Annotated in this window: 257 protein-coding genes, 7 tRNA genes and 1 pseudogene (2 of these 265 running past the window's edge); 78 read left to right on the top strand and 187 right to left on the bottom strand. The window is 30.4% G+C overall.

The genetic code is table 11. From position 1 onward, the window contains the following. The 7 genes in view from ribB to ACTTBE_RS01945 are tightly spaced (at most 6 nt apart) and all read right to left on the bottom strand, a layout consistent with a single transcriptional unit that may run on beyond the window. Positions 1–200: the beginning of a 3,4-dihydroxy-2-butanone-4-phosphate synthase gene (gene ribB / locus ACTTBE_RS01915; RefSeq protein WP_440676931.1), read on the bottom strand. 901 nt of this gene lie to the left of the window's left edge; the window shows 200 of its 1,101 coding nt (coding positions 1–200); it begins with the start codon at positions 198–200; the stop codon falls past the left edge of the window. Then, positions 187–780, bottom strand: a complete 594-nt coding sequence (locus tag ACTTBE_RS01920) for a riboflavin synthase (RefSeq protein WP_440676933.1) — start codon at positions 778–780, stop codon at positions 187–189. The genes ribB and ACTTBE_RS01920 overlap by 14 nt, the downstream gene beginning before the upstream one ends. Then, positions 773–1,885, bottom strand: coding sequence for a bifunctional diaminohydroxyphosphoribosylaminopyrimidine deaminase/5-amino-6-(5-phosphoribosylamino)uracil reductase RibD (gene ribD / locus ACTTBE_RS01925; RefSeq protein ID WP_440676934.1), 1,113 nt, complete (start codon positions 1,883–1,885; stop codon positions 773–775). The genes ACTTBE_RS01920 and ribD overlap by 8 nt, the downstream gene beginning before the upstream one ends. Beyond that, positions 1,866–2,324, bottom strand: a complete 459-nt coding sequence (gene nrdR, locus ACTTBE_RS01930) for a transcriptional regulator NrdR (protein ID WP_075506746.1) — start codon at positions 2,322–2,324, stop codon at positions 1,866–1,868. Before nrdR ends, ribD begins: the two co-directional genes overlap by 20 nt. A gap of 3 nt (positions 2,325–2,327) precedes the next feature. Beyond that, the gene (glyA, locus tag ACTTBE_RS01935) at positions 2,328–3,635 is read right to left on the bottom strand and encodes a serine hydroxymethyltransferase (RefSeq protein WP_075506747.1); all 1,308 of its coding nucleotides are present in this window, start codon (positions 3,633–3,635) and stop codon (positions 2,328–2,330) included. A gap of 6 nt (positions 3,636–3,641) precedes the next feature. Then, positions 3,642–4,067, bottom strand: a complete 426-nt coding sequence (gene rpiB, locus ACTTBE_RS01940) for a ribose 5-phosphate isomerase B (protein WP_075506748.1) — start codon at positions 4,065–4,067, stop codon at positions 3,642–3,644. A 1-nt stretch (position 4,068) separates the two neighbouring features. Continuing rightward, positions 4,069–4,707 carry an aspartyl/asparaginyl beta-hydroxylase domain-containing protein gene (locus tag ACTTBE_RS01945; protein WP_440676935.1) on the bottom strand — a complete coding sequence of 213 codons (639 nt, stop codon included), beginning with the start codon at positions 4,705–4,707 and terminating at the stop codon, positions 4,069–4,071. A gap of 73 nt (positions 4,708–4,780) precedes the next feature. On the opposite strand from ACTTBE_RS01945, the gene hemB reads away from it, so the two are divergent. Next, positions 4,781–5,770, top strand: a complete 990-nt coding sequence (hemB, locus tag ACTTBE_RS01950) for a porphobilinogen synthase (protein WP_440676936.1) — start codon at positions 4,781–4,783, stop codon at positions 5,768–5,770. Here the strand turns inward: hemB and recO are convergent, their stop codons facing one another. Genes recO through dapA form a run of 10 tightly spaced genes read right to left on the bottom strand, consistent with a single transcriptional unit; the run spans position 5,771 to position 13,093 of the window. Continuing rightward, complete coding sequence (gene recO, locus ACTTBE_RS01955) at positions 5,771–6,451, bottom strand: DNA repair protein RecO (protein ID WP_440676937.1); 681 nt, start codon at positions 6,449–6,451, stop codon at positions 5,771–5,773. 1 nt (position 6,452) lies between these two features. After that, positions 6,453–7,118 (bottom strand): ribonuclease III, encoded by a 666-nt coding sequence (gene rnc, locus ACTTBE_RS01960; RefSeq protein ID WP_440676938.1) that lies wholly within the window; start codon positions 7,116–7,118, stop codon positions 6,453–6,455. Further along, positions 7,118–7,855, bottom strand: a complete 738-nt coding sequence (lepB, locus tag ACTTBE_RS01965) for a signal peptidase I (RefSeq protein ID WP_440676939.1) — start codon at positions 7,853–7,855, stop codon at positions 7,118–7,120. Before lepB ends, rnc begins: the two co-directional genes overlap by 1 nt. Beyond that, positions 7,855–8,238, bottom strand: coding sequence for a holo-ACP synthase (gene acpS, locus ACTTBE_RS01970; RefSeq protein ID WP_440676940.1), 384 nt, complete (start codon positions 8,236–8,238; stop codon positions 7,855–7,857). The genes lepB and acpS overlap by 1 nt, the downstream gene beginning before the upstream one ends. Beyond that, positions 8,238–8,957 carry a pyridoxine 5'-phosphate synthase gene (locus ACTTBE_RS01975; RefSeq protein WP_440676941.1) on the bottom strand — a complete coding sequence of 240 codons (720 nt, stop codon included), beginning with the start codon at positions 8,955–8,957 and terminating at the stop codon, positions 8,238–8,240. The genes acpS and ACTTBE_RS01975 overlap by 1 nt, the downstream gene beginning before the upstream one ends. After that, positions 8,954–9,541, bottom strand: coding sequence for an orotate phosphoribosyltransferase (pyrE, locus tag ACTTBE_RS01980; RefSeq protein ID WP_440676942.1), 588 nt, complete (start codon positions 9,539–9,541; stop codon positions 8,954–8,956). The genes ACTTBE_RS01975 and pyrE overlap by 4 nt, the downstream gene beginning before the upstream one ends. Then, complete coding sequence (locus ACTTBE_RS01985; protein WP_440676943.1) at positions 9,498–11,243, bottom strand: RelA/SpoT family protein; 1,746 nt, start codon at positions 11,241–11,243, stop codon at positions 9,498–9,500. Before ACTTBE_RS01985 ends, pyrE begins: the two co-directional genes overlap by 44 nt. 20 nt (positions 11,244–11,263) lie before the next feature. After that, entirely contained in the window at positions 11,264–11,782 is a 519-nt protein-coding gene (folK, locus tag ACTTBE_RS01990) for a 2-amino-4-hydroxy-6-hydroxymethyldihydropteridine diphosphokinase (RefSeq protein ID WP_440676944.1), read from the bottom strand. After that, complete coding sequence (gene smpB / locus ACTTBE_RS01995; RefSeq protein WP_075506759.1) at positions 11,748–12,218, bottom strand: SsrA-binding protein SmpB; 471 nt, start codon at positions 12,216–12,218, stop codon at positions 11,748–11,750. Before smpB ends, folK begins: the two co-directional genes overlap by 35 nt. Continuing rightward, positions 12,218–13,093 carry a 4-hydroxy-tetrahydrodipicolinate synthase gene (gene dapA / locus ACTTBE_RS02000; RefSeq protein ID WP_440676945.1) on the bottom strand — a complete coding sequence of 292 codons (876 nt, stop codon included), beginning with the start codon at positions 13,091–13,093 and terminating at the stop codon, positions 12,218–12,220. The genes smpB and dapA overlap by 1 nt, the downstream gene beginning before the upstream one ends. A gap of 43 nt (positions 13,094–13,136) precedes the next feature. On the opposite strand from dapA, the gene ACTTBE_RS02005 reads away from it, so the two are divergent. Next, on the top strand, positions 13,137–15,323 hold the full coding sequence (locus tag ACTTBE_RS02005; RefSeq protein ID WP_440676946.1) for a lytic transglycosylase domain-containing protein: 2,187 nt from the start codon (positions 13,137–13,139) through the stop codon (positions 15,321–15,323). Here the strand turns inward: ACTTBE_RS02005 and ACTTBE_RS02010 are convergent. Beyond that, positions 15,324–15,415: transfer RNA gene (locus ACTTBE_RS02010), tRNA-Ser, on the bottom strand. Positions 15,416–15,482: 67 nt separating this feature from the next. On the opposite strand from ACTTBE_RS02010, the gene ACTTBE_RS02015 reads away from it, so the two are divergent. The 4 genes from ACTTBE_RS02015 to ACTTBE_RS02030 are packed head-to-tail and all read left to right on the top strand — an operon-like array spanning position 15,483 to position 20,578. Beyond that, positions 15,483–16,736, top strand: coding sequence for a sarcosine oxidase subunit beta family protein (locus ACTTBE_RS02015; protein ID WP_440676947.1), 1,254 nt, complete (start codon positions 15,483–15,485; stop codon positions 16,734–16,736). Then, positions 16,736–17,011 carry a sarcosine oxidase subunit delta gene (locus ACTTBE_RS02020; protein ID WP_440676948.1) on the top strand — a complete coding sequence of 92 codons (276 nt, stop codon included), beginning with the start codon at positions 16,736–16,738 and terminating at the stop codon, positions 17,009–17,011. The genes ACTTBE_RS02015 and ACTTBE_RS02020 overlap by 1 nt, the downstream gene beginning before the upstream one ends. 5 nt (positions 17,012–17,016) lie before the next feature. Beyond that, complete coding sequence (locus tag ACTTBE_RS02025; RefSeq protein ID WP_440676949.1) at positions 17,017–20,022, top strand: sarcosine oxidase subunit alpha family protein; 3,006 nt, start codon at positions 17,017–17,019, stop codon at positions 20,020–20,022. Continuing rightward, a complete protein-coding gene (locus tag ACTTBE_RS02030; protein WP_440676950.1) occupies positions 20,015–20,578 on the top strand; it encodes a sarcosine oxidase subunit gamma in 564 nt (187 codons plus the stop codon). Before ACTTBE_RS02025 ends, ACTTBE_RS02030 begins: the two co-directional genes overlap by 8 nt. A gap of 3 nt (positions 20,579–20,581) precedes the next feature. On the opposite strand, the gene ACTTBE_RS02035 is transcribed toward ACTTBE_RS02030, so the two are convergent. The 7 genes from ACTTBE_RS02035 to gatC are packed head-to-tail and all read right to left on the bottom strand — an operon-like array spanning position 20,582 to position 27,231. Continuing rightward, the gene (locus tag ACTTBE_RS02035; protein WP_440676951.1) at positions 20,582–21,109 is read right to left on the bottom strand and encodes a thermonuclease family protein; all 528 of its coding nucleotides are present in this window, start codon (positions 21,107–21,109) and stop codon (positions 20,582–20,584) included. Continuing rightward, positions 21,109–22,446, bottom strand: a complete 1,338-nt coding sequence (locus ACTTBE_RS02040) for an MATE family efflux transporter (protein ID WP_440676952.1) — start codon at positions 22,444–22,446, stop codon at positions 21,109–21,111. The genes ACTTBE_RS02035 and ACTTBE_RS02040 overlap by 1 nt, the downstream gene beginning before the upstream one ends. 20 nt (positions 22,447–22,466) lie before the next feature. Next, positions 22,467–23,372: an oxygen-dependent tRNA uridine(34) hydroxylase TrhO gene (gene trhO, locus ACTTBE_RS02045; RefSeq protein ID WP_440676953.1), complete on the bottom strand. Its 906-nt coding sequence runs from the start codon at positions 23,370–23,372 to the stop codon at positions 22,467–22,469. After that, a complete protein-coding gene (locus tag ACTTBE_RS02050) occupies positions 23,372–24,022 on the bottom strand; it encodes an O-methyltransferase (RefSeq protein ID WP_440676954.1) in 651 nt (216 codons plus the stop codon). Before ACTTBE_RS02050 ends, trhO begins: the two co-directional genes overlap by 1 nt. A gap of 4 nt (positions 24,023–24,026) precedes the next feature. Beyond that, complete coding sequence (gatB, locus tag ACTTBE_RS02055; RefSeq protein ID WP_440676955.1) at positions 24,027–25,490, bottom strand: Asp-tRNA(Asn)/Glu-tRNA(Gln) amidotransferase subunit GatB; 1,464 nt, start codon at positions 25,488–25,490, stop codon at positions 24,027–24,029. After that, positions 25,487–26,944 (bottom strand): Asp-tRNA(Asn)/Glu-tRNA(Gln) amidotransferase subunit GatA, encoded by a 1,458-nt coding sequence (gene gatA / locus ACTTBE_RS02060; RefSeq protein WP_440676956.1) that lies wholly within the window; start codon positions 26,942–26,944, stop codon positions 25,487–25,489. The genes gatB and gatA overlap by 4 nt, the downstream gene beginning before the upstream one ends. After that, positions 26,944–27,231, bottom strand: coding sequence for an Asp-tRNA(Asn)/Glu-tRNA(Gln) amidotransferase subunit GatC (gene gatC / locus ACTTBE_RS02065; protein ID WP_075506772.1), 288 nt, complete (start codon positions 27,229–27,231; stop codon positions 26,944–26,946). The genes gatA and gatC overlap by 1 nt, the downstream gene beginning before the upstream one ends. 50 nt (positions 27,232–27,281) lie before the next feature. On the opposite strand from gatC, the gene ruvX reads away from it, so the two are divergent. Genes ruvX through ACTTBE_RS02100 form a run of 7 tightly spaced genes read left to right on the top strand, consistent with a single transcriptional unit; the run spans position 27,282 to position 33,958 of the window. After that, positions 27,282–27,737, top strand: a complete 456-nt coding sequence (gene ruvX / locus ACTTBE_RS02070) for a Holliday junction resolvase RuvX (protein WP_440634565.1) — start codon at positions 27,282–27,284, stop codon at positions 27,735–27,737. A gap of 42 nt (positions 27,738–27,779) precedes the next feature. Next, positions 27,780–28,718, top strand: coding sequence for an aspartate carbamoyltransferase catalytic subunit (locus ACTTBE_RS02075; protein ID WP_440676957.1), 939 nt, complete (start codon positions 27,780–27,782; stop codon positions 28,716–28,718). Beyond that, complete coding sequence (pyrC, locus tag ACTTBE_RS02080; protein ID WP_440676958.1) at positions 28,719–30,005, top strand: dihydroorotase; 1,287 nt, start codon at positions 28,719–28,721, stop codon at positions 30,003–30,005. It begins immediately after the preceding gene. Positions 30,006–30,007: 2 nt separating this feature from the next. Further along, entirely contained in the window at positions 30,008–30,586 is a 579-nt protein-coding gene (gene plsY, locus ACTTBE_RS02085) for a glycerol-3-phosphate 1-O-acyltransferase PlsY (protein WP_440676959.1), read from the top strand. A 37-nt stretch (positions 30,587–30,623) separates the two neighbouring features. Next, on the top strand, positions 30,624–33,209 hold the full coding sequence (gene topA / locus ACTTBE_RS02090) for a type I DNA topoisomerase (protein WP_440676960.1): 2,586 nt from the start codon (positions 30,624–30,626) through the stop codon (positions 33,207–33,209). After that, positions 33,206–33,493 (top strand): hypothetical protein, encoded by a 288-nt coding sequence (locus ACTTBE_RS02095; protein WP_440676961.1) that lies wholly within the window; start codon positions 33,206–33,208, stop codon positions 33,491–33,493. Before topA ends, ACTTBE_RS02095 begins: the two co-directional genes overlap by 4 nt. Before the next feature lie 3 nt (positions 33,494–33,496). After that, on the top strand, positions 33,497–33,958 hold the full coding sequence (locus ACTTBE_RS02100; protein WP_440676962.1) for a RidA family protein: 462 nt from the start codon (positions 33,497–33,499) through the stop codon (positions 33,956–33,958). A gap of 1 nt (position 33,959) precedes the next feature. Here ACTTBE_RS02100 and ACTTBE_RS02105 read toward each other — a convergent pair whose 3' ends face one another. Further along, entirely contained in the window at positions 33,960–35,258 is a 1,299-nt protein-coding gene (locus ACTTBE_RS02105; RefSeq protein ID WP_440676963.1) for a UDP-glucose dehydrogenase family protein, read from the bottom strand. Further along, on the bottom strand, positions 35,255–36,070 hold the full coding sequence (locus ACTTBE_RS02110) for a sugar phosphate nucleotidyltransferase (RefSeq protein ID WP_440676964.1): 816 nt from the start codon (positions 36,068–36,070) through the stop codon (positions 35,255–35,257). Before ACTTBE_RS02110 ends, ACTTBE_RS02105 begins: the two co-directional genes overlap by 4 nt. Positions 36,071–36,074: 4 nt before the next feature. Between ACTTBE_RS02110 and ACTTBE_RS02115 the strand changes: the two genes are divergently transcribed. Beyond that, positions 36,075–36,920: a pantoate--beta-alanine ligase gene (locus ACTTBE_RS02115; RefSeq protein WP_440676965.1), complete on the top strand. Its 846-nt coding sequence runs from the start codon at positions 36,075–36,077 to the stop codon at positions 36,918–36,920. Here ACTTBE_RS02115 and mgtE read toward each other — a convergent pair. Next, a complete protein-coding gene (mgtE, locus tag ACTTBE_RS02120) occupies positions 36,917–38,290 on the bottom strand; it encodes a magnesium transporter (protein ID WP_440676966.1) in 1,374 nt (457 codons plus the stop codon). The two genes, ACTTBE_RS02115 and mgtE, sit on opposite strands and share 4 nt — an antisense overlap. Before the next feature lie 61 nt (positions 38,291–38,351). Here mgtE and lipB point away from each other — a divergent pair, with 61 nt between their 5' ends. Beyond that, positions 38,352–38,969 carry a lipoyl(octanoyl) transferase LipB gene (gene lipB / locus ACTTBE_RS02125; protein ID WP_440633441.1) on the top strand — a complete coding sequence of 206 codons (618 nt, stop codon included), beginning with the start codon at positions 38,352–38,354 and terminating at the stop codon, positions 38,967–38,969. On the opposite strand, the gene ACTTBE_RS02130 is transcribed toward lipB, so the two are convergent. The 42 genes from ACTTBE_RS02130 to ACTTBE_RS02335 form a co-directional block, all read right to left on the bottom strand. Next, the gene (locus ACTTBE_RS02130; protein WP_440676967.1) at positions 38,947–39,864 is read right to left on the bottom strand and encodes an RluA family pseudouridine synthase; all 918 of its coding nucleotides are present in this window, start codon (positions 39,862–39,864) and stop codon (positions 38,947–38,949) included. The genes lipB and ACTTBE_RS02130 overlap by 23 nt on opposite strands. A 10-nt stretch (positions 39,865–39,874) precedes the next feature. Beyond that, entirely contained in the window at positions 39,875–40,318 is a 444-nt protein-coding gene (gene rplQ / locus ACTTBE_RS02135) for a 50S ribosomal protein L17 (protein ID WP_440676968.1), read from the bottom strand. After that, entirely contained in the window at positions 40,318–41,346 is a 1,029-nt protein-coding gene (locus ACTTBE_RS02140) for a DNA-directed RNA polymerase subunit alpha (RefSeq protein WP_440676969.1), read from the bottom strand. The genes rplQ and ACTTBE_RS02140 overlap by 1 nt, the downstream gene beginning before the upstream one ends. Continuing rightward, entirely contained in the window at positions 41,346–41,795 is a 450-nt protein-coding gene (gene rpsK, locus ACTTBE_RS02145; RefSeq protein WP_075506788.1) for a 30S ribosomal protein S11, read from the bottom strand. The genes ACTTBE_RS02140 and rpsK overlap by 1 nt, the downstream gene beginning before the upstream one ends. 2 nt (positions 41,796–41,797) lie before the next feature. Next, positions 41,798–42,181 carry a 30S ribosomal protein S13 gene (rpsM, locus tag ACTTBE_RS02150; protein WP_075506789.1) on the bottom strand — a complete coding sequence of 128 codons (384 nt, stop codon included), beginning with the start codon at positions 42,179–42,181 and terminating at the stop codon, positions 41,798–41,800. A gap of 55 nt (positions 42,182–42,236) precedes the next feature. Beyond that, positions 42,237–42,800, bottom strand: a complete 564-nt coding sequence (locus tag ACTTBE_RS02155; protein WP_440676970.1) for an adenylate kinase — start codon at positions 42,798–42,800, stop codon at positions 42,237–42,239. After that, a complete protein-coding gene (gene secY / locus ACTTBE_RS02160) occupies positions 42,801–44,081 on the bottom strand; it encodes a preprotein translocase subunit SecY (protein ID WP_075506791.1) in 1,281 nt (426 codons plus the stop codon). A gap of 9 nt (positions 44,082–44,090) precedes the next feature. Continuing rightward, on the bottom strand, positions 44,091–44,543 hold the full coding sequence (gene rplO, locus ACTTBE_RS02165) for a 50S ribosomal protein L15 (protein WP_075506792.1): 453 nt from the start codon (positions 44,541–44,543) through the stop codon (positions 44,091–44,093). Further along, entirely contained in the window at positions 44,543–45,058 is a 516-nt protein-coding gene (gene rpsE / locus ACTTBE_RS02170) for a 30S ribosomal protein S5 (RefSeq protein ID WP_075506793.1), read from the bottom strand. The genes rplO and rpsE overlap by 1 nt, the downstream gene beginning before the upstream one ends. A gap of 2 nt (positions 45,059–45,060) precedes the next feature. Beyond that, positions 45,061–45,417 carry a 50S ribosomal protein L18 gene (gene rplR, locus ACTTBE_RS02175; RefSeq protein ID WP_440614295.1) on the bottom strand — a complete coding sequence of 119 codons (357 nt, stop codon included), beginning with the start codon at positions 45,415–45,417 and terminating at the stop codon, positions 45,061–45,063. Then, positions 45,417–45,956: a 50S ribosomal protein L6 gene (rplF, locus tag ACTTBE_RS02180; protein WP_440676971.1), complete on the bottom strand. Its 540-nt coding sequence runs from the start codon at positions 45,954–45,956 to the stop codon at positions 45,417–45,419. Before rplF ends, rplR begins: the two co-directional genes overlap by 1 nt. Continuing rightward, the gene (rpsH, locus tag ACTTBE_RS02185) at positions 45,956–46,351 is read right to left on the bottom strand and encodes a 30S ribosomal protein S8 (protein ID WP_428080012.1); all 396 of its coding nucleotides are present in this window, start codon (positions 46,349–46,351) and stop codon (positions 45,956–45,958) included. Before rpsH ends, rplF begins: the two co-directional genes overlap by 1 nt. 11 nt (positions 46,352–46,362) lie before the next feature. After that, the gene (rpsN, locus tag ACTTBE_RS02190; protein WP_075506797.1) at positions 46,363–46,668 is read right to left on the bottom strand and encodes a 30S ribosomal protein S14; all 306 of its coding nucleotides are present in this window, start codon (positions 46,666–46,668) and stop codon (positions 46,363–46,365) included. A 2-nt stretch (positions 46,669–46,670) separates the two neighbouring features. After that, positions 46,671–47,225, bottom strand: a complete 555-nt coding sequence (gene rplE, locus ACTTBE_RS02195; protein ID WP_262589106.1) for a 50S ribosomal protein L5 — start codon at positions 47,223–47,225, stop codon at positions 46,671–46,673. Next, positions 47,225–47,470 carry a 50S ribosomal protein L24 gene (gene rplX, locus ACTTBE_RS02200; protein WP_262589105.1) on the bottom strand — a complete coding sequence of 82 codons (246 nt, stop codon included), beginning with the start codon at positions 47,468–47,470 and terminating at the stop codon, positions 47,225–47,227. Before rplX ends, rplE begins: the two co-directional genes overlap by 1 nt. 1 nt (position 47,471) lies before the next feature. Next, positions 47,472–47,840, bottom strand: coding sequence for a 50S ribosomal protein L14 (gene rplN, locus ACTTBE_RS02205; RefSeq protein ID WP_008544079.1), 369 nt, complete (start codon positions 47,838–47,840; stop codon positions 47,472–47,474). Further along, positions 47,840–48,076, bottom strand: coding sequence for a 30S ribosomal protein S17 (rpsQ, locus tag ACTTBE_RS02210; RefSeq protein WP_428080011.1), 237 nt, complete (start codon positions 48,074–48,076; stop codon positions 47,840–47,842). Before rpsQ ends, rplN begins: the two co-directional genes overlap by 1 nt. Further along, positions 48,069–48,260, bottom strand: a complete 192-nt coding sequence (rpmC, locus tag ACTTBE_RS02215; protein ID WP_075506802.1) for a 50S ribosomal protein L29 — start codon at positions 48,258–48,260, stop codon at positions 48,069–48,071. Before rpmC ends, rpsQ begins: the two co-directional genes overlap by 8 nt. Continuing rightward, on the bottom strand, positions 48,261–48,671 hold the full coding sequence (gene rplP / locus ACTTBE_RS02220; RefSeq protein ID WP_075506803.1) for a 50S ribosomal protein L16: 411 nt from the start codon (positions 48,669–48,671) through the stop codon (positions 48,261–48,263). After that, positions 48,671–49,351 carry a 30S ribosomal protein S3 gene (gene rpsC / locus ACTTBE_RS02225; RefSeq protein ID WP_075506804.1) on the bottom strand — a complete coding sequence of 227 codons (681 nt, stop codon included), beginning with the start codon at positions 49,349–49,351 and terminating at the stop codon, positions 48,671–48,673. Before rpsC ends, rplP begins: the two co-directional genes overlap by 1 nt. Then, complete coding sequence (gene rplV / locus ACTTBE_RS02230) at positions 49,335–49,733, bottom strand: 50S ribosomal protein L22 (RefSeq protein WP_440614293.1); 399 nt, start codon at positions 49,731–49,733, stop codon at positions 49,335–49,337. Before rplV ends, rpsC begins: the two co-directional genes overlap by 17 nt. Before the next feature lie 2 nt (positions 49,734–49,735). Beyond that, positions 49,736–50,026 (bottom strand): 30S ribosomal protein S19, encoded by a 291-nt coding sequence (gene rpsS, locus ACTTBE_RS02235; protein ID WP_075506806.1) that lies wholly within the window; start codon positions 50,024–50,026, stop codon positions 49,736–49,738. After that, complete coding sequence (rplB, locus tag ACTTBE_RS02240) at positions 50,026–50,865, bottom strand: 50S ribosomal protein L2 (protein ID WP_075506807.1); 840 nt, start codon at positions 50,863–50,865, stop codon at positions 50,026–50,028. The genes rpsS and rplB overlap by 1 nt, the downstream gene beginning before the upstream one ends. 4 nt (positions 50,866–50,869) lie before the next feature. Beyond that, entirely contained in the window at positions 50,870–51,163 is a 294-nt protein-coding gene (gene rplW / locus ACTTBE_RS02245) for a 50S ribosomal protein L23 (protein WP_262589101.1), read from the bottom strand. A gap of 1 nt (position 51,164) precedes the next feature. After that, positions 51,165–51,788, bottom strand: a complete 624-nt coding sequence (rplD, locus tag ACTTBE_RS02250) for a 50S ribosomal protein L4 (RefSeq protein WP_440676972.1) — start codon at positions 51,786–51,788, stop codon at positions 51,165–51,167. Further along, positions 51,788–52,498, bottom strand: coding sequence for a 50S ribosomal protein L3 (rplC, locus tag ACTTBE_RS02255; protein WP_440614291.1), 711 nt, complete (start codon positions 52,496–52,498; stop codon positions 51,788–51,790). The genes rplD and rplC overlap by 1 nt, the downstream gene beginning before the upstream one ends. Positions 52,499–52,500: 2 nt before the next feature. Then, entirely contained in the window at positions 52,501–52,809 is a 309-nt protein-coding gene (gene rpsJ, locus ACTTBE_RS02260) for a 30S ribosomal protein S10 (protein WP_023853699.1), read from the bottom strand. Further along, positions 52,809–54,887: an elongation factor G gene (gene fusA / locus ACTTBE_RS02265; RefSeq protein WP_440648601.1), complete on the bottom strand. Its 2,079-nt coding sequence runs from the start codon at positions 54,885–54,887 to the stop codon at positions 52,809–52,811. Before fusA ends, rpsJ begins: the two co-directional genes overlap by 1 nt. A 6-nt stretch (positions 54,888–54,893) precedes the next feature. Beyond that, positions 54,894–55,364 (bottom strand): 30S ribosomal protein S7, encoded by a 471-nt coding sequence (gene rpsG, locus ACTTBE_RS02270; protein ID WP_075506812.1) that lies wholly within the window; start codon positions 55,362–55,364, stop codon positions 54,894–54,896. Next, entirely contained in the window at positions 55,364–55,735 is a 372-nt protein-coding gene (gene rpsL / locus ACTTBE_RS02275; protein WP_440676973.1) for a 30S ribosomal protein S12, read from the bottom strand. The genes rpsG and rpsL overlap by 1 nt, the downstream gene beginning before the upstream one ends. 169 nt (positions 55,736–55,904) lie before the next feature. After that, positions 55,905–60,077, bottom strand: a complete 4,173-nt coding sequence (rpoC, locus tag ACTTBE_RS02280) for a DNA-directed RNA polymerase subunit beta' (protein WP_440648603.1) — start codon at positions 60,075–60,077, stop codon at positions 55,905–55,907. After that, positions 60,077–64,162 carry a DNA-directed RNA polymerase subunit beta gene (gene rpoB, locus ACTTBE_RS02285; RefSeq protein ID WP_440676974.1) on the bottom strand — a complete coding sequence of 1,362 codons (4,086 nt, stop codon included), beginning with the start codon at positions 64,160–64,162 and terminating at the stop codon, positions 60,077–60,079. Before rpoB ends, rpoC begins: the two co-directional genes overlap by 1 nt. A gap of 56 nt (positions 64,163–64,218) precedes the next feature. Then, positions 64,219–64,584, bottom strand: a complete 366-nt coding sequence (rplL, locus tag ACTTBE_RS02290) for a 50S ribosomal protein L7/L12 (RefSeq protein WP_262589092.1) — start codon at positions 64,582–64,584, stop codon at positions 64,219–64,221. 6 nt (positions 64,585–64,590) lie between these two features. Beyond that, positions 64,591–65,109, bottom strand: a complete 519-nt coding sequence (gene rplJ / locus ACTTBE_RS02295) for a 50S ribosomal protein L10 (protein WP_440676975.1) — start codon at positions 65,107–65,109, stop codon at positions 64,591–64,593. A 5-nt stretch (positions 65,110–65,114) separates the two neighbouring features. Then, positions 65,115–65,804, bottom strand: a complete 690-nt coding sequence (rplA, locus tag ACTTBE_RS02300) for a 50S ribosomal protein L1 (RefSeq protein WP_440618335.1) — start codon at positions 65,802–65,804, stop codon at positions 65,115–65,117. Then, complete coding sequence (gene rplK / locus ACTTBE_RS02305) at positions 65,804–66,229, bottom strand: 50S ribosomal protein L11 (protein WP_262589090.1); 426 nt, start codon at positions 66,227–66,229, stop codon at positions 65,804–65,806. Before rplK ends, rplA begins: the two co-directional genes overlap by 1 nt. Continuing rightward, positions 66,229–66,759 carry a transcription termination/antitermination protein NusG gene (gene nusG, locus ACTTBE_RS02310; RefSeq protein ID WP_262589089.1) on the bottom strand — a complete coding sequence of 177 codons (531 nt, stop codon included), beginning with the start codon at positions 66,757–66,759 and terminating at the stop codon, positions 66,229–66,231. Before nusG ends, rplK begins: the two co-directional genes overlap by 1 nt. Beyond that, positions 66,759–66,950 (bottom strand): preprotein translocase subunit SecE, encoded by a 192-nt coding sequence (gene secE / locus ACTTBE_RS02315; RefSeq protein ID WP_262589088.1) that lies wholly within the window; start codon positions 66,948–66,950, stop codon positions 66,759–66,761. The genes nusG and secE overlap by 1 nt, the downstream gene beginning before the upstream one ends. Positions 66,951–66,967: 17 nt before the next feature. Continuing rightward, a tRNA-Trp gene (locus tag ACTTBE_RS02320) sits at positions 66,968–67,043 on the bottom strand. Positions 67,044–67,053: 10 nt separating this feature from the next. Further along, entirely contained in the window at positions 67,054–68,244 is a 1,191-nt protein-coding gene (gene tuf, locus ACTTBE_RS02325; protein ID WP_262589086.1) for an elongation factor Tu, read from the bottom strand. Positions 68,245–68,291: 47 nt separating this feature from the next. Beyond that, positions 68,292–68,365 (bottom strand) — tRNA-Gly (locus ACTTBE_RS02330). A 46-nt stretch (positions 68,366–68,411) separates the two neighbouring features. After that, a tRNA-Tyr gene (locus tag ACTTBE_RS02335) sits at positions 68,412–68,497 on the bottom strand. A 130-nt stretch (positions 68,498–68,627) separates the two neighbouring features. On the opposite strand from ACTTBE_RS02335, the gene rlmB reads away from it, so the two are divergent. Beyond that, the gene (rlmB, locus tag ACTTBE_RS02340) at positions 68,628–69,371 is read left to right on the top strand and encodes a 23S rRNA (guanosine(2251)-2'-O)-methyltransferase RlmB (RefSeq protein WP_440676976.1); all 744 of its coding nucleotides are present in this window, start codon (positions 68,628–68,630) and stop codon (positions 69,369–69,371) included. 33 nt (positions 69,372–69,404) lie between these two features. Continuing rightward, a tRNA-Thr gene (locus ACTTBE_RS02345) sits at positions 69,405–69,480 on the top strand. Positions 69,481–69,632: 152 nt separating this feature from the next. On the opposite strand, the gene ACTTBE_RS02350 is transcribed toward ACTTBE_RS02345, so the two are convergent. The 5 genes from ACTTBE_RS02350 to ACTTBE_RS02370 form a co-directional block, all read right to left on the bottom strand. Then, entirely contained in the window at positions 69,633–70,403 is a 771-nt protein-coding gene (locus tag ACTTBE_RS02350; RefSeq protein ID WP_440676977.1) for an NAD kinase, read from the bottom strand. Positions 70,404–70,407: 4 nt separating this feature from the next. After that, positions 70,408–70,493 (bottom strand) — tRNA-Leu (locus tag ACTTBE_RS02355). Between the two features lie 44 nt (positions 70,494–70,537). Then, positions 70,538–71,830, bottom strand: coding sequence for an NAD(P)H-dependent oxidoreductase (locus ACTTBE_RS02360; RefSeq protein WP_440676978.1), 1,293 nt, complete (start codon positions 71,828–71,830; stop codon positions 70,538–70,540). A gap of 5 nt (positions 71,831–71,835) precedes the next feature. Continuing rightward, positions 71,836–72,237, bottom strand: a complete 402-nt coding sequence (locus ACTTBE_RS02365; RefSeq protein WP_440676979.1) for a gamma-glutamylcyclotransferase family protein — start codon at positions 72,235–72,237, stop codon at positions 71,836–71,838. After that, positions 72,237–72,986 (bottom strand): competence/damage-inducible protein A, encoded by a 750-nt coding sequence (locus tag ACTTBE_RS02370; RefSeq protein WP_440672184.1) that lies wholly within the window; start codon positions 72,984–72,986, stop codon positions 72,237–72,239. The genes ACTTBE_RS02365 and ACTTBE_RS02370 overlap by 1 nt, the downstream gene beginning before the upstream one ends. A gap of 20 nt (positions 72,987–73,006) precedes the next feature. Between ACTTBE_RS02370 and sfsA the strand changes: the two genes are divergently transcribed. Genes sfsA through grxD form a run of 9 tightly spaced genes read left to right on the top strand, consistent with a single transcriptional unit; the run spans position 73,007 to position 80,226 of the window. Then, positions 73,007–73,705, top strand: coding sequence for a DNA/RNA nuclease SfsA (sfsA, locus tag ACTTBE_RS02375; RefSeq protein ID WP_440676980.1), 699 nt, complete (start codon positions 73,007–73,009; stop codon positions 73,703–73,705). Further along, positions 73,698–74,468 (top strand): type I methionyl aminopeptidase, encoded by a 771-nt coding sequence (gene map, locus ACTTBE_RS02380; RefSeq protein ID WP_440676981.1) that lies wholly within the window; start codon positions 73,698–73,700, stop codon positions 74,466–74,468. The genes sfsA and map overlap by 8 nt, the downstream gene beginning before the upstream one ends. A gap of 3 nt (positions 74,469–74,471) precedes the next feature. Next, positions 74,472–75,764 (top strand): adenylosuccinate lyase, encoded by a 1,293-nt coding sequence (gene purB / locus ACTTBE_RS02385; protein ID WP_440676982.1) that lies wholly within the window; start codon positions 74,472–74,474, stop codon positions 75,762–75,764. Then, positions 75,764–76,549, top strand: coding sequence for a phosphoribosylaminoimidazolesuccinocarboxamide synthase (gene purC, locus ACTTBE_RS02390; protein WP_440676983.1), 786 nt, complete (start codon positions 75,764–75,766; stop codon positions 76,547–76,549). Before purB ends, purC begins: the two co-directional genes overlap by 1 nt. Then, positions 76,546–76,788 carry a phosphoribosylformylglycinamidine synthase subunit PurS gene (gene purS, locus ACTTBE_RS02395; RefSeq protein WP_440633465.1) on the top strand — a complete coding sequence of 81 codons (243 nt, stop codon included), beginning with the start codon at positions 76,546–76,548 and terminating at the stop codon, positions 76,786–76,788. The genes purC and purS overlap by 4 nt, the downstream gene beginning before the upstream one ends. Before the next feature lie 3 nt (positions 76,789–76,791). After that, positions 76,792–77,475, top strand: a complete 684-nt coding sequence (gene purQ, locus ACTTBE_RS02400; RefSeq protein ID WP_440676984.1) for a phosphoribosylformylglycinamidine synthase I — start codon at positions 76,792–76,794, stop codon at positions 77,473–77,475. Then, complete coding sequence (gene purL / locus ACTTBE_RS02405) at positions 77,472–79,664, top strand: phosphoribosylformylglycinamidine synthase subunit PurL (RefSeq protein ID WP_440676985.1); 2,193 nt, start codon at positions 77,472–77,474, stop codon at positions 79,662–79,664. The genes purQ and purL overlap by 4 nt, the downstream gene beginning before the upstream one ends. Beyond that, positions 79,664–79,894 (top strand): BolA/IbaG family iron-sulfur metabolism protein, encoded by a 231-nt coding sequence (locus ACTTBE_RS02410; protein WP_262589071.1) that lies wholly within the window; start codon positions 79,664–79,666, stop codon positions 79,892–79,894. The genes purL and ACTTBE_RS02410 overlap by 1 nt, the downstream gene beginning before the upstream one ends. Continuing rightward, a complete protein-coding gene (grxD, locus tag ACTTBE_RS02415; RefSeq protein WP_440676986.1) occupies positions 79,894–80,226 on the top strand; it encodes a Grx4 family monothiol glutaredoxin in 333 nt (110 codons plus the stop codon). Before ACTTBE_RS02410 ends, grxD begins: the two co-directional genes overlap by 1 nt. On the opposite strand, the gene ACTTBE_RS02420 is transcribed toward grxD, so the two are convergent. Genes ACTTBE_RS02420 through ACTTBE_RS02465 form a run of 10 tightly spaced genes read right to left on the bottom strand, consistent with a single transcriptional unit; the run spans position 80,216 to position 90,784 of the window. Then, on the bottom strand, positions 80,216–80,905 hold the full coding sequence (locus ACTTBE_RS02420) for a methyltransferase domain-containing protein (protein WP_440676987.1): 690 nt from the start codon (positions 80,903–80,905) through the stop codon (positions 80,216–80,218). The genes grxD and ACTTBE_RS02420 overlap by 11 nt on opposite strands. 3 nt (positions 80,906–80,908) lie before the next feature. Then, positions 80,909–81,526: a 30S ribosomal protein S4 gene (gene rpsD / locus ACTTBE_RS02425; RefSeq protein WP_440676988.1), complete on the bottom strand. Its 618-nt coding sequence runs from the start codon at positions 81,524–81,526 to the stop codon at positions 80,909–80,911. A 40-nt stretch (positions 81,527–81,566) separates the two neighbouring features. Beyond that, entirely contained in the window at positions 81,567–82,280 is a 714-nt protein-coding gene (locus ACTTBE_RS02430) for an RNA methyltransferase (RefSeq protein ID WP_440676989.1), read from the bottom strand. Then, positions 82,280–83,143, bottom strand: a complete 864-nt coding sequence (locus ACTTBE_RS02435; protein WP_440676990.1) for an urea carboxylase-associated family protein — start codon at positions 83,141–83,143, stop codon at positions 82,280–82,282. Before ACTTBE_RS02435 ends, ACTTBE_RS02430 begins: the two co-directional genes overlap by 1 nt. Before the next feature lie 2 nt (positions 83,144–83,145). Continuing rightward, positions 83,146–84,747, bottom strand: coding sequence for a citramalate synthase (cimA, locus tag ACTTBE_RS02440; RefSeq protein ID WP_440676991.1), 1,602 nt, complete (start codon positions 84,745–84,747; stop codon positions 83,146–83,148). Continuing rightward, entirely contained in the window at positions 84,744–86,099 is a 1,356-nt protein-coding gene (gene cysS, locus ACTTBE_RS02445) for a cysteine--tRNA ligase (RefSeq protein WP_440676992.1), read from the bottom strand. Before cysS ends, cimA begins: the two co-directional genes overlap by 4 nt. A 45-nt stretch (positions 86,100–86,144) precedes the next feature. Then, positions 86,145–86,882: an NAD(+) synthase gene (nadE, locus tag ACTTBE_RS02450; protein ID WP_440676993.1), complete on the bottom strand. Its 738-nt coding sequence runs from the start codon at positions 86,880–86,882 to the stop codon at positions 86,145–86,147. 39 nt (positions 86,883–86,921) lie between these two features. After that, positions 86,922–88,301, bottom strand: coding sequence for a class II 3-deoxy-7-phosphoheptulonate synthase (locus ACTTBE_RS02455; protein ID WP_440676994.1), 1,380 nt, complete (start codon positions 88,299–88,301; stop codon positions 86,922–86,924). Positions 88,302–88,336: 35 nt separating this feature from the next. After that, on the bottom strand, positions 88,337–90,157 hold the full coding sequence (gene glmS / locus ACTTBE_RS02460) for a glutamine--fructose-6-phosphate transaminase (isomerizing) (protein ID WP_440676995.1): 1,821 nt from the start codon (positions 90,155–90,157) through the stop codon (positions 88,337–88,339). A gap of 3 nt (positions 90,158–90,160) precedes the next feature. Then, on the bottom strand, positions 90,161–90,784 hold the full coding sequence (locus ACTTBE_RS02465) for a DapH/DapD/GlmU-related protein (RefSeq protein ID WP_440676996.1): 624 nt from the start codon (positions 90,782–90,784) through the stop codon (positions 90,161–90,163). Positions 90,785–90,853: 69 nt separating this feature from the next. Here ACTTBE_RS02465 and ACTTBE_RS02470 point away from each other — a divergent pair, with 69 nt between their 5' ends. Genes ACTTBE_RS02470 through ACTTBE_RS02485 form a run of 4 tightly spaced genes read left to right on the top strand, consistent with a single transcriptional unit; the run spans position 90,854 to position 95,095 of the window. Beyond that, entirely contained in the window at positions 90,854–91,519 is a 666-nt protein-coding gene (locus ACTTBE_RS02470) for an HAD family hydrolase (RefSeq protein WP_440676997.1), read from the top strand. Between the two features lie 53 nt (positions 91,520–91,572). Further along, positions 91,573–93,075, top strand: coding sequence for an MmgE/PrpD family protein (locus ACTTBE_RS02475; RefSeq protein WP_440676998.1), 1,503 nt, complete (start codon positions 91,573–91,575; stop codon positions 93,073–93,075). Further along, on the top strand, positions 93,075–93,971 hold the full coding sequence (gene prpB, locus ACTTBE_RS02480; protein WP_440651517.1) for a methylisocitrate lyase: 897 nt from the start codon (positions 93,075–93,077) through the stop codon (positions 93,969–93,971). The genes ACTTBE_RS02475 and prpB overlap by 1 nt, the downstream gene beginning before the upstream one ends. Continuing rightward, the gene (locus ACTTBE_RS02485; RefSeq protein WP_262589057.1) at positions 93,971–95,095 is read left to right on the top strand and encodes a bifunctional 2-methylcitrate synthase/citrate synthase; all 1,125 of its coding nucleotides are present in this window, start codon (positions 93,971–93,973) and stop codon (positions 95,093–95,095) included. Before prpB ends, ACTTBE_RS02485 begins: the two co-directional genes overlap by 1 nt. A 14-nt stretch (positions 95,096–95,109) precedes the next feature. Here the strand turns inward: ACTTBE_RS02485 and ACTTBE_RS02490 are convergent, their stop codons facing one another. Then, positions 95,110–96,123 carry a ribonucleotide-diphosphate reductase subunit beta gene (locus ACTTBE_RS02490; RefSeq protein ID WP_440614253.1) on the bottom strand — a complete coding sequence of 338 codons (1,014 nt, stop codon included), beginning with the start codon at positions 96,121–96,123 and terminating at the stop codon, positions 95,110–95,112. Further along, entirely contained in the window at positions 96,114–98,051 is a 1,938-nt protein-coding gene (locus ACTTBE_RS02495; protein ID WP_440676999.1) for a ribonucleoside-diphosphate reductase subunit alpha, read from the bottom strand. The genes ACTTBE_RS02490 and ACTTBE_RS02495 overlap by 10 nt, the downstream gene beginning before the upstream one ends. Positions 98,052–98,230: 179 nt before the next feature. Between ACTTBE_RS02495 and ACTTBE_RS02500 the strand changes: the two genes are divergently transcribed. Then, positions 98,231–99,685, top strand: coding sequence for a phosphomannomutase/phosphoglucomutase (locus ACTTBE_RS02500; protein WP_440677000.1), 1,455 nt, complete (start codon positions 98,231–98,233; stop codon positions 99,683–99,685). Between the two features lie 103 nt (positions 99,686–99,788). Here ACTTBE_RS02500 and ACTTBE_RS02505 read toward each other — a convergent pair whose 3' ends face one another. The 5 genes and pseudogenes from ACTTBE_RS02505 to ACTTBE_RS02525 form a co-directional block, all read right to left on the bottom strand. Next, positions 99,789–100,190: an HIT domain-containing protein gene (locus ACTTBE_RS02505; RefSeq protein ID WP_440677001.1), complete on the bottom strand. Its 402-nt coding sequence runs from the start codon at positions 100,188–100,190 to the stop codon at positions 99,789–99,791. A gap of 2 nt (positions 100,191–100,192) precedes the next feature. Further along, the gene (locus ACTTBE_RS02510; protein ID WP_440677002.1) at positions 100,193–100,978 is read right to left on the bottom strand and encodes a sulfite exporter TauE/SafE family protein; all 786 of its coding nucleotides are present in this window, start codon (positions 100,976–100,978) and stop codon (positions 100,193–100,195) included. A 40-nt stretch (positions 100,979–101,018) separates the two neighbouring features. After that, a complete protein-coding gene (gene dusA / locus ACTTBE_RS02515) occupies positions 101,019–102,011 on the bottom strand; it encodes a tRNA dihydrouridine(20/20a) synthase DusA (protein ID WP_440677003.1) in 993 nt (330 codons plus the stop codon). 180 nt (positions 102,012–102,191) lie between these two features. Beyond that, positions 102,192–102,572: pseudogene (gene rpoZ / locus ACTTBE_RS02520) on the bottom strand (DNA-directed RNA polymerase subunit omega); the annotation flags it as partial. A gap of 44 nt (positions 102,573–102,616) precedes the next feature. Beyond that, positions 102,617–103,825 carry an MFS transporter gene (locus ACTTBE_RS02525; RefSeq protein ID WP_440677004.1) on the bottom strand — a complete coding sequence of 403 codons (1,209 nt, stop codon included), beginning with the start codon at positions 103,823–103,825 and terminating at the stop codon, positions 102,617–102,619. Between the two features lie 11 nt (positions 103,826–103,836). Here ACTTBE_RS02525 and ACTTBE_RS02530 point away from each other — a divergent pair, with 11 nt between their 5' ends. Further along, positions 103,837–104,712: an NAD(P)-dependent oxidoreductase gene (locus ACTTBE_RS02530; RefSeq protein ID WP_440677005.1), complete on the top strand. Its 876-nt coding sequence runs from the start codon at positions 103,837–103,839 to the stop codon at positions 104,710–104,712. Between the two features lie 3 nt (positions 104,713–104,715). Further along, on the top strand, positions 104,716–105,321 hold the full coding sequence (locus ACTTBE_RS02535) for a flavin-binding protein (RefSeq protein ID WP_440677006.1): 606 nt from the start codon (positions 104,716–104,718) through the stop codon (positions 105,319–105,321). On the opposite strand, the gene ACTTBE_RS02540 is transcribed toward ACTTBE_RS02535, so the two are convergent. Genes ACTTBE_RS02540 through ACTTBE_RS02550 form a run of 3 tightly spaced genes read right to left on the bottom strand, consistent with a single transcriptional unit; the run spans position 105,318 to position 107,077 of the window. After that, positions 105,318–105,608, bottom strand: a complete 291-nt coding sequence (locus ACTTBE_RS02540) for a DUF1330 domain-containing protein (RefSeq protein WP_262589034.1) — start codon at positions 105,606–105,608, stop codon at positions 105,318–105,320. The genes ACTTBE_RS02535 and ACTTBE_RS02540 overlap by 4 nt on opposite strands. A gap of 27 nt (positions 105,609–105,635) precedes the next feature. Further along, positions 105,636–106,553, bottom strand: coding sequence for an ROK family protein (locus ACTTBE_RS02545; RefSeq protein ID WP_440677007.1), 918 nt, complete (start codon positions 106,551–106,553; stop codon positions 105,636–105,638). Between the two features lie 11 nt (positions 106,554–106,564). Beyond that, positions 106,565–107,077 carry a gamma carbonic anhydrase family protein gene (locus ACTTBE_RS02550; RefSeq protein ID WP_440677008.1) on the bottom strand — a complete coding sequence of 171 codons (513 nt, stop codon included), beginning with the start codon at positions 107,075–107,077 and terminating at the stop codon, positions 106,565–106,567. Between the two features lie 20 nt (positions 107,078–107,097). On the opposite strand from ACTTBE_RS02550, the gene ACTTBE_RS02555 reads away from it, so the two are divergent. The 3 genes from ACTTBE_RS02555 to ACTTBE_RS02565 are packed head-to-tail and all read left to right on the top strand — an operon-like array spanning position 107,098 to position 109,621. Further along, positions 107,098–107,652 carry a thioredoxin family protein gene (locus ACTTBE_RS02555; protein ID WP_440677009.1) on the top strand — a complete coding sequence of 185 codons (555 nt, stop codon included), beginning with the start codon at positions 107,098–107,100 and terminating at the stop codon, positions 107,650–107,652. Beyond that, positions 107,652–108,734, top strand: a complete 1,083-nt coding sequence (locus tag ACTTBE_RS02560; protein ID WP_440677010.1) for a glycosyltransferase family 4 protein — start codon at positions 107,652–107,654, stop codon at positions 108,732–108,734. The genes ACTTBE_RS02555 and ACTTBE_RS02560 overlap by 1 nt, the downstream gene beginning before the upstream one ends. Beyond that, positions 108,731–109,621: a DMT family transporter gene (locus tag ACTTBE_RS02565; protein WP_440677011.1), complete on the top strand. Its 891-nt coding sequence runs from the start codon at positions 108,731–108,733 to the stop codon at positions 109,619–109,621. The genes ACTTBE_RS02560 and ACTTBE_RS02565 overlap by 4 nt, the downstream gene beginning before the upstream one ends. Here ACTTBE_RS02565 and ACTTBE_RS02570 read toward each other — a convergent pair. The 3 genes from ACTTBE_RS02570 to ACTTBE_RS02580 are packed head-to-tail and all read right to left on the bottom strand — an operon-like array spanning position 109,618 to position 112,593. Beyond that, positions 109,618–111,117: a tripartite tricarboxylate transporter permease gene (locus ACTTBE_RS02570; protein ID WP_440677012.1), complete on the bottom strand. Its 1,500-nt coding sequence runs from the start codon at positions 111,115–111,117 to the stop codon at positions 109,618–109,620. The two genes, ACTTBE_RS02565 and ACTTBE_RS02570, sit on opposite strands and share 4 nt — an antisense overlap. Continuing rightward, complete coding sequence (locus tag ACTTBE_RS02575) at positions 111,114–111,584, bottom strand: tripartite tricarboxylate transporter TctB family protein (RefSeq protein ID WP_440677013.1); 471 nt, start codon at positions 111,582–111,584, stop codon at positions 111,114–111,116. The genes ACTTBE_RS02570 and ACTTBE_RS02575 overlap by 4 nt, the downstream gene beginning before the upstream one ends. Before the next feature lie 28 nt (positions 111,585–111,612). Beyond that, the gene (locus ACTTBE_RS02580; RefSeq protein ID WP_440677014.1) at positions 111,613–112,593 is read right to left on the bottom strand and encodes a tripartite tricarboxylate transporter substrate binding protein; all 981 of its coding nucleotides are present in this window, start codon (positions 112,591–112,593) and stop codon (positions 111,613–111,615) included. A gap of 216 nt (positions 112,594–112,809) precedes the next feature. Between ACTTBE_RS02580 and ACTTBE_RS02585 the strand changes: the two genes are divergently transcribed. Continuing rightward, a complete protein-coding gene (locus ACTTBE_RS02585; RefSeq protein WP_440677015.1) occupies positions 112,810–113,886 on the top strand; it encodes an AbrB family transcriptional regulator in 1,077 nt (358 codons plus the stop codon). On the opposite strand, the gene ACTTBE_RS02590 is transcribed toward ACTTBE_RS02585, so the two are convergent. Then, positions 113,876–114,817, bottom strand: coding sequence for a glycosyltransferase family 9 protein (locus ACTTBE_RS02590; protein ID WP_440677016.1), 942 nt, complete (start codon positions 114,815–114,817; stop codon positions 113,876–113,878). The two genes, ACTTBE_RS02585 and ACTTBE_RS02590, sit on opposite strands and share 11 nt — an antisense overlap. Before the next feature lie 32 nt (positions 114,818–114,849). Between ACTTBE_RS02590 and ACTTBE_RS02595 the strand changes: the two genes are divergently transcribed. Then, the gene (locus tag ACTTBE_RS02595; protein WP_440677017.1) at positions 114,850–115,239 is read left to right on the top strand and encodes a DUF6165 family protein; all 390 of its coding nucleotides are present in this window, start codon (positions 114,850–114,852) and stop codon (positions 115,237–115,239) included. On the opposite strand, the gene ACTTBE_RS02600 is transcribed toward ACTTBE_RS02595, so the two are convergent. The 8 genes from ACTTBE_RS02600 to ACTTBE_RS02635 are packed head-to-tail and all read right to left on the bottom strand — an operon-like array spanning position 115,229 to position 121,953. Further along, positions 115,229–116,017 (bottom strand): phytanoyl-CoA dioxygenase family protein, encoded by a 789-nt coding sequence (locus tag ACTTBE_RS02600; RefSeq protein ID WP_440677018.1) that lies wholly within the window; start codon positions 116,015–116,017, stop codon positions 115,229–115,231. The genes ACTTBE_RS02595 and ACTTBE_RS02600 overlap by 11 nt on opposite strands. Position 116,018: 1 nt before the next feature. Then, on the bottom strand, positions 116,019–116,696 hold the full coding sequence (locus ACTTBE_RS02605) for an ABC transporter permease (RefSeq protein WP_440633503.1): 678 nt from the start codon (positions 116,694–116,696) through the stop codon (positions 116,019–116,021). Then, the gene (locus ACTTBE_RS02610) at positions 116,696–117,388 is read right to left on the bottom strand and encodes an ABC transporter permease (protein ID WP_440677019.1); all 693 of its coding nucleotides are present in this window, start codon (positions 117,386–117,388) and stop codon (positions 116,696–116,698) included. Before ACTTBE_RS02610 ends, ACTTBE_RS02605 begins: the two co-directional genes overlap by 1 nt. Positions 117,389–117,432: 44 nt before the next feature. Then, a complete protein-coding gene (locus ACTTBE_RS02615; RefSeq protein WP_262589018.1) occupies positions 117,433–118,284 on the bottom strand; it encodes a transporter substrate-binding domain-containing protein in 852 nt (283 codons plus the stop codon). Positions 118,285–118,341: 57 nt separating this feature from the next. Further along, on the bottom strand, positions 118,342–119,382 hold the full coding sequence (gene speD, locus ACTTBE_RS02620; protein ID WP_440677020.1) for an adenosylmethionine decarboxylase: 1,041 nt from the start codon (positions 119,380–119,382) through the stop codon (positions 118,342–118,344). Beyond that, positions 119,382–120,017, bottom strand: coding sequence for a class II aldolase/adducin family protein (locus tag ACTTBE_RS02625; RefSeq protein WP_440614229.1), 636 nt, complete (start codon positions 120,015–120,017; stop codon positions 119,382–119,384). Before ACTTBE_RS02625 ends, speD begins: the two co-directional genes overlap by 1 nt. After that, positions 120,014–121,084 (bottom strand): S-methyl-5-thioribose-1-phosphate isomerase, encoded by a 1,071-nt coding sequence (gene mtnA / locus ACTTBE_RS02630; protein WP_440677021.1) that lies wholly within the window; start codon positions 121,082–121,084, stop codon positions 120,014–120,016. Before mtnA ends, ACTTBE_RS02625 begins: the two co-directional genes overlap by 4 nt. Beyond that, positions 121,081–121,953, bottom strand: coding sequence for an S-methyl-5'-thioadenosine phosphorylase (locus ACTTBE_RS02635; RefSeq protein WP_440677022.1), 873 nt, complete (start codon positions 121,951–121,953; stop codon positions 121,081–121,083). The genes mtnA and ACTTBE_RS02635 overlap by 4 nt, the downstream gene beginning before the upstream one ends. Positions 121,954–121,986: 33 nt before the next feature. On the opposite strand from ACTTBE_RS02635, the gene ACTTBE_RS02640 reads away from it, so the two are divergent. Further along, positions 121,987–122,514: an adenine phosphoribosyltransferase gene (locus ACTTBE_RS02640; protein ID WP_440677023.1), complete on the top strand. Its 528-nt coding sequence runs from the start codon at positions 121,987–121,989 to the stop codon at positions 122,512–122,514. Positions 122,515–122,707: 193 nt separating this feature from the next. Here ACTTBE_RS02640 and ACTTBE_RS02645 read toward each other — a convergent pair whose 3' ends face one another. Then, positions 122,708–123,028, bottom strand: coding sequence for a hypothetical protein (locus ACTTBE_RS02645; protein WP_440677024.1), 321 nt, complete (start codon positions 123,026–123,028; stop codon positions 122,708–122,710). Positions 123,029–123,223: 195 nt separating this feature from the next. Here ACTTBE_RS02645 and ACTTBE_RS02650 point away from each other — a divergent pair, with 195 nt between their 5' ends. Both ACTTBE_RS02650 and ACTTBE_RS02655 read left to right on the top strand, forming a co-directional pair. Beyond that, positions 123,224–123,430, top strand: a complete 207-nt coding sequence (locus tag ACTTBE_RS02650; protein ID WP_440677025.1) for a hypothetical protein — start codon at positions 123,224–123,226, stop codon at positions 123,428–123,430. Between the two features lie 708 nt (positions 123,431–124,138). After that, positions 124,139–124,504 carry a hypothetical protein gene (locus ACTTBE_RS02655; protein ID WP_440677027.1) on the top strand — a complete coding sequence of 122 codons (366 nt, stop codon included), beginning with the start codon at positions 124,139–124,141 and terminating at the stop codon, positions 124,502–124,504. Positions 124,505–124,516: 12 nt separating this feature from the next. Here the strand turns inward: ACTTBE_RS02655 and ACTTBE_RS02660 are convergent, their stop codons facing one another. The 29 genes from ACTTBE_RS02660 to ACTTBE_RS02800 form a co-directional block, all read right to left on the bottom strand. After that, complete coding sequence (locus ACTTBE_RS02660) at positions 124,517–124,882, bottom strand: hypothetical protein (protein ID WP_440677028.1); 366 nt, start codon at positions 124,880–124,882, stop codon at positions 124,517–124,519. Further along, positions 124,882–126,102: a S1C family serine protease gene (locus ACTTBE_RS02665; protein ID WP_440677029.1), complete on the bottom strand. Its 1,221-nt coding sequence runs from the start codon at positions 126,100–126,102 to the stop codon at positions 124,882–124,884. Before ACTTBE_RS02665 ends, ACTTBE_RS02660 begins: the two co-directional genes overlap by 1 nt. Next, positions 126,099–126,749 (bottom strand): MORN repeat-containing protein, encoded by a 651-nt coding sequence (locus ACTTBE_RS02670; RefSeq protein ID WP_440677030.1) that lies wholly within the window; start codon positions 126,747–126,749, stop codon positions 126,099–126,101. Before ACTTBE_RS02670 ends, ACTTBE_RS02665 begins: the two co-directional genes overlap by 4 nt. Continuing rightward, positions 126,746–126,910 carry a hypothetical protein gene (locus ACTTBE_RS02675; protein WP_440677032.1) on the bottom strand — a complete coding sequence of 55 codons (165 nt, stop codon included), beginning with the start codon at positions 126,908–126,910 and terminating at the stop codon, positions 126,746–126,748. The genes ACTTBE_RS02670 and ACTTBE_RS02675 overlap by 4 nt, the downstream gene beginning before the upstream one ends. A 46-nt stretch (positions 126,911–126,956) precedes the next feature. Continuing rightward, positions 126,957–127,184 (bottom strand): hypothetical protein, encoded by a 228-nt coding sequence (locus tag ACTTBE_RS02680; protein WP_440677033.1) that lies wholly within the window; start codon positions 127,182–127,184, stop codon positions 126,957–126,959. Position 127,185: 1 nt separating this feature from the next. Beyond that, entirely contained in the window at positions 127,186–129,264 is a 2,079-nt protein-coding gene (locus ACTTBE_RS02685) for a primase-helicase family protein (protein WP_440677034.1), read from the bottom strand. Continuing rightward, positions 129,257–129,658, bottom strand: coding sequence for a hypothetical protein (locus ACTTBE_RS02690; protein WP_440677036.1), 402 nt, complete (start codon positions 129,656–129,658; stop codon positions 129,257–129,259). Before ACTTBE_RS02690 ends, ACTTBE_RS02685 begins: the two co-directional genes overlap by 8 nt. After that, complete coding sequence (locus ACTTBE_RS02695) at positions 129,648–130,115, bottom strand: hypothetical protein (RefSeq protein WP_440677037.1); 468 nt, start codon at positions 130,113–130,115, stop codon at positions 129,648–129,650. Before ACTTBE_RS02695 ends, ACTTBE_RS02690 begins: the two co-directional genes overlap by 11 nt. Further along, positions 130,108–130,485, bottom strand: coding sequence for a hypothetical protein (locus tag ACTTBE_RS02700; protein WP_440677038.1), 378 nt, complete (start codon positions 130,483–130,485; stop codon positions 130,108–130,110). The genes ACTTBE_RS02695 and ACTTBE_RS02700 overlap by 8 nt, the downstream gene beginning before the upstream one ends. Further along, positions 130,478–130,951, bottom strand: a complete 474-nt coding sequence (locus ACTTBE_RS02705) for a hypothetical protein (RefSeq protein WP_440677039.1) — start codon at positions 130,949–130,951, stop codon at positions 130,478–130,480. The genes ACTTBE_RS02700 and ACTTBE_RS02705 overlap by 8 nt, the downstream gene beginning before the upstream one ends. A gap of 448 nt (positions 130,952–131,399) precedes the next feature. Beyond that, positions 131,400–132,119 carry a M48 family metallopeptidase gene (locus tag ACTTBE_RS02710; protein ID WP_440677040.1) on the bottom strand — a complete coding sequence of 240 codons (720 nt, stop codon included), beginning with the start codon at positions 132,117–132,119 and terminating at the stop codon, positions 131,400–131,402. Further along, entirely contained in the window at positions 132,119–135,220 is a 3,102-nt protein-coding gene (locus ACTTBE_RS02715) for a type I restriction endonuclease subunit R (RefSeq protein ID WP_440677041.1), read from the bottom strand. Before ACTTBE_RS02715 ends, ACTTBE_RS02710 begins: the two co-directional genes overlap by 1 nt. Beyond that, the gene (locus tag ACTTBE_RS02720) at positions 135,213–136,343 is read right to left on the bottom strand and encodes a restriction endonuclease subunit S (protein ID WP_440677042.1); all 1,131 of its coding nucleotides are present in this window, start codon (positions 136,341–136,343) and stop codon (positions 135,213–135,215) included. The genes ACTTBE_RS02715 and ACTTBE_RS02720 overlap by 8 nt, the downstream gene beginning before the upstream one ends. After that, the gene (locus tag ACTTBE_RS02725; protein ID WP_440677043.1) at positions 136,334–138,820 is read right to left on the bottom strand and encodes an N-6 DNA methylase; all 2,487 of its coding nucleotides are present in this window, start codon (positions 138,818–138,820) and stop codon (positions 136,334–136,336) included. The genes ACTTBE_RS02720 and ACTTBE_RS02725 overlap by 10 nt, the downstream gene beginning before the upstream one ends. Positions 138,821–138,921: 101 nt before the next feature. Then, on the bottom strand, positions 138,922–139,314 hold the full coding sequence (locus tag ACTTBE_RS02730; RefSeq protein ID WP_440677044.1) for a hypothetical protein: 393 nt from the start codon (positions 139,312–139,314) through the stop codon (positions 138,922–138,924). Then, on the bottom strand, positions 139,301–139,465 hold the full coding sequence (locus tag ACTTBE_RS02735; RefSeq protein WP_440677045.1) for a hypothetical protein: 165 nt from the start codon (positions 139,463–139,465) through the stop codon (positions 139,301–139,303). The genes ACTTBE_RS02730 and ACTTBE_RS02735 overlap by 14 nt, the downstream gene beginning before the upstream one ends. Next, positions 139,466–140,407, bottom strand: coding sequence for a DUF4268 domain-containing protein (locus ACTTBE_RS02740; protein WP_440677046.1), 942 nt, complete (start codon positions 140,405–140,407; stop codon positions 139,466–139,468). A 103-nt stretch (positions 140,408–140,510) separates the two neighbouring features. Beyond that, on the bottom strand, positions 140,511–140,864 hold the full coding sequence (locus ACTTBE_RS02745; protein WP_440677047.1) for a hypothetical protein: 354 nt from the start codon (positions 140,862–140,864) through the stop codon (positions 140,511–140,513). After that, a complete protein-coding gene (locus tag ACTTBE_RS02750) occupies positions 140,864–141,085 on the bottom strand; it encodes a hypothetical protein (RefSeq protein WP_440677048.1) in 222 nt (73 codons plus the stop codon). The genes ACTTBE_RS02745 and ACTTBE_RS02750 overlap by 1 nt, the downstream gene beginning before the upstream one ends. Before the next feature lies 1 nt (position 141,086). Further along, a complete protein-coding gene (locus tag ACTTBE_RS02755; RefSeq protein WP_440677049.1) occupies positions 141,087–141,263 on the bottom strand; it encodes a hypothetical protein in 177 nt (58 codons plus the stop codon). A 9-nt stretch (positions 141,264–141,272) separates the two neighbouring features. Then, the gene (locus ACTTBE_RS02760; RefSeq protein WP_440677050.1) at positions 141,273–141,452 is read right to left on the bottom strand and encodes a hypothetical protein; all 180 of its coding nucleotides are present in this window, start codon (positions 141,450–141,452) and stop codon (positions 141,273–141,275) included. Next, positions 141,434–141,691, bottom strand: coding sequence for a hypothetical protein (locus tag ACTTBE_RS02765; protein ID WP_440677051.1), 258 nt, complete (start codon positions 141,689–141,691; stop codon positions 141,434–141,436). Before ACTTBE_RS02765 ends, ACTTBE_RS02760 begins: the two co-directional genes overlap by 19 nt. 94 nt (positions 141,692–141,785) lie before the next feature. Next, on the bottom strand, positions 141,786–142,439 hold the full coding sequence (locus tag ACTTBE_RS02770; protein ID WP_440677052.1) for a hypothetical protein: 654 nt from the start codon (positions 142,437–142,439) through the stop codon (positions 141,786–141,788). A gap of 31 nt (positions 142,440–142,470) precedes the next feature. Then, entirely contained in the window at positions 142,471–143,454 is a 984-nt protein-coding gene (locus tag ACTTBE_RS02775; RefSeq protein ID WP_440677053.1) for a tyrosine-type recombinase/integrase, read from the bottom strand. Positions 143,455–143,500: 46 nt separating this feature from the next. Then, positions 143,501–143,577 (bottom strand) — tRNA-Met (locus ACTTBE_RS02780). A gap of 203 nt (positions 143,578–143,780) precedes the next feature. Beyond that, entirely contained in the window at positions 143,781–143,969 is a 189-nt protein-coding gene (locus tag ACTTBE_RS02785) for a hypothetical protein (protein ID WP_440677054.1), read from the bottom strand. Beyond that, positions 143,970–144,263: a hypothetical protein gene (locus tag ACTTBE_RS02790; RefSeq protein WP_440677055.1), complete on the bottom strand. Its 294-nt coding sequence runs from the start codon at positions 144,261–144,263 to the stop codon at positions 143,970–143,972. 62 nt (positions 144,264–144,325) lie between these two features. Next, a complete protein-coding gene (locus ACTTBE_RS02795; protein WP_440677056.1) occupies positions 144,326–144,658 on the bottom strand; it encodes a hypothetical protein in 333 nt (110 codons plus the stop codon). Between the two features lie 102 nt (positions 144,659–144,760). Next, the gene (locus ACTTBE_RS02800) at positions 144,761–145,156 is read right to left on the bottom strand and encodes a hypothetical protein (RefSeq protein WP_440677057.1); all 396 of its coding nucleotides are present in this window, start codon (positions 145,154–145,156) and stop codon (positions 144,761–144,763) included. A gap of 265 nt (positions 145,157–145,421) precedes the next feature. Between ACTTBE_RS02800 and ACTTBE_RS02805 the strand changes: the two genes are divergently transcribed. Next, entirely contained in the window at positions 145,422–145,895 is a 474-nt protein-coding gene (locus ACTTBE_RS02805; RefSeq protein ID WP_440677058.1) for a DM13 domain-containing protein, read from the top strand. Between the two features lie 9 nt (positions 145,896–145,904). Here the strand turns inward: ACTTBE_RS02805 and ACTTBE_RS02810 are convergent, their stop codons facing one another. The 3 genes from ACTTBE_RS02810 to ACTTBE_RS02820 are packed head-to-tail and all read right to left on the bottom strand — an operon-like array spanning position 145,905 to position 150,847. Beyond that, entirely contained in the window at positions 145,905–148,349 is a 2,445-nt protein-coding gene (locus ACTTBE_RS02810) for a GcvT family protein (RefSeq protein ID WP_440677059.1), read from the bottom strand. A gap of 2 nt (positions 148,350–148,351) precedes the next feature. Further along, positions 148,352–149,470: an alanine dehydrogenase gene (gene ald, locus ACTTBE_RS02815; protein ID WP_440677060.1), complete on the bottom strand. Its 1,119-nt coding sequence runs from the start codon at positions 149,468–149,470 to the stop codon at positions 148,352–148,354. Positions 149,471–149,500: 30 nt separating this feature from the next. After that, positions 149,501–150,847, bottom strand: a complete 1,347-nt coding sequence (locus ACTTBE_RS02820) for an aspartate aminotransferase family protein (protein WP_075505902.1) — start codon at positions 150,845–150,847, stop codon at positions 149,501–149,503. Between the two features lie 203 nt (positions 150,848–151,050). Here ACTTBE_RS02820 and ACTTBE_RS02825 point away from each other — a divergent pair, with 203 nt between their 5' ends. The 4 genes from ACTTBE_RS02825 (at position 151,051) to ACTTBE_RS02840 (ending at position 155,815) form a co-directional block, all read left to right on the top strand. Next, positions 151,051–151,992 carry an ABC transporter substrate-binding protein gene (locus ACTTBE_RS02825; protein ID WP_440614218.1) on the top strand — a complete coding sequence of 314 codons (942 nt, stop codon included), beginning with the start codon at positions 151,051–151,053 and terminating at the stop codon, positions 151,990–151,992. A gap of 86 nt (positions 151,993–152,078) precedes the next feature. Continuing rightward, positions 152,079–152,876, top strand: coding sequence for an ATP-binding cassette domain-containing protein (locus ACTTBE_RS02830; RefSeq protein ID WP_440677061.1), 798 nt, complete (start codon positions 152,079–152,081; stop codon positions 152,874–152,876). Then, complete coding sequence (locus tag ACTTBE_RS02835) at positions 152,876–154,801, top strand: ABC transporter permease subunit (protein ID WP_440677062.1); 1,926 nt, start codon at positions 152,876–152,878, stop codon at positions 154,799–154,801. The genes ACTTBE_RS02830 and ACTTBE_RS02835 overlap by 1 nt, the downstream gene beginning before the upstream one ends. Next, complete coding sequence (locus ACTTBE_RS02840; RefSeq protein WP_440677063.1) at positions 154,802–155,815, top strand: Ldh family oxidoreductase; 1,014 nt, start codon at positions 154,802–154,804, stop codon at positions 155,813–155,815. On the opposite strand, the gene ACTTBE_RS02845 is transcribed toward ACTTBE_RS02840, so the two are convergent. Continuing rightward, entirely contained in the window at positions 155,795–156,013 is a 219-nt protein-coding gene (locus ACTTBE_RS02845) for a hypothetical protein (RefSeq protein WP_440677064.1), read from the bottom strand. The genes ACTTBE_RS02840 and ACTTBE_RS02845 overlap by 21 nt on opposite strands. A gap of 93 nt (positions 156,014–156,106) precedes the next feature. Here ACTTBE_RS02845 and ACTTBE_RS02850 point away from each other — a divergent pair, with 93 nt between their 5' ends. Then, entirely contained in the window at positions 156,107–157,063 is a 957-nt protein-coding gene (locus ACTTBE_RS02850) for a MarR family transcriptional regulator (RefSeq protein ID WP_440677065.1), read from the top strand. On the opposite strand, the gene ACTTBE_RS02855 is transcribed toward ACTTBE_RS02850, so the two are convergent. Continuing rightward, entirely contained in the window at positions 157,056–157,904 is an 849-nt protein-coding gene (locus ACTTBE_RS02855) for a bile acid:sodium symporter family protein (RefSeq protein ID WP_440677066.1), read from the bottom strand. The genes ACTTBE_RS02850 and ACTTBE_RS02855 overlap by 8 nt on opposite strands. A gap of 155 nt (positions 157,905–158,059) precedes the next feature. Here ACTTBE_RS02855 and ACTTBE_RS02860 point away from each other — a divergent pair, with 155 nt between their 5' ends. The 6 genes from ACTTBE_RS02860 to ACTTBE_RS02885 are packed head-to-tail and all read left to right on the top strand — an operon-like array spanning position 158,060 to position 165,007. Next, on the top strand, positions 158,060–159,097 hold the full coding sequence (locus tag ACTTBE_RS02860; protein ID WP_440677067.1) for an ABC transporter substrate-binding protein: 1,038 nt from the start codon (positions 158,060–158,062) through the stop codon (positions 159,095–159,097). A 12-nt stretch (positions 159,098–159,109) separates the two neighbouring features. Beyond that, the gene (locus ACTTBE_RS02865) at positions 159,110–161,302 is read left to right on the top strand and encodes an ABC transporter permease (RefSeq protein ID WP_440677068.1); all 2,193 of its coding nucleotides are present in this window, start codon (positions 159,110–159,112) and stop codon (positions 161,300–161,302) included. Between the two features lie 3 nt (positions 161,303–161,305). Next, positions 161,306–162,361, top strand: coding sequence for an ABC transporter ATP-binding protein (locus ACTTBE_RS02870; protein WP_440677069.1), 1,056 nt, complete (start codon positions 161,306–161,308; stop codon positions 162,359–162,361). Positions 162,362–162,365: 4 nt separating this feature from the next. Further along, the gene (locus ACTTBE_RS02875) at positions 162,366–163,277 is read left to right on the top strand and encodes a bifunctional enoyl-CoA hydratase/phosphate acetyltransferase (RefSeq protein WP_440677070.1); all 912 of its coding nucleotides are present in this window, start codon (positions 162,366–162,368) and stop codon (positions 163,275–163,277) included. Positions 163,278–163,337: 60 nt separating this feature from the next. Further along, positions 163,338–164,618: a histidinol dehydrogenase gene (hisD, locus tag ACTTBE_RS02880; RefSeq protein ID WP_440677071.1), complete on the top strand. Its 1,281-nt coding sequence runs from the start codon at positions 163,338–163,340 to the stop codon at positions 164,616–164,618. Positions 164,619–164,641: 23 nt separating this feature from the next. Further along, positions 164,642–165,007: a rhodanese-like domain-containing protein gene (locus tag ACTTBE_RS02885; protein ID WP_075505893.1), complete on the top strand. Its 366-nt coding sequence runs from the start codon at positions 164,642–164,644 to the stop codon at positions 165,005–165,007. Here ACTTBE_RS02885 and ACTTBE_RS02890 read toward each other — a convergent pair. Beyond that, positions 165,004–166,089, bottom strand: coding sequence for an ester cyclase (locus ACTTBE_RS02890; protein ID WP_440677072.1), 1,086 nt, complete (start codon positions 166,087–166,089; stop codon positions 165,004–165,006). The genes ACTTBE_RS02885 and ACTTBE_RS02890 overlap by 4 nt on opposite strands. A 49-nt stretch (positions 166,090–166,138) precedes the next feature. Here ACTTBE_RS02890 and ACTTBE_RS02895 point away from each other — a divergent pair, with 49 nt between their 5' ends. The 7 genes from ACTTBE_RS02895 (at position 166,139) to ACTTBE_RS02925 (ending at position 173,106) form a co-directional block, all read left to right on the top strand. Then, positions 166,139–167,083, top strand: a complete 945-nt coding sequence (locus ACTTBE_RS02895; protein WP_440677073.1) for a cupin domain-containing protein — start codon at positions 166,139–166,141, stop codon at positions 167,081–167,083. After that, positions 167,053–168,045: an ester cyclase gene (locus tag ACTTBE_RS02900; RefSeq protein WP_440677074.1), complete on the top strand. Its 993-nt coding sequence runs from the start codon at positions 167,053–167,055 to the stop codon at positions 168,043–168,045. The genes ACTTBE_RS02895 and ACTTBE_RS02900 overlap by 31 nt, the downstream gene beginning before the upstream one ends. A gap of 3 nt (positions 168,046–168,048) precedes the next feature. Then, positions 168,049–169,176: a cobalamin-independent methionine synthase II family protein gene (locus ACTTBE_RS02905; RefSeq protein ID WP_440677075.1), complete on the top strand. Its 1,128-nt coding sequence runs from the start codon at positions 168,049–168,051 to the stop codon at positions 169,174–169,176. An 85-nt stretch (positions 169,177–169,261) separates the two neighbouring features. Then, positions 169,262–170,482 (top strand): ABC transporter substrate-binding protein, encoded by a 1,221-nt coding sequence (locus ACTTBE_RS02910; protein ID WP_440677076.1) that lies wholly within the window; start codon positions 169,262–169,264, stop codon positions 170,480–170,482. Positions 170,483–170,531: 49 nt separating this feature from the next. Next, a complete protein-coding gene (locus ACTTBE_RS02915) occupies positions 170,532–171,560 on the top strand; it encodes a carbohydrate ABC transporter permease (protein WP_440677077.1) in 1,029 nt (342 codons plus the stop codon). A gap of 2 nt (positions 171,561–171,562) precedes the next feature. Further along, positions 171,563–172,444 (top strand): carbohydrate ABC transporter permease, encoded by an 882-nt coding sequence (locus ACTTBE_RS02920; RefSeq protein ID WP_440677078.1) that lies wholly within the window; start codon positions 171,563–171,565, stop codon positions 172,442–172,444. After that, positions 172,441–173,106 carry an HAD-IA family hydrolase gene (locus ACTTBE_RS02925; RefSeq protein ID WP_440677079.1) on the top strand — a complete coding sequence of 222 codons (666 nt, stop codon included), beginning with the start codon at positions 172,441–172,443 and terminating at the stop codon, positions 173,104–173,106. Before ACTTBE_RS02920 ends, ACTTBE_RS02925 begins: the two co-directional genes overlap by 4 nt. Here the strand turns inward: ACTTBE_RS02925 and ACTTBE_RS02930 are convergent. The 6 genes from ACTTBE_RS02930 to ACTTBE_RS02955 all read right to left on the bottom strand — a co-directional run bounded on the left by ACTTBE_RS02930 (position 173,093) and on the right by ACTTBE_RS02955 (position 178,562). Continuing rightward, a complete protein-coding gene (locus tag ACTTBE_RS02930; RefSeq protein ID WP_440614192.1) occupies positions 173,093–173,848 on the bottom strand; it encodes an alpha/beta fold hydrolase in 756 nt (251 codons plus the stop codon). The two genes, ACTTBE_RS02925 and ACTTBE_RS02930, sit on opposite strands and share 14 nt — an antisense overlap. Next, positions 173,845–174,462, bottom strand: a complete 618-nt coding sequence (locus ACTTBE_RS02935; protein WP_440677080.1) for a LysE/ArgO family amino acid transporter — start codon at positions 174,460–174,462, stop codon at positions 173,845–173,847. The genes ACTTBE_RS02930 and ACTTBE_RS02935 overlap by 4 nt, the downstream gene beginning before the upstream one ends. 9 nt (positions 174,463–174,471) lie before the next feature. Further along, positions 174,472–175,977 (bottom strand): ABC transporter permease, encoded by a 1,506-nt coding sequence (locus ACTTBE_RS02940; RefSeq protein ID WP_440677081.1) that lies wholly within the window; start codon positions 175,975–175,977, stop codon positions 174,472–174,474. Beyond that, complete coding sequence (locus ACTTBE_RS02945; RefSeq protein ID WP_440677082.1) at positions 175,967–177,028, bottom strand: quaternary amine ABC transporter ATP-binding protein; 1,062 nt, start codon at positions 177,026–177,028, stop codon at positions 175,967–175,969. Before ACTTBE_RS02945 ends, ACTTBE_RS02940 begins: the two co-directional genes overlap by 11 nt. Positions 177,029–177,096: 68 nt before the next feature. Next, positions 177,097–178,059, bottom strand: coding sequence for a glycine betaine ABC transporter substrate-binding protein (locus tag ACTTBE_RS02950; protein WP_428079851.1), 963 nt, complete (start codon positions 178,057–178,059; stop codon positions 177,097–177,099). Positions 178,060–178,151: 92 nt separating this feature from the next. Then, a complete protein-coding gene (locus ACTTBE_RS02955; RefSeq protein ID WP_145595791.1) occupies positions 178,152–178,562 on the bottom strand; it encodes a VOC family protein in 411 nt (136 codons plus the stop codon). 73 nt (positions 178,563–178,635) lie between these two features. Here ACTTBE_RS02955 and epsC point away from each other — a divergent pair, with 73 nt between their 5' ends. Further along, entirely contained in the window at positions 178,636–179,220 is a 585-nt protein-coding gene (gene epsC / locus ACTTBE_RS02960; RefSeq protein WP_262590495.1) for a serine O-acetyltransferase EpsC, read from the top strand. After that, a complete protein-coding gene (locus tag ACTTBE_RS02965) occupies positions 179,213–180,214 on the top strand; it encodes a cysteine synthase A (RefSeq protein ID WP_440677083.1) in 1,002 nt (333 codons plus the stop codon). Before epsC ends, ACTTBE_RS02965 begins: the two co-directional genes overlap by 8 nt. Here ACTTBE_RS02965 and ACTTBE_RS02970 read toward each other — a convergent pair. Then, positions 180,211–180,627, bottom strand: coding sequence for a hypothetical protein (locus tag ACTTBE_RS02970; RefSeq protein ID WP_440614185.1), 417 nt, complete (start codon positions 180,625–180,627; stop codon positions 180,211–180,213). The genes ACTTBE_RS02965 and ACTTBE_RS02970 overlap by 4 nt on opposite strands. Positions 180,628–180,790: 163 nt before the next feature. On the opposite strand from ACTTBE_RS02970, the gene ACTTBE_RS02975 reads away from it, so the two are divergent. The 8 genes from ACTTBE_RS02975 (at position 180,791) to ACTTBE_RS03010 (ending at position 183,704) form a co-directional block, all read left to right on the top strand. After that, complete coding sequence (locus ACTTBE_RS02975) at positions 180,791–181,219, top strand: hypothetical protein (protein ID WP_440653953.1); 429 nt, start codon at positions 180,791–180,793, stop codon at positions 181,217–181,219. Between the two features lie 73 nt (positions 181,220–181,292). Then, positions 181,293–181,607 (top strand): hypothetical protein, encoded by a 315-nt coding sequence (locus ACTTBE_RS02980; protein ID WP_440677084.1) that lies wholly within the window; start codon positions 181,293–181,295, stop codon positions 181,605–181,607. An 85-nt stretch (positions 181,608–181,692) separates the two neighbouring features. Further along, complete coding sequence (locus tag ACTTBE_RS02985) at positions 181,693–182,007, top strand: hypothetical protein (protein WP_440677085.1); 315 nt, start codon at positions 181,693–181,695, stop codon at positions 182,005–182,007. A gap of 14 nt (positions 182,008–182,021) precedes the next feature. Beyond that, a complete protein-coding gene (locus ACTTBE_RS02990; protein WP_262590490.1) occupies positions 182,022–182,312 on the top strand; it encodes a hypothetical protein in 291 nt (96 codons plus the stop codon). Positions 182,313–182,338: 26 nt separating this feature from the next. Beyond that, the gene (locus ACTTBE_RS02995; RefSeq protein ID WP_075505873.1) at positions 182,339–182,662 is read left to right on the top strand and encodes a GYD domain-containing protein; all 324 of its coding nucleotides are present in this window, start codon (positions 182,339–182,341) and stop codon (positions 182,660–182,662) included. Positions 182,663–182,675: 13 nt separating this feature from the next. Then, positions 182,676–182,996: a nuclear transport factor 2 family protein gene (locus ACTTBE_RS03000; RefSeq protein WP_075505086.1), complete on the top strand. Its 321-nt coding sequence runs from the start codon at positions 182,676–182,678 to the stop codon at positions 182,994–182,996. Between the two features lie 38 nt (positions 182,997–183,034). Further along, on the top strand, positions 183,035–183,367 hold the full coding sequence (locus ACTTBE_RS03005; protein ID WP_440677086.1) for a DMT family transporter: 333 nt from the start codon (positions 183,035–183,037) through the stop codon (positions 183,365–183,367). 1 nt (position 183,368) lies between these two features. Beyond that, positions 183,369–183,704 (top strand): DMT family transporter, encoded by a 336-nt coding sequence (locus ACTTBE_RS03010; RefSeq protein WP_440648086.1) that lies wholly within the window; start codon positions 183,369–183,371, stop codon positions 183,702–183,704. Here ACTTBE_RS03010 and ACTTBE_RS03015 read toward each other — a convergent pair. From ACTTBE_RS03015 to ACTTBE_RS03025, 3 genes are read right to left on the bottom strand one after another with little or no spacing between them, the layout of a single operon-like run. Further along, positions 183,683–184,054, bottom strand: coding sequence for a DUF952 domain-containing protein (locus ACTTBE_RS03015; RefSeq protein WP_428079842.1), 372 nt, complete (start codon positions 184,052–184,054; stop codon positions 183,683–183,685). The two genes, ACTTBE_RS03010 and ACTTBE_RS03015, sit on opposite strands and share 22 nt — an antisense overlap. A 1-nt stretch (position 184,055) precedes the next feature. Next, positions 184,056–184,619, bottom strand: a complete 564-nt coding sequence (locus ACTTBE_RS03020; RefSeq protein ID WP_440677087.1) for a DUF924 family protein — start codon at positions 184,617–184,619, stop codon at positions 184,056–184,058. Next, a complete protein-coding gene (locus ACTTBE_RS03025; RefSeq protein ID WP_440677088.1) occupies positions 184,616–185,422 on the bottom strand; it encodes an inositol monophosphatase family protein in 807 nt (268 codons plus the stop codon). The genes ACTTBE_RS03020 and ACTTBE_RS03025 overlap by 4 nt, the downstream gene beginning before the upstream one ends. Before the next feature lie 67 nt (positions 185,423–185,489). Here ACTTBE_RS03025 and ACTTBE_RS03030 point away from each other — a divergent pair, with 67 nt between their 5' ends. After that, a complete protein-coding gene (locus ACTTBE_RS03030) occupies positions 185,490–186,593 on the top strand; it encodes a TauD/TfdA family dioxygenase (RefSeq protein WP_440677089.1) in 1,104 nt (367 codons plus the stop codon). On the opposite strand, the gene ACTTBE_RS03035 is transcribed toward ACTTBE_RS03030, so the two are convergent. The 13 genes from ACTTBE_RS03035 to ACTTBE_RS03095 all read right to left on the bottom strand — a co-directional run bounded on the left by ACTTBE_RS03035 (position 186,583) and on the right by ACTTBE_RS03095 (position 200,953). Next, entirely contained in the window at positions 186,583–187,170 is a 588-nt protein-coding gene (locus tag ACTTBE_RS03035; protein ID WP_075505866.1) for an FMN-dependent NADH-azoreductase, read from the bottom strand. The two genes, ACTTBE_RS03030 and ACTTBE_RS03035, sit on opposite strands and share 11 nt — an antisense overlap. A gap of 8 nt (positions 187,171–187,178) precedes the next feature. Then, complete coding sequence (locus ACTTBE_RS03040) at positions 187,179–187,886, bottom strand: cytochrome c biogenesis CcdA family protein (protein WP_440656874.1); 708 nt, start codon at positions 187,884–187,886, stop codon at positions 187,179–187,181. Continuing rightward, a complete protein-coding gene (gene ppc / locus ACTTBE_RS03045; RefSeq protein ID WP_440677090.1) occupies positions 187,887–190,577 on the bottom strand; it encodes a phosphoenolpyruvate carboxylase in 2,691 nt (896 codons plus the stop codon). It lies immediately after the preceding gene. Continuing rightward, positions 190,552–191,463 carry an SMP-30/gluconolactonase/LRE family protein gene (locus ACTTBE_RS03050; protein WP_440653942.1) on the bottom strand — a complete coding sequence of 304 codons (912 nt, stop codon included), beginning with the start codon at positions 191,461–191,463 and terminating at the stop codon, positions 190,552–190,554. Before ACTTBE_RS03050 ends, ppc begins: the two co-directional genes overlap by 26 nt. Then, on the bottom strand, positions 191,456–192,628 hold the full coding sequence (locus ACTTBE_RS03055) for a mandelate racemase/muconate lactonizing enzyme family protein (protein ID WP_440677091.1): 1,173 nt from the start codon (positions 192,626–192,628) through the stop codon (positions 191,456–191,458). Before ACTTBE_RS03055 ends, ACTTBE_RS03050 begins: the two co-directional genes overlap by 8 nt. Positions 192,629–192,634: 6 nt before the next feature. After that, a complete protein-coding gene (locus ACTTBE_RS03060) occupies positions 192,635–193,477 on the bottom strand; it encodes a fumarylacetoacetate hydrolase family protein (protein WP_440677092.1) in 843 nt (280 codons plus the stop codon). A gap of 21 nt (positions 193,478–193,498) precedes the next feature. Beyond that, entirely contained in the window at positions 193,499–194,242 is a 744-nt protein-coding gene (locus tag ACTTBE_RS03065; protein ID WP_440677093.1) for an SDR family oxidoreductase, read from the bottom strand. Continuing rightward, a complete protein-coding gene (locus ACTTBE_RS03070; protein WP_440614169.1) occupies positions 194,239–195,108 on the bottom strand; it encodes an NAD(P)-dependent oxidoreductase in 870 nt (289 codons plus the stop codon). Before ACTTBE_RS03070 ends, ACTTBE_RS03065 begins: the two co-directional genes overlap by 4 nt. Then, positions 195,105–196,427: a TRAP transporter large permease gene (locus ACTTBE_RS03075; RefSeq protein WP_440614168.1), complete on the bottom strand. Its 1,323-nt coding sequence runs from the start codon at positions 196,425–196,427 to the stop codon at positions 195,105–195,107. The genes ACTTBE_RS03070 and ACTTBE_RS03075 overlap by 4 nt, the downstream gene beginning before the upstream one ends. Before the next feature lies 1 nt (position 196,428). Then, complete coding sequence (locus tag ACTTBE_RS03080) at positions 196,429–196,998, bottom strand: TRAP transporter small permease subunit (RefSeq protein ID WP_262590473.1); 570 nt, start codon at positions 196,996–196,998, stop codon at positions 196,429–196,431. Between the two features lie 59 nt (positions 196,999–197,057). After that, positions 197,058–198,074 carry a TRAP transporter substrate-binding protein DctP gene (gene dctP / locus ACTTBE_RS03085; protein ID WP_262590472.1) on the bottom strand — a complete coding sequence of 339 codons (1,017 nt, stop codon included), beginning with the start codon at positions 198,072–198,074 and terminating at the stop codon, positions 197,058–197,060. A 125-nt stretch (positions 198,075–198,199) separates the two neighbouring features. Next, positions 198,200–199,168, bottom strand: coding sequence for a 2-hydroxyacid dehydrogenase (locus tag ACTTBE_RS03090; RefSeq protein ID WP_262590471.1), 969 nt, complete (start codon positions 199,166–199,168; stop codon positions 198,200–198,202). Next, on the bottom strand, positions 199,169–200,953 hold the full coding sequence (locus tag ACTTBE_RS03095; protein WP_440677094.1) for an IlvD/Edd family dehydratase: 1,785 nt from the start codon (positions 200,951–200,953) through the stop codon (positions 199,169–199,171). A 46-nt stretch (positions 200,954–200,999) separates the two neighbouring features. On the opposite strand from ACTTBE_RS03095, the gene ACTTBE_RS03100 reads away from it, so the two are divergent. The 3 genes from ACTTBE_RS03100 to ACTTBE_RS03110 are packed head-to-tail and all read left to right on the top strand — an operon-like array spanning position 201,000 to position 204,253. Continuing rightward, positions 201,000–202,505, top strand: a complete 1,506-nt coding sequence (locus ACTTBE_RS03100) for a UxaA family hydrolase (RefSeq protein ID WP_440677095.1) — start codon at positions 201,000–201,002, stop codon at positions 202,503–202,505. 13 nt (positions 202,506–202,518) lie between these two features. Next, on the top strand, positions 202,519–203,382 hold the full coding sequence (locus ACTTBE_RS03105; RefSeq protein ID WP_440614164.1) for a DMT family transporter: 864 nt from the start codon (positions 202,519–202,521) through the stop codon (positions 203,380–203,382). A 13-nt stretch (positions 203,383–203,395) separates the two neighbouring features. Beyond that, complete coding sequence (locus ACTTBE_RS03110) at positions 203,396–204,253, top strand: NAD(P)-dependent oxidoreductase (RefSeq protein WP_440677096.1); 858 nt, start codon at positions 203,396–203,398, stop codon at positions 204,251–204,253. A 284-nt stretch (positions 204,254–204,537) separates the two neighbouring features. Here ACTTBE_RS03110 and ACTTBE_RS03115 read toward each other — a convergent pair whose 3' ends face one another. The 3 genes from ACTTBE_RS03115 to ACTTBE_RS03125 all read right to left on the bottom strand — a co-directional run bounded on the left by ACTTBE_RS03115 (position 204,538) and on the right by ACTTBE_RS03125 (position 208,043). Beyond that, positions 204,538–205,059, bottom strand: coding sequence for a hypothetical protein (locus ACTTBE_RS03115; protein WP_440677097.1), 522 nt, complete (start codon positions 205,057–205,059; stop codon positions 204,538–204,540). 8 nt (positions 205,060–205,067) lie between these two features. After that, positions 205,068–207,497 (bottom strand): FAD-dependent oxidoreductase, encoded by a 2,430-nt coding sequence (locus ACTTBE_RS03120; protein WP_440677098.1) that lies wholly within the window; start codon positions 207,495–207,497, stop codon positions 205,068–205,070. A 78-nt stretch (positions 207,498–207,575) separates the two neighbouring features. Further along, entirely contained in the window at positions 207,576–208,043 is a 468-nt protein-coding gene (locus tag ACTTBE_RS03125; RefSeq protein ID WP_440677099.1) for a c-type cytochrome, read from the bottom strand. Here ACTTBE_RS03125 and ACTTBE_RS03130 point away from each other — a divergent pair. Then, the gene (locus ACTTBE_RS03130) at positions 208,038–208,565 is read left to right on the top strand and encodes a cytochrome b (protein ID WP_440677100.1); all 528 of its coding nucleotides are present in this window, start codon (positions 208,038–208,040) and stop codon (positions 208,563–208,565) included. The genes ACTTBE_RS03125 and ACTTBE_RS03130 overlap by 6 nt on opposite strands. 16 nt (positions 208,566–208,581) lie before the next feature. Further along, entirely contained in the window at positions 208,582–209,898 is a 1,317-nt protein-coding gene (locus ACTTBE_RS03135; RefSeq protein WP_440677101.1) for an MATE family efflux transporter, read from the top strand. On the opposite strand, the gene ACTTBE_RS03140 is transcribed toward ACTTBE_RS03135, so the two are convergent. From ACTTBE_RS03140 to folE, 11 genes are all read right to left on the bottom strand, one after another. Continuing rightward, positions 209,885–210,325, bottom strand: a complete 441-nt coding sequence (locus tag ACTTBE_RS03140; protein WP_440677102.1) for a DUF4396 domain-containing protein — start codon at positions 210,323–210,325, stop codon at positions 209,885–209,887. The genes ACTTBE_RS03135 and ACTTBE_RS03140 overlap by 14 nt on opposite strands. Further along, a complete protein-coding gene (locus ACTTBE_RS03145) occupies positions 210,325–210,765 on the bottom strand; it encodes a c-type cytochrome (RefSeq protein WP_440677103.1) in 441 nt (146 codons plus the stop codon). The genes ACTTBE_RS03140 and ACTTBE_RS03145 overlap by 1 nt, the downstream gene beginning before the upstream one ends. 4 nt (positions 210,766–210,769) lie before the next feature. Continuing rightward, a complete protein-coding gene (locus ACTTBE_RS03150) occupies positions 210,770–211,786 on the bottom strand; it encodes an MBL fold metallo-hydrolase (protein WP_440677104.1) in 1,017 nt (338 codons plus the stop codon). Position 211,787: 1 nt separating this feature from the next. Continuing rightward, positions 211,788–212,096 (bottom strand): AzlD domain-containing protein, encoded by a 309-nt coding sequence (locus ACTTBE_RS03155; protein WP_075506129.1) that lies wholly within the window; start codon positions 212,094–212,096, stop codon positions 211,788–211,790. Position 212,097: 1 nt separating this feature from the next. Continuing rightward, on the bottom strand, positions 212,098–212,784 hold the full coding sequence (locus tag ACTTBE_RS03160) for an AzlC family ABC transporter permease (RefSeq protein WP_440633565.1): 687 nt from the start codon (positions 212,782–212,784) through the stop codon (positions 212,098–212,100). 14 nt (positions 212,785–212,798) lie between these two features. Next, the gene (locus ACTTBE_RS03165) at positions 212,799–213,857 is read right to left on the bottom strand and encodes an ABC transporter ATP-binding protein (protein ID WP_440677105.1); all 1,059 of its coding nucleotides are present in this window, start codon (positions 213,855–213,857) and stop codon (positions 212,799–212,801) included. 1 nt (position 213,858) lies between these two features. After that, positions 213,859–215,469 carry an ABC transporter permease gene (locus ACTTBE_RS03170; RefSeq protein WP_440677106.1) on the bottom strand — a complete coding sequence of 537 codons (1,611 nt, stop codon included), beginning with the start codon at positions 215,467–215,469 and terminating at the stop codon, positions 213,859–213,861. 72 nt (positions 215,470–215,541) lie between these two features. Then, on the bottom strand, positions 215,542–216,561 hold the full coding sequence (locus ACTTBE_RS03175; RefSeq protein WP_440677107.1) for an extracellular solute-binding protein: 1,020 nt from the start codon (positions 216,559–216,561) through the stop codon (positions 215,542–215,544). 126 nt (positions 216,562–216,687) lie between these two features. After that, a complete protein-coding gene (locus ACTTBE_RS03180) occupies positions 216,688–217,575 on the bottom strand; it encodes a LysR family transcriptional regulator (protein ID WP_440614153.1) in 888 nt (295 codons plus the stop codon). Then, a complete protein-coding gene (locus ACTTBE_RS03185; protein WP_440677108.1) occupies positions 217,575–218,576 on the bottom strand; it encodes an MDR family oxidoreductase in 1,002 nt (333 codons plus the stop codon). The genes ACTTBE_RS03180 and ACTTBE_RS03185 overlap by 1 nt, the downstream gene beginning before the upstream one ends. Position 218,577: 1 nt before the next feature. Beyond that, positions 218,578–219,198 carry a GTP cyclohydrolase I FolE gene (folE, locus tag ACTTBE_RS03190; RefSeq protein ID WP_075506136.1) on the bottom strand — a complete coding sequence of 207 codons (621 nt, stop codon included), beginning with the start codon at positions 219,196–219,198 and terminating at the stop codon, positions 218,578–218,580. A gap of 76 nt (positions 219,199–219,274) precedes the next feature. On the opposite strand from folE, the gene hisI reads away from it, so the two are divergent. Then, positions 219,275–219,742, top strand: coding sequence for a phosphoribosyl-AMP cyclohydrolase (hisI, locus tag ACTTBE_RS03195; RefSeq protein WP_440677109.1), 468 nt, complete (start codon positions 219,275–219,277; stop codon positions 219,740–219,742). Then, on the top strand, positions 219,742–220,116 hold the full coding sequence (locus tag ACTTBE_RS03200) for a DUF2237 family protein (RefSeq protein ID WP_072090395.1): 375 nt from the start codon (positions 219,742–219,744) through the stop codon (positions 220,114–220,116). The genes hisI and ACTTBE_RS03200 overlap by 1 nt, the downstream gene beginning before the upstream one ends. 1 nt (position 220,117) lies before the next feature. Here ACTTBE_RS03200 and ACTTBE_RS03205 read toward each other — a convergent pair whose 3' ends face one another. The 7 genes in view from ACTTBE_RS03205 to ACTTBE_RS03235 are tightly spaced (at most 57 nt apart) and all read right to left on the bottom strand, a layout consistent with a single transcriptional unit that may run on beyond the window. Beyond that, positions 220,118–221,737, bottom strand: a complete 1,620-nt coding sequence (locus tag ACTTBE_RS03205; RefSeq protein ID WP_440677110.1) for an electron transfer flavoprotein-ubiquinone oxidoreductase — start codon at positions 221,735–221,737, stop codon at positions 220,118–220,120. Positions 221,738–221,760: 23 nt separating this feature from the next. Continuing rightward, positions 221,761–222,714, bottom strand: a complete 954-nt coding sequence (locus ACTTBE_RS03210; protein WP_440677111.1) for an electron transfer flavoprotein subunit alpha/FixB family protein — start codon at positions 222,712–222,714, stop codon at positions 221,761–221,763. Continuing rightward, positions 222,714–223,463 (bottom strand): electron transfer flavoprotein subunit beta/FixA family protein, encoded by a 750-nt coding sequence (locus ACTTBE_RS03215; RefSeq protein ID WP_440677112.1) that lies wholly within the window; start codon positions 223,461–223,463, stop codon positions 222,714–222,716. Before ACTTBE_RS03215 ends, ACTTBE_RS03210 begins: the two co-directional genes overlap by 1 nt. Next, the gene (locus ACTTBE_RS03220) at positions 223,463–225,895 is read right to left on the bottom strand and encodes a GcvT family protein (RefSeq protein ID WP_440656906.1); all 2,433 of its coding nucleotides are present in this window, start codon (positions 225,893–225,895) and stop codon (positions 223,463–223,465) included. The genes ACTTBE_RS03215 and ACTTBE_RS03220 overlap by 1 nt, the downstream gene beginning before the upstream one ends. Before the next feature lie 57 nt (positions 225,896–225,952). Beyond that, positions 225,953–226,426, bottom strand: coding sequence for a hypothetical protein (locus ACTTBE_RS03225; protein WP_440677113.1), 474 nt, complete (start codon positions 226,424–226,426; stop codon positions 225,953–225,955). Continuing rightward, the gene (locus tag ACTTBE_RS03230; protein ID WP_440633576.1) at positions 226,398–226,967 is read right to left on the bottom strand and encodes an NAD(P)H-dependent oxidoreductase; all 570 of its coding nucleotides are present in this window, start codon (positions 226,965–226,967) and stop codon (positions 226,398–226,400) included. Before ACTTBE_RS03230 ends, ACTTBE_RS03225 begins: the two co-directional genes overlap by 29 nt. Before the next feature lie 46 nt (positions 226,968–227,013). Continuing rightward, positions 227,014–227,989, bottom strand: the 3' portion of a protein-coding gene (locus tag ACTTBE_RS03235) for a hypothetical protein (protein WP_440677114.1). Its footprint extends 635 nt past the window's final position; only the last 976 of its 1,611 coding nucleotides appear in the window; the start codon falls outside the window, past its right edge — the gene reads right to left on this strand; the stop codon is at positions 227,014–227,016.

Below are 227,989 nucleotides of genomic sequence, written 5' to 3' on the forward strand. Positions count from 1 at the left end.
TGAACACTATCTAAAGCTAGACAAATTAAACCTCTGCCATACTTAGCCATAAAATTTATATTTTTTGAATTAGTATCCGATGTTGATATTACTAAATCGCCTTCATTTTCTCTTTTTTCATCATCAACCAATATGAACATCCCACCTTTTCTGGCAATACTAATAATAGTTTCTATTGATGCAAAATTATTTTTTGTCATTAAAATAATTTCTTACATATTTAGACAAGATATCAATCTCAATATTTACCAAACTAGATTTTTTTAAAGTAGATAAATTAGTCTCTTTATACGTATGGGGAATAATCCAAATTTGAAAACCTTTTTTTGTAATTTTTGAAATTGTAAGAGAGATACCGTTTACACATATTGACGCCTTCTCTATTAAATGTTTTCTCTCCTTTTTTGGTATCTCAAAATCAAAAAGATAAGATTTATCTATTTTATTAATACTATTAACTATTCCAACCGTATCCACATGACCCTGACAAATATGGCCAGAAATTTTAGTTCCATATTTCAGGGGTAACTCTAAGTTCAAAATATCATTTGTTTTAAGAAATTTAAATTTAGACCTAATTAAGGTTTCATTAGATAAATAAAACTCCATTATTTTTGATTTATACGAAATTAGTGTGAGACATACCCCATCACACGCAACTGATAATCCCATATCTTTTGATGAAACCTTTAAGTTGCTTTTAACAAATATATTTATACCTTTTGGTCTTTTGGCAATTCTTTTGACAATACCTTGGTTATATATAATTCCGTTAAACATAATTTTTATATAAATCTATTTTATCTTTTTTTAATTTAAGATTTAATTTTGACTTATATCTATATTTTGATTTTAAATTATTTAAACTGTTAAATTCAACAAATTCTGTATTTTTAGATAAATTATTTGAACTTTTAAACAAATAAAATTTATTAAAAATTTTATCATTTATGAATGATTTTGTAAGTTTATCTCCACCTTCAACCAATAAATTTCTACATCCTAAAGTATAAAGTTTTTTTAATATTTCTTTTAATTTGAATTCTTTATTTTTATTAATTTTAGATTTGATTAATAAGATTTTTTTAGATTTAAATAATGAGATTTTTGATTTTGTCGCTTCATTATAAAAAATAATTGTTTTTATTTTAGATGCAGATTTTATTAAGTAATAGTTTGGATTAGAACTTAGCTTTCTGTCTAAAATAACTCTTATAGGTGAAAAATTATTTTTGTTTTTAAGTCTACAACTAAGTTTTGGATTATCCTTATTTAAGGTTTTGTATGAAATTAGTATCGTATCATTTTTGTATCTTAAAAAATGCGAAAACTTATCAGAATAAATATTAGTAATTTTTTGCTTTTCTTTACTATAAATTAAATTGTTCTTTGAAACTGCAATTTTACCTGTAACAAAAGGTATTTTGTTTTTTCTGTTAAAAAAATAAGGATAGTAAAACCTACTAATTTCTTTTTTTAAAAGATTTTTTCTAACTTTTATTTTACTTGATTTTAAAACTTTAAAAGATTTGCCACTAACACGCTCATCAATATCAGAAATTGAATAAATAATTTCTGATATTTTTGATTTAATTATTAAATTTGTACAAGGTGGTGTTTTTCCTTTATGACAACAAGGTTCTAATGTGACATACATCTTTGAGCCAGCAACATTTTCAATAGAGTCTTTAATTGCATTTCGTTCAGCATGAGGCCTTCCATCATGAGAAGTCTGTCCTATAGATATAATTTTATTATTTTTAACAATTACACATCCAACAGATGGATTTGTACCGGTTAAACCTTCACGGGCAATTGCCAAATTAAGGGCAATTTGCATGAATTGTTTATCTTTACTGGTAAAATTATCTTTTTTTGTAGACATCTAATCTGTCCACGAATTGCACAAAGTCTTTTTCTTCTCTAAAATTTCTATAAACAGAAGCAAAACGCACATATGCTACAGGATCAAGCTCTTTTAATCCTTCCATAACCATTGTTCCAATTGTACTTGTTGATATTTCTGTTTGTCCAAGTTCTTCTAATGATCTTGAGATTTTACTTATAAATTTTTCTGCAGTTTCAGTATCAATTGGTCTTTTTTTTAGTGCTATATAGATTGATTTAGATAATTTATCTCTGTCAAAAGAAGATTTTCTTCCATTTTTTTTAACAACCATTAATTCTCTAAATTGAATTCTTTCAAAGGTAGTAAATCTTTCACCACATATACATAATCGTCTTCTTCTGATTGCAGTTCCATCTTCAGTTGGTCTAGAATCTACAACAGATGTATCACCTTTTTTTTCACAAGGACAAATCATTATTTATAAATTTTTATATATTGGAAATGATGAGGTTAGATTAATAACTTCATTCCTTACTTCATTTTCAACTTTACTGTTATCATCAGGATTTTCAGATAAACCTTTAATAGTTTTTGTTATCAATTCACCTACAGTTTTAAATTCATTTAATCCAAATCCACGTGTAGTAGCAGCTTGAGTACCCAATCTAATACCCGATGTAATCATTGGCTTCTCTGTATCAAAAGGTATTCCATTTTTATTACACGTTATGTTAGCTCTTGATAGACTTTCCGCTGCAAGATTTCCTTTAACATTAAAAGGTCTTAAATCAACAAGCATTAAATGAGTATCAGTTCCATCTGAATAAATTTTAAATCCATTGTTTTTTAAAGTTTCGGCTAAGATTTTTGCATTAGCTAAAACAGATTTTATATAATCTTGAAAATCTGGTTGAAGAGCCTCTAGAAAACCAGCAGCTTTAGCTGCAATAATATGCATCAAAGGTCCACCTTGATAACCAGGGAAAACAGCTGTGTTAAACTTTTTACCAAGCTCTTCGTCATTAGACAAAATTATTCCACCTCTTGCGCTTCTAAATACTTTATGTGTAGTTGAGGTTACAACATGAGCATAATCACATGGATTTGGATAACCTTTACCAGCCACAAGTCCTGAGAAATGTGCCATATCAACCATTAAATAGGCTCCTACTTTATCAGCTATTTCTCTAAATCTTTTAAAATCTATTACTCGAGAATAAGCACTGCCGCCTGCTATTATTAATTTAGGCTTGTGTTCTAAAGCAAGTCTTTCAACATTATCATAATCAATAAGCTCAGACTCTTTATCAACGTCATAACCTATAGCGTTAAACCATTTGCCTGACATAGATATTTTCAATCCGTGTGTTATGTGTCCACCTGAATTTAAACTCATTCCCATAAATGTATCTCCAGGATTTAATAAAGCTAAAAATACAGCTCCATTAGCTTGTGCTCCAGAGTGCGGTTGTGCATTTGCATATTTACAATTAAATAATTTTTTTAATCTCTCAATTGCAAGACTTTCTGCAACATCTACATGTTCGCAACCATTATAGTATCTTTTTCCAGGATATCCTTCGGCATACTTATTAGTTAAAACTGATCCTTGAGCTTCAAGAACTGCTTGTGAAACTATATTTTCTGATGCAATTAATTCTATATGTTGTTGTTGTCTTAAGAGTTCGTCTTTTATAGCTTTATATAATTCAGGGTCCTTGCTAGACAAACCATCTTCAAAGAAACTCTTATAACTATCGTTTAAATAACTTTTTTCACTAGACATAATCAATTATATTTTTTTTACTCTTTTTAAGTGTCTCCCACCTTCAAACTTTGTATTTAAAAAAATGCTAATAAATTTTAATGCATTTTTTTTAGTTAGTAATCTAGAACCCAATGTAATGATATTTGCATCATTATGCAATCTAGATAATTTAGTCGATTTTTCATTAAAGCATTGAGCGGCTCTAACATTTTTATGTTTATTTGCCGCAATATTCATTCCAGTTCCTGATCCACATACCAAAATACCAATATTTTTTTTTGATGAATTTACTTTTCTTGCAACTTTATGTGCGTAATCTGGGTAATCAACGCTATTCTCATTTGAGGGACCAAAATCTTGGAAATTAATTTTTTTCTTTTCTAAATAAATTTTAATTGCTTCTTTAAGTTTAAAACCAGCGTGGTCTGATGAAATAAATATCTTTTTCAAATTAATTGAATTTATAATCTAGCACACAAGCAACAAGGTGGACTCTATTTTCTTCACCACCATTAAATGCATTATGATATTTTGTGTTATTAGTCACCCACACAGAACCATCTGCTGGCATATGTTTTGCAACATTATCTATAACCATTAAGCATCCAGGATTAGTTACAATTGGAATGTGCAATCTTGGTTCTGGATCTCTATGCCAACTTAAAGTTGATCTTGGTTCTTTTAGCAAAATTCTTACTCTACCCAATTTGTATTTGCTTGATAAAACATCATAAACTTCTTTAAAATAAGTGTTCTCATAATCTTTTATAAATTCAGAATAAGCTGCTTCATCAATTTCAACATCTCTAGAAACCTCTTGTCCAGTTTTATCAGGTTTAGTCCAGTAAACACCTCTAGCTTTATTGCCTTTGATTGAGTCAGGATCACCAGGAATTTGAGTTAATGAAATTGCTCCAAAGTGTGTTATTCCAGCATCTTCGAATTTTTTTGTCTTAATAATTTGGTTATAGGCCTCTTGAAGTTTGTTTATATCAAATTTCAAGTTTTGTTTTTGAAAATCGCTAAAATCTAAAACTCTTTTTTCTTTTTTTAGGTTTAGGTTTACAACTTTTGTGTTATCAATGCTCATAAAAATGGTTTTGTACTTAATTTAAGAGTTATTTGTATAATACATTTGTCGCATTAATAAAGTAAATTTAAACATGATTGTAGGAAAATATCCAAGCCTAAGATTAAGAAGAAACAGAAAATCTTCTTGGACTAGAAAACTAATACAGGAAAATACCCTAAGTCCTAATGATTTTGTTCTTCCAATTTTTCTTATTGATGGAGTAAATAAAAAACAACATATAAAATCAATGCCTGGCGTCTACAGGTATTCAGTAGATAGAATCGGTCAAATTATTGACAAAGCGATAAGCAAAGGAATTCCGATGGTTGCCCTTTTCCCAAACACAAAAAAGTCATTAAAAAATGAACTAGGATCAGAAGCGCTCAATGAAAATAATCTTGTTTGTAGAGCATCAAGAATGATTAAAAAAAAATACAAAAATCAAATTGGAATTATGTGTGATGTTGCATTAGATCCTTATACCTCTCATGGACATGACGGATTAATCAAATCTAATAAAATTTTAAATGATGAAACAATTCAAGTTTTAATAAACCAATCTTTACTTCAAGCTGAAATGGGTTGTGATGTTTTAGCTCCATCAGATATGATGGATGGAAGGATTAGTAAAATTAGAAAAGCAATCGATCAAAACAATTTCCAAGACGTTCAGATTTTATCTTATGCAGCAAAATATGCATCCAGCTTTTATGGTCCCTTTAGAGATGCTGTGGGATCAAAAAGTTCATTAAAGGGTGATAAAAAAACATATCAAATGGATTTTAGAAATTCTGATGAAGCATTAAGAGAAGTTGCTTTGGATATAAAAGAAGGAGCTGATATGGTTATGGTTAAACCAGGAATGCCATATTTGGATATAATTAAATCAATTAAAGAAAAATTTAAAATCCCAGTTTTTGCGTATCAAGTATCAGGTGAGTACAGTCTGATAGAAAACGCTATAAATAAAAAATTTGTAAATAAAGATGCAGTGTATGAAAGTTTAGTGGCTTTCAAAAGAGCAGGTGCAAATGCGATTGTGAGTTATTACGCTGATCGAATTGACAAAATAATAAAGTAATCACCTTAAAGTATTTAGAAATAACAATCTATTATTAGGAAAGTTAATATTGTTTGGTTTTAAAATTGATTTATCTAAATAATCATTAACTAACTTTAAACCTTTTAGTAAAATTTTAATATCCTCAACCTCTTTATCTTTTTCAATAAGAAAGTTTGGAACATATTTTTTTTCATTTGATGATGAAACATAGTAAACAGTTTCGTTATTTTCAGTATCTTTCTCTACTAAGTTTTCTAATTCTAAATCATAACCTAATATTTTGAGTAATTCTAATTCCCAAAAAATATATTTTTTTAGCCAATTTTTATCTTGTAAAATTAAAAAGAAATTCTGAATTATGAAAAAAACTTTTTCATTTGATTGTGCATCTGCTGTTAAAATTTTAATCAAATTCATTGCAGAAGTTAAGCATGATAATTTTTGCCTATGATCAAAAAACAAAGGGCCGTAAGCATTTAAAATTTCAACTTTAAAATAGCCAATCCTATTTTCATTTTTTGAATTATAATTAACATGCAACTTATTTCCAATTTGCAGATAATTTTTAATTTTTTTTGATGTTCCGCCAAATATGATGCCTGATACTTTACCTTTCTCTTTGGTGAAAATTTCTACGATCAAGGAGTTTTCATTGTATCTATTTTTACTTATCAAAAAACCTTCATCAGACCAATTCATATTATTTATTGAAACTATTTAAACACTCTGTAGCAGCACTTTGCTCAGCATTTTTTTTGGAATTGCCAATGCCAATAAAGTATTTTGTATTAGGTAATTTTACTCCTACTTTAAAAACTGGTTTGTGTCTTGGTCCTGTATTTGAGATTAATTTATATTTAGGAAGACTTTTAAATTTTTTTAATGTTTGTTCTTGTAACTTGGTTTTGGCATCAATTTCAGTAACAATGCTATCGCTAATTTTTGCTTCCCACTGATTTAAAATAAATTTTTCAACAATATTGAAACCTTTATCTAGATAAATTGCTCCTATTAAAGCTTCACAACTATCTGCAATAATTTTATCTTCAATTTTTATTTTTTTATTTCTTGGATTAAAAGTTTTTATATATTTTTCTAAATTAATTGATTTTGCAATTTCAAGACAAGATTTTTTATTAACAAGTGAAGCAAATTTTTTATCAAGTATTCCCTCTTTTTCGTTGGGATAAATTTCTAATAATTTTTTAGCCATGACGAGTCCTAGTACACGATCACCTAAAAATTCAATTTTCTCATTATTTTTAGAGGAATTAAAACTTTTATGAGTAAGAGATTGGTCTAATAAATTTTTGTTTTTAAAAACTATATTTATTTTTTTTTCAAGTTCTTGATATTTTATTTTCATTAATTAATAACATTAAAGGTTCTTTTAAATCTTATAGATTTATGCCATTTCCAAAATTCAATAAAACTTCCTATTTTTTTATCAGATGAAAAAAAAATAAATTGAGCCTTGCCAACTAAGTTATCTTTATGAACATAACCAACACTTGAAAGAAATCTGCTATCTTTAGAGCAATCTCTATTATCACCTAAAAAGAAATAATGATCATCTGGAACTGTAAAAACATCTGAATTTTGATAGGTATAATTTTTTAAATAAACTGTATGAAATTTTTTACCATTAGGTAATTTTTCCTCAAACTTTAAGACATCTATTGTGGTATCTCCACAATAAATTTTTGTTTTAATTGGGATTTTAGATTTAAGTATTTCGCTACTATTTAGATATAAATTGGCATCAATAAACTGGATTTTATCTCCTGGCAGCCCAATTAAACGTTTTATATAATCTGTTCTATTGTCAGCCGGTGTTTTAAATACAATTACATCCCCTCTTTCAGGACTTTTAAACATTATTCTTTTACTAAGTATCGGCGGACTAAAAGGGAAAGAATGTTTGCTATACCCATATGAATATTTAGTAACAAATAATCTGTCACCAACAAGTAATGTGGGTTCCATCGAGGAAGAAGGTATATAAAAGGGTTGCACTAAAAGTGATCTAATTATTATTGCGATTATCAAAGCATAAAATAAAGTTTTTATATTTTCTGAAAAAAAGTTTTTATCTAGTTTCATTATGATTGAATAATAGCAAATGCTGTTGAGTATTTTTTTTCATCAGAAATGGATAGAAAACAATTATATTTTTTAATTTTAAATTTATTTTGGATCATTTTGGTGATTTTTTTGTTTGTAACATAATTTGGTTTACCCATTTTATCGTTAACTACTTCTATATCTTTAAAGTTCAATTTCTTTCTAAATCCAGTACCCAGAGCTTTTGAAAATGCTTCTTTTGCTGCAAATCTTTTTGAAAAAAAAGCCACTTTATTCTTTATTAAGTATGATTGTCTTTGTTCTCTCACACTATAAACTCTGTTAATAAAAGATTTACTTTTTATAGCTTCTTTAATTCTTTTATTTTCAATTATATCAACTCCAATACCTAAAATTTTCATTAATTTTTAATAATTTTTTTAAAATCTTTAATTACTTTGGGTAGACCATAAAATATCGACTCACCAATAATAAAATGACCTATGTTGAATTCCTCAATTTCTCTAATTTTTGTTAAAATTTTAGTCGTTTTATAATCTAAACCATGACCCGCATGTACTTCTATATGTAGTTTAGATGCAAGTTTTGAGCTTTTTTTAATTCTATTTAATTCGCTTGAAAAATTTTTATGTGACTTAACATAATTAGCTAGTTTTCCAGTGTGAATTTCAACGCAATCCACATTTAATTTTTTTGAAAGTTTGATATCATTTAAATTGGGGTTGATAAATAAACTAGTTCTAATATTTGACTTTTTAAATTTAAAAATTATTTCTTTTAATTTTTTATAATTATCTTTTAGATTTAAACCACCTTCTGTAGTTATTTCTTTTCTATTTTCTGGAACAATACAAATGTAATTTGGTTTATATCTTAAAGCTTTTTTAATTATTTCACTATTCATTGAAACTTCAAGATTCACTAACACTTTATTCAAAGCACAAATCTCTTTAGTATCTAAATCTTTTATGTGCCTTCTATCTTCTCTCAAATGAATAGTTACTGAGTCTGCACCCAACTTTATAACTTCTTTTGCTGCAAAAACAGGATTGGGATGTTTTTCACCACGTGCATTACGTAGTGTTGCAATATGATCTATATTTACGCCTAGCCTTTTCACTTAATAAATCTACTTCCTGGGGTGGTAATGGGAATTGATTTTAGAGATTTAGGTATATTTTTAAGGTTATAGCTAGGAACATCTATTTTTAAATGAGAAACAATTTTATTTTTTATCTTCAGAGATTTTTTTGTTGATCTATTAATTATAGAAGCAAAACCAACGAGTTTTGCGTTTGATTTTTTTATAAGTTTCACACATTCCAAACTAGATTTACCAGTTGTAATCACATCTTCTATAATTAAAACCCTTGCTCCCTTTTTTATACCAAAACCTCTTCTGAGAGTAAATTTTCCATTCACCCTTTCGCAAAAAATTGTCTCTTTTTTTAAAATTTTACCAATTTCATAACCTATGATCACACCGCCCATTGCAGGAGCAAGTATTAAATCTATTTTTTTAAAATTTTTTTTAATTTTATTTGCTAATGATTTACAAATTTTGTCAGCTAAATTAGGAAAGCTTAAAAGTTTAGCACATTGAATATACTTTGGAGAGTGTAGTCCTGAGGATAAAACAAAATGTCCTTCTAATAACGCATCAGTCTTTTTTAAAATATTTAAGGATTTTTTGAGTGAAAGCATTTCTTTTTTCTTCGTGTCTAATTATCTTAAATTTTATACCTTTTTGCTTTAGCTCTGCAATAAAATTTGTAAAATTCTTAAGATTTCTGATTATTAATCTAAATTTAAAATTAATATAGTTTGGATTTTTACCCGCCATCTCTAAATTAGAAATGTTAAGTTTATGACTTCCAATTAAAGAACTTATATCACCAAGTTGACCGGGTTTATCAGGTAATGAAATCCAAAGTGTAGTGTTATATTTTTTTATTTTTTCCTCTTTTTGTTCACCTTTGTCATGCCAATATCTTCTAATAGCAGATCTTGCTTTACCTGTTTTGGTGGTAGGTATCCAATGCAGAGATGGTGAGCTATTTTTAGATGTGAGAATGTTAACCCTATCACCATTTCTTAACATTGTTTGTAATTCACAGTTATTTCCATTTACTTCACAACCAATTGCGGAATTGCCAATTTTAGTGTGAACAGCATAAGCAAAATCAATTGCTGTTGCATCTTTTGGCAATTTAATTACAGATCCTTTTGGTGTGAAGCAAAAGACATTTTCCTGAAACATTTGAAGCTTTGTATATTCATAAGAGTCCTCAGGATTTTCATTTTTTTCAATAATCTCCACTAAATCTTTTAACCAATCATACTCTTTCCAACTTAATGAATTAAATTTTTCAGAAGATTTATATTGCCAATGCGATGCAACACCTCTTTGTGCAAAGTCATGCATTTCTTTAGTTCTAATTTGAATCTCTATAGGCTTTTTATTTGAACCAATAACTGAAGTATGAATTGACTTATATCCATTTATTTTGGGCGAAGAGATGTAATCTTTAAATTTACCAGGAATACAGTTCCATTTCTTATGAAATATACCAAGAGTTTTATAACAGTCATCAATAGTATCTAGTATAATTCTAAAGCCAATGATGTCTGTTATCTGCTCTAATGAAACTCTTTTTTTTTGAACTTTTCTCCATATTGAAAATGGAGTTTTTTCTCTTCCATAAATTTCAGCATTAATTTCGTGATCATTCAATATTTCACTAAGTTCATATGATTGTTCTTCAAAAATATCTTTTCTATCTAATTTTATTTCATCAAGTCTTTTTTTTATTAATTTTCTCGCATCGTAATTTAAAATTTCAAACGATAAATCTTCAAGCTCATCACGTATTCTGTGCATACCCATTCTGTCTGCCAATGGAGCATAAATTTCCATTGTTTCTTGAGCAATCCTTTGTCTTTTTTCAACTTTAGTAATTGCTTTAATCGTTCTCATGTTGTGCAATCTGTCTGCAATTTTTACTAATAAAACTCTAATATCTTTTGATGTTGCTAAAATTAATTTTCTAAAGTTTTCTACTTTAGAATTTGATCCAGCTGTATTTTCAAAAACAGATATTTTAGTGACACCATCTACTAAGTCAGCAACCTCATCACCAAATTCAGCTTTTATTGTTTCATAAGTTGCAAAGGTATCTTCAATAGTGTCATGCAATAACCCAGTGGCAATTGTAGCACTGTCTAATTTTAACTCTGTTAAAATATTTGCAACTTCAATTGGATGTACAGAGTAAGGATCACCGGAAGCTCTTTTTTGACTCTTATGGGCCTTTACAGCAAAATTATAAGCTTTATCTAATTTTTCAGGATTTAAAAATTTATTATAATTTTTAACTTTATTAATTAGTTCATTAGAATTTAGCATAACCCTATTATAACATTAATTTAAATTTGTTTAATAGACCTAATGTCTGCTTGAGAGAGTGAAGAAATCAAGCTTTTAAGATCTTTTTTAATAATTGGATGATGCCATTCTTTTTGAATTTCAAAAAAAGGGATGAGTACAAAATTTCTTTTATGCATAAGTTTATGAGGCAAAGTTAATTTGTTTTTTACTTTTAAAATCTTTTTATTAAAATCAATAATGTCAATATCACAAATACGTGGATCATTTTTTTTACCTTTTTTTCTTCCTGATAAAATTTCAATTTTCTTACATATTTTAAGGAGACTTTCAGGATCAAAACAAAACTTTGCCTTGATAACTACATTTAAAAATTTAGGTTTTTTGGGGTCCGGCCAAGAAGGTGTTTCATAAAAACTTGAGATAGATAAAAAATCTAGATTATTTTCGCTTAAATGAGATTTTGCAATTTCTATATTTTTTTTTCTATCACCCAAATTAGAGCCAATACCTAAGTAAACAATTTTAGCTTGATTTTCTGATATATCTTGCCTTTTCACGGTTCCAGTCTCTGCTCTTTTTTGTTGCTCTTTTATCGTATTGCTTCTTTCCTTTAGCAACTGCTAATTCAATTTTGGCCTTTCCTTTTTTAAAATACATTTTTGTTGGAACAATAGTAAAGCCATCTCTTTGCATTTTTCCAATTAATTTGTTTATTTCTCTTTTATTTAGTAGCAACTTTCTTTCATCGGTTGGGTTATGATTGGAATAACTTGCTTGTTTGTAAGGTGAAATATGAGAATTAATTAAAATTATTTCTCCATTTTTTTCAACTGCATAAGAGTCTGCTATATTAACTTTTCCATCTCTTACTGATTTAATTTCAGAACCTTTAAGAACAATTCCTGCTTCTAAAATATCCTCAAAAAAATAATTAAAACTAGCTTTCCTATTTAAACAAATTATTTTTAAACCAGAATTGGTTTTTTTGTTCATTAAATCAATTTTGCTGACTGAAGAGACTTTTTAACAATTTCCTTAGTTTGTTCGGTAACTTTTACCAGAGGTAATCTAACATCATCTTCGCATAGTTTTAATAATTTAGCAGCATATTTTACTGGACTAGGATTACTTTCAACAAACATTGAATGATGAATTGGCTGTAAAATTTTATCTAATTTTTCAGCTTCATCAATATCATTTTCAGATTTAGAAAATTTTTGAAAATCTGAACAAAGTTTTGGTGCAATGTTTGCTGTTACACTTATTGCACCTACTCCTCCTCTTTTATTAAATTCTAGCGCATTGTCATCATTACCAGTCAATTGAACAAACTCTTTACCCATTTTTGATAACTGTTGATCTACCCTATCCAAATCTCCAGTGGCATCTTTTACACCAACTATATTTTTTAACTCGAACAGTCTTGCCATTGTATCAACATTCATATCAATAACTGATCTACCTGGTATATTGTAAATTATTATTGGTATCCCGCATTTGTCATTTATAGCTTTATAATGCTGGTACAAACCTTCTTGAGTAGGTTTATTATAATAAGGTGTAACGATTAGAGCACCATTTGCACCTGCCTTTTCAGCGTGTGAAGTTAAAGAAATAGCTTCCTCAGTAGAATTTGAACCTGTTCCAGCTATAACTGGAATTTTTCCATTACTTTCTTTTATGCAGAGATCAATTACTTTTTGATGTTCATCATGACTTAATGTTGGGGATTCTCCTGTTGTACCAGCAGGTACAAGCCCATTAGTTCCATTTTCAATATGAAAATGTATTAATTTAATATACGCCTCCTCATCTAAGAGATTGTTTTTAAACGGCGTAATTAAAGCAACATTTGATCCTTTGAACATAAATACTTATAACATAGTTTAAAGATTCATATACCAAAAGATTATGATTAAAAAATTATTATTTTTAATAATAACTTCCTTGATTAGCTTTAATTTCAGTTGGGCACAGATTGTTCCTTTAAAAAAACCATCGCTAACCTCTGAAGAATTAAACAAAAAAATAATATTAAATACAATCAAACCTCTAAAAAAACCGTCAAAAGTTAAAGTTGAGAAAAAGGTAACTAAAAAAGAAACTAAACTTAGTTTTCTTTTACCTAAAAAAAAGCCAGTTATAAGCGGGTTAATCAATTCAGGAACAGTAAAAATTTCTAAATTTTATAATAAAAAAGATTTTGGGATTGCAAAAAAAGCTATTGGCGAAATGCAAAAAGGTCAGTGGAAATCTGCAATTAACATCTCAAAAAAAGCTAAAGATAGATCTATATATAATTTTATAAAGTGGAGACATTTATTAACAACAGGTAATCAAGAGTCATTTTTTGATTACCAAGTCTTTATCGAGGAAAATTCAGATTATCCAAGAATAGATAGATTGAGATATTTGGCTGAGCATAAACTTTCTACGGAAAAAGTTTCTCCAAGAAAAATCATCAATTGGTTTTCAAAAAATGAACCTTTAAGTGGATATGGTAAGATGATTTTAGGTGAAAGTCATATTTTATCAGGAGATAAAGCAAAAGGTATTGCTCTAATTAAAAATGGATGGATTTCCGCAGATTTATCAAAAAGTGAGTTAAGGTTTTTCAGAAAAAAATATAAAAAATATCTTGATGCAAATGACTATATTAAAAGAGCTGATCATCTTGCATGGAATAGTGATCATTGGGATTTAAAAAGATTAATCAGATATTTACCTAAAGACTATGAATTGCTCTATACTGCAAGACATATTTTGATGACCAAGGGATACGGAGTAGATCAAGCAATCAAAAATGTTCCAAACAAATTTAAAAATGATGCTGGATTAAACTATGATCGTTTAAAGTGGAGGAGAAAAAAGGGACGATTGGAGTCTTCTACTGAAATTTTGCTCAAGATAAGAAATGATAAAGATTATTTAGTTAGACCTGACAAATGGTGGAAAGAAAGAGAAATCATTTCTCGAAAGTTAATTTACAAAAAACAATATGAACTAGCTTATAAAATTAGTAGCAATCACGGAATGTCTGAAGGGTCTGAATTTGCAGAGGCAGAATGGATGAGTGGTTGGATAGCACTAAGTTTTTTAAATGATCCACTTCTTGCTAAAGATCATTTTAAAAACTTTTTTGATAATGTTAATTATCCAATAAGTGTTTCTAGGGGCGCATATTGGTTAGGTAGATCATATGAAAAACTAAAAAATAAGGATCAATCGGAAAAATGGTATAAAGAGGCAACAAAATATTTAACTACATATTATGGACAACTAGCATTTTTAAAAATTAATCCTAATGGAAAATTTGAACTTGATAAAACAATGTTGGTTGAAGATGAATATAGAAAAGCTTTTTTTAATAAAGAATTAGTAAAAATCACACATCTTTTACATGAGTTAGATAAAGACAAGTATACAAAATTTATCTTAAGACATCTTGCTAATGATAACGTTTCTGAAGGCAGTGAACTTTTAGCTGCTGAACTTGCTACCAGTATCAGTAGATATGATTTTGCTATACAAGTATCAAAAATTGCCTCTTATCAAAAAAGATTTCATAACAAATACAATTATCCGTTAATAAGCACACCTAAATACATTAATGGAAGAAAGATTCCTGAAAGTGCATTAATTTTATCAATTATAAGACAAGAAAGTGAATTTGATTTAAAAGCAAATAGTCATGCAGGTGCAAAAGGTTTAATGCAATTAATGCCTTACACAGCAAAATTAGTTGCTAAACAAGCAAAGCTTCCTTATGCAAAATCTCGATTAACAACTGATCCAGAGTACAATATAAATTTGGGATCTCATTATATTGCCGGTTTAATTCAGCAATATGATGGTGCTTACCCATTTGCAATAGCTGCATACAATGCTGGTCCAAATAGAGTCAAATATTGGAAAAAATTAAATAAGGATCCACAAAAAAAACAGATAAATTATGTTGATTGGGTTGAGCTAATTAAATTTAGAGAAACTAGAAACTATGTTCAGCGTGTATTGGAAAATTATAATGTGTACAGATATGTACTTGAACAAAATCCAATAGTAATGAAAGATTTTTTTAAAGATCAGCCTTTATATTAGTGGCGGAGAGAGAGGGATTCGAACCCTCGGTACAAGTTTCCTCGCACGGTCATTTAGCAAACGACTGGTTTCAGCCTCTCACCCATCTCTCCGTATGACATTGTGTAATAAGTGATTTTATTGAAAATTCAATATTTATAAAGTAATTATTCAATTATTATGGGAAATAAATACTCAGTATTTTCATTAATCAAAAACGCTCTTTCATATCATGAGAATTGGCAAAGAGCATGGAAAGACCCTGCTCCAAAAAAGGAGTATGATGCTGTTATAGTTGGTGGAGGTGGTCACGGTCTAGCAACAGCATACTATTTAGCAAAAAAACACAATATGAAAAATATTGCCGTTGTTGAAAAAGGATGGATTGGTGGAGGAAACACTGGTCGTAACACTACAATTATTAGATCTAATTATTTATGGGACGCTAGTGCTGGACTTTATGATCACGCGTTAAAAATTTGGGAAGGATTATCTCAAGAGTTAAACTACAATGTAATGTTTAGTCAAAGAGGTGTAATGAATCTTGCTCATAATTTGCAAGATGTAAGAGATTTAAAAAGAAGAACACATGCAAATAGACTAAATGGAATTGATGCCGTTTATTTGAGTACAGAAGAAGTTAAAAAGTTTTGTCCAATTATAAATACATCTCAAGATATAAGATATCCTGTACTTGGTGGTACATTACAAAGAAGAGCTGGTACAGCAAGACATGATGCTGTTGCCTGGGGTTATGCTAGAGGTGCTGATGAAATGGGTGTTGATATAATTCAAAATTGTGAAGTAAAAGGTATAAAAAGAAATGGTGATAGTGTTGAAGGTTTAGAAACAACAAAAGGATTTATTAAAACAAAAAAAATTGGAGTTGTAGCAGCTGGACATTCAAGTGTGATCGCTAATATGGCTGGAATAAGACTTCCTCTAGAAAGCAAACCTCTTCAAGCACTAGTATCCGAACCTGTGAAACCAATTATAGACACCGTTGTTATGTCAAACGCTGTACACGCTTATGTAAGTCAATCTGATAAAGGTGAATTAGTTATTGGCGCTGGAACAGATGATTATGTTTCATATACTCAAAAAGGAAGTCATCAAATAGTTGAAGGTACTCTAAATGCTATTTTAGAATTGTATCCAATTTTTAGTCGTATGAGAATGTTAAGACAATGGGGAGGAATTGTGGATATATGTCCTGATGCAAGTCCAATATTAAGTAAAACTTCTATCAAAGGACTTTATTTTAATTGTGGTTGGGGTACAGGAGGTTTTAAAGCTACACCTGGATCAGGAGATTTGTTTGCACATACCATTGCTAATGATGAGCCACATAAACTCAACGCAGCATTTAATTTAAATAGATTTGTAAGTGGAGACCTTGTTGATGAACATGGTGCTGCAGCAGTTGCTCACTAATGTTTGTTATTAATTGTCCATATTGTGGTGAGAGAGATCAGCAGGAATTTAAAGCTGGTGGTGAAGCTCATATTGAAAGACCAAAACAATCGACAGAACTTAGTGATGATGAATGGGCAGAGTATTTATTTATGAGAAAAAATATTAAAGGTGTTCAATATGAAAGATGGAATCATGCTCATGGATGTCGTAAATGGTTTAATATGATTAGAGACACTTCGAATGATGAGATTAAAGCAATCTATAAAATGGGAGAAAAACCCCCTTCGATATAAAATAAATGTCAGAAAATTTAAGAGTTAAATCTAGTCAATATATTGATGAAACAACAAGAGTTTCGTTTAAATTTAATGGTAAAACTTATTATGGATTTAAGGGAGACACACTTGCTTCTGCTTTATTAGCAAATAATGTTCATTTAGTAGGTAGGAGTTTTAAATACCATAGACCAAGAGGTATAATGACCTCAGGTTCTGAGGAGCCCAATGCAATTGTTCAAATTAATCCCAATACTAATAGAACTGAACCAAATGTTAGGGCAACTGAAGTTGAAATATATGAAGGAATGGAGGCATCAAGTCAAAATTGCTGGCCAAGTGTAAACTTTGATATTGGTGGAATAAATAATTTTTTATCACCCTTACTTCCTGCAGGATTTTATTACAAAACATTTATGTGGCCTGCAAGCTTCTGGGAAAAATATGAATACTTTATAAGACACTCAGCAGGACTGGGGAAATCACCAACATCAAACGATCCTGACATTTACGATCACAGAAATATTCATTGTGATGTTCTTGTAGTTGGCGCAGGTATATCTGGAATTCTAGCAGCTAAAAATGCTGCAAAGAATAACTACAAAACTTTACTTTTAGATGAAAAAAATGAATTGGGAGGATCAACTATTTATGAAAACAATGAAAGTAATAAAATTGATAACAAAATTTCATCTGAATGGTTAAAAAAAGAAATTGAAGAACTTAAAAATATTAAAAATTTAGAAATAAAAACTAGAACAAGTGTTGCTGCCTACCATCAATATAATTATTTGCTAGCAAGAGAGAACTTAACAGATCATTTAGAAAAAAAAGATAAGACAAATAAAATTAGACAAAGGTTACTTAAAATAAGAGCAAAGAAAGTAATTTTGGCAACAGGTGCTTTGGAAAGACCGATGATATTTAATAATAATGATAGACCTGGAATAATGCTTTCTTCTGCAATTAAAAAATATAGTGATTTTTATGGTGTAGCCTGTGGTAGGAAGATTGTATTTTTAACAAATAATGACAGTGCATATGAAAGTGCACTTTCATTAAACGACAAAGGTATCAAAGTTGAAGCAATAGTTGATATTAGAAAGCAATCGGAAACAAATTTAGAAAAAAAAGTTATTGATGCAGGTGTAAAAATATATTGGGAACATACAGTTGTTGATACTTCTGGTTATAAAAGATTAAACAGTGTCTCAATAATGAAACTATCAAATGATGGAACTTCAGTAACTGGAAATAAGATTTCTATTTCATGTGATTGTTTAGGGGTTGCTGGTGGATGGACTCCAGCTGTTCACCTATATACTCAGTCAGGTAGAAAACTTACTTTTGATGAGGATAAAAAAATATTTATTCCAAATAAAAATAATTCAGATCAAATAAGTGTTGGATCTTGTTGTGGTGATTTTAAGCTTGATGAAATACTTCAAAACTTAAATGAAAAACTAAAAGATTTTTTAGATATAAATAAAACAGATTTTGAAAATATTACTGTTAATAACGACCTAGAGATTTCAAAAAGAAATATATGGTTATTACCGTCTGATAAAGCTTTAGGCAAAACTAAGCCTTTTGTTGATTATCAAAATGATGCAACTGCAAAAGATATAAAATTAGCACTAAGAGAAGGTTTCAGATCTATCGAACATGTCAAAAGATATACAACGACTGGGATGGGAACTGATCAAGGAAAATTAGGAAATATGCATGCTTTGGGAATAATAGCAGATACAGCAGGTGTTAAGATGGGAGAACTTGGAACGACTACTTTTAGACCTCCTTATACCCCTTTAACATTTGGAACAATTGTAGGACGTAATGTTGGTAAGTTTTTTGATATTTTTAGAAGAACACCTATGAATGATTGGCATGTTGAACAAAAAGCAGAATTTGAAAATGTTGGTCAATGGAAAAGAGCTTGGTACTACCCTATCAATGGCGAAACTATGCACCAAGCAGTTCAAAGAGAAAGCAAAGCTGCAAGAGAAAGTTCAGGAATATTGGATGCGTCCACACTTGGTAAGATTGATATACAAGGAAGTGATGCCTCAGAGTTTTTAAATAGAGTTTATACAAATGCATGGTCAAAACTTGGCATTGGTAAATGTAGATATGGTTTAATGTTAAATGAAGATGGTATGGTATATGACGATGGTGTTACTACAAGATTAGGTGAAAATCACTATCTAATGACAACAACAACTGGTGGGGCAGCAAATGTTCTTGGAAAATTAGAGGATTACCTTCAAACTGAATGGCCAGAATTAGATGTATATTTAACTTCAGTTACAGATCAATTTGCTACAGCAAGTTTGTGTGGCCCTAATAGCAAAAAAATTCTTAAAAAAATTATTCCTGATTTAGATTTGTCTGATGAAAATTTTCCACACATGTCTTTTAAAGAAGCGAAAATCGGAAGTATTGTTTGCAGAATTATGAGAATAAGTTTCACAGGTGAGCAAAGTTTTGAAATTAATGTGCAAGCAAGTTATGGAAAAGATCTATGGGAGAAATGTATAGAGGCTGGTAAAGAATTTAATATTACTCCTTATGGTACAGAAACGATGCATTTACTAAGAGCTGAAAAAGGTTTTATTATTGTTGGCCAAGATACAGACGGAACAATGACACCAATAGATTTACAGATGGATTGGATTGTTAGTAAAAAGAAATATGATTTTATTGGCAAAAGATCTCTTTACAGATCAGATACTATGAGAGAAGACAGAAAACAATTGGTGGGATTATTAACAGATGACCCTAAAGTTGTATTAGAGGAAGGAGCACAAATTGTTTCTGAACTAAATAAAAGTCCTGTTGAAATGCTTGGTCATGTAACATCAAGTTACTTTAGCCCTAATTTAAATAAATCTATAGCCCTAGCTGTTGTCAGAGGTGGGAAAGATATGATGGGTAAAAAACTATTTATCCCTATGGAAGATAAAACAATTAATGTAACTGTTTCAAATCCAGTATTTTTTGATCAAACTAATGAAAGATTAAATGCTTAGTTATAATCAAGTAACAAATAGTGAAATTAATAACAACGGTGTGTCCATAAAAGAAATTGCACCAATAATGAAATTAAATTTAAGAGGCAAAACAAGAGAATTTTTTACAAATGTAGGAAAAACTTTAAATATGATTTTGCCAACAGAAGCAAATACATCCTCATCTAGTGATAAGCTTACTGCGATATGGTTAAGTCCAGATGAATGGATGATTGTATCAAATGAGACTACTAGCAAAGAAACCAATACATGCCAATTAAATGATATATTATTTAACAATATTTCAAAAACATCATTAGGAGCAGTAACTGATGTAACTGACCAATTTGTTCAATTAGAGATAAAAGGTGAAAAAATATATGAACTTTTTTCCTCAGGATGTCCTTTTAATTTTAACTTATTTCGTGAAAAAAAAGGGTCAACTACTCAAACTTTGCTAAATCACATAGATGTTATTATTCACAATAAAGACAAAAATTTTGTTAATTTATTTGTCAGAAGATCATTTGCTAAACACCTTTGGGAATGGATGGAAGACAGTTCTTCAAGACTATAAAGATTAATTTTTTCGCCTATAATCCCATGGCATTTCAAATTTACCTTGCCAAATGCCTAATTTATTATTTTTGGCATTAATTTCATCAGTTACATATTTTTTAGAATACTTTCTATATGCTACTGCATAACCATTTGAAACCATCCAAGAATTTAAATTTATATTTCTTTTAAAACACTCTCCTATTAACCTTTTATACCTGTCAACATCTAAAATATTACAATTTAATTTTTGTTTATTAATTTTTTTAATTAACTTTTGAGTAGATACTTCTCCACACATATAATCTTTAGTAAAAGACATAAAAGATATTGTTAAATAAGTTTTTTTACATTTTTGTTTTTTTTCAGGTGCATCAATACCGTATAATCTAATTTTTTTTGAATTGATTTTAATTGTATCTCCATCAACAACTTTAGCAAAACCCGATATTTTTTTTATATTTTCAGATCTTACATCGTTGTATGTAAGTATAAAAAATATAGATGAAATAATTATCAAAATTATCAATTTCTTTTTTGTATAAAACATTAGCCAGTAGTTAATTTATTGTTAATATAATATTTAACATAAAAGAATAGTAAGATTGATATTAACCATTGCAATATTGCCCAGATATAAAAAAAAGTTTTAAAGTCTGCATCAATAGAACGTGCTATATAATAAGATAAAAATGGAACCAAAACGTTCCTTAATATATTGTTAATCATTGCTTTCTCAGATTTTTTTAAAGCCATAAAAAAACCATTTGATAGAAAAAAAATTGGGTACGCTGGTAAGATAAATGCAGAAATTTTTAAATATATTGACCCATATTCAACAACTTCCGCATTAGATGAGAAAAATTTTGGCATTAGATCTGCAGTTACAAATACTAAAACTCCAGACGCTAGCATTATAATTAAGCCGTATTTTACTGATGTAAAATAAGATTGTTTTACTCTTTCATAATATTTCGCACCTATATTCTGTGCAATAATTGATATTATTGCTGTATTTATCCCCAATACAGGCAGTAAGACAACCTGCTCTATCCTTGTTGCTGCTCCATAACCAGCTACGGCATATTCTCCTGTAAATGCAACATAGGTAAATACAATCGTTGCAGCAATTGAGTAACCAAGAATAGCTATTGTAATTGGCATTGATTGGAAAAAAATATTTTTAATGTAGAAGAATTTGATCTTAAAATTTTGAAAAGTGATCTCTTTAATACGTTTATTTTTTAACAATTTAATTAAAACGATTATTAGAGAAAGAAATTGGGCAATCAAAGTTGCATAACCTATGCCCGCTACACCAAAGGCTGGGATAAACAAAAATCCAAATATAAATATTGGATTTAATAAAATGTTTAAAAAAAAAGATAATATAAGAGCATTTCTATATGTAACTGTATCTCCCTCAGCATGAAGAAATGAATTTAAAGCAACAACCAGAATAAAGAGAATAGTTCCATAAAATATTACATTAGTATACTCAAGGCCAAGAGTAATTACCTCTCTTGATGAATTCATAGTTAAAAATAATTTTTCAGAAAAACTAAATCCAATTATTGATACAATTATTGAAATTATTACTGAATAAAGAATGATATTTGTAAAATAACCTAATACATTTTTTTCATTTTTTTCCCCAATACTACTACCAATTAATGAAGTCCCAGCAACAGTGACACCAATAGACGTGGCAATAATTAGAAAGTAGATTGGAAAGGATTTGCTTAATGCAGATAAAGCTTCTGGCGAAATTTTCCCAGCATAAAAAGTATCAACTAACGTGTATAATGTTTGAAATAATGTCCCAACACTTGCTGGTATAGCAAGTTTTTTTATAAGTTGAGAGACGTCATCTTTTAATAAATTCATTTCTTTAAACTAAAAATATTTTAATATTCTTTTTGAAAGATATGACTTTTTCCAGTTTTTTTGGCAAGGTTAATTTGTTTTTGTCTCATTCTAAATCTCGATTTTTGATCATTTGTTAAATTATCGTGACAATTTGGACAAGAAACCCCTTCTTCATATTTTTTAGATTTTTTATCTTTTAAAGAAATAGGTTTTCTACAACCACTACACATTGAGTAAGAACCTATTTTCAAACCATGCTTTAAACTAATTCTGTTGTCAAAGACGAAGCACTCACCCTTCCATAAACTTTTTTTTGGGTCTGTTTTTTTTAAATAGTTTAAAATACCACCCTTTAGTTGATAGACATTATTGTAACCTTTATTTTCCAAAAAAACTGACGCTTTTTCACACCTAATACCTCCAGTACAAAACATAGCAATAGGTTGATTTTTTTTTAATTTTTTAAGATATTTTGGAAAATCTCGAAAATTATCTACATCTGGATTAATTGAACCTTTAAAAGTTCCAACTTTATATTCAAAAGGTTTTCTAGCATCGATTAAAACTGTTTTTTTGTCTTTTATTAATGAGTTCCACTTTTGCGGGTTAACATGACTATCTTTTTTTTTAATTCTCTTTTTTAAACTTAAATTCATTGGAACCACTTCCTTTTTGATTTTTACTTTTGGTTTATGAAACGGCTGAAAAGAGCTTTTTGAATTATTAATGCTATCAAATTTTTCAAATTTAAATAATTTGTGTAAATAATCTTTAATCAATTTAATATCTTTATTTTTTCCAGAAATAGTTCCATTTAACCCTTCATTTGAAATAATAATTGTTCCACGTATGTTTTTATTTAATAATTGATTGTGAAGTTTTTTCTGATTTTTCTTTAAATAAGAAATTTTAATAAACTTATAAAATCCAAATACTTCAAACATTATAATTTTCTACAAACTGTCATACCATCACCTAATGGGACTATAATTTTTTCAACTCTCTTATCTTTAGAAAGATAATTATTAAAATCTTTAATAGTTAAAGTGATTTTATCATCACTATTTTCATCGACAACTTGACCATACCATAGAACATTATCAATTATTATTAAGCCATTTGTCTTTAATAAAATTAAAGATTTTTCGTAATATTCTTTATAATTTTTCTTATCAGCATCAATAAAAATTAAATCAAAATCATTTTCTTTTATTTCATTCAAACTTTCTAAAGCAGGTTTAATTATTGTTTTAATTTTATGACCTTGTTTTGCTTTTTCAAAAAATTTTATTGCAATTTCGTTAGTTTCTTGATTTTTGTCCAAAGCAATAATTCTACCATCTTCTGGTAAAGCAAGAGACATTGACAAAGCACTTAAGCCCGTAAAAGTTCCAATCTCTAGTATTTTTCTAACATTAGATGTTTTTACTATTAAGTGTAAAAATTGAGATTGTGAGATAGATATTTGCATCCTTTTAATGTCTCCCAGAGACTCATTATAAGAAATAATTTCTTTTTGAACTGAATGAAGATCTAGTCCATTATTTAAAATATACTCTTGAATTTTGTTGCTAATTTTTAGGTCTGAGCCCATAAACCTAAAGTTTTTTCTTTAAAATCTCATTTACTAACTGAGGGTTAGCTTTTCCACCTGATACTTTCATTACTTGTCCAACAAAGAAACCAAATAATTTAACTTTACCAGATTTATATTCAGTAGCTTTATCTCTATTGCTATCAATTACTTTATCAATTAAAGTCTCTAAAGCTTTTGGATCGCTTTCTTGTTTTAAACCTTTTTCTTCAACAATTTTTTTAGGATCCTTGTCCCCTTCCATCATTTGTTCAAAAACAGTTTTTGCAATTTTTCCAGAAATTGTGCCATCCTTAATTAAATTAATTAATTTTGATAAATTACCAGCACTAATTGGACTATCGGTTATTTCTAAATTTTTTTCATTAAGTGCAGCAAATAATTCACCTATGATCCAGTTTGTTGCTAATTTAACGTCTGATTTTTTAACAACATCTTCAAAATAATTTGAAGTTTCAATGTCTGAAACCATGATATTTGCTTCATATGGAGTTAATTTAAATTGATCTATAAATCTTTTTTTCTTTTCATCGGGTAACTCCGGTATTTCAGATTGTAATTGATTTATGAATTCTTCAGAAACTTCTAATGGTAATAAATCAGGATCTGGAAAATATCTATAATCATGAGCATCTTCTTTTGATCTCATAGATCTTGTTTCATTTTTTTTAGTATCAAAAAGTCTTGTTTCTTGATCAACAGATTGTCCATCTTCAATTAAATCAACTTGCCTATTTGCTTCATATTCAATTGCCATTTGCATGAATTTAATAGAATTAACGTTTTTAATTTCACATCTAGTACCAAAATCTTTTGTTCCTTTTTTTCTTACAGAAACATTAACATCTGCTCTCAAAGATCCTTCCTGCATATTACCATCACAAGTTCCTAAATATCTCATTATTGATCTTAATTTCTTAATATAAGCATTAACTTCCTCTGGTGATCTTAAATCAGGTTTGCTAACAATTTCCATTAAAGCTACACCTGACCTATTTAAATCAACAAAGGTGTTTTTTGGATCTAAATCATGGATACTTTTACCCGCATCTTGTTCTAAGTGTAATCTTTCAATACCAACCTCTTTTTGACCATCCGGCATATCCAAAATAACTTTACCTTCACCGACTAATGGGTCCTTAAATTGAGAGATTTGGTATCCTTGTGGTAAATCAGCATAAAAATAATTTTTTCTATCGAATACTGATCTTTTGTTAATTTTAGCTTTTAATCCTATTCCAGTTTTAATTGCTTGCTTAACACAAAATTCATTAATCACTGGAAGCATTCCAGGAAAAGCAGCGTCTACTAAACTTACCTGAGTGTTTGGTTCAGCACCAAATTTAGTAGCTGACGTAGAAAATAACTTTGATTGGGAAAGTACTTGAGCATGAACCTCTAAACCAATGACAACTTCGTATTGATTGTCATTTCTATTAATTAAATATTCTGACTTTTCTTTACTCACTTAATCCACCAATCAGTAATTTTATTTTTAAAATTAATTTTTTCTTCCATTGCATAAGCAATGTTTAAGATATTTTGTTCATCAAATGCTTTTCCAATAATTTGTAAACCTAAAGGGTAGCCTTTGCTGTCATGACCAGCTGGAATAGAAATTCCTGGTAAACCTGCTAAATTTACAGGAACAGTAAAAATATCGTTTAAGTACATTGAAACTGGGTCATTTGTTTTTTCACCAATTTTAAAAGCAGAACTAGGGGTTGATGGAGTTAATATTGCATCTACTTTTTCGTACGCTTCATCAAAATCATTCTTAATTAATTTTCTAACTTTTTGAGCTTTCAAATAATATGCATCGTAATAACCTGAAGATAAAACATATGTACCTATCATTATTCTTCTTTGAACTTCGGCTCCAAATCCCTCTGATCTAGTTTTTTCATACATATCAATAAGGTTTTCTCCATCAGCTCTAAAGCCATATTTAACACCATCATATCTTGCAAGATTAGAAGATGCTTCAGCTGGTGCCACTATATAGTAAGTTGGTAAAGCATAATTTGTGTGTGGAAGAGAAATATCAATTATTTCCGCACCACAATCTTTAGCATACTCAATACCTTTCTGCCAAAGATCATCAATTTCTTTTGGCATTCCATCAACTCTATATTCTTTTGGTATACCTATTTTTTTTCCTTTAATGTCTTTTGTTAATTCTTTGCTGTACTGGTTTCTTTTAAAATCAATAGAAGTTGAATCTTTTTGATCGTGTGAGCTAATTACCTCTTGCAACAAAGCACAATCTTGAACATTTTGAGCCATTGGACCAGCTTGATCAAGAGAAGATGCAAAAGCAACTATTCCGTATCTTGAACAACTACCATAAGTTGGTTTTAAACCCACTGTACCTGTAAATGACGCCGGTTGTCTAATAGATCCACCTGTATCAGTTCCAATTGTAATTGGAGTTAATTGTGCTGCTACAGCAGAAGATGAACCACCAGATGAACCACCTGGAACTAAATTTTTATCAATCGGATTTTGAACATTGCCAAAAAAACTTGTTTCATTTGATGATCCCATTGCAAATTCATCACAATTTAATTTACCAATAAGAATTGCTCCCTCATTCCAGATATTCTGAGTAACAGTAGACTCATAAGTAGGTACAAAATTGTTTAATATTTTGCTACCAGCTGTTGTTCTTACATTAGCTGTACAAAATAAATCTTTTACAGCCATTGGTATTCCTGGTAATTTTAAATCCAATTTTGGGTTATCATCAAATTTTTTAGCTTTATCTAAAGCATTACTAAAATCTTCAGTAATATAGGTGTTTAATTCTTTTGATTTTTCTGATCTATCAACAAAAGCTTGGGTAACTTCTGAAGAAGAAAGTTTTTTTTCTTTAATATTATTAACTAATTCAGAAAGTGTTTGCTTGGTTATATCAGACATTATTCTATAACTTTTGGTACAACAAAATAATCTTCATTATCTTTTGGAGAATTTTTTATTATTTGTTCCCTTAAATTTTTACTTTTAACTTCATCAGGTCTTAATTTTAAAGTCGTTTCAGCCACAGATGTAAGTGGTTCAACATTTTCAGTTTTAAGTTCATTGAGTTTTTCAATAAAATCAAAAATTGAATTCAAATCACTAGCAAGTTTTTCAGCTTTTTTCTCATCTACTGAAATTCTTGATAATTTAGATATATGCTTTATGGTTTTAAGATCGATGCTCATATGATATTTAAATATGACGCAAACTATCACTATAGTTTAAAATATACAACATGATCACAATAGAAGAATTTAAAAAAAAACAGTCAGAAAAATGTCGTTTGATAGGTTTAGATTTAGGCTCAAAAAGAATTGGTGTATCAATTTGTGACGAAAAGCAATTAATTGCTACCCCTTATAAAACTATACATAAATCAAAAAATAATGAATTAATTGAAGAGTTAAAAAACATTATTCAAGAAAATGACATCAAGGCAATTATCATTGGTTATCCTTTAAATATGGATGGATCTTCAGGCTCTTCAGCACAGTCGGTCAATGATGTATCTAAAAATATAGATAAAGAGATAGATGTTGATGTGTGTCTCTGGGATGAGAGATTGTCAACTGTTGGTGCTTTTAATTTATCAAGTCAATTAGATGTTAATGTATCTAAAAGAGAAAAAAATATAGATCAAAACGCAGCAGCTTTTATTCTTCAGGGAGCCATAGATTATCTAAATAATTAATCCTTGCCATTCAATAGCTTTATAGTTATAGAGTTAATTTTAATGGCAAAAAACATCAAAGCTATTAAAATTTCTCAAAAACATTTGTTAGGTATCCAAGATTTATCAGTTAATGATATTAACTACATTTTAGATGAATCTGAAACTTTCATTAAATTAAATCAGAGTAAGAACAAGAAAATTGATGTTCTTAGAGGCAAAACTCAAATTAATCTATTTTTTGAACCATCAACAAGAACACAAAGTTCATTTGAGTTAGCTGGAAAAAGACTTGGTGCTGATGTGATGTCAATGAATATGAATAATTCAGCAATTAAAAAAGGTGAAACATTAATTGATACAGCAATGACACTAAATGCGATGCATCCTGACATTATTGTAATAAGGCATCAAGATTCTGGAGCATGCAATTTATTATCTCAGAAAGTAAATTGTGTAGTACTAAATGCTGGTGATGGAAGGCGTGAGCACCCTACTCAAGCATTACTGGATGCTTTAACAATAAGAAATAGAAAGAAAAAAATTGAAGGATTAAAAATTGCTATATGTGGAGATATTCTTCATTCCAGAGTCGCAAGATCAAATATTTATTTACTAACAATGCTTGGTGCTGAAGTAAATATTGTTGCCCCAACAAATTTGATGCCAAAAGAAATTGAAAAGTTTGGTGTTAATACTTTTACCGATATGAAAAAAGGATTGAAAGATTGTGACATTGTAATGATGCTAAGATTACAAAATGAGAGAATGACAAGTTCTTATTTGTCATCAAATAGAGAGTATTATGAATATTACGGTTTAACACCTGATAAATTAGATCATGCTAAACCTGATGCACTAATAATGCATCCTGGCCCAATGAATAGAGGTATCGAAATAGATACTAGATTGGCAGACGATATAAATAAAAGTGTAATCAAAGAGCAAGTTGAACTTGGAGTTGCTGTAAGGATGGCCTGTTTAAAAATATTTTGTGAATAAATGAAAAAACAATACTTTATTAACGCAAATATAATTGATCCTCAAAATTCAATTAATGAAAATGGAGGACTTATTGTTGGAGAAGAAGGTAAAATTGAAGCAATAGGGAAAAAAGTAAATACAAATAATTTACCGTCCAGAGAAAAACCAATTGATTTAAAAGGAAAATATATATTCCCTGGTTTAGTCGATATGAGAGTTTTTGTTGGAGAACCTGGGTATGAGTATAAAGAAAATTTTAGAACTTTAAGTAATGCAGCTCTATCTGGAGGAGTAACATCTGTAGTAACAATGCCTAACACAGATCCTGTAATTGATAATGTTTCAATAGTAGATTTTTTAAAACGAAGAGGACGAGATAAATCTAAGATTAATATATTTCCATGCGCATCTCTTACGCAAAATGTAGAAGGAACAAATATGACGGAATTTGGATTGTTAGCTAGTAAAGGGATTGTAGCTTTTACAGATGGTGTAAAAACAATTCAGAATACTAGATTAATGTCAAGAATAATGAATTCAGCAAAGGATTTAGGATGCCTCATAATGCAACATGCTGAGGATTATGAGTTAGCAAAAAACGGTATGATAAATTCGGGTATAATCGCTACAAAACTTGGATTATCAAGTATACCAGATGTGGCTGAGAGAATAATTATTGAAAGAGATTTAACATTGTTAGAAAAAATAAAGTGTCGATATCACATATCTCAACTATCATCAGGCAAATCAGTAGAAATCATTAAACAAAGGAAAAATGATATTAAATTTTCTTGTGGAGTTTCAATAAATAACCTTTCCTTAAATGAAAATGATATTGGAGATTTTAAAACATTTTTAAAATTATCTCCACCATTGAGAAAAGAAGAAGATAGATTAGCTTTAGTCCAAGGATTAAAAGATAAAACAATTGATGTCATTGTTTCAGATCATAAACCTGAAGATGAGGAATCAAAACGATTGACATTTTCGCAAGCAGCAACCGGTGCTTCTGGTATTGAAACTTTATTGTCTTTAAGTTTGGAACTATTTCATAATGGATCTGTAAAACTTGAAACAATAATCCAAGCACTAACATCTAATCCAGCTAAAATTTTAAATATCAATAAAGGAAATCTTTCAATTGGTAATGATGCTGACTTTTGCATAGTTGATATAAATAAACCTTGGATTGTAAAAAAAGAAAATTTAATTTCTAAATCTAAAAATACGTCTATTGAGGACAAAAAACTTCAAGGAAAAGTAACCAATACATTTGTAAAAGGTAAAGAATTATTTAAGATATAAAAATGGAATTATTAACAATAGGTATTATCTCATACCTAATGGGTTCTATCCCTTTTGGGTTAATATTGACTAAAATTTTTTTAAAAAAAGATATCCGAGATATTGGATCAGGTAACATTGGTGCAACAAATGCTCTAAGAACAGGAAATAAATTTATTGGTTATTCAACTTTAATACTTGATATAGTTAAAGCAGTTATTCCAGTTTTATATGTAAAGGTAAATTTTCCTGATCTGATTTATGTATCAGCTTTATGTGCCTTTCTGGGTCATGTTTTTCCAGTTTGGTTAAAGTTTAAAGGTGGTAAGGGAGTAGCAACTTATGTTGGTATATTATGCAGTATGAATATAATGTTTGGAATAGTTTTTGGTATTTGTTGGCTTGTAACTTTTTTTATTTCTAAATTTTCATCATTAGCATCATTAATTGGATCCTTTTCAGTTCCTGTTTATTTATTTCTGTTTGAATCAACAGAAAATGAATTATTTTTTGGAATAATGTTTATTTTAATATTTTATACTCATAGAGAAAATATTAAACGACTGATAAATAAAGAAGAAAACAAGACTAAAATTTATTAATTTGACTATCAAACACTTTTAAGTAGTTTGTTAAATTATGAATCTAGTCATAGTTGAAAGTCCTGCAAAAGCTAAAACCATCAACAAATACCTTGGTGATAATTATACTGTTTTAGCAAGTTATGGGCATATAAGAGATTTACCATCCAAAAATGGATCCGTTGATCCTGATCATAATTTTAAAATGGAATGGGAAGTTGATAGTTTTTCAAAAAAATATTTAAAAGAAATAACTGATGTTGCAAAAGAATCCTCTAAAATAATACTTGCGACTGACCCTGACCGTGAAGGAGAAGCTATAGCATGGCATGTTAAAGAATATCTGGATGAAAAAAAACTTTTAAAGGATAAAGAAATTGAAAGAGTTGTTTTTAATGAGATAACCAAAAAAGCAGTAATTCATGGTATTGAAAATCCACGACAAATCGAACCTTTGTTGGTGGATGCTTATATGGCAAGAAGAGCTCTTGATTACTTGGTTGGTTTTAATATCTCTCCAATACTTTGGACTAAACTACCTGGATCAAAATCAGCTGGAAGAGTTCAGTCTGTAGCTTTAAAATTGATTACTGAAAGAGAACATGAAATAGAATTATTTAATCCAGAGGAATTTTGGACACTTACCCTAAAATTTGGAGATGATAATAAAAACACTATTACTGCAAGCATCTCTCAATTATATGGTAAAAAAATAGAAAAATTTACTTTTAGAGACAAGAATAGCATTGAAAAAGCAATCAAAGAAATAAAAGAGAAAAAATTTCAAATAACAGATATTTCATCAAAAGTTGTAAAAAGAAACCCCTCAGGTCCATTTACAACTTCGACATTACAACAAGTAGCATCTAGTAGATTGGGTTTTGGAGCTTCAAGAACAATGCAAATTGCACAAAAACTATATCAAGGTGTTGAGATTGATGGTGATACTGTGGGATTGATTACTTATATGAGAACAGATGGAACTAATTTATCAGCTGATGCAGTAAATGATTTTAGAAATTTTATTAAAAATGAGTATGGTAATGAATATTTGCCTGGATCTGCAAATAATTATTCTGGTAAAAAAGCTAAAAACGCACAAGAAGCTCATGAAGCTATTAGGCCAACTGATATAAATAGAACACCCGACACTTTAAAAAAATATTTAAGCAGTGATCAACAAAAACTATACAACTTAATTTGGTCTAGAGCTTTGTCTTCGCAAATGGAAGTTGCCAAATTTGATAGAAATACCATAACAATAGAATCTGAAGATAAACAAACAATATGTAAGGCAAGTGGCTCTGTACTTAAATTTGATGGTTTTTTAAAAGTTTACTCAAATACAAGTAAAGATGATGATGAAGAAATTTTACCAGAAATGTCTAAAGGGCCAGTTAATATTGAAGCATTAATGGATGAACAACATTTTACACAGCCACCTCCGAGGTATTCTGAAGCAAGTTTAGTAAAAAAATTAGAAGAATTGGGAATCGGTAGACCTTCTACTTATGCAAGTATAATTTCAACTATAGCTAATCGTGGTTATGCAGAAATAGTAAATAAAAGGTTTTTTCCAACTGATCGTGGAAAACTTATCTCTGCCTTTTTAGAAAAATTATTTTCTAAATATGTAGATTATAACTTTACTGCAGGTTTGGAAGATCAATTAGATGAAATTACAACTGGTAAAGAAAGCTGGATAAAAGTTTTAGAAATGTTTTGGAAAGATTTTAATAATAACGTTTCTGAGGTTAAAGAGAAAAGAACTAGAGAAGTTTTAGATCTTTTAAATGAAAGTTTAGGTGCTTTAATTTTTGATACTGATAAAGATGGAAACGTTGTTCGAAAGTGCCAACTATGTGATACGGGTTCACTAAGTCTTAAAAATAGTTTTAGAGGTGGAGCTTTTATAGGATGTTCAAATTATCCAGAGTGTAAATTTACTAGACCCTTGTCTAAAGCAAAAGCAGCAGCTCAATCACAGTTAGCAGAACCTAAATTTTTAGGAAAACATGAGAATGGTAATGATATATATTTGAAAAATGGAAGATTTGGTCCCTATCTTCAATATGAAAAACTTAAGGAAGAGGAATTAGAAGAGACAAAAACTAAAAAAAAGAAAAAAACCAAAAAATCTAAACCAGATGTTAATGAATTAATTAAAAATGTTTCTATACCAAAAGGTTTAGAGTTAGAAAGTATAGACTTAGAAAAAGCTCAGTTTTTATGTTCTCTACCAAAATCAATTGGTGTTAATCCTGATAATCAAAAAGAAATCATTTTAAATACTGGAAGATTTGGTCCTTATCTTAAGTGTGAAAATAAATCTGCTAGAATAGAGAATATTGATGAAATTTTCTCTATAGGATTAAATCGAGCAATTACTCTCATTGCTGAAGCGAAACCAGGCAGAATGTCTTCTTCAATTATTAAGGATTTAGGAGAACATCCGGAAGACAAAAAACCAGTTAGAGTTATGAAGGGACAATATGGTCCTTATATTAAATATAAATCTTTAAATGCAACAATTCCTGAGGAAAAAGATCCAACAGAGCTTACAATGGAAGAAGCTTTAATCTTAATTGAAAAAAGAAGAGAATACGACAAAAATAAAAAAGGCAAAAATAAAAAGAAAAAATGAGAAAACTATATATAATTTTCATAGTTTTTTTTTTAAAAAGTAGCTTTTCATTTGCAGAAGAAAATAAATGTAGTGAATTTAAAAAATTATCAAAAGAGTACATAGAATGTAATGCAAAAAAATTAAAGGAAGCGAGTTCAAAAAAAGCTCAAGAATTAAAGGATGGAACATCAAAAAAAACTCAAGAATTAAAGGAAGGAACTTCTAAAAAAGCCAAAGAACTGAAAGAAAATCTTGTAGAAATTGGAGATAAAGTTAAAAATAAGATTAAAAAAAAGGAATAGTTAATGAATTTTGATAAAAAAATAGAAGAATTAAAAATAGTACTTCCTGAGGCGAAGGCTCCTGTTGGATCTTATGTGGCAACAAAAAAAACTGGAAATTTACTTTTTATTTCTGGTCAAATTTCAATTAATGAAAATGGAGAATTAATAAAAGGAAAGGTTGGAAAAGATTTAAGTACAGAACAAGCGTATGAAGCTGCAAAAAGATGTGGATTAAGTTTAGTTGCTCAAGCAAAAGCTGCTTGTGATGGAAATTTATCTAAAATAAAATCATGTATCAAATTAACTGGATTTGTTAACTCAACAAATGACTTTACTGAACAACCAAAAGTAATTAATGGAGCTTCAGATTTAATTGCATCAATATTTGGAGATGCTGGCATGCATACAAGAGCTGCGGTAAGTACTAATAGTTTGCCACTAGGAGTTTCCGTAGAAGTTGATGCTATTTTTGAGCTAAACTAGACTATCTTCCAATACCAAAATAATTGATATTTAATTTTTTCATTTTTGAAGGAGAATACATGTTTCTCATGTCATAAATTTTAAAATTTCTCTTTTTTACTAATTTTTTAAAGTTTAATAATTTAAAATCATTCCATTCAGTATGTAAAATTATTAAATCACTATTCAAGCATGCAGCTTTTATATTATTAAAATGCTTAACATTTTTTAAATTTTTAAATTCCTCCTTCTCACCAGTCGGATCAAAGTATCTAATTTTGCAACTTTTTTTACTAAAATACTTAATCATAGGTATGCTAGAGGCTTCTCTCATATCATCTGTATTTGGTTTAAATGTTACTCCAAGAAATGTAATTGTTTTATTTAAAAGTTTACTATTTAAAATTTTCTCAACTCTTTTTATTGATAAAAATCTACGTTTATCATTCGATGAAACTACAGTTTTAACGATAGACAAATCTGTATTAAATTTTTTACCTGTATCAATTAAAGCTCTGGTATCTTTTGGAAAGCATGATCCTCCATAGGCTGGTCCTGCTCTCAAAAATCTATCACCTATACGCTCATCAGATCCCATACCAAATGAAATGTCTTTTACATCTATACCCGCTTTTTCACAAAGATTTGCAATCTCATTAATAAATGAAATTTTTGTAGCTAAAAAAGCATTTGAAGCATATTTTATTAACTCAGCACCTCTTCTAGAGGTATTAAAATATCTACTATTTTTCTTTATTATGGGCATGTAAAGTGACTTTAAAATCTTGTTGGCTTTTTTACTATCAGTTCCAATAACTACTCTATCTGGATAGATAAAATCTCTTATGGCCTCACCTTCTCTTAAAAACTCAGGATTAGAAACGATATCGACTAATTTTCTTTTTTTTAAATTTTTTAAAATATTTTCAATTTTATCACCAGTAGTTACTGGGACTGTAGATTTAGTTATTATTATTTTGTAACTTTTAATTATCTTTTTTAATTCTTTTGCAACACTAAAAACATATTTTAAATCAGCTGAATTGCTATTTTTTTTAGTTGGAGTTCCAACGCATATAAAAATTATATCTGAACTTGAAACTGCTTTTTTTAAATCTGTAGTAAATTTCAAACGATTATGTTTATAATTTTTTTTTAATATTTCTTCTAAACCAGGCTCATAAATAGGAACATTACCTTTATTCAATTCTTCTATTTTTTTTTTATCTTTATCTACACAGTAAACAGTATTACCAACATCAGAAAAACAGACACCACTAACCAAACCAACATAACCTGTACCTATCATGCAAAGTTTCATATTTTTCCTATTTCTTTGTTTGAATTAATAAATCCTTGCATTGTACCACAATCTAAATATTTACCTGAAAAATTATGTGCAATAAATTTTTCACCTTCTTTAATTAAAGTCTGAATAGCATCTGTTATGTGTATTTCACCACCATTACCAGGTTTTTGCTTGGATAGTTTATTAAATATTGTTTTAGGAAGAATATATCGTCCAATTACTGCTTTATTAGAGGGAGCATTTTTAATTGAAGGTTTTTCAACCACTCCATCAATGTAATAATCATTTTTTGATATTTTTTTGTTTAAACTATAGATGCCCCATCTTGAAACTGTTTTGGAATTAACTTTCATACTGGCCATTACAGAAGATTTATGTTCATGATGTACTTTAATCATGTCTTTGGAGCAGTTTTTTTTTATTATCAAATCATCAGGTAATAACATTAAAAAATATTTATCTTTTATATATTTTTTAGTTTTAAAAACAGCATCGCCTGTCCCTTTGGGTATATTTTGATATACAAATTTTATTAATTTTTTATATTTTAATATTTTTTTATATTCAGCAATTATTCGGGGATCTTTTTTCTTTCTAATAATTTTTTTATAAAAAGAATCACTATAAAAATAATTTTTAATCATCTTTTTTTTATTTGATATGATGAAAACAACTTCTTTAATTCCAGCCTCAATACACTCATCTAAAATATATTCAATTCCTGGCTTTCCATTTATTGGGAGTAGTTCTTTTGCAAAAACACTTGTTAAAGGCAATAGTCTAGTTCCTTGACCTGCTAGAGGAATAATTGCTTGTTTAATCATATAAATGTTTTACTTATCTAAATTTCTAATACAAATGAAAATTATATTAAATAATAATTCATTATATAAAGCTTTAAGGCCATTTAATGATGTTGGGTTTGTTCCCACAATGGGGAGTATACATGAGGGTCATATATCACTTATAGAAAGATCAAACAGAACTTGCAAAAAGACAATAGTAAGTATTTTCGTTAACCCCAAACAATTTAACAATAAAAAAGATTTTAAGAACTATCCCACCAATATTAAAAAGGATATTAAAATTTTAAAAAAAACTAAAAAAGTAGATTTCTTATACATCCCAAAATTTAAAGACATTTATAATAATAATAAAAAATCAAACATAAAAATCGCAAATAAAGACAAAATTTTATGTGCTAAATATAGAAAAGGGCATTTTGAAGGAGTTCTAGATGTAATGGGAAGATTAACAAATCTAGTAAATCCAAAAAAAATATTTATGGGCAAAAAAGATTATCAACAATATTTCTTAATAAAAAATTATCTAAAAAATAAATGTAAAGCCTCTATTATTCCATGCAAAACAATCAGAAATAAAAGTAAAATAGCTTTGTCTTCAAGAAATAATCATTTAGACTTAAATGGAATTAAAAAAGCAAGTTTTTTGAGCAAAAATTTAATTAAATTTAAAAGAAATTTAGCAAATAGTAAAAAAATAAAACAAAATTTAAAAATTCAAATGAAATATTTTGAGAAGTTTTTAAAAATTAAAATTGAATACTTGGAATTAAGATCAATTAAAAATCTTAAAATATCTAATACTGTTAAAGGCTCAAGTTTATTTGTTGCTTACTATATTGATAACATAAGATTAATTGATAACTTTTAAAGAAAGTAAGCCCCAACACCTAAAAATGACACAAAACCTATTACATCAGTAATGGTCGTAACAAAAACACTAGATGCAATTGCGGGATCAATATTCATTTTTTTTAATGTAAAAGGAACGAGTATACCAAACAGTCCAGCTATAATCATCGTTAGTACCATTGATATTGAAATAATTATTGAAAGAATACTATCTTGAAACCAAATTTGAACAATTAAAGCACTTATTGCGGCAAATATAATTCCATTTAATATACCAATTGAAAATTCTTTAAAAACATTTGATGAAAAATTATTTTGGGTTAAGTCATTTGTTGCAATTGTTCTGACTGTAACAGCTAATGTTTGCATTCCTGCATTACCGCCCATTGAAGCAACAATTGGCATTAGGAAAGCAAGAACAACCATTTGCTCAATAGTTGCTCCAAACAGACTAATACACCAAGTAGCTAAAAAAGCGGTAAATAAATTCAGTAAAAGCCAGTTAAATCTTCTTTTAGTTTTTGTAACAACACCATCTGTAATTTCCTCATCACCTACACCTGCAAGTCTTAATGCATCTTCCTCAGCCTCTTCTTTTAATACTGTAAGAACATCATCGTTCATTATCATTCCTACCAATTTATTATTTTTGTCAATTACGGCTGCTGAATTTAGATTGTAATTTTCAAATAGATTGGCCACCTCTTCTTTATCCATATCTACAGGCACTAATAGTTGAGATTCAGACATAATGCTTGCCATCTTTGTGTCTCTCGGTGAAGTAAGCACTCTTGATGATGGAACTGTTCCAATAGGTTTAAATTCTTCATTAACAATAAAAATTTCCAAAAATTCCTCAGGCAGATCTTTATTTTCTCTTAGGTAGTCAATTGTTTGACCTACAGACCAATTGCTTGGTATAGCTGTAAACTCACGCTGCATAAGTCTAGCAGCAGTATCTTCAGGATAGCTTAAGCTTTCTAACAGAGCAAATCTGTCTTTAGGTGGTAATGAGCTTAATATAGTGTTCTTGTCTTCTTCGGGTACATTTTCTAAAATCGAAATAGCATCATCTGACTCAAGGTTAGTAAGAATAGTTACAATTGAGTCTGAAGATAAATATTTAATTATTTCAGTTTGTATAGACTCATTTAATTCTACAAAAACCTCTGCATCAATATTAAAATTATTTAATTTAATTAAACTTTCTCTATCACTAATGCTTAAGTGTTCAATTATGTCTGCTGCATCAGCAGGGTGCATTTCATTGAATGAGTCATTAATAAATTTTGCATCATTGTTAGCTATTTTAGAGGTAACAACTCTCAAATACTCTTTATTGAATTCAAAATTTACTTTTTTATCTTTAGTTTTTTTAATTAAAGACATAAATGTACCTATAATTTAGTTGTGCACTATTAATACATAATTAAAATATTACAAATTTTAAATGGATATAGAGATCAAAAAGTCAATAAAACCGGTAAATTATTTTGAGGCAATTGATCTATTAGAGTCTAGATTAAAAAATATTACAGCTAATAAAGAAAAAGAGTTAATTTGGATTTTAGAGCATCCTGAAATTTTTACTGCAGGTACATCTTATAAAGAAAATGAAATAATTGATAAATCAATTGATCTATTAAAAACAAACAGAGGTGGAAAAATTACGTATCATGGTCCAGGTCAATTAATTTGTTATTTTGTTATTGATCTAAGAGAAAAAAAAGACATTAGAAAATTTATTACAACCATTGAAAACACAATTATTCAAAGTTTAAAAAAATATAATATTGAAACCTTTCCTGATAAAGAAAATATTGGAATATGGTATAAGGACAAAAATGAAATTCAAAAAATTGCTGCAATAGGTATTCGAGTGAGTAAGTGGATTGCATATCATGGATTTGCAATAAATGTTGATAACAACCTAGAAAATTATAAAAAAATAGTACCTTGTGGAATTTCAGATAAAGGTATTACAAATTTAAAAAAAATTTCAAATCAAGATTATTCTAACTTAAATAATGAAATTATCGAAAATTTTATTTCAAATTTGAAAAACTAAGTCTTTTTGATTTTAACAACTTTTTAAAATATTCTGGTAATAAGGCTGAATAAGTATGCTTCATATCATTAATTTTAAATTTAATTTGATACGAGTGCAGCATAAGATTTTTATTTATACCTTTATCTGACTTAGATAGTTTATATTTGGTATCACCAAATATAGGATTTCCAATTGCAAAAAGTTGTTTACGTAACTGATGTTTTCTTCCAGTTATTGGTTTTAACTCCAATAAAGACGCTTCAGAATTTTTATCTATTACCTTGAATATAGTTTTTGCTTTTTCAACTAACTTTTTATCTCCATCATATCTTATTAAGTCATCATCCCAAACACCTGTATTTTTGTTTATTTCTCCTTGGCATATCGCAAGATAAGTTTTGTGAACTTTTCTTAATCTAAATAATGATGTTAGTAACTGTGCGCTCTCTCTATTTTTCGCCATTATAAATACACCAGATGTATCTTTGTCTAATCTATGAACAGAAAAAGGTTTTGTTCCTTTAAAAATTTCACTCTTTGCGAAAATATCAACTAAGTTTTTTTTAGATTTTGTACCACCTTGTACTGATATTCCTGATGCTTTATTTAATACAACAAAATTATCATTATCATCAATTATTTGATCTTCGTTTGATTTTATTATTTCTTTAGTTGGTAGAAATTTTATTTTTTTTTGTTCTACTCTTTCTTTAAATTCAATATTAAAGATATTTATTTGATCTCCTTTTTTTATTTTGTGAGAACTTTTAACTTTTTTTTTGTTAATTTTAATTTTTCCTGTCCTAAGATATTTTTCAATTAAACCTTGAGGTATTTTTCCAATATTTAATCTCATCCATCTATCAACACGCATATCATTACACGTTGAATCAACGATGTATGACTTGTTCATGACTTAGGATTTAAGCTGTAGCTTGTTTATTTTCTTCTGTTTTTAGAGCTTCTTTTGACGTATCTTTTTTCTTCTTATCTACTCTTTTGGCCTCAACATCTCTATCTACAAATTCTATAATTGCCATTGGAGCATTATCACCATATCTAAAACCCGCTTTAATAATTCTAGTATAGCCACCTTTTCTATTTGAATATCTTTTAGAAAGAGTTTTTTTTACTTTATTGGCTGAATTAATATCCTGCAATTGAGACACAAGCATCCTAGTTGTTTGCAATGTATCTTTTTTACCTAGAGTAATAATTTTGTCAGCTTGAGGTCTTAAAAACTTTGCTTTTGGCAATGTAGTTTTGATCTGTTCATATTTTATTAAAGAATTTAACATATTCTTCAACAGAGCTTTTCTATGCTCAGAAGTTCTATTTAACTTTTTATTGGCTAAGCCGTGTCTCATTAAATTGCTTCCTCTAATTTTTTAGACATTTCTGCAATATTATCTGGTGGCCAGTTAGGTATTTCCATGCCTAAATACAGAGACATTCCAGTTAGAACTTCTTTAATCTCATTTAAAGATTTTCTACCAAAATTTGGTGTTCTTAACATTTCACCCTCAGATTTTTGAACTAAATCACCAATATAAATTATGTTATCATTTTTTAAGCAATTCATTGATCTAACAGATAGCTCTAGTTCATCAACTTTTCTTAATAAATTCTTATTAAACTCAGGTTCAGATGAAACTTCTTTTACTGGAGCTTCAACTGGTTCATCAAAATTAACAAACATTTTCAACTGGTCTTGAAAAATCCTAGCAGAATACGCAACAGCATCTTCTGCAGAAATTGAACCATTAGTCTCCACTTCCATCGTTAATTTATCATAATCAAGAGCTTTACCTTCTCTTGCTGTGCTAACAGAATAAGAAACTTTTTTTACAGGGCTATACAAAGAGTCAATGGCAATTAAACCTAATGGTGGCTCCTCTGGTTTATTTAGCTCAGCTGGAACATAACCTTTTCCAGTGTTTACATTCATTTCCATATGAAAAGTAGTATTTTCATCTAAGTTACAAATTACTAATTCAGGATTTAATATTTCTACATCAGTCACAGGAGCAATGTCAGAAGCTTTTATTTCACCTGGACCTTTTGCGTCTAAAATTAATTTTTTTGTACCTTCAGAATTACATTTTAATGCTAGTGATTTAACATTTAATACTATGTCTGTTACATCTTCTCTTACACCTTTAATTGATGTAAATTCATGTAGTACACCATCTATTTGTATCGAAGTAACTGCAGCTCCTCTGATTGAAGAAAGCAAAATTCTTCTTAGGGAGTTTCCTAAAGTTAATCCATAACCTTTTTCTAAAGGCTCAGCTATAATCTTAGCATGTGTTAAGTCATCACTAATTTGAACATCTAATTTAGATGGTTTAATCAAAGATTTCCAATTTTTAACATTAACGTTTTCTACTTCCATTAAACTCTCCTTTTTTTTGGTGGTCTAGTTCCGTTATGAGGCATAGGTGTTGTATCTTTAATTGACAAAATTTTAAAACCTCTTGCTTGTAAAGCTCTTAATGCTGTTTCTCTTCCTGAACCAGGTCCTTTTACCTCAACCGATAAAGTTTTCATTCCATACTCTAATGCTTTTGATGCTGCGGAGTCCGCTGCTATTTGAGCTGCATAAGGTGTAGATTTTCTTGATCCTTTAAATCCTTTCTGTCCAGCAGATGCCCAGGATATTACATTTCCATTTGTATCAGCAATTGAAATTATTGTGTTATTAAATGTTGATTGCACATAAGCAATTCCATTTAAAATATTTTTTTTAATCTTTTTCTTTTTTGAATAAGAACTCTTAGCACTTTTTTTAGAAGATTTTTCTACCTTCTGATCTTTATTGTCAGTTTTTTCTGTTTTTGCCATTATTATTTTTTAGTTGGTGTTAATTTCTTCCCTGCAATAGCGATTGCTTTCCCTTTTCTTGTTCTTGCATTACATCTTGTTCTTTGGCCTCTTACAGGTAATTTTTTTCTATGTCTTGTTCCTCGATAACATGCAAGATCTATTAATCTTTTAATACTTAAAGAATAATCTCTTCTAAGATCACCTTCGACTTTAAAATTTTGATCAATGTATTCTCTTATTTTTAAAATTTCATCATCAGTTAACTCATTCACTCTTTTGGCTCTTGGAATTTCTAGAGAAGAACAAATTTGTTGTGAGAATTTATCTCCAATTCCATAAATATAAGTAAGTCCAATGTGGACAAGTTTATTTTGTGGAATGTTTATACCTGCGATACGAGCCATAATTTTTGTGATAAATTGTGACTTTTATATAAGAAGATTAATCAAAGTCAACGTCTTAAACATTTATAAAAGTGTCTATTTTCCTTGTTATTTCGTCTATTTCTAAGCTTCCGTCAATTTCCTTAAATTTAGGATTCTCTGAGTAGTAATTCAGTACTGGCTCTGTTGTGTTCATGTATGTATCAAAACGTTTTAGAATAGTACTTGTTTCATCGTCTGATCTATTTTCAATAATTTTTCTTTTCTCTAGTCTTTTTACCACTGTATCTTTATCAACTTTGAGATACAAAATTAAATCTATCTTTTGACTTGATGACTCCAGTAAAATATCTAAATTTTTGGCTTGGCTCAAAGATCTAGGGTATCCATCAAATATTAATCTATTTTTTTTTTGAGGATCAGAAACTAAATTTTCAATAAGTTTATTTACAATTTCATCACTTACAAATTTACCATTTTTCATGTCATTGGTTATAGTCTTACCAATGTCTGAATTTTTATATATTTCTTCTCTTAAAAGTTCACCAGTTGAGATTTGAAAGGAATTTAATTTCTTTACTAAATATTTAGCTTGAGTACCTTTACCAGCACCAGGCGGTCCAAACAAAACTATATTCACTTACTTTCCAAATTTAGTTTTCTTAATTAATTGTTCGTATTGAGAGCTCATTAATCTTGTTTGAATTTGAGTTACAGTATCAATGGCTACAACAACAACAATAAGAATAGATGCACCACCCAAATAAAAAGGAATTGGGTAATTAGCTATTAAAAATTCTGGCATTAAACATACAAGTGTCAAATATAGAGCACCTATTGTAGTAAGTTTAGTTAAAATATTTTCAATATATAATGCTGTACTTTCACCAGGTCTAATTCCTGGTACAAAGCCACCATATTTTCTCAAGTTTTCTGCAGTTTCAGTTGGGTTAAATGTAATTGAAGTATAGAAAAATGTAAAAAATATTATACCAGATGCATATAGCAACATGTACAAAGGCTGACCTTGAGTGAAATAAGAACTTAAGTTTAAAAAAGTTTCATTGTTTGAAAAAGAAAAATTAGAAAAAGTAACTGGTAACAATAATAAAGCAGAGGCAAAAATTGCTGGTATTACTCCTGCTTGATTAATTTTCAGTGGCAAATGAGAAGACTCTCCACCATACATTTTGTTTCCCATTTGTCTTTTAGGATAATTGATAAGAATTTTTCTTAAAGCTCTCTCCATAAAAACAACAAATAAAATAGTTAATATTAAAAGAACAAAAATTGCTAAGATCATGAAAGTTGATACAGCACCTGTTCTACCTAATTCAAAAGTTGTAACTAAAGCTCTAGGTATTTCAGCAACGATACCCGCAAAAATAATTAAAGAAATTCCATTTCCAATTCCTCTTTGAGTGATTTGTTCTCCTAACCACATAAGAAAAATTGTACCAGCAACAATGGTTGTTACTGTTGTAATTTTAAAAAATGCCCCTGGATTAATTACTAAATCTGCAGATGACTCTAAACCTACCGATAAACCATAACCTTGAACTGTAGCAAGTAAAACTGTTCCATATCTTGTAATTTGAGTAATCTTTGCTCTGCCAGTTTCTCCCTGAGCCTTTAAATTCTTAAAGTAATCAGAAACCCCTGTTAACAACTGAACTATAATAGCTGATGATATGTATGGCATTATACCAAGCGCGAAAATTGCCATTCTACTGACGGCACCGCCAGCAAAAACATTGAACATGCCAAGTAACCCTTTTTGATTACCATCCATCATGATTTTTAATTGTTCTGGGTCAATTCCTGGTAAAGGAACAAACGTACCAAATCTATATACAGCAAGGATTGCTATGGTAAAAATTATTCTATTTCTTAGATCATTTGTTGAAGATGATGCGCTCATTTAAACAAATTATTTTTTTAATTGAATAGATCCACCAATTTTTTCTAGTTTTTCTATTGCTGATTTTGATGCCAAGTCAGCCTCAATATTAATTTTATCTTTTAACTCTCCAGTACCTAATATTTTTAATTTTGTAGAGTTTTTGTTTATTAATTTTAATTTTTTTAGAGATGAAGAATTAAGCACTTCATTTGGATTAATATTTTTTTTATCAATATAAGACTGAATTTTTTCCAAGTTTAAAATTGCAATGTTTTCTCTTGAAATTGGATTAAAACCTCTTTTAGGTAATCTTCTGTATAAAGGCATTTGACCACCTTCAAAACTTTTTATTGCAACACCAGATCTAGATTTTTGACCTTTAACACCTCTCCCAGATGTCTTACCTTTTCCAGAACCAATACCTCTTCCTACTCTAATTTTAGGTTTATTAATTTTCTGTCTTGTATTTAATGTAATCATTATCCTCTTTTTTCAATAATTTCTGATATTTTTTTATTTCTTATTGCTGAAATTTGTTTCGGTGAATTTTGTTTCATTAAAGCTTTCATAGTAGCTCTAATCACATTGTGTGCATTTGATGTGCCCATTGATTTAGCAACAATATCTTTTACACCCAATACCTCGCATACTGCTCTAACTGGACCACCTGCAATAATACCTGTACCTTTTGATGCTGCTCTTAAAACTATTCTACCAGAGCCATCTTTAGCTTTTACATCATGATGAATTGTTCTTCCTTCTCTCAAAGGTATATGTGTTAATTTTCTTCTCGCCATTTCATTAGCTTTTTTAATTGCATCTGGAACTTGTTTTGCTTTCGCGTGTGCTATTCCAATTTTTCCAGCCTGATTCCCTACCACTACAAGAGCTGAAAAACCAAATCTTCTTCCACCTTTTACAACTTTTGTAATTCTGTTGATATGAACTAACTTTTCTAAAATATCGTCTGTTTTTTTGTCTTTGTTATTTTCCATAATTAAAATTCCATCCCATTTTCTCTTAACGTGTCTGCAAATGCTTTAATTCTACCATGATATTTATAAGATCCTCTATCAAAATAAATTTTTGTAATATTTTTTTCCTGAGCTTTTTTTGCAAGCTTTTGGGCAACTAATTTTGAAAGCTCTGTTTTGTTAATTTTATCAGATGATTTTACATCTTTCTCAATGGATGAAGCTGATAACAAAGTTACTTTTTTTGTATCATCAATGATTTGAGCTGAAATATTTTTGGCAGATCTTGAAATACTTAATCTAAATCTATCTTTTGGAGCAACTTTTTTTACTTTGTTGCTAACTCTAAATCTTTTTCTAATACTAGTGTTTAGTTTCATTATTTTTTCTTACCTTCTTTTTTAAGAACATATTGGCCTTTTTCTCTAACACCTTTACCCTTATATGGCTCAATTTTTCTAAATGTTTTAATTTTTGATGCAACTTCACCAACTAATTGTTTGTCAGAACCAGTGATCTTAAGTGTAGTTTGTTTTTCTACAGTAATTTTAATTCCTTCTGGAATGTCAAAATCAATATCATGACTGTAGCCTAATTGTAAATTTAGCTGATTTCCTTTTAATGCCGCTCTATATCCAACACCTACAAGCTCTAACACTTTTTCGTAGCCAGTACTCGAGCCAATCACGGCATTATTAATTAAACTTCTGTTCATACCCCAAAGTCTTTTTGAATTTTGGTCAATTTTTTTTGGTTTAATTGAAATCTCTTTTCCTTCTTTGATATCCAAATTAAACATATCTAAATCAATATTTATTGATTTCTTTCCTAGTGGCCCTTCTATATTTATAATGTTGCCAGCTAAAGCAACTTTAACCTTTTCTGGGATTGATATATTTATTTTTCCAATTTTAGACATTAAAATACCTTACAAATAATTTCACCACCAACACGTTGTTTTCTGGCGTCAATATCAGTCATTACACCTTTTGGTGTAGAAACTATTGCAATACCTAGACCGTTATTAATTTTAGGTAAACCTTCAGCACTAGAAAAAATTCTTCTTCCTGGTTTAGAAACTCTTTCAAATGCACTAATTACTGGGTTACCAGAATGATATTTAAGTTCTAAAGACAATGTTGGTTTATTATCCTCTGAACTAATTTTAAAATCTTTTATAAAACCTTCATTTTTTAGTATATCTGCAATTTTTGATTTAAAGTTTGATGATGGCAGATCTACTTTTTTATGATTTCTTGCTTGAGCGTTCTTAACTCTAGCTATCATATCTCCTATTGGGTCACTTAAACTCATAATTTTCCTTCCTACCAGCTAGACTTAACTAAGCCAGGTATTTTTCCTTGTAAACCTAATTGTCGAAGAGCAATTCTTGATATTTTCAATTTTCTATAAACACCATGTGGTCTACCTGTTATCTCACATCTATTCATCACTCTTGTTTTAGCTGAATTTCTTGGCAATTTTGATAATTTCTGCTGCGCCTTAAATCTTTCCTCTAATGGAAGTTTTTTATCCATTATTATTTTTTTTAAATTTTGTCTTTTCTTGAACATCTTGTCTGAAAGTTTAATTCTTTTTTTGTTTTTATTTACAGCACTAAGTTTAGCCATTTTTAATTGTCTCCTTTTTTAATAAACGGAAAATTCATTTTTTCTAACAATGCAAAGCTGTGCTCTTTGTTAATAGCTTTTATAACAATAACGATATCTAAGCCTCTAACTTTATCAGCTCTATCAAAACTAACTTCTGGAAAAATGATGTGTTCCTTTATGCCAAAAGTATAATTTCCGAATTTATCAAAACCTTTTGGCGACAATCCTCTAAAATCTTTAATTCTAGGAAGAGCAATATTTACTAATCTATCTAAAAATTCATACATTTTATTTTTTCTTAAAGTTACTTTTAAGCCTGCATTAGATCCTTTTCTTGTCTTAAAATTAGCTACAGATTTTTTGAATTTTGTAGTTACAGGTTTTTGGCCTGTTATTTTAGCCATATCCTCTTCACACGATTTAAGAATTTTAGAGTCTGAACCATCTAAACCAAGACCCATATTTAAAACAATTTTTTCAATTCTTGGCGCCATGTAAATATTTTTGAAGCCAAATTGATCTTTTAAAGCTGGTTGTATTTCTTTATTAAAAATTTCTTTTAATCTTGGAGTCATTATTTCTTAGCCTCTTTTTTCTTTTCTGCTTTTTCATCTATTAATTTTAAATTTGATAAATGAATAAAACCTTCTTTTGAAAAAATACCACCTTTTTTCTCTTTTGTTGTTTTAACGTGTTTTTTAACCATATTAATTTCTTTTACTTTGGCTCTATTATTTGCTCTGTCGATTTCGATAACTTCACCCTCTTTTTTTTTGTCTTTTCCAGTTAGCACTCTTACTTTTAGACCTTTTTTAATCATCTTATAAAACCTCCGGCGCTAGTGAAATTATTTTCATTTGCCCTCTACTTCTTAATTCTCTAGTAACAGGGCCAAATATTCTAGTACCAACTGGTTCACCCTTATCGTCAACTAATACTGCTGCATTATTATCAAATTTTACTTTTGATCCATCGTTTCTATGAATTCCTTTTTTAACTCTAACTACTACAGCTTTATGAACGGTTCCTTTCTTTACTTTGCCCTTAGGGATAGCCTCTTTCACAGCAATTACAATTGTATCTCCAATGCTGGCATATCTTCTCTTAGATCCACCCAATACTTTGATGCACTCTATTCTTTTTGCACCAGTGTTATCAGCAACTTGTAATTCTGTCTGTACACCAATCATTATTTATTATTCTCCATAACTTGAAATTTTTTATTTTTTGAAAATGGTTTGCTTTCAATAATTGAAACTTTATCACCTGTTTTAAATGTATTATTTTCATCATGAGCATTGTAATTTTTTCTGACTCTAATGACTTTTTTCAATACGGGGTGTGAATATTTTCTCTCTACCATAACTGTAATTGTTTTATTAGGTTTGTCGCTTATCACCACTCCTGTTAATATTTTTTTAGGCATTTGATTTTCCTTTTAAAATTGTTTTCAATCTTGCAATTGTTTTTCTTGTTTCTCCAATTTTTGCAGGATTAGTTATTTGAGAATTCATTTTTTGAAATCGAAAATTAAATAAGTCTTTTTTAAGCTTATCAATATTTTTGATAACTTCATCTTTGCTTAATTTTTTAATTTCTTGTTTTTTCATTTATGCAAATCTCTTTATTGTCTTTGTTTTTATTGGTAACTTTGCTGAAGCTTTGTAAAGTGCCTCTTTGGCAATTTGTTCAGAAACACCATCAACTTCAAATAAAATTCTTCCAGGTTTTACTCTACAAGCAAAATATTCTGGTGATCCTTTTCCTTTACCCATTCTAACTTCTATTGGTTTTTTAGAAACTGGAATATTTGGAAAAACTCTTGTCCATACTCTGCCTTGTCTTTTCATATGTCTAGTTAAAGCAACCCTAGCAGCTTCAATTTGTTTTCCAGTAACTCTTTCAGGCTGTAATGCTTTCAAGGCATATGCACCGTAATTAATAGTACTTGCTCTAGTAGCATTACCATGAATTCTTCCTTTATGAGCTTTTCTCCATTTAGTTCTTACAGGCTGAAGCATTATTGTTTACCTTCCTTTGGAGTGACTTTGTTTGTTTCCTGGCTAAATTCTCTTGCAAAAACTTCACCTTTATAGATCCAAACCTTAATTCCAATAATTCCATATGTTGTAAGAGCTTCCGCTTCTGCATAATCTATATCTGCTCTTAAAGTGTGTGATGGTATACTACCATCTCTTAACCATTCAGTTCTAGCGATCTCATTACCACCTAATCTTCCACTTACCGAAACTTTAATGCCTTTTGCACCTAGTCTAATACATGATTGCATAGCTCTTTTCATGGCTCTTCTGTATGAAATCCTTTTAACTAACTGTTGTGCAATGTTTTCAGCAACTAAATATGCATTTGTTTCAGGTTTTTTAACCTCTTTGATATTTAAGTTGACTTCATTTGTCGTAAATTTTGATAAGTTATTTTTAATTTTATCAATATCACTACCTTTTTTACCAATTACAAATCCAGGTCTAGATGTGTAAATTGTAACGTAACATTTGTTTGATGTTCTCTCTATCATCACTTTAGATACACCTGAATTAATTACATTCTTCTTGATGTATTCTCTTATTTTAAAATCTTCAATTAGATAGTTGCCAAAATCTTTTTTCTTAGCATACCAAACAGAGTCCCAACCTCTGTTTACACCTAATCTAAAACCTACAGGATTAACCTTTTGTCCCATGTTTCTCCATTTGTTTTGCCTCTGATAAAATTATAGTTACTGTTGACCAAGGTTTTAAAATTGGTGCCGCTCTACCTTTTGCTCTTGGTCTAAATCTTTTCATAACAATTTTTTTTCCACAATACGCTTCTTTGACAATTAAATTGTCAATATCATATTGAAAGTTATTTTCAGCGTTTGCAACAGCTGAGCTAATTGTCTTTCTAATATCTCTTGTAACTCTTTTTTCTGAAAACTGCAGGTCTCTAATAGCTACATCAACCTTTTTACCAACAATACTTTTTAAAATTGGATTAATCTTTCTTACGCTAGATCTAATTCCATTGTTTATAGACTTTACAGTCTTATTGTTGTTTTTATCAATTTTCTTTTTCTTTCCCATAATTATTTTTTCTCTGCTGGTTTAGCTTTCTTATCGGCTGGTGTGTGTCCAAAAAAAGTTCTTGTTGGCGCAAACTCTCCTAATTTATGACCAACCATATCCTCTGATACTGTTATTGGAATAAATTTTTTACCATTATATATTTGAAAAGCTACCCCTACAAAATCTGGAAGAATAGTAGATTTTCTAGACCAAGTTTTAATTGGAATTTTCTTCGGATCATCTTTGTACTTGTCAACTTTTTTCATCAAGCTTTCTTCAACAAATGGTCCTTTCCATACAGCTCTAGCCATTACTTAGTATCCTTCCTTTTATTTCTTCTTTTAACTATAAATTTATCTGTTCTCTTATTATCTCTAGTTTTTAAACCTTTTGCTGATTGTCCTGTTGGAGACACTGGATGCCTTCCTCCTGCTGACTTACCTTCACCACCTCCATGTGGGTGATCAACTGGATTTTTAACAACACCTCTAGTATGAGGTCTTCTTCCTAACCATCTTGATCTACCAGCTTTTCCAATTTTAATATTTTTTTGATCAGGATTACTTAAAATTCCAATAGTAGCTAAAGCTCTAGAGTCTATTTTACGTACTTCACCTGACGCTAATTTAATTAAACTATAATTTCCATCTAATCCACTAATTGTAACTGAAGAACCAGCGGCTCTAGCTATTTTACCTCCACCACCTGGTTGAATTTCAACGTTATGAATATTGATACCAACAGGTATATCTTGTAACGGCATGCAATTTCCAATTTTAATTTCTTTTTTCGATCCACTCTCAATCTTATCTCCGACTTTAATTTTTTGAGGAGCTAAAAAATACGAATGTGTTCCATCTTCAAATTTAACCAACATTATGTAGCAAGATCTATTCGGATCATATTCTATTCTTTCAACAGTAGCCTCCATGTCAAATTTTTTTCTATAAAAATCAACATGTCTATACATCTTCTTATGACCACCTGCTCTGTTAATTGAAGTGATGTGTCCATTATTATTTCGACCCTTCATAGCATTTTTTGGAGAAACAAGAGTTTTAAAAGGTTTGCCTTTCCATAGACCTGTTCTATCTACTAAAATAGTACCTCTGGTAGATTTCGTGTATGGTTTAAAAGTTTTTAATGCCATTTTCTTAAATTCCTGTTGTTAGATCAATGCTTTGACCTTTTTTTAGAGTTATAATTGCTTTTTTGTATCCTGAAACTTTCACTTTTTTACCTCTAGTGAGTTTAGTTCTATTTTGTTTATTGATGATGTTAATTTTAGTGACATTAACTTTAAAAATTTTTTCAATATTTTTTTTTAGGTTTTTTTTATTAGCACCATCAGGAACCTTAAAAGTAATTTTGTTCAATTCTGATAGATTTGTTGATTTCTCAGTAACAACTGGAAAAAGAATTTTGTCGTATAAATGAATTTTATCCATATTAAGAATACCTTTTCTCCAATTCTTTTACTGAGCTTTCAGTAAAAACTACTTTCTTAAATTTTATAATATCGTAAGCACTAAAATGATTTACATCAGTAACTTTTACGTTAGGAATATTTCTTACAGATTTTTCTATCTTATCTTTAGAGTTTTTATCAAGTATAATTAATGAATTAGAAATCTCTAGTTTATTAATTATTGAATTCATTTCTTTTGTTTTTTTAATTTCAGAATTAAAATCATTTAAAATTAATAAGTTCTTATTATTATTTTTTTCAGTAATTAAAGAAGCAACACTTTGTTTCTTTTCATTTTTATTTAACTTTCTTTTTCTGTAAGCTAATTCACCTTTTGGACCATGAGCTATACCACCACCAACAAAAATAGGAGCTTTTCTACTAGCGTGTCTTGCTCCACCAGTTCCTTTTTGTGCATAAATTTTTGATGTTGGACCTTTTACTTCATTTTGTTGTTTAGTTTTAGCGTGTCTACCTTTGTAGTTGGCATTTGTTTTGTATAAAACACTAGCAACTAACTTTTGATTAATTTTTGCAGAAAATATTTTATCTAAGACTTCAATAGTATCTTTTTTTCCGTCTATGCTAATTTTATCTAATTTCATTATTTTTTCTTTTTATCTGGTGTTTTTTTTGCTTCCTCAGCAGCAGCTTGCTTTTCACTGATTGTCATTTTGTTTATATTTTTTACAGATTTTTTAACCATCACTTCAGCATTTTTTGATCCTGGAATGGATCCCTTTAAATAAAGTAACTCATTTTCTAAATCTGTTTTTATTATTTCGATATTTTGCATTGTTCTTAACTTATCACCCATATGACCAGCCATTTTTTTTCCTTTAAATACTTTACCTGGATCTTGACTATGTCCTGTTGAACCATGAGCTCTATGAGAAATAGAAACACCGTGGCTAGCTCTTAAACCTCCAAAATTATGTCTCTTCATTGCACCAGCAAAACCTTTACCAATCGTTTTTGATCTTGTGTCTACAAATTTTATATCTTTGAAAATTTCTAAACCAAATTCATTTCCTTCTTTGTAAGCAGAAGTATCGTTTACTCTAAATTCTTTTAATTTTTTCTTAGCTTCAGTGTTTTTCTTTGCAAAAACACCTTTCATTGCTTTTGTTAATTTTGAATTTTTAATTTTTCCATATCCAAGTTGAACAGCTTTGTAACCTCTTTTTTCTTCTTCAATTACTTGAATAACTCTAGCTTTTTCAACTTTAAGAACTGTAACAGGCACCAACTGACCAGATTTATAAAATTCTCTGGTCATGCCAATTTTCTTACCTAATAAAGCTATCTCGCTCATAATTAAATTTTTATCTCCACATCTACACCTGAAGCTAAGTCTAATTTCATTAAAGCTTCTACTGTTTGTGGTGTTGGTTCTATAATATCTATTAATCTTTTGTGAGTTCTAGACTCAAATTGCTCTCTACTTTTTTTATCAATGTGTGGAGATCTTAAAACTGTATATCTTTCAATTCTAGTAGGAAGTGGTATTGGACCTTTTATAGTAGCTCCAGTTCTTTTAACTGTATTAACTATTTCTTCGGTAGAAGCATCCAAAACTTTATTATCGTATGCTCTTAGTTTAATTCTAATATTTTGTTTTTCCATTAACCTGCTACCTTTTTAGTTACTTCATCTTGAACGTTTTGTGGAACTTTAGAATAATGATCAAAGAACATTGAATATTGCGCTCTTCCTTGAGACATTGATCTTAGATTGTTTATGTAGCCAAACATATTTGCTAAAGGAACCATTGCCGTGATTACAGTTGCATTACCTCTTTGCTCTTGAGTGCTAATTTGGCCTCTTCTACTGTTTAGATCACCAATTACATCACCCATATAATCTTCTGGAGTAACAACTTCCACTCTCATAATGGGCTCTAAAAGCTTTAATCCACCTTGAGTGCAAGCTTCTTTAAAACATGCTCTGCTGGCAAGTTCAAATGCTAGAACACTTGAGTCTACATCGTGATGCAAACCATCAACAATCGTTACTTTGTAATCAATCATAGGAAAACCTGCTAATATTCCACTATCAGAAACTGTCTCAATACCTTTTTCAACACCGGGGATAAATTCTTTTGGAATAGCTCCACCTTTAATGGCACTTTCAACCTCTCTACCCTTACCTGGTTCTTGAGGTTCAACAAATAATTTTACTTTAGCGAATTGACCAGCGCCACCACTTTGTTTTTTATGTATATATTCAAATTCAGCTGATTTTTCTATTGTCTCCCTGTAAGCAACTTGTGGAGCTCCAACATTTGCTTCAACTTTAAATTCTCTTTTCATACGATCAACAATAATATCTAAGTGTAACTCACCCATACCTTTGATGATTGTTTGACCAGATTCCTCGTCAGATGATACTCTAAATGATGGATCTTCTTTAGCTAATCTTGCTAAAGCTTCACCCATTTTTTCTTGGTCACCTTTTGTTTTAGGCTCAACAGCAATTTCAATTACTGGTTCAGGGAATTCCATTGGCTCTAATAAAACAGGATTTTCTTTGTCACACAAAGTATGACCTGTCATAGTATTTTTTAAACCTGCCAAAGAAACAATATCACCTGCATTTGCTTCTTTAATATCTTCTCTAGAGTTTGCATGCATTAAAAGCATACGACCAACTCTTTCTTCTTTATCTGATGAAGAATTGTACACAGCTGTACCAGATTTAATTGTACCAGAATAAATTCTAACAAATGTTAATGAACCAACAAAAGGATCATTTGCAACTTTAAATGCTAAACCTGAAAAAGATGATCCATCCTCAAACTTCATTTCAATTTCATCATCTGAACCAACTTTAGTTCCCTTAATAGACCCAATATCTACTGGACTTGGAAGGTAATTAATAACAGCATCTAATAAAGGTTGAACACCTTTATTTTTAAAAGCTGAACCAGTTAAAACAGGAACAAAGCTAAAATTTAAAGTTCCTTTTCTGATACATTTAACTAAATCTTCCTCTTTAATTTCATCGCCGTTTAAATACGCTTCCATTAACTTTTCGTCTTGCTCAACTGCAGACTCAATTAGTTCGGTTCTGTATTTTTCTGAAATTTCTTTTAAATCATCAGGTATATCTTTATATTCCCACTCTGCGCCTAGTGCTTCATTTTTCCATACTTGGGCTTTCATTTTAACTAGATCAACAACACCAGTTAATGAAGCTTCAATTCCAATAGGTACTTGTAAAACTAATGGTTTAGCACCCAATCTATCTCTGATCATATCAACACATCTAAAGAAATCAGCACCAGTTCTATCAAGTTTATTTACAAAACAAATTCTCGGAACTTTGTATTTGTCTGCCTGTCTCCATACTGTCTCAGATTGAGGCTCTACACCAGCAACTCCATCAAATACAGCCACAGCACCATCTAGTACTTTTAAAGATCTTTCTACTTCAATTGTAAAATCGACGTGGCCCGGAGTATCAATTATATTAACTCTGTGGTCATTCCAGAAACAAGTTGTTGCTGCAGAAGTAATTGTGATACCTCTCTCTTGTTCTTGCTCCATCCAATCCATTGTTGCAGCACCATCATGTACTTCACCAATTTTATGACTTTTTCCTGTATAATATAAAATTCTTTCTGTGGTAGTTGTTTTACCAGCGTCTATGTGGGCCATGATACCGATGTTTCTATATTTATCTAATGTATGAGTTCTAGCCATAATTTTTTACCATCTAAAATGAGCAAATGCCTTATTAGACTCTGCCATTTTATGAACATCCTCTCGTTTTTTTACTGCAGCACCTTTTTTTTCATAAGCATCATACAGTTCGTTAAAAATTTTATCTGCCATGTGTTTGTCTTTTCTTTTTCTAGCTGAATCAACTAACCATCTTATTGCAAGCGCTTGGGCTCTTTTACTTTTTACCTCAACAGGCACTTGGTAAGTTGCACCACCTACTCTTCGTGATCTAACTTCTACTGTTGGTTTGATATTGTTAATCGCTTCATTGAAAATATTTATAGGCTCGTCTTTAGTTTTTGTTTTAATTTTCTCTATTGCTTCATAAACTATTTTTGCAGCAATTCCTCTTTTACCATCATACATGATGTTATTTATTAATTTTGGAATTATAGTTGAATTAAATTTTGGATCAGGAACTACATTTTTTTTGGGTTGAGTTTTTTTTCTAGACATTATTTACCTTTTTTTGTTCCGTATAAAGATCTTCTCTGTTTTCTATTTGCAACACCTTGTGTATCTAAATTTCCTCTTAAGATATGATATCTAACACCAGGTAAATCTTTAACCCTTCCACCTCTAATTAGTACTACTGAGTGTTCTTGTAAGTTATGACCTTCGCCTGGAATATAAGCAGTTACTTCAAAACCGTTTGACAATCTAACTCTAGCAACTTTTCTTAATGCAGAGTTTGGTTTTTTTGGAGTGGTTGTGTAAACTTTAACACAAACACCTCTTTTCAAAGGTTGCTTCTGTAAAGCAGGAACTTTGTTCCTAGAAACTTGTTTAACTCTTTTTATTCTTAACAACTGATTAATAGTTGGCATAATTTTTTTTTAAAATTAATTAATTTATTTTTGAGATGAAAATAACTGACAGGTTATTTTGTGGCAGCGTTTAGTACCTCAAGAGCACTACATTCCAACCAAAAACATCGCCAAAATACTTATTAATCAGCTATTGTCAAACTAAAACTGCAATTTTTAGGTGATTTTTTTATTGATTTACTTGTGTTTCTTCAGGCTCAGAAGCTTCAAGTTTATCTTGTTCTGCTAAGAAGCTATTATCATCTTCTAAAGCCTTGTTGTTCCATCTGTTCTTGATATTACCCGTTCCAGCAGGAACTAATCTTCCAACTATTACGTTCTCTTTTAAACCGTTTAATGGATCAACTTTCCCTTTAATTGCTGCGTCTGTTAATACTCTTGTTGTCTCTTGGAAAGATGCAGCAGAAATGAATGATTCTGTTTGAAGTGAAGCTTTAGTAATACCCATTAAAACTCTTTCTCCAACTGCAGGAGTTTTGCCTTCAGCAACTAATTTTTCATTAGTATTATCAAACTTGATTCTATCAACTACTTCACCCGGTAAATAGCTTGAATCTCCAGATACCTTAACTTCAACTTTCTTAAGCATTTGTCTTAGAATTGTTTCAATATGTTTATCGTTAATAATTACACCTTGTAATCGATATACTTCTTGGACTTGATTAACAAAATATTCTGTTAATTCTTTAATACCTAAAATTCTTAAAATATCATGCGGTAATGGCTGTCCATCTAAAAGATATTCACCTTTTTGAATTTTTTCACCAGGATTAAAGTTAATGTGTTTTCCTTTTGGAATTAAATAATTTGATGGTTCTGACCCGTCTTCTGGAACAATCGAAATTCTTTGTTTACCTCTAACTTCTTTTCCAAAAACAACGCTTCCATCATTTTCAGCAATAATAGCACTGTCCTTAGCTTTTCTAGCTTCGAAAAGTTCAGCTACTCTTGGAAGACCTCCGGTAATATCTTTAGTTTTTGTTGTTTCTTTAGGTAATCTTGCAATAACATCGCCAGCATAAACTTTTTGACCATCTTTAATTGATAAAATCGAATCTGGTACTAAGTAATATCTAGCTTCATTGTCATCTGCTTTTTTAATTACATTTCCTTTTTCATCTCTTAAAGTAATTCTTGGTTTTAAATCTGTACTCTTAGATTGACCTCTCCAATCAATCACAGATTTTGATGAAATACCAGTTGCATCATCAGTAGTTTCTTGAATTGAAACACCATCTATTAAATCAACATAACTTGCAATACCACTCTTTTCAGCAATAACTGGAGTTGTATATGGATCCCACTCACAAATTTTTGTATTTGCTTTAACTTTATCTCCATTATTAAAAAATAATCTTGATCCATAAGCAACTTTATAAACTGCTATTTGAACTCCTTTATCATCCTCAATAGAAAGTTGAGTATTTCTTCCCATAACAATTAAATTCTTCTTAGAGTCTTCTAGAATATTTGAGTTAATAATTTTTAATGTTCCATCACTTTTGCTGATAATTTGGTTATCTTGTTTAACCGAAGCTGTTCCCCCAACGTGGAATGTTCTCATCGTTAACTGCGTACCTGGTTCTCCAATTGATTGAGCTGAAATCATACCAATTGCTTCACCGACATGCACCATTTTACCTCTAGATAAGTCTCTTCCGTAACAAGTAGCGCAAACACCCTCTTTAGAACTACAAGTCATTACTGAATAAACTTTTATAGATTTAACACCTGCTGCATCAATTTTATCACAGCCTGCCTCGTCAATCATTTCAGACTTTTTGATTATTACTTCACCACTCAAAGGATTTTTCACTTCAGCAGCTGTAACTCTACCCAGTGCTCTTTCTGCCAAACTAACAACTACATTACCACCCTCTAAGATCTCTGATAGTTCAATAAAACCTGGTTCTTCACATTTAATTTTTGTTACTGTTAAATCTTGAGCAACATCACACAATCTTCTTGTTAAATAACCAGAGCTTGCTGTTTTAAGCGCGGTATCTGCTAATCCTTTTCTTGCTCCGTGTGTAGAATTAAAATACTCTAAGGCTGTTAAACCCTCTTTAAAGTTGGAGATAATTGGACTTTCAATAATTTCACCTGAAGGTTTTGCAATTAATCCTCTCATACCAGCTAATTGTTTCATTTGCGCTGCTGAACCTCTTGCACCACTATCCGCCATCATAAATACTGAATTTATTTTTAAGCCCTCTTCTGTTTTTTCAGTTGCAGAAATTCTTTTCATCATTTCACCCGCAACTTTATCAGTACATTTAGACCATGCATCGACAACCTTGTTGTACTTCTCGCCTCTTGTAATCAAACCTTCAGCATATTGAGTTTCATAATCAGCAATTAATTTTTTAGTATCATCAATTAATTGAGTTTTATTTTCAGGAATAATTAAATCATCTTTTCCAAATGAAATTCCTGCTTTAAATGCATGCTTAAATCCTAAATCTTTAAGCTTATCGCAGAAAATAACTGTCGTTTTCTGACCACAGAATCTGAAAACCACATCAATTATCTCAGAAACAACTTTTTTTGGTAGCAATCTATCAACTAATGAAAATTTAATATTGCTATTTTTTGGTAATAGGTTGGCTAATAAAAATCTTCCTGCAGTTGATGTGTATTTTTCAATCTTCTTATTTCCTTGTTCATCAACAGTTTCATATCTTGAAATTATAGTACTATGAACGTTAATTTCACCTGAAGACAATGCAAACTCTATTTGATCAGAATTAGTAAAGTATCCAGATGGTTTATCCGATACTGGTTCCTGAGAAAGATAATATATTCCTAAAATCATATCCTGACTTGGAACAATAATAGGTTTACCATTTGAAGGAGATAGAATGTTGTTTGTTGATAGCATTAATATTCTTGCTTCCAACTGAGCTTCTAAACTTAAAGGTACATGAACAGCCATTTGGTCACCATCAAAATCAGCATTAAAAGCTGCACAAGTTAAAGGGTGTAGCTCAATTGCATCACCTTCAATTAATTTTGGTTCAAAAGCTTGAACACCAAGTCTATGAAGTGTTGGTGCTCTATTTAATAAAACAGGGTGCTCTCTTACGATTAACTCTAACGCATCCCATACAGCATTAGTTTCTTTCTCTACTAATTTTTTAGCTTGTTTGATTGTAGATGCTAATCCTAATTTATTTAATCTTGCGTATAAAAATGGTTTAAATAACTCCAAAGCCATTTTTTTTGGCAATCCACACTCATGTAATTTTAAGTCTGGACCGACAACGATTACTGATCTTCCAGAGTAATCTACCCTTTTCCCTAACAAGTTTTGTCTAAATCTACCTTGCTTTCCTTTAAGCATTTCTGCAAGAGATTTAAGTGGTCTTTTACCTGTTCCAGTAATAACACGACCTCTTCTTCCATTGTCGAAAAGAGCATCAACAGACTCTTGAAGCATTCTTTTTTCATTTCTAACAATGATGTCTGGAGCTTTAAGATCCATTAATCTTTTTAATCTATTATTTCTGTTAATAACTCTTCTATATAGGTCGTTAAGATCTGAAGTAGCAAATCTACCACCATCTAGCGGAACCAATGGCCTTAATTCTGGCGGAATAACTGGAACCACAGTCATAATCATCCACTCTGGTTTTTGACCAGTTTCGATAAATGACTCTATTAATTTTAATCTCTTAATTGCTCTTTCTTCATTAACTTTAGATTTAGTCTCTTTAATAAAGCTAACAAGATTTTTTCTCTCTAATTCTAAGTCAAGATTTTTTAACATCTCAAGAACAGCTTCTGCTCCAATACCTGCAGTAAAGCTTTCTTCTCCAAATTCATCTTGATATTTTGCTAATTCTTCCTCATTTAAAAGTTGGTTTTTTTGAAGGCCAGTTAATCCTGGTTCGATTACTATAAAGTTTTCAAAATAAAGAACTCTCTCAATCTCTTTCAACTTCATGTCTACTGCAAGTGCAATTCTACTTGGTAATGATTTCAAGAACCAAATATGTGCCACAGGAGTTGCAAGATTAATGTGACCCATTCTCTCTCTTCTTACATTAGATTTTGTTACCTCAACGCCACATTTTTCACAAATAATACCTCTAAATTTCATTCGTTTATACTTTCCGCATAAACATTCGTAATCTTTGATTGGTCCAAAAATTCTTGCGCAGAATAGACCATCTTTCTCTGGTCTAAATGTTCTATAATTTATAGTTTCTGGTTTTTTAATTTCACCAAATGTCCAAGATTTAATTTTTTCAGGACTAGCTAAAGAAATTTTAATGCTATTAAAATTTTGCGCTTCTGAAATTTCGCTTCCTTTAAATAAATCAGTTAATTCTTTTTTCATTAATTAAGCTCCACGTTTAATGCTAATGATTTAATTTCTTTAACTAAGACGTTAAATGACTCTGGAATACCAGACTCGAAATTCTCTTCACCTTTAACTATAGTTTCGTAAACTTTAACTCTTCCAGCAACATCATCAGATTTTACAGTCAAAATTTCTTGTAAAGTATAAGAAGCTCCGTAAGCTTCAAGAGCCCATACTTCCATTTCTCCAAATCTTTGACCACCTAATTGTGCTTTACCACCAAGAGGTTGTTGTGTGACCAAACTGTAAGGACCTGTAGATCTTGCGTGAATTTTATCTTCAACTAAGTGATGAAGTTTTAACATATAAATTATTCCAACTGTAACTGGTCTATCAAATTTTTCTCCAGTTCTTCCATCCCATAAATAAGTTTGTCCAGATCCTGGTAAGTTCGCTAACTCTAACATGTCAGTTACATTTTTCTCTTTAGCACCATCAAAAACAGGAGTTGATATTGCAATACCATTTTGTAAGTTTTCACACAGGTCTTTAAATTCGTTCTTACTTAATTTATCTACTTTTTCATTGAAAGTGTCTTCTCCATAAACAGATTTTAAAAATTTTTCTATTTTTTCAGTTCTTTCGATCTTTTTATTATTTTCGTTAACTAAATTTTTAATCTGTTCACCAAATTCTTTACAAGCCCAACCTAGGTGAGTTTCTAAAATTTGACCTACATTCATCCTACTTGGAACACCTAGAGGATTTAAAACAATATCAACTGGTCTACCATCTTCTCTGTATGGCATATCTTCAACTGGCACTATTTTACTAACAACGCCCTTATTACCATGTCTTCCTGACATTTTATCACCTGGTCTTAATCTTCTCTTAATAGCTACAAAAACTTTTACCATTTTCATAACACTTGGTAATAAATCATCACCACTTCTAATTTTCAAAACTTTATCTTCAAATCTTTCTGTAATGTCTTGTTTTGCTTTGTTGTATTGATCTTTAAGTTGTGCCAAAGTTGCTTCATCATTTACATTTCCAACTGTTATTTTAAATACATCATTTATAGAAAGATTATTGATTGCATCAAAATCAAGTTTTGTTCCTTCAGATAAATCTTTTACTTTTTTAGTTAATGATGATCCTGATAAAATTTGTGAAGCTCTTTGTTTAATACTTCTCTCTAAAATTTCTTCCTCTACTAATTTATCTTGTTGAACTTGTTCAATTTCAGCTCTTTCAATAGTTATTGATCTTTCGTCTTTTTCAATACCATGTCTGTTAAATACTCTTACATCAACAACCGTACCACTAGCACCTCGTGACATTCTCAAAGATGTATCAGTGACATCAATAGCTTTCTCTCCGAAAATTGATCTTAATAGTTTTTCTTCTGGTCCTGATGCTGAATCACCTTTTGGTGTAACTTTTCCAACTAATATATCACCAGCGTTTACTTCAGCTCCAATGTAAACTATTCCTGACTCATCAAGATTTTTCAAAGCTTCTTCATTAACATTAGGAATATCTCTAGTAATTTCTTCTTCTCCTAATTTAGTGTCTCTCGCCATTATTTCGTATTCTTCAATATGAACTGAAGTAAATACATCGTCAGTTACACATCTTTCTGAAATCAAAATTGAGTCTTCAAAGTTGTAACCTTGCCATGGCATGAAAGCTACTGTTACATTTTTTCCAAGTGCTAACTCACCTAATTTTGTTGAAGGACCATCTGCAATAATATCACCAGATTTAACTTTATCACCAACTCTAACAAGTGGTCTTTGGTTAATGCATGTATTTTGGTTTGATCTTTTAAATTTTTGCAAGTTATAAATGTCAACACCTGACTCACTAAAATCAGTTTCTTCTGTTACTTTAATAACAATTCTCTTACCATCAATTTTATCAACAACTCCATCTCTCTTAGCAACAATCGTTACACCAGAGTCTAACGCTACATCACTTTCAATTCCAGTACCAACCAATGGAGACTCCGGTTTTAAAAGAGGAACTGCTTGTCTCATCATGTTAGAACCCATTAGAGCTCTGTTAGCATCATCATTTTCCAAGAAAGGTATTAAAGATGCTGCAACAGAAACAAGTTGTTTTGGTGAAACGTCAATATAATCAATTGCATCTGGTTTTGATAAAAGGAAGTTTAAATTTTGTCTGCAAGAAACAAGCTCCTCAACTATCTTTCCATTTTTATCTAACTTTGTATTTGCTTGAGCAATTGTAAATTTGGTTTCTTCCATTGCAGATAAATACTCAACTTTATCCTGCACAACTCCATCTTTTACTTTTTTATATGGGCTTTCAATAAAACCATATTTATTTATTTTTGCATAAGTTGATAAACTATTTATCAAACCGATGTTTGGCCCTTCTGGAGTCTCAATTGGGCAAATTCTTCCATAATGAGTTGGGTGAACGTCTCGAACTTCAAATCCTGCTCTTTCTCTTGTTAGTCCACCTGGTCCAAGAGCAGAAACCCTTCTTTTATGTGTAATTTCTGACAATGGATTTGTTTGATCCATAAACTGTGAAAGTTGAGAGCTAGCAAAAAAATCTTTCAATGAAACAGTTAGTGGTTTTGCGTTAATTAAATCCTGTGGCATCGCAGACTCAACATCTAAAGTAGTCATTTTTTCTTTAATAGCCCTTTCCATTCTGTAAACACCAATTCTCGCTTGGTTTTCAACTAATTCACCTACAGAACGTACTCTTCTATTTCCTAAATGATCAATATCATCAACATCATCCTTACCATCTCGCAAATCTAACATTTTGTGAATAATTGCAATAATGTCATCATTTCTTAAGATTGTAATTTTATCAGAACAATCTTGGTTTAGTCTTGAATTCATTTTCACTCTGCCAACATCAGATAGATCGTATCTGTCTGAACTAAAGAAAAGATTGTTAAATATTTGAGTGGCTATTTCAATTGTTGGTGGCTCTCCAGGTCTTAGCATTTTATATATTTCAGTTATAGCTTCATCTTTAGAGTTATTTTTGTCTGCTAAAACAGTTGTTAATAAATAAGGTCCTTTATTTATGGAATTTGTTATCGATATCTGTAAAGAGTGAATATTTGCATCCAGAATTTGTTGAATAATTGTATCATTTAATTCAGTACCAATTTTAAACGTACCTTCTTCTTCATCACTTACTTTAACATCTCTATGTAAAAATTTTCCAAAAAGAGATTCTCTTGAAACTAAAATATCTTTAAGTCCATCGTTAGCTAATTTTTTAGCATTTAAAAAATTTATCTTATCACCTAATTTTATTACTACTTCACCAGTTTTCGCATCAATTACTTCTTCTGAAAAATTTTTAGCTTTATAATTTTCAGGGTTAAATTTAGTTTTCCATTTTTCTGTCTTAGGATCAAAAGTGTATTGCTCACTATCATAAAACTCATCAACAATTTCTGACTTAGAAAAACCTAAAGCTAAAAGCAATGTTGAAGCAAATATTTTTTTCTTTCTATCAATTTTAAAATATAGAAAATCTTTAACATCATATTCAAAATCTAACCAGGATCCTCTGTTAGGTATTACTCTACAATTAAATAATAATTTTCCACTTGCGTGTGTTTTTCCTTTGTCATGGTCAAAGAAAACACCTGGACTTCTATGCATTTGGTTAACTACAACACGTTGAACACCATTGGTAATAAATGTTCCACTATTAGTCATCATAGGAACTTCACCCATGTAAACTTCTTGTTCTTTTGCAGATAAAATATCCTTAGTATTATTTTCTTGATCTATTTCGTAAACAACTAATCTTAAAGTACATTTAAGAGCTGAAGAATAAGTTAGACCTCTTGTTATACATTCTTCAACATCAAATTTAGGTTTTTCTAATCTGTATGAAACGTATTCAAGAGTTGCTTTGTCGTTTAAATCCTCAATTGGAAAAATACTTTTAAATACTCTATCAAAACCTTTTGTTAATTCAGTTTCAGCATAGAATTCAGTTAATTCTTTGTAAGAATTTTTTTGAACTTCGATAAGGTTTGGTATTGATAAGCTCTCTTTTAGTTTACCAAAACTTTTTCTAATATTTTTCTTTTCAGTAAAAGATAATTGCATCTATATTTATTAATACTGATTAAAAATAATCAGTATTTGAATTCTTTCTAATTAATTTATTTAAGTTCTACTTTTGCGCCAGCAGCTTCTAACTTAGCTTTGATCTCTTCGGCATCTTTTTTGTTAACACCTGATTTAACTTCTTTTGGTGCTCCCTCTACAAGATCTTTTGCTTCTTTTAAACCTAATGAAGTAGCTGCTCTTACTTCTTTAATAACATTAATTTTTTTATCACCTGCAGAAACTAGCATGATAGTGAAATCATCTTTTTCTTCTGCTGGAGCTGCACCACCTGCTGCTGCTGGAGCTGCTGCTGCCATTGGAGTTACACCCCACTTTTCTTCTAACTGTTTTGAAAGTTCGGCTGCTTCAGCGACAGTCAAACTTGATAAGTCTTCAATAATTTTATTTAGGTCAGGCATATTTTTCTACTCTTTGGGTTGTGTTTCAGAATTTTCTGCGGACAAACTACTCATTTTTTCCGAATGTGCAAGCAAAATACTAATTAATTTTGATGCTGGAGCGTTTAAAATACCTACAATATTAGCTCTTGCTTCATCTAGGGTAGGTAAACTAGCAACATTTTGGACACCGGTCTGATCCAGGACCTCATCATCCATTATTCCGCCAATTAATTTAAGATTCTCATTATCTTTAGCAAATTTAGATAAGATCCTTGCAGACATTATTGCATCTTCACCAAATGCAACCGCTGTTGGACCTGTGAAAAGATTAGATAAATCTTTACACTTAGTTTTTTCTAATGCTAATTTTGTGATTCTGTTTTTAGTAATTTTAAAGACGATACCATGCTCTCTCATTTTTGCTCTTAAATCGTCTAATTGAGTCATTGTTAAGCCTTGATAGTGTGTAACCATCACAGCTTTACTACTCTCAAATTTAGAAGTCATTTCTTCAATATAATTTTTCTTTTGTTCTTTGTTCATCATAACTATATCGATTTTCCTAATTTAACTTTGTATGAAACACCCATAGTAGAAGTTGCAAAAACACCTTTTATTAAATCACCTTTGAGTGTGTTGTTAGATTTTTCTTTTTCTAATGCATCTATTATTGCATTATAATTCTTCAATAATTGATCATCACTGAATGATTTTTTTCCAATACTTACTCCAATGTTTCCATCTTTATCATTTCTAATTTCAACTTGTCCTGATTTTGCATCAGTAACTGCTTGTTTAATATTTTCAGATACTGAACCAAGTTTAGGATTTGGCATTAATCCTTTTGGACCTAAAACTTTTCCTAATTTCGACAGTTTGATCATCATCCCTGGTGTGCAAATCAATTTTTCAAAATTTAAATCTCCACCTTTGATTTGTTCAACAAACTCATCTCCACCAACAATATCAGCGCCCGCATCTTTTGCCTCTTGTGCTTTATTATCTTCACAAACAACAGCAACTTTTACTTTCTTACCTGTTCCTCCTGGAAGATTTACCACAGTTCTAATGTTGACTTCACTTTTCTTTTGTTTGTTATTTATTTGAAAACTTAAATCTAAAGATTCATCAAATTTTGTTGTGCAATTTTTTTTAAGCTCGGGTAATAATTTTTCAATAGACTCTGCATTTAAATCTTTAGTTTTTTCAGGTAATTTTTTATATCTTTTTGAAGCCATTATTCTTTTACCTCTATACCCATTGATCTAGCTGAACCTGCAATAATTTTTACTGCTTCATTTATATCGTGAGCATTTAAATCATTCATTTTTTCTTTAGCAATATCTTCTAATTGTTTTTTTGAAATTGAAGCTACAATATTTCTTCCTGGTTCTTTTGATCCACCTTTTAATTTAACAGCTTCTTTAATATAAAAAGATGCTGGTGGTGATTTAATTTTAAAATCGAATTTTTTATCTTTATAAACAGTAATTTCAACTGGGACAGGTTTTCCAGCCATAGATTTTGTTTTGTCGTTAAATGCTTTACAAAATTCCATTATATTAACGCCACGTTGACCTAAAGCAGGACCAACAGGAGGAGCAGGATTAGCTTGTCCACCTTTAATTTGTAACTTTATAAATCCACTAATTTCTTTTGCCATTAACTTACTTTCTCAACTTGGTTATATTCTAAATCTACCGGTGTTGGACGACCAAATATAGAAACTGACACCTTAAGTCTAGCTTTTTCTTCATCAATTTCTTCAATCATTCCATTAAATGATGCAAATGGGCCATCAACAACCTGAACTTTTTCGCCAACGCTGTAATCTATACCAGATTTTGGCTGAGCCACACCATCTTTAATTTGACCTAAAATCTTCTCAACTTCTTTATCAGAAACAGGTACTGGGATGCCTTTTGATCCAAGGAAACCACTAACTCTCTTTATTCCTTTGATCATATGATAAATATTATTATCCATTTCACTCTTAATTAGTACATATCCAGGAAAATATTTCTTCTTTCTTTGTATTCTCTTACCTCTTTTAACTTCTGTAACATCGTGAGTTGGAACTATAATTTCCTCAAATTTCTCACTTATTTTAGCTTTATCCGCTTCTTCTTTAATTAATGAAGCAACTTTATTTTCAAAACTGGAGTGTGATTGAACAATGTACCAATTTTTCATTAAATGCTCACCTTTAACAATAATTCTAAGAAGAATTTAAGAACCTGATCTAATAAAAGGAAGAATAAAGACATTACAACAGCCATAACGAATACCATTAAAGCACCTTGCAATGTTTCTTTCCAAGTTGGCCAAGTAACTTTGAAAGCCTCTTGTTTTACTTCCTGAATAAATTTAATCGGGTTCTTCATAATTCTTTAGCTCAAATTGGCAGGAGCGGAGGGACTCGAACCCTCAGCCTCCGGTTTTGGAGACCGGCGCTCTACCAATTGAGCTACACTCCTATTTATAGAGTTACTCTATAATTTTAGTTACAACTCCTGCTCCAACAGTTCTACCACCTTCTCTTATAGCAAAGTTTAATTTTTCAGCCATTGCAATAGGTGTAATCAGTTTAACAGTGAATTTAGCATCATCACCTGGCATAACCATTTCAGTACCTGCTGGTAATTCTACTTCTCCTGTAACGTCTGTTGTTCTAAAATAAAACTGTGGTCTATATTTTGTAAAGAAAGGAGTATGTCTTCCACCCTCGTCTTTTTTAAGAATATAGGCTTGAGCTTCAAATTTAGTATGAGGAGTTATTGATCCAGGCTTACAAAGAACTTGACCTCTTTCAATGTCAGTTCTTTCAATACCTCTCAATAAAATTCCTACGTTATCACCAGCTTCACCTGAGTCTAAAAGTTTTCTAAACATTTCTACTCCAGTACAAACTGATTTTTTTGTTTCTTTAATTCCAACGATTTCAACTTCCTCACCAGTTTTAATTACACCAGATTCTACTCTTCCAGTTGCAACTGTTCCTCTTCCTGAAATTGAAAATACGTCCTCAACTGGCATCAAGAATGGTTTGTCAACTTCTCTAGCTGGTTGCGGGATATGTTCATCAACAGCTTTCATTAATTCTAAAATTGAATTTTTTCCAATTTCATCATCTCTTTTTTCAACTGCTGCTAAAGCCGAACCTTTAACGATTGGAGTTGTATCTCCAGGATATTTGTATGAAGTTAAAAGTTCTCTAATTTCTTCTTCTACAAGTTCAATCATATCTTTATCATCAACTTGGTCTACTTTATTTAAGTAAACAACAATTGCTGGAATACCAACTTGTCTTCCTAAAAGAATATGTTCTCTTGTTTGTGGCATAGGACCATCAGCTGCATTAACAACTAATATTGCTCCATCCATTTGTGCTGCACCAGTAATCATATTTTTTACATAGTCAGCGTGACCAGGACAGTCTACGTGAGCATAGTGTCTTTTTTCAGTTTCATATTCAACGTGTGCTGTTGAAATTGTAATTCCTCTTTCTTTTTCCTCTGGAGCTTTATCGATTTGATCGTATGCTACAGCTGTTCCACCACCAGCTTCAGCTAATACATTTGTTATAGCTGCGGTAAGAGTTGTTTTACCATGGTCGACATGACCAATAGTCCCAATGTTACAGTGGGGTTTACTTCGTACGAATTTTTCTTTTGACATTTCTTTTTAACCTCAGTTTTTTTTTTTTGTTTCTTACTTTAATTTCTTGGAGCGGGTAAAGGGAATCGAACCCTTACATCCAGCTTGGAAGGCTAGCGTTCTACCATTGAACTACACCCGCACAACCCCAAGAGTAACACTCCATTGTTATTTAAAATTATATTAAATGGTGGAGGGGGAAAGATTCGAACTTTCGAAGACCGAAGTCAACGGGTTTACAGCCCGCCCCATTTGACCGCTCTGGAACCCCTCCTTTGGGGAAGTGTCCCCTTGTTCAATATAGCTTCAAATAACATGCGTTTTATATATTTTATTTATCCAAATGCAACACGTGATTTATTAAGAAAAACTATTAAAAAACGTGTAAAACACATCATAATTTTATGAATAAATCATCTTTTTTTATTGTTGGTCAACATGCGGTAATGGAAGCATTACGTAATCCAAATAGGAAAGTTTTAAGAGTGTTTTTAACAGAGGATGCTAAAAAAAATATTCATAGAAAAAATCCAAATAAAAATCTTCTTGAAGAGGTAAAAGTCTATTTTAAATCAAAAAAAGAGTTAGACAAATACTCATCAAAAGAACAATTAATGCATAATGGATATGTTGCTGAGATTGAACATTTAGATCAACCAGAATTAAAAGAATTTATTAAAGAAAAAAATAATTTAACCTTCGTATGTTTGGATGAAGTTACTGATCCAAGAAATATAGGTTCACTCATTAGAAGCGCAGCATCTTTTAAAATTGATGGTGTAATAATTAAAGAGAGACATTTTCCAAAGGATAGTAAACTAATGTATAAATCAGCGAGCGGATGTATGGAGCATGTAAATATTTTTGAAGTTTCAAATATTAATTCTACCTTAAAAAATTTAAGAGAAAAAAATTTTTGGGTTTATGGTTTTGATTCAAAGGGCCAAAAGGATTTTACTGATGTCAAATGGGAGGGAAATAATATTTTACTTTTTGGATCAGAAGGATTTGGAATGAGACAACACACTGGAAAATATGCAGATTTTTTTGTCAAAATTGACATCAATGAAGAAATAGAAAGTTTAAATATATCAAATAGTGCAGCAATAGTGTTTCATCACTTAAGTTATTTAAAAAAAAAGAGTTGATTATTTAACAAATAATTAATAATTATTGCGCATGCCCTTGTAGCTCAGTTGGTAGAGCAATTGATTTGTAATCAATAGGTCCGCGGTTCGAATCCGTGCGGGGGCACCACTTTTTTCTTTACCAAGCAGTTAACTTCAAACACTTATCAAAATTCTCGATACGAACATAGCAACCGAAGAATGACATTAATTTAAATGCAAAAAATCCTGCAAACAAAACTAAAACAACTATTATAATTGGATTAAATTTATTCATTAAATCTAACTTGTTTCTTTTCTTATTTGTTCAATTTTAATTTTTTTTTGTAGACTTCTATTTTTATCATAGAGAAGATTAAACTTAATTTTATTATTTATTTTAACGCTAATAGATTTTGCATTTCTTACTTCCAAATTATCTGCAACTGCACTAATGGGTCTCTTAGATGGATTGAGATTTGTGATAACAATTTTAGATTTATCATTAACTATTTTACCCTTCCACCTTCTTGGTCTAAATGCGCTAATTGGAGATATGGATAATTTTTTTGAATGAAGACTTAATATAGGTCCATGAACAGATAAATTATAAGCAGTGCTTCCAGCAGGTGTAGACACCAAAACTCCATCAGAAACTAATTTTTTTATAATTTGCCTAGAACCTTGTTTAATTGATAACGAAGCTGCTTGTCTGCTCTGTCTTAATACAGAAACTTCATTAATAGCAATAGATTTTTTGATTTGATTATTTTTATTTCTTACAATCATCTCTAAAGGAGAAATTGAAACCATATTTGCTTTGGAAAGGTTTTTTATTATATCTTTTGAGGAAAATTTATTCATTAGAAAACCGTAGTTTCCAGAGTTAATTCCATAGAAAAACTTATTAGAATTTTTGTTTCTTTTAAGAGTTTGGAGCATAAAACCATCACCTCCAATAACAATAGTTAAATTTTTGTTTTGAAAATTATTAGAACTAATTTTTTTTAATAAAATATTTTTTATATTTAAGGATTTATTATTTTTATCAGAAATAATTTGTAGTTTGTTCATTTAATGGTGCCCTCGGCCAGACTCGAACTGGCACTCCGCAAGCGGCAAGGATTTTAAGTCCTTTGTGTCTACCAATTTCACCACGAGGGCATTAATGAATTTCACTGTTATATCCACAATTATTTATAACTCAACTATATTAAATTGTATTGGTAATCTCTAGCTTCTATTACCTCTTTTGGCAAATTAAGCTCAACATCACCAATTTTTATTATTTCATCTTTGTTGATATTTTTTTTCAATATTGCATTATCTGTTAAACCAAGTGGTAAAATCATTTCATTTTTTGAATTTTGAGATGTAATTAATTTACCTCTTGCACAAAACCCTCCTTCCCCATCGAGCTTTTCACCAACTTTTAAATCTTTTTTTGCAACACTTGCAACATCTGCATTATATTTTTTTGTATAACCTGTTGCTCTATTATCAAGCGCTATAGAATATATCGACTGAGCAAGTTCTAAACCAATATAATGATAAGGTCTCCATATTGCCGAGTAGTTTCCAGAGGAATCTGTGACCATTCCATAATCTTTAAAACAATTTTTTACATATTCATTTTGAGCTTTAATTACAATGTATACGCCCCACCTCAAGTCATTAGGAATATCTTTTTTATTTAGATCAATACTTGATATAACTTCAACTTGACCTTCAAAATCAATTAATCCACCATCTTTTTTTGGTATTAATTTTTTTGCTATATCATAAACCCCAACTGGAGGAAAAGTTAATCCGTTGGAAGGACATTTAAGATTTGCAGCATTGCTTACTGCGCACATTTCAATTGCAGATTTATCACCACATAAAAAACTATTGAACATTTTAGGATTCATTCCTGACTCACTCTCTGCTCTTTCTTTAGTTAAACCATAATGACCCCAAACTGTATCAGGTGTAGAATATTCAAAACTTGGATGGTATTTTGTTCCTTTTCCAGCACAAATAACTTCAAAACCATTAAGTCTAGCCCATTCAATTTGTTCTAGAATTAACGAAGGTTGATCACCATAAGCCATCGAACAAATAACTCTATTTTCTCTAGCTAAATCTGATAAATATTTTCCACATGTAATATCTGCCTCTACATTAACTAAAATCAAATGTTTCTTTTCTTTTAAAATCCTTGTTGCATGGACAGTACCTACAATAGGGTTTCCTGTTGCTTCAATGAAGATTTCAATATTTCTATCAATAATTTGATCAAGAGAAGTTGAAAAATTAATTTTAGATACCTCTTCTTTACTTACTCCACTTTTTAAACAATTTCTTTTTGCTTGATCAATATTGAGGTCAACTATGCTATCAATTTTAATTTTATTTAAGTTAGAATATTGAGATAAAAACATACTTACAAATTTTCCACATCCAATAAAAGCTACTCTTATTTGATTTTTTTGATCTTCTAATTTTGTGTGTAAAAACATTTCAATTAAAATTGTAAAGCTTTTGTGAGAAATTTTTTATCTAACTTGCAATCTTTATATCCTCTTTTAACTATGTTTAGATATCTTTCTGTAGGAAACTTAAAAGGAGATTTCTTGACCATTGTATAAGTCATGACTTTTTTTCCATAATAATAAAAATAGTGTTTTTTATATAAAATTGGAAAATCCTCATAAACATCCAACTTTTTCTCATCACTTTTTGATATTTCAAATAATCCACCTGGTACGATCGAATTTTTTTTTGGCTCTATATCTGCTGCTCTGTATTTACTTCTAAATGTTAATTTAAAATCTTTTAAGTTTATTTTTTTTAAAAAAACACTGTCTTTACATCTTCGTTTCATTTGAAAATGATAAAGATTGCTACCGTAAGCAAAATACAACATTAGCGCTCAACTACCTCAATTTTTTTTTCATTTACAAATTTTAAAATCTGCGAATTACAATCATCAATTTTATTTTGATCTTCTGATCTAATAACTATCGATACACCAAGCTTACCAGCATGAAAAAATGGGTAACTGCCAATCTCTACGTCCAAATTATTATTTTGTACTTTTGTTAATGAACTTGCTATTTCACTTTCAACTGTTCTTAAACTTATAGTTAAACTTTTGATTGGTTCACCTCCAACTATATTATTTGTTAATCCACCTAACATGGATTTTAATATAGAAGGAACTCCCGGTAGTGAGTAAACATTCTCAACATTAAATCCTGGAGCACCACTTGTTGGATTTAAAATAAGATTTGCATTTTCAGGCATCCATGCCATTTTTTGTCTTCCCTCATTAAATTCTCCAGGTTGATAATATTCTTCTAGAATTTTGAAAGCTTCCTTGTGAACTTCGTATTTTATTCCAAATGCTTTTGAAACTGATTGAGCTGTTATATCATCGTGAGTAGGTCCAATACCACCAGTTGTAAAAACATAATCATATTTTAATCTAAGTAAATTTAGTGTTTCAACTATAATATTTTCTACATCAGGAATTACCCTAACCTCCTCAACCTTTACCCCTATAGAATTTAACCAAGTTGCTAATGTTGAGGTATTAGTGTCTTGTGTTCTTCCAGATAAAATTTCATTACCAATAATTAAAATTGAAGCTTTAAATTTTGCTTTTTTATCCATATGAAATATATAATTTACTCATGGAATTTACCAAGTCTTTAGTAAAAGGCAAACTAATCAAACGTTACAAAAGGTTTTTTACCGACATAAAACTTGGTAAAGAAATTGTCACAGCTCATTGTCCTAACACGGGTTCCATGAAAGGTTTATTAGATGAAGGTAATGAAGTTTATTTGCTAACAAATAATAACCCTAAGAGAAAACTAAAGTTTGGACTTGAAATAATTAAATCAAGAAAAAATTTAGTAGGTGTCAATACTCATATGGCTAACAAGATAGTAAATCATGCTATCGAAAATAATTTGATCAAAGAATTAAAAAATAACGATAAAATAAAACCAGAGGTATTCTTTAATAAGGAAACTAGATTTGATTTTTTACTAGAAAAAAAAAATAAAAAAAGCTTTGTAGAGGTCAAGAACGTTACATTATTTAGAGATAAAGAAACTGCTGAGTTTCCAGATGCCATTACTTCAAGAGGATCTAAGCATTTATTAACTCTTATTGATGCCATAAATAAAGGTTATAGTGGTTATCTGATATTTTTAGTTCAAATTCAAAATATGAAATATTTTAAAATAGCTAAAGATATCGATGAAGATTATTATGAAAATTATAAAAAAGCTAAAAGAGCTGGGGTAAATTTTCTTGCTTATAGATGTGATATAAGTTCAAAAAAAATTATTATAGATAAAAAACTTAAAATTTTAGATGAGTGATTATAAAGAAAAATTTGAAAAAATGAGAGTTGCTGGTGATTTAGCAGCAAGGACACTTGATATGTTAACTGATAACATTAAAGAAGGTGTCTCAACAGATTATATAGATAAATTGGGATATGAGTTTATAAGAGATAACGGAGGACATTCTGCTCCACTTTACTATAGAGGTTTTACAAAATCTTTATGTACTTCATTAAATCATGTTGTATGTCATGGAATTCCTTCGGATAGAGTCTTAAGAGATGGTGATGCGGTAAATGTTGATGTTACTGCAATTGTAGATGAACATTATGGTGATACCAGTAGAATGTTTTGCATTGGTAAAACACCAATTAAATTAAACAATCTAATAGATGCTACTTACGAGTCTATGATGAGAGCAATTAGAATTTTAAAACCAGGAGTTAAATTAGGTGATATTGGTCACGAAATTCAATCATTTGTTGAAGAAAAAGGATACTCTGTTGTTAGAGATTTTTGTGGTCACGGTATAAGTACAACATTTCATGAACCACCAAACATTTTACATTATGGAAATAAAGACTCAGGACCAGAGTTAAAACCTGGAATGACTTTTACAATAGAGCCTATGATAAATTCAGGTAAATATGATGTAAAAATGTTAAATGATGGTTGGACTGCTGTCACAAAAGATAAATCTTTATCAGCTCAATTTGAACATACGTTAGGAATTACTGAAAATGGTTATGAAATCTTTACAGAATCTGCTAAAGGTTACTCAAAGCCTCCATACTTATAATTAATGATTAAAAGATACTCTCGAAAAGAACTAACTGATATTTGGTCAGAGGAAAATAAATATAAAATTTGGTTAGATGTAGAAGTTGCAGCTGCTGAGGCTATGGAAAAACTTGGTAAAATACCAAGAGGGGTAGCTTCAATTGTTAGAAAGAAAGCAGTCATCAATGTAAATAGAATACATAAAATTGAATCCGAAGTTAAACATGATGTTATAGCTTTTCTTACCTCTGTTACAGAAAAAGCAGGAATTAAAGCAAGATATTTACATCAAGGCATGACTTCATCAGATGTACTTGATACCAGTTTTAATATTCAATTAGTTCAATCTGGAAAAATAATTCTCAAAGATATCGATCAAATTTTAAAAGTACTTAAGAAACAGGCAAAAAAATACAAAATGACACCATGTATGGGAAGAAGTCATGGAATTCATGCTGAGCCAGTTACTTTTGGATTAAAATTAGCTTCTTTTTACGAGGAATTTAAAAGAAACAGAAAAAGACTTAAAGATGCAATAGATGAGGTGTCAACCTGTGCAATATCAGGAGCAGTTGGGACTTTTGCAAATATAAGTCCAAATGTAGAAAAGCACGTTGCAAAAAAACTAGGTTTAAAAGTTGAGCCAATTTCAACTCAAGTTATTCCAAGAGATAGACATGCTTTTTATTTTTCAGTTTTAGGTATTATTGCAGGTTCAATTGAGAGAGTTGCAATTGAGATAAGACATTTGCAAAGAACAGAGGTTTATGAATTACAAGAGTACTTTTCAAAAAAACAAAAAGGATCATCTGCGATGCCACATAAGAAAAATCCAATTTTAAGTGAAAACTTAACTGGTTTAGCTAGAATGGTTAGAAGTGCTGTCTTACCAGCTTTAGAAAATATAGCGCTATGGCATGAAAGAGACATTTCACACTCAAGTGTTGAAAGAAACATTGGTCCTGATGCAAATATTACAACAGACTTTGCGTTGGTTAGGTTAACAAATATTTTGGACAACATGATTGTTTATCCTAAAAAAATGTTAGAAAACTTGAATATAACAAAAGGGCTAATTTTCTCTCAAGAAGTTATGCTAGAGTTAACTAAATCTGGTTTAAGTAGAGAAAAATCTTACAGAATGGTTCAATCATATGCGAAAAAGTGTTTTGCAGAAAACCTAAACTTATTTGATGTGATATCTAATGATAAGTTTATTATGAGCAAAATTACAACAAAAAGGCTTAAATCAATATTTAGTTACGCAAAACACTTTAAAAATGTACATTTGATCTTTAGAAGAGTTTTTAAATAATGAAAAAAGGAAAAAAACTATACGAAGGTAAAGCAAAGATCATTTATGCAACAAATGATAAAAACTTAGTTATACAATATTTTAAAGACGATGCGACAGCATTCAATAATCAAAAAAAAACTACAATTGAAGGTAAAGGTGTTTTAAACAATAGAATATCTGAACATATTCTCTCAAATTTATCTCAAATAGGAATTAATAATCATTTAGTGAAAAGATTAAATATGCGTGAACAAATAATAAAACTAGTTGAGATAATTCCAATTGAATTTATTGTTAGAAATGTTGCAACAGGATCTATCACTAAAAGATTGGGTATTGAGGATGGGACTGTTTTAAAAGAACCATTAATTGAATACTGCTTAAAAGATGACAAATTAGGCGACCCTCTAATTGCAGAAGAGCACATAATAGCTTTCGATTGGGCTAGTAAGAACGAAATTGATAAAGTCAAAAAAATGATACTAAGAATTAATGACTTTATGATTGGAATGTTTAGAGGGGTTGGAATAAAATTGATTGATTTCAAACTAGAATTTGGAAGGTTAAAATCTAATGGGAAGCAAGAAGTAATACTAGCAGATGAAATTAGTCCAGATACATGCAGACTTTGGGACAGTATTACTGATAAAAAACTTGATAAAGACAGATTTAGAAAAGATTTAGGTGATTTGATTCCAGCCTACACAGAAGTTGCTAAAAGATTAGGTATTTTACATGAACAATCAAATGTAAGTGCCGTGAATGTAACAAAATTATCATCTGTTAAGAGAAAGAAAAAATGAAAATTTCAGTAATAATCACTTTAAAAAAAGATGTTTTAGATCCACAAGGTAAAGTTATTCATCAAACTTTAGATGGCATGGGCTTTGATGATGTTAATGAAGTTAGACAAGGTAAATATTTTGAAATTGATACAAAAGAAAATGATCCAAAAAAAGCAAAAGATAAAGTTGAAGAAATGTGCAAAAAACTTTTAGCCAATCTTGTAATTGAAAACTATAAAATTATTGATCTAAAGTAATTAATGAAATCATCTGTCATTACTTTTCCTGGATCTAATTGCGATAGAGATATGGATGTAGCTCTAAAAAAATTTGGATTTAAGAATAAAATGGTTTGGCATGATGATGCTGAACTTCCAAAAAGTGATTTAATTGTATTACCAGGGGGATTTTCATATGGTGACTATTTAAGATGTGGGAGCATGGCATCTAAATCAAAAATCATGAAGTCAGTCATTAATTTTGCTAACACTGGTGGTATGGTGATGGGAATTTGTAATGGATTTCAAATATTAGTTGAAACTGGACTTGTCCCAGGTGTCCTATTAAGAAACAAATATTTAGAATTTATTTGCAAAAATGTTTTCGTAAAAATTAATAACAAAACAAATAATTATTTTAATAATATTAAGAATGACGTCCTAGAATTTCATATTGCGCACAATGAAGGGAATTTTTTTTGTACAAAAGATCAATTAAAGGAAATTGAAGATAATGATCAAGTTGCAATAAATTATTGTGATAAAAATGGAAAAATAGAAGAACAATTTAATCCAAACGGTTCAATTAAAAATATTGCTGGAATTTTTAATAAAGAAAAAAATGTTTTAGGGATGATGCCTCATCCTGAAAGAATGATTGATAATTGTTTATCTGGAGAAGATGGTTCAATTTTTTTTAGTAATTTAATTAACAATTTAAAATGATAGTAAACGAACAAGTAGCTATTGATCATGGTTTAAAAAAAGATGAATATGTTAAAATTTGTGAATTATTAAAAAGAACACCAAATATTACTGAACTTGGTATTTTTTCTGCAATGTGGAATGAACATTGCTCATACAAATCTTCAAGACTTCATTTAAAAAAACTTCCAACAAAAGGAAAAAAGGTCATTCAAGGTCCTGGAGAAAACGCTGGTGTTATTGATATTGAAGATAATGATGCCATTGTTTTTAAAATTGAAAGCCATAACCACCCGTCTTTTATTGAGCCCTATCAAGGAGCAGCAACAGGTGTTGGTGGGATTATGAGAGATGTGTTTACAATGGGTGCAAGGCCTATTGCAAATTTAAACTCTATTCATTTTGGTTCCCCTCAACACAAAAAAACAAAAAATCTTATTAGAGGTGTAGTTCATGGAATTGGAGGATATGGAAATTGTATGGGTGTTCCAACTGTTGCAGGACAAACAAGTTTTGATAGTTCATATAATGGAAATATCTTGGTTAATGCAATGACCTTGGGGTTGGTTAAAAAAGATAAAATTTTTTACTCAAAAGCAACTGGTTTAAACAAGCCAGTTATTTATGTTGGTTCAAAAACAGGTAGAGACGGAATTCATGGAGCCAGTATGGCTTCAGCAAGTTTTGATGACAAAATAGAAGAAAAGAAACCTACTGTTCAAGTTGGCGATCCGTTTACTGAAAAACTTTTACTGGAAGCTTGTTTAGAATTAATGGCAGGAGAATCAATTATAGCTATACAAGATATGGGAGCTGCTGGATTAACATCATCAAGTATAGAAATGGCATCAAAAGGAAATCTTGGAATTGAAATAAATCTAAACCAAGTTCCTTGTAGAGAAACTAAGATGACACCTTATGAAATTATGCTCTCTGAAAGCCAAGAAAGAATGTTGATTGTTTTAGAAAATGGAAAAGAAAAACAAGCAAAAAAAATATTTGATAAATGGAATTTAGATTTTGCAGTAATTGGCAAAACTACTAATTCAAAAAAAATTCAACTTTATTTTGATAATGAAAGGGTAGCAGACATCCCTGTAAATACATTAGTCGAAAATTCACCTATGTATGATCGTAAATGGAAAAAAGCAAAGTTACCTAAAAAAAATAAAATTAAAAAAGAAGAATTAAAAAATTTCAAAATTATAGATGTTCTGAAAAAAGTTTTAGCAAACCCAAATATTTGTAGCAAAGATTGGATTTGGCAGCAGTATGATCATACGGTTATGGGAGATACTATTCAAAAACCAGGTGGAGATGCTGGGGTTGTGAGAGTACATGGAACAAATAAAGCTGTAGCTGCATCAGTAGACAGTTCTGCTGTATATTGTTGGGCTCACCCTCTTACCGGTGGAAAACAAGTTGTTTGTGAAAGTTTTAGAAATTTAATTGCTGTTGGTGCAAAACCTATAGCTATTACTAATTGTTTAAATTTTGGAAGCCCTGAAAATGAAGAGAATATGGGTGAGTTTGTCGAATGTGTTCAAGGAATTGGTGAAGCAAGTGAGTATTTAAAATTCCCAGTAGTTTCAGGAAATGTTTCTTTTTACAATCAAACTAAAGATGAAGGCATAAAGCCAACTCCTGCTATTGGAGGTGTGGGTTTGATAAAGGATTATAATAAAATGATCACTATGGATTTTAAAGAGATCAATAATGTGGTTTTAGTTATTGGAAAAACAGAGGGACATTTAGATCAAACTTTATTTGCAAGAAATATATTAGATGAAAAAAATGGTCCTCCTCCTGAAATAAATTTATTTAATGAAAAAAATAATGGAGAAACTTTATTGAAACTTATCGAAATTAATCTAATCAAAAGTGCTCATGATGTTTCTTTAGGTGGAATTATTACAGCGGTAGCCAAAATGTGTATCAAAGGTAACAAAGGAATAAATTTAAATAAACCAAAATATTTAATCAATGAATTGGAATATTTCTTTGGTGAAGATCAAGGGCGTTACATTATTGAGGTTAGTAAAAAAGATTTAAAAAAAGTCACAGATATATTGAATAAAAATGCTGTCCATTTTGACGAACTTGGTACAATAAGTGAAAATGAACTATATTTTGACGATAAGACAAAAGTTACAATTGACGAATTAACAAGTTCAAATACAAAGTGGCTTAAAGACTATATGAGTAACTAATGGCAATGGATTTAAAAGAAATTGAAAGTTTAATTAAAGAAGCAATGCCTGATGCTGTTGTAGAGATTCAAGATTTAGCAGGTGATGGAAATCATTATTCGGCGACTGTGACTTCTTCTCAGTTTTCAGGAAAAAGTAAAATTGAACAACACAAAATGGTATATAATTCTCTAAAAGGACGTATGGGAAATGAATTACATGCCCTAGCAATTAAAACAAAGGAGCAATAATGGACGATACTACAAAAAATATAATTCAAGAACACATTGACAATAATGATGTGTGTTTGTTTATGAAAGGAACACCTGATGCTCCACAGTGTGGTTTTTCAATGGCTGTTTCAAACATGTTAAAAATTCTTGAAGTAAATTTTAAAGGTGTAAATGTTTTAGAAGATCAAAACATCAGAGAAGGTATTAAAGTTTACAGTGATTGGCCAACAATTCCTCAATTGTATATTAAAAAAGAATTTGTTGGTGGGTGTGATATTGTTAAGGAAATGTACGAAAATGGAGAGCTTAAAAAGGTTCTTGAAGAAAAAGATATTAATTTTAAAAATTAAAACCATTTATCATAAGTAATATTAAAACTAATATTAAAACAGTAAATACTGAAACTGTTTTATTCTTTCTAATAAAGTGACTAAAATATTTTTTTATTATTGAAAAAAAAATAGGTTTTTTTGCTTTTATGGTAAAATCTCTAAATTCATAGTTAATTTCATTTTCCCAATAAAGTTCTAAAACTAAACTACTTCTAAAATTTTTTCTCAAAGAATCGAATAAAACCCCATGTGTTATAAATGGTTCAATTAATTGTTTTTTCTTTTCAACTAATAAAACTTTCTCAACATCATCGAATTTGAACATCCATTTATGATCATCACTACTATTTGTTGAAAGAACGATATTGTCCTCTAAAATTGATGGAAGTTCAATATAACCCTGTCTCGATATTCTTTTTAGTTCACTTATAAAAAAAGGTAAATCTTCCACATGCTCTATTACATGACTAGCGTAAACAAAATCAAATTGGTTATTTAAAAATGGAAGATTTTTGTCTTTAATTAATACAAATTTTTTATTTTTTTCTTTATAAAATTTAGAAAAATTCTGAACATCAGCGACTGTTTGTGCAAATTCAACTGGAGCAATATTACATCCAATATCCAATATCTTCCAATTATTTTGATTTTCTTTTAAAATTTTTAGAACATACTCTCTAGATGTTCTTTGTATCATTTGTTATCTTGAATAATATTCAATAACCAAGTTAGGTTCCATAATCACTGGATAAGGAACTTCTTCAAATTTAGGAATTCTTACAAACTTTAATTTTTTATTTTTCTCATCCATTTGGATGTATTCTGGTGTTTCTCTTTCTTTATTTGCTAGAGCGATATCAATGATTGCTAATTGTTTAGATTTATCTCTAATTTCAATTGTATCCTCTTCTTTAACCAGATAGCTTCCAATATTTACTTTCTTACCATTAACTCTTACATGACCATGATTAATTAATTGTCTAGATGAGAAAATAGTTGTTGCGAATTTTGCTCTGTAAATCACTGCATCTAATCTTCTCTCTAAAAGACCAATTAAATTTTCTCCAGTATCTCCTTTGAGCATAACTGCTCTTTTGTAAATATTTCTGAACTGTTTTTCATTAATATTTCCGTAGTAAGCTTTTAACTTTTGTTTAGCTTGTAACTGAATTCCATAATCTGAAGGCTTAGATGTTTTTATTTGACCATGCTGACCAGGTCCATAAGCTCTAGTATTAAAAGGACTTTTCGGTCTACCCCATAAGTTAACCTTTAATCTTCTATCTACTTTGTGTTTAGAGTTTAATCTTTTTGTCATTTAATAGTGGGCTTTATAAACTTACTCTTACTTTTGTCAATCAACGTTTTTTACCTAAACTGGCAAATACACCAGATAAAATACGAGTATCTTTTGATGATAATTCCATCCGGTAAAAGATATTTCTTAAGTTTTCAAGCATTATTGGCTTCTTCTCTTTTGATTTGAAGAAATTAATCTCCTCCAGATTCTGGATACATAAATTAGCCATAGCAACAATCTCTTTTTTTGAGGCAGATTTTACCTTATTTGATTTATTAAAAGAGGACACTTTTGAATAAATAATACTTGATACATATTGAGCAATAATTATCAAACTATGAGAGAGGTTTAATGACTTAAAATCAGGATTTGTTGGAATTTGAAGGGTATAATTGGCATAACTAATTTCATTATTGGATAAACCTGAAGCTTCTGATCCAAATAGGAAAGCTATCTTTTTTTTATAATTAATTTTTTTTAAATCCTCTAATTGAATGTGCTTAATATTTTTATTTCTAAATCTTGCGGATGTTGCGATAACTATATCAATATCCTTTAAAGACCTTTCTAAATTTTCATAACTCTTTGCTTTATTAATAATATTTTTTGCACCAACAGAAGTTGCTAAAATTTTATCGTTAGGAAATATTGGTTTAGGATCTACGACAACTAATTTCTGAAAATTAAAATTTTTCATTGCTCTTGCGCAAGCTCCAATATTTTCTGAAAGCTGAGGCTTATGTAAAATGAAAGAAATATTATTAACTGACATTAATCAATGCCATGATTTCTGTTGTAGTTAGAAGTAACAGAAGGTTTGATATTGTTTAAATATTTAGAATCTACTGACCAAATAGTAACTTTCAAAGGATAACATTTTGCAACATCAGAAGAGTGTTCTGATCCACAATCTCCTCCTGGACAAGCAGAAAGAGCTCCTAATATATCTGTTTCAGCAAAAAACTCCAGGTAATCCCCTGGTCTAACTGGACTAGCTTTCATAAAGTATTGTTTAGTATCATTAGTAAAACCAGTAAGCATAAATACATTTAATACATCATGAACTATTTTTTCTGCATGATCTAATTGAACATTTTTTTCTTTAACTAATGCTCTTGTTAAATTTGAATGACAGCAGTAGTGGTAATCATTATCACTTAAAAGTTTAGAAGTATAAGGATCACATCTAGTACCAATTACATCATGAACAGAACCACCGTCTTTATCATAATCATACCAATCCAAAGTATCCCAAGTTATTGTAGCTAAAGACCTTAGATATGGAAAACTACTAAACATTTTGTCTCCAACAGAAAGATGCGTTCCATATAAAGCTCTTGTTTTTCCTGAATAAAATTTTTCCTCTAGATTATTTAAATTAAATAAATTTAGATCTCCTACCTGTGGGCCATCTACACTTTCAATTCTGAAAAACTCCCCAAATTTAACCTCAAATGTTTTCGCGTCTCTTGGAGGTATGATTACTTCATCTTTTTTAACCAAATGCTCTCTTGCAGAATGTAAAATACTTAAATTTTTATCTTCAATAGTGGTATTTGGATAACAAACGATAGGCTTTGCCCCTATTCTACTATCGATATCTGTTGGTTTTTCTGAAAATTTTTTAATTTTCATTTTTATAAACTTCCAGGAGCTTTATCCTTAAATAATTTATAATCTAAACTATCCACTAAAGCCTTGAATGAAGCATCAATTATATTAGGTGATACTCCAATTGTGAACCAGTTCACTCCTTTTGCATCTGTGCTTTCAATACTAACTCTTGTAACTGCTTCTGTACCTGTATTTAAAATTCTAACTTTATAATCTACAAGCCTTAAATCTTTCAAATACTCTGAATATTTTGCAAGCTTATTTACATTCTTTCTAATTGCATTATCTAAAGCATTAACAGGTCCATTTCCTTTCCCTTCACATAAAATTTTGTCACCGTCCACTTCTAATTGAGCTTTAGCATAAGAAATGATTTCTCCTGTTTTATCTTTCTTTACAGAAACATCATATTCATTAATTGAAATATATCTTGGTATCTCTCCCATTAGTCTTCTTGCAAGTAATTCGAAAGATGCATCTGCACCATCGTAACTATAACCAATGAACTCTCTATCTTTAACTTCATCTAAAAGTTTTTTAATTTTTGGGTCACTTTTTTCAACGTTAATTCCAATTGAATTTAATCTAGACATTATGTTTGATTGTCCTGATTGATCTGAAACTATAATATTTCTAGAATTTCCTACCTCTTCAGGATTAATGTGCTCATAAGTTTTTGGATCTTTTTGAACTGCAGATACATGCATTCCACCTTTATGTGAGAAAGCTGATGCGCCTACATAAGGTAAATGTTTGTTAGGTTTTCTATTTAATATTTCATCTAGCAATCTTGAGCATTGAGTTAAATTTTTCAGATTTTCTCTCTTAATACTAAGTTCAAATTTATCATAAAAATCTTTCTTTAAGAAAAATGAAGGTATTAATGACATCAAGTTGGCATTACCGCATCTTTCACCTAAACCATTTATAGTTCCTTGAACCTGTCTTGCTCCTGCTTGAACTGCAGCAAGACTATTTGCTACTGCATTTTCAGTATCATTATGAGCGTGTATTCCTAATTTATTTCCTGGAATATGTTTGCTTACTTCAGTTACAATTTTAGAAATTTCATTTGGAAGTGTTCCACCGTTAGTATCACACAATACAATCCATCTAGCTCCATTATCATAAGCAGCTTTCAAACATGACAATGCATACTCTGGATTAGATTTATAACCATCAAAGAAATGCTCTGCATCAAACATAAATTCTTTACCTGATTTAACAATATGCTTGGTACTTTCGCTTATGTTGGTTAAATTTTGTTCATTAGTAATTCCTAAGGCAACTTTCACTTGAAAATCCCATGATTTTCCAAATAAACAAACTGCTGAGCTTTTTGAATTAATTAATGATGATAACATTGGATCATTTTCAGCACTATGTTCTGATTTTTTTGTCATGCCAAATGCGGTTAATTTAGCTGATTTAAAATTATGATCTTTATTAAAAAATTCTGTATCTGTTGGATTAGCGCCTGGCCAACCTCCTTCTACATAATCAACTCCCAACATATCTAATGCTGATGAAATTTTCTTCTTATCATCGATGGAAAAATCAACACCTTGCGTCTGTGCACCATCACGTAATGTTGTATCAAAAATATAAAGTTGTTCTTTACTCATTTAAATTTCCAAGTCGTTTTACCATCTTTATCTTCTATTAAAACACCTTTGTCTAAAAGCTCATTTCTAATTTTGTCAGCTTCCTCGTAATTTTTGTTCTCTCTAGCTTTGTTTCTTTCGTCAATTTTCTGCAAAATTTCTTTTTCTGAAATAGAAGCTTTGCTCATTTTGAAGCTTAACCACTCATCTTTATTTCGGTTTAAAAGTCCTACGAACTGACAAGCAGAAACAAATACAGCTTTATCATTGTCATTACCTTTTAGTGCTTTTTCATATAATTTGTGTAAATTTGCTATGTAACCTGGTGTGTTTAAATCATCATACAGAGGTTTAAGAATTTCATCCGAGATATCTGCATTATTTTTACTATCTACATAAACATTGTACCATTTATTAATAGTATTTTGACAATCTTCTAAAAGTTTATCATTCCAATCTAATGGTTGTTTATAATGCGCACTCATTAAAGCTAATCTTAAAACCTGGCCACTTATCTTATTTCTAAAATCTTTTATTTTTAAAATGTTACCTTGAGATTTTGCCATCTTTTCATTGGACATAGTAATAAATGCATTGTGCAACCAAAAATTAGCAAATACTTTTGTATCATTAGCACATCTTGATTGCGCTATTTCATTTTCATGATGGGGGAATATTAAATCAATACCACCTCCATGAACATCAAACTCATCTCCTAAAAATTTTTTTGACATTGCTGAACATTCTAAATGCCATCCAGGTCTTCCTTTTCCCCATGGAGAATCCCAAGAAGGTTCATCACTTGCTGATGGCTTCCATAAAACAAAATCTTCTGAATTTTTTTTATTTTCACTTATTTCAATCCTTGATCCTGCAATTAAGTCTTCTAGTTTTTTGTTTGATAACTGACCATAATCATTAAACTTTTGAACCTCAAAATAAACATGGCTGTTATTCTCATAAGCAAAACCTTTTTTGATCAATTCAGAAACCATTTCAATCATCAAATCAATATTTTCAGTTGCTTTAGGTTGATGAGTTGGTGTTTCACAATTTAAATAATTACAATCTTCACCAAAACTTTCAGTTACTTTATTTGTTAGCTCTGAAATTGAAATATTATTTTCCTTTGAAGATTTAATAATTTTATCATCTACATCTGTAATATTTCTAACATAAGTAACTTTTGAATATTTTTTTTTAAAAATTTTATAAAGGATATCAAAAACAACTATTGGTCTAGCATTACCAATATGAGGATCATCATAAACTGTTGGTCCACAAACATACATTCTTACATTTTTTTCATCTATTGGAACAAATTTTTCTTTTTTGTTTGTAAGATTGTTTGTTAAAAAAATATCGTTACTCATAATTTTAGAAATATACTTAAATTATAGATTTGTGAATCTATTTGATTAATTTGGAATTTTGCATACTGGAATAGGCTCCATTTTATGCAAATTTTGTTTTCTAATGGTTTCGTATTTTGCTCTATTGGAAGATTTAGGATTATCCATAGCTTCCTCAAGTTCTTCATATTTTAATCCAAGCTGACCTTCGTCTGTTCTACCGTCATCCCACAAACCATCAGTAGGTGCTGCTTCAATAATTTCATTTAAAATGCCAAGTTCTTTGCCGAGTTCCCAAACCTGAGATTTATTACAGTCTGCTATGGGAGAAATATCTACACCTCCATCTCCGTATTTTGTGTAAAATCCTACACCAAAATCTTCTACCTTATTACCAGTTCCAACTACTATTCCTTTATTGGCTGCAGCAACTTGGTAAAGTGTAGTCATTCTTAATCTTGCTCTAGAATTTGCCATTCCATGCTCGTTATCAAATTTAGATAAACTTGAACTAAATGCCAAAAACAATTCATCTAAATTAATTGTATGTGCTTCAACATTTTTAAAATTTTTTACTAACCATTCTTGATGTTTTAAACTTAGATCGTGTTGATATGATTTTTGCTTAATTGGCATCGACAAAACTATTGTTTTCAAACCTGTCATAGCACTTAAGGTGCTAGAAACAGATGAATCAATACCCCCAGATATTCCTATAACAAGAGACTGAGCCTTTGAAGGCATATTGTCTACATAGTTTTTAATCCAATCTGATATATACTTTGCTTTTTCTGTAACATTCATTGTTTAAAAATTATTTTATAATTAAGATTTTACAATGTCTTAAGATGCCGCTCTATCTGCATTTTTAGAATATGAGCTATTCTTTTTAATCTCATCTGAAATCATAAAAGCTAATTCTAAAGCTTGGTTGGCATTCAACCTGGGATCACAGTGAGTATGGTATCTTGAAGAAAGATCTTCTTCAGAAATTTTTTGTGCTCCACCAATACATTCGGTTACATCTTGTCCAGTTAACTCAATATGGAGACCTCCTGCGTAACTTCCTTCACTTTGGTGACATGCAAAAACATTTTTTACTTCATTCAGTACACTGTTGAATGGTCTAGTTTTGAAACCTGTTGCAGCTTTAATTGTATTTCCGTGACATGGGTCACAAGACCAAATTACATTCAATCCCTCTTTTTTAATTGCTCTAATTAATTTTGGTAAAAATTTTGAAACATTATCTGCTCCAAATCTTGAAATTAGAGTTATTTTACCTTTTTCATTTTTTGGATTAATACGGTTACATAGATTAATCAAATCATCTGGTTTTAAAGTTGGTCCACATTTAATACCAATAGGATTTTCAATTCCTCTACAAAATTCTACATGTCCTCCATCAAGTTGTCTTGTCCTATCTCCAATCCAAACGAAATGAGCTGAGGTATCATGGTTCTCACCTGTTGTAGAATCTGTTCTAGTCATTGCCTCTTCAAAAGGTAACAATAACGCTTCGTGTGATGTCCAAAAATTCACCGTATATAATCTATTATTGAAATCTGATGTAATTCCACACGCTCTCATAAATGCTATAGCATCTGCAATTTTATCCTCTAAATCTTTAAATTTTTTAGCTTCTGGACTTTTTTTAATGTAGCCTAAATTCCATAAATGAACTTTGTTCAAATCTGCAAAGCCTCCTTTTGAAAATGCTCTTATAAGGTTAAGAGTTGAGGCTGACTGAGAATAAGCTTTAAATAATCTTTTTGGATCAGGAATTCTTGCTTTTTCAGTAAATTCCATTCCATTTATATTATCACCTAAATAACTAGGAAGCTCCAGACCATCTTTATTTTCAACTGGAGAACTTCTTGGTTTAGAAAATTGGCCAGCAATTCTTCCAACTTTAACGACTGGTAAAGATGCTGAATAAGTTAAAACTAAAGACATTTGCAAAATTAATTTAAATGTATCTCTTAAATTATCAGGGTTAAATTCAGCAAAACTCTCTGCACAATCTCCACCTTGAAGTAAAAATGCTTTTCCATCTACAACATCAGCTAATTGATCTTTTAGGTGCCTAGTCTCTCCAGCAAAAACTAAAGGAGGAAAAGTTCCAATTTTATCTAAAACTTTATTAAGTTCTTTTTTATCTGGATATTCCGGTATGTGTTTAACCGGATATTTTCTCCAACTATTTTTTTTCCAATTTTTCATATTCAACCTAGGGATGTTTTAGCAGAGTTTAAACTTTATTCAACTGTGACGGATTTAGCTAAGTTTCTTGGCTTATCTATATCATAACCCATTTTCAAAGCTGAATAATAAGCAAGCTTTTGAAGCGGAATTGTTAAAAGGAATGGTAATAGATCATCATTGGTATTTTCAACCTGAATAGTTTCCCAAATATTCTCTGAAACAATTTCATCCTTGCTTTTGTTTGTAATTAAAAGAACTTTAGCACCTCTTGCTATAACTTCCTGCATGTTGGAAATTGTTTTTTTATAGTAAATGTCTCTTGGTGCTAGAACAACAACTGGCATCCCCTCTTCTATTAAAGCAAGTGGTCCATGTTTCATTTCACCTGCCGGATAACCCTCTGCATGAACATAAGATAATTCTTTCAATTTCAACGCTCCTTCCAAAGCTATTGGGAAAGAGAAACCTCTTCCAAGAAACATTGATCCTTTAGCTTCATTAAATGTTGAGGAGATTGATTGAATATCATTATCTATTAATAAAGTTTTTTCTATTAAATTTGGTAAGTTTTTAAGATCTTTGATTTTTTCTTGATAATTTTTTTTATCAACTTGACCAGACAAAGATCCAATTTTTAAAGCTAAAATATATAAAACAAGTATTTGACCTAAAAAAGCTTTTGTAGATGCAACCCCGATTTCAGGTCCGCAGTGAATTGGTAAAACAAAATTTGAGTCTCTTGCTATAGAGCTTTCAATTACATTAACTACCGCACATGTTTTCATTTTATTTTTGTTACAAAGATCCAAAGCTGCATAAGTGTCTGCAGTTTCTCCAGACTGAGAAACAAAAATATATAAACTTTCCTTTTTAAATCGATTGTTTCTATATCTAAACTCTGAAGCTATATCGATATTAACATCTAAAGAAGTTAATTCTTCAAACCAATATTTTGCCATTAAACAAGAATGATAAGCAGTACCACAACCAATTAAAGTAACTGATTTAATTTCATTGATTTTCCATGGAAAATTGAAAATATTTATCTCATTATTTACACTATCTAAATACTCTTTGATTCCAGTTTTAATTGTTACAGGCTGCTCTTCTATTTCTTTAGCCATAAAGTGTTTAAAGTCACCCTTATCATAAGTTGATTCATTAGATGATAATTCTAAAATTTTTTTGTTAATTTTCTTGCCCTCTTCATTATAAAAATGAACTTGATCTTTTTTAACAATACAAAACTCTCCATCATCAAGATAAGTAATTTTGTTTGTCATGGATTTTAAAGCATAAGAGTCTGACCCTAAGTAATTTTCATTTGGACCATAACCAACAGCTAATGGTGATCCCCTTCTCGCCCCTACAATCAAATCAGGCATATCTTTAAAAATTATACCTAGTGCAAAACTTCCATGAAGTTGTTTTAAAGTTTTGGTTAATGCCTCTTCAAGTTCCATAGTTTTTAAATTTTCTGTAATTAAATGAACAATTACCTCAGTATCAGTCTGAGATTTAAAAACATGACCTTTATTAATTAAGTGTTTTTTTAAAATTGTTGAGTTTTCTATTATTCCATTATGGACAACAGACACATTGTCTGATGAGTGTGGGTGAGCATTAATACTATTAGGAATTCCATGAGTAGCCCATCTGACATGACCTATTCCTATATTACCTTTTAAAGATTTTAAATCAAAGTTTTGTTCTAAATTATCAACTCTTCCTTCAGATTTAACTTCATATAGCTGACCATCAAATAAAGTTGCAACCCCAGCAGAGTCATAACCTCTATATTCAAGTTTTTTTAAAGAATTTATTATATTTGCAGAAACAGATTTGTTGCTAGATATTCCTATAATTCCACACATAATTTATTTTATCTTTCTTTTATAATTTTTAATTTCCACTTGTACAGATCTGGTTAGTGCTAGAGATTTTTTTTTAACATTTTTTGTTATTACAGACCCTGCACCAACAATACTTTCTTTGTCAATTTTTACAGGAGCTACTAAAGATGAATTTGATCCTATGAATACTTTATCTTTAATTATTGTCTTACTTTTTTTTACACCATCATAATTACAAGTAATTGTTCCAGCACCAATATTTACCATCTTACCAATATTGCTATCTCCGACATAAGATAAATGATTAATTTTTGATTTATTTCCAACAGTTGATTTTTTAATCTCTACAAAATTACCTACTTTTGAACCTTCTTTAAGAATTGTGTCGGGTCTAATTCTTGCATAAGGACCTATCTCAACTTTATTTTCTACCTTACAAGATTCTAAATGTGAAAAAGATTTAATTACTACATTATTTCCTATTTTAACTTTAGAGCCAATTACCACATAAGGTTCGATTGTAACTCCTTTTCCAATTTTGGTATCATTTGAAAAAAAAACAGTTTCAGGACCTGTCATTTTAACTCCAGCTTTTAAAAACTTATTTCGAAGTTTGTTTTGATTATTTTGCTGCTTTGTAAGTTTCATCTAGATTTTCTTTACATTAAGTATATATGTTAATTAATTCACAAATTATTTCTTTAAAATACTTTTAATATGAAACAAAAATTTACAATATTATTTGATTTAGATGGAACTTTAATAGATACAGCTCCAGATTTAATTACAGCACACAACCATGTAATGAAAAAATTTGGTTATCCAACAAAAACATTAGGTGAATTAAAAAATGCAGTTGGCAAAGGTGCAAAAGCTATGATGGCAAAAGCTAACGGTCAATGGAAATGGTTTGATGAAAAAATTCAAAACGAAATGACTGATGAATTTTTGTCTTTCTATGGAAAAAATATTTATAACAAAAGCACTTTAATAAATGGAGTAAAAGATTTTTTGAATTGGTGTAAGAATGAAAAAATCTCTATGGCTGTTTGCACTAACAAAACTGAGCATCTTGCTGTTGATCTTTTAAAAAAAATCGGGATTTATGATTATTTTGAATATGTAGCGGGGTACAATACATTTGATTATTGCAAGCCCGATCCTAGACATTTAACGACAGTGATAGAAATATTGGATGGAGATTTAAAAAAATCTATTATGATTGGAGATAGTGAAACAGATGCAAATTCAGCGAAAGCAGCAAATATTCCAATGATATTGTTAAAGTATGGATATACTGAAAAAAAATCTGACGAAATATACCATAATCACCTAATAAAAGATTTTGTTGGTATTGAAAAAATCATATCTGAATATCTTTAATATTGATTAATTTATTTTAGCTATTAAAACAAAATCACTTATAAGGAGTTATTTTGTTACTACATACAGTTAAAGTTTTTCCGTCTAAAATTCATTTACCTAAGAAAAAACAACTTGCCTGGAAAATTGCAGAAATTGCAAGTGATAATGCTAAACTAAATAAAGAAGCAGTTGAAATGGTGATCAATAGAATTATTGATAATGCTTCAGTTGCTATTGCTTCTTTAAATAGAAGGCCTGTTATTTCATCAAGAGAAATGGCTTTGAAGCATTCTAGAAAAAATGGAGCAACTATTTTTGGAGTTAATTCAAAACTAAAATTTGATTGTGAATGGGCAGCCTGGTCAAATGGAACTGCTGTAAGAGAACTTGATTTTCATGATACTTTTTTAGCTGCAGATTATAGTCATCCTGGTGATAACATTCCCCCACTATTGAGCGTAGCTCAACAAAATAAAAAGAGTGGTTTAGATTTATTAAGAGGTATTATTACGGCATACGAAGTTCAGGTAAATTTAGTTAAAGGAATTTGTTTACATAAACATAAAGTAGATCATATTGCTCACCTAGGTCCAAGTGTTGCTGCAGGATTAGGATCTATGTTAAAATTAAATACTGAAACAATTTATCAAGCAGTTCAGCAAGCGCTTCATACAACTATTTCTACAAGACAATCAAGAAAAGGAGAAATTTCTAGCTGGAAAGCATATGCACCCGCACATGCAGGGAAACTAGCAATAGAAGCTGTTGATAGAGTTATGAGAGGTGAAGGTGCTCCAAGCCCAATTTATGAAGGTGAAGATAGTGTAATCGCAAGAATTCTTGATGGTAAAAAAGCAAAATATAAAGTTCCATTACCTAAAAAAGGAGAAAGTAAAAAAGCTATATTAGAAACTTATACAAAAGAATATTCTGCAGAGTATCAATCTCAGGCTTTAATAGATCTTGCAAAGAAATTAAAAACCAAAATACCAAATTTAAATCAAATCAAAAAAATAGATATTTATACAAGTCATCATACACATTATGTAATTGGAACAGGTGCAAATGATCCACAAAAAATGGATCCTAATGCAAGTAGAGAAACATTGGATCACTCTATTATGTATATTTTTGCAGTCGCCCTAGAAGATGGTGATTGGCATCATGTAAAATCTTATACAAAATCAAGAGCTAATAGAAAAAGTACTATTAAAATATGGAATTCAATAACAACCTATGAAGATAAAAAATGGACAAAAAAATATCATGATCCAGATCCAAAAAAGAAATCTTTTGGAGCAAAAGTTGTTGTTACATTGAACAATGGGAAAAAAGTAGCTGAGGAACTAGATAAAGCTGATGCTCATCCATATGGAGCAAGACCATTTAAAAGAGAGAATTATATAAATAAATTTTTAACTCTAACAGATGGCATTTTAGATAAAAAAGAGAGTGATCGTTTTTTAAGAAATGTTCAAAATCTAAAAAACTTAAAAGCTGGACAATTAGATAAACTAAATATTGAGATTAAAAAAAGTAAGTTAAAAAGAAATTTGAAAAAGGGAATTTTTTAATGCACTTTGTTGAAAAAGAACCAAGCCAAAAAAGAATAGATTTTGACCAAAAACTTAAATCAAATAAAATTCTGAGGGTTCCTGGAGCTTACAATCCTCTAACAGCTAAATTGATTGAGGAAATTGGTTATGATGCAGTTTACGTATCAGGAGGTGTTATGGCTAATGATCTTGGTTTTCCTGATATTGGTTTAACAACCCTTCAAGATGTGAGTACCAGATCTTATTTAATATCTAGGGTAACAAATCTTCCAACAATAGTTGATATAGATACAGGATTTAAATCTTGTAAAGAAACTATAGAGACTTTTGAAGAGTTTGGGCTAACTGGTGTTCATTTGGAAGATCAAATCGAAAGAAAAAGATGCGGTCATCTAGATAATAAAGAACTTGTTTCAACAGAGGCCATGGTTTCAAAAATAAAAGAATGTGTTGCTACAAAAAAAGATCAAAATTTTAAAATCATAGCAAGATCAGATGCAAAAAGTGTTGAGGGAATTGATAAAATGATTGATAGATGTAAAGCGTATATTGATGCTGGAGCTGAAATTATATTTCCTGAAGCTTTACATGATGAAAAAGATTTTGAAAAAGTAAGAAAAGAACTTTCATGTTATTTGTTAGCTAATATGACAGAATTTGGTAAATCCAAATTATTTAACTATAAAGAGTTAGAAAACCTTGGTTATAATATTGTTATATATCCAGTAACTACACAAAGGCTAGCAATGAAAAACGTTGAAGATGGATTAAGAGACATTTATGCAAATGGACATCAAAATAATATAATTGATAAGATGCAGACAAGAAAAAGATTATATGAATTGGTAGAATATGAAAAATATAATTCTTTAGATGAAAAAATTTATAATTTTAGTACAGAAGGACATGAATAATGAGTGATGATATAAAAAAAGGTTTACTTGGAATTGTTGTAGATGAAACTGAAGTTTCAAAAGTTATGCCAGAGATTAATTCTCTGACATATAGAGGTTATGCTGCTCAAGATTTATGTGAATATTGCAGATTTGAGGAAGTCGCTTATTTAATTTTAAACAAAGATCTACCTAACACTATTCAATTAAGACAATTTGAAAAAGAGGAGAGAAATAATAGAGAGCTTACAAAAAATTTATATGAAATTATAAAACACATGCCAAAAAAATCTCATCCGATGGATGTTGCAAGAACAGCAGTTAGTGTAATGGGATTAGAAGACAAAGAAACCTCCAACTCTACTCCAGAAGCTAATATGCGAAAAGCATTAAGAATTTTTGCAAAAACTCCTACTGCTCTTGCTGCTTTTTACAGAATTAGAAGTGGTAAAAAAATAATTAAACCTAAAAAGAATTTAACTTTTGCAGAAAACTTTTTCTATATGTGTTTTGGAAAAGTGCCTCAAAAAGAAATTGTTAAAGCATTTGATGTTTCTCTAATATTGTACGCTGAACATAGTTTCAATGTCTCAACTTTTACTGCTAGAACAATTACAAGTAGTTTATCTGATATTCATGGAGCAATAACTGGTGCAATTGCTAGTTTGAAAGGTCCATTGCATGGTGGTGCAAATGAAGAGGTAATGCACATGATGAACAGAATTAAAAAACCAGAAAATGCTCTAAAATGGATTAATAACGCTCTTAAAAATAAAGAAGTAGTTATGGGCTTTGGTCATAGAGTTTATAAATCAGGAGATTCTAGAGTTCCAACTATGAGAAATTATTTTGGTAAAGTTGCTAAACTTAAAAAAGATAAAAAGTTTGAAAAGATTTATGACATCGTTGAAAAAGTAATGATCAAAAAGAAAAATATCCACCCTAATGTCGATTACCCTACTGGTCCGATGTATCATTTAATGGGTTTTGACACAGATTTTTTCACACCTATATTTGTTATTTCTAGAATTACTGGTTGGTCAGCACATATTATGGAACAACATGCTGCCAACAAACTTATTCGACCGCTTGCTAAATATAAAGGTAGCAAGCATCGAAAAGTAATGGAATTAAATTACAGATAATACAGTTATATTTATTAACTAAATGCTTCTGCCCAAGTTCCTTGGGTTGATGCTTTAGAATATTCTGTAGCTCTTCCTTCAAAGAAGTTCATGTGCTCTACAGCATTTAACATTGTATCTAACCAAGTTAATGGATTTTTATCAATGTCATAGATCGCTTCTAATCCTAATTGATCTAATCTTCTATTTGCAATAAATCGAATATATTTTTTAATATCATCTGCAGTCAAACCTTCCATTGGACCCATTTGAAAAGCCAAATCAATAAAAGCATCTTCATGCTCAACAATTGTTCTGCAAGCTTCGTAAATTTCTTTTTTCAATTGAGGTGTCCATGTTTCAGGATTTTCTTTAATGAAATCTTTAAATAATCTGATCATCGAATTGCAATGCAATGTCTCATCTCTCACAGACCAAGTAACAATCTGACCCATTCCTTTCATCTTGTTATGTCTTGGGAAGTTTAACAAAATTGCAAAACTTGCAAATAACTGAAGACCTTCTGTGAAAGCACTAAATACAGCAATTGTTTTTGCAATATCATGATTTGATTTAACATCAAAACCTTGCATGTAATCGTATTTATCTTTCATTTCTTTGTACTTCATGAATGCTGAATACTCAGACTCTGGCATACCAATTGTATCTAACAAATGTGAGTAAGCAGCAATGTGAACAGTTTCCATTGAAGCAAAAGAAGACATCATCATTAATACTTCAGTTGGTTTAAATACATTCATGTAATGTCTTATATAACAGTTGCTAACTTCGACATCTGCTTGAGTAAAAAATCTAAAAATTTGTGTTAATAGATTTTTTTCTGAAGTTGAAAGATTTTTTTGCCAATCTCTCACATCATCTCCAAGTGGAACTTCTTCTGGTAACCAGTGAATTCTTTGTTGTGTTAACCATGCATCATAGCACCATGGATATCTGAAAGGTTTGTAAACTGGGTTTGCAACAAGCAATCCATTATTGTTTTTTTGTGGTTGAATAATTTCTGACTTAACTTTTTCTGCTACTGACATGATAAACACTCCTCGTACTCTGGTTCACTATTTTCGGTTGATTTATTTTTATACACATTAGCCATGATGTCTGTTGACTTAGAGTCGTTAACATTCTCAGCTCTTTGAATTGATTTTGATCTACAATAGTAAAGGCTCTTTAAACCTTTCTTCCACGCATCAAAATGAATTTTATGTAATTCTTTTTTATGAACATCTGCAGGTAAAAATAAGTTAACTGATTGAGCTTGTGAAATAAAAGGAGTTCTGTCTCCGCTCAATTCAATTATCCAGCTTTGGTTAAGTTCAAATGCAGTTTTAAATACATCTTTTTCTAAATCAGTTAAGAAATCTAAATGGTTAACTGAACCCTGGTTTGTAGTAATACTAGACCAGGTTTCCTCATCATTTTTACCTTGGCTTTCAAGAATTTCTTCAAGATATCTGTTTCTCACATTAAACGAACCAGATAAAGTTTTGTGAGTATAGCTGTTTGCTGCAATGGGCTCTACTCCTGGAGAAGCTCCTCCACAAATAATAGAAATCGATGCTGTTGGTGCAATAGCAGTTTTATTAGAAAATCTTTCTTGATAGCCATACTCTGCAGCATCAGGGCACGCTCCTCTTTCTTCAGCTAAATCTTTAGAAGCTTGATTAACTTTTTCGTGAATGTTTTTAAATATTTTTTTATTCCATGATTTTGCCATTACAGACTCAAGTGGAATTCTATTTTTCTGTAAGAAAGAATGGAAACCCATCACACCCAAACCGACACTTCTCTCTCTTTCAGCAGAGTATTTAGCATCTTTAAATTGTTCAGGAGCTTTGTTAATGAAATCAGATAACACATTATCCAAAAATCTCATTACATCACTAATCATATCTGGATCATCTTTCCATTCTTCATATTTTTCTAAATTTAAAGATGATAAACAGCACACCGCTGTTCTATCTCTACCGTCTTTATCAATTCCTGTAGGAAGAGTTATCTCACTGCATAAGTTAGAAGTTTTAACAGTAAGATTTGCTAACTTATGATGTTGAGGAATTTGTCGGTTAACTGTATCTATATAAATTATATAAGGCTCACCAGTTTCAATTCTAGCAGTTAATAATCTTATCCATAAATTTCTTGCAGAAATAGTTTGTTGCACAGTTCCGTCTGCTGGACTTTTTAACGCCCACTGTTCATCTGTTTCAACTGCTCTCATGAAAGCATCTGAAACTAAAACACCATGATGTAAATTTAATGCTTTTCTATTTGGATCTCCGCCAGTTGGTCTTCTCATTTCAATAAACTCTTCTATTTCAGGATGATCGATAGGAAGATAACAAGCTGCAGAGCCCCTTCTTAATGAGCCTTGGCTAATTGCCATTGTTAAAGAGTCCATTACTTTAATAAAAGGAATTATTCCTGAAGTTTTTCCAACTCTGCCAATTTTTTCTCCAATAGATCTTAGGTTACCCCAGTAGCTTCCAATTCCTCCACCCTTCGCAGCAAGCCAAACATTCTCACTCCAAAGATCTAAAATTCCACCTAAGCTATCAGATGCTTCATTTAAAAAACATGAAATAGGTAAACCTCTTTTAGTTCCACCGTTTGATAAAACTGGTGTTGCTGGCATAAACCAAAGATTGCTTATGTAATTATAAATTCTTTGCGCATGTAAATTATCATCAGCATAAGTGCTTGCTACTCTTGCAAATAAATCTTGATAAGATTCGTTTAAACCAAGGTATCTATCTTTTAAAGTTGCTTTACCAAAATCTGTAAGATTTGAATCTTTAGAACGATCAATTTTAATTATTATACCTTTATCGTTTTGAAATAATTCTGTTTCATTATTTAAAGAAAATAAATCAGGCTTATTCGCTTTTGAAACTTCTTTAACTTCTGGGCTATATTCGGAGACAGCTTTCTTGAGGGCTTGAGATAGAATCTTGTTCATATTTGTTATTATATTATTTTAGTTTTGCGAAAACAACTATATGTTGTAGGCGCTTTGATTAAGTATACTAAATAAACGTTTAATCAATGGAACATTTATAGAACGCGACAATATGATTATCAATAAAAAAATAAAATTTTTTTAAAGAAATTAACATAAAAAGAGTAAGTAGTGGATAAATGAGTGAAAATTTAAAAATAGATCCTTATGGTTTTAGAGAATATGACGCCCGTTGGTTGTATGAAAAAGACATAAACTCAGCAGGGATAGAGAATCTCGGTAAAGGACTTGGGACACAAATAAAAAATCACACCAAAAAAGATCATCCAAGAATTATTGTTGGACATGATTATCGATCTTACAGTGAGGAAATAAAAACCTCACTTAAAAAAGGATTAAAATCAACAGGATGTCATATAGAAGATATTGGTTTGTCATTATCCCCTATGGTTTATTTTGCACAATTTAATTTAGATGCAGATGCAGTTGCTATGGTTACAGCAAGTCATAATGAAAATGGTTGGACTGGTGTAAAAATGGGTATCAAGAAAGGATTAACTCATGCACCCGAAGAAATGAGAGAATTAAAAGAAATAACATTGAATGAAAAGTTTTCAAAAGGTGATGGAAATGAAAAAGAAATAAAAGATTTCGATAAAATTTATATAAGTGACCTGATTAATAAAAATAAAATAAATAAAAAGATTAAAGCTGTAGTTGCTTGCGGTAATGGAACTGCAGGTGTTTTTGCACCAGATATTTTAAGGGGTATTGGGTGTGAGGTAATAGAGTTAGATTGTAACTTAGATTGGAATTTTCCTAAATATAATCCTAATCCAGAAGATTTAGAAATGCTTCATGAAATTGCTAAAGTGGTTAAAGAAAATAATGCTGATATAGGTTTTGGCTTCGATGGTGATGGAGATCGAGTTGGCGTTATTGATAATGAAGGTAACGAAATATTCTCTGATAAAATTGGTTTACTAATAGCGAGAAACTTATCTGCTAAATACAAAAATTCTAAATTTGTAGTAGATGTAAAATCAACAGGTTTATACTCAAAAGACAAAATTTTATTAGAAAACAATTGTGAAACAATTTATTGGAAAACAGGTCATTCCCACATTAAACGTAAAGTTAACACTGAAAAAGCATTAGCAGGCTTTGAAAAAAGTGGTCATTTCTTTTTCAATCAGCCTTTAGGATATGGTTACGATGATGGAATAAATTCAGCCATTCATGTCTGTCATTTATTAGATAATGAAAATAAAAAAATGAGTGAGATAATTAGTGAATTACCAAATACTTTTCAAACACCAACGATGGCGCCATTCTGTAAAGATGAAGAAAAATATGAAGTAGTTGAAGAATTAGTTAAAAAAGTAGAACAATTAAAAAATAATAAAACTAAAATTGATGATCAAGAAATTACAGAAGTTCTTACAGTTAATGGTGTAAGATTTTCTTTTAAAGATGGATCTTGGGGATTGATAAGAGCATCATCTAATAAACCTTCATTAGTAATTGTAACTGAAAGCCCAACCTCAGATAATAGAAAGATGAAAATCTTTGATTTTATTGACGATTTACTTCAAAAAACTGGAAAAATAGGCGAATACGATCAAAAAATTTAGTACTTAATAAAGTTAATTTTCAACTTATAAGTGTTCATAAATCTGTAAAGAATCATTTAAAAAATTACATGAGGTGATGGAGGGAGACTGAAGTCACCTCTTTTTATTTTAGAGCTTTTCTTAATTTATCAACTATTAATTTTAGAGCTGTTTTTGAGTAATTTTTTCCTTTAACAACCCATACAGACAATGGCCATGAACTATCTTTTTTACTTCTAGCAATAATATGTATGTGCAACTGAGGAACAATATTTCCAATTTTTTCTACATTTAGCTTCGAAGTTTTAAATAATTTTTTCATTACTTTACTTGCATAAACAATTTCCTTCATTAGCAGAGTTTGATCTTTAGAATTAAGATCGCTTATGTCGGTAATCTTATTTCTTTTGGGAATTAGAATTATCCATGGAAATTTAGAATTATCGTTTAACCTAATAGTGCATAATTTAAGATCAATAAGATGATGTGAAGTCTTTAAAAATTTCCTATTTAACTTAAACGACATGCTTATAATTTAATATATTCGTAGAAAAACTTAACTGCTACGAATAGTAGGAAAATAGCAAGTAATTTACTAATTTTATTTTTATCTATTCTGTGAGCCGTTCTTGCACCTATTCTTGCCATAAAAGTTGTAATCGGAATGAAGATTAAAAAAGCTGGTACATTTAAAAATCCAATACTAAATGGTAAATTTGTTTTTAAATAACTTCCTGAAATAAAAAAACCTGTAGCACCAAATAGTGCAATTAAAAAACCAATCGCTGCAGCACTTCCAATTGCTTTATTAATTGAATAACCGAAAAATTTAAGGATTGGCACATTCATAACGGCACCACCTATACCTGTTATAGCTGAAATAAATCCAACAATCGCACCAAGTGTTATTTTTAAATACAATTTCATTTCAGATATTACATTTTGTTCCTTTTCTTTAATCGTAAGTAAATAAATTCCTAAAAAAAAGATTACGATTGCAAAAAAAAGTACTAATGATTTTGTTTTGAAAGTTGCAGCAAATATTGTTCCCAAAACAACTCCTGCAACTACAAAAAAACCATAGCTTTTAACTACATTAAAATCGACTGAATTAAATTTATGATGGGTTAAAACTGAAACTATTGATGTTGGAATTATTATTGCAAAAGATGTTCCTACCGCTAAGTGCATTATATAAGCTTGATCAATTCCAAGTTTGCCAAATATATAATAAAGAAACGGGACAGTTATTAAACCACCGCCGATACCAAAAAGACCAGCTACAAATCCTACTGGAATTGCAGTCAAAACCATTAATAAAACTATATAGATATATTCATTTGCTAAGATTGAACTAAGCAGATTGACCTTCTCTCATATCAACATTGTTGTATTTAATTTTATCCATTATGTGATCAATTTTTTTTACATCAGCATCTCTCACACACATATTTTCGCTTAAATATCTTTTCCAATGACTAGCACCAGATTGACCGTGAAATAAACCTAATGTGTGTCTCATAATTTGATTTAAACGAGTTCCTTTTTTCAATTCATCTTTTACATAAGGAATTAACTGCTCAACAACATCTTGCCTACTAGGAATATCCTCATTGTTAAAAATTTCTTTCTCAATATCTGCTAACAAATAAGGTGTGTGATAAGCAGCTCTTCCAATCATAACACCATCTGTTTTTTCTAAATGTGGTTTAATTTGATCAACAGAAGTTATTCCTCCATTTATAATTATTTCTTCATTTGGAAAATCTTCTTTTAATTTATAAACAAACTCATATTTTAAAGGTGGAATGTTTAGGTTTTGTTTAGGTGTAAACTTACCAAGCATAGCCTTTCTTGCATGGATAATAAAAGTTTTAACACCTGTGGATTTAAGTATAGATATAAAATTGTGCAAATTTTCGTAATCTTCGACACTATCATATCCAATTCTAGTTTTTATGGTCACAGGTAATTTAGTTTTTGATTGCATCTCTGTTAAACAATCTGCAACTAAGTTTGGCTCTTTCATTAAACAAGCACCAAATCTATTTTTCTCTACTTTTCTACTTGGACAGCCTAAATTTAAATTAATTTCATCGTAGCCAAAGTCTTCTCCAACTTTTGTTGCCTCTGCAAGTAACTTAGGTGAAGATCCACCCAATTGAAGTGCAACTGGCTTTTCATTGATATTGAATTCCAGTAATTTTTTTTTATCACCTCTATTGATTGCTTCATCGACAACCATTTCAGTATAAAGAAGTATATTTTTAGATATTAGTCTTAAAAAATATCGTTCATGACGATCTGTGCAGTCCATCATAGGAGCAACTGATACTAACCTATTCATAAACTAAAACTTTATATTATTTTTTTATGAGTTTGAAGCTTCTGGATCTTCAGAAGCAACATCTGCTTCTTGATTTTCTGATTCTGAAACTTCATCCAATGAAACTTCACCTTGTTCATTCATAGTTTCTTGGCCAACTGAAGCGTCAACTTCAGGTGTAGCTGTTTCAGACAATTCAGCTAGATCTTCTTTTGATACTTGAATTTTTTCTGGAGTTTTTCTAGCTCTTTTAGATGGCAAAATTGGAGTACCACTTTTTGAAATCTCTCCTTTGTAAAGATTTTCAAAATCATCACCTATATCTTCATCATCTTCTACACCGTCATCAACTTGTTCAACGTGTTTTCTAAGTTTGTAAACTGCACTTTCAGTTAAATCTGATACTTTGATTTTTTCTTCAGCAATTTCTCTCAAAGAGATCACTGTATTTTTATCATTATCTCTATCTATTGTTGGTTCTAAACCAGCATTAAGTTGAGTAGCTCTTTCTTTAGCCACTAAAACTAGTTCATAAGGACTTTCTACTTTATCTATGCAGTCTTCTACTGTTACTCTAGCCATGCGCAGTATCTACACAGTGAGTCTGATAAAATCAAGGGATATTTTTATAAATAATGAGGATTTAACTTACCTTTTATCAAAAATAAAAGTACAAGCATAAATCCAACATATATTGCGGAAAAAGTAGCAATTTGTTCAATACCAAAACCTTTGTCTATTAAAAAACCATACAAAGCAGTTCCAAAAGCAGTGGAAAAAACCATTAAAGCAGAAGTCATAGCCTTTATTCCTCCAATAAATCTTACACCATATAATTCTGCCCATGTAGACGTGCCTAAAACATTTGCAAAACCATTGGTCATTCCCATTAATCCTAAAAAAATAAATGAAACAATTGGATGATCAAAAACTATCAATATCAAAGTAGCAATCAACATAGGAATGTTTGTAAAAATTAATAATTTCCTGCTTGAAAACTTATCAATTAAAATACCAGTTACAAATAAAGTCAAAACAGAACAAATCGAATAGGCCATAAAAGATTGAGCTATCACATATGGACCCCATCCCTTAGAAATTTGAACAAAAGATTGAAAAACTGCGAAGCCTGTGAAAATCCATGGCATTGCTAATAAGTTTCCACAAATAATATAAAACTTATAATCTTTTAAAACTTCTCCTCTGGACCATTGTTTGATTGTCTCTTCTTTTGAATTATTATTACTGTCAGATTCTCTAGAATTAATATTTAAATTATTTATTAAGAACATTGAGACAACAGGAAGAAATAAAATAATAATTAAAGAAAATCCTACCCATAATTCTCTCCAATGTATGAATGTTAAAAAATATACTATTAAAACTGGTAAAATAAATTCTGCTAACGACAAACCTAGCCAAGATGTACTTAATGCTTTTCCTCTTGATTTATCAAAATATCTTGAAACTGTGGTACTAGCAGTATGAGACATTAGCCCCTGACCAAATAACCTCATTAAAAAAATTGCTATAAATAAAAATACTATTGAATTGATTTTAGAAAATATAAATGAAGATACGCTTAAAGATATAATTACAAAATATGCAAATTTAATTGTGCTAAAATCATCTATTTTTTTTCCAACCCATATCAATATAAAACTACTACATAGAGTTGCAGACGCGTAGATTGAACCAAATTGTCCATGAGATATTGAAAGAGCTTCTCTAATACTAGTATTAAACAAACCAAGAAAATAACTCTGTCCAAAGCTTGAAAAAAATGTAAAAATAAAACCAAATACAATTACTTTTAAACTTAAACTTTTAAACATAGAAAAAAATTATGACTTTTAATGTTGCTTTCATAGGTCTTGGGGTTATGGGCTACCCGATGGCTGGTTATATATCAAAAGCCGGACACAATGTAACTGTTTTTAATAGAACAAAATCTAAAGCTGAAAAATGGATTGGTGAATACAAAGGAAAAATGGCAGATACTCCTGCTAAAGCTGCAGAAGGTGCGGACTTTATTTTTACATGTGTTGGTAATGATAACGATTTAAGAGAAGTAGCTATAGGGGAGAACGGATTATTTAACTCAGCAAAAGCTGGATCAATATTTGTTGATAACTCTACTGTGTCTGCGGAAGTTTCTCGAGAATTGTATAAAGCTGCAAAAGATAAAGGTTTTGATTTTTTAGATGCGCCAATATCTGGAGGTCAATCTGGAGCAGAAGGTGGAATACTAACTGTCATGGTTGGTGGTGATGAAGAAGTTTTTAAAAAAGCAGAGCCAGTAATTGATTGCTACAGTAAAAAAGTAAAATTAATAGGATCGTGTGGAAGTGGACAGCTTACTAAAATGATGAACCAAATGTGTATTGCTGGGGCAGTGCAAGGTTTATCTGAAGCAATTAATTTTGGAATAAATGCAGGTTTAGATATGGATAAAGTAATGGAAACTATATCTAAAGGTGCGGCACAGTCTTGGCAGATGGAAAATAGATATCGAACTATGACGGATGATAAGTTTGATTATGGATTTGCTATCGATTGGATGAGAAAAGATTTAAAAATTGCAATTGAAGAAGCAAAAAGAAATGGTTCACCAGTGCCAATTACAGAAATCATAGATGGTTACTATGCGGAAGTTCAAGAAATGGGTGGTAACCGTTGGGATAGCTCTGCACTTATTGCTCGATTAAAAAAGAAAAAATAATCTGTGACTGATACCGTTCCTTATTATGAGGACTTTGTAGAGATCAAAAAGAAAATTTGGTCTATGTTAAATAATGCTGTTAAAGATAGAAGTTCACCTTTTAGAATACCTGTATTTATATGTGGTAGCCAATCTGACTTGGATGGTAGAATTGTAGTTCTTCGAAAATCAGATAAATCTAATAACTTAGTTCAGTATCATAGCGATATTCGTTCTGATAAAATTGGAAAATTAAAATCTAACAATAATGCAGCAATGTTGTTTTATGATAAAGATGAAAAAATTCAGGTTAGGCTAAAAGTAGAGTGTACAATTAATCATAATAACGATGTTACTAAAGAATCTTGGTCAAAAACCCAACACATATCTAGAAAATGTTATTTAGTTGTTAAAGGACCAGGAACTATGTCTGATACTCCTACATCTGGACTAAAACCTGAGCTTGATAATTTTGATTACACTAAAGAACAAAGTGAAGAAGGTTACAAAAATTTTACGGTTATTCAGTGCAAAATAAAATCAATAGAATGGTTATATTTAGCCGCTAAAGGTCATCGAAGAGCAAAATTTGATTTAGTAAACAATAAAGATACCTGGTTAGTACCTTAAATCCCTTTTACAATTATATTGCTTCCTTCAGAGTTTTGAAGACGAATATCTTTAACTGGCTTATACTCATCAGAGTGATACCATTCTAAAGCTTTTTCATATGATGGAAATTTAATGATTACTAATCTTGGAAAATTATCTTCGCCCTCTACTACTTGATATTCACCATTTCTAACTAGATATTCTCCACCAAATTTTTTTACAACCTCTGTAACTTTAGCCACATATTCTTTATAGTTTTCTGGATTTGTAACTTTTAATTGAGCTATAACGTAACCTGCTGACATAATTCCCTTCCTTTATTAATTGTTCTGTTAATTATTCCAAAGCCAAGCTGCTCCCCTCACACCACTTGAGTCACCGTGTAAATTTTTTAAAACTTTCGTTTCTATTTTTTTTGCAAATGTATATTTGGGAATTAATTTTGGAATGTTATTATAAAATCTTTCAATATTTGACATACCTCCACCTAAAACAATCGCACCAGGATCAAAAATACCAATCATTACAGCTAATAATCTTGCCATTCTATCCTCATATAAAGAAAATTCTAAATTAGCACGATCATCATTATTTTTATCTAATTCTACAATTTCTTTTGTTGTAAGATTTGTATTATATTTTTTATTAAATATATTTGTAAAACCAGTTCCTGAAATAAATTGCTCTGCACATAAGGGTCTTCCACAATTTTCTGAGGGACATTTAACGTCTAGTTTAATTTCTTCATCAGTTGGATAAGGTAATGGTTGATGTCCCCAATCTCCTGCTATTTGATTAGCACCTTCAATTATTTCTTTTTTATAAGATAAACCTCCTCCAAAACCTGAGCCTATTATTATTCCAAAAACAGAGTCATAATTTTTTCCTGCACCATCAATTGCTTCCGATAAAGTCAAGCAATTCGCATCATTCATCAATTTCACTTGTCTTTTTAAAGCAATTTCTAAATCTTTTTGAAAAGGTTTGTCATTTAACCATGACGAATTTGCGTTTGTTATTAGTTTGGTTTCTTTTGATGAAAATCCTGGTATCCCTAGTCCTACGCTACAGGTTTGATTACTAATATTGTCAAATTCATCGACAAGTTTTTTTATTGTATCAATTCCAGAAACATAGTTTTTATCATAATAATATCTTTTTCTTTCAATTTGATTGCCTTTATCGTCAATTAAAATTCCTTCAATCTTAGTACCTCCATAATCAATACCAATTTTAAATTTTTTATTCATAGATTTAATATTTAAAATATTGATTTTGAATACTTCTTCCAGTTATCTTGATAGTGTTTAGTGTTTTCCTCTACTGCTTTTTTTTCTTCCTCAGTCACTTCTCTTATAACTTTTCCCGGAGAACCAACAACTAAGGAATTGTCAGGTATCACTTTATTCTCAGTAATTAATGCTTTTGCTCCAATGATGCAGTTTTTTCCAATATTTGCTTTGTTCAAAATTACTGCTCCAATTCCAATTAAACTATTATCTCCAATAGTACATCCATGAAGCATCACTAAATGACCTATAGTAACATTTTTACCGACTCTCAACGGACAGCCGGGATCTGTATGTAAGACACTACCATCTTGAATATTAGATCCCTCACCTATATGAATATTTTCTATATCTCCTCTTAAAACAGCATTAAACCATATGCTTGTATTCTTCTCCAATGTAACATCTCCAATTACAGTTGCGTTTGGAGCTACCCAATTTTCGCCAGAGTTTTTTGGTTTTTTATCTTTTAAATCATAAAACATAATTTATATATTCTTACAGTATGCCAATACAAACTCCAATATGTGATTTTGGTCAAAAAGCTATTCCATTTGAATTAAAATCAACAGATAATAAAATTCTTTCGTTAGAGGATATCAAAGGAGAAAATGGAACTTTGATAATGTTTATTTGCAATCATTGTCCATATGTAAAAGCAGTTACAAAAGAAATAGTTGAAGATTGTAATGAATTAAAAAAAATTGGAATAAATTCAGTTGCAATCTGTGCAAATGATGCAGAAAATTATCCTGAAGACTCTTTTGAAAATATGATTAAATTTTCAAAAGATAATAATTTTAATTTTCCTTACTTAAACGATGAAACGCAAAATATTGCAAAAGCATATGATGCTGTCTGCACACCAGATTTTTTTGGATATAACAAAAATTTAGAACTTCAATATCGTGGAAGATTAAGAGAGTTAAGAAATCTTATACCTGTTAAAGAAGGTGAAAGTGACTTGTTAAAAGCTATGAAGCAAATTGCTGAAACAGGCAAAGGTCCTAAAGACCAAATTCCTAGTGCTGGCTGTAGCATAAAGTGGAAAACTGATTAATGTATTTAATTGTTACTAGATCTTTTCCTCCTGAGCTTGGTGGAATGCAAAGCTTGATGTGGGGTTTATCAAGAGAGTTGTCTAAAAACTTTATGATCAAAGTTTTTGCTGATCATATTGATAATCATAAAGATTTTGATGAACAAGCTTCGTTTTCAATTGAAAGAGTTGGTGGAATAAAGCTTCTTAGAAAATATAGAAAAGCTCAATTAATTAATGAATTTATCAAAGAGAATAAGGTTGAAGGAATAATTGGAGATCATTGGAAAAGTTTAGAATTAATTAAAACTTCTAAAAAAAAATATTGCCTTATACATGGTAAAGAGATTAATCATCCTAAAGGATCAAGTCAAAATAAAAGAGTTTTAAATGTTCTTAATAATGTAGAAAAAGTTATTGCCAACTCACAATATACAAAAAACCTTGCAATTGAATGTGGGGTTAATGAAAATAAAATTATTGTAATTAATCCTGGTGTTGATCCAGCTCAAGAATTAAACAAAAAATCATTAGAAAAAGTTGAAAGCTTACTAAAAGTTAAAACGCCAAGATTAATTACCGTTTCAAGATTTGATAAAAGAAAAAATCATGAAAAAGTAGTGATGGCTCTTAGAAATCTAAAACAAATTTACCCAGATATTGTCTACATTTGTATTGGGTACGGTGATGAAGAAGAAAATATTAAAAAATTAGTAAAAGAATTAAATTTAGATGAACAAGTAATGTTTTTTAAAGATATCAGTGATGATTTAAAAAATGCACTAATTGCTAAATCAAATTTATTTGTAATGCCTTCTATCATTCATAAAAAATCTGTTGAAGGGTTTGGAATTGCATATGTTGAAGCAGCACAATACGGTGTATCATCTATAGGCGGTAAAGATGGTGGCGCAGCAGATGCAATTGATCATGAAAAAACTGGTTTAATATGTGATGGTAATAATCTTGATGATATTTATTCTTCAATTAACTTAATGTTAGAAAATAAAAAATATTTAGAGCTTGGAAAAAATGCAAAAGAATTTGCTAATAAATTTCAATGGTCGAAAATAATTGAAGAATACAAAAAGATACTAAATTGATTTCAAATAATAAATTAGCAATTTTTTTAATTATAATCTCAGTTTTTTGTGGAACATTAATGTTAACCTTTTTAAAATTAGCACAAGAGGAAGTTAATGTTTATGTGGCAGGTTTTTTTAGATTTTTATTTGGTTTCCTGATTATTTTTCCTTATATTTTAAAAACTAAATTTGCAGTTTTTAAATCAAATCATCATAAAAAACATTTTCTTAGAGCAGTTTTAAACTTGCCTTCAATGCTTTTATATTTCTCAGCTTTAACAATGATGCCAATTGAAAAAGCTACAGCAATATCTTTTGTTGTTCCTTTCATAGTAACTATTTTGGCTGTTTTGTTTCTTGGAGAAAAAATTTATATCTACAGAAGTTTTGCGCTAGTTTTAGGATTTGTTGGTATGTTGGTAATTTTAAGACCAGGTATGATTGAAATCTCTATTGGAGTGTATATGGCACTGGCATCTTCTTTTATGTGGTCAATAGTGATTATAATTACAAAAACTATAACAAAAGACGATAGTTCGATTACAATTTTATCTTATGGATACTGTTATATGACTATTTTTAGTTTCCTTATTGCGTTGTTTTATTGGCAAACACCTAGCTTACAAACTTTGATTTATTTATTTTTTGCAGGTCTATCTGGCACATTGTTGCATCTTTGTATTAATCATGCCTATAAACTAGTAGATGTAAGCATGACACAACCCTATTCTTTTCTAAGTTTAATATTTGCATCTCTGATTGGTTACTTTGTATTTAGCGAAATCCCTGATCTCTACACTTGGATTGGTGCTAGTATTATATTTTTAGGAGTTTTCATTATGTCATACCGTGAAATGAAACTTAATAAAGAAATTATTAGAAAACGAATAGATATTAAATCTTAATTTTTCTTCTTAAAGGTTTTATAAATGTGCCAAACTACAATTAAAATTGTAGTTGCTAGGATACATGCTGTTAATGTTCTGTCCCACAAAAATTCCCACGAACCATTACTTAATAATAAAGATCGTCTCAAGTTTTCTTCCATCAATCCACCAAGTACAAAAGCTAATATCAAAGGTGGCATAGGGAAATCATATAATCTTAAAAACGTTGCAACTACTGCTATCCCAATCATTAAATAAATATCAAAATTATTAAATGACATTACGTAAATCCCAGTAACAGAGAAAAATAAAATTAAAGGAATTAAATAATTTTTAGGAACTGCAAGAATTCTAGCGATATAAGGTATAAGTGGTAAGTTTAATATAAGAAGAATTACCATTCCAATATACATAGACATAATTATTGACCAAAAAATCTCTGGATTAGTCATATAAAGTCTAGGACCAGGCTGAACACCAAAACCTAAAAGAGCCCCAAGCATTACAGCTGTTGTTCCACTCCCAGGAATTCCTAAAGTAAGCATTGGTACAAAAGAACCAGAGCAAGCGGCATTATTTGCAGTTTCTGGTGCAGATAAACCATTTACACTTCCCTTACCAAATTTTTCTTTTTCTTCGTCACTAACTACATTTCGTTCCATTCCATAAGCTAAAAAAGAAGCGATTGTTGCGCCAGCTCCAGGTAAAACACCAATTAAAAAACCAATTACTGATGATCTTGGAATTGTTTTATACATTTTAGTTCGTTCTTCTTTATTAATCTTAATTGAACCTAATTCGGTTAATGAAACTTGTTTGGCAGCACTAGTTGGATCATTTCTCTTTAAAATAATTGATAAAGCCTCACTCATCGCAAAAGTTGCCATTACAACTAATACGAAGCTAATTCCATCAGTTAAGTTCATATTGTTAAATGTATATCTTGTGATATCAGACAAACTGTCCTGACCAACAGAAGCTAACATTAAACCTAAAACAACCATCATCATTGCTTTTAAAAATTGTCCTTTGGAAGAAAAAGCAGCAATAGCAGTTAAACCTAAAATCATTAAAGCAAAATAATCAGGTGATCTAAATGACAAACTTACTTTGGATAAGCTTGGTGCCATAAATAATAAATAAATTGCAGATAATGTTCCACCAGCGAATGAACTCCATGCAGCTATTGCTAAAGCTTTTCCAGCTTTACCTTGTTGAGCCATTGGATAGCCATCAAAAGAAGTTGCAACTGTTCCTGGGACGCCAGGGGCATTTAATAATATTGAAGAAGTTGAACCTCCAAATACTGCTCCATAATAAACTCCAGCCATTAAAATTAATCCAGTTGCGGGTTCAAAACCATATGTAATAGGTATCATTAAAGCTATTGCAGTCATTGGACCAAGACCAGGAAGCATTCCAATGATTGTTCCAAAAAAACAACCGACCATTACCATTAGTATATTTTGGAATGTAAGTGCTGTAGTTAATCCAATTAGTATTCCTTCAATCATCCCATAACCCCTATTGATTGTAAAAATGGATCTCTTAAATAAATATCAAGAATACCATGAAGCAAATACATAAAAGCAGCAACAAATGGAAAGGATAATAAAAACATTAAAATCCACCTTCGTTCTCCTAAAAAATAATATGAAGCAAATAAAAATAAAGATGTGCTTAAAAAATAACCAACTTTTAAAATTGTAGCTCCATAAATAATTGCAATCAGTATAAGTATACCAGTTTTTTTATACTCTAAACTTTTATGTTCTACTTTGATTGTATTAGGGTCTGGTAAAATAAGTTTTAATCCAGAAAAAAATAATCCTGCATAACCCAAATAAATTGGAAATGTTCTGGCATTAAATGGAGCATTTTCATCAAATGTGAAAACTTGAATTTGATAAGCTAAATATAAATAAAATGCTGAAAAAATAAAAAAGAGCAGTGATATAATTTTTGTAGTATTTATATTCACTGCTCTAATTTTAATTTCTAACCAAAGGTTAGATTACTCCTAGTTTTTTCATAAGAGCTGTCATTTCTTCAGTTTGATTTTCTAAGAATTCAACAAACTTACCTTCTGGGTTATAAATATTAACCCAAGCGTTTCTTGCTCTTACCGCTTCCCACTCTGGAGTTTTTTGTACATCGCCAAGCTTTTTAGCAATAGCCGATCTTTCAGCATCGCTCATACCTGGAGGGCCAAAGAAACCTCTCCAGTTAACGAATTGTACATCGTACCCTTGTTCTTTAAGAGTTGGTGCATCTGGTGCATCAGAAACTCTTGAAGGAGCAGTAATACCAATAATTGTTACTTGGTCTCTTGCACCCATCAATTCACCTAAACCAGTTGAAATGATTTGAGTTTCTCCTGATAAAAGTCCAGCTAAAGCTTTTCCACCAGCATCATAAGGAATGTATTGAACAGCATTTGGATCTGCACCTGCAGCTTGGAATGCTAATGCACCAATTAAATGGTCCATACTTCCTCTTACTGATCCACCTGCCATTTTTACTGAGCTAGGATCTTTTTTATATGCATCAACTACATCTTTAAAGTTTTTAAAAGGTGAGTTTTTTGCAACTGCGATAGCACCGTAGTCACCAATTACACCTGCAATCGGCACAACATCTTTATAAGATAAAGTTCCAGTACCTTTTACATAACCTTCGTGTCTAGTAATTGATCTTAGTACTAATGGTGTAGATTGAACTAAAATTGTGTTAGCAGGTTTAGTATTAATCATATAAGCAAGTGCTTTACCACCACCACCACCTGACATATTTTCAAATGATGCGCTTTTTAACATACCAGCTTTAGTTAAAGCTTCTCCAGTACCTCTAGCAGTTCCATCCCAACCACCACCAGCACCACCACCGATTACAAAGTGCAATTTTTCATGCGCTACTGAGCTAGTAGTTGTTGCTGAGAATAATAGGATTGCAGAAAATAATACTGAAACTATTTTTTTTAAGTTTTTCATTATTTATTCCTCTCTAATTTAAAAAAGTAAGTTAATTATAGTCTTAATCTTTATTCAACCTCAAATTAAGCAGTACAACTTTCAATTGAAAATGTTTTTTTAAAAAAATTATCAAAAAAAACTAATGTTTTTAATTTTTAACTAATTGAATTTTCACTTTTTTTTCTAATATATTTTTTCTTATCATTTAAATAGTTGATGGTAGAAGCTTAATAAATGATTAAAGATCAAATCAGATTTTATTTTGAGAATGCAAAACAAATTTTTTCAATTAAATTTATTTCTGTTTTAATAATTTCTGTTCCTAGTGCAATTGTTGCAGAATATTTAAATATTCCTTTAGCTTGGTTTTTGGGTCCAATGATTATCACATCAATTGCTGCTTTATCAGGACTAAAAATCATTATGCCTAAAATTGTGTTAAGTTTTATCTTGATAATTTTAGGTTTGCATATTGGAAATTACATAGATCAAAATCTATTTAATCAAATGTTTGATTGGATTTGGACTTCGCTGATTATGCTAATCTATATAATAATTTGTATTTTAGTTGTTGCTAAATACCTCCAAAAATTTGCTAGTTATGGAGAAAAAGCTTCCATCTTTTCGGCAGCTCCTGGTGCGCTAGGTCCTTTAATGATTTTAGCTGAAAATGAAAAAACGGATTTATCTCAAGTTGCAACCTCTCACTTAATTAGATTAATCATCATAATAACTGTCATTCCATTTATTATAGTTAATAATACTGATAACAATGTTTTGTTTAATGATAACTTCAATTATTTAGCTCAAAATCATTTAAATTTAATTTTACTTATTGTTGCATCTTTATTTTTTATTTTTGTTTTTGATAAAATTAGAATTCCTGCTGCTTTACTATCTGGAACATTATTTGCGAGTGGTTTATTACAAATTACAGATATAGCCTCATATACATTACCAGATGAAACGGTAAATTTTTGTCTGCTAATTCTTGGCTCTTCTGTCGGATGTAGGTTTGCTGAAAAAACTGTTAAGGAGATAGCCAATAATTCTCTTCATAGCATTGTGGCTACCACTATTTTGGTAGTATTAGGTTTGGTTGCAGCCTATGTTGCGACATTCTTTGTTGATACAAATATTTTAACTTTAATATTATCTTTTAGTCCTGGAGGAATTTATGAAGTGGCAGTTATAGCAATTGCTTTTGATTTAGACCCAGACTTTGTTGCTTTTCACCATATAATAAGATTGCTTTTTATACTTTTCACAGTTCCAATATTTTTAAAAGTTTTAGAAAAAATTAAGAAATAATTTCAGAAAGTCTTTCAAAAACTTTTTCTGCTGAGAGTTTTGATAATTCAGGTGCTTGTATTGCTTTAAAGTTATCTCTTTCAATACTAACTTTAAAAGGAGTTGTATGTGAACCAAATAGAGCAACACCCTTTGATCCTAAATGCGCTGTTATATGAGCAGGCCCTGTATCATTAGCAACCACAAACGAACTGTCTTTAATTAATCCAGATAATTGTGAAATATCTAAAGCTTTACCATTGTCCAGAACACATAAAGCATTTATTTTTTCAGCATCTTTAATTTCATCTGGTCCAGGTGCAGTAACAACTTTGAATTTATTTTCGAATTTTTCATTAATCATAGAGATTAGGTCGTTATAGTAAGGCCATTTCTTTGAAGTTAAATGGGGTGAGCAAAAAGGAAAAAGTATAATGTATTTATCTAGTTCATAACTTTTTTTTATTTCTGAAATATCAACTGTACTCCATGAAAAATCTGGTTTCATTGTATGATTAGTATTAATTCCTGAAAATTTTAACTGATGATCAAATCTTGAAAGAACAGAATCTTTATCAAAATCTTTTTTAGTTGTACCTTCTGGTAGAGTTGTTTCTGTTGAACACCAGATGGTTTTATCAGCTTTAGGAAATAATATATTTTTGTAAAATGATGTTCTGCTAGAATTTTGAAGATCATAAACTTTTGAGAAATTATATTTTTTAATCTCTCTCATTAGTAAATATAAATAAATTAAGTTAATTTTTGATAATCTCTTATCTAGAATAACATTTGAAATATGTGGGTTTTTTTTAAATAGTTCAAAATAAGGTTTGGTTGTTAATAAATGAATTTGATGATCTTTATGATTTTCAGAAATATCTTGAATTGCCCCACATGCTTGAGCTATATCGCCTAAAGATCCATGTTTAATAATTAAAATATTAGACATAATTCTAACAACTTAACATAGTATAAAGTTTTATGAATAAAATTATAGTTGAGGTTTCTGTTGGAGAGCTTTTAGACAAGATTTCAATATTAGAAATAAAACAAGATAAAATAAAAGACCCCGAAAAATTAAATTTTATAAATAACGAACACTCTATTCTTAAAAATCAGTTAGAAAAAAATGTTAAATCTGATGAGAAGCTTGAAAAATTATTTCAAGACTTAAAAGAAATAAATGCCAAACTTTGGGTTATTGAAGATGACAAGAGAGATTGTGAAAAAAATAAAGATTTTGGAGAAAAATTCATAAAACTTTCTAGAGATGTTCATTTTTTAAATGATGATCGTGCAAAAATAAAATTAGAGATGAATAACCATACTGGCTCTGCTGTTAAAGAGATTAAAGAGTATACTAGTTACTAAAAACTTTTGGAAACCAATCCTCTCTCATCTGCTCTCCTGATTTCAAATTAATTCCATCAAACGGTGGTGATGTTGGACCACCTCTTTCAACAAAAGTAATATCATCACCTATAAATCTCATTGAGAATGCTCTTCGGGGTTGGGAACTTTGATTTCCTGTGGAACCATGAACTGTTTTAAAATTAAACAAAACTGCATCACCTAATTTTAGATCAGGAACTAATATATCTTTTTTAAATTCTTCTATTTTAGGAAGATTCATAAATGAGCTATCATCTTCATACCAAGGTTGATCGTTTGACCATTTAGTAGGTCTTAAAAGTTTTTGCCATTTATGTGATCTTAAAATTAATTTAAGGTTATTTTCTTTATTTACTTCATCTAATGGTATCCAAAAACTGCCTGTATCGTTTCCATCAACACAGTAATACGGCATATCTTGATGCCAAGGTGTTTCTTTATTTGTTCCTGGATCTTTAATAAAAAGATGATCATGAAAAATTTGTATAGATTTTGAATTTGTAGCCTCAGCAACTATTTGAGCTGCAGGAGAATTAAACATACAAGCTTTGAATTCTTTTATTCTTTCCCAATTGCAATAGTCCTCAAAAAATCTTCCTTCATTTTCAGTTGCATTTTCTCTTCCATGTTGGCTTGGGTTGTCTAAAACTTTTTGAAAACCATCTCTTAATGGTTTGATCCAATCTTTAAATGCATCTTTAATAATTATTGCACCAAGATTTTGATAATCATCAATCTGTTTTTGAGAAAGATACATTTTATTGTTGGAAGCTATATTTTTTTTCTAAATACTTAATCACATTATGAATAACAAAAGTCATAAATAAATATATTCCACCAGCTACAATAAATACTTCTATAGGCTTAAATGTTGTTGATATGATGTATTTTGCAACACCAGTTAAATCCATAAGTGTTACAGTGCTTGCTAATGAAGTGCCTTTCATCATTAAAATGATTTCATTTCCATATGCAGGAAGTGATTGTCTGATCGCAATAGGTATTTGAATTTTATAAAATATAATTTTATTTGAAATACCTAAGCTTTTTCCAGCTTCAATAATTCCAGGTTTTATAGTTTGAAAAGCAGATCTTAATATCTCAGACGTGTATGCACCTGTATTTAATGTAAAAGCAATAATTGCACACCAATAAGGTTCTTTTAAAACAACCCATAAAACTGTTGATCTCAAATATTCAATTTGTCCTAATCCAAAATAAATAATAAAAATTTGAACTAATAAAGGAGTACCCCTAAAAACGTAAGAGTATCCATAAGCAAATTTATTGATAAATATATTTTTGTTTAATCTTAAAATTGCAAAAAACAATCCAAGAAATAATCCAAAAAATAAAGAAGCAGACAAAAGCTTTAAAGTAATAACAGTTGCTCCTAAAAGTTTTGGGAAACTAGTGATCATTAAATCAAAATCCATTAATAACCCCTGCTATATTTGACTTCTAATTTATTAATTAACTTCATACTTATGTAAGTGAGCAATAAATATAAAATTGCTGCAAAAGAATAAAAAAATAATGGATCTCTTGTAGATCCTGCAGCAATATAAGATTGTCTCATGATTTCAACTAGTCCTGTTACTGATATTAAAGAGGTGTCCTTTAAAGTAATTTGCCAAACATTACTTAAATTTGGAATTGCTAATCTTAACATTTGAGGAAGAATTATTTTATAAAATTGACCAAATTTGCTTATACCTAAAACCTTTGCGGCCTCGAACTGTCCCTTATCAATCGATTGAATAGCTCCTCTAAAAACTTCTGTTGAGTAAGCCCCTGAAATTATGCCAATAGCAACAGCGCCAGTAATAAATGCATTAATCTCTATATACTCGTAATAACCAAATATTGATGCAACATACATTATTGCACCACTTCCTCCAAAGAATAATAAATAAATTACTAATAATTCAGGTACACCTCTTATTACTGTAGTGTAAAAATTACCTACAAAATTTAGTGTTTTGTATTTTGAAAGTTTAAGCGGAGTAAAAATTAAAGCAAAAAGAAAACCAACCAACATTGCTGTAACAGATACAGCAACAGTCATTAAGGTTGCGTAAAATAACTCGTCACCCCAACCTGTTTTTCCAAATGCAAGAAGTTCCATATAGACTGGCGACTATATATTATAGTCGCCAAATCCAAAATTAATTACATAGAAGCGTCGAAACCAAAATGTTTAATTGCAAGTTTGCTAATTATTCCTTGTTTTCTAGCTTTGTTAATTGCTTTATTGAAATCTTTTAGGATTTTAGCGTCTCTTTTTCCAATAGCGCTATCACTGGCTTGTCTGATTCCAACACCAACTCCATTTCCAAATGCACCGCCTGAAAAAGTTGGTCCAACTAAAACAACTGGTTTACCAGATTTATCTGCATAATCTGTAAACGCTACAGCTGCAGCTAATGCAACATCACATCTTCCAGAAGTTAAATCCAAGTTAACCTCATCTTGAGTTTTGTAAGTTCTAACATTTACACTTCCAACATCACCAGACTCTAAAAAGTTTTGGTGAATTGTACCTGTTTGAGTACAGACTGTTTTTCCAGCAAGAGCATCTGTTAGAGTTTTAAGTGCTTTTTTAACACTAGAACCACCTAAAGATAAATTGATACCTTCTGGTGTATCCATTCCTTCTAAGCTTGAACCTTTCATTACAGCAAGAGACGCAACTTCATCAGCATAACCTTGTGAGAAAGTAATTGTTTTCTTTCTTTCGTCAGTGATTGACATGCCGGCCATGATTGCATCAAATTTTCTCATTACTAATGCAGGTATCATTCCATCCCAATCTTGCTCAACGATTGTACACTCATATTTCATAATCTTGCAAAGCTCTTGTGCTAGCTCAACCTCAAACCCAATTAAATTGCCAGAAGCATCTTTTGAATTCCATGGAGGATAAGCACCTTCAGTTCCAATTTTAATTTTCTCAGCAGAAACATTTCCGATGATTAAAAAAGAAGCTAGAACTGTTAAAATAGTTTTTTTGAATATATTCATATTTTCTCCTTTAATTGGAATAATTATTTCACAATTTTTAGAAAGAAAAAAGAAAAATTAATGATTTATTGAGGATGAAAAGTTCCAAGCACAATCAAAACTTGGTATATAAACTCTAGATAATTTGGCATTACCAAAATTTTGATTAAATACATTTAACCAACTATCAACTTGCTTAGGTTTTTTATCCTGACTACCTACTTGAGCTGTAATTACTCCTTTTGGTTTTAATATTCTCACCAGAGAGTCCATATTTCTTGCTGCTAGGTCTATACAAAACTGATCATCATTAAGATCGACAAAAATATGATCGTAAGTATCGTCAGCTACTGATTTAATACTTTCAAATGCATCTCCCCAAACACATTTAACTGAATTTTTTTCCGTAGCTTTTTTTCCAATATCACCAAGATGTTTATTGCAAACGTCTACAACTTCTGGATCTAACTCATACCAATCAATAAAATTAAAATTTTTAGAAATACATTCTCTTGCAACTCCACCATCTCCACCCCCGATAATAGCTGCTCTTTCATTATCTTTGTTTAAATTTAAACCTGAACCAACAAATGTAGAGCTGTATAAATGTTCATCTGTTGCAGCAACTTGAATTTCACCGTCTATAAATAATGATTTTCCAAATTGTTCAAGATCCAAAATTTCAATATGTTGACCAACTTTAGATTTAAAATCTTCTAAAACATCATTTACAACATAAGATTTTTGCAGACCTGGAGAACTATAAATGTCATGATAAAGCGATTTTGTGTCTCTATTAAATTCTTTTTTAACAATTCTTGTATGTTCAAATTCCTTTTTGATGATATCAATTGCAACTGATGGACTTACTTTTCCGCAAGTAAAAAAATCAAAACTAATAATTCCTTTTTCAGGAAATGTATGAAAGCTGATATGACTTTCTGCAAGAAGAGCTAATATTGTGAAACCTTGAGGTTCAAATTTATATTTAGAAATATTTAATATTGATACTTTTGCAGCTTTTGCAATTTCATGAATTACTTTTTCGTAAACAGAAGGATCATATTCTTTTGTAGTTCCAATGATGTCTAGAGTTATATGTTCTCCAACTTTTGTCATTAGCTATCCTTTTTATAGTTTTTAGCTTTAGATAAAACTCTATTCATTTCTGCTATAGAAAGAACTTTAGGCTTACCCAATTTAAGGCTCGTTATATACTGAAGCGATATATTTTCAACCTCTTCGGCTAACTCAAAAGCTTTAGGTAAACTATCTTCAAATGCAATCTGACCGTGATTTGCAATTAAGCAAGCTTTTCTAGCTTTTAAAGCTCTTAAAATATTTTTAGATAATTCTCTCGTTCCAAAGGTTGCATATTTTGCACATTTAATGTCATGGCCACCGGCCATTGCAACCATGTAATGAAAAGGAGGTATTCCTTTATTATGAGTAGATACAGCAGTTGCATTTGTTGAATGAGCGTGAACAATTGCTTTAGCTTCTTTTTTATTTTTATAAATATCTTGATGAAATTTCCATTCTGAAGAAGGAATACCATTTTTCTTGTCAAAATTACCATCTAGTGTAACGAAAACTATATCTTTATTTTTTAAAGTTGAGTATTTTTTTCCAGACGGGGTAATTAAAAAACCATTTTTATACCTTACTGATATATTTCCAGATCTTAAAGCTGATAATTTTTTTGTATTCAACATTATTGAATATCGAATAATTTCAGAACTCAAATTTTTCATTTGAATAAGTTTTTTAGTCCATTGGTGGAAGCTTCACATACTCCTCTCTCAGTAATTAATCCACTTACATATTTTGCAGGAGTTACATCAAAAGCTAAATTCATTGCTTTACTTTTTTGTGGGTATATCAAAACTTTCTTAACTTGATTGTTTTCATCAATACCCTCAACATGAGACAATTCCTCAAAATTTCTTACCTCAATAGGAATGTCTTTTGCATTTTTAATATTCCAATCAATTGTTGAACTTGGTAAAGCTACATAAAAAGGAACTTCATTATCATGAGCAGCTAAAGCTTTTAGATAAGTTCCAATTTTATTACACACGTCTCCATTAGATAAAGTTCTATCTGTTCCGACAATACACATATCAACTTCGCCTCTTTGCATTAAAATACCTCCAGTATTATCAGCAATAATTGTGTTAGGTATTTCTTCCTCATTTAACTCATATGAAGTTAAATTTGCACCTTGGTTTCTTGGTCTTGTTTCATCTACCCAGACATGAACAGGAATTCCTTTTTTATGAGCATGATAAATAGGTGAAGTTGCTGTTCCCCAATTAATAGTTGCTAACCATCCTGCATTGCAATGAGTTAAAATATTTACTATACTTTTTTTCTTATTGTAAATTTCTTCAATTATTCTTAATCCATTAATACCAATATTCTCACAAAATTTTTCATCCTCATCACAAATTTCTTTAGCTTCTTTTAAAGCTATATCTAAAATTTGATCACTATTGATGCCAGATAATTTTTTCATCATACGATCAACTGCCCATTTTAAGTTTATTGCTGTGGGTCTTGATTTAATTAACTCTTCTGAACATTTATTTATAAATTCTTGAGAGTTGTTCTCATGAATAGCCAAAACTATTCCGTAAGCAGCTGTTGCCCCAATTAAAGGAGCACCTCTAACTTCCATAATCTTGATTGCATTTATTGCATCTTTAACTGATTTAAGATCTTTTATTATAAATTGATGTGGAAGTTTTGTTTGATCAATAATTTTTACTATCTTATCTTCATACCATATTGTTCGATATTCTTTTCCTTGAATTCTCATTTATTCAAAGCTCTACCAGCAACATTTTTTAATTTATCAATTGTTTTTTGGGTTCGTTTTTCTGGAGCGGTAATAATTGCTACATCCAAACAATTATTTGTTGGATCATTTGGATCTATGTGATCTTCAAAATTATCAATTAAATTTTTAATCATAACTTTTGCTTTTTCAGCATTTCCTAACAAAACTTTTATTACTTGTTGAACATCAACGTTTTCATGATCTGGGTGCCAACAATCAAAATCTGTAACCATTGAAACTGATGCATATCTTATTTCAGCTTCTCTAGCTAATTTTGCTTCAGGCATATTAGTCATTCCAATAACATCTGCCTTCCAAGATCTATATAATTTTGATTCTGCCAATGTTGAAAATTGAGGTCCCTCCATAACAACATAAGTTCCATTTCTTTGGTATTCTATATTAGATTTCTTAATCGCATCTTCACAAGCATTCATTAGTCCATTAGATGTAGGATGTGCCATCGATACATGAGCAACGATTTCATCATCAAAAAAAGTTTTTACTCTTGCAAAAGTTCTATCAATAAATTGATCAACAATAACAAATTTTCCAGGTGGCAATTCTTCTTTCAGAGATCCTACGGCTGAGACTGAAACAATATCAGTAACACCCAACTGTTTTAATGCATCAATATTTGCTCTAAAATTTATATTCGATGGAGAAATAAAATGCCCTCTCCCATGCCTAGGTAAAAAATAAACTTCTTTATTATTATAATTAGTTTTTAATATTTGATCAGAAGGTTTACCCCAAGGCGTATTAATTTCTAACAGTTCTCTATTAGTGAATTCTTCAACATCATAAAGACCACTTCCACCAATTATAGCTAATTTATTTGTTGTCATAATTTCAAATATATTTATTTATAATAAAGTATTATGAATTTAAAAGACCATATTAGATCAATTCCTGATTATCCTAAAAAAGGCATTTTGTTTAGAGATATAACTACTCTTATTAAAAATGAGGAAGCTTTTGCTGAAACGATTAATCAAATTATTGAAAGATCTAAAAAATACAAAATTGATAAAATTGCTGCAATAGAATCAAGAGGTTTTGTGTTTGCTTCTGCAGTTTCTTATATTCTTAAAAAACCTTTCATAATGTTGAGAAAAAAAAATAAATTACCTGCTGAAGTACATTCTGTGGATTTTGAACTAGAGTACGGAACTGCAACAATTGAGGTTCATAAAGACTCTATTTTAAAAGATGAGTCTGTTTTAATAATTGATGATTTAATTGCAACAGGTGGCACTGCAGAAGCTGCTGGTAAATTAGTTGAAATGTGTGATGCAAAAGTGGCTGCATTTGTTTTTGTTATTAATTTATTTGATTTAGGTGGGTCTGATAATTTGGTTAACAAAAACTATAAAGTTGAAAATTTAATTGAATTTCCAGGACATTGAATGGTAGCGGGAAGAGGGATCGAACCACTGACCTCGGGCTTATGAGTCTATCGCCATGAACCCTGCTCACTCACTCTAAAGCAATTACTCCTGTAAATGCTCTCTTTCCTTTCTATACATATTGAATCAAATTAAAGAAACTTAGTCAAGAACCAATGTCATTGGAGCACTATTGGAGCAGGATTTTCAGTAGTTACTTCTTAAAAATATAATGAGTATCGTAAGCTTCTTCATCATTTTTAAAAGATGAAATTATGCAAGTATATTCGTCACTATTAAAATTTTTTTTTAATTCATCAATATCAGTATGGTTTATTTTGTTTTCAATTTTTTCTTTATCAAAATGTGTAATATCAGTATTGGAAAACCCTATAAAAATTAAGTGGCCACAATCATCTATGACTGGTTCGTTATCTCTTAAATCATTTGAAACAAATGAAACAACCTTAGAGTTGCAAATTGGGCACTCTTGATTAGAAAATTCTCCGTTTCTTGAGATAGTTTTTATTAACATTTATCTATATTACATTTTAAAGAGGTACCACTGCAATCTCAAAAATAGCAAATTTATCTAACCAGTACCCCACATTTTTAATTTAGGAGTCCCTATATAGATCTATATTGTCTAACATTCGCATATCTAGTGTTGTGAAAAACTTATTCATTTTAATATTTATTACAAAAAAAATATTATAAAAATTTATTTTAAATGGCATGGTATAGAGGAACAGGAAAAGAAAATCATAAATCAGTATTTGAAAATATAGATTATGGAAGATGTATTTTCTGCAATAATGATAGAACTGAAATAGCTAAAAGAGATTTCACAATAGTATTCTCAGAATTTGAGCACAACACCGGCAGTATATGTAAGAGCTGTTATCACGCTAACGCAAAAATGGTGAAAGCAGTATAATGCCTGATTGGTTAATAAAATATCTAACTTGGATTTTTGTCTTTATTGTTTGCATTGTGCCGTTAGGCTTTGGTCTTTATGCTCTACTCAAGATCATTTTAGATGCTGTATTAACTTAAAATTTACTCTGAATTCTAAGAATCAGTTACTCCGAATTATTTTATGTTGTAGTGAAAATTCCCTTGCATTTTAGTTGATGTTACCCTGCCTATCCTTAGAGGTATGCAAGTCGTGTTTCCTGAAGCATTTTACAAAAAACACCTACCACGCAACAGGAACAGAGTATCCGGCATCAGGGATTACCGGTATACATTAGCCTACATTAGTAGGTGACATTGGGTAACAATTGGGGAACTGCAGGGAATAATTTAACGTAACTTAGAGTAACATTTGACTGCCTCGCAGACGTCTGCAAAACTTTTTCAAGTTAAAAAAAGCTAAGTTTCAATACACGCATACACGGATGACACAGCTAAATTGCAAAGTGTAGAAAACTTTTTTATTTTTTTCTAATTGCGTATTATTTTTTTGACGAAAGTGAAATTAGCCGTGTTTACTGTGTAGCTGTGTATTAAATAAATCAGATGTTAATATATGCTAAATATGCAGGTTACGTGGCTAGTTATGTTTGGATTTTCGTTAAAGCTAATTTTTTGATTGTTTTAAACAATTTAATAATTGAATAACTATGTTATTATAAAGATCTAGATGTTTTTAAAAGTTATAATTATCATTATTGGAAGTTTTTTTTCACTACTATCTCTGACTTCTAGTTTAGATAGATTTGTTGAATTTTTTTATTTAGGTATAAGTTTATCTATAATAGCAATTGGATTTTTAACAAAAAAAAATAACGATTTAAATAATAATGATTTTAGTCGTCTTTTAATATTATCAGGAGTAGGTTTATTAGTTTTTGCTGTAATTATGGCTTTTAGATCTTTACTGATGGGAGATATTGAGGGTGCTAAATCATATTCTGAGATTTGGTTATTAGGTGGTTTTGGTGTTTTGTTGTTAAATTATATAATTCAAATAATAAAAAAAGATTACAAAGATAATATTACTAAATAACTTACTGTCTAACTATTTACAGGGAAAATTATTTTGCATGCCCCAAATATATAGTAATGGGACATAAGATTCCTCTACATTTTCAGATGAATTTTTTTTTAACCTTTCAGCTTCTTCATTAATAATATCTATGGATAATTTAATAGTTAATTTTAAGTCTTTAGGTGGACAATATAATTTTTGATTATTTGGATTAGTAATTTTTCCATAAATAGAATGACTATTGTTACCTGCTAAAAGACCTCTGATATACCATTTGGCAGTATTATAATCTGATTGCATTAATTCTTTAAATTCACTGTATTTTAAAAAACTATCTGCTTTAACGTTAAGATTAAATAATAAGCTGAGAAACAAAACCGATAGAATCTTTTTCATTATTGATATCTATTAAAAAATGCTTTTCGGTTATTTTCTTCAGCAATCATTTTTTTTATTTTTGCAACTGTCATGTAGCACTCTAAATAAACAGTACCATCAGTTATTAGTTTTCCAAGATCTTTATTTGACATTTCTCTGCTATTTGGCAATAAAAACTTAAATCCATTAGAGTTAGCAAATGTTCTTAAAGTTGAGGACTTAATCCCAAAATTAAAACTTTCTACTCCTGCTTTTTTTCCATAATTTGCTACTGCAACACCAACAACATTACCTTTTTGATTCATAATAGGGCCACCGCTGTTGCCTTGGTTTAAAGCTGCATCTGTTTGAAACTCTGAATAATTGTTTCCATAACCCGCAAGGGCTGTTATGCTTCCCTTGGATGTTTTGATTGTTGTACTGACTTTTTTCCCTAAAGGAAAACCAGCAATAATTACGTCCTCTAATAATTCAGCATCTTCTCTTGCAACTGAAAAAACTTTGCCTGGGTTTACTTTTGCTTTTAAAATTGCTAAATCATTCTTCTTATCAATAGCAATTATATTAGTTTTAAATTCTTTGCCTTTATATGAAAGAGTTATTGAAGCGCAACCATCTACTACATGGTGATTAGATATTATATGTCCCTTAGTTGAAACAAAAAAACCTGTTCCTGAAGATGCCGCAATAATTTCAGAATCATCTATATTTGGTAAACCTTTGTTTTTTTCGTTTTCTTTAGCATAATATTGTCTATTTTCCTCTATAGAAAATTTAGTCCATTCATCTTTCATATACGAAAACAAATCATCCATGGTTTTAATTGAATTTTCTAAAAAATTATAACTCTCCACATCTGCTTTCTTTTTATTATATAGCCATTTTTGGTGTATTATTGTGGCTTCTCTTCTTGTGCTTAAATACCAATCGTATTCAGCATCGAGTATATTTTCGTTAATGTTAATTTTATTCCTTTTAATATGTTTAGAAAATAAATTATGCCAACAATCTGTGAGATCGATTAAGAATGTCATTTTAGAATGAGTTCTTTTAGAACAGCTTGAAAAGTCTTTATCAAAATTTTCAAGAAATGTATTAAAATCCTTAACGTATAAATTATATATTTTAGATTCAGTATTTTTTAATTCTTTAATTAAAAATGGAGTATGTCCATTTGCTAAACTTTTAGATACATTAAATAAGCTTACAAATATTAATAATTTAATTAAAAATCTCATCTTTTTTTTACTAAATTACCTTCTTTCCAAAATCCTTCAATTATATTACCATTTTGATAAGTGGCAATTCCAAATCCATCCATTTTATTAAATTTAAACTCACCAACATATTTATCTCCATTAGGCCACATATAAGTTCCTTTACCGTGTTGATAATTATTCATCCACTCTCCCTCATATTTTGATCCATTGGCTGTTGTTAAAATTCCATTACCATGAAATTTATCATCTAAAAAATTTCCTACATATTTAAATCCATTAGGAGTAATCAATGTTCCTTGCCCCTCTCTTTTGTTTTCTATAAATTCTCCAGAATATTCTGTTCCACTTGGATAAGTAAATGTTCCATATCCATGAAATTTATCGTTATCAAATTGTCCTACATAAGTAGTTCCATTGCTAAAAATATAAGTCCCTTTACCATGTTTTAAATTTTCATTGAAATCCCCGGTATATACTGCTCCACTAGGATAGGTATAAATTCCATACCCTTGTCTTTTACTTTTTTTAAAACTACCAACATATTTTTCTCCCTCGGGATATAAATAAGTTCCTTCTCCATTCAAACAATTACCTTGAATACATTCAGCATAACCACTCCCACCTAGCAAAAAACTAAGAGTTACAATTGATAGAAATCTCTTCATTTAATTTTTCTTCTTTTTTTTGCTCTTTGTTTTTTTACTTTTGGAGATACCCAATCTACTTTAATTTCTTTTGTATTTGGAGGACTTAATTGAAAACCAATCCAAAATATTGCACCACCTATTGCAATTAAGCCAATGAATTCAATCGCAGAAATTTCCATAATCCAAGATTACCAAATCCTAAACAGAGAGTCTAATTGTGAAATATTAAGTATTCTTTCGTTTCCATTCTCTTACTTTAACTCCTAGATATCCAAAGTTATCTTGAACGATTTTTCGCATCTCCTCATAGTCAACATGAGGGTATTTTGGTTGTTCTCCATTAGCTTTAAATACTTCCTCGCATCTTCTTCTAGATTTTGAAAAGTCATTCATGATACGCTTCAATACTTGCTCAGGTGTTTTAGGTACCTGATACCTTTGTTTTTTTGACATATTAGTTTCCTCCTTTGCTATCAAAATAAAATGGTGGGTATTTTCTACCAAGTTCAGCTGCAGTAAGATTTGCATACTGATCATGATTTCTAATAATCCAAATCGTTGCCCGATCTGCAACTTTTGCAACAGGACATTGCTTCTTCTGTTTGCCTCCAATGTTTTCAAGTGCTCTAGTTACTTCTTGCATTCGAGTAACTTTCATTCGCTTCTCAGATTTAAGATAATCAAACAATTCAATTGTAGTAAGTAGATCTCTATCAAATGGAAATACTCCTTGCTCAAATTGTTCTTTTATAAAGTCATTCAATGGTCTATCTGCTAAACCAGACATCTCATCACGATATGGTGTGTGTGGTGCCGGTGCCAATGGATTAAACTTACTTAGATCTCTATCTAACATCTCAGCTAAAACACCACCTGCAAGATTATGATTTAATCTATGCAAATGAAACTCCTCAAGCATTTGTTGATTACGTTTTGCAGGACTAAAATATACAAAGTATCTCACTTCGTTATAGGGAAGTGGAAATGCATCTTTGTAGTTAGTATTGATCCAGTAGTTAGTACAAGTATCTTGCTCTGTGTACTCTTTATAGAGCTGTCTAACACCTATAGATCCCTCCGTTATAATTGTCTTCAGTGTATTTATAAGCATTGCTTTTTCACTCCATGATCCGGAACTCTTTGCTTCATCAATCAATACAGTTTGTGCATTGACCAAGAAACCTTTACCTTTATCCAATGCCTCAGCTAACTCAATTTTTCTAGTATTGTTTAGACCAAGTATATCTCTATGCAGATCAAATAAACTTCCTTTACCTAATTGAAATTCATCTGACTGCAGGATTACAGCATGTCTAATTTTAACACCGGGATTTTGATAGTGAAATGCCAGCCAATTTATAAAATGATTTCTGTATTCTTCATGAGGTATTACATGTTTTAATAATGCCCAGAATATATCAGTATCTACTTTTGGATCAGGTTGTAGATGATGCTTCTCATATACATTGATCATTAGCTTTTTATCTACATGAACAAATCTATTTAGATCATTTGGTTTGTAGGTAAAATCAACACAGACTTTGCTATCTTTATGCTGTTTCCAAAATTTTAAAGGTGTGTACTTACCGTCAAAATATTTAGAATATTTAACGTCAATAGCTTCTGCATCATACATCTCTTTATCTTCAAGATCGTAGTATTTTTTTTGCTTCATCATGTAAGCAATTCTCTCTACGAATGTGTTTGTGTACTCAGGCAGTGCATCTCTACCAGTGATCTTAAACAAAAGTTTCTTGAAGTCTTTTACTTCATCTTCAGACCAATTAAACTCCTCAGCAAGCTTAGGTAATCCCTGTAGTTGATCAGATCTATCTCTTTTGTAAACATCTTCAACACGTGCAAGTCTTTCAGTAACATCATCACCTGCAACAGTTACACATGCAGTTATGATTTTTTCACAATCAGCTTTTTCAACTTTATGATGCCAGAGTGATGCTACTATTTTCCTGATATACTCGTTACGTAAACCCTCATTAGAATATTTACGAAATATCACACATGCTACACCTAACAATGCACAAGCTTTGTTTAGAGCCTCCCAACTTATTTCAGTTGGTAAACCGGTTGATGACCAGATAACTTTTTCCTCATTGTCATACTGACCAAAGCACATTGTGTAATGCTTATTAGCTCTAATCTCTACAAGCATAGACTTTGATTTGTCTGCGAAACTAAAATATTTTCTAGTATGGTTCTTATGCAGATCTATCACTTTAAACAGCCTGTGAGACCTCAGTGTGCTCTCTCTACCAAATTCTAGCTCAGTCTTAGGCAGGAAATAATCAGCTAATTGCAAAGCTTCCGGACAATCTAGATCAACATCAACTATCAAACTGTCTCGTCCGGTTGCTATGTTTATATTTTGAAACGGTTTAACTTGATCAAGTTGTTTGATCTGTTTGTTTAAACGTACCGTCCAACTCTCCTGAATGGCCTTTCTGCCAAAGTCACTCGAAAAGATTATTGCGTCTGCTTTTAACAATGCAGATATTGGGGCAAGATCATTACTCATCTGATCCTCCAACATTTATTCCTGACATCTTTAAAAGTTTTTTAATCAAGTCACGATCAGACTGAGATTGAACATCTACTACAGCTCTATCATAATCACCTTGTGCAAGGTTTAACTTCTTGATCTTAGGCTCTTTAGATTTTCGATATTTTGCTAGATCTACAACTCCACCATTGGATAATTGTATTCTTTTAAAATATTCATCAGGTTGTCTATCAAGCCACTCATTCAATGACTCACCTTTCTCTTTGCTGTTTTCAAAGTCTTCTTTGATTGTATCAGCAAGATCTTTAAGCAGATCAAATTCGATATCTTTGATATCTTTAGCAAGTGATACTCCATCTCTTGCCGGCATAGATTTTTCTATGTTGTTAATTGTTCTTTTAGTTAACATGTTTCATTACCTCCAATCGCTTCGTTAACTTTGCTATTTCTTCTCTTAGTTCTTCATTTACTTTTTCGAGAATTTTAACTTTTGCTAAATGATTATCAGCAGCAGCATCACACATTTCCCAATCATGTTTTAGTGATGCAACTTGATCTAATAATTCTGTGTTTTCATCTTTGAGTTTGTTTAACTCTTGCAGGGTATTATCTTTAATTTCTTCACGATCTCTTTCTTGATATGCAATAGCTTCAGATAGATCTTGAATAATATTAACTTGCTTTAATGCGAGACTACTAACTTGTTTATGTTCAACTCGACCACATTCACATATTTTTGTTTTACGTGGTTTTACCGGCAACCATTTCAATAAAATTGGTTTTAGTATTTTAGAGTCTTTGAATTGATCCCACAGTGAGCCTTTGGCCTGGTGAACTTTTTTAAACTTTCTCCAATCTCTACTCATCTTTTAACCCCATTAGGTAATTCAAACCTGAGCTTGTTGCAGGTTTAGTTTTAACTGGATTTCTAGATTGTTTTAGATTTTGCAAACCTTGTCTAATACCGTTCAGTTCATCTAATAAATTTAGATTAAAATCTAACTGCAACTGTGTAGGTTTAGATTTAGATTTTTGAACTCTATCTTTGAAAGGTTTTGTACTCGTTGGTTTGAAATCAAACCCTCTTACAAACTTCTCCATTTGTGCATTGTGCTCAACAGCTTCCTTTGCAGTTTTGAAATCAAAGGTGTTGTTCTCATTAGTAAACCTACCGTCCTTATATTGGACGGTAAGTTCATCATATAGTGGTTGTAGATGATCAGGAAGTTTACTCATTATCTTTTCCCTCCTCAGCAGCTATTTCTTCTTCGATACGTTTGTTTGATTCCTGCCTTTCACTCATTACAGAAATTCCGTACTTAGTCATTAATTGCTCTGAAAGTTTATCTTCCTCTGCATAGAGCTCTTTTTTTAATTTCAATAACTGTTTATCTGCAGATATTTTTTGTTCGTGAACTTCGTGCTCACGTAGTTTCTTGTGACTTCCACAATGATCGTATTTGGACTGATAAGGATATTTGGTAAATGCTTCCCAATATCTTTTTTCTAATTGTGTGAGATTATTATTAACAACTTCGATTATATGCATAAAACGATTTGCTAACTTCTCGTATGTTTCTTGACTGATAGATCTGTTAGAGTTGTGACCTATGTTATCTTTTTTATTATTACTTTGTGACATTGTATTTCCTATTAATGTTTTCGAGTGGGGAGGTGCCTGATAAACACCTCCGTCACTCAATAATTTTCATTAACAGTTGGTACAGGTTAGATGAAAGTCGGTTGTAGTATGGGACAGACTAGTATGGTGGCCACCAATAGTCCAAATATCTCTGTGTAAATATTCAATATTTCCCTCTAAAAAAGTTTTCAACATAATTGTACCAATTGTAATTATCAGTAGAAAATTTGATCTATCTTTTTCAAAGAGATGCAGGACTTATTCTGAGTCCTCTCGAACTTTAGGTAACGTCTCGAAGTGTTCAGGCTATGCAACCTTGTAACTCTTTTCACTTCACCACGACTACTCTGATTACAGTTTCAATTACCTGTAAAAAATTAGGTAGTGATATTCATATAACAGTTAAAAGTTATTATTCAAGATTAGGAGATTATAGGAGACACAATTGAGTCACATTTAACTTAAATAGTGACTCTTAATTGTGGGTTATTTCAAGACAAAAATTTTATTAATTTTTTTTAAAAAATTCTGCTGATAAAGGCAATTGATTCAATTCAGAACGTTGATCACGCCAAAATGGACAATGCTTATCAAGAATTTTTATAAAACGATTATTATGCCTAGTCTCTATTAGATGAGTCATTTCGTGTACAACAACGTATTCAACTAATTCTTTTGGTTTTTTAACTAATTCGGTATTAAGGCGAATATGACCTAAAGATTTATTGCAGCTGCCCCATCTTGTTTTCATTTTTCGTATAAAATGACGTTTAACTTTAACGTTTAATTTTTTTTCCCATTTTTTAATTAAACTATCAACATACTCATATAACAATGATTTTTGCCAACTTTCAATTATCTGTGATCTTTTTTTCTGATTAGATCTTGGGCGAACTGTTAAAATAATTTCCTTGTTACTTAATATTACATTTGGTTTTTTTTTTTCATAATTAACCTTCATCAAATAATAATCACCCCATACTTGATGACTCTCACGATCAACAAACTTTCTTGGAAATTCACGTATTTGCTCCTTAAACTTAGCTTTCTGAGTACGGATCCATTTAATTTTTGATATTGCATAAGCACGAGCCACATCGAAACGGGTTTTTTTTGGTGTTACCAATACTACACGACCATTCGGTGGGTATACTGAAAGATGAGTATTCTTTATATCTTTACGTACAATTTTTATTGATATTTCATTTAGTTGAATATTTTTTTCCATTAATACGCATCTTGATTTTTTATAATTTCAAATAATGCCATTGTTGCCTCACGATCCTTTTCTAACATAGGAAAAAGTAAATTAAGAACTTGACTTTCTCGTACTTGATCCCCTCTCCATCCTGCAGGTGCATTATCCTTTATAGCTTTATCTATCTTCAGTGCTAATTCGGCTCTAACGGTATCAGATTTAGGTAATTGAAAATTAATTTTTGGGAGTGAAAATAAATTATTATATATAACTATAGCTTCAGTCTTTCCTTGAAGATCCAATGGAATGTTATCCATATATTCTTTTTTCATCATTTTTTTAAAAAGTTCTTCAGCATCTTTCAAAAACAATTCATATTGTTTTATGTCTTCACGATTTTGCTTAATTAAATCATCTAAGAGATTAGAAATTTCACCATAGAATTTTGGATCAGTTAGTTTGTTACGTACAATTGTTGATCGAATATTATTAATAATAGTTTCCGCAACATTATTGTTTGAAAGTATACCTTTTTGATTTATTTTACGAGCAATCGCATCATGTATGCCGGTCTTTATTATTAATTCACCTAGGGATAATGATTGCAAATCACCAATTTCATCTACAGAATCAGCTTGTATGTATGTGTTAAGTAAATGACGCATATCTGCTTCATATGGTTTTACATCTAATTCTTCATTGGAATAATTTTTAATTGCTGAACGAACATCAGTATAAAAATTTACCTCTTTTTGTATTTCATCCACTTCTTTAACGTCATATCCTACCTCGTTAAGATCTTGAGCTATATCACTGTAAGATCTTATAAAGGTAGATACTGTTTTGTAGAAAGAAACACGTAAATCTTCAGTATCATCCAATGCACTAGGATCGTCGGCTTTACCACAAAAATAATGCAAATAATGTTCTATCTCACGAACACCAGTTGAAGATTTAGGTACAGGTTCACATAAATATTTTAATTTTTCACGTGCTTCATCTAGTCGTTTTTTACTTTCTGTAGCCCATTCTTTTATTTCAATGTTATTAGAGCCACTATTTCCAGCATCTACATCTAATTCATCAGAGTTATAGATTGCAATAGCTTCTTTTACTTTTTCAAAAAGTTTTTTAAAATCTACAATATGCCCATAAGTCTTATCTTCACCATCTAAACGATTAGTACGGCATATAGCTTGAAATAACGTATGATCGTGAAGTTTGTTATCAAGATAAATGTATGTACAACTTGGTGCATCAAAACCAGTTAATAGTTTATCCACAACAATAAGAAGTTTCATGTTAGCTGGTTCATCAATGAAAAGATCCTTAATTGTTTCTTCGTATTTCTCAGTTGTTTGATTTTCTTTTAAAACAAAGTTTTTATAAGTATCGAATTTATACCTTTCATCACTATTGTCAGGTTCACTAGAAATCACTCCAGCATTTGGCTCATATGATGTAATAATACCACAATACTTTCCAAAATCTTTTGTTTTAAAAATACGAAAATAATGGCAAGCATCATAAATACTAGAAGCTACTAAAATTGCTGTACCACGATTATTGTTCAAACGTGGTTTGGTATCAAAATCTATTATTATACTTGCTGCTATTCTCTCTTTTCTTTCAGCAGCGCTCATTAAGTTCTCCATCGTAACCCATCGATGCCTAATAATTGCTTTTTGAACCTTATTTAACATTTTGGTTTTGCTCTCAAAATAATCTTCAATAGCTTTTGGTTTAGTAAGCTTTTGTGGAACATCGCGCGCCTCATATTTGAGATCGAGAACTACCCCATCTTCAACACCTTCATGAAACTTGTACGTATGAATATATGTACCAAATATTTCTCGTGTAGTTTTTCTATCTTTTTGTAATAAAGGAGTACCTGTAAATCCTACAAATATTCCATTTTGAAGCCAACGCTTCATTTGTTTGTTCATGTCTCCACCTTGTGTTCGATGGCATTCGTCAACTAAAACATAAAACTTTCCAAAAATTTCTGGCGGTGGTCCATTAAGATCTGTTGGGTCAAATTTATGTATCAACGCACACAACAACCTTGGTGATGTTGCTTTAAGCTTTTCAACCATTTTATCTCGTGAAGTGATACGGGGAGATGGTGCACTAGAACTGACTACACCCGTATCTTGCATGACATCACTTATTTGCTTATCGAGTTCATCACGGTCTGTAACTATGAGAACTCTAGCATTTGGATCATATTCTAATAACCATTTAGCTAAAAGAACCATTAAAATACTTTTTCCACTACCCTGTGTATGCCAGATCACACCACCTTCCTGCTTTTTAATGCGCTCTTGCGTTGCTTTAATTCCATCAAATTGATGTTGTCGTGGAACTTTTTTAATTCCTGCATCAAAAATGATGAAATTTCTTATTAAATCAAGTAACCGAGATTTTTCACACATCTCGATTAAAGGATAATCTAGTAATGCACCTGGGGTAGAAAAATTATTATTTGAAGATTTCCATTTTACATAAAATTTCTCATGAGTAGTTACTGTACCATAATGTAAACCTTGAGAGTCGTTACCAGCAAATAATAATTGCACAGTTGGAAAAAAATTTTCATTAAATATTTTTTCTTGGTTGGTTCTAAGTTGACGTATACCATGAGCAACATCAACTGAGCTACGTTTAAGTTCAATTACAGTGACAGCAATACCATTTACATAAAGTACAATATCGGGACGTCGCTCATATCCTCCGCGCAGTGTAACCTCCTCAGCTAATGCAAAATCATTATTCTTTGGATTTTCCCAATCAATTAAATGTACCTGTTCGTGAGTTTTATCAACAGAAATTTGAACTGAAACACCATATCGTAAAAGCTGATAGGTACGTAAATTTGCTTGATATAAAGATCTACCTGTAACATCAGTTGCTACTTGAAGCTCATAGAGAGCAGCTGAAATTAGTTTTTCAGAATATCCACGTTTTGTTAAATTTGTTTTTAATAACTCAGTTTCAATACACTGATTATTTTCATTTTTACTGCGATCCCCTAAATACTCATATCCTAAATAATTAGAATTTTTTTCATTTGTGAACAAATCGATAACTCGATTTTGAGTTTTACGTTCTGGACGAGACTTTTCAGTCATGTATCAAATCCGATTTTGCTAAACGAGTTTTTCCTGATAGTAATTCATGCATCATTGCTTCCTTTAATTTAGCCGTTTTATCACGGCGTAATTTAAGAGAAATTAATTCCTTATCCATATCTAATAAAATTTTAGAAATTTGTTTTTGATAATTAATTTCCTCAGGGATTTTTAATTTAAATACTTCAAGATTAGTTTTTTGAATATTAGGAAGACCCGAGCCTACTCTTAATTTCATAATTTTATTTTGTCTTTGTTTTAAGGCATAATATAAAAAATTATTATCAACAGAAAATGGCTTAATAGAATAACAGTGTCCACCACACCAAAAAGGTTCGTTTATAATTTGGACATAGCCACAAGAATTTCCACCTTCACTTATTATAATAGTATTTGGTGGTCTATTCACTTTGTTTGTAAATGATGATGGGTAAATTCCTCCATTATAATGAGGGAAATCTTCTTGTAAAATTTTTTCATTTGTATTTAATTGACGTCCTTTTGATATAACAGCCAGTTCTTCAAGATAATATTCTTTCCATTTGTAATTATTGTTTAAAGTGCAAACTTCATCAGAAAACAACTGATACATAGTTGCATTTTTTACATTCTCTTTTTTGATAATAAGTTTATCCAAACTTTTAAGCAACAAATCAATATCAGTTAATATTAAACCAATTTTTTTTTGTTCATTCTTACTTTTGGGTAATGCAATTTTAAAAATATGTGCATCATTTCTATTTAAAGTAGGCACACCAGAGCCGGATGCAAATCTCTCGAACCCTATGAATTTATATAAATAAAAAATAAATTTAGGATCGTTTTGATTGAAACTCGTAACCCATAAAGTTGTATTATGTGGCCAATAACTGCTTTCAATAAAATGAACTTCACCAAGTGTTCCTGAACGACCAGTAACAACTCCTGGTCCATTTACCATTGACTCATCATGATAATTCTCAACACCATTTGAGTAAACTACTGGAAAATGGCCTTTTTTAATCTTGCTATTTGGAAGATCAAAGCCACGTTGTAAAGGAGCTACATCAGAAAGTAGTTTATATTCCCAGTCTTTAGGGATTGTATTCTCCTTAGTATTATTATCTTTTGATATTATTTCCAAAATTTCCCTATGCCTTTTAAATGTTCCTCAACTTTATTAGAAAAATTATCTACTTCATCTATTAATATGGGTAATGGCGTTTCATAACGCTCTGCTAACTCTCTTATACTTGAGTAAAGTTTTTCAGAAACATAATCAAGTTCATTTTGCATTGAAGAAGATAATATTTTTAACCACTTATTTTCAATAACTAAAAACTTTACTTCCTCATCTTTAAGTTTCGAATATTTTTCTTCTAATTTATTATCAAGATCAACTGATGTATTTTTAATTTTCTTTTTAATTGCAGATTGTTTTACTAAAATGTCTTCACATTTTTTAAGTAAAGTATGTTCATCAATAAAATTTTTATCTTCATTAATTTCTTTAAGTCGTGCTTTAACAGATTTTAAAGTTATCTTTAGCTTATCTTCTTCACCTTCTACTAAATCATCTAACAGACCATCTTCGCCAATATTTTCATCAATAATTTCTTGAATATCAATTTCAATTTCTGACAGTTCTGATTTAAATGAATCAATTTTTTTTTGCTCTGGATTAAAAAAATATTCAACTAAAATTGCTCTAGAAATTAAATCAGATTTAAAACGTCGCTTTCCTTTTAAATAATCATATTCCTCTTTTGGCCACACAAGTTTACCATTAGAATTTTTAATTTTAGTAACTTCATGAGGTAAAATACTTTGTTTCCAACCAATACTCGATACTAAATAACAATCATCTTGCATAGTCTCAGACCAATAATCCATTAGGTTTTGGTATATGTCAAGCGGCTCAACCAATGGCACTGATTTAAATCGAGAAAGTAAATTTTCTGAAATTAATTTAATTAGTTGTTTTGTAATACTGCCTTTTTTAAAATTGTTTAAATGAGGATTGGAAAATTTTTTCCAGTCATTAAAAACTTTATTGGTAAGTTTAATATACGTATTAAATTCTGGATGTGTAAATATTTTATTTTTAACTTCTTTAATAGGTACTTTTAATTTTAAAAAACCTTGGCGCCCAGTCTTTTCAAATAACAAGTTTTTTATACTTGGAAAAACTTTCCAATAAGAATTTAATTTTTCAATATCAAATTCTGGGATACCTCCACGTAAATGGCCTTCAATACTCTGTAAATCCTCTGGTTTAGAACTATCTATATAACGTGGTAAGTTTAAATTATATTCATTAATAGAATTTGAAATTTCTTCAAAAGTTACCATTCTTGAATAACCCGAAACATCAACTAAATTGTTATACGCATCAACAATTTTATATATATCTTGGTCACGGAGTCGATTTTTAGATCCATCTTTTCTAAAACCATTCCTAGCATCAATCATGAAAATACCCTTACGTGCTGAGGCGTTTTCTTTATCAAGAACCAAAATACAAGCAGGGATGCTTGTTCCAAAAAATAAATTTCCTGGTAATCCAATTATAGCTTTGAGAAATCCAGATTTAACTAATTCTTTTCTGATAACAGCTTCAGCATTTCCACGAAATAAAACACCGTGTGGGAGAATACATGCAGCCTTACCATTAGATTTCATTGAACGGATAATGTGCAAAAGAAAAGCATAATCACCTTGTTTTGGAGGAGGTGCTCCCCAAGTAAAACGCTGATAAGGATCACTGTTTGGATTTATACCAGTGCTCCAAGTCTTTGATGAAAAAGGAGGATTTGCTACCACATAATCATAAGTTCGGAGTTCATTGCCATCAAGGAACTTAGGGGCTGATATTGTGCTGCCACCACTTAAAATATTTGCTGTTGGAAAATCATGTAATATCATGTTCATACGAGCTAAACCTCCCGTGGTAACATCCATTTCTTGACCTTCCAATGTTATTTGTTTTGCAGCTTCAGCGGCTACTTTTAATAATAATGAACCAGATCCACATGTTGGATCATAAACTGTAGTGCTCGCTTTAGAATTTTCTGGGGAAATTCCAATTACTTTAGCCATAATATAACTGACCTCTGACGGCGTATAAAATTGTCCTTTGCTTTTCCCACTCTCAGTTGCAAAGTGTTTCATTAAATACTCGTAAGCATCACCTAATATGTCATCGTTCTCTGCGTTGTTTTTAGAAAAATTAAGCCCAGGATTTTCAAATATAGCTATAAGGTTGCTAAGACGCTCTACCTTATCATTTCCTTCACCTAACTTAGTTGAGTCATTAAAATTTGGAAAATCACCACTACTTAGTTTTGTATTTTCATTTATTAAAGGTTGAATTATTTGTGTATTAATTTTTTCACCAATATTAGAATTTCCCTTTAGCGCGACCATATCTTTGAAGCTAGCCCCTTTAGGAATTATAACGGGTGGTGCAAATGTTTGAGCATCACCGTACTTATCGCTAATATATTTAATGAACAGCATAAATAGGACATAGTCTTTATATTGACTAGCATCCATACCTCCTCGTAACTCATCACAAGAAGCCCATATGGAAGCATATAGATCTGTTTTTTTTAAAGCCATTTTAATAGAATTATCAAACTCTAAGAGTAGTGTCTAATTGCTTAATTTTCTAGGTAAATACTTGGTAGAGACATTCTTATTAACAATTTAAACGATCTATTTTATCTCCATTCCACATCGCTCTCGAATAAGTGATTTAACTCATTTATCAATTTTTTAAAATTCCTTGGAAAACTTTCATAACCTTTACAGAATTTGGCTTTACCTTCTCTGTTTCTTAGTTTTAATTGCCATGAACAACCATCAGTCAGTGGTTCATATTTTTGTTTCCAATATGGATATTTCTTATGCCAATTCCATACTCCTAATTTTTCAATATTATTCCAAAATTTTATAAGCTTTTGATCACTGATATTGGGACAGATATCATGTTCAAAATTATCGTGAACTGATCCAGTTTTATCCTTTTCAAGTTTAAATCCAAAACCTCCTCGATACCAAATACCTTCTAAATCTATTACTTCAGGTTTTAAATTTTGATCACTTATGTTCACGTGTGAAATTATTAATTCTTTCTCCGTACATTTTGATTTTCTGAAGCTCTTTTTCTTGTGCTTTTTTCTTTTTTTCAGATGAGTAATAAATAGGCATGACTATTGAAAGTAGAACAATTATGACTGTTAGAATTATTTGCCAAGTTTCCATTTAGTATTTTTTTAATAACTCCTTGATATATGGATCAAAAGATTTTTTTATATTTATACAATTTTCAATTAATTGATCGTGTATTTCTTCCCATTTATCCTCATCTTGCCAACCACCTGTTTCTATAATTGCCTTTATTCTGCATGCTCTACTTTCTGGAAGAGGTTCCCATTGTAAATTTTGACCAAATATTTTTTCTATAGCATCTTTGTTTTTCTCAAGAGCATCATAAATCTGTTTATTTTCTTCAGGTGTCTCTTTTCCCCTATCAATATAAATCTCTGCTTGGGTTGAGTTTTTTCCTACAGCACAATTATAACCAACACCACGTAAACCAGAACTGATACCTAGCCAAGAGTATATTCTTGGAGTTGTGTTTGCATACATATTCGTTTTAGTCTTAGATCTTTCAAGAAACATTGACCAAAAATTATATCTAGCTTTACCTCTGTTTGAGTCCTCAATATTTATTTTTTGTTTTATTTTTGTAGTTTCGCTAGGTCCTGCAAGTAAATCAAAATTTGCTGCAGGAGGACTATCTTGAATTTTAAAAACTTCTATTTTAACTAAATAAAAAGAACAAGTTTCAACGTTTTCATTTAACCAGTTAATAGTATTCACATGATCAGCTCTTGCTTCTTCTACAATCCATATTGCTTTCTTAGTTCCCTGGACATTACTTAAATAAGTTAACAACTTACCCAAATGATCGTGGTCAGATTTATTATATTGGTTTTCTATAATAACTTTGCCTTCGTCATCTTCTCCTACAATATCAACTATAAAATTTTCTAATCTATTTTCCTTCTGAGGATCTTGGATATTAAATCCAATATCTTCATTTAATCGTGCAATATTTTCTACTAACCAAGGCGTAAAATCTTTATCTTCTGTTTTCCAAATATCTTTGATCTTTACTTTGGTAAGTTTTGAAACATTCATTATCAAATAATATCAAATAGATTAATTAGTGTCTAATAGAGTCTAATTTGTTATCTAAAATATAAAACTCAAAAGTAAAATTGCTTCTATTGCTATTAAAATCTTAATCACTTCTATTTAATTCATCTAGTTCTAAAAATTGATCTATTGAAGATACACAATTCTTATCCTCAATTATCATTTTTTCAAACTCTTCAATTTTATCTTTAGATTTATTTAAAAAATATTGAAAAGCAAAATAACCAATTACTAAGAGAATGATTAAAAGGTTTTTTATTATAAAAGAAATTCCAACCAGATAATTATAAGTGTTTATTTCCAAATATGTAAGATATTCATTATGCAGATAAAATATTGAACTGATGGCTAATATCAGAAAAAGCAAACCATAAATCTTAGGCTTAAACCATAAATACACTCTTCCATATAGAAATTGTTTTACAAAGAATTTGACCATTATATGTATGTTATTCCAACCATTGCTCCAGCAGCTACTAAAACACTCTTCAAACCAGCTCCTTTAATTATTCTTTTTTCTTCTTTAAGAATAAATGTTCTAAGTTCTTCTTTAGAATAATCTGAAACATTTTTTTGTTGGTAGGTAATATTTTCTTTTACCTTTTCGATTGCTTGTTTTCTTATAAACTTTTTGGAATTATCTTTGATATTAGAGATCATATTAGTAATCATATCTATCATCCCCCCATTCACAAAAACAAGATCCACAGCTACAAACTATTCCTTTGCAGTCCTCACAAACATCGTACTGTTGCGAATTAATATTTTGTTTACAGCTGAAACAATGTGTGTGTCTTGTATGCTCATTTTTTTTTATTTCATTTCTTTCCTCAATCATTTTCCCTCCTTAATTTAAGTATTTTTTCAGTCCCTGATTAACTAATTCGATATATCTAAACCATTCATCGATATAGTTTCTTTGTTTGCCTCTTCCTTCTTTTTCTACTCTACGAACTGCTTTTTCAGTTACACGATCAAGTATTTTAATTTGTTTTTTATGTTCTTTAGTTATTTTTTCTCTTCGCATTCACCCTCCATTATTTCCTCCTTTGAGTTATTTTTTTCCTCTCGTAAAACTAGGTCTTTATAACAATTTGAAATATCTGCGTTTGCTATTGCCAATGCAGCCCTCCAGCTTATTGCGTAATTATGTTTTGCTTGAACATATTTCGCAATAGCTAAAGGATTGATTTTATCTAACCAAATGTCTGAGTATTTCTCCTTTCTATTATTATTATTTGAAACTAGTTTGATTTTTTTAAACATGTTTCCAATTTAGAAATTTAATTTCTTTTTTATAGACTTTGAAATACTGACGTCCTAATTTTAAGGACGTTGAAGTTGGAAGTATAAATTTTTATTAGCTAATTCTTTTCCAAATTTTCCAAATAGCATTGAAATGACTATTGAATAGTGGATCATCACTCATCTTTGATTTTTTAAAAAAATCTAAATCATATTTTTTTGAAGACAGACCTGTTTTTGGATGGACAATGGATTTTAAAAACTGATCTTTTTCCTTTAATTTAATCTCTTCTGAAGCTTCTTTGTTAAAAATTTCAGCATATTTTTCCCAATAAGATTTTTTCTTAAGAATTTGTCTAATTGTCAGTGCTTTAAGCCCTCTGACAGTTTGTTGTGAAATCAATTTTCCTATTTTTTCATTTTTGATAGTTGATATTTTGAAAATTATCTCACCTCGTTTATTTACATTTATGTCAGGGAAAATATTGTTTTTATGTATAAAACGATCTAATAATTTTTTGGATTTTAAATGTTCTATTAATTTTAAGCATACATTATGCATTAGTGTGTGGGCATATTCCTCAAATCTATATTCTTTCCACAATGTTCTTGGTTCAATCTTTCTTTGTACAATCTTTTCACTTGTAGTGAATATATGTAGACAATTATCTTGAAAACATTTCCATAATCTTTCGTTAAAATTATTTTGTTTAATAAATTTAAATGATATTTCTTTTGTATTTGCAGAATTACATCTAGGGCAAAGCATTTTAAAGAATACCAAATACTAAAGGTTGAGTCTAATATCTTAGTTTCTTAGCTAAATGCTCTGCAGAAATATGGGTATATCTTTTCAATACTTTTAGGTCCTTCCATCCACCTTGTGCAGATATTTCAGTAATACTCCAACCGTTCATAGATGCTCTTGTTGCAAAGGTATGCCTTGTTGAATGAAATCTTTTATTAATTCCTGTCCATTTCTTTAACTGTTGCCAATAAAAATCAATCGTATCCCCTCTTTCACAGTTAATAAGTTTTCCATTAATATTTATTGGAAGTTTATTGATCTCATCCATAGCTCTTTTGGATAAACCTACTCTTCTAGATAAACCATTTTTAGTTTCTCTTAAAATCACAGTATGTTTTTTAAAGTCTATATCCTCTCTTCTAATCTTGAGTATTTCTCCTCGTCTTATTCCACAATCTAAACCAAGCATAATAACTAACTTTAACCATTTAGCCTTTGAATGCTCCGCTTGTTCTAAAAGAACTTTTTCTTCATCAGGTTCAATCACTTCACCTTTAAACTCTGGTTCTCTTAAACGTTTAATAAACTCACAAGGATTTGTTGGAAGATATATTCCAAGTATTTGCCTTGCATATTTAATCGAGACAGAAACTAAAGTTAAATATTTATTAACTGTACTTGGGTTTAGTTCCTTTAATAACTCTTGCTGATAATCTCTTAAAACTAATGGTGTAACTTGAATAAGTTTTAATCTTGCTATTTTATGTTTTGAGAGTTTTTGAGCTTTATATCGTTCCGATTGATAGCTCTTTTTATTAACAACTACCTCTTTGATGTAACGATTAATTAAATCTTTAAGCAGAATATTGTTAGCAGCAGTTAAATCTTCAAATATTCCTTTATCTAACTTACTCTCTTGTTCTCTTGCCCAGCGTTGAGCATCTTCTTTATTTATAAATGTTTTTGATAAGTTTTTAGAATTGTTTCTTCTTATTCTAACTTCCCATTTACCATTCCGTTTTCTATATCCAGCCATATCTATTGACGCCTCAGAGACGCAAAACAGACTAATACTTCTAGAATGGTAGCGGGAAGTGGGATCGAACCACTGACCTCGGGCTTATGAGTCCCGCGCTCTAACCAACTGAGCTACCCCGCCAGGAGCATTTGGTACGCATATGGTACGCAAATAAATCAATCTAAGAAGTTCTAAATTTCAACCTCTATGCGACTTGTTAGATAATAAAATATTTTATTCTAAAATAAAATGTGAAATACGTACCAGAATTAATTTTTTTTTAAAGTTTTTTATAGAATTTTAGAGCTTTAAACAGAGAGTCCCGCGCTCTAACTAATTGTTTGTTAAAAAATATTAATTACTTTGTACAATCCCCATACTATGGCACCACTTAAAGCTATCCAAATTAATAGTCTTATAAGCATTACTTCTGGAGAACTTGATTTATTTTTTTTTTCTACTCCAAAATAATTGAAATAGGATGCCAGTAGAACAGAAAAAATAAGAAATAATAATAATTCTGCTAAAGTCATTTAATTGTTTAATTTACAGACTCCAAAATTGTTCCAAGTCCTTAATCCAAGTTGCACTACCTCAACAAACTTTAGATCATCCTGAGTATCTATTTTAAGTGATGCACTTCCAGGTATCTCTGCAATAACAAAGGTACCAGATTTGTAGATATTCATATCGTAAGTATCAATTCCTTTATCATCACCTCTTTGATAAGTTTTCCTCTCAGTGTCTAAGTTTATAAAGATTCTGGATTTAACCTCATTACAACCAGTTTCAGTACAAACATGTGAAATATCCACTTTGCAATACATTGTGGATGCAATAGCACCTCCACTTAAAATCAGCGTGAATAAAATAGCGAGGAATAGTTTTTTCATTTATCTTCTTTTTTTTTATTGAGTGATATTAACCAAAGTAAAAGAAAAATTAAACCAAATGGACCAATAATACTGGCCAGAATTGTAAAACTATAAAACAGAGATCCTAAATAGATAATTCCAATACCATAAATCAACATCATTGCTGGATTTGGAAGTGTAATCCATGATTTATCTTCTTCCTTCTCTTTGGTTTTACTTTTTCTTTTCAAAGCTCTTTTTCTAATCTTTTCGCCTTTTCTTTCATTTTCTATTCCTTTAAGCCAAATAAAAACAAAAAAACTAAATACACCTACAAAAATAAAAAAATTGATTAAAGCTTGGTTCATATTTCTTAATAATAATTTACCAAAGCTTATTAAATGAGTCTAATCTTGAATGAGTTAAAGAGTTAATACAGTAAGTTCTAAAGCCACTAAAAATTCAAACATTTAAAACTTATCACAAGTTCCATTCGCAACAAACAGTGTATCACCTCTTCCATAAGTTGATGCTCTGTAATATTTTATTGAATTAGAATTAACATTTGTTGCATCAATTGAAATTATGTCACCATATACACCTGTGCAAGTCATTGAAATTTGACCAGGTATTCTCTGGCAATTAAGACTTGTTAGTTTCAAATCATTCGAGCTGAATTCCTCTTCATCAAAATTGATCTTGGCTTTGAATTGACTAATCTTTATCTGTGCTGGCATATAATCTGACTCATTTCCAGTAATGCTATGTATGCCATTTTTAATTTTATCTGAGCAATAATAAACATCTGCAATTGCAGAGTTCAAAAGAAAAAGATTTATTATAAATAAAGCTGAAATTTTTTTCATTTATCATCTATTTTTACAAAAAGTTGCACCAAAAGTCTCTCCATTAGTATCTTTTATAAATAGAAAAAAGTACGTGTATGGTACGTACAGACAACAAATAATTAATTTTAAATAAAAATAAGTTAGGAAATTAGTGAGTTTTAAAACTATAGGATTGTCAAGGAATCGTTATGAGTCCCGCGCTCTAACCAACTGAGCTACCCCGCCATAAAATGAAAGATTTATACTACATTTACTAACTCTTTCAACTATAAGTAAATTTCCTATGAAAAAAAAAATTACCTTTCTATTTATCAGTCACTTTTTCTTTTTAATAATCGGCTTTGGCTTAGGTGTATATTTTCTACCTATTTTAACTGCACCAGAGTCAGTGGAAATAAGTAAAATTAATGAGTATGAAAATAAATCTCAATATCAAACTGAGTTTATAAGAGATTTAAGAGGGAGTGATCCGTTACACTGGGGAGAAGCAAAAGTTACAATTTCAAATACAAAAATTACAGTTAATGGCGCAATTGCACCAGGGCCTGATTACAAACTTTATCTAACAAATGAATTTACACAGCATGAAGATGAATTTTTACCAATTAAAGATGAAGCTAAATATGTTGCAGAGGTTAAAAGTTTTGAAAACTTTGTTGTTGATGTTCCTTCAAATGTAGACGTAAGTAAATACAATACTGTAGTTATTTGGTGTGAAAGTTTCAGTGAATTTATAACTGCAGCTAAATACCAATAGTTTTTTTAATTAACTATTTTTAAAATTAGTTTGCTTTAATGGTTTGAAGATAATTTCAGCAGGATATTTAATTTTCTCTATTTCAATTGAAATATTTCCATTTTGAAGTTCATCATCTGAATAGTCATTATTTATATAACCAAATGCAAGATTTTTTTTGAAGTTAAAAGAATAATTACCCGATGTAGTTCTTCCAACTATTTTATCATCTTTATAAATTGGTTCATCGTGAAGTAGAAGGGGTTTTCCTGGTTCATTATTTTTAAGAACAAACATAGCAAACTTCCTGTCAATTTTTTTATCTTTTATTTTTTCCAATGCTTCTTTTCCAATAAAACTAAAGTCTTTCTTGTAACTAATAGTAAAGTTAAGACCTGCTTGATATTGATTTTCTTCAGGTGAAATATCATGACCCCAGTGTAAAAAACCACTTTCCATTCTCATTGTATCTAATGCATGCATTCCGCAATTAGATAAATTATATTTTTTACCTTTTTCTATTAATTTCTCATAAATATTTTTAGAATCTGAAGTTTTAACATAAAGCTCATAACCTAATTCACCGACATAGGATAATCTTTGAGTCCATATTTTAGTTCCATTAATTTCAATATATTTCGAATTTGCAAACTTAAAATTTTCATTGCTAAAATCATCTGAGCTTAAATCTTGCATTAACAGCCTACTCTTTGGCCCAAATATTCCAAACACACAATAATCATCAGTAATGTCAGTTAACTCAACATTATCCGATAGATGCTTTTTAATATGAAATTTATCTCTTTCTCTTGTTGCTGCAGAACTAATTATTCTAAAATGATTTTGATCAATACAAACTACTGTAAGATCTGTCTCTATTCCTCCATCTTTATTGAGCATATGAGTATAAGTACATTTTCCAGGTTCCTGTTTTATATTTGATGTGCAAATTCTCTGAAGATCTTCATGTGCTTTCTCGGATTTAATTTCAAATTTAGAGAAAGGAGACAAATCATATAGACCAACATTTGTTAGTGTGTTGTTAGTTTCGTATTCAACTGATGGATACCAGTTTTGGTAATTATAACTGTATTCATACTCTGCTTTTTCTCCATCAAGAGCAAACCACATTGGTCTTTCGTATCCAGCTGAAACTCCAAAGCATGCACCAAAACTTTTTAATTCATTGTGGTATGGTAGTTTTTTTACATTTCTTGATGTTTTATGTTGTTTATAAGGCCAATGCATTCCATACAAATCTCCAAGTGACTCCGTAATACGATCTTTAATAAAACCTAATTCTGAATGAAACTTTTGAAATCTCTTGATATCATAATTAAAAATATCTTCGTTAATATGGCCAGTCATTAACCATTCTGCAGTTACTTTTCCAACTCCTCCTCCACTACCAATACCAATGCTATTCAAACCACAGCTAACAAATAAATTTTTAACCTCAGGAACTTCACCCAATAAAGAATTGGTATCAGGCGTAAAAGATTCTGGTCCTGAAAAAAACTTTCTAATTCCAGCTTGCTCTAAAACTGGAAATCGCTTCATAGATTTTTCTAAATATGGTTCAAAATGATCAAAATTTTCTGGAAATTCACCAAATGAAAAATCTTCTGGAACTTTGTTGGTATCTTTAAATGCTGGTATTGATTTACCTTCAAATATTCCAATTAAAAGTTTTCCAGCATCTTCTTTAATATAAGTGCTGCTGTCAAAATCTCTTATTACAGGTAATGTTGGTGAAAGATTTTCAATTGGTTCTGTAATTACATAAAAATGTTCTGCAGGATATAAAGGAATACTAACTCCTATTTTTTCTCCAATTTGTCTAGACCACATGCCTGTTGCAAGGACCACATATTCACATTCAATATCTTGCTCATTAACTCTAACACCACTAACTCTACCATTTTTAGTTAATATTGTTTCAACAGGTGATTGCTCAAATAATTTTGCTCCACCTAATCTTGCACCTTTTGCTAACATGTGTGTAACACCACTTGGATCAGCTGCACCATCACCAGGCATTAACACTCCACCTTTTAAATCCTCTGTATACATGATTGGATAATTTTTCTTAATTTGATCTTTATCTAAAATCTTAATATCAACATCATACAATTGAGCCGTAGTTGCTTGTCTTTGAAGCTCTTGCCATCTAGCATCTGTTTGAGCAATAGATAAGGCTCCATTAATTCTTAAACCAGCTGAGTGATCAACTTCCTTTTCTAATTTTTTATAAAGATCTAAAGTATATTTTCTAATTTTTGTAACGGCTGCTGTAGGTCCTAACTGACTAACTAATCCTGCTGCATGCCAAGTTGTACCTGATGTTAATTGATCTCTTTCTAAAAGAACAACATCTTTCCAACCAAATTTTGTTAAGTGATAAGCAACGGAACAACCAATAACACCACCTCCGACAACAACTACCTTTGTGCTAGAAGGATACTTTTTTTCCATTACTAATGTTTGACAGCTTCTCCTGGATCTACAAAGTTGTGACCAAATACATCTGCAACTGCCTTATAAGTAACCATTCCTTTGTGAACATTTAATCCAGCCAAAAAGTTTTTATCTTCACTTAATGCTTTTTGATAACCATTGTTAGCAAGTTTAACTAGATAAGGTAACGTTGCATTGTTTAAAGCTAAAGTAGAAGTTCTTGGAACTCCACCAGGCATATTTGCTACACAATAATGAACAACATCATCAACAATATAAGTTGGTTCACCGTGAGTAGTTGGTTTGCTTGTTTCAACACATCCACCTTGATCAATTGCAACATCAACTATAACAGATCCTCTTTTCATACTTTTGATCATGTCTTTAGTAACTAATTTTGGTGCTTCAGCACCTGGAATTAAAACACCTCCAACTAATAAGTCTGCTTCAGAAACTAATTTTGGAAGATCAATTTTATCACTTTGCTCTGGAATAATTTTATCACCAAACATTTCTACTAATTGTTTTAATCTAGCTTCTGATTTATCAACGATATGCACTTTAGCTTGCATTCCTGTTGCTATTACTGCTGCGTTTTCACCTACAACACCACCGCCTAAAATAACTACAGTTCCACCAGTAACACCTGGAGCACCACCTAACAAAAGTCCTCTTCCACTTTGATTTTTTTCTAAACAGTGAGCACCAGCTTGTACTGACATACGTCCTGCGACTGCACTCATTGGAGCTAATAATGGTAATCTCCCATTATCATCTGTTACTGTCTCGTAAGCAATGTTAACACTTTTTGATTTAATTAATCCTTCAGTTAATTCTTTCGCTGCTGCTAAATGAAGATATGTGTAAACAATTTGATTTTCTCTAATCATATCAACCTCAACTTTTTGAGGCTCTTTAACCTTAACAATTATGTCTGCATCATTAAAAATATCAGCTGCAGTGTTAGCTATTTTTGCACCTGCATTTGTATATTGATCATTTTCAAATCCAGCTTCAAAACCACCATTGTTTTCAACAATAACTTCATGACCTTCTGAAACTAAAGTTTTAACACTATCTGGCGTTAGCCCTATTCTATTTTCTTGAGGTTTTATCTCCTTAGGTACGCCTATCTTCATAAGCACTCTCCATGTCTTTAATTAAACTAATTAGTTCTTTTGGTTTTTTTGATAGTTCGTAATACCTGTTCTTAGTTTATCAATAATCTCATCTATATGTTTTTCTTCACATATAAATTGAGGAGCGATAATTAGACAGTCACCAGTTGCTTTAAAGTTAACACCTGCTTCATAACAAGCTTTAAAACATTCATAACCTGCTTTACCTGGTTTAGTATTCATTTTCATATCAATACCACCCATCATTCCATAACCTCTTATGTTTTCAACAGACTCTAAATCTTGAAGAGAAAATAATCCTTTTTGGAAATAAGGTGCTAAATTTTTTGCTCTGTTAAAAATATCTTCTTTTTCAAAAATATCTTGAACAGCTAAACCTGCTGCTACTGCAACTGGAATTCCTGAATAAGTATATCCATGAAACAATTCAACAGATCCCATCGGAGAAGCATCCATTACTGCATCATAAATTTCATCTTTACATGCAACTACACCCATTGGAACAACTCCGTTAGTTGTTGCTTTAGCCATAGTCATTAAATCTGGAGTAACACCAAACTCATGACTTGCAAAAGAAGAACCTGTTCTTCCCCAACCAGTAATTACTTCATCAAATATTAAAAGAATTCCATGCTTATCACAAATCTCTCTTAATCTTTGCAAATATCCTTTTGGTGGAACTAAAGTTCCAGTAGATCCAGCAATTGGTTCTACTATACAAGCTGCAATATTTTCTGGTCCAAAGTTACTTGCAATTCTCTCTAAATCATCTGCAAGATCTCCTCCTGTTTCAGGTTGACCACTAACAAATTTATGTTCTGGTAAATGTGTATGTCTCATGTGTTGAACACCTGGCATCAAGATACTTGCAAATGTTTTAACATTATTGATCATTCCACCAACTGAAACACATCCAATGTTCATTCCGTGATAACCTCTTTCACGTCCTACAAATCTAAATCTATGAGCATTTCCTTTTGCTCTATGATAAGCAATTGCAATTTTGATTGCAGTTTCAACAGCAGTTGAACCACAAATAGTGAAAAACATTTTGTTTAAATCACCTGGAGTGTGTTTTGAAATTTTTGTAGCTAATTCAAATGAACCACCAAATCCTTGTTGGAATGGTTGTGCGTAATCTAAAGTCTCTAATTGTTTAGTAACTGCTTCTGTAATTTCTCTTCTTCCATGTCCTAATGGATTACAAAATAATCCTGAGCTCGCATCAATTTGTGTTTTTCCGTGGTGAGTTTTTAAATAAACTCCTTTTGCTTCAGTAATTAATCTTGGGTTTGCTTTAAAATCTTTATTCGATGTAAAAGGCATCCAATGTTCATTTAATGAATTTGGAACTGAAGTTCTTGTCTCTGAGCTCATAAATTTTTTTTCTCTCTTTATTAACTGTTATAAATAATTCCAACTATTAGACTAAATCAATTAGTTTGCTAGAAATATTTTCACCACCCAAAATGATGCGTCATAAGTATACAACTTTTAATTGAACCTATCTTTTTGTTTTACAACCACCCAAAATTGAATTTAAATAACAATAATTTAATTAAATTAACATAGGGGAATAAATGAAAAAAATACTAAGTTTTATTCTAGGATCTATTTTTGCTCTTAACCTTTCAATTTCAGTTGCAAACTCTGCAGCTACTGAAGTTAGAGTTGCATACTTTCTAGAATGGCCAAGTCCAAATCTAGAGGACATGCAGAAGAAAAATTTTGCAAAAGCTCTTGGTGTACCAGTTAAGTGGACAAACTTCACTAACGGTGGAGCTATGACTGATGCAATGTTAGCAGGAGATATTGATATTTCTTACTCACAAGGTTTAGTACCCTTCATCAATGCTGTAAAATCAAATGCACCACTTAAGTTAGTGGATATTGCTATGGAATACGGAATGGGTGGAACTACTTGTGTAACATCAAATGCATCTGGAATTACAAAAGCTAACGCTACTGAATTAGAAGGTAAAAAAGTTGCTGTTCCACTTGGAACAATGGCTGAATACGTTTTTGACGAAAGTATGAAAGTTGTTGGTGCTGACAGAAGTAAAATGGATATTATTCAAATGGACCCTGAAGAAGGTGCTGCTGCATTAGTAAGCGGTGATGTTGTAATGGCATGTTTATTTGGTGGTAACTCTATTAAAGCAGCAACTGCAGTTGGTTCAAGATTATTAACTGTAGATGAAGCAAGAGCAGCTGGTATCTTAGGTATAGATATCACATCTGTTACAGATAAATTCATGAAAGAAAATCCAGGAATGCTAAGAACTTTCATCGAAGTAACTCACGAAGCAAACGACAGATACAGATCAGGTAAATCCGATATGAATGCTATGTCAAAAGCTTCTGAAATGACTGTTGCTGATATGAAAGAAACTTTAAGTGGATTTAAATTCTTAACTCCAGAGGAAACTAAAGCTTCTATGGAGAGCGGAAACCTAGATGGGTTCTTAAAAGGAATGGGAACTCCAGCTGGTAACGTAGACACAAGTTTCTTACCTTTATAATTTTAAAGGTTTAAGACTTTTTAAATAGGCACTGATTTAAAAATTAGTGCCTATTTTTTTTAAAAAATTTCTAATATAAGGGCGCTATGAGTGATCTTGTTTCTCAAAATCTAAATATGATTTTTAAAACTCCAAAAGGAGAAACAGTTCATGCATTAAAAGATGTTAGTTTTACTTTAAAAAAAGGAGAACTACTTACTGTTCTTGGCCCATCTGGTTGTGGAAAAACAACTTTATTAAATATTACTGCAGGATTTTTAAGACCGACTTCAGGAAAAATTACTTTAAACAATAATGAAATAGATGGACCTGGTGTTGAAAGAGGAATGGTATTTCAACAAGGTGCTTTGTTCGAATGGTTAACAGTTGCTGAAAACGTAAACTTTGGTCTTCGTATGAAAAGTGAAGATCCAAAAGTAACAGCAAAAAAAGTTGAAGAATGGTTAGATATAGTTGGACTAAAAGGATTTGGTAATACTCCTACTTATCAATTATCAGGTGGTATGCAGCAAAGAGTTGCTCTTGCAAGATGTTTGATTAATGATCCTGATTTAATTTTAATGGATGAGCCATTGGGTGCCTTGGATGCATTAACAAGAGAAAAGATGCAGTCTTTAGTTTTAAAAATTTGGAAAGAAACTGGAAAAACAATTATTTTAATTACTCACTCTGTTGAGGAAGCTCTTTTACTTGGTGAAAGATTATATGTAATGGCGCCAAGACCTGGAAGAATACACAAAGAGTATAATCTTCCATTTGCTGAAATGGGTCTTACTCAAGATTTAAGAGAAATTAAAAAAAATAAAGAATTTTCATCTACTAGAGAAGAAATTTTATCCATGATCTGGAATATGGAAGAAGAAATAATGGGGAAAGATAATTAATGTTAACCCAATTTGTAACAATATTAATTATCGTTTCTGTTATTGGATGTATTCTTTATGGAAGAAGATTAATCCAAACTGAAAAAGTAGATGCTGTTTTTGGTAATCCAGAAAGAGCTAAAGGTGGAACGCACTGGGTAATTGTTGGAAGTAGTGCAATCTTGATGCTATGGCTTTATTATTCATGGGATATTGCAAAAGGCTTTTATCCAAAATCAGCAAATGAATTATGTCAGGTTGCTAAAATTAATGAGTCGTTATTAGGTTTAAAATATCAATTCCCTATTGAAGAAAGAGAGTTCAAAAGTACATCCATTATTAAAATTGAAAATAAAAATCTTACAAAAATTGCAAATGAAATAAAAGGATCTCCAGATCTAAATGATCAACAAAAAACAATTCTTGTAAGCTACATTGATAGAACTTCTAAATTAATTCCACTGTTAACAAGTGAAGAATTAATGGAAATGGATACCAAAATTAAACTTCAAGAAATAACGGAAGAAATAAAACTTCTAAGTTCAAACTTTCAAAAGAAAAATTACCCTTTTGAGACAGATGCACAAAAAACTGAAAGACAAAAACTTATTGATGAACAAGGTGGCTGGGGAATTACCACAATTGACTCTGGAAGTGGGTCTATTGAAAATACAATTGAAATACCAACTGCACCTCAAACAAATAAAGGTTTAAAATTTCATGCAGCTGCAGCAGAATTAAAAAAAATTGACGATAAATTTTTTAAATTAAAAAATCATAATCCACCTTTCAAAAGCTCAATTAAACAACTTAAAGATGATATAAAAGCTTACAGAAAAGGTTTAGATGATAGTGAAGAACTAGCATCTGACTATGCAAAAAATATAGTTAAAATTGCAAGAAGAATAGAATTTGCAAGTATCTACCCTCCAAATGCATTAAATGAAATGCAAGCAGCAATCATAGAATTTGATGAGTTACAAAATAAAGAACAAGCTGGATTAAGATTAATCGATATACTTTTATTTCCTGCTGGAACAATTGTAGCAAGTGGACCTACTTGTTCAGAGCAAGGTTCTGGTAGATGGCTACCTAAACCATCTGATACATTTAATAAGTTTGTATTGATGTCTAAACCAAGTGTTGGATACAAAAATGTTCCTCTTTTATGGATTGAAATGGTTGATGTTAGTAAAATGATTGGCTTCGTTTTACCAGATTGGATAGCCGATATCTTACCTGGTGAATATCCAGTTCATACAAAAGATGGAATAGTTAAAGAAAACTTTAAAAGCAATGTTTTAAAAGTTGTTACTGGTGACTTTAAATTATTCAAAGTTCCAGTTCCATACGGACATATCTGGGATTCTTTTATGCGGGTATTTTTAGGATTAGTGTTTGGAATTATAATTGGTGTTCCATTAGGATTATTTATGGGTCTAAACAGATTTGCAAAAGGTTTCTTTGATCCATTAATTGAACTCTATAGACCTGTTCCCCCACTTGCTTGGGCTCCATTAATTATTTCTGTACTTGGAATTGATAACTCTGGAAAAATATTTTTATTATTTATGGTCTCTTTATCTATTATGATTATTTCAGCAAGAGCTGGAGCATCAGGAACTCAATTATCAAAAATTCATGCTGCTCACTCATTAGGAGCCACAAAAAAACAAATATTAAGATATGTAATTTTCCCAAATTCTCTTCCAGAAATTTTAACTGGAATAAGGGTTGCGGTTGGTATGTGTTGGGGAACACTAGTTGCAGCAGAATTTTTAGCTGGAACCACTGGTATTGGTTTCGTTGAAAACGTTGCTAAAAAATACTTCCAGTACGAAGTTATTTGGATAACGATATTTATTATGGGTCTTCTTGGTTTATTGTTCGATGTTACTTTAAGAAAAATAATCGATAAAACTATTCCATGGCGTGGAAAAGGATAAATGAAGACTCCTTTATTAAAAAATCAAGTAATTAAAATTTTTCAAAAGTTTGGATTAAGTAAAGAACATGCTTTAATTTCTGCTAATGCTTTAATCAATGCAGAGTTAGTTGGAGCTTACGGTCATGGTTTATCAAGACTTAAAATGTATTGTGATAGAATTTCCAAAAAAGTAATTAATCCAAAACCAAAAATAAAAATTAAAAAAATTTCATCATCTATTTCTCATATTGATGCAAATAACAGTATTGGATTTGTAGCTGCTGATCTTGGAATTAAAACTGCAATTAAGCATGCACAAAAAACAGGAATAGGAATGGTTGCTGTAAAAAATAGTGGTCATTATGGTTTGTCAGGTTATTACGCAGAACAAGCAGTTAAAAAAAATTTAATAGCGATGATCTATACAAACGCTCCTCCAGCAGTTGCTCCTCATGGTGCATTAAAAACTTTATTTGGAACTAATCCAATTTGTTTTGGAACCCCTACTGGTTCTAAAATTCCTTTTATTTTAGATACCTCAATCTCAATGATCAACAGAGGTAAAATTAGAGTTGCTGCAAGAAACAATCAAACTATTCCTGCAGGTGTAGCCTTAGATAAATTTGGAAAACCAACTACTGATGCAAAAAAAGCATTAGCAGGAGTTCAATTACCTATTGCTGGATTTAGAGGTTCGGGACTTGCTTGGATGGTAGATATTTTAAGTGGAGTATTAACGGGAGGAAATCATGCAGGTCGAGTTAAAGATCCTTTTGATGATTTTTCAGGACCACAAAATATTGGACATTTATTTATAACATTTAAAGCAAACTTATTTCAAAAAAATTATAATGAAAGAATTAAAGACAATATTAAAACAATAAAAAAACTTCCTAAGATTAAAGGTGTTAAAGAAATAATGTATCCAGGACAAAACAAATTTAATCGTTTCAAACAAAATCTTAAAAAAGAAATTAATATTCCTGATATTATTAAAAAAGATTTAGAAACTTTAATAAGTAAAAAAAGTTAAAACTCCTAAACAAGCAACAACAGAAGAAACAATGATTGTTCTTTTAACTTTTTCTTTTTTTTTCTCTTCAAGAAGTCTTTGCTTTAGAACATCCACATTCACTCTTTGTGGAGCTTCAATATTTTGAGGGGGGTTCTCAATTTCAACGGATGTTCTATTTAAGCTTTCTGTACTCATAATTTTTAAATACAAAATCATTTAATCATTAATAGTTACATTATTACATATTAGGAATGTCCAAAATGGGTTGACTCTTATTTATGTATTGTCCATATTGGGTTTTTTTAAATCATGAGCACACTACCAAGCATATCTGATGCACTGGATGAAAAAAAGGTTACATCAGTAATCAATAAAAAATTTAATAATTTCGTTCCAGCTTTTTATAAATTTGTATCTGAATGGGTAATTAGTGCTTATTCAAATTTCAAAGACATAGAAATGTATATGATCTTGATCTATTTGGTTAATAATAATTTTAAATTTTTTAAAAAAAATGGAATTCAGGTCGATTACAACACCTTTTATAAAGACAAAACTTTAGAAATCGAAGCAATTAAAATAATTGAAATTTCTAGAGATCTTCAAATGCCTAAAGAAAGTGTAAGAAGAAAGATTATTTATCTAGAAAAAATAGGCGTAATTAGACGAATAAGAAAAAAAATTTTTATTGATAGATCTGCTTATGAAACAGTACAGCCAATAAGTGCATTAAAAAATATATCGTATTTGGTATCAATTTCTTCAAAAATTTTAAAACAAGAAAATAAAATTCCAAACTCTTTTTCTTCCAATGAAATAACAGATACTATTAAGAATAATTTCTCATATTGTTGGTACGAATTTTATAAATTTATTTTTTCTTACTTTTTCAGATGGAGAAAAGAAACAAAAGATTTAGAAACATTATGCGTAGCTTTGCTTTTAATATCAAATGCATCATCAAGTAAAAATTTTATTATCCAGGATATAGATATTGAAAAGTGGAGAAAAAGAATATCTTTTGCAGACAAAATTGGTTTAAATTCTATGTCTATATCAGACATTACAGGTATTCCAAGACCGACTGTTGTTCGAAAAGTTAATTTTTTAATTAAAAGAGGTTTTGCAAAAATGGATCAAAAAAAATTAATTTCACTTAATATTGATGAAAAAATTTTTTCAAAAACCCAAAAAATACAAGAACAAACAATAAAAGAAATTTCAGAACTAATTTATAAAATTTTAAATAAAGCTACAATTAACTAGATCTTCTTAAAATATATATAAAAATAAATCCCGTAATATACATGACTAAAGCATAAGCAGCTGTTGGTATCATGTAAGCAACATCATTAAAAATTTGAGTTGCAACGAATACTGCTAAAGTTCCATTTTGAAGACCACACTCTAAAGAAATACATTTTCTCTGAGCAACTCCAGTTGCAAAAGCTTTAGCTATATAAAATGCTAAAATCATCATCACTATATTTAAAATTAAAACCGCTATTCCAGCTTGAGCTAAATAATTAAAAATATTTTCTCTTTCCTCAATCCATATTGCTGCAAATACAATAACAAATAATAAACTAGTAGTTCTATTGACAATGTTAATATTTGAAGAGATAAAATTTTCTGCAAAACCTCTTATAACCATTCCTATAATAACTGGAACAGTTACAACCAGAGCCATTTTAAGTGCAATCCCAGTCATGGTAATCTCTGTCGACATTTCAGTAACCCCTAGCATTCCAGCAGAAGTAAAAACTATAAATGGAACTGAAATTATACTAATTAAACTTCCAACAGCTGTTAAAGAAATTGATAAAGCTACATCTCCATCTGCAAACTTAGTAAGAACATTTGATGTAACACCTCCTGGTGCTGCAGCTATAATCATTAAACCTAGAGCTATTTCGATCGGTAATCTTAAAATTAAAACCAATATGTATGCAACAATTGGTAAAAGAATTAATTGGCAAGTTATTCCAATTAAAAAATCTTTTGGATTTGTAATTACTCTTGTAAAATCTTTAACAGATAAACCAAGTCCTAGGCCGAGCATTATCAATGCTAAAGCTAACGGTGCTATTTTAGTTACAATTTCCAAATATCTACTCTCTCAATGAAATTTTTATATCATACATCTGATATGGATAACTAAAAAAAAAAATTAAACCTGAAGGTGTATTTTGTAATAAAACGGTAACAATTAAATTAAAATCATAATAACTTTCTCGTTAATATAACTTTAGAGAGGATATTATGAATAAACTATTAAAAATAGCATCTATTGTCCTTCTTTTTTCATTAACAATGTTTGGCTTAACAAACAAAGCTTCTGCTGCAAAGTTAACTTTATATTGCAGTGTTGAAATTGATGTTTGTGAAATGCTTGAACAAGCTTATGAAAAAGAAACAGGCACAAAAGTTGCAATGACAAGAGCAAGTAGTGGAGAAACTTTTGCAAAAATTAAAGCAGAAGCTTCTAATCCAAAAGGTGATGTTTGGTTTGGTGGAACAGGTGATCCACACTTAACAGCTGCTCAGGAAAATTTAACTGAAAAATATAAATCAAAACACTTTGATGATTTATTGCCAGCAGCACAAAACCAAGCAAAAAATGCTGACTATAAATCTGTAGGGATTTATGTTGGTGCATTAGGTTTTGGATACAACAAAGATCTTTTAGCAAAAAAAGGTCTTCCAGCTCCTAAATCATGGATGGACTTAACAAAACCTATTTATAAAGGTGAAATCCAAGTAGCAAATCCAAATTCATCTGGAACTGCTTACACAACTTTAGCTACAATTCTTCAAATTTTTGGAGAAGATAAAGGTTGGGATTACATGAAGAAACTTCATGCAAATATAAACACTTATACTAAATCTGGTTCTGCTCCAATTAAAGCTACTGGAAGAGGTGAAAACTTAATTGGTATTTGTTTCCAACACGATGGTGTGAAACAAACTAAGAAAGGTTTACCTGTTGTAACTGTTTCTCCTGAAGAAGGAACTGGTTATGAGGTTGGATCAATGAGTATTATTGCTGGTGCAAGAAATATGAAGGAAGCTAAGAAGTTTTATGACTGGGCATTAAGTCCTGCAATACAAACTATGGTGTTCACTTCAGGAAAATCTTTGCAGGTACCATCTAATACTAAAGCAAAAGCTGATCCTGATGCTCCAGATTTATCAACTATAAACTTGATTGATTACAATTTTAAAGTTTATGGAGACAAATCAACAAGAGCGAGTCTATTATCTAAGTGGGATAAAGACGTATCTGTAATTCCTAGATAATTTTAGGAATTAATGAGAGGGCTCGTCATTTGTTGGATACTGATAGGTGGAGTAGGTTTCTTTATCTTCCCATGGTATGTAACAGGTGACGGGTTTTTCTCAATCAATTGGATTTTAGAGTATTCTTTAGAAGATTACGGCTCTGCCCTACCTCAAGTTTTTATAAATAAAAAATATTGGTTATTCCCATTAATCTTTCCATTATTTTTACCTTTAACCACAATTAAATTAAATCAAACCAATCCCCTTTACTCAAAAATATTTTTGTACTCAGGTTTATTTGGTTTCTTTTATTTTTTCTTACAAGGGTTCTCGGTTGGGATCAGAGGATGGAATTATGAAATATTCCAATCAATTTTTGGAGATGTAGAAAATCAATATGGAATGGGTTCGGGTGCAGTATTAACATGTTGTGCTTTTATATTTTATATTACTCATGGTCTTGCATCTCGTGGCTGGTTAAATGGGGATAATTTTATTGTTGGAAGTATTGGAAGTATAATTATTTTAGTATCTACTTTTGTATTTTTTCCAATATTTAGAATGTTTGGAGTGGCCTTTAAAGGAACTGAAGGTGGTTACGAAATAAGTAATTTTTCAGAAAAGATTTTTAACAAAGGGATATGGGGATTAGATTGTTTATATAGTGATTATGCTTGTGGTGTTTTTTGGAACACTATTACCATGGGTACACTTACAGCTTTTTCATCAACAATTTTAGGTTTAGGTTTTGCTCTTTTAATTGCAAGAACCAGTTTTAAATTTAAAAAAACAGTTAGAATATTATCTGTTTTACCAATTATTACTCCTCCATTTGTAATTGGTTTAGCTATCATAATTTTATTTGGAAGAACTGGTGTTGTAAGTTCGTTTCTTGAATGGGGATTTGATATCGAACCTTCAAGATGGATTTATGGCTTACCAGGGATTTGGTTTGCACAAACTCTTGCCTTCACACCTATTGCATTTTTAGTTTTAATTGGGGTTGTTGAAAGTGTCAGTCCATCAATGGAAGAGGCATCACAAACATTAAGGGCTTCTAAATGGCAAGTCTTTAAAACTGTTACATTACCTTTAATGAGACCAGGAATAGCAAATGCATTTTTACTAGGATTTATTGAAAGTTTAGCAGACTTTGGAAACCCATTAGTGCTTGGAGCTGAGTACGATGTTTTATCTACCGAAATATTTTTTGCAATTGTTGGTGCACAATATGATGAAACTAAAGCAGCAATACTTGCAATGATTTTATTGTCTGTTGTCTTAGTTGTTTTTTATCTTCAAAATCAATGGTTAGGAAAAAAATCTTACATTTCAATTTCAGGTAAAGGAGATAGTGGTGTTCACCCTGAACTACCAAATAAAACAAAATGGGTTATTTATTCAACAGTGCTTCCATGGGCCTTACTAACTTTTATTATCTACGTCATGATTATGTTTGGTGGATTTGTGGAGATGTGGGGCATTGATCATAGCTTTACTTTAAAACATTACATTGAAGCCTTCAGTGTTGAATGGGTAAAAGATAGAGGCTTCTTGTGGACTGGAACTGCATGGAACTCATTTAATACAACATTTACAATTGCTTTAATTTCATCTTTACCAACTGCTGCAATAGGAATTTTAACCGCCTATCTTTTAACAAGACATAGATTTAAAGGTAAAAATGCTTTCGAATTTGGTACCATGTTAAGTTTTGCAATACCTGGTAGTGTAATTGGTGTTAGTTATGTTTTTGCTTTTAACGTTCCACCTTTAGAACTAACAGGAACAGGAATTATTTTAGTAATTGCATTTGTATTTAGAAATATGCCAGTTGGTGTAAGAGCTGGAATAGCCGCCATGAACCAACTTGATCCTCATTTAGATGAAGCTTCTTCAACTTTAAATGCATCAAGTGCTCAAACTTTTAGAAATATAATTCTTCCATTGCTTAAACCAGCAATTACTGCTTCATTAGTATTTAGTTTTGTAAGAGCAATGACAGCAATTAGTGCTGTTATATTCTTGGTCAGTGCAAATTACGATCTAGCAGTATCTTATATTTTAGGAAGATTAGAAAATAATGACTATGGTCTAGCGATAGTGTATTCATCTGCTTTGATTGTAGTAATGTTGTTTACAATTATGTTGATGCAATTAATAATAGGGAAACGTAAATTAGGAAGAAGAGATCAAAACTCATCAATTTTACAAGGAATTTAAATAATGAAAAAAGCTGAAGTAAAGTTTGAAAATATAACAAAGAAATTTAATGAAACTACAGCTGTTGATAATGTTAGTTGTAAATTTGAGGCTGGAACGTTGACAACATTACTCGGTCCATCTGGATGTGGAAAAACAACTTCACTAAGAATTATTGCGGGTCTTGAAAGAGCTACAAGTGGAAAAATTTTAGTTGATGATGAAGACGTAACGTTACTACCTGCAACAGATAGAGATGTGTCTATGGTATTTCAATCTTATGCTTTATTTCCACACATGAGTGTGTTGGAAAATGTTTCTTATGGCTTAAAAATGATAAATGTAAATAAAGATGAGTACGTTCAAAAATCATTAGAAACATTAAAACTAGTAAACCTTGAAGGATATGAAAATAGAATGCCTTCAGAATTATCTGGAGGACAACAACAAAGAGTTGCTGTTGCAAGAGCAATTGTATTGGAGCCAAAAGTGCTTTTGTTTGATGAGCCTCTTTCAAACTTGGATGCAAAATTAAGAAGACAAGTGAGAGAAGACATTAGAGAAATCCAACAAAAATTAGGAGTTACAACTATTTACGTAACGCATGATCAAGAGGAAGCTTTAGCTATCTCAGATAAAGTAATTGTAATGAACAATGCCGTGATTGCTCAAGAAGGTAGTCCAAAAGATCTATATAATTTCCCTAGAAACAAATTTGTTGCAAACTTTATTGGTGATGCAAATGTTGTGAAAGCTGAGGTCATAAATAAAAATTCAAATTCATATAATATCAAAATAGCTGAAATGAATATCAAAATTCAAAGTGAAAATGAGTTAAATGGAGATATTTCTGTTGCCTTAAGACCAGAAAAAATATCAATTGATAGAAATAAAGGTGATAATTGTATTCATGCTACTGTAAATAATGCATCTTTTGTAGGCAGTAGTTATCAATACATTTTAAATTCTAAAGTTGGGAAATTATATGTTGTATCAGGTGATACAAATGACATTTTTAAAGTTGGAGAAGAAGTTTTCTTGAGTATAAATGAGCAAGAAGTAAAAATTCTTAACGACTAAAATTATGCTTTCAAACAAAGAAATTGTCTGTCCAAATAAACTATTAGACATAGCTCATAGTAAAAAAGGAGTTAAGGTTGCAGTTGTAAATGCTGGTAAGCCCCTCCCTATGTTATCTGTTCAAGACGCTGTAAATGAAAATCTAATTGAACCAGTTTTTATCGGTCATGAAGTTGAAATTCAAAAATGTGCTGAGGATCTTGGTTGGGATATTTCAAAATATGAACTTATTCATGAGCCAGTTGAAAACAATACTGCAAAAATTGCAGCTAAACTTGCAAGTGAAGATAAAGTTAAAATAATTGTTAAAGGACATATTCATACCGATGTACTTATGAAAGAAGTTTTAAAGCGAGAGTACAACTTATTAGGCAAAACTAGATTAAGTCATATCTGGCATATGACAGTCAATAAAGAGGATAAGCCATTAATAATAACTGATGGCGCTTTAAATGTATTGCCAAATGTTAAAACAAAAATGCATATTCTAAAAAATGTAATAAATTTTTCAAATCGTATTGGAATTGAAAGACCAAAAGTTTCTGTATTATCTGCAACTGAAGAAGTTTTAGAAAGTGTGCCAAGTTCAATTGAAGCAGCTGAAATAACAAAGCTTGCTAAAGAAGAAAATTTGAATGCAGATGTTTTTGGACCTTTAGCTTTTGATAATAGTATTTCAAAAAAATCTGCTGGTATTAAAGGTATTAAAAATTTAGTTGCAGGAGAAGCTGATGTACTTTTAGTTCCAAGTGTTGAAACTGGAAATGCCCTAGTTAAAATGATGATTTATTTTATGGGCGCATGTGCTGCAGGAGTTGTGGTGGGAGGAAAAGTCCCAGTTGTGATAACTAGTAGATCAGATGAAGCGCAAGCAAGATTAGCATCAATAGCTGCGGCAGTAGTAGCTTTAGACTAAATGATTAATTGAATTTTATAAAAAATTAACCTAAAAACTTTAAATTTTAAAAGGAGAGAAATGGCAATTACATACTTAAAAAAATCACCAAAAACATCATCAACTGACGATACAAAAACTAGAGAAATAGTTGAAAATATTCTTAAAGATATTGAGACAAGTAAAGAAGAAGGTTGCAAAGAACTTTCTAAAAAATTTGATAAGTATGAAGGTGAAGTAGTTATCTCTAAAGAAAAAATTGAAGATATTAAAAAAAATTTAGATCAAAAAACTAAAGATGATGTCCAGTTTGCTCATGAAAGAGTGAGAAAATTTGCGGAAGCTCAATTAAAAAATTATGGTCAAGATTTTGAAGTTGAATTGTCTGAAGGTTTATATGCAGGTCAAAGATTAATTCCTGTAAATACAGCTGGATGTTATGTGCCCGCTGGAAGATATGCTCACATCGCATCTGCAGTAATGAGTGTAACAACTGCAAAAGTAGCTGGAGTTAATAATATTTTAGTATGTAGTTCTCCAAAACCTGGAGTTGGGGTTCATCCAACTATTGTTTACACGGCTGATCTTTGTGGTGCAGATGTAATTATGAATTTAGGTGGAGTTCAAGCAATTGCTGCAATGACAAATGGTTTATTTGGAAATGCTCCAGCTGATATATTGGTAGGTCCTGGAAACCAATTTGTTGCTGAAGCTAAAAGAATTTTATTTGGCAAAGTAGGTATCGATTTATTTGCAGGTCCAACAGAAATTGGAATTATTGCTGATGAAAACGCAGATCCAGAAATCGTTGCAGTAGATTTAGTGGGTCAAGCAGAGCACGGATATAATTCACCTGCTTGGCTTTGGACAACAAGTAAAGAATTAGCAGAAAAAGTAATTAAAAGAGTACCTGAACTTATTGCTGATCTTCCAGAGTTACCAAGAACTAATGCTGAAGCTGCTTGGAGAGATTACGGAGAAGTTGTTCTTTGTGATACAGACGAGGAAATGGCTACTATCAGTGATGAGTACGCACCAGAACACTTAGAAGTTCAAACTAAAAACTTAGAGTGGTTCCACAAAAGATTAAAAAACTACGGTTCTTTATTTATTGGTGAAGAAACAACTGTTGCTTATGGTGATAAATGCTCCGGAACAAATCATATTCTTCCAACTAAAGGTGCTGGAAGATATACGGGTGGTTTGTTTGTTGGTAAATTTATTAAAACTTTAAGTTTCCAAAGAATGACCAAAGAATCTACTGAACTTGTTGGAGCAGCTGCTGCTAGACTTTCAAGATATGAAGGGATGGAAGCTCATGCAAGAACTGGTGATGTTAGATTGAAAAAATACGGTTACTAAAAAATTTATAAATAGGATTTAAAATGAAAAAATTTGAAGAAGTAATGAGTGTCAGCAATGAAATTGAAAATATCACTGCTGAAGAAGCTAAAAAGAAATTAAATGATCCTAATGTTCAATTTATTGATGTTAGAGATAAAGAAAGTTTTTCTAAAGGGACTATTGGAAATGCGATGCATTTAGATAGAGGTTTGCTAGAATTTTATTTAGCTGAAGGAAGTCCTATTGAAAATGATACTTTTAAAAATAATCCTGACAAAGAATATGTTGTATTTTGTGGTTTAGGTGGTCAAGGAACTCTTGCTACAAAAACAATGAAAGAAATGGGAATTAAAAACGTTAAAAATATTACAGGCGGTATGTCTGAGTGGGATAAGTTAAAAGATTAGTCCTTAATTAACTCTAAAACATCAATACCTATTTGCTTAAGTATATGTATTAAGTCTATAGGTACCCAGTTTTCTCTAATTTTACCTTCGTGGTGATGGTAAAAATCCATCACTCTCATAGTAACGTTTTGATTATTAGATTTGTATCCTAACCAATCATCTGACCCATAAATTGCTTGTATGCTATGCCAGCCAGCAGTCATTGAAAAGTTTCCATCACCAAGTTCACAGTAATGTCCTAGTTTCCAATAATTTCTTTCTTTAAAAGTTTTTCTAAATGGTAACTGATGATTATCAACAAATCCCTCCAGATTTCTTCCGGTACCTATTCCACTTGGTCCATACCATATCATTTTATCATGCCAAAATTCACTTTGTGGATGATTGATTAATTTTTCTTTTAATTCTTTATCTGAATTAGTTTCCAACTCTGGCTTTATGTTCAAGCTTCTTTGCATCGTTAAAGATTGGTCTAAACTTGCTTCAGAAACTTTCATATCTTTTTCAAAATAATTTACACCATCGGTATTAATTGGATTTAGCCAATTTCCTTCTGAACCTCTTGAAGGATTTATTGGATTTTTTCCTGTTTGAAATATTAAATCTAATAAATCAATTAAGATATAACTCTCTACAATTTTATCATTTTTCAATTCATGGACTTCGCAGCATTTAAGATTTGCCATTTTATTAATTGGTTTTATTCCAAAAATAGGTTTTTTGAATGTGCCTGAAAGCATAGATACTGATCCAACTTGAACTTTATCTCTAAATGTACCTCCAATGACTATCTGTTCTCTTCTCTCAATGTCTGGAAAAGCTTCAAATAGAGGTAGCCAAAATTTTTCTTTAAATGTATTTGCACCCTCAAATTCATTAACAGGGTGAAAACAATTAACTTTTACATCTTTATCAAAATAATTTTCTATATTTTGATCTAATTTAGATATTCCACCTTCTATAATTGTTTTTAAATAGCCTCTTACTTTTGTTTTATTATTGAAATTTTCTTCAGGTGTAATTTCTAATTTTTTTACACCCTGCTGTTCTTTTAAACCTGTATCAAATTGTTGTATTGGCATTTATAATAATTTAAGTAGGGTTAATATCATAATTCAATTAGAAAAACATATGGAAAATAGGTTAGCAAAATTTAATGAGCTGGTTCCAAGCACCCTACCCTTTGTGGAAGGAAAACTTGAAGGGCATAAAGAAAGAAAAAATTATTCTATAGTTGGACCTGGTGTAGCTGAAGATAGCAAACAATTTATAAAAATTGCTATGCCTCATAGTTTTAACTTAGGTGCTGTGTCAGCACTTCCCCAAAATGGTTCAGGCCTACATAGTCATACAACTGCAGAAGTATTTGTTATTTATTCTGGTAGATGGAAATTTTATTGGGGGGCAGAAGGGAAAGATGAAACAATTTTGAATGCTGGTGACATAATTTCAATGCCAACTAACATGTTTAGAGCATTTGAAAACGCTGGTGATGAAGAAGGATTAATTTTTGTTGTTTTAGGTGGAGATGATCCTGGAATAATAACTTGGGTTCCGAGTGTTTTAGAAAAAGCAAAAAAAACTGGTATGGCACTTTTAAATGATAATTCGTTAATTGATTTATCTATTAATCAAATTCCAGAGGGAAAAACAATTCTTGAGCCTATTTCTCAAGAGGAAATAAAAAAATTTGATAACTATAAATTGGATCAACTAGAAAAGTTTATATGTAAAAGTAATGAAAATTCAAAACATGAAAACAAACTAAATGAGAACATTAATTTAATTCAAATTCTTGGAAATAAATTTGAAAAGAAGGAATTCTCTCCAGTTATAAATCAAGATACAGGATTTAATCTTTCAATTTTAAAATCCATTAAGGGTCATATTACAAATTTAAAATTTGAAAAACCTACAATAATGTTCTCAAGAACTGGAAAATGGGAAATAATGATTGATGATTTTCAGTGTGTTTTAAATGCTAAAGATACAATTTCTATTCCAATTAATTCTAACGTTAATATTAAAATAGATGAAAATGAGGAATGTTACTTAAATTGTGTAACACAAATCTAATGAAAGGTTTTGATCCAAAATATAAAAACTTTCCTGATTACATACTTAAAATAACTAAACAAATTTGGGAAAATAAAGATGTTGAGTCTATTGGTCAATTTTATAGCGACAATATTCAAGTTAGATCACCTTTTGGTGTCACGTATGGAAATAAACCTGTAATTGATGCAACTTATGCGACCTTAAAAGAATTTCCTAACAGACAATTGCTTGGAGAAGATGTGATTTGGAATGGAAATGATGATATTGGTTATCATTCATCTCATAGAATTTTAAGTAAAGGAACACATCTTGGTGATGGTTCATACGGCAAACCAACTGGTAAAGATATTTATTATAGAGTAATTGCTGATTGTGCATGCAAAAATAATCAAGTCTATGATGAATGGATTGTTCGTGATCAAGGAGCGATGGTAAGACAAATAGGATTTACACCAAAAGATTTCGCTCAAATGCTTATAGATAAAGAAGGCGGCGTTGAAAAAGCAAAACAATTATTTAATTCAAATTCTGAGATGAATTCAGATTACAAACAAGGCGTTGTACCTGATGATTCTGCTGGAAGTAAATACTCCAAAATATTAAAAAATATCTTTAAAGATGATTATGATTTTTCTGACTATGCAAGAGCTGCAAACATTTATTGGCCTGGAAACAAAATCGGACATGGGAGAGAAGATGTAATCAAATTTTGGAATGCTTTAAAAAATACTTTGAGTGATATGAAGTTTTCTGTTGAGCATATTGGTTATTTAGAAGAAGCAGATAAAAATCCTAAAGCATCAATACGATGGTTTCTGCAAGGTAATCATTCAAAAGATACTGAAGAATTTGGAGAAAAATCAAATAAAAATATTTTTATAATGGGTATAAACCATGCAGAAATAATTGATGGAAATGTTATAAGAGAATGGGTCTTGTTTGATGAGGTTGCAATTTGGAAACAAATTTTAATGAAATAAATTATGAGTAAAATTAAAACAACACATGTGGGAAGTTTACCAAGATCAAATGAATTATCTGATCTTTTATTTAAAAAAGATCAAAAAGAAAAAATAGATTTAAATCAATTTGATGAAATTGTTCAAAGAGATGTAGATAATATTGTTAAAAAACAAAAAGAAGTTGGAATTGACTTTATTAGTGACGGTGAAATGTCTAAGATTAGCTATGCAACTTATGTTAAAGATAGAATTGATGGCTTTTCAGGTGAGAGTGAAAGAAAAGCACCAAAAGATTTAGATGACTTTCCATCTTTTAAAGAAAGAATTGCAAGAACAGGTGGCACTCCTACTTACACAAGACCTTGTTGTACAAGTGAGTTAAAAATTAAAGACAAAACTTCTCTAACAAAAGATATAAATAATTTTAAACAAGCTTTAGAAAAAAATAATCATAAAGATGCGTTTATGAATGCTGCTTCGCCAGGAGTTATTTCAGCTTTCTTACCCAATAAATTTTATAAAAATGATGATGAATATTTAGAAAATTTATCTAACCTGATGAAAGATGAATATGAAGAAATTACATCAAATGGATTAAAACTTCAGTTAGATTGTCCAGATTTAGCTCTTGCAAGACACATGACTTTTAAAGATTTATCAGAAGAAGAATTTTTAATAAGAGCAGAAAAACAAATAGAATGTTTAAATAACGCTATTAGTAATATAGATAGCTCCAAAATAAGAATGCACATTTGCTGGGGTAATTATGAAGGACCTCATTTACATGACATTGCGCTAGAAAAAATTATGCCTATAGCTTTAAAGGCTAATATACAAACATACTTAATTGAGTCGTCAAATCCAAGACATTCTCATGAGTGGCAAATTTTTGAAAATTTAAAAATCCCAAATGACAAAATAATTGCTCCTGGGGTAATCGACTCAACAACAAACTTTGTTGAACATCCCGAGGTTGTAAAAAATAGAATTGTAACCTATTCAAAAGTTGTTGAGAAAGATCAACTGGTTGCTGGATCAGATTGTGGTTTTAGTACCTTTGCGGGCTTTGGAAATGTTGATGAAAATATTGTTTATAAGAAGCTAGAGTCTTTGGTACTTGGCGCAGAACTTGCGTCAAAAGTGATTTAATTTCCTCTTTAATTTAAACTTCCTAATAGATATAGTTTTTGAACTTAAATTATAATTTAACAATAAATATAAAGAGAGAAAACATATGAGAAAAATACTAGTTACTTTATTGTTTTTACTTTTTGGAACTTCTGCTTATGCAGATTGTAACATTAAAAGTGGTTCAATAAATATTTTGGCTAATGATTTTCCTGCATTAAGAACTTTCGTTGAAACTTCTAAACAATGTAAAGGAAGTGCAGATTTTAAAGTGACTCATTCATCTGAGCACAATAAAATCGCAGTGCCAGCTCTTACTGCAAATCCATCTGAATTTTCAGCTAGAATTGCAGCAAACAGTTCAATCGTTCCTTTAATGAACCAAGACTTAATAAGACCTTTAGATGATCTTGTTAAAAAATATGGAAAAGGAATTCAAGACTCTCAATTGATCACAATTGATGGAAAAGTAATGGCTGTAGCATTTATGGCTAACACTCAACACTTATACTATAGAGAAGACGTTTTAAAAGATCTTGGTATAGCTATTCCAAAAACATATGAAGAGGTAGTTGCTGCTTCTGAAAAAATTAGAGCTTCAGGAAAAATGCAATATCCATATGCTGCTGCTTACAAAGCAGGTTGGAACTTAGCAGAAGAGTTTGTGAACATGTACATTGGTCATGGTGGTGAATTCTTTAAGTCTGGAAGTGCAGAACCAAATGTAAATAATGCAAAAGGTGTTGCTACTTTAAACATGCTAAAAAAATTATCTGAATTAAGTAACCCAGATTATTTAACACATGATAGTGAAGCTATTAAAGTTGAATGGGAAGCTGGAAATGTTGCTTTAATGACATTATGGGCTTCTAGATCAGGTACACTTTTAGATGATGAAGGTGATGCTAATATTACTAAAGCTACAAAACTAACAGGTCCAGCTACTGTTGCTGGTGGAGATATTCCAGCTGCAACTTTATGGTGGGATGGTTTCACACTTGCAAAAAATAGACCTGATGCTGATGCTGAAGCAACATTTAGAGCTTTAGCGCACGCTGCATCAAACAAGAAAATGGTTGCTGATGCTGCTGACCAAGCTGTTTGGTTAGTAGAAGGATTTGTTCCAGGACCAAAATCTATTGGTGTAATTGAAGCTGTAAAAATGGGTGCAAAACCATATCCAATGTTACCACAAATGGGTTTAATGCATGGTGCATTAGGAAGTGAAATTGTTGAGTTTTTACAAGGTAAAGAGTCAGCTGAACAAGCATTGAAAGATGTTGAAGCTGCTTACACTAGTAAAGCTAAAGAACAAGGCTTTCTATAAAATCTAATATTTAAGTGGGGACTTAATCCCCACTTAATAAAAATTTTCAATGCCTAATAAAACTTTTTTTTGGTTTTTTTTACCAACAGGATTAGCAATGATCCTTTTTATTGGGCTTCCTATCATTTCTACCGGAGTTCAATCTTTTTATGCTCAGCATGATCAAGTAGTTAAAGAAGTTAAAAAATGTGATCCATTTGGCTGTACTGTTTCAATTGTAGTCGACAATGAAGCAACTACTAAAATAAGAGAAGCAAAACCTCTTGGAAAATTTAATGGTTTTGGGACGTATATAGATAGAAACCATTTAGCAACAGAAGAAATAAAAAAATTTTGGAATGAAACAGAAACTTTTGGTAAATTTGTTGATCAAGTAACCAATCTACCCTTTTACAAAGCGCTAATATTCACATTAACTTATTGTATATTTGTGACCCCAAATGTTTTGTTATTAGGTTTTATTATTGCTTTGAGTTTAAACGCAATCTCAAGAAAAATTAGAGGTCCTTTAATCTTTGGTACTATTTTACCAATGATTGTAACTCCATTAGTTGGGTCTTTAGTATTATTTTGGATGATAGACTCTCAAGGGATAATCGGAGCTAATATTCAAAATTTAATGAATGATCCATATTTATCTTTGAAATCCTCTAAAACTCTAACATGGATAACAATTATAATTTATGGAATTTGGCATCACTCCCCTTTTGCATTTGTAGTTTTTTATGCCGCACTTCAAACTGTCCCACAGGAACCTATTGAAGCTGCAATTATTGATGGTGCTTCAAGATTTCAAAGAATTAAACATATTGTACTACCTCATATCTACCCGGTAGTAACATTTGTTGCATTAATATCATTGATGGACAATTTTAGAGTTTTTGAACCAATTATAGGTTTTAGTGCTGAAGGTAGTGCGCAATCTCTTTCATGGTTAATTTACGATAACTTAGTAAATGAAGAGGTTATTTTATTTGGTTCAGCTGCAGCAACATCAATGATGACAATCATAGGAATAGCTATTTTGCTTGCCCCTGTATTAGTTAGAACATGGAAAGAATTTAAAACTGCGAGATAAATATGGATTACGGTTTAGATAAAAAATCAAATACTTTAAAAACATTTAATACCATATTTATTATTTCTTGGTTATTAGTTGCATGTTTTCCATTTATTTGGACTTTTTGGGGATCATTTAAAGTAAGAGCAGACTTTTTTTCAAGATCAGATTGGTGGTATGCGGTTTCAGCTTTCAATACATTAATTGAAACTGGTGAAAAATTTACAACAAATGCTTATCATGAAGCTTGGTTTGAGGGTGAATTTTGGAAAGCATCAAAAAATACCATTATCGTTACTGTGTTTGTTGTTAGTATTTCATTATTTTTGGGAACTTTAGGAGCTTACGCTCTTTCAAGATCAACTGAGAAATATGCATTTTGGATTTTAATGACAGCTTTAATCTTTAGAGCTATGCCACATATAACTCTAGTCTCGGGTTATCTATTTCCATTTTTTGAATTACAAATATGGGGAATACTGCCAACAACTATTGTAGTTTTGGTTGCTATTAATCAACCATTTACTTTATGGTTACTCTATTCATTCTTTAAAACAATTCCAAAAGAGCTTGATGAAAGTGCGTTGATTGATGGATGTTCATATTTTCAAGCATTTAGACATATCATAATGCCAGTGATGTGGCCTGGAGTTATTACTGCTGGATTATTTAGTTTAATGCTTGCTTACAATGATTTCACTGTAACGGCTTTACTACTTAATCAAGAAAATCATACAATGGTTCCAAAGATACAAAGTTATTTAGGAACTAACCAACATGAGGGTAATCTAATGTGGGCAGTTTCAGCAGTAGTTTCTGCTACGGCACCATTATTTATGTTAGTCATGTTCTTCCAGAGACAAGTTATCAGTGGTTTAACTACTGGAGCTGTAAAAGGTTGAAGAAATATTACAAAGCTTTGTTATTCGGTTCTATTGGAACCCTTGTTGAAACATCAGAAATTCAGAGAAAATCCTTTAATGAAGCTTTTAAAAAAAAAGGATTGGATTGGTATTGGAATAAAAAAAAATATATCAAACTTCTAAACAAATCAGGTGGTAAAGATAGAATAACAGAATATGCAAGAACAAAAGGTATTAAAGTTAATGCTAAGCAATTAAGAGATTTAAAAACTAAACTATTCAATAATTACTTAAAGAAAAATCATTTAAAATTAAGACCAGGTGTTAAAAATATAATTAATCTTTGTAATAAAGAAAAAATTAAATTAGCTTTTGTAACCTCTACCTCAAAAAATAATATTAATTCTATTCTTTTCTCATTAAGAAAATCAATTAGTCAAAAAAACTTTGATTTTATTGGAAATTCAAAATTAGTTAAAAATTTAAAACCAAATCCAGACATATACCTTCTTGCATTAAAAAAACTTAAATTAAAACCTAAGGAATGTTTAGCTATTGAAGATTCTCAAGAAAGTTTGAATTCAGCAGTTAATGCAAAAATTAGATGCATAATTTGTCCAGGAAAGTTTCACTTAAATAAAAAGTTTAAGAACGCTTTTAAAAAATTATATAAATTAAATAAAAATATTATTTTGAAATAAAATCATTTACTAAATTATTAAATCTATCTGGTTCTTCTAAGTGAACATTGTGACTGCAATTTTCAAATATCTCTAATCGACTATTCTTAATATTTTTATTTAATGTATCGACTTGTTCAAAATTATAAGAGATATCTTTATCACCCCATATAATTAAGGTGTCATTTTTAATGTTTTTTAAATTATCAATACCTCTCCAATTTTTCATTGCAAGCAAGGCGTTATCAGCAGTTTCTAATGAAACATTTTTAACTGCATTAGCACATAAAAAATAATTTTTATCTTTATCCCCTTTTACAAACCATTTAGGTGGAACTCTTGAAAATGATACTTCGGCACCCTCTTTCTTAAGTTTCTCTCTTGTTTCGTCCATAGTTTCAAATCTACCGGGGATATCTCCAATAGATCCTGTTGCAAAACAGATTAATTTATTAACTCTATCACCAATTAATTTTGTTATTTCTTGAACAATCATTCCACCCATTGAATGTCCAATTAAATTAAATTTTTCGATTTTTTTTTCATCTAGTATTTCAATGATTTTTTTTGCCATCTCATTAATAGAATTTAATGATTGTGCACTATGACTTTCACCAAAACCAGGAAGTGCTGGTGCAATAACTCTAAAATTTTTTGAAAAGTAATCTTTTTGAAAGCACCACATCTCTGAGGAACCTAAATATCCATGTACTAAAACAAATGGAAAACCTTCACCTTTATCATCTACAAAAATATTACTCATGAAAGCTTAATTATCATTTCCTTTAAAATAAACAAAACTAAAAAACTCATAAAAACTATGATGAATATATTTATTACCTGCCATATTTTTTTGTCATTAGCATACTTAGAAAGGTAATTTGATAAATATCCTAGAATAAAAAAAAATAAAAAAGAAGCTAAAGATGCGCCTATCGCAAATGAAAATTTTTGATTTAATAAGTAGTTCTTAGAGAAATTTCCAAGAATAAAAACCGTATCAGAGTAAACATGTGGATTTAAATATGTGAACCCCAATGTTTTTAAGAAAATATTTAACCTTGATACTGCACTAACATTACTTTGAAAATTAACTTCTTTGTAATGAGTTTTAATTTTTGAATAGATAAAATGAATTAAAAAAACCACTAAAAGAAGGTTAAAAATAAATTCTACAATTGGGTTAAAATATTGATTAAAGAAATGAAATAAAAAAATTCCAAAAAAAATTAATATTAAATCAGAAACTGAGCAAATAAAACAAACTAGAAATACATGCTGTTTTTTTAAACCTTGTTCAATTACAAAAATATTTTGAGCACCAATTGCTAAAATTAAACTTAGGCCAGTAAAAAAACCTAACAGTGCATATTCCATTGATTTTTCTTAAACTCGTTTTCTACCCTGAACAACTCTATCAAGAATAAGAGCTACAAATAATATGGCAACACCAGCTAAAATACCTTGTCCTACGTTTGCGTATTGAAGTGCTTCTAATACATCTTGACCTAAACCTTTGGCACCAATTAATGATGCTACAACTACCATTGCTAGACTTAACATTACTGTTTGATTAACACCTGCTAATATAGATGGAGTTGCTAATGGTAAATCTACTTTTCTAAGCAAATACCATTTAGATGCACCATAAGCGATTGCAGCTTCTCTAATTGTTTCAGGCACTCCTCTTAAACCTAAAACTGTCAATCTAACTACAGGTGTTCCACCAAATATCATTGTAATAATAACTGCAGCAACCTTTCCTGTTCCAAAAAATGCTATGACAGGAATCATGAATACGAAAGCAGGCATTGTTTGCATAAAATCCATAATTGGTCTGATCATTGAATAAAATCTTTGTCGCCTTGCACAAAAAATTCCAAGAGGAATACCAATTACAATACTTAATACTGCTGCTGTTCCTAAAAGAGCTAATGTTGTCATAGCTTTAACCCAGAAACCTAAAAATCCCATGTAACATAAAAATCCTGCTGAATATATTGCAGCTCTAGGTCCTGCTGCTAATCCTGTTAAGGTTACAATGGTTGTTATAATTACTATCCAAGGAGTTTTAACAAATAATAACTCTAAGAAATCTAGTACTGATCTAATACCTATAGTGATTGCCGTAAATAAAGCATCTCCTTTTAATACTGCGTAATCAAAGATCGTTTCTACCCATTTTATAGATGTTAACCTGATATCTGGATGAGTTGGGAAATCATCCATTAATGTGATGACACCAGGAAAACTATAATGCACAACAGAAAAAAACATAATAACTAAAGCAAACATTGTGCTCGATACAAAGTTCTTAATCTGCATTCCAGGTCTTAGAGTTTTGTCTGATAACCATTCTGAATATCTTTTTTCTAATATCGAGTTAGCTAGTATTCCTTGAACAATTTTAATTGCTATTAATAATCCAATACCAAAAATTGTAATCCAAATAGCTGATGCTTCAATTCTTGCTACTTCATCTATGTAGCCTTGCATTGCATCTTCTAGTGATTTGATATTTCTTTTATAAACCTCTACTTTGTCTGGATTGTTTGTTATGGCTGCTTCTAACTGTTTATTTCTAAAAGCTATAGTTGACTCAACTTGTTTAATTTTTTCTACAGCTTCTTTAGTAATGTTACCAAATAAACCTCTAATAATTTGAACAACAGAGAAAGTCTCAATAATTAAAAAAGCCAAAGCCCAATTCCAAATATTTCTCATTCCAAACCAAATTGGTCCTAGAATTCCAGCATACAAGTTAAATGAAAATGAAAAAGAAGGTTTACTTCCAATTTTTTGAAACTCTTTAATATAATATTCAGGATTAGATTTTACAAAATCTGTAATTAATTCTGATCTGGTTGGATTATGTATCTGTTTATTCTCCATCTCCACCCTCTATAACTGCTTTTAAAAGATCTGATTGTGTTAACACACCAACATTATTTTGATTATTATCTTTAACTACCAATGGTCCTTCACTAGATTTTGATAACTCAATGAGCTTGCTTAATAATTCATTTTCTCCAACACTTTTGGTGTTTTCATTTAATTTTCCATTAGCACTCTCGTAACTCTCAATGGATTGCATGATTGTTTTTGCTTGAACAACTTTAAGTCTTGAAATTCCTTTTACAAAGTCAGCAACATATTCATCTGCAGGACTTACAACTATTTCTTCGGGTGTACCTATTTGGATTACTTTTCCATCTCTCATAATTGCAATTCTGTGTCCTACTCTTACTGCTTCATCTAAATCATGAGTAATAAATACTGTGGTTTTTTTCATTTGTTTAGAAAGTTTAATGAACTCAGCTTGAAGCTGTCTTCTAATCAGTGGATCTAATGCACTAAAAGGTTCGTCCATTAACAGAAATTCAGGATCAGCTGCTAGTGCTCTTGCAAGACCTACCCTTTGTTGCATTCCTCCAGATAGTTCGTGAGCAAACTTATTACCCCAACCTTGCAGCTCTACAATTTCTAAAATTTTATTTGCAGCATCTAATCTATCATTTTTACTCACGCCTCTTATTTCAAGTGGCATTGCAATGTTATCAACAACAGATCTATGAGGCATAAGTGCAAAGTTTTGGAAAACCATCCCTATTTTTTTATTTCTTAATTCTTGAAGGTTTTCTCTATCTAAGGCCATTACATCCTGACCATTAATTAAAATTTTTCCTGATGTTGGTTCTAAAAGTCTATTAATATGCCTAACTAATGTAGATTTTCCGCTTCCAGAAAGTCCCATTACACAGAATATTTCACCTTGCTTAACATCAAATGAAACATCTGAAACTCCAATAACTGAGTTGTAATTTTCTAAGGCTGCTGTTTTTGAAATTTTTTTATTTTGGATTGCATCTAATGCTTCTTTAGAAGTATTTCCAAATACTTTCCAAACATTTTGAATTTGTATTGCTGAACTCGATGAATCCATTTTTGTCTTTTATTATAGGAAAATATACTCGGCAATCTTAAATTGCCGAGTATAGATTTTGATTTAGATTATAGTCCTAACCAACCGTCTACAGTTGATTTATTTGCTTCCATCCAAGCTCTTGCAACATCAGCTGGATCTTTTTTCTCAACTGAAACTGAATAAGCCATCGCAGAAACATCATCAGCTGTTAATTGAAAATTCTTAAAGAATTCTACAATTGCTGGTGATTGACTCTCTAAAGAAGTAGCCCAACCGATTTGGATTTGCTTAAGAGCATCTTTTGATGCAACATAAGATTTCTTGTACCAGTCAGCATCTGCTTTAGGTTGAATCATTTTATATTTTGCAGGATCATATTTTGGTTCTGTTAACATAACTACGTCAGCCATTCCCCAAATTGCATGAGGTTTGTAACAATAGAATGCATAACCTTCACCTTTTTTAATTGAGTCTAGTACTCTTGCATTTTTAACTGCTTCAGCAGCTCTAACTGCTTCGATACCAGCATCATATAAACCATAGTCTCTTAATTTAACTTGGTTAACATTTGCAGAAGCCCAACCATCAGCACCAATCCAAAACTCACCTTTACCATTTCCATCGCTGTCCATTGCTTTAACAACTTCTGGTCTAGCTAAGTCTTCAATAGCTGTAATGTTCATTTTTTTAGCAAACTGCTGTGAAACACAATAACCTTGGTTTCCTTCATATGGTTTGCTGCTTAATTTTAAAGTTCCTTTTGGAACTAAATCATTAGTGTAAGCTTCTTGGTTTGGTAACCAGATATCAGGGTGAACATCGATTTCACCTTTTCCTCTGTCAATTGCTGCATAAATTGCAGTATTGTTTCCAGGAACTAGTTCTGCTTCACCACCCATTTTATCTATAACTACTGCAGCAAGTAAATTTGCAATTGCAGTTGCACCTGTCCAACCTGGATCTCCAATTTTAACTTTTTCTGCATTAGCAGAGAAAATTGATAAAATTGAAATTAATCCAGCTACAAGTGTAGATTTGATTATTTTCATTATCTCTCCTTAATTATTTATAAATAAAGTCTAACGCGAATTGAGAGAAGGTGTCAAAGAAAATAAGTGTATAAAAATTATATGTATTTTGACTATTCTGGGTTAGATGTAAGAGTTTTAATCTCTAGTATATTTTCGTTAGGGTCTTTTACGAAGAATGTTTCTTGTTCATACTTAGTGCCTTTAAATCTTAAGTATGGTTCGTCATAATATTTAGTGCCACTATCTTTTAATCTTTGTTTAAGTGCATCAAAATCTTTTCTAGATAAGTGTACACCAAAATGGGGTACCGACACATTTCCCATGTCCACATCATGTCTTTCATTATCTAATTTATGATCACTTTTATGAAGTGTTAATTCATTACCCCAAAAGTCAACATCGGCCCATTCTTGTGCGGAATTATCTAGTCTGCATCCTAAAGTCTCGCTATAAAATTTTTTTGCGACCTCTAGATCACCACAAGGTATAGCTAAATGAAAACAATTAGTGTTTTTATACATAATTAATCTTTAATAACTCAATATAATGACTATATAAGCCACTTATTAAAATTTCAAGTGAGCATAAAATACAATGAATGATTATTTACAATCGATAATTGATAGAGATCCTGCGGCAAAATCAAAGCTTAGTTTAATTTTAACCTATCCAGGTGTCAAAGCAGTATTCTTTCATCGTATAGCTAATTTTTTTAGTACTGCTAAATTTTATCTCGTTGCAAGAATCATTTCTCAATTTTCAAGATTCTTAACTGGAATTGAAATTCATCCTAATGCAAAAATTGGAAAAAATTTATTTATTGATCATGGTATGGGAGTAGTGATTGGTGAAACCTCAGACATTGGTGATAATGTTACTATCTACCATATGGTTACATTAGGTGGAATTGCACCAAGTATAAATTCAAATGATCAAAGAAACATGAAGAGACATCCAACAATTAAAGATGAGGTAGTCATTGGATCAGGAGCACAAGTGTTAGGTCCGGTAACTGTTGGACGATGTGCAAAAATTGGAGCGAATGCTGTTATTACAAAAGATGTTCCTGAGAATGCAGTTATGGTTGGAATTCCTGCTAAAAATGTTGGAATAGCTGATAGTGAATTTAAACCTTACGGAATTACCCCTGATAGTGATAAAAAATCAGAAAATGAATAATACGCAAAACGATTTTATTTCTGGGATTGGAAATACTCCTCTCATTAAACTTAGAGCTGCATCAGAGATTACTGGTTGTAATATTTATGGTAAGGCAGAATTTTTAAATCCAGGTGGATCTGTAAAAGATAGAGCTGCACTTGCGCTAATTAAAGACGCACAGGAAAAAAAATTAATCTCCAAAGGAGGAATTGTTGTTGAAGGTACAGCTGGTAACACTGGAATTGGTTTGGGTCTTTTAGGAAATTCTTTAGGTTACAAAACTATTATTGTAATGAACAACAATCAAACTCAGGAAAAAAAAGATTTACTTAGAAACCTTGGAGCTGAGTTAAGATTAGTTGAACCTAAGCCTTATAAAGATGACAATAACTTTGTAAAGGTTGCTGCAAGACTTGCAGATGAATTAAGACCCTCAAACAACAATGGAGTTATTTGGGCTAACCAATTTGATAATACTGCAAATGCAAAAGGTCATTATGAGGGAACAGGTCAAGAGATCTGGGAACAGACTGAGGGTAAAGTAGATGGTTTTGTGTGTTCATCTGGAACTGGGGGCACCATTTCGGGTGTAAGTAATGCATTAAAAGAAAAAAATAAAGATATCAAAATTTACCTTTCAGACCCAAAAGGTTCTGCTCTTTATAATTATATAAAGAATGGAGAGTTAAAATCTGAAGGAGGATCTATAACAGAGGGAATTGGTTCAAGTAGAGTTACAGCAAACTTTGGTGAGGCTAAAATTGATGACGCCTACTCAATTGATGATCATGAAGCTCTACCTATTCTTTATGATTTAATTCAAAACGAAGGCTTAAGTTTAGGAACTAGTTGTGGAATAAATATTGCTGGCGCTATTAGATTGGGAAAAGAATTAGGACCTGGTAAAACTATTGTTACTATCCTTTGTGATAGAAGCGATAAATATGCAACTAAAATGTTCAATAAAAAATTCTTAGAAGAAAAAGGTCTACCAATACCTAGTTGGTTTTAGATATAAATCTTATCTGCTAATCCGTAACAAAGTATTGCACTTAACAAAGTTAGAATACCTGGTGCAATAATTCCTTCATTAGATGTTTGTGGTGTGTGACCGAGCTTATTGATTTTAATATTATATATACCAACAATAAAAGCTGAAAGGTTTTGTAAAAACACTAAATTAAAAAATGCCCATGTTCCTTGAAGACCATCAGGTCTAATAAAGCCAACCCATATAGCCATTGCTACTGCTCCGATAAACAACGAGCCAAAAAATCTCGTCATTCCTGCACCAGTATCATCAATACCGAACTTATCTAAAAATTTCTTTGTAGCGAAAACGGTTTGATATGCATAAACAGCAAAAACAATAAAATGTACTAAAAATACAATTAAATAAAAAATTCCATTAAATTTTTCGATCATATTAAAACCCTATCAAATTTTATCATCAGATAAAACAACATAATCAGCAATTTTTGTGCTCCTTAATTGCATAACTGACGCGCGTTATAAACACGAGAGACTTTGTCAAGAATATGTAACAGTCTTCGATTACTTATAATTAATAATTAAAAAGAAAGATAAAATGAAAAAAATAATAATAATTTTGATGCTTAGTTTATTTACTACAATTGCTAACGCTGACGGCCATGCAAAAGCGAATGCGTTTGCTATTACTTTGAAAGTTCCAGCTAGTGATGTTGCTAAAGTTGAAGAAATGTTGAAAACGCACCATAAATGGATGAAAGAAACTCATCCAATGACTGGTGAAAAAAAATTAAATTCATATTCAGTTATCAAAGGACCTGAATGGAATAATCCTGCAGATCCTTCACAAGGTATGACTGGAAATATGTATTTTATTTTAACTGAGTATTATGAAAATCCTGCTGGTTTTCAAAATCACCAAGAGCTTGGAAGCAAATGGCCAATGATACAAGAATTTCAACAAATGCTATTTAGTTATGTTGTGGGATATACTTTTCCCGGAACAACAGTTGTTACAATAAAATAAATAGAAGAAAATTATGAAAAAAATAATATTAACATTAATTAGTATTCTATTCTTGACTTCTTCGTATGCGGGTATGAGTGAAGATGACAAAAAGAAAACAATTGAGTGTGCAGGAATTTATTATGCAAATAGTATGATTCCACAAGCAGAACTTGAATTGGAAAAAATTACACATTCTTTTGCCGCTAAGAAATTTTTAAGCTCTTACTTGGTTAAAGATGGTGTAAATGAAGACAATCTTAATAAAGAATTAATTAAGGTTGTTGATGAACGTTATGGAAAACCATACGACGAAAATACCACAATGGAATGTTATAGTTTTGTTTATAAATTAATCCCTAATTCAAAAGAGGAAATAGATAAATTAGTAAAATCAGGGATTTACTAAACAAAAAATTTAGAAACGAAAATATATGAAAAAAATAATAGTGATTTTATTCAGTGTTTTATTTCTGACCTCTGCATATGCGGATATGTCTAATAGTGATAAAAATAGAGCTTGGGAATGCAGTGGTATTTATATGGCTAACTATTTCTTGCCACTTGGTGAAACATTTGAATATAGTATGAAAGAAAAATCTATGGCATCAGTTAAAGTTTTAAAAGCTTATGCATTAGAAGTTGGAGTTCCTGAAAAGCAATGGGACGAAGGAGTAAACAAAGCTGTTGATAAGTTTTATGGATCTAAATTTGACAAGGATAAAACTAATGCCTGTCATGACTTTGTAAACTCAACAGTACCTAATGGAGAAGATAGAGTTAAGAAAGTAGTTCAAACTCTATATTAGAAAGGAATAAAAATATGATAGTAAAAATAGAAGGACCAATAGAAACTTTTGCTAAATGGAAAGCAATGGTTCACAATAATTCAGAGAAGGTAAAAAAATATGGAATGACCTTTTTATATGCTGGAACTGAAAAGAGTGATGATACTAAATTCATAACTATTGTAAAATTTGACACGATGGAAGGTATGCAAGGTTTCAAAAATGATGAGGAATTGCATAAAGAAAGAGCAGCAGCTGGTGTTGATTTAGAAAAAAATGTAACAACTCCCATGAGTGATGACTTTCTTGAACAGTATAAAGGTTAAATTGAACTATTAGGAAAGGAGAAAATATGTCTAAATTTTATATTATTGGAAAGATTAGTCGTGATCTTGCTTTGAGAATGCAGAGCGATCCAAATGCAGACAGAGGAGCAGCGATCAAAGCTATTTGTGATACTGTTGGAGTAAAGTTTCATAGTTATGAGTGGGTTCGAGGAAGATTTGATGTAATCAATGTTATTGAAGGAGATTACGAAAGTGTTCTTGGAATGAAAGTTGCAATTATGAATGCAGGTTTAATGGAAGATATTATGATTCATGAAGTATTTGATTATAATAAAACTTTCAACAAAGCTGCAGATGCTGGAAAAAACTTTAAAAAACCAGGTGAATAAAAGAAAGGAATAAATGTCTATCTTAGAAAAATATAGTGCTGCACTAAAAAATAAAGACGAAGCAGCTATGAATGAGCTTTTGCATGATGATTTTAAATTTACAATGCATAAATCAGGAAATGTTTTAACTAAAGGTGATGTTATCAAATGGGCAATGAGTGGTGACATCAATCAAGATAAAGTTAGAATTGTTTACGAGAATGATGAAGTTGGAATTCATCATGCTTTTGTTACATTTAACGATGGAAATGTTGAGGCTGTAATGGCAGTTTATAAATACGACAATGGAAAAATTGTTAGTTTAGAAACTGGTGCTACTCCAATGCCTAAATAATTATATATATTTAGTGGGATTTCATTTAATATTATTAAATGAGTCTGGCTACTTCATACTTGTTCCTAGGAATTGCTGTATTCCTAGGAGTTACTTCAAATAGTTTTGCTAAGAGCGCTGAGGGATTTACACTAATCTTCCCTAGTATAATTACCGCAATTACAATTGTTTTGTGCATGTATGCACTTTCCTTGGTGATGAAGAATATACCAATGGGCATCACTTACGCTTCATTTGCAGGATTAACAATTATTGCAACAGTTATAGTAGGTGTAATTAAATATAATCAAGTTCCAAATCTTTACTCCATGATCGGACTAGCATTTATAATTATTGGAGTTTTAATGGTTAATTTGTTAGGTAGTAAATAATATGAAGCCTCTTATAGGATATTTATTTTTAGCTAATGGTATAATTTTTGGAATAGCTTCAAACAGTTTTGCCAAAATTTCTGAAGGTTTTACAAAGCTAACTCCTTCAATTTTATGTATCCTTTTTATGTGTATTACGATGTTTTCAATTGCAAAAGCTATGCATGCAATACCTGTTGGATTTGCTTATTCAATTTATAGTGGTTTGACAGTAACAGGAGTTGTTCTTTTTGCTGTATTAAAATTTAATCAAGTTCCTAATATTTATGGGATAATTGGAATTGCTTTGATTATTATTGGCGTTGTAATGGTTAATTACTTGGGTCGATTAAATTGATATTTTTTTAAAATGTCTGGAAGTTGATAGCTTCCATCTTCATTTAAAGATAGTTCATATTCATTAACAACAGTGCTTGTATCTAATGGAGAATATAAATGTGGGTACATATCACCATTTGATGCTTGTTCCCAAAGTAAGTGTTCAAGTTTAAAAGCATTTACTCTCAATAAAACTAGGTTTTCTTTATTTGGGAAATGTTTTTTTAAGGTTTCCTCGACCTGATCCTCCTCTGAGAAATGAATATATCCATCTTTAATATCTTTTTCAGATCCACCATAAGTTCCAGATTGCTTAGCTTTTTGCCATTCTTCTTTATCTATGACTTTAAAAATAAATTCTAAATTCATTTTACCAGGAAGAGTTTGGTCCTTTTAAAAATTCCAGTTCTTCTTCGGTAGACTCTCTTCCTAAAATTTCATTTCTATGTGGGTATCTATGAAACTGTCTAATTACTTTGGTGTGGTCTTGCCAAAATTTTTTAATCTTATTGTATCCTTCATGTTCTCTTAAATATTTATTTAATAAGTAATAAGCCATTTCATGATCACTAATTTCTTCACTATGAATCAAAGGTAAAAGCATAAAAAATCTTTGATCAACATTCATAGCTTCTAAATATCCAGAATACACTGCATCATTTACTATCAATCTAGTTTTTTGATCTTGAGCAAATGCTTTTTTATCATTCCTAAACATATTTCTTGAAAATTGATCAAACAAAATTACCAAAGCTAAACAGCTCATGGGATTATCCTGCCAATCATCATATTCATTTTGACAAGCAAGCTCATAATCATTTAAAAATTTTTCTTTTATCTTTTGATCAAATTTATCATCCTTCTTAAATCTCATTTCAAAAGGAGTTTCTTTAAACCAGAAATCTAAAATTGATTGCGCTCGTTCTGGTATCATTCAGCTAAAGGTTTTAATAATTTTAATATTTGTTTATGATTTGCTTTATTATTTGAGACAATAATATTTCCTCCTACCACAGGATTTCTATTCCCCCACGTAGTTACTATGGCTCCACTTGCTCTCACTATTGGCATTATTGGATGAATGTCCCAAATTTTGTTTGCACACTGTGCAACCATTTCCAATCTACCTTCAGCTAGTTGACAATATGTTAAAGCATCAAAACATGGAAATTGCATTCGTTTAATAAATTTTTGAATTTTGGATTGTTGTTTTAAGGTTAATTGATTATGAAAAGCAGCAGCTAACTTTGAATTTGCAAAATTTAATTTAGAATTAACTTTTAGTTTTCTTTTTTTATTATTTTCAAAAACGTATGCGGTGTTTTTGTTTACATTTAAGTAATATTTTCTCATTTTAGGGAAATTTGCTAATCCTAAAATTGGCTCCCCGTTATAATTTAATGAAATCAAATTACTCCAACTAGGATTTCCAACAACATACGATCTAGTTCCATCAATTGGGTCTATTACCCATGAAAATTCACTTTTAGTATTTTTGTGACCGTATTCCTCACCTATAATTTGATGATCTGGAAATCTTTTAGAAATTTTGGATCTTATAAACTTTTCAAAAGCTTTGTCAGATGTAGTTACTGGATCATAACCTTTGCCTTTCATTTTATTGGTTATCTTGAATGGCTTATCTAACTTAGCATAATAAAATTTTGTTAGATCTTTTGCTAGCTGGTTTAAAAAACTTGAAAATACTGGATATTTTTTTGTATCAAAATTATTCACAAAGAACTCTTACTATTTAATTTATATTGATTAAAGTTAAATTTTAAATAATGCTCAAGTATTATTTATGAAAATTGAGCTTCACGAAAATAAAGTTTACTTCAATAATGGTACTGAAAAAAAAGAAATACATCCTTTTTGGTTAAGAGAAAGAGTCGATGGTGAGGAATTTGTTGATAAAGGAACTCAACAAAGACTTTTTGACCCAACTAGTTTGAGTTATGATATAATCATTAATAAAGCCTCTATTCATGAGGAATTTTTAGAAGTTAACTTTAATGATGGAATTAGTTCTAAGCTTAATCTCAACAAAATTGCTTTAGAATTCTCAAAAGAGGATACAGTTATAAAATCTATAGAAAAAACTAAATGGGATTCCAGTTTAAACAATATCAAAAATTTTGAATACCAAGATAATTTTTATGAAAGTAAAGAAATGCATGACTTACTCGTTTCTTTCTATAAGTTTGGATTTGTTGTAATTAAAAATATACCAACAACTAAAAATTATATTGTTGAGTTTGCAAACTCAATAGGCAGTGTTAGACGAACAAACTTTGGAGAATATTTTGATGTTAAATCAAAACCTGACCCTAATGATCTTGCATATACTTCTTTAGCTCTTGCACCACACACAGATAATCCATATCGAAACCCTGTTCCATGTATCCAACTTTTACATTGTATCGAGAGTAAAGTTTCAGGAGGATATTCTACATTGGTTGATGGATATACTGTTACTGAAGATTTAAAGAATAGTTATCCTGATTATTATAAAATCTTAACAGAAGTAAAAGTAAGATTTAAGTTTATTGATAAAGAAGTAATTTTAGAATCTTTATGTCCTTTAATTGAATTAGATGAGTATAAAAATTTTAAACAAGTAAGATTTAGTCCAAGATTAGATTTTGTTCCAATCTTAGATAAAGAAGAATTAGATTTATACTATCAAGCAAGAAAAAAACTGTCTGAAATGTACAATTCAGATAAATATAGAATAGAATTTAAACTTGCTCCAAGAGATTTAATGATGATGGATAATCATAGGTTACTTCATGGACGGACAGTTTATGATGCTAATGAAGGTGAAAGATTTCTACAAGGTTGCTATATAGACTACGATAGTACCGAAGGAAAATTAAGACACTTAAAAAGAAAGTTTAATCTATAGAAATATTTTCTATTTGAGCTTCAGCATCTCTAATAGATTTTTCATAATCTAAGGCCATTTGATCAGCGCTTATAACTTCAACTTTTTCAATTCCAAAAAAGTTTAAAATAAATTTTAACCAAGGCGTTAAAAAATCCTCAGAGCTATTTAGTTTTGTTCCACCAGAAGTAATTACAAGATATGCTTTTTTGTTTTTTAATAACCCTTCTCTTCTACCATTGGGTTTAAATTTAAAGGTTTCCCCTATTCTTGCAGCTAAATCTGACCAAGCTTTAAGAGTTGCGGGTGGTCCGTAATTATATATTGGAGCTGAAATTATAATAATATCACTCTCTTTTAATTCTTTTACTAGCTTGTCGGAAAGTTCAAACATTTTCTTATGTTCTTCAGTTTGATCCTTCTCATCAATTTTCATTCCAGATTCTGTTAAACCACTTACAAAAAGCATTTCATCATCTAAATCTCTATAAATTACTTCATCCTCTGGTTTTTTGATTTTTTCCAAAAGTTTTTTTGCTAATGCTCTTGATGTTGAGCCTTTTTTTCTAGCGCTTGAATCTATTTGATAAATTTTCATTAATTACTTTAACCAAAGTTTTGCATAAAAGGAAAGATCTCAATTAAATAAAACCCAATTGCTTGCAATTTATTTGTAATAATTAATATTCCAGTTACTAAAAGAATTGCACCCCCCACTTTTGAGATAATATTTATATACTGACGCATATTTTTTGAAAAAATTAAAAACTTTTGAATTAAATATCCTGATAAAACAAAAGGTATAGCCAAACCTAAAGAGTAAAAGCTTAATAAAATTATTGCTCTTGATAAAGTATCTTCAATTGAAGCTAAAGCTAAAATTGATCCTAATATTGGACCGATACAAGGTGTCCATCCAAATCCAAAAGCAGCACCAATTATCACAGGAAAGAAAAAACTATCAATTTTTTTAAAATCAAATCTTCTATCAATATTTAAAAATCCAAAATTAAAAACACCTAATAATTGTAGTGAAAAAAATATAACAATCAGTCCTGCAATTAATCTTAACGATTGAGAATTCTCTAACAATACTTGTCCCAAAAAAGATGCTGAAGCTCCAAAAATTATAAATACTAATGAAAAACCAAAACAAAATTTAATCAAAGGAATAATATTAAAATTTTGTTTCTCTGTTATTTCTTTGAGAGATTGGCCTGATACAAAAGATATATATCCAGGTATCAAAGGTAAAACACAAGGAGATAAAAAACTTATTAACCCTGCCCCAAAAGCAATTAAATATTCAATCATCTATCCAGTGTTTTTCATTGCTGCAGAAATTCCTGCAATAGATGTCATTAAAGCATCGTCTAAATATTTCTTATCTAAATTTTTATATTTTTTATTTGTTAATTTATTCATTATATTTGCCTGAAGAATGTTTAGCATCTCAGTGTAGTTGTTTCTGATAAATAATGCTTTTCTAAACTCTTTTCTCTCTTTTATAACTTCTTTTGGAGTAATTTTATTGTGCAATTTGACCAATGCATCAAATTGAAACCTTAATCTTTTTCCAATTCTTATCAAAGATTTGTCAGCTAAATTATTTTCATAAATCACTGATATTTCAGGATCAACCTTTGAAATCACCATGTCCAAAATATCCATTGTTGATACAAAATAAGGCCAGTTCCTCTCCATGTCTGTCATAGTTTTTTTAAATTTTTTTATTGATCCATATCTCAAAGCCTCAGTTGTACCAAGCCATGCAGGTAGCATTAATCTAATTTGTGTCCATGCAAATACCCAGGGAATTGCCCTTAAACTTTGAATATTATCAACATTTTTTCTCTTGGTGGGTCTTGAACCAATTGCAAGTTTTCCAAGAGATTTATGTGGAGTAACAGTTTTAAAATATCTAATAAAATCTTCACTTTGATTTAAATACTTTCTGTAAGCAGATGTAGAAATCTCAGACATTTTTTGAATAAGCTCTCGCCAATTTGGTTTTGATCTAGGAGGTGGATTTAGAGTTGCCTCCATTACTGCACCGATATAACTACATAGGTTGTATTCAGCTAAAGGTTTATATCCATATTTTTGTTGTATCACCTCTCCTTGATCAGTAATTCTAATTTTTCCATTTACTGTTCCAGATGGTTGAGATTTAAGAGTTGCCTGAATTGGTCCTCCTCCTCTTCCTGGAGATCCTCCTCTTCCATGGAAAAATACAAGATCTATTTTATATTTTTTAGCTAAATTTCTAAGTTCTTCTTGAAGTTTATATTGGTGCCAACTTGCAGATAGTTTTCCCGCATCTTTACTAGAGTCTGAATATCCAATCATTACTTCTTGTTGTGAGTTGATCATTTTTCTGTACCAAGGAAGTTTAAATAAATTTTGCATAACACCATTGGCATTCTTTAAATCATCTAAAGTTTCAAAAAGTGGTACTACTCTTAACAAATTCTTTGTTTCGGCCTGTAATTGCAATAAATAAACAGATAAAATATCAGATGCTTTTGAAGTCATTGAAATTACATAAGCACCCATACATTGCTCTGGCTCTTTAGATATTTGTTTAAATGTTTTCCAAACTTCTAAATTCTCTTTGTCCCTTAAATTAATTTTATTAACAAAAGATTTTTTTTGTTTTATTGATTTATTAAGTAATTCAATTTTCTTTTCTTCAGGTAATTGTGAATAATTAATTTTATTTTTCTTTTTAAATATTTCATTTAAAAGTTTTTCATGTCTATCAGACTCCTGTCTGATATCTAATCTTGCTAAATTTATTCCAAAACATCTAACTCTTCTTATCAAATCCAACAAATCTGCATTTGCAATGTGTTGACCTTTGTTCATGTTTAAGGAAGTTCTAACTTCTCTTAATGGATTTATGATTTCGTACTTATCTTTTAGTAATTTATTTTCATCTAATGGCTTATTATAATTTATATGTGCTTCAATTAACTGATGTGTTCTTCTTACTTTGTCTCTTAAAGGTCTTAAATAAACTCTGTAAGGTTCAAAACTATTTCCAGTAACTTTTTTGATTTTATTAGAACATTCTTCCATTGATAAATCTTGAATTAATTTTGTAAGTTCTCTTTCGTATAACTTTGCAGCTTGCCATCTTGAAAATAAAATCACTTTTTTTGTTACTTCAGATGTAACATTTGGATTTCCATCTCTATCACCACCCATCCATGAACCAAATTGAATAGGATTAAAATTTCTAGGAAGATCTTTATTTAGATTTTTCCTAAAAATATCATTCAATCTTTTGTAAACTCTTGGAATTGTATCCCATAAACTATCTTCTATTACAGCCAAGCCCCATCTAGCTTCATCAAGTGGTGATGGTTTGGTTCTTTTTAATTCATCAGTTTTCCAAATAATGGATATCTCCGAATATAATTTTCGATCTATTTCAATAATCTTTGCGGGGTATTTTTTATAAAGATGACGTTGTTCCATCAAGGTAGTTAAATTTGCGTATTTTTGAATTAGTGTTCTTCTCTTAACTTCTGTTGGATGTGCTGTGAGAACTATTCCAATATCAAGTTTTGTTGCCTGATCATAAATTTTTTTGTCAGAGATTTTTCTATTTTTAAATAGATTATTAATAATATCCTCAATAAATAGATTTTGTTTTTTGTTCTTAAAATATGGATTATCGTACTCATTAAGTTTTCTAGATGCATCTAACGACTCAGCTAAATTCATTAAATTTAGAATATGTGAAAAAGCTCTAGTGACCTTAAAAGTAATTTCAGGTGAAAGCTTTCTTATGTCTTTTGAAATTTTGGAAAATACCTTACTTTTATTTTTATCAAATAAGGTGTTTTTAGATAATAATCTTAATCGCTCAACAATATTGAAGAATTTTGTGCCTTCTTGATCTTTGATTACTCTTCCAAGAAAAGTTCCTAATAATCTTATATCTTCTCTTAAAAGCTTAGTAGGTATTCGTTCATAGTAAAGATCTCTCTGCTTCATTACTTAAAATAAATTTTTTTTGTAAAACTCCTTTTGTGTTTGTTTTTACACCAAAAAAGAATCCTGAATATCTAAATTTTCGCAAATCAGCTTTGTCCATTCCTTTTGTAGCTGTTGAAACGTACAGTTCTTGATTATTCTTACCACCAAACGCACAATTAGTAATATTTTTGGCTGGAAACTTAATTCTGTGAATTAATTTTGCTCTACTATTAAATACTGAGACACATGCCCCACGAAAATGGGCAACCCATAAATTTTTATTTTTATCTACGGTCATTCCATCTGGAACTCCTTCTTCAGGAGTTAACTTTTTAAATATTTTTTTACTAATTATTTTATTATTTTTATTTATCTTAATTTTATAGATAATTTTTTTAGGACTATCATTGTGGTAAAAATTATATTGATCGATAAATGCTGGGCCATTTGTAATTCTATAGTTTTTATCAACTCTAGTTAATTTTAAATTTTTATCTAATTTATACAAAGATCCTTTTTCAATTTTTCTCTCTAAGTTATCCATAGTTCCGAACCAAAGATTTCCAGCAGGATCAGTTTTACCGTCGTTTATTCTATTCAATTTTAATTTAGGTTCTATAGGTATCGATTTTAAAACTTTTTTTGATTTTAAATTTTGAATTCTTAATTCACCTTGTAATCCTAAAATAAATATATGATCTCTTACATGAGCAATGAAACCTATCTCTTTATTAACTTTAAATATTTTCTTTTTTTTATTTTTAATATTTAAAGAACAAATTTTCTTTTTCTTTATATCAACAAAATAAATTGAGTTGTGTTCTTTAACCCAAAGTGTTCCCTCACCTAAAGTACATCTTATTTTCCAAATTGGTTTAGGTTCTGTAGTTTTAATTTTATTCATTTACTTCAAACTCCTTAATAAATTCCTCATTTGGGTTTATACCAATACCTACATTGTCTGTCACTGATGCAAACCCATTATTGTTTTTAACTTGATCTAAAATTGAAAAATTTTCTTTTGGTAGATCTGTAATAAAGATATTTTTCTCTGTTGTATCAAATTCTAGCATAGATTTTGTTGGGAATAATCCCCCTGGCATATCTGGTTGTGCGGTCAATAAATGAAGATTTACCGCTATACTTACAGCAGATCCCCAAACATGATTAATTACAGGAACAAAGTTAGCCTGCGCCAAGGCTGCAACTTTCAAATATTCTGTAATACCTCCTAATCCACATACTTCAGGTTGAGCTATATCAATACAATTATTGTTAATTAATTTATTCCAACCATACTTTGTAAATTCTGCCTCACCTCCAGCTACACTAGTTGATATATTTTTTTTCAATTCTCTATAACCGTTGTAATCTTCAGGAGCGACAGGTTCTTCAAACCAATAAACATCTAGTTCATCAAGTCCTTTTCCAACATAAAGAGCATCTTTCAGATTATAAGCATGGTTAGCATCCACCATTAATTTAAAATCTTCGCCTATAGAATTTCTAACTGCTTGAACTAACTTTAAATCTTCTTTTGGACCTAATCCAACCTTCATTTTCATAGCTTTAAAGTTTTTTGATTTAATCTGTTTAGCTTCTTCTTCAAACAATGGAATTAGCTCATCAACTGATTTTTTTTGCAACATCATTCCATATCCATACACAGGAACTTCATTATTACATTTTCCACCAACAAGTTGGTAAAGAGGAGAGTTTGTTTTTTTTCCTAAGATATCCCAAAGAGCTATGTCAACTCCTGACAAAGCTTGTATTGGCATTCCTTTTTGACCACTATCTCTTAAAAGATTGTAAACTTTTTGCCAGATATGTTCTTTATTCAAAGGGTTTTCACCTATTATTAAAGGCTGAATTACCTTTTCAACAATGAACTTATTAGCTAAAGCAATATTACCTGGACCAAAACATTCGCCCCATCCAGTAATACCTTCATCAGTTTGTACTTCGACTAAATGAGCTGTTCTGTGTTTATAATATTGTTGTGAATAACCTAATTCTTTCTCTAACTCATATTTAAGTACATGACTTTTAATAGAAGTTATTTTCACAAAAGATTATAAAGCAACTACTTTAGAGTTTTGCTCTCCTAAATTTTCAATTGATAATCTCATTGTATCACCAGCTTTCAAGAATTGTTGTGGTTTCATTCCCATACCAACTCCTGGAGGTGTACCAGTTGTAATTATATCACCTGGCTGTAATGACATAAATTTACTTAAATAAGATACAATAACGTTAACATTAAAGATCATAGTATTAGTATTTCCAGTCTGCATTCTTTGACCATTAACATCTAAACTCATTTTTAAATTATTAATGTCAGCAATTTCATCTTTAGTTACTAAATAAGGTCCGATTGGTCCATATGTGTCATGAGATTTTCCTTTTACCCATTGACCCATTTTTTCTATTTGCCATTCTCTTTCACTAATATCGTTTACTAAACAATATCCTAAGATGTGATCTTGTGATTGAGCTTCTGAAATATGTTTTGTATGTTTTCCAATTACAATTCCTAATTCTACTTCCCAGTCTAATTTTTTTGAACCAGACACAATTTCGATATCATCGTTAGGACCATTGATACAACTTGTTGCTTTCATAAAAGTAATTGGCTCAGATGGAACTTCTGCTCCTGTTTCAGCAGCGTGATCTGAAAAATTTAAACCTATTGCAATAAATTTTCCTGGTTTTGTAATACATGAACCAATTCTTTCACTTGAAGATATTTCTGGAAGAGATGACAAATCAGCGCTTTGTAATTTTGAAATAGTTTCAAAATTTAAATGATCAGGATTTAAATCTGAAAAATGTGAACTTATATCTCTAATTTTACCATCTTTGTCTAAAGCTGCTGGTTTTTCTTGTCCTTTTTGGCCTACTCTTAATAATTTCATAATTGTCCTTTTGTTATTAAATTATATTGAAATTCCACCATCAACATGAATTGTACTTCCTGTTGTAAATGTTGCATCATCACTTGCTAGATAAACTGCAACTGCAGCAATCTCTTCTGCGGTACCTAATCTTCCCATAGGTTGTCTTGCTATAAAATCTTTTTTAGCCTGAACAGGATCTGGACTTTGATTTACCCTATCTTGCCAAGAAGGTGAATAAACTGTTCCAGGAGCAATTGAATTACATCTGATATTTTGTTTTACAAAATCTGCTGCAATTGCTTTGGTTAAACCGATAACAGCACCTTTAGTTGTCCCATAAACAAATCTATTTGGAAAACCTTTAAAGCTAGATGCACATGAAGATATATTAATAATACTTCCACCATTTTGTTTGACCATTAAAGGTAAAATAGCTTTACACATAAAATACATCGACTTGACGTTTACATTAGAAGAAAAATCCCAATCTTTTTCTTCACATTCCAATATTGTTCCATGGTGAACAAATCCAACCGCATTAAACAATACATCTACTCTATCAAGAGTTTTAGTAAATTCTAAGATAGCGTTGTTATCAGTTGAGTCTAATTTGGTAACTTTAATATCTGGATATTCTTTATTTAACTCTGCTAATGTTTTATCGTTTAAATCTGTAGCTGTTACATGAGCTCCTTCTTTATGAAATGCAATTGCTGTTGCTTTTCCAATTCCTTGTCCTGCTGCTGTTACAACAATTTGTTTCCCATTAAGTCTTCCGCTCATTTTTTATTTATCCTTTCAATCTCGTTATAAAGTGAACTGTGATCAGTGTTACCATGACCATTATCAACTAAAGTCTTATACATTTCTTTAACTAAATTTGAAATAGGTAAATGAGTATTATAAGAATTTGCACATTCTAAGATGTTATTCATATCTTTCAAATGAGTATAGGTCTTACCCTTAGGACTAAAATCTTTATCAATCATTCTTTTTCCATGTGTTTGAAGTATTTTGCTATCTGCCCATCCACCTGAAAGAGCTTTGATTAATTTATTTGGGTCTGCTCCAGCCTTTTCACATAATGTTATGGCTTCTGCAACAGCTCCTATTGTAACTCCAACAACAATTTGATTTGCTAGTTTTGATACTTGTCCACTTCCAATAGGTCCAACCAATGTTGGGTTTCCCATTGCTTTTAAAATTTTTTCAGATTTATCAAAAATACTTTGTTCACCGCCAACCATGATAGCTAGTGAAGCTTCTTCTGCTCCGATTGTTCCTCCTGAAACTGGTGCATCTAAATAATTTACATTTTTTGATTTTAAATTAGTTCCGTGTTTTGTTGCTGTCGTGGGTTTTACAGAGCTCATATCTATAACTGTTGATCCTGATTTTAAGTTGTCTAAAAAATCTGAACTAGAAGTTATTGCATCTACAGCACTATCATCAGTTAACATGGTAATGACAAAATCACTATCTTTAACTACATCACTTATTGTTTTTGAAATTTCTGCACCAAACTCTTTTAGTGGTTCTGCTTTTTCTATTGATCGATTGAAAGCTTTTAATTTAAATCCAGATTTTAATATATTTTTAGCCATTGGTAGGCCCATTAGGCCTGTTCCAATAAATCCAATTGTTATCATGGTTTTGGTTTAAACTCGTGGAAATTTTGTGTCATTATTTCTGGGAAGAACATAACACATGCTAATACAATTAACTGAATAACTATAAATGGAGCAAAACCTCTAAAGATATCTGTTAAAGATATATGTGGAGGAGCAACTGATTTTAAATAGAAAGCAGCGGGTCCAAATGGTGGGCTTAAAAATGAAACCTGCATATTTACACAGAATAATATTCCAAACCAAATCGGATCAAAACCAAGTGCAAGTACTATAGGTAAAAATACTGGCATTGCTAACAATACAATTCCAACCCAATCCATAAATGCTCCCATGATTAAAAACATAATCTGCATCATAAAAATTAAATACATTGGTTTTAAATCATAAGCTAAAATTGTTTCTGCAACGTATTTTGGGCCACCAGCAAGAGAATAAGCTCCCGCTAAAACTGTTGCACCAAATGTAATTGTCAAAATAGTTCCAGATGCTTTGAAAGTTCTTGTTAATGCATCCTTAAATAAAAACCATGTCAGTTCTTTTCTTGCAAAAATAATAATTAAAGTAGCAACAACACCCATTCCTGCTGCCTCAGTAATACCAGTCATTCCAGAATAAATTGAACCTAATACAATAATTACAATTCCAATTGGTGGAAGTAGACCTGGAAGGTAAGACATTTTTTCTTTTAAAGTTAAAGCCGGCTCATCACTTAATGGAGCTAAATGGGGCTGTAATCTTGTTCTAATAAGAATGTATGTAATAATTAAACCCGAGATCATTAAACCTGGAACAATTGCTTCTTGGAATAACATCGTAATAGAAGTCTCTGTTGTTAATCCATAAATAATTAAAACAATTGATGGAGGTATCATTGTGCCTAAAGATCCAGATGCACAAATAATTCCAATAGACATGTCTTGATCATATTTAAGTCTTAACATTTGAGGCAATGCAATTAACCCTAATAGAACTATTTCTCCTCCAATAATTCCACTCATTGCAGCCATGATGGTTGCCATGATTGCAGTAACTACACCTACTCCACCTCTAGTTTTTCTTAACCACGCGTTTAATGCATCATAAAGATCTCGTGCAATATTCGAGCGTTCGAGCAAGGAGGCCATAAAGATAAACAAAGGTACTGATAAAAATGAATAAGTAACAACCAGTGAGTAATACCTTGAAAGCAATATTCCTAATGCATGCTCACCTATGTATAAAAATACTAGTACTGCACCCATGAAACCTGATGCAAATCCCATCGGAACACCAATAGATATAAGTGCTAATAATCCAACTATTAATATTATCGAGAGTGTTCCTATTTCAAATTCCATCTTACTTTAATTCTTTAGAAGGGTCGTATTGTTTCTCTTTTGGATTTCTCCAATCAATGATTAAGTTATTTACTGATTGAACTGCAATAAGAAATACGCATAAAAGTGTAAGTGGTTTCATTGTAGCTGGAATTGGAGGATCCCAATAAGTTGCAAATCTCTCCCAGGTAGTAAAAGATCTATGTGCATCTTCCCATCCACCATAAATTACTGCTGTAGCAAAAAGAACAATAATTATAGTACTAATTAAGTCAAAAATTCTTTGAGTTGGTCTTCCAACCCAGTCGTAAAGTAAAACTATTCTAATATGGCTTCTTAATCTTGTTGCGTATATTCCACCAACCAAATAGCAAACACCAGCAAGCCATAAACATAACTCATTTGCCCACAAGGTTGGCTTAAATAAAACATATCGCATAAAAATTTCATACATCATCACAATTACAATTACAGGAATTAGATATTTTATTGTGTGACTTAAAAATAAGGAAACTCTATCAATCCAATTAATTGGAAAATCATCTTTACTCGCTACTTTTTCGTTCTGTTCTTGTAACTCTTTATCTATCATTGAGTAAAAATTTTAGATTTTATTCGAAGGGCCTTTTCAGGCCCTTCAAAAATTATTTATTACATAATACCATTAGCTTTCATGTAAGCTTTGTGTATTTCGATTAAAGCCGCAGCTTCTGGAGATTTAGTCTTCCATTCTTCCCAAGCAGCAAGTGCAGCTGTTCTGAATTTAAGTCTATCTTCTCTAGACCAGTCATGAAGAGTAACGCCCATTTCATTTAAAGCTTTAACAGCTTCAGCGTTTTTTCTCTCAACTAAGCTAGTAATAGTTCTTCCAGCGATTTCTATTCCAGCTTTCATAGCACCTTGCTCATGTGGCTTTAACTTGTTCCATACTTTTGTGTTACAAGCTAAGTGGTCAGCCGGCATAGAGTGGAAACCTGGGTATGTAGCATATTTGTTTTGCTCATAGTGTCCACCAGCATAGTTAGTTGCTAAAGATGAATAGTCAGCACCATCGATTAGACCAGTTTGTAAAGCTGTAGGAACTTCACCAAAGTCCATAACGATTGGCTTCGCACCTAAAGTTGTAAAGATCATACTTTCCATTCCTGGAGGTGATCTAAATTTAAAGTCTTTCAATGAAGCAACATCTGGAATTGGTCTGCTAGATATTAAAGACTCATGTCCTGGTATCCACCAACCAATCAAAGTCATTCCATATTTGTTGTATAATGCATCAACAGCATCTTGAGCTCCTGGGTAGTTCAAGAATTCATATTGTTGGTATGGGTTATCGTATCCACCCATTACATCACCTGCGAATTGGAACGCTGCATTTTTACCAGTTTGGTAACCAGCACCAGTCATATCACAATCGATAATTCCAGTTTGTGCAGAGTTAAATACCTCAGCAGATTTACCTGTTACTGAAGATGAGTAGAACATTTCAATTTTCAAGCTTCCACCAGAAAACTTTTCTACATTTTTTGCGAACTGAGCCGCAACTTCACCATTTGGTGAGCTAGCAGTAAAGTGAGTTTCAATCTTTAAAGTCTTTGCATTTGCAGAGCCAAATAAAGCAACTGAAACCATAGCCACCGCTGCTAAAGTTTTAGATATTAATTTAAACATTATCTTCCTCTCGTTTATGTTTTTTCGAAAGTTAATCATAAATGATTTTCTATTTCAATTAAATCAGTTTAGTTATTATATATAGAAATTATATATATTTTATAAACACAGAGACTAGAATTGCTCTAAACTACTTCTGAAATCAGGGGTTTTTTATTGAAAAAACAGTAAATATTATCAACTGCCATCATACTCATTGCAAGACGTGTTTCATGTGTCGCACTACCTACATGAGGAAGAACAAAACAGTTATCTAATTTTAAATATCTGTTATCTAAATTTGGTTCATTGTTAAAAACATCCAAACCAGCTGCATAAATTTTTTTATTTTCTAGTGCATCAATTAATGCATCGTCATCAATTGTTGATCCTCTTGATGTGTTTATGACAACTGCATGTTTTGGTAATAAGCTTATTGTATCTTTATTAAGAATGTATTTTGTTTCTGCGGTAGCTGGTGTGTGTATACTTACAAAATCACAATTCGGTAACATTGAATTTAAATCTGAATAATATTTTGCACCATCTTCTAAATCTGCAGACAACTTATTTCTATTATAATAAATTATTTTCATGCCAAATGCTTTTGCACTTTTTGCAGCCATTCTTCCTATTCGTCCCATGCCAATAATACCTAAAGTTTTGCCGGTAACCGAATTACCAATCATAAATTTAGTTAAGTCGGGTTTTTGATTTTTCCAATTATCAGTTCTAACTAAATTATAAGCTTCACCAATTCTTCTTGAGGCAGCTAAAATTAAAAGAATAGTAAGCTCTGCTACAGCTTCATTTAAAACGTTAGGTGTATTGGTAACTTTTATTTTTTTTTCTAAAGCAGAGTTAACAGAGATATTATCGTACCCTACTCCCACTTGAGCAATGATTTTTAATTTACCATTTAGATTATTGAAAAAATTTTCTCCAATTTTATCAAATCCTGTAGAAATCATCCCATCATAGTCGTTTATTATCTTAATTAATTCACTTTCTGGAATTGGCTCGTCTTTTGGATTTAATGTTACATCAAATTCTTTGCTTAATTTTTCTTCTGCTAAATCTGAAATTTTTCTAGAAACTAATATCTTTGGTTTCATTTAATGAGAGTCTCTAGGTAAACCTTTTGTATGAGATACATCCAAATATTTTCCTCTAGAATTAATACAAGCACCATCATCTAATTGACCTACTGTATTTCTGAATATTTCTTGCCAAGGAGTTTGATTATTTGCTTTAAATTTCTTTCTATTTTTTCTTCGCTTCTTAAACTCAGCCTGAGAAATTAGTAAATCAACTCTTCTTTTATTTAAATCAATTTTAATTTTGTCACCTGTTTTAACTATACCTAAATCTCCTCCAACTGCAGACTCTGGAGATACATGAAGTATAGAAGGACTTTCAGATGTTCCACTTTGTCTTCCATCTCCTAAAGTAGGTAGATGTCTAATACCTTTTTTTAACAATCTGTCAGGTGGTTGCATATTAACTACTTCTGCAGAACCAGGGTAACCTACTGGACCACATCCTCTAACAATTAATATTGAGTTCTCATCAATTTTTAATTTCTTGTCATTAAGTCTTTTGTGGTAATCTTCAGGACCTTCAAAAACAATTGCCTTACACTCAAAAGCATTTGGATGTTTAGGGTTTGATAGATATTGATCTCTAAATTCTTTACTGATTACTGATGTTTTCATTATTGCAGATGAGAAGAAATTACTTCTCATAACTAAGAAACCAGCTTTTTCTGTTAAAGCATTTTTAAATGTTTTGATTACTTTGCTATCTACATCAATTTTCTTTTTCAAATTTTCACCTACTGTTTTTCCAGTTACAGTTTTTATATTGGTGTGAATTTTTTTATTCTTAATTAATTCTTTCATAACTGCTGGTATTGCGCCCGCTCTGTGGAAGCTTTCCATTAAATATTCACCAGCTGGCTGACAATTGACTAGCAATGGAATATCGTGACCTAATTTTTGCCAATCGGATAAATCAAACTTAATACCCATGTGTTTAGCTATTGCACTTAAATGTGTTGTGCAGTTACTTGATCCACCTATTGCACTTGCAACCACTACTGCGTTTTCAAATGCTTTACGTGTCATAATTTTTGATGGTGTTAAATCTTCATGAACCATTCCGACAATTCTTTTTCCTGTTTCATATGAAATCTGTTCTCTTTCTCTATAAGGTGCAGGGATTACAGCTCCTCCAGGTAATGACATTCCCAAAGCTTCTGCAACTGAATTCATTGAAGATGCTGTTCCCATAGTATTGCAATGACCAGCACTTGGCGCAGAAGATGCAACCATGTCCATAAATTCTTCGTATTTAATTTCTCCCTTAGCTAACATTTTTCTAGCTTCCCAAACTACTAATCCAGATCCGGCAAGTTTTCCTTTGTAAACTCCATCTAACATTGGACCACCTGAGAGAACTATTGCAGGAATATTAACTGTGGCTGCTGCCATTAAGGCTGCAGGAGTAGTTTTATCACACCCTGTAGTTAAAATAACTCCATCGATTGGATAACCATACAAAACTTCTACCAAAGATAAATAAGATAAATTTCTATCCAACATAGCTGTTGGTCTTTTTCCAGTTTCTTGAATAGGATGAGTTGGAAATTCCATTGGAATTCCTCCAGCTCTTCTGATCCCATCTTTAATTCTTTTAGTTAAAGACATAAAATGTCTATTACATGGAGAAAGATCACTGCCCGATTGAGCAATACCTATAATTGGATTTCCAGATTGCAATTCTTTTCTTGTAAGACCATAATTTAAGTACCTTTCTAAATATAAAGCCGTCATGTCAGGGTTTTTTGGATTATTGAACCACTGTTGACTTCGGAAACTCTTTTTTCTTTTTTTAGGCATAATTAATATAATGGTTTGTTTAAGTTATTGGTTATATAATAAATTTATGAATAATCTAATAGTTTTAAATGGCAATGACAATGTTGGCGTAAGTCAATTTATCATACCAGAAAAAACAAAAATTGAAGGCCATGATATAAGTACGTTGGATCCAATCCCTTTTGGTCACAAAGTATGTTTAAAAGAGATTAAAAAAGGTGATCCTATTATCAAATATGATCAAATTATTGGATTTGCTTTAAATGATATTAAACCAGGAGAGCATGTTCACTCTCATAATTTAGAATTTAGAGAATTTAAAAGAGATTTCAAAGTAACTGATAAATCACACAATGTTGACGAAAAAGCAGATACTTTTTTCAATGGAATATTAAGAGATAACGGCCAAGTAGCTACAAGAAATTATATTGGAATAGTTAGTACCGTTAATTGCTCTGCAACAGTTACAAAAATGATTGTTGAAAAAATAAAGTATTCAGAAATTTTAAAAGATTATCCAAATATAGATGGAATTGTGCCAATTACTCACTCAACAGGATGTGGGATGAATACTGAAAGTGAAGGAATGCAAATTTTTCAAAGAACGATTGATGGTTTTAAAAATCATCCAAATTTTTCTCATGTTTTTGTTATTGGTTTAGGTTGTGAGTGTGCCCAGGTAAGTTTATTTGATGAGTCTCTTAAAAAGCACAATAGAATTCACTTCTTAACTATCCAAGATGAAGGTGGAACTAAAAAAATTGTTGATAAAGTATTATCTCAAATAAAAAACCTATTATCTGAAGCAAATAATGTTCAAAGAACATCACAACCTGTTAGTCATTTAACTTTAGCCTTACAATGTGGAGGATCAGATGGCTATTCAGGAATTACAGCTAATCCTGCATTGGGAGTTGCTGCTGATCTTTTAGTTAAAAAAGGTGGAAGTTCAATTTTATCAGAAACTCCAGAAATTTATGGAGCAGAACATTTATTAATTAATAGAGCTAATTCACAACAAACTGCAGATAAATTAATAAAAAGAATTGAGTGGTGGAGACATTATACATCAATAAACAATAGTTCTATGGATAATAACCCTGCACCTGGAAATAAAAAAGGAGGGCTTACAACTATTTTAGAAAAATCTTTAGGAGCAGTTGCTAAAGGTGGAAACTCAATTTTACAAGATGTATTGAATTATGCTGAACCTCTTAAAAATAAAGGTTTCAATTTTATGGATTCACCTGGATATGATCCAGTATCTGTTACAGGGCAAGTTGCATCAGGCGCAAATGTAATTTGTTTTACAACTGGAAGAGGATCTTGTTTTGGATGTAAGCCAGTACCAAGTTTAAAACTCTCAACTAATTCAGCAATGTTTGAAAGAATGTCGGAAGATATGGATATTAATTGTGGAACAATAGCTGAAGGAAAAGAAAAAGTTGAAGAAGTTGGTCAAAAAATATTTGAATTAGTAGTAAATACTGCATCAGGAAATAAATCTAAGAGTGAAATCAATGGCTACGGTGACGAGGAGTTTAATCCTTGGCAAGTAGGCGTTGTAATGTAAAAAATTTCCTAAAGTGCAAAATCAAACATCTTTATTAAACGTAATTTTATTAGCTGCAGGTGGTTTCTTTATGTTTGTTTGTATGGATTCTAGTGCAAAATACCTAGGTACAGTCATGCCTATTCCACAGGCTATATGGGGAAGATTTTTTTTTCATCTAGTATCTTTAATTGTGTTTTTTTTAATTTTTAAGCCAAAAGTAAACTTAAAAAAAAATTTCAAAGTTCAAATAATTAGATCAACATTAATGGTGACAGCTACAACGTTTATGTTTTTTTCTCTTCAAAAGTTTGACCTAGTAGATATTTATGTAGTTTTCTTTACAGCCCCATTAATCGTTGCTTTACTTTCTGCTTATTTTTTAAAAGATATTTTGACTTTTAAAGGAATTCTTTTGATGCTCCTTAGTTTTAGTTCAATTGTTTATTCTTTAAGTCCTAGCATGAAAATATTTAGTGTAGATTTAATTTTTCCAATCGTTCCACCTATATGTTGGGCGCTTTACCAATTTTTTACAAAAGTAGTATCAAGTGATAACGATCCATTTGCAGCAATATTTTATACTTCTATTTTGGGAGCAATAATATTTAGTATTTATATTTTTTTTAAATGGGAACCATTAAGTAATAATATTTTTTGGTTATACTTAGCGCTACTTGGTTTTGCAGGCTTTGTAAGCCACTCTTTAATTATTTATGCAATTCAATTATCAAATTTATCTTTTGTAACTAATTTTCAATATTCTCAATTAGTTTGGTCTACAATTTTTAATTTTTTCATTTTTGGTGTACCATTTGATATAAATAAGATTGTGGGTGTTGTGGGTGTAATAATATTTGGTTTATTATTTATAAGAACTGAAGGTAAAAAAACTTAAAATTGGAGGTTTGATGAAAAATATTGGTTTTATTGGTGTTGGTTATATGGGTTATGGAATTGCTAAAAACATCATTAAGCACAAAAATAATCTTTTTGTAATTGCTAACAAAAATCGTAAACCTATTGAAAAGATAGTAAGTGAGGGAGCTAAAGAAGTTAAATCTTTTGAAGATTTTGCATCTAAAAATTTAGATGCTTTGTTTATGTGTGTTACCAATACACCTATTGCAAAATCTATTTCAGAAAAATTATCAAATATCTTAAGCAATAAAACAATTGTAATTGATATTACTACTCACAATAAAACAGGCTCTATTGAAACTGAGGCAATTTTTAAATCAAATAATATCAACTACGTTGAATGTCCAGTAATGGGTGGACCTGTTCAAGCAGAAGAAGGTGTTTTAGGCGGTATTGTCGGAGCGTCAGATGAGAATTTTAAAATAGCAGAGCCTTATTTTAATATATTTTGTAAGGATTATTTTCATTTTGGTCCAGTAGGTATGGGTGCAAAATCAAAACTTTTAAATAACTTTTTATCTTTAGGAAATGGAGCATTAGTAAATCATTTAGCAAAATGTGCTACTGGATTAGGATTAGATCTAAAAAAAGTATTTGATGTTGCAAAGCTAGGATCTGGAAACTCTTCGGCTCTGAACAGAGTTTTTGATAACTTACTTAAAGGTGATTACACAGGATTTAAATTTACTGCAAGTAACTCTGTTAAAGATTTAACTTACATTCAGGATCTTCTAAAAGATTTTCCTGAAGCTGAAAAAGTTGCTGAGCTAAATAAAAATTATTTTCAAAAAGCTGTTGATGATGGTTATGGAGAAAATTTTATTAGTGAATTAATTAATAAAAAATAATTGAAGGAAGTTAAATAAGATATCGGGAATCTACTAAAGCAGTAGGTTGTATTCAACTTATATATTTGCATTAAATGCAAATAAATTTATTGAAAATAATTTTGATATAATTACCTTTTTATATGAAGGAGGTTTATGTTAAAATTGCTACCACCTGATACTTAGCTGAAGATCTTTAGATATAAAAAAACTTAAAATAATAAAATCCGTTTGGATTTAATGCCAAAGAGGCGATAAAAAGGGAGCTCTTTAGGTATCAACTAAAGAGCGAACCCTTAAAAAAATTAATTTTTAGACTTTAATATTTCTAGCGGAAGTGGTGCTTCTGGATATTTTTTTTCACACAACTTTTCATAAATTTCACAAAATTTAAAAATTGTTTTTACAACTTCATTTTCATCTCTTGAGTTTAATTTTGTAATTAGTTTATCTCGATCTTTTTCTAACTCTTTAATTTGCTCACCTGAAAAAAATTCTCCAGTTTCAATTTCCCAGTAAGTATCCTCTAATTCTACTTCACTTAATTCATTTAATTTTTTTTGTAACATTATAATTGTTGCATCATCAGTTTCTGTGTTTCTCATAGGAGAATTTTTTAATTTGCCTAAACATTTGTCTCTTAAACCATCAATAAAATGATCATAAGGTTTTCCTAAACTTAATTCTTTAAAATGATTACTAATAAAATATTTTTTGATTGCTGAATCTGTAGAAATTTTTTCTTTACCCTTAATTATTGCAACCTGAACATATATCTCTTGAGAAACGTATTCCTCTATATGATCTGTTACTGATACTGGAAGCATTGTTTATTTTAAGACTTTAGCCTGTCGTTATTTACATCAAAAGCAGGTTCATCAATAACTTTTGATTTAACATCTTTTCCTTGGATTTTAATCAAAAACTCATTTCCAACTTTAGCAAATTCAGTTTTGACATATCCAAAGGCTAAACTTTTGTTTACTCTATACCCATAAGCCCCTGATGTAATGAGACCCACTAAATTACCATTAGAGTAAATTGGTTCATTTCCATGAGCATCTGCATCTACAGCATCAACTTCCATATAAACTAATTTAATTTTTGGGCCATTTTTTATTAAATTCGATACAATTTTTGACCCTTTAAATTCAGATTTTTTTTCAATATTAAAAAATCTTTCCAAGCCTGCTTCAACTACGCTAATTTCTGGAGTTAATTCTGACCCCCAACCTCTGTATCCCTTCTCAATCCTCATAGAATTCATTGCATGAGCTCCAAAATCTGTAATATCAAATTCCTTACCAGCTTCACTTAATAACTCATATAGTTTTTCCATGTCTTTAAAGTCATGATGCAGTTCCCAACCTAGTTCGCCCATATAGTTTACTCTTAAAGCTTCTACAGTAATGTTACCTAAACTTATTTCCTTACTTTTTAACCAAGGGAAATTTTCATTTCCTAAATCTGTATCTGTTAATTTTTGCAAAACCATTCTTGATTTTGGTCCTATGATACCAATTACACCTTTGTCTAAAGTTATATTTTTAATTTCAACTTTTTCATTTTCTTTTTTATTCTGATTTAGCCAATCCAAATCTCTAATTTCTGATACTGCACCTGATAATGCGTAATAATGGTTATCTTTTAGTTTAGTTAAAGTTAGTTCAGTTTGAATTCTTCCAATATCATTTAAAAGATGAGTTAAAACAATACTTCCATCTTTTTTTGGAACTCTATTAACACAAAGTCTATCTAAAAAGTTATAACTATCTTCTCCAGTAATTTCATATTTTGAAAAAGTTGATAGATCTATCAAGCCTACATTGTTATGAACATGTAGACATTCTTTTTGAATTATAGGAAATAAATTATTTCTTTTATAACTTAATTCTTCTTTAATATTATCTTTATTAAACCAAGCTGGTTTTTCCCATCCATATAAATCAAAATATTCAGCACCTTTTTCTTTCAACTTTTGATAAATTGGTGTTGTTTTCATTGGTCTTCCAACCTCTACAACATCATTAGGCATTGGAGTTACATACATTCTTCGATATTGCTCTTTCGATTTTTCAACTGAATAATTTTTATCAACCCAACTCATGTATCTTCTTGGTTCAAATTCCATCATATTTATTTCTGAGTCACCATGCACAATCCACTGAGCCATATATTTTCCAGCTCCCCCTCCATGAGCAATTCCAATACTTGCTGCACAAAACATCCAAAAGTTTTTAAGTCCGGGTGCAGGACCAGCTAAAAAATTATCATCAGGAGTATGTGTAATAGGACCACATATAATTCTTTTAATACCTACATCTTTAAACTGTGGAATACGATCCATTCCTTTTTCTAAGTGTTCTGCAATTCTATCAAGATCTGGATCTAACAACTCCATATCAAATTTCCAATCCATTCCATCTAAAGCCCAAGCTGCTACATCTTTTTCATAAGGACCAATTAAAAGTCCTTTACCCTCTTGTCTTAGATAAGAAGAAGAGTCTGGATCTCTTACAACTGGTAATTCTTTACTTAATTTTTCTATTTCAGGATGTGCTTCTGTAACTAGGTATTGATGGATCATATTTATACTTGGAACATTTTTTAAACCAACCATCTGTGCTACTTCTGGACAAAAACTTCCTGCAGCATTAACAACATGCTCACAAATAATGTCACCCTTTTCAGTAATTACTTTCCACTCTCCTGAAGGCAATTGTTCAATGTCAGTTACTCTATTTTTTCTATAAATTTTGGCTCCACTATTTCTTGCTCCTTTAGCCATTGCATTTGTTGTGCTGGTTGGATCTGTATAGCCATCTTCTGGAGTTAAAAAAGCCCCTTTAATTCCATCTAACTTTATAAAGGGATGATATTGATGAATTTCTTCTGTTGATATAATTGAACATGGAGAACCAGCTATATCTAAAATTCCTTTAGTGTAATCAAACCACTCAAGATCCTCTTTGGTATATGCTAACCTTAAACTTCCTGTTTCATGAAATCCCGTTGGTTGCTCAGTTTCTTTTTCTAGTGACTTATAAAGGTTAGTTGAATGAAGATGAATTTTTGCAAGATTTAAACTCGTTAACATATGAGGACATTGACCTGCGGCATGCCAAGTTGATCCTGAAGTAAGTTCACTTTTTTCAATCAATACAACATCATTCCATCCTTCTTTTGTAAGATGATAGAGCAAACTAACTCCCATTATTCCACCACCAACAATTACGAGCTTTGCGTGAGATTGAATTTTATCCATAAAAAAAAGAAACTACTAAGATTTTAAATTAATTAAACAAAATTAATTTTAATTAACCAAAATGGGTATATGAATTTATTAATGAGGTTTTCTATATTTGGAATGACAGGCCTTACAATTTGCCCACATTAATTTTCCAAGAGTTCCTCTAATATCATCTGCATCTTCTATAATAGAAGTGAGTTTAATCATATCATCAGCAGATTTTTGCATTAATGAGTTGAAAGCATCTTTTTCTTCCCAAATTATAGGCAGTGCTTCTGTTTTAAATCCTTCTTTAGAATTTTCTGGAAATAGATCTAACAAAGTAATGTAATTTTCACTCATTTCTTTCATTAGTCCTATCGCTTTATCAAAATCTCCATTTGAGGAAAAAGACTGAACCCTCTTTGCTGTGCTATAATTCTTACTAAATAGTGCTTTTCTACTTTTTATAATATCTTCTACTGACAACTCTGCATTAGCTAATGAGCCAGAAAACACCATAATTAAAGATAATATTATTGTACCAAAGATCCTCTTGTTATGTTTTAATAAGTTATGCATGTTAAGAATACCTTAACAGAATATGGACTGATTTCAAAGTTAATGCACTGGTTAAGTGCGATCTTATTATTAATTCAAATTCCTCTTGGCTTTTATTTAGTTGATTTAGATTTTGGTGAAAACAGAATAACTATTGAAAATATTCATGTATTGGTTGGACTAGGGGTATTTTACGTTATTATTTTTAGGTTACTTAATAATTTGATTAATCCAGTACCAAAGTTAGGACCTGCTACTTTTATGGGGCAAAGGTTTATTGCTAAACTAAATCATTTATTTTTATACATCACAGTCTTAACAATAACTATTTCAGGAATTTTAAAGAAACTATTTAACGGTGAACCTCTAGTGATTTTTTTAAAAGAAATAAAAATAAAAGACAATTTTGAACTAGCTGATCAATTTTATAACATTCATATTATATCAAACTATGTACTTATTGGTTTAGTTGCTTTACATGTAAGTGCCGTAATAATTCATAAATTATTCTTTAAAGAAAATTTATTAAAAAAAATATTATAATAATTAATCATCAGACATGGAAAAATCATCTATTGGATATATTTTAAAATTATCTATTCCAATTTTTTTTGCCAACCTTGCAATTCCATTAGTGGCAATTATTGACACGTCTTTAATGGGTAACTTAGGTAATGTTTCTTATTTATCTGCAACCTCTGTTGCAGCAAATTTATTTTCAATGATTTTTTGGAGCTTTGGATTTTTAAGAATGGGAACAGTCGGTATGGTTTCTCAAGCTAATGGAGCTGAAAATTATAAAGAAATTATTAATATTGTTTTAAGAAATTTGTTATTTGTAATTATACTTTCTATTGTCTTATTTTTTGCTCAAAATTTAATTCTTAAGATAAGTTTGCAAATATTTGATCTAAATTCACAAACTACTTCTTTTTATGAGGAATATTTTAAAATTAGAATTTATTCAGCTCCAGGTGAACTTACTATTTATATTATAACAGGTCTTTTTGTTGGATTACAAAAAACAAAAATTTCAAGTATTGCAGTAGGATTTTTCTCAATATTAAATATTATACTAAGCATAATTCTCGTAAATCAATACAATCTAAATATTAAAGGTGTTGCTTATGGAACTCTTTTTTCTGGGATAATTACCTCTACTGTATTTTTAATTTATACTTTTTTTTATTTAAACAAGCTTACAAAGATTAATTTTATAATAAGAGAAATTGTTGATCTAAATAAATTAAAAAATATTTTTAATATTAATTTTAATATTTTTATTCGAACTATATTACTTACTTTTTCTTTTTTGTGGTTCACATACCTTGGATCAAAAATTGGAGAAGAGTATATAGCTGCTAACGCAATATTAATTAATCTCGTCTTTCTATCAGCATTCATTTTAGACGCTTACGCATTTTCAACTGAAGGAATTATTGGTTATTCATTGGGTAAAAAAGATAAAAATTTATTCAGTTCAATTGTTAAAAATTCTTTTATTTTAAGTTCAGTTACAGGCTTAGGTATTTCTGTTGTTTATTATTTTATTCATAAGAATGTGATTAATATGATGTCTGATATTGATCTAATAAGATCTTTAAGTTTAGATTATTCAATTTGGATGATTATCTTGCCTTTTTTTGCATCTTTTTGTTATCAATTTGATGGTATTTTCATTGGAGCCTCTCAAACAAAAGAAATTAGAAATGCTATGTTTTTTTCTGTTTCTTTATATTTATTAATTTCTTTAGTTCTAACAAATTACCTTTCAAACGATGGAGTGTGGATATCACTAACGATATTTATGATTTTGAGAGCTTTGTCTTTATATTATTATTTAAACAGGATTTATTTAAGATTTAATGGCAACTAATACCAAATTTCTTTAATCTCCAATAATTATAAGGCCATGGAGTTAAAAAACCAACAATAAGCATTATTGGTACTACCCACCATGTTAACATAGCTCCGCCAGTTAGAAGATAATCTGTTAAATTCATTGCAAATTCCATGCTTACCATAGAAATAAAACTCATTCCAAAGGCAGTTTTTAATGCATCTTTAAAAGTAAAGTTTTGTTTCAATAAAATAATTGTCTCTAAAATTATACTGGTAATTAGTCCATTTATAATTGCTAAGGTCATTATTGCAATAACTGGCCACGGAATTCCAGTTAATTGAAAATATAAAATTGTACCAAAATCTCCAATGGCACATCCCAATAAACACCATGCAGTATTTTTTGCACTTCTTCTCCAAGTGTGCTTACATGACCAATTCAATGTTGCAACTGCGCTCATTACTTACTCATATTAATTTGAAATTCATACAGATCAAGTGGCCAGTAAGATTTAATATAAGCTAAAACACTATCTATATCTTTATCTGACAATTTATCTCCAAAACCCATCATTTTCCCCTCATAATTTTTAACCAATTTAGCTAACCCATACTTTATTATAGCATGCAAAGTTTTATCGTCATGATGCCAAGTATGACCAGTACCATTTAATGGAGGTGCTTTTCTATGTCCATCATCATCTAAATCTTTCCAGTTTTTTGCTCCTGATAAATCTATCATATGACATGAAACACAGTTTTGGTTATACGCTAGTTCTCCTCTTTTAATCATCAATGAAGAGTCTGTTGTAATTGGAAAATGATTATGAGCAAGTGAAACGTTATTAAAAAAAAATAATAGGAAAATTATTTTTACAAGATTCAAAATATTTAATTTCATCATATTAATTAATTTTTAATCCTTTTTTTTTCCATTTTTCTAACCCACCAATTAAGTGAAAGCAGTTACCAAAATTATATGATTTAGAAATCTGAACTGCCAAAGTAGATCTGTGTCCATGAGCACAGTAAAAAAGAATTTTTTTATTTTTTAAACTATCTTTATTTTTTTCAATGTAATCATGCATGGAAGGAAATGGGACTATATTACTATTATCTAATTTACCTTCTTTATCTATTTCATTTTGTTCTCTTAAATCTATCAGAACTGTATTCTCCTCTTTTTTTATCTTGTTAAACTCCTCTGGCTCAATTCCATTGTTTACTTTTTGACGGTTTAAATCAATGCCCAACTTAAGATTACTTGGAACTGCAACATCCATCATTTTGGGATCTGGTAAATTTAAATTATTCATAATATCCACGTACTCTTCTACTGATTTTACCTGTAATCTTGGATTAAATTGTCTTTCTTCTATAATAGTACTTACCATTTCTCCTTTATAATCATGCGCAGGATAAACTAGAGTTTGATCAGGTAGTTTTAATAATTTGTTAAATATTGAATTATAAGAGTCTTTAGGATCTCCGTTTTGAAAATCTGTTCTACCAGTACCTCTAATTAATAATGTATCTCCTGTAAACACTCTATCACCCATCAAAAAACTAAAGCTCTCAGAAGTATGGCCAGGAGTGTATAAAGCTTGTAGATCAATTCCATCTATTTTGATTATCTCTTCATCTGATACTCTCATTGCAACTACATCGGCAGGAGTTTTATTACCCATAACAGTTACACAATTAGTTTTATCTCTTAGTTCAGCAATTCCAGAGATATGATCTGCGTGAATATGGGTATCTATCACCTTTACTAATTTTAAATCTAATTGATTTAACAAATTAATATACTGATCAACTTTTTCTAAGACTGGGTCTATTATTAAAGCTTCACGTCCCCTTCCAGATGCAATTAAATAAGTATAAGTGCTAGAAACACTATCGAATATTTGTCTAAAGATCATTTTAGATAAATATCAAAAACCAATAAGAAATTAAACCAGACAAAATAGTTGCAATTATATTTCTTGAAAAATAACCAACAATTACAGCAACAATTGCAGCAAATATTTTAGGGTCATCCATTTCAATGAACTGACCGTAGTCATTTATAAAAATTCCTGGAAATATTATTGCAGGAAACACGGCTGATGGAACATAAGCTAACACAGCTTTTATTTTATCTCCCAACATGTCTCGACTTACTAGAGCTACCATCGTCATTCTAGTAAAGTAAGTTAATATTCCTGCAACAATAATTGATAACCAGGTCATTTTATTTTTTTAACCTCAATATTAAAGCCGCAACAAACAAAGCGAGTATAGGTGAAATAATTATATAAGATCTAAATGGAGCATCATAAAATAATAACGAACTCAATCCACATACAATCATTACAATTAAGTGATCAATTTTTTTTAAATCTTGTATTATAATAGCTATAAAAGTAAGTGGTATTGCAAATTTTAATCCAAGTTCCTCTGGAACAAATGAACCTAAAATGATTCCTGACAATGTAGCAATTTGCCAACAAACCCACATCGTGCAACCTGTACCAATCAAATGATAATGTAAGTACTGCTCTGATTTATTTTTTTTAAAAAATTTATTAGATTCTGCAAAACCTTGGTCGACAATAATATAAGAGATTAACAATTTTTTTATTAATGATAATTTTTCTAAGTACTCTGATAAAACTGCTCCATATAAAAGATGTCTTGAATTAATAACACCGACAGATGTTGCTGCTACCAATCCAGATGCACCACCTGATAATAATTGTAAAAAAACAATTTGTGATGCACCACCAAAAATAATAATAGACATCGCATAAACTAATAATGGGTCAAATCCCAATTCAACACCGATAGCTCCACAAATTATTCCAAATGGGATCACCGACAACATATGTGGAGAAATATCCAGCATACCCCTAGTAAATAATTGTTTTTTTGTAAGCATTTATTTGGGTTCTATTAAAAACAAACTATGTGATCAATATTTATCGGACGTTTAATCCCAAATTTTTCATCAATTTCATGTTGGTGGACGTGATGCGAATGAACAAAAACAGGAATTAATAAATCACTACTAGTTTTTAGAGTATATATAAAATTTGTCCCCCTAAACTTTCTATCAACCACTTCTAATTTTAAATTGCTTTTATCATCATGTTCTAGATCTTCTGGCTGTAACAATAACTGTACTTTAGATCCTTTTGGATAATGTTTTGTAAAATTACCTTTGATTGTACCTAAATCATCATTTTCTAAAGTATTTTCATCAGTAACTTTTGCTGGAATTAATATTCCTCTGTTTAAAAAATTGACTACATCAACAGAATTTGGGAAGTGATAAACATTATAAGGATCATCAAATTGTTTAAGTTCTCCGTCTAAAATAATTCCGCATTTGTTACCTAGATAGAATGCTTCGTAAGAGTCGTGAGTAACAATTATTGTTGTAATTTTTAAGTCTTTTAAGATTTGCTTTAACTTTACCTGTATTTCTTCTTTAAAACTTTGATCTATATTCGACAAAGGTTCATCTAGTAGTAACAAATCAGGATTTGATAACAAAGATCTAGCTAAGGAGGCTCTTTGAGCTTCTCCAGAACTAATTTCATGAGGATATTTTTCTAAGATTTTTTCTAAATGAAGAAATTTCACTATTTCTTTAAAATTTAAACCTTTTTTCTTCTTTTTATTTCTCTCAGCACCAAAATTAATATTTTCCAAAACATTGTAGTGAGGAAATAGAGAGTTGTCTTGAAAAGCCAAAGATATATTTCTATCCTCAGGTTCAACATGGCTTTCTTTAGATGAAATAATTTTATTTTTTAAAATAATTTTACCATACTGAATTTTTTCAAGGCCAGCTATTGTTCTTAATATTGTAGTTTTTCCGATTCCAGAGGGACCTAGCAAACAAACTATATCTCCTTCATTTTCAATATTAAATGAAACATTGGTTACTTTATTTTTAGAGCTTGCAGCAAAAGTAACATTCTCAATTTCTAAAAAATTATTTCTCATTTTATTTATCTTTAAACATATACTTAGATGTAATTAAAATAAAAATACTTGCAATCATAATTAATAATAATGAAGGTGCAGCAGCAGCTTCTAGTAAATCTTGTGAAGCAAATATATAGGCTTGGGTGGCAAACGTTTCAAAATTAAAAGGACGCATAATTAATGTAATTGGTAATTCTTTGATTATTTCGATTGATAGCAATATAGCAATTAATAAGACTGAGTTTTTAAGATAAGGGATATGAATATTTAAAAAAGTTTTTAATTTTGAATAACCTAATAGATATGCACTCTCATCAATTGAATAATTAATTTTTAAATATCCAGATTTAATACCGTTGTTAGCTAAAGAATAAAATCGTACAAAATAAACAATTACTAAACCAAGTATAGATCCAATAAAAATTTGTTTTATATCAAAAAAATAAAATATATTTTCATCAAACCAAGAAATAAAAGTTATGAAAGCTACAGCTAATATTATTCCTGGTACTGCATAACCAGTAATTGAAAAAGTTGTTAAAATATTTAAAAACTTATTTTTACTAATTCTATTTCCATAATTTGATACGAAAGATAAAAATATTAAAACAAAACCTGATAAGAAAACTAAAATCAACGTGTTTGATAATAATTCAATAATATTTAGATCTATAAAATGTTTTGGAAATTTAATTGTCCAGTAAAGCATTTGCAAAACTGGAAATATAAAGCTTGCAAAAAATACAAATGAACAAAAAATAATTGCCATTAAAGATTTATAACCACTTAATTGTGTCAAATTTTTAGTTTTAATATTTCCTTTAGCAGGAGAATGGTACTGTGCTTTTTTTCTGGATAAGTTCTCTAAATAAAATAATCCAAATATAAAAATTAAAAGAAAAAAAGATATTCTATTTGCTAAAGCCAAATCATCAAAAGATATCCAAGCATCATAAATTCCAGTGGTTAAAGTCGATATTCCAAAAAAAGATACTGCACCAAAATCTGATAAAGTTTCCATAGCAACCAAAGATAATCCAGCAATAATTGCTGGTCTTGCCGATGGTAAAATAATGTTAAAAAATGTTTTTTTTGTCGAAAAACCAAGGTTTTTACCTAGTTCTAGCAAATTTTGAGACTGATAATGAAATGAAGTTCTTGTTAAAACATAAACATAACCGAATAATGAAAATGAAATTGAAATTGTAGCTCCTAGCATTCCATCAAATTTAGGCAAAACAGCATTATAATTTCTATCACCGAATAAGTTTTTCATAATTGAAAAAGCTGTTCCATAATTTTCAAAAAAAGCGGTTAATGAATATGCATAGATATAAGCTGGAACTGCAAAAGATAAAATCAACACCCATTTAAAAAAATTAACTCCAGGAAATTTATAAAACGAAACTAAATAAGCAGATCCTACACCGATTATAAAAGTTGTAATTAAAACTCCAATTACAAGAATTATTGAATTAGAAATATATTCAAACAAAAATGTGTTTTTAACTATTGATAAATACTCACTTGTTGGTTCAAAAAAACTAGTAAATACAGTTACAATTGGTATCGCAACTATAATAGAAATGAGCAAAGAGCTCAAAAACCAAATATTAATTTTATTACCCATTTTTAACGAAGTACTAATGGTATTAAGTAGGGTAATAAACTTTATACCAAAAGTACTTAGTGTTAACCTCTTTTATTTCCAACCAGACATCAACATTACTTCTAATGCATCAGCCTGATTTTTTTTATAGTCTCCAACTTTTGTTTTTAAATCCTGTTTAAAATTTTCACCCATTTTTTTTATAAGAGGGTGTGGTTCAACACCATCTATCATTGGGTATTCAAATGTATTGTTTACTATATGTTGTTGTGCTTCTTTTGTTAAAAGAAATTCTAGTAATTTTTTTGCATTTTCAGGATTAGGAGAATTTTTTAAAATACCTCCTCCACTTATATTCATATGTGTACCTCTATCATTTTGATTTGGAAAATAAGGTAATACCTTTTGAGCAGCTTCTTTTTGATCTTCTCCTTTTTGACCAGATAACATCAAAGCATAGTAATAAGTGTTTGCTATAGCCAAATCAGCTTCACCAGCAGCAACAGCTAAAATTTGAGCTCTATCATTTCCTTTAGGATTTCTTGCAAAATTTGAAACTAATTTTTTTGCCCATTCTAAAGTTTGTTCTTTATCATTATTTTTGATTAATGATGCAACAAGAGATTGATTGTAAATATTATTAGATTTTCTAATTACAATTTTTCCTTTCCATTTTGGATCTGACAAACTTTCATAAGTTGTCCCTTTTAAATCTTCTAAACTTACTCTTTCTGGTGAATAATAAATAATTCTTGCTCTTTTAGCGATACCCGTCCAATTATCAGATCTAAAGTTTGCTGGCACTGAAGCTTCGATCTGCGCTGACATAGAGTTCTGAAACATACCTTTTTCGTCAAATGCACCTAGTCTTCCAGCATCTGCTGTAATATACAAATCAGCTTTGGAGTCTTTTCCTTCTTCAGTAATTCTTTTTTGCAATGCTTTGTCTTTGCCTGAAACTACGTTAACTTTTATACCTGTTTTGTTCGTAAACTTTTCATACAACTGAATGTCAGAGTCGTAATGTCTTGCACTAAAAACATTTACTTCACCTGCTAAGCTCATTTTGGCAAAGAAAAATAAAATTAACGCTAGTAATGTTATTTTTTTCATTTGTTTCCTTTTCTTTACCCTAGTTTATTTGCGAATGAGAATTATTATCAATGCGAATGATTATCAATCGCATAAATTGACACATATTTCAATACTTTTTTTATTATTGTTAAATGTAGGAAATTTTTATTTCCAGTCGCCGATTTTGCTAAATAAGAAATTTCTAAATGCTTGAACTCTAGCAGTATTTTTTAATGACTGAGGGTAAACAAAGTGCGCTTCTGTTATAGGCCCTTCTACTTTCGGAAGTACTTTTATTACGTTGTTTGAATTTATCACTAAATATTCAGGAAGTGCCGCCAACCCTACACCAGATTCTACAGCTAACAAAAGACCCATTACACTATTTACCTTCATGATTGATTTTCTTTTTTTACCGTCATGCATTCCAATTTTTAATGCCCAATCTGGATTATAAACTGGAGAAGGTGCTCCTTTTCCAAACGAAATAAATTTATGTTTATTTAGATCGTTTATTGTTTTTGGCATTCCATTTTTTTCTAAGTACTTATTTGATCCATAAATATAATATTTAATATCAACTAGCTTTTTTTGAATATAATTAAGCTGTTTTGGTCTTCTCATGAAAATTCCAATATCAGCCTGTCTTGTACTTAGATCTAATTCTTTATCATCAAAGACTAGTTCAATCTCAATCTCTGGATTAAGTCTCATAAATTCTTGAATTCTAGGAGTTAACCAGTGAGTACCAAAACTTCTTACTGTTGTTATGGTTAATTTTCCTGTTGGTTTATTCTTCTGATCACCTAAAGATGTTTCAACTTCTTTCAACTTACTTATTACTTCATGTGCAGTTTTAAAAACATATTCACCGTTTTCTGTAAGAGTTAATCCTCTTGCATGTCTTTCAAAGAGTTGAACTTTCAAATCTTGCTCTAGAGACTGTATCTGTCTACTGATTGCAGATTGGCTAAGGTTTAAATTTACAGTAGCATTTGTAAAACTTCCAGCTTCTGCGACTGCATGAAAAATTTTTAATTTATCCCAATCCATTATTTATTTACATCCACTAATACTCTTCCAGAAATTTCACCTTTTAAAATTTTTGGATAAGTTTCAATTAGCTCCTCTAAACCTACTGTTAAAACAGATTTTTCAAGCAATTCAAAATCAATTAAATTTGATGCTTCACCCCACATAAATTCTCTTCTTTTTATACTGCAATTTGCAGAGTCCATTCCCCAAACCTTAATACCTCGTAACATAAAAGGAAGTAAATTGGTGTTAAGTTCATTACTATTAGCATTTCCACATACAGCTATAATTCCATTAGGCTTTGTTTGTGCAATTGCGTTTGCTAAAATTTTTCCTCCAACGGTATCTACTACTCCATCCCATAAACCTTTATCTATTGGTCTTGGGTCTTTATCAAATTCAGCTCTATTTATAATGTTTTTTGCACCTAAGGATTTTAAATAATCTGACTTACTATCTTTTCCAGATACTGCGGTTACATTGTATCCTAACTTTGTTAAAACCATTATTGCAACACTGCCAACACCTCCAGTTGCCCCTGTTACCAAAACATCATTAACTTTTTCTCCAAGCAAAATACTTTCTCTTGCTTGAATTGCAAAAGCACTCATTAAAGAAGTTAAGCCTGCTGTCCCTAAAATCATTGCCTGCTTGCTGCTTAAGTTATCAGGTTTTTTTACTAAGAAGTCTGCATTAACTTTTGCTATCTGAGAATAACCACCAAAAAATATTTCTCCAACTCTAAAACCAGTTAATATTACTTCGTCACCTGATTTAAATTTTGAATTTTCACTTTCAATTACTTTTCCTGAAAAATCTATTCCTGGTATGTGTGGATACTCTTTTACTAGTCTTCCACCATTCTTTAGAATCATTCCATCTTTAAAATTTAAATCAGAATATTCTACCTGAACAGTTACATCTCCATGTTTTAAAAAACTTCTATCTAAAGATTTTACTTCTTTAGAAAAATTTTCACCTTCTTGATTAAGAACTATTGCTTTGAATTGATCAGACACTTTAATCTTTTAGCGTAGTGCTAATAAATCGTAAATATCTATTTTGAAAACTTAAATCTTCTTTGAATTGACCTAAATAATAATTTGTTACCGTAGTTGCTTGTTCTTTTTTAATTCCTCTCATAGTCATACACTGATGAGTTGAATCTATTGTTACTGCAACACCTTTTGCATCTAATGATTCCATTAAAGTATTTGCAATTTGCATTGTAAGTCTTTCTTGAGTTTGAAGTCTTTTAGAAAATACTTCAACTACTCTTGCAAGTTTACTTAAACCTACAACTCTTTCTTTTGGAATATAAGCAACATGAGCTTTTCCAATAATTGGTGCCATATGATGTTCGCAATGACTTTGCACAGAAATATTTTTCTGGACAACCATGTCATCATATCCCTCTACATCACCAAAAGTTTTATCCAAAATTTTATCTGGATCTTCTTTGTAACCTTTAAAATATTCTTTAAATGCTTTAACAACTCTTTTTGGAGTTTCTAATAAACCTTCTCTATTTGGGTCTTCACCCATCCATGTTAAAATTGTTTTAAAAGCTTCTTCAGCATCTTTGTCTGAAACTTGCTTATTTTCATTTAACTTGTTGTCAGTGTCTTTTACTAATTTCATAGCGCCTTTTTATACAGTAATTACCTGATTTTAAAATATTTATTATATCTAGATATGTGCTACATAATCACATTCTATGTTCAAAAAAAGAGAAAATATCTACGATATCGAGGAAGGAAATCTTCTTTCACCAAAATTTGATAATGATGGCTTAATACCTGTCATTACAATGTGTTCAAAAACCAAAGATATTTTAATGCACGGCTATATGAATGTTGAGGCATTAAAAAAAACAATTGAAACCAAAGAAGCTCACTACTTTAGTAGATCTAGAAAAGCAATCTGGCACAAAGGTAAAACAAGTGGCTTTACTCAAAAAGTAACTGAGATCAGAATTGATGACGATCAAGACTCAATTTGGTTAACAGTTGATATAGGAGACGGTGCTAGTTGCCATGTTGGATACAGATCATGCTTTTATAGATCTATTCCTATGGGACCAATTGATAATGGACGTAAAGTAGAGATGGAATTTCTTGAAAATGAAAAAAAATTTGATCCTGAAGAAGTTTATAAAGGACAACCAAATCCTACTAAGATTTAATGAGTGAAAAACAAAAAAATGTTCTAGGCGAAGATCTAGAAGAATGCTCCAATGATCCATTAACAGGTTGGTTTCGTGATGGTTGTTGTAACACTGACGAGAATGATCATGGACTTCATACAGTTTGTGCTAAAGTTACTACCGAATGCTTAGAGTGGATGAAAGAAGCAGGTAACGATTTAATTACTCCACATCCTGAATTTGGGTTTCCAGGTTTAAAAGATGGAGATGGATGGTGTTTGTGTGCTAGTTGGTATGCAAGAGCAGTTGAAGCTGGTAAAGGATGTCCAATATTTCTAAAAAGAACCCACGAAAACACTCTTAAATATGTACCTATTGAAACTTTAAAAAAGTTTGCAATAGATTTGTCCTAATTTACATATTTCCATATCTTGGTCCACCACCACCTTCTGGTGTCACCCAATTTATGTTTTGTGAAGGTTCTTTAATATCGCAAGTTTTACAGTGAATACAATTTTGCGAATTAATTACAAACTTATTAACATCATTTTCTTTCTGCACTTCGTATACTCCAGCAGGACAATATCTTTGTGCAGGTTCATCAAATTTTTCTAAAGTGTATTTGATTGGTAAATCAGGATCTTTAAGTTGTAAGTGGACAGGTTGATTGTCAGCATGGTTAGTTCCTGTAAGATAAACTGAACTAGTTTTATCAAAAGTTATTACATTATCGTACTTTGGATAATCAATTTTGGGCATTTGACTTGCAGGTTTTAATGTTTCATGATCTGTATGTTTATGTTTAAGAGTGAACGGAAGCTTTCCTCTGAACAAAATTTGATCAATACCTGTAAAGATAATCCCCAAAATTAGTCCCCAACTAAAACTAGGTTTTACATTTCGAGCCTCAAATAATTCTTTATATAACCAACTTTTTTTAAATTTATCTTCATAATTAGATAAATCTTTATTTTCTTTTAAGTGTTCGTTGATAGTTTCAGCTGCTATCATTCCACTTTTCATTGCGGTATGGGAGCCTTTAATTTTAGGCATATTTAATGTACCGGCATCACATCCTACTAATAATGCACCTGGCATAAACATTTTAGGTAAACTTTGAAATCCTCCCTCGATTAATGCTCTTGCGCCATATGAAATTCTTTTTCCTCCCTCTATTATTTTTTTAATTGCTGGATGAGTTTTAAATCTTTGAAATTCATCATATGGAGATAAATGTGGATTTTTGTAATCCAATCCTATTACATAGCCTAAAAACACTTGTTTATTTTCAGCGTGATACATAAAGCTTCCACCGTAAGTATTGTTATCAAGTGGCCATCCAGCTGTATGCATTACTAGTCCTTCTTCATGATTTTTTTCTTCTATTTCCCAAATTTCCTTAAAACCAATTCCATATTGCTGAGGATCTTTTCCTTTACTTAGTTCAAATTTTTGAATTAATTGTTTTCCTAAATGACCTCTGCAACCTTCGGCAAAAACTGTTACTTTTCCTAAAAGCTCAATACCTGGTTCAAAGCTATCTTTTTTGTTACCCTCTTTATCTATACCCATATCTTGGGTAGCTACTCCTTTAACAGAGCCGTCATCGTTATATAAAATTTCACTTGCTGGAAAACCTGGAAAAATTTCTACACCCAAAGCTTCTGCTTGTTCAGCTAACCATCTACATAAGTTAGCTAAACTAATAATATAATTTTTATGATTTTGTTGAACTGCTGGCAAAAGCCAAGTTGGCCAACTTAAAGATTTTGTTTTTCCTAAAAATAAAAATTTTTCTTTTGTTACTTTGGTTTTAATTGGCGAGTTAAGTTCTCTCCAATTGGGTAATAACTCATCTAGAGCTCTTGTTTCAAAAACATTACCGCTCAAAATATGAGCTCCTATTTCTGAAGCTTTTTCAAGCAAACAAACGTTCAAATTTGAATCTAATTGTTTTAACTTAATTGCAGTCGCTAATCCTGATGGGCCACCACCAATGATTACAACATCATATTCCATAGATTCTCTAGACATAATCTAGTTTTTAACTGTAAGGATTATTTTTGTATAGTGTTTAATTTGTTCAGCTCTTCCATGAACTGAGGCAAGGCTTCAAAGAGATCTGCTTCAAGTCCGTAATCTGCGACACTGAAAATCGGAGCTTCACCATCTTTATTAATTGCAACTATAACTTTACTCTCTTTCATACCTGCTAAATGCTGAATTGCTCCTGATATTCCAACAGCTATGTATAAATCTGGCACAACAACTTTTCCAGTTTGTCCAACTTGATGATCGTTGCTTATATAACCTGCATCAACTGCAGCTCTTGATGCTCCAATAGCTGCTCCAAGCTTATCGGCAATTTCCGTAATTAATTTAAAGTTATCTCCACTTTGCATTCCTCTTCCACCTGATACAACAATTCTAGCTGTACCAAGTTCAGGTCTATCAGATTTAATTTCTTCTCTTTTTACAAATTTTGTATTTGAAAATTCTTCACCAGCATCAATTTTCTCAATTGGTGCTGAACCTCCTGAGCTTTCACAAGGTTCAAATGAAGTTGGTCTAATAGTTACACATTTTTTGGCATCATTACTTTTAACTGTTGCAAAAGCATTCCCAGCATAAATTGGTCTAACAAAAGTATCAGATGATATTACTTTTATGATGTCACTAACTTGTGAAGTATCAAGATGAGCTGCAATTCTTGGCATTAAATTTTTACCAAATGTATTTGCTGAACAAATGATATGAGAATAATTTTCTGCTAACTTAACAACAACTGGAGCAAAATTTTCTGCTGTGAAATTTTCATAGTGTGGTGCTTCCACACTTAACACTTTTTTAATTACTGGAAGTTCTGATAATTGTTTTGATGCCTCTGAACTATTATTTCCAATTATCACAGCATGAACTTCACTATCAATTTGTGAAGCAGCTGTAGCTGCATTTAATGTAAATGGTCTTAGCTCTTTATTGTTATGTTCTGCTATAAGTAAAACTGCCATTATATTACCTTTGCCTCATTTTTTAATTTTTGAACTAATTCTGCTACATTAGCCACTTTAATACCCGCTTTTCTTTTTGGTGGCTCTTCTACTTTAATTTGCTCTACTCTTGGAGAAGTATCAATACCTAGATCAGATACAGAAATTTCTTCAATTGGTTTTTTCTTCGCCTTCATAATGTTTGGAAGAGAAGCGTATCTTGGTTCATTTAATCTTAAATCACAAGTTACAATAGCAGGAACATTTATTTCAATTGTTTCAAGTCCCTCATCAATTTCTCTTGTAACTTCTAGTTTGTTATCTTTTACATCAATCTTTGATGCAAAAGTTGCTTGTGGCCAATTTAATAATGCACTCAACATTTGACCTGTTTGATTACAATCATCATCAATTGCTTGTTTTCCCATAAAAACTAAATCTGGTTTTTCTTTTTCAACAACTTTTTGTAAAATTTTTGAAACAGCTAATGGCTCTAGTATTCCATCTGCTTTTACATGAATTCCTCTATCTGCTCCAACTGCTAAAGCCTTTCTAACAGTTTCTTGAGCTTTTTCTTCACCTACAGTTATTGCAACCACTTCAGTTGCCTTTCCTGCTTCTTTAATTTTTACTGCCTCTTCGATTGCATTATCATCTGGTGGATTAGTTGACATTTTTACATTGTCTGTAACTACGCCAGTGCCATCTTCTTTAACTCTGATTTGAACGTTGTAATCAATAACTCTTTTTACTGCTACTAAAATTTTCATTAAGCTCTCAACAAATTATTTTCTGAATCGTATGGACTTTCATCTAAAACGGTAGCGTCATACATTTCACCCAATATATCAACTTGTAATTTGTCGCCCACATTAGAACAATCAGGTTTTACCATTGCAAGAGCTATTGATTTATCTAATCTAAATCCAAACTCACCACCTGTTGCTCTCCCAACCACCTTACCGTCTTTAAATATAGGATTATTTCCTAAAACATCTGCATCTTTAGTATTGTGAACTTCTAAAGTTACTAATTTATTATCAAAACCTTTTTCTCTCCATTTATTAAGTGCTTCTAAACCAATAAAGTTTCCTTTATTTGGATGAATAAATCTATCTAGTCCTGATTCATATGGAGAATATTCAATCGACAATTCTGTTCCAACTAATTTGTAAGATTTTTCTACTCTTAAACTATTCATTGCTCTGATACCAAATGGTTTAATTCCTAAATCTTTACCAGCTTCCATTAATTTATCAAAAATATGATTTTGATACTCGATTGGATGATGAAGTTCCCATCCAAGTTCACCAACAAAATTTACTCTCATGGCATTAACTGGTGCATATCCTACATTCACATTTTTTGCTGTAAGCCATTTAAAGTTTTCATTAGAAAAATCATCTGTTGAAACTTTTTGCATTAGTTGTCTTGCTTTAGGGCCAGCAACTACCAAGACACCTGTGCTATTTGTTAAATCTTCAAAAATTACAGATCCATCATCTGGCATCCATTTTTGAATCCAATCATGATCTAATCTTAAATTTGCTCCAGCTGATACTAAGTAATAACTATTCTCAGCTTCTTTCATAATTGTAAATTCTGAATGCACACCACCTTTGGTATTTAATGCGTGGCATAGATTTATTCTTCCAATCTTTTTTGGAAGCTTATTTGCAACTAAATAGTCTAAAAACTCTTCTGCTTTAGGTCCTCTTATTCTGCATTTTGCAAAGGCAGTCATATCTAAAAGACCAACATTTTCTTTTACGTTTTGACATTCCTTTTTAATTGCATCAAACCATTTTGATCTTCTAAACGACCAATCATCCTTTTGTTCCATTCCATCTGTTGCAAAAAAGTTAGGTCTTTCCCATCCAAATTTTTGTCCAAAAACTGCTCCTAAATTTTTCATTCTTTCGTAACACGGAGCTGTTCTTAAAGGTCTTGCTGCAGGTCTTTCTTCATCTGGATAGTGAACTATAAATACATGACTATAAGCTTCTTCATTTTTAGCCTTCAAATAAGATTTTGTTGCATAGTTTCCATATCGTCTTGGCTCAACACCCAACATATCAATTGTTGGTTCACCATCTACAATCCATTCAGCAAGTTGCCAACCAGCACCACCTGCTGCAGTTATTCCAAAACTATGACCTTCATTAATCCAAAAATTCTTAAGTCCCCAAGCAGGTCCAACAATTGGATTTCCATCAGGTGTATAACAAATTGCTCCATTATATACTTTCTTAACTCCAACTTCTCCGAAGGCCGGAACTCTATGTATTGCTCCTTCGATATGTGGAGCTAATCTATCTAAATCTTCTTGAAATAATTCGTATTCAGAATTCTTTGATGGTCCTTCTACATAACATGCTGGTGCACCATCTTCATAAGGTCCTAAAATTAATCCACCCGCTTCTTCTCTCATATACCATCTACTATCGCTATCTCTTAAAACTCCCATTTCTGGTAAACCGTCTTTTTTTCTTTGTTGAATTAAAGGATGAGGTTCAGTCACGATATATTGATGTTCAACAGGAATAACTGGAATATCTAACCCAACCATTTCACCAGTTTGTCTTGCAAAATTTCCAGAACAAGAAATTACATGTTCACACTCTATTGATCCTTTATCTGTTTCAACAATCCATCCATCTTTTGTTTGTCTCATTGATAGAACAGTTGTGTTTCTATAAATCTCTGCTCCCCTATTTCTTGCACCAGTGGCTAAAGCTTGTGTTAAATCTGCTGGTTGAATGTATCCATCTTCTGGGTGTTGAATTGCTCCAACTAAATCATCTGTATGACATAGAGGCCAAATTTCTTTTACTTGTTGTGGAGTTAAAAATTTTACATCTACCCCAATTGTTCGAGCTACACCTGCGTACTGATGGTATTCATCCATTCTATCTTTTGTACTTGCCAAACGAATATTTGAAACAACACTAAAGCCAACATTTTTTCCAGTTTCTTCTTCTAAAGTTTTATAAAGATTTACTGCATACTTATGTAGCTGACCTACAGAGTAACTCATATTAAACAACGGCAACAAACCTGCGGCATGCCAAGTTGAACCTGAAGTTAATTCTTTTCTCTCAACAAGGACTACATCAGACCAACCTTTTTTTGCTAAATGATAAAGAGCACTGACACCAACTACTCCACCACCAACTACTACGACTTTAGTTTTTGTTTTCATTTCGTGATTCCTACTAAATTTTTATTAGTAACGAAACAAAAATGTATCTGTGGATAATCAAATTGAGCTGCCGAGTGGAATTGGACTTGAGACCATTGTGGTCAACCAGCAATCTTTTAAAACTCCTTCGTCTGTATATTTTTCAACCTGCCAATTGAACTTGTGATAAATTTTGTCCTTATCTAAAATAATGACCTCAAATTGGGCCCATTTGTCACTACTGCCAAGCTCTGTAATAGTGTGGCTTAGATGATTAATCATCATTTTATAGGAGGCTCCTTTGATCATTCGCTTAAAATTACCTAGGGGACCTGTTACTCTTTTATTATTCGGGTGAGCAAAGATCCAGGTTTGCTCTATCCCTCTATCTTTATATTCTAAATCATTTTGTTTGAGACCATTAAGTTGAATTTCAACAACTTCTTTTGGAGTAATATTTTTGTTTGGGTTTATCAACTCTGAATATGAATAAACAGTGGTTAATAATAGAATTAATAAAGTGCTAAATATTATTCGCAGTTTTTCTAACATCTTCTAAGAACTCTTGTCTTTTTGAGTCGCTTACAAAAGGTACTGCAAAATATCTTCGATAGGTAATGTTATATATGCCACACATATGAAATACCCCTCTTTTAAGTCTTCTAATCGGTAAATTTAAAAAAAATGTAGTGATAGCTAGTCTTGGTGAACCATATGTGCAAAAAATTACCGCTTTCTTTTTTCTTAAATTACCAATTGGATAACCATAGTTTCCAACTAGTTGCTTAAATCTAAATGCCCATGGCGGTGCCAACACTTTATCAATCCATCCTTCAACAATTGCTGGCATTCTAAAATTCCATATTGGCGCAACTAATACAATTGTATCACACTCTTCTATTCTCTTACGATGATCTAAGACTTCAGCACTTGGGTCTTCTCCAGCAAATACAGGATCAAATTTTTCTTTGTATAAATCTACAACGTCTACTTTGTTACCTTTTAATTCGGAGTGTTTGATAAATTCATTTTTAATTGCTGCGTTAAATGAATTTTCATTATAATGACCGTAAACTAGGAAAATTTTTTTCATAATTTTTAATTAACAAAAAAAACCAAAAAAACTATAAAATTATTGTTTATTCTGAGGTTTTGTACTTACTATTGTTAATTATATAGACAAATAAAATAGGCAAAATAAGTGTAAGTAAAGTTACAACAATTAACAATATCCCAAGCTCTGAATAATCAGCATTAGTTTGAATTTCTCCTGAAACTTTATCTTTTACTTCTCTAGTAACTGTAAAAATTTGATTTAAATATTTTGTCCCTAAAGCACTTGCTGAAAGAGCTAAATTTGTAAAAGAAGCAAAAACTGCAAAAAAAGTTGCTTTAAGATGTGAAGGGGCATTTTTAGCAATCCAAGCTAATAAAGGTATCATTGATACCTGACCTAATGGAGACTCTAAAGCTGTATTTAGTATCGCTATAAATTTAGCATCAACTACACCACCTGTTATTGAAGCGGTCCAATTATGAAATCCATAATACATTCCAACACTTGGTAAAAATAAAATTGCACCAGCTATACTTAATACAACAATAATTTTTGCAATTGAGTTATTGGCCATAAAAGGTCTCAATAAAACAATTCCAGCCAATGTTAAAATTGATGCCAGTAAAGACAAAATTGAAAAAAATTGTTCATTAAAACCAAGTTCATCAATTTCAAACCACGTTAGACCAGGACCAGGACTTGGCATTGCTCTAAATATAAATATAATTACTGCAGTACCAACAATTGTTAACCTTAAATTTTCTGGCAACTCTTTGATGAGCTTAAACATCAAAAATAAAATTATGATAACTGAACCAATGAAAACAATTTCTTGTGCAAAAGGAACTTTGAACGATCCGATAGATAAAGTGAAAATAACAAAAATTAAGCTTCCTCCAAGGATCCACCAATTAATTTTTGTTTTCTCAGTTCCTCTTTCTTCTTTAAATTCAAGTCCTTTAGATTTTAAATTTTGAATTTTCTTATTCCTTAAATATTTTGCTAAAAATACCCCTAAGATTGAAACAACTGGAATAACTAACGCATATAAATAAATT

The sequence above is a fragment of the Candidatus Pelagibacter sp. HIMB1587 genome (assembly GCF_052047775.1).
GTDB lineage: Bacteria > Pseudomonadota > Alphaproteobacteria > Pelagibacterales > Pelagibacteraceae > Pelagibacter.

Coding starts and splice junctions, on each gene's coding strand:
- ACTTBE_RS03040 (WP_440656874.1), bottom strand. CDS start 187,886: ATGATTGAATATTTAATTGCTTTTGGGGCAGGGTTAATAAGTTTTTTA.
- grxD (WP_440676986.1), top strand. CDS start 79,894: ATGGACGATACTACAAAAAATATAATTCAAGAACACATTGACAATAAT.
- rplK (WP_262589090.1), bottom strand. CDS start 66,229: ATGGCAAAAGAAATTAGTGGATTTATAAAGTTACAAATTAAAGGTGGA.
- ACTTBE_RS02965 (WP_440677083.1), top strand. CDS start 179,213: ATGAATAATACGCAAAACGATTTTATTTCTGGGATTGGAAATACTCCT.
- ACTTBE_RS02840 (WP_440677063.1), top strand. CDS start 154,802: ATGAAGACTCCTTTATTAAAAAATCAAGTAATTAAAATTTTTCAAAAG.
- ruvX (WP_440634565.1), top strand. CDS start 27,282: ATGATCACAATAGAAGAATTTAAAAAAAAACAGTCAGAAAAATGTCGT.
- ACTTBE_RS03005 (WP_440677086.1), top strand. CDS start 183,035: ATGAGTCTGGCTACTTCATACTTGTTCCTAGGAATTGCTGTATTCCTA.
- ACTTBE_RS02940 (WP_440677081.1), bottom strand. CDS start 175,977: ATGGAGAATAAACAGATACATAATCCAACCAGATCAGAATTAATTACA.
- rpsN (WP_075506797.1), bottom strand. CDS start 46,668: ATGGCTAAACTTAGTGCTGTAAATAAAAACAAAAAAAGAATTAAACTT.
- ACTTBE_RS02485 (WP_262589057.1), top strand. CDS start 93,971: ATGAGTGATGATATAAAAAAAGGTTTACTTGGAATTGTTGTAGATGAA.
- ACTTBE_RS02605 (WP_440633503.1), bottom strand. CDS start 116,696: ATGGATTTTGATTTAATGATCACTAGTTTCCCAAAACTTTTAGGAGCA.
- ACTTBE_RS02350 (WP_440676977.1), bottom strand. CDS start 70,403: ATGAACAAACTACAAATTATTTCTGATAAAAATAATAAATCCTTAAAT.
- ACTTBE_RS02830 (WP_440677061.1), top strand. CDS start 152,079: ATGAGTGATCTTGTTTCTCAAAATCTAAATATGATTTTTAAAACTCCA.
- ACTTBE_RS02800 (WP_440677057.1), bottom strand. CDS start 145,156: ATGAAAAAAATTTCAGCTTTATTTATAATAAATCTTTTTCTTTTGAAC.
- ribD (WP_440676934.1), bottom strand. CDS start 1,885: ATGTCTACAAAAAAAGATAATTTTACCAGTAAAGATAAACAATTCATG.
- ACTTBE_RS02685 (WP_440677034.1), bottom strand. CDS start 129,264: ATGAGTAATGATCTTGCCCCAATATCTGCATTGTTAAAAGCAGACGCA.
- ACTTBE_RS02095 (WP_440676961.1), top strand. CDS start 33,206: ATGAGAAAACTATATATAATTTTCATAGTTTTTTTTTTAAAAAGTAGC.
- ACTTBE_RS02810 (WP_440677059.1), bottom strand. CDS start 148,349: ATGGAAAAAAAGTATCCTTCTAGCACAAAGGTAGTTGTTGTCGGAGGT.
- pyrE (WP_440676942.1), bottom strand. CDS start 9,541: ATGCTTTCACTCAAAAAATCCTTAAATATTTTAAAAAAGACTGATGCG.
- map (WP_440676981.1), top strand. CDS start 73,698: ATGAGTGATTATAAAGAAAAATTTGAAAAAATGAGAGTTGCTGGTGAT.
- ACTTBE_RS03135 (WP_440677101.1), top strand. CDS start 208,582: ATGGAAAAATCATCTATTGGATATATTTTAAAATTATCTATTCCAATT.
- ACTTBE_RS03095 (WP_440677094.1), bottom strand. CDS start 200,953: ATGCCTAAAAAAAGAAAAAAGAGTTTCCGAAGTCAACAGTGGTTCAAT.
- rpsG (WP_075506812.1), bottom strand. CDS start 55,364: ATGTCTAGAAAAAAAACTCAACCCAAAAAAAATGTAGTTCCTGATCCA.
- ACTTBE_RS03075 (WP_440614168.1), bottom strand. CDS start 196,427: ATGGAATTTGAAATAGGAACACTCTCGATAATATTAATAGTTGGATTA.
- ACTTBE_RS03140 (WP_440677102.1), bottom strand. CDS start 210,325: ATGAGCGCAGTTGCAACATTGAATTGGTCATGTAAGCACACTTGGAGA.
- ACTTBE_RS03000 (WP_075505086.1), top strand. CDS start 182,676: ATGTCTATCTTAGAAAAATATAGTGCTGCACTAAAAAATAAAGACGAA.
- mgtE (WP_440676966.1), bottom strand. CDS start 38,290: ATGTCTTTAATTAAAAAAACTAAAGATAAAAAAGTAAATTTTGAATTC.
- sfsA (WP_440676980.1), top strand. CDS start 73,007: ATGGAATTTACCAAGTCTTTAGTAAAAGGCAAACTAATCAAACGTTAC.
- rpmC (WP_075506802.1), bottom strand. CDS start 48,260: ATGAAAAAACAAGAAATTAAAAAATTAAGCAAAGATGAAGTTATCAAA.
- ACTTBE_RS01945 (WP_440676935.1), bottom strand. CDS start 4,707: ATGAGCATTGATAACACAAAAGTTGTAAACCTAAACCTAAAAAAAGAA.
- ACTTBE_RS02655 (WP_440677027.1), top strand. CDS start 124,139: ATGTTTTTAAAAGTTATAATTATCATTATTGGAAGTTTTTTTTCACTA.
- rpsD (WP_440676988.1), bottom strand. CDS start 81,526: ATGACAAAAAGATTAAACTCTAAACACAAAGTAGATAGAAGATTAAAG.
- ACTTBE_RS02410 (WP_262589071.1), top strand. CDS start 79,664: ATGGCAATGGATTTAAAAGAAATTGAAAGTTTAATTAAAGAAGCAATG.
- secE (WP_262589088.1), bottom strand. CDS start 66,950: ATGAAGAACCCGATTAAATTTATTCAGGAAGTAAAACAAGAGGCTTTC.
- ACTTBE_RS03170 (WP_440677106.1), bottom strand. CDS start 215,469: ATGGGTAATAAAATTAATATTTGGTTTTTGAGCTCTTTGCTCATTTCT.
- acpS (WP_440676940.1), bottom strand. CDS start 8,238: ATGAAAATTTTAGGTATTGGAGTTGATATAATTGAAAATAAAAGAATT.
- epsC (WP_262590495.1), top strand. CDS start 178,636: ATGAATGATTATTTACAATCGATAATTGATAGAGATCCTGCGGCAAAA.
- fusA (WP_440648601.1), bottom strand. CDS start 54,887: ATGGCTAGAACTCATACATTAGATAAATATAGAAACATCGGTATCATG.
- rpsK (WP_075506788.1), bottom strand. CDS start 41,795: ATGGCAAAAACAGAAAAAACTGACAATAAAGATCAGAAGGTAGAAAAA.
- ACTTBE_RS02765 (WP_440677051.1), bottom strand. CDS start 141,691: ATGTTTAAAAAAATCAAACTAGTTTCAAATAATAATAATAGAAAGGAG.
- rpsM (WP_075506789.1), bottom strand. CDS start 42,181: ATGGCTCGTATCGCAGGTATAAACATTCCACAAAATAAACTTGTCCAC.
- rplF (WP_440676971.1), bottom strand. CDS start 45,956: ATGTCTAAAATTGGAAAAATAAATATATCAATCCCAGAAAAGGTTAAA.
- ACTTBE_RS02660 (WP_440677028.1), bottom strand. CDS start 124,882: ATGAAAAAGATTCTATCGGTTTTGTTTCTCAGCTTATTATTTAATCTT.
- rplW (WP_262589101.1), bottom strand. CDS start 51,163: ATGGATAAAATTCATTTATACGACAAAATTCTTTTTCCAGTTGTTACT.
- ACTTBE_RS02600 (WP_440677018.1), bottom strand. CDS start 116,017: ATGTATCTTTCTCAAAAACAGATTGATGATTATCAAAATCTTGGTGCA.
- ACTTBE_RS02895 (WP_440677073.1), top strand. CDS start 166,139: ATGGAAAATAGGTTAGCAAAATTTAATGAGCTGGTTCCAAGCACCCTA.
- ACTTBE_RS02945 (WP_440677082.1), bottom strand. CDS start 177,028: ATGGATTCATCGAGTTCAGCAATACAAATTCAAAATGTTTGGAAAGTA.
- rpsL (WP_440676973.1), bottom strand. CDS start 55,735: ATGCCAACTATTAATCAGTTGTTAAGAATAAAAAGAGTTAAACAAGTT.
- ACTTBE_RS03120 (WP_440677098.1), bottom strand. CDS start 207,497: ATGGATAAAATTCAATCTCACGCAAAGCTCGTAATTGTTGGTGGTGGA.
- ACTTBE_RS03150 (WP_440677104.1), bottom strand. CDS start 211,786: ATGATCTTTAGACAAATATTCGATAGTGTTTCTAGCACTTATACTTAT.
- ACTTBE_RS02510 (WP_440677002.1), bottom strand. CDS start 100,978: ATGGTTTTGACTGCAATTCCAGTAGGATTTGTAGCTGGTCTTTTTGGT.
- ACTTBE_RS02935 (WP_440677080.1), bottom strand. CDS start 174,462: ATGGAATATGCACTGTTAGGTTTTTTTACTGGCCTAAGTTTAATTTTA.
- ACTTBE_RS02050 (WP_440676954.1), bottom strand. CDS start 24,022: ATGGGCTCAGACCTAAAAATTAGCAACAAAATTCAAGAGTATATTTTA.
- ACTTBE_RS02555 (WP_440677009.1), top strand. CDS start 107,098: ATGCCAATACAAACTCCAATATGTGATTTTGGTCAAAAAGCTATTCCA.
- rplR (WP_440614295.1), bottom strand. CDS start 45,417: ATGAAACTAAACACTAGTATTAGAAAAAGATTTAGAGTTAGCAACAAA.
- ACTTBE_RS02420 (WP_440676987.1), bottom strand. CDS start 80,905: ATGATACAAAGAACATCTAGAGAGTATGTTCTAAAAATTTTAAAAGAA.
- ACTTBE_RS03205 (WP_440677110.1), bottom strand. CDS start 221,737: ATGTCTAGAGAATCTATGGAATATGATGTTGTAATCATTGGTGGTGGC.
- ACTTBE_RS02820 (WP_075505902.1), bottom strand. CDS start 150,847: ATGAGCTCAGAGACAAGAACTTCAGTTCCAAATTCATTAAATGAACAT.
- prpB (WP_440651517.1), top strand. CDS start 93,075: ATGCACTTTGTTGAAAAAGAACCAAGCCAAAAAAGAATAGATTTTGAC.
- secY (WP_075506791.1), bottom strand. CDS start 44,081: ATGAGCGCATCATCTTCAACAAATGATCTAAGAAATAGAATAATTTTT.
- pyrC (WP_440676958.1), top strand. CDS start 28,719: ATGAAAAAACAATACTTTATTAACGCAAATATAATTGATCCTCAAAAT.
- dusA (WP_440677003.1), bottom strand. CDS start 102,011: ATGAATAGGTTAGTATCAGTTGCTCCTATGATGGACTGCACAGATCGT.
- ACTTBE_RS03110 (WP_440677096.1), top strand. CDS start 203,396: ATGAAAAATATTGGTTTTATTGGTGTTGGTTATATGGGTTATGGAATT.
- ACTTBE_RS03145 (WP_440677103.1), bottom strand. CDS start 210,765: ATGAAATTAAATATTTTGAATCTTGTAAAAATAATTTTCCTATTATTT.
- ACTTBE_RS02970 (WP_440614185.1), bottom strand. CDS start 180,627: ATGATCGAAAAATTTAATGGAATTTTTTATTTAATTGTATTTTTAGTA.
- trhO (WP_440676953.1), bottom strand. CDS start 23,372: ATGTTTGAAGTATTTGGATTTTATAAGTTTATTAAAATTTCTTATTTA.
- ACTTBE_RS02860 (WP_440677067.1), top strand. CDS start 158,060: ATGAATAAACTATTAAAAATAGCATCTATTGTCCTTCTTTTTTCATTA.
- ACTTBE_RS02585 (WP_440677015.1), top strand. CDS start 112,810: ATGATTAAAGATCAAATCAGATTTTATTTTGAGAATGCAAAACAAATT.
- ACTTBE_RS02790 (WP_440677055.1), bottom strand. CDS start 144,263: ATGTATTGCAAAGTGGATATTTCACATGTTTGTACTGAAACTGGTTGT.
- ACTTBE_RS02770 (WP_440677052.1), bottom strand. CDS start 142,439: ATGCTTTGCCCTAGATGTAATTCTGCAAATACAAAAGAAATATCATTT.
- ACTTBE_RS02115 (WP_440676965.1), top strand. CDS start 36,075: ATGTTTTACTTATCTAAATTTCTAATACAAATGAAAATTATATTAAAT.
- rpoB (WP_440676974.1), bottom strand. CDS start 64,162: ATGCAATTATCTTTTACTGAAAAGAAAAATATTAGAAAAAGTTTTGGT.
- nusG (WP_262589089.1), bottom strand. CDS start 66,759: ATGAAAAATTGGTACATTGTTCAATCACACTCCAGTTTTGAAAATAAA.
- ACTTBE_RS02140 (WP_440676969.1), bottom strand. CDS start 41,346: ATGGAAGTAGAAAACGTTAATGTTAAAAATTGGAAATCTTTGATTAAA.
- ACTTBE_RS02625 (WP_440614229.1), bottom strand. CDS start 120,017: ATGAAAAATTTGAGTTCTGAAATTATTCGATATTCAATAATGTTGAAT.
- rplX (WP_262589105.1), bottom strand. CDS start 47,470: ATGATTAAAAAAGGTCTAAAAGTAAGAGTGCTAACTGGAAAAGACAAA.
- ACTTBE_RS02890 (WP_440677072.1), bottom strand. CDS start 166,089: ATGCCAATACAACAATTTGATACAGGTTTAAAAGAACAGCAGGGTGTA.
- ACTTBE_RS03035 (WP_075505866.1), bottom strand. CDS start 187,170: ATGAAAATTTATCAAATAGATTCAAGCGCTAGAAAAAAAGGCTCAACA.
- purC (WP_440676983.1), top strand. CDS start 75,764: ATGAAAAAAGGAAAAAAACTATACGAAGGTAAAGCAAAGATCATTTAT.
- ACTTBE_RS02995 (WP_075505873.1), top strand. CDS start 182,339: ATGTCTAAATTTTATATTATTGGAAAGATTAGTCGTGATCTTGCTTTG.
- ACTTBE_RS02530 (WP_440677005.1), top strand. CDS start 103,837: ATGACTTTTAATGTTGCTTTCATAGGTCTTGGGGTTATGGGCTACCCG.
- ACTTBE_RS02775 (WP_440677053.1), bottom strand. CDS start 143,454: ATGGCTGGATATAGAAAACGGAATGGTAAATGGGAAGTTAGAATAAGA.
- ACTTBE_RS02430 (WP_440676989.1), bottom strand. CDS start 82,280: ATGTCAGTTAATAATATTTCTTTCATTTTACATAAGCCTCAGCTTTCA.
- ACTTBE_RS02910 (WP_440677076.1), top strand. CDS start 169,262: ATGAGAAAAATACTAGTTACTTTATTGTTTTTACTTTTTGGAACTTCT.
- ACTTBE_RS02105 (WP_440676963.1), bottom strand. CDS start 35,258: ATGAAACTTTGCATGATAGGTACAGGTTATGTTGGTTTGGTTAGTGGT.
- ACTTBE_RS02490 (WP_440614253.1), bottom strand. CDS start 96,123: ATGTCAGTAGCAGAAAAAGTTAAGTCAGAAATTATTCAACCACAAAAA.
- ACTTBE_RS02040 (WP_440676952.1), bottom strand. CDS start 22,446: ATGAATTTATTAAAAGATGACGTCTCTCAACTTATAAAAAAACTTGCT.
- ACTTBE_RS02950 (WP_428079851.1), bottom strand. CDS start 178,059: ATGAAAATAATCAAATCTACACTTGTAGCTGGATTAATTTCAATTTTA.
- ACTTBE_RS01985 (WP_440676943.1), bottom strand. CDS start 11,243: ATGCTAAATTCTAATGAACTAATTAATAAAGTTAAAAATTATAATAAA.
- ACTTBE_RS03220 (WP_440656906.1), bottom strand. CDS start 225,895: ATGAAAACAAAAACTAAAGTCGTAGTAGTTGGTGGTGGAGTAGTTGGT.
- rplP (WP_075506803.1), bottom strand. CDS start 48,671: ATGCTTCAGCCTGTAAGAACTAAATGGAGAAAAGCTCATAAAGGAAGA.
- ACTTBE_RS02785 (WP_440677054.1), bottom strand. CDS start 143,969: ATGACTTTAGCAGAATTATTATTATTTCTTATTTTTTCTGTTCTACTG.
- ACTTBE_RS02760 (WP_440677050.1), bottom strand. CDS start 141,452: ATGCGAAGAGAAAAAATAACTAAAGAACATAAAAAACAAATTAAAATA.
- ppc (WP_440677090.1), bottom strand. CDS start 190,577: ATGAAGCAGAGAGATCTTTACTATGAACGAATACCTACTAAGCTTTTA.
- ACTTBE_RS03020 (WP_440677087.1), bottom strand. CDS start 184,619: ATGATACCAGAACGAGCGCAATCAATTTTAGATTTCTGGTTTAAAGAA.
- rplA (WP_440618335.1), bottom strand. CDS start 65,804: ATGGCTTCAAAAAGATATAAAAAATTACCTGAAAAAACTAAAGATTTA.
- glmS (WP_440676995.1), bottom strand. CDS start 90,157: ATGTGTGGAATTATAGGAATATCTAGCAACAAATCTGTTTCTGCAAAT.
- plsY (WP_440676959.1), top strand. CDS start 30,008: ATGGAATTATTAACAATAGGTATTATCTCATACCTAATGGGTTCTATC.
- ACTTBE_RS02905 (WP_440677075.1), top strand. CDS start 168,049: ATGAGTAAAATTAAAACAACACATGTGGGAAGTTTACCAAGATCAAAT.
- ACTTBE_RS03125 (WP_440677099.1), bottom strand. CDS start 208,043: ATGCATAACTTATTAAAACATAACAAGAGGATCTTTGGTACAATAATA.
- ACTTBE_RS03215 (WP_440677112.1), bottom strand. CDS start 223,463: ATGAAAATTTTAGTAGCAGTAAAAAGAGTTATTGATTACAACGTTCAA.
- rpsE (WP_075506793.1), bottom strand. CDS start 45,058: ATGGAAAATAACAAAGACAAAAAAACAGACGATATTTTAGAAAAGTTA.
- ACTTBE_RS02650 (WP_440677025.1), top strand. CDS start 123,224: ATGGCATGGTATAGAGGAACAGGAAAAGAAAATCATAAATCAGTATTT.
- ACTTBE_RS02755 (WP_440677049.1), bottom strand. CDS start 141,263: ATGATTGAGGAAAGAAATGAAATAAAAAAAAATGAGCATACAAGACAC.
- ACTTBE_RS02470 (WP_440676997.1), top strand. CDS start 90,854: ATGAAACAAAAATTTACAATATTATTTGATTTAGATGGAACTTTAATA.
- ACTTBE_RS02500 (WP_440677000.1), top strand. CDS start 98,231: ATGAGTGAAAATTTAAAAATAGATCCTTATGGTTTTAGAGAATATGAC.
- ACTTBE_RS02015 (WP_440676947.1), top strand. CDS start 15,483: ATGGGAAATAAATACTCAGTATTTTCATTAATCAAAAACGCTCTTTCA.
- recO (WP_440676937.1), bottom strand. CDS start 6,451: ATGAATTGGTCTGATGAAGGTTTTTTGATAAGTAAAAATAGATACAAT.
- ACTTBE_RS02845 (WP_440677064.1), bottom strand. CDS start 156,013: ATGATTTTGTATTTAAAAATTATGAGTACAGAAAGCTTAAATAGAACA.
- purS (WP_440633465.1), top strand. CDS start 76,546: ATGAAAATTTCAGTAATAATCACTTTAAAAAAAGATGTTTTAGATCCA.
- ACTTBE_RS02035 (WP_440676951.1), bottom strand. CDS start 21,109: ATGTTTTATACAAAAAAGAAATTGATAATTTTGATAATTATTTCATCT.
- rplC (WP_440614291.1), bottom strand. CDS start 52,498: ATGAGCGAGATAGCTTTATTAGGTAAGAAAATTGGCATGACCAGAGAA.
- mtnA (WP_440677021.1), bottom strand. CDS start 121,084: ATGAGAATTCAAGGAAAAGAATATCGAACAATATGGTATGAAGATAAG.
- ACTTBE_RS02825 (WP_440614218.1), top strand. CDS start 151,051: ATGAAAAAAATACTAAGTTTTATTCTAGGATCTATTTTTGCTCTTAAC.
- ACTTBE_RS02525 (WP_440677004.1), bottom strand. CDS start 103,825: ATGTTTAAAAGTTTAAGTTTAAAAGTAATTGTATTTGGTTTTATTTTT.
- ACTTBE_RS02360 (WP_440676978.1), bottom strand. CDS start 71,830: ATGTTTTTACACACAAAATTAGAAGATCAAAAAAATCAAATAAGAGTA.
- ACTTBE_RS02690 (WP_440677036.1), bottom strand. CDS start 129,658: ATGTTAACTAAAAGAACAATTAACAACATAGAAAAATCTATGCCGGCA.
- gatA (WP_440676956.1), bottom strand. CDS start 26,944: ATGTCTGATATAACCAAGCAAACACTTTCTGAATTAGTTAATAATATT.
- ACTTBE_RS03070 (WP_440614169.1), bottom strand. CDS start 195,108: ATGATAACAATTGGATTTATTGGAACAGGCCTAATGGGCCTACCAATG.
- ACTTBE_RS02465 (WP_440676996.1), bottom strand. CDS start 90,784: ATGAAACTTACAAAGCAGCAAAATAATCAAAACAAACTTCGAAATAAG.
- ACTTBE_RS03010 (WP_440648086.1), top strand. CDS start 183,369: ATGAAGCCTCTTATAGGATATTTATTTTTAGCTAATGGTATAATTTTT.
- ACTTBE_RS02975 (WP_440653953.1), top strand. CDS start 180,791: ATGAAAAAAATAATAATAATTTTGATGCTTAGTTTATTTACTACAATT.
- purB (WP_440676982.1), top strand. CDS start 74,472: ATGATTAAAAGATACTCTCGAAAAGAACTAACTGATATTTGGTCAGAG.
- ACTTBE_RS02455 (WP_440676994.1), bottom strand. CDS start 88,301: ATGAAAAATTGGAAAAAAAATAGTTGGAGAAAATATCCGGTTAAACAC.
- ACTTBE_RS02750 (WP_440677048.1), bottom strand. CDS start 141,085: ATGATCTCTAATATCAAAGATAATTCCAAAAAGTTTATAAGAAAACAA.
- ACTTBE_RS02920 (WP_440677078.1), top strand. CDS start 171,563: ATGGATTACGGTTTAGATAAAAAATCAAATACTTTAAAAACATTTAAT.
- rpsQ (WP_428080011.1), bottom strand. CDS start 48,076: ATGCCTAAAAAAATATTAACAGGAGTGGTGATAAGCGACAAACCTAAT.
- rlmB (WP_440676976.1), top strand. CDS start 68,628: ATGAATAAATCATCTTTTTTTATTGTTGGTCAACATGCGGTAATGGAA.
- ACTTBE_RS02495 (WP_440676999.1), bottom strand. CDS start 98,051: ATGAACAAGATTCTATCTCAAGCCCTCAAGAAAGCTGTCTCCGAATAT.
- ACTTBE_RS03115 (WP_440677097.1), bottom strand. CDS start 205,059: ATGCTTCCAGTATCAGTAACAGATCATATAGAGGAATACGTTTCTCAA.
- ACTTBE_RS02985 (WP_440677085.1), top strand. CDS start 181,693: ATGTCTAATAGTGATAAAAATAGAGCTTGGGAATGCAGTGGTATTTAT.
- glyA (WP_075506747.1), bottom strand. CDS start 3,635: ATGTCTAGTGAAAAAAGTTATTTAAACGATAGTTATAAGAGTTTCTTT.
- ACTTBE_RS03230 (WP_440633576.1), bottom strand. CDS start 226,967: ATGAAAAAAATTTTCCTAGTTTACGGTCATTATAATGAAAATTCATTT.
- ACTTBE_RS02735 (WP_440677045.1), bottom strand. CDS start 139,465: ATGGAAACTTGGCAAATAATTCTAACAGTCATAATTGTTCTACTTTCA.
- rpsH (WP_428080012.1), bottom strand. CDS start 46,351: ATGAGTTTAAGTGACCCAATAGGAGATATGATAGCTAGAGTTAAGAAC.
- rplJ (WP_440676975.1), bottom strand. CDS start 65,109: ATGAACAAAGAACAAAAGAAAAATTATATTGAAGAAATGACTTCTAAA.
- topA (WP_440676960.1), top strand. CDS start 30,624: ATGAATCTAGTCATAGTTGAAAGTCCTGCAAAAGCTAAAACCATCAAC.
- tuf (WP_262589086.1), bottom strand. CDS start 68,244: ATGTCAAAAGAAAAATTCGTACGAAGTAAACCCCACTGTAACATTGGG.
- ACTTBE_RS02610 (WP_440677019.1), bottom strand. CDS start 117,388: ATGGAACTTCTTGCATTTGGAAAAACAGGTTGGGGTGACGAGTTATTT.
- nadE (WP_440676993.1), bottom strand. CDS start 86,882: ATGAATGTTACAGAAAAAGCAAAGTATATATCAGATTGGATTAAAAAC.
- ACTTBE_RS02875 (WP_440677070.1), top strand. CDS start 162,366: ATGCTTTCAAACAAAGAAATTGTCTGTCCAAATAAACTATTAGACATA.
- lepB (WP_440676939.1), bottom strand. CDS start 7,855: ATGAAACTAGATAAAAACTTTTTTTCAGAAAATATAAAAACTTTATTT.
- ACTTBE_RS02700 (WP_440677038.1), bottom strand. CDS start 130,485: ATGAGTAAACTTCCTGATCATCTACAACCACTATATGATGAACTTACC.
- ACTTBE_RS03200 (WP_072090395.1), top strand. CDS start 219,742: ATGAGTGAAAAACAAAAAAATGTTCTAGGCGAAGATCTAGAAGAATGC.
- hemB (WP_440676936.1), top strand. CDS start 4,781: ATGATTGTAGGAAAATATCCAAGCCTAAGATTAAGAAGAAACAGAAAA.
- rplV (WP_440614293.1), bottom strand. CDS start 49,733: ATGGGAAAGAAAAAGAAAATTGATAAAAACAACAATAAGACTGTAAAG.
- dapA (WP_440676945.1), bottom strand. CDS start 13,093: ATGTTCAAAGGATCAAATGTTGCTTTAATTACGCCGTTTAAAAACAAT.
- ACTTBE_RS02595 (WP_440677017.1), top strand. CDS start 114,850: ATGAATAAAATTATAGTTGAGGTTTCTGTTGGAGAGCTTTTAGACAAG.
- ACTTBE_RS02725 (WP_440677043.1), bottom strand. CDS start 138,820: ATGGCTTTAAAAAAAACAGATCTATATGCTTCCATATGGGCTTCTTGT.
- ACTTBE_RS02100 (WP_440676962.1), top strand. CDS start 33,497: ATGAATTTTGATAAAAAAATAGAAGAATTAAAAATAGTACTTCCTGAG.
- ACTTBE_RS02025 (WP_440676949.1), top strand. CDS start 17,017: ATGTCAGAAAATTTAAGAGTTAAATCTAGTCAATATATTGATGAAACA.
- purL (WP_440676985.1), top strand. CDS start 77,472: ATGATAGTAAACGAACAAGTAGCTATTGATCATGGTTTAAAAAAAGAT.
- ACTTBE_RS02885 (WP_075505893.1), top strand. CDS start 164,642: ATGAAAAAATTTGAAGAAGTAATGAGTGTCAGCAATGAAATTGAAAAT.
- ACTTBE_RS02980 (WP_440677084.1), top strand. CDS start 181,293: ATGAGTGAAGATGACAAAAAGAAAACAATTGAGTGTGCAGGAATTTAT.
- ACTTBE_RS03100 (WP_440677095.1), top strand. CDS start 201,000: ATGAATAATCTAATAGTTTTAAATGGCAATGACAATGTTGGCGTAAGT.
- ACTTBE_RS02545 (WP_440677007.1), bottom strand. CDS start 106,553: ATGAATAAAAAATTTAAAATTGGTATTGATTATGGAGGTACTAAGATT.
- ACTTBE_RS03175 (WP_440677107.1), bottom strand. CDS start 216,561: ATGAAAAAAATAACATTACTAGCGTTAATTTTATTTTTCTTTGCCAAA.
- ACTTBE_RS03180 (WP_440614153.1), bottom strand. CDS start 217,575: ATGGATTGGGATAAATTAAAAATTTTTCATGCAGTCGCAGAAGCTGGA.
- ACTTBE_RS03165 (WP_440677105.1), bottom strand. CDS start 213,857: ATGAGAAATAATTTTTTAGAAATTGAGAATGTTACTTTTGCTGCAAGC.
- ACTTBE_RS02900 (WP_440677074.1), top strand. CDS start 167,053: ATGTTACTTAAATTGTGTAACACAAATCTAATGAAAGGTTTTGATCCA.
- rplL (WP_262589092.1), bottom strand. CDS start 64,584: ATGCCTGACCTAAATAAAATTATTGAAGACTTATCAAGTTTGACTGTC.
- ACTTBE_RS02740 (WP_440677046.1), bottom strand. CDS start 140,407: ATGAATGTTTCAAAACTTACCAAAGTAAAGATCAAAGATATTTGGAAA.
- ACTTBE_RS03225 (WP_440677113.1), bottom strand. CDS start 226,426: ATGTTAGAAAAACTGCGAATAATATTTAGCACTTTATTAATTCTATTA.
- ACTTBE_RS02365 (WP_440676979.1), bottom strand. CDS start 72,237: ATGTTGTATTTTGCTTACGGTAGCAATCTTTATCATTTTCAAATGAAA.
- ACTTBE_RS02570 (WP_440677012.1), bottom strand. CDS start 111,117: ATGATTGAAGGAATACTAATTGGATTAACTACAGCACTTACATTCCAA.
- ACTTBE_RS02130 (WP_440676967.1), bottom strand. CDS start 39,864: ATGAACAAGTCATACATCGTTGATTCAACGTGTAATGATATGCGTGTT.
- ACTTBE_RS02745 (WP_440677047.1), bottom strand. CDS start 140,864: ATGGTCAAATTCTTTGTAAAACAATTTCTATATGGAAGAGTGTATTTA.
- rplO (WP_075506792.1), bottom strand. CDS start 44,543: ATGATTACATTAAATACAAGACAGAAAATTAATAAACCTAAAATTAGA.
- ACTTBE_RS02715 (WP_440677041.1), bottom strand. CDS start 135,220: ATGACTGAAAAGTCTCGTCCAGAACGTAAAACTCAAAATCGAGTTATC.
- hisI (WP_440677109.1), top strand. CDS start 219,275: ATGTTCAAAAAAAGAGAAAATATCTACGATATCGAGGAAGGAAATCTT.
- ald (WP_440677060.1), bottom strand. CDS start 149,470: ATGAAGATAGGCGTACCTAAGGAGATAAAACCTCAAGAAAATAGAATA.
- ACTTBE_RS02640 (WP_440677023.1), top strand. CDS start 121,987: ATGAATTTAAAAGACCATATTAGATCAATTCCTGATTATCCTAAAAAA.
- rpoC (WP_440648603.1), bottom strand. CDS start 60,077: ATGAAAAAAGAATTAACTGATTTATTTAAAGGAAGCGAAATTTCAGAA.
- rnc (WP_440676938.1), bottom strand. CDS start 7,118: ATGAAAATAAAATATCAAGAACTTGAAAAAAAAATAAATATAGTTTTT.
- ACTTBE_RS03030 (WP_440677089.1), top strand. CDS start 185,490: ATGAAAATTGAGCTTCACGAAAATAAAGTTTACTTCAATAATGGTACT.
- dctP (WP_262590472.1), bottom strand. CDS start 198,074: ATGTTTAAATTAATATCTAAAACTTTAGCAGCGGTGGCTATGGTTTCA.
- ACTTBE_RS02850 (WP_440677065.1), top strand. CDS start 156,107: ATGAGCACACTACCAAGCATATCTGATGCACTGGATGAAAAAAAGGTT.
- nrdR (WP_075506746.1), bottom strand. CDS start 2,324: ATGATTTGTCCTTGTGAAAAAAAAGGTGATACATCTGTTGTAGATTCT.
- ACTTBE_RS02560 (WP_440677010.1), top strand. CDS start 107,652: ATGTATTTAATTGTTACTAGATCTTTTCCTCCTGAGCTTGGTGGAATG.
- ACTTBE_RS02805 (WP_440677058.1), top strand. CDS start 145,422: ATGAAAAAAAAAATTACCTTTCTATTTATCAGTCACTTTTTCTTTTTA.
- rplE (WP_262589106.1), bottom strand. CDS start 47,225: ATGACTCCAAGATTAAAAGAAATTTTTAATAAAGAAATACAACCAGCT.
- speD (WP_440677020.1), bottom strand. CDS start 119,382: ATGACAAAAGTTGGAGAACATATAACTCTAGACATCATTGGAACTACA.
- ACTTBE_RS03210 (WP_440677111.1), bottom strand. CDS start 222,714: ATGGCAGTTTTACTTATAGCAGAACATAACAATAAAGAGCTAAGACCA.
- cimA (WP_440676991.1), bottom strand. CDS start 84,747: ATGAGTAAAGAACAACTTTATATTTTTGATACAACATTACGTGATGGT.
- rpsJ (WP_023853699.1), bottom strand. CDS start 52,809: ATGGAAAAACAAAATATTAGAATTAAACTAAGAGCATACGATAATAAA.
- cysS (WP_440676992.1), bottom strand. CDS start 86,099: ATGAGTAACGATATTTTTTTAACAAACAATCTTACAAACAAAAAAGAA.
- ACTTBE_RS03160 (WP_440633565.1), bottom strand. CDS start 212,784: ATGCTTACAAAAAAACAATTATTTACTAGGGGTATGCTGGATATTTCT.
- ACTTBE_RS02075 (WP_440676957.1), top strand. CDS start 27,780: ATGGCAAAAAACATCAAAGCTATTAAAATTTCTCAAAAACATTTGTTA.
- ACTTBE_RS02590 (WP_440677016.1), bottom strand. CDS start 114,817: ATGTCTAATATTTTAATTATTAAACATGGATCTTTAGGCGATATAGCT.
- rplN (WP_008544079.1), bottom strand. CDS start 47,840: ATGATTGGTGTACAGACAGAATTACAAGTTGCTGATAACACTGGTGCA.
- ACTTBE_RS02110 (WP_440676964.1), bottom strand. CDS start 36,070: ATGATTAAACAAGCAATTATTCCTCTAGCAGGTCAAGGAACTAGACTA.
- ACTTBE_RS02955 (WP_145595791.1), bottom strand. CDS start 178,562: ATGTATAAAAACACTAATTGTTTTCATTTAGCTATACCTTGTGGTGAT.
- rpsS (WP_075506806.1), bottom strand. CDS start 50,026: ATGGCTAGAGCTGTATGGAAAGGACCATTTGTTGAAGAAAGCTTGATG.
- ACTTBE_RS02580 (WP_440677014.1), bottom strand. CDS start 112,593: ATGAAAAACTTAAAAAAAATAGTTTCAGTATTATTTTCTGCAATCCTA.
- ACTTBE_RS02870 (WP_440677069.1), top strand. CDS start 161,306: ATGAAAAAAGCTGAAGTAAAGTTTGAAAATATAACAAAGAAATTTAAT.
- ACTTBE_RS02930 (WP_440614192.1), bottom strand. CDS start 173,848: ATGAGTAATATTTTTGTAGATGATAAAGGTGAAGGTTTTCCATTTGTT.
- ACTTBE_RS02680 (WP_440677033.1), bottom strand. CDS start 127,184: ATGTCAAAAAAACAAAGGTATCAGGTACCTAAAACACCTGAGCAAGTA.
- rplB (WP_075506807.1), bottom strand. CDS start 50,865: ATGGCATTAAAAACTTTTAAACCATACACGAAATCTACCAGAGGTACT.
- ACTTBE_RS03130 (WP_440677100.1), top strand. CDS start 208,038: ATGCATGTTAAGAATACCTTAACAGAATATGGACTGATTTCAAAGTTA.
- ACTTBE_RS03060 (WP_440677092.1), bottom strand. CDS start 193,477: ATGAAATTATTAAGAGTAGGCCAAAAAGGACAAGAAAAACCAGCAGCT.
- ACTTBE_RS02645 (WP_440677024.1), bottom strand. CDS start 123,028: ATGTTAATAAAAACTATCTCAAGAAACGGAGAATTTTCTAATCAAGAG.
- rplQ (WP_440676968.1), bottom strand. CDS start 40,318: ATGAGACACGGCTTAGCCAATAAAAAGTTAAATAGAACTTCTGAGCAT.
- gatC (WP_075506772.1), bottom strand. CDS start 27,231: ATGAGCATCGATCTTAAAACCATAAAGCATATATCTAAATTATCAAGA.
- ACTTBE_RS03050 (WP_440653942.1), bottom strand. CDS start 191,463: ATGAATAAAATTAAAACTACAGAACCTAAACCAATTTGGAAAATAAGA.
- ACTTBE_RS02675 (WP_440677032.1), bottom strand. CDS start 126,910: ATGGAAATTTCTGCGATTGAATTCATTGGCTTAATTGCAATAGGTGGT.
- purQ (WP_440676984.1), top strand. CDS start 76,792: ATGAAATCATCTGTCATTACTTTTCCTGGATCTAATTGCGATAGAGAT.
- hisD (WP_440677071.1), top strand. CDS start 163,338: ATGGCAATTACATACTTAAAAAAATCACCAAAAACATCATCAACTGAC.
- rplD (WP_440676972.1), bottom strand. CDS start 51,788: ATGAAATTAGATAAAATTAGCATAGACGGAAAAAAAGATACTATTGAA.
- smpB (WP_075506759.1), bottom strand. CDS start 12,218: ATGAACAAAAAAACCAATTCTGGTTTAAAAATAATTTGTTTAAATAGG.
- lipB (WP_440633441.1), top strand. CDS start 38,352: ATGGATATAGAGATCAAAAAGTCAATAAAACCGGTAAATTATTTTGAG.
- ACTTBE_RS02710 (WP_440677040.1), bottom strand. CDS start 132,119: ATGGAAAAAAATATTCAACTAAATGAAATATCAATAAAAATTGTACGT.
- ACTTBE_RS02665 (WP_440677029.1), bottom strand. CDS start 126,102: ATGAGATTTTTAATTAAATTATTAATATTTGTAAGCTTATTTAATGTA.
- ACTTBE_RS02795 (WP_440677056.1), bottom strand. CDS start 144,658: ATGAACCAAGCTTTAATCAATTTTTTTATTTTTGTAGGTGTATTTAGT.
- ACTTBE_RS02505 (WP_440677001.1), bottom strand. CDS start 100,190: ATGTCGTTTAAGTTAAATAGGAAATTTTTAAAGACTTCACATCATCTT.
- ACTTBE_RS02550 (WP_440677008.1), bottom strand. CDS start 107,077: ATGTTTTATGATTTAAAAGATAAAAAACCAAAAAACTCTGGCGAAAAT.
- ACTTBE_RS02030 (WP_440676950.1), top strand. CDS start 20,015: ATGCTTAGTTATAATCAAGTAACAAATAGTGAAATTAATAACAACGGT.
- ACTTBE_RS02370 (WP_440672184.1), bottom strand. CDS start 72,986: ATGGATAAAAAAGCAAAATTTAAAGCTTCAATTTTAATTATTGGTAAT.
- ACTTBE_RS03155 (WP_075506129.1), bottom strand. CDS start 212,096: ATGACCTGGTTATCAATTATTGTTGCAGGAATATTAACTTACTTTACT.
- ACTTBE_RS02020 (WP_440676948.1), top strand. CDS start 16,736: ATGTTTGTTATTAATTGTCCATATTGTGGTGAGAGAGATCAGCAGGAA.
- folE (WP_075506136.1), bottom strand. CDS start 219,198: ATGAAATTAGTAAAAGACACTGACAACAAGTTAAATGAAAATAAGCAA.
- ACTTBE_RS03065 (WP_440677093.1), bottom strand. CDS start 194,242: ATGAGCGGAAGACTTAATGGGAAACAAATTGTTGTAACAGCAGCAGGA.
- ACTTBE_RS03080 (WP_262590473.1), bottom strand. CDS start 196,998: ATGATAGATAAAGAGTTACAAGAACAGAACGAAAAAGTAGCGAGTAAA.
- ACTTBE_RS02670 (WP_440677030.1), bottom strand. CDS start 126,749: ATGAAGAGATTTCTATCAATTGTAACTCTTAGTTTTTTGCTAGGTGGG.
- rpsC (WP_075506804.1), bottom strand. CDS start 49,351: ATGGGACAAAAGGTTAATCCTGTAGGTTTTAGATTAGGTGTAAACAGA.
- ACTTBE_RS02005 (WP_440676946.1), top strand. CDS start 13,137: ATGATTAAAAAATTATTATTTTTAATAATAACTTCCTTGATTAGCTTT.
- ACTTBE_RS02635 (WP_440677022.1), bottom strand. CDS start 121,953: ATGACAACAAATAAATTAGCTATAATTGGTGGAAGTGGTCTTTATGAT.
- ACTTBE_RS02865 (WP_440677068.1), top strand. CDS start 159,110: ATGAGAGGGCTCGTCATTTGTTGGATACTGATAGGTGGAGTAGGTTTC.
- ACTTBE_RS02435 (WP_440676990.1), bottom strand. CDS start 83,143: ATGAAAATTAAAAAATTTTCAGAAAAACCAACAGATATCGATAGTAGA.
- ACTTBE_RS02835 (WP_440677062.1), top strand. CDS start 152,876: ATGTTAACCCAATTTGTAACAATATTAATTATCGTTTCTGTTATTGGA.
- ACTTBE_RS02540 (WP_262589034.1), bottom strand. CDS start 105,608: ATGTCAGCAGGTTACGTTATAGCTCAATTAAAAGTTACAAATCCAGAA.
- ACTTBE_RS01920 (WP_440676933.1), bottom strand. CDS start 780: ATGTTTAACGGAATTATATATAACCAAGGTATTGTCAAAAGAATTGCC.
- ACTTBE_RS03090 (WP_262590471.1), bottom strand. CDS start 199,168: ATGAAACCAAAGATATTAGTTTCTAGAAAAATTTCAGATTTAGCAGAA.
- ACTTBE_RS02990 (WP_262590490.1), top strand. CDS start 182,022: ATGATAGTAAAAATAGAAGGACCAATAGAAACTTTTGCTAAATGGAAA.
- ACTTBE_RS02615 (WP_262589018.1), bottom strand. CDS start 118,284: ATGAATATATTCAAAAAAACTATTTTAACAGTTCTAGCTTCTTTTTTA.
- ACTTBE_RS02695 (WP_440677037.1), bottom strand. CDS start 130,115: ATGAGTAGAGATTGGAGAAAGTTTAAAAAAGTTCACCAGGCCAAAGGC.
- ACTTBE_RS03015 (WP_428079842.1), bottom strand. CDS start 184,054: ATGAATTTAGAATTTATTTTTAAAGTCATAGATAAAGAAGAATGGCAA.
- ACTTBE_RS02915 (WP_440677077.1), top strand. CDS start 170,532: ATGCCTAATAAAACTTTTTTTTGGTTTTTTTTACCAACAGGATTAGCA.